Annotated in this window: 190 protein-coding genes, 2 tRNA genes and 1 riboswitch (2 of these 193 cut by a window edge); of the genes, 119 read left to right on the top strand and 73 right to left on the bottom strand. The window is 52.8% G+C overall.

Annotated features, from left to right (window positions below; genetic code table 11):
- The 15 genes from AC6I8K_RS13055 to hisP form a co-directional block, all read left to right on the top strand.
- Positions 1-431 carry the 3' portion of an AraC family transcriptional regulator gene (locus tag AC6I8K_RS13055; RefSeq protein ID WP_497826858.1) on the top strand. It extends 349 nt beyond the left edge of the window, so the window shows 431 of its 780 coding nt (coding positions 350-780); its start codon lies off the left edge, out of view; it ends in the stop codon at positions 429-431.
- Between the two features lie 58 nt (positions 432-489).
- Positions 490-1,614, top strand: a complete 1,125-nt coding sequence (pdxB, locus tag AC6I8K_RS13050) for a 4-phosphoerythronate dehydrogenase PdxB (protein WP_497826857.1) — start codon at positions 490-492, stop codon at positions 1,612-1,614.
- 101 nt (positions 1,615-1,715) lie between these two features.
- Positions 1,716-2,726: an aspartate-semialdehyde dehydrogenase gene (locus tag AC6I8K_RS13045; protein ID WP_483817804.1), complete on the top strand. Its 1,011-nt coding sequence runs from the start codon at positions 1,716-1,718 to the stop codon at positions 2,724-2,726.
- Positions 2,726-3,532, top strand: a complete 807-nt coding sequence (gene truA, locus AC6I8K_RS13040; RefSeq protein WP_483817803.1) for a tRNA pseudouridine(38-40) synthase TruA — start codon at positions 2,726-2,728, stop codon at positions 3,530-3,532. The genes AC6I8K_RS13045 and truA overlap by 1 nt, the downstream gene beginning before the upstream one ends.
- 26 nt (positions 3,533-3,558) lie before the next feature.
- On the top strand, positions 3,559-4,212 hold the full coding sequence (locus AC6I8K_RS13035) for a DedA family protein (RefSeq protein WP_064739350.1): 654 nt from the start codon (positions 3,559-3,561) through the stop codon (positions 4,210-4,212).
- A 132-nt stretch (positions 4,213-4,344) separates the two neighbouring features.
- Positions 4,345-5,253 carry an acetyl-CoA carboxylase, carboxyltransferase subunit beta gene (gene accD / locus AC6I8K_RS13030; protein WP_007889268.1) on the top strand — a complete coding sequence of 303 codons (909 nt, stop codon included), beginning with the start codon at positions 4,345-4,347 and terminating at the stop codon, positions 5,251-5,253.
- A 184-nt stretch (positions 5,254-5,437) separates the two neighbouring features.
- Positions 5,438-6,703, top strand: coding sequence for a bifunctional tetrahydrofolate synthase/dihydrofolate synthase (gene folC / locus AC6I8K_RS13025; protein ID WP_483817802.1), 1,266 nt, complete (start codon positions 5,438-5,440; stop codon positions 6,701-6,703).
- Positions 6,693-7,442 (top strand): cell division protein DedD, encoded by a 750-nt coding sequence (gene dedD, locus AC6I8K_RS13020; protein WP_064739348.1) that lies wholly within the window; start codon positions 6,693-6,695, stop codon positions 7,440-7,442. The genes folC and dedD overlap by 11 nt, the downstream gene beginning before the upstream one ends.
- 250 nt (positions 7,443-7,692) lie before the next feature.
- Complete coding sequence (cvpA, locus tag AC6I8K_RS13015; RefSeq protein ID WP_064739347.1) at positions 7,693-8,178, top strand: colicin V production protein; 486 nt, start codon at positions 7,693-7,695, stop codon at positions 8,176-8,178.
- A gap of 36 nt (positions 8,179-8,214) precedes the next feature.
- Positions 8,215-9,732, top strand: a complete 1,518-nt coding sequence (gene purF, locus AC6I8K_RS13010) for an amidophosphoribosyltransferase (protein ID WP_064739346.1) — start codon at positions 8,215-8,217, stop codon at positions 9,730-9,732.
- Between the two features lie 116 nt (positions 9,733-9,848).
- On the top strand, positions 9,849-10,418 hold the full coding sequence (locus AC6I8K_RS13005) for a UbiX family flavin prenyltransferase (RefSeq protein WP_064739670.1): 570 nt from the start codon (positions 9,849-9,851) through the stop codon (positions 10,416-10,418).
- 278 nt (positions 10,419-10,696) lie between these two features.
- On the top strand, positions 10,697-11,479 hold the full coding sequence (argT, locus tag AC6I8K_RS13000; RefSeq protein ID WP_064739345.1) for a lysine/arginine/ornithine ABC transporter substrate-binding protein ArgT: 783 nt from the start codon (positions 10,697-10,699) through the stop codon (positions 11,477-11,479).
- Between the two features lie 192 nt (positions 11,480-11,671).
- Positions 11,672-12,358: a histidine ABC transporter permease HisQ gene (locus AC6I8K_RS12995; RefSeq protein ID WP_064739344.1), complete on the top strand. Its 687-nt coding sequence runs from the start codon at positions 11,672-11,674 to the stop codon at positions 12,356-12,358.
- Positions 12,355-13,071, top strand: a complete 717-nt coding sequence (locus AC6I8K_RS12990; protein WP_008105190.1) for an ABC transporter permease — start codon at positions 12,355-12,357, stop codon at positions 13,069-13,071. Before AC6I8K_RS12995 ends, AC6I8K_RS12990 begins: the two co-directional genes overlap by 4 nt.
- A gap of 8 nt (positions 13,072-13,079) precedes the next feature.
- A complete protein-coding gene (gene hisP, locus AC6I8K_RS12985; RefSeq protein ID WP_064739343.1) occupies positions 13,080-13,853 on the top strand; it encodes a histidine ABC transporter ATP-binding protein HisP in 774 nt (257 codons plus the stop codon).
- Between the two features lie 147 nt (positions 13,854-14,000).
- Here hisP and AC6I8K_RS12980 read toward each other — a convergent pair whose 3' ends face one another.
- Positions 14,001-14,948, bottom strand: a complete 948-nt coding sequence (locus AC6I8K_RS12980) for a sugar-binding transcriptional regulator (RefSeq protein WP_497826856.1) — start codon at positions 14,946-14,948, stop codon at positions 14,001-14,003.
- A gap of 195 nt (positions 14,949-15,143) precedes the next feature.
- Between AC6I8K_RS12980 and dalD the strand changes: the two genes are divergently transcribed.
- The 3 genes from dalD to AC6I8K_RS12965 are packed head-to-tail and all read left to right on the top strand — an operon-like array spanning position 15,144 to position 19,321.
- Positions 15,144-16,538: a D-arabinitol 4-dehydrogenase gene (gene dalD / locus AC6I8K_RS12975; RefSeq protein WP_497826855.1), complete on the top strand. Its 1,395-nt coding sequence runs from the start codon at positions 15,144-15,146 to the stop codon at positions 16,536-16,538.
- Between the two features lie 10 nt (positions 16,539-16,548).
- On the top strand, positions 16,549-18,018 hold the full coding sequence (gene xylB, locus AC6I8K_RS12970) for a xylulokinase (RefSeq protein ID WP_497826854.1): 1,470 nt from the start codon (positions 16,549-16,551) through the stop codon (positions 18,016-18,018).
- A 22-nt stretch (positions 18,019-18,040) separates the two neighbouring features.
- Positions 18,041-19,321, top strand: a complete 1,281-nt coding sequence (locus AC6I8K_RS12965; RefSeq protein ID WP_064739668.1) for an MFS transporter — start codon at positions 18,041-18,043, stop codon at positions 19,319-19,321.
- 42 nt (positions 19,322-19,363) lie between these two features.
- Here the strand turns inward: AC6I8K_RS12965 and AC6I8K_RS12960 are convergent, their stop codons facing one another.
- A complete protein-coding gene (locus AC6I8K_RS12960) occupies positions 19,364-20,260 on the bottom strand; it encodes a TIGR01777 family oxidoreductase (protein WP_483817796.1) in 897 nt (298 codons plus the stop codon).
- Between the two features lie 204 nt (positions 20,261-20,464).
- On the opposite strand from AC6I8K_RS12960, the gene yfcF reads away from it, so the two are divergent.
- Together yfcF and yfcD are read left to right on the top strand one after the other, a co-directional pair.
- Positions 20,465-21,106, top strand: a complete 642-nt coding sequence (gene yfcF, locus AC6I8K_RS12955) for a glutathione transferase (RefSeq protein WP_483817795.1) — start codon at positions 20,465-20,467, stop codon at positions 21,104-21,106.
- A gap of 110 nt (positions 21,107-21,216) precedes the next feature.
- Positions 21,217-21,762: an NUDIX hydrolase YfcD gene (gene yfcD, locus AC6I8K_RS12950; RefSeq protein ID WP_007889295.1), complete on the top strand. Its 546-nt coding sequence runs from the start codon at positions 21,217-21,219 to the stop codon at positions 21,760-21,762.
- A gap of 60 nt (positions 21,763-21,822) precedes the next feature.
- Here yfcD and pta read toward each other — a convergent pair whose 3' ends face one another.
- Positions 21,823-23,967 carry a phosphate acetyltransferase gene (gene pta, locus AC6I8K_RS12945; RefSeq protein WP_483817794.1) on the bottom strand — a complete coding sequence of 715 codons (2,145 nt, stop codon included), beginning with the start codon at positions 23,965-23,967 and terminating at the stop codon, positions 21,823-21,825.
- 73 nt (positions 23,968-24,040) lie between these two features.
- On the bottom strand, positions 24,041-25,243 hold the full coding sequence (ackA, locus tag AC6I8K_RS12940) for an acetate kinase (protein WP_064739337.1): 1,203 nt from the start codon (positions 25,241-25,243) through the stop codon (positions 24,041-24,043).
- 338 nt (positions 25,244-25,581) lie between these two features.
- Between ackA and yfbV the strand changes: the two genes are divergently transcribed.
- The 3 genes from yfbV (at position 25,582) to AC6I8K_RS12925 (ending at position 27,354) form a co-directional block, all read left to right on the top strand.
- Positions 25,582-26,034: a terminus macrodomain insulation protein YfbV gene (gene yfbV / locus AC6I8K_RS12935; RefSeq protein ID WP_064739336.1), complete on the top strand. Its 453-nt coding sequence runs from the start codon at positions 25,582-25,584 to the stop codon at positions 26,032-26,034.
- A gap of 151 nt (positions 26,035-26,185) precedes the next feature.
- A complete protein-coding gene (locus AC6I8K_RS12930) occupies positions 26,186-26,680 on the top strand; it encodes a YfbU family protein (protein ID WP_064739335.1) in 495 nt (164 codons plus the stop codon).
- 14 nt (positions 26,681-26,694) lie between these two features.
- Positions 26,695-27,354: a sugar phosphatase gene (locus AC6I8K_RS12925; protein ID WP_497826853.1), complete on the top strand. Its 660-nt coding sequence runs from the start codon at positions 26,695-26,697 to the stop codon at positions 27,352-27,354.
- Positions 27,355-27,381: 27 nt separating this feature from the next.
- Here AC6I8K_RS12925 and yfbR read toward each other — a convergent pair whose 3' ends face one another.
- Together yfbR and AC6I8K_RS12915 are read right to left on the bottom strand one after the other, a co-directional pair.
- Entirely contained in the window at positions 27,382-27,981 is a 600-nt protein-coding gene (gene yfbR / locus AC6I8K_RS12920; protein WP_064739333.1) for a 5'-deoxynucleotidase, read from the bottom strand.
- A gap of 122 nt (positions 27,982-28,103) precedes the next feature.
- Positions 28,104-29,321: a pyridoxal phosphate-dependent aminotransferase gene (locus AC6I8K_RS12915; RefSeq protein ID WP_064739332.1), complete on the bottom strand. Its 1,218-nt coding sequence runs from the start codon at positions 29,319-29,321 to the stop codon at positions 28,104-28,106.
- A 967-nt stretch (positions 29,322-30,288) separates the two neighbouring features.
- Here AC6I8K_RS12915 and lrhA point away from each other — a divergent pair.
- The 16 genes from lrhA to AC6I8K_RS12835 all read left to right on the top strand — a co-directional run bounded on the left by lrhA (position 30,289) and on the right by AC6I8K_RS12835 (position 48,937).
- A complete protein-coding gene (gene lrhA, locus AC6I8K_RS12910; RefSeq protein WP_007889314.1) occupies positions 30,289-31,212 on the top strand; it encodes a transcriptional regulator LrhA in 924 nt (307 codons plus the stop codon).
- Positions 31,213-31,872: 660 nt separating this feature from the next.
- Positions 31,873-32,316 (top strand): NADH-quinone oxidoreductase subunit A, encoded by a 444-nt coding sequence (locus AC6I8K_RS12905; RefSeq protein ID WP_064739331.1) that lies wholly within the window; start codon positions 31,873-31,875, stop codon positions 32,314-32,316.
- A 15-nt stretch (positions 32,317-32,331) separates the two neighbouring features.
- Complete coding sequence (locus AC6I8K_RS12900; RefSeq protein WP_007889318.1) at positions 32,332-33,012, top strand: NuoB/complex I 20 kDa subunit family protein; 681 nt, start codon at positions 32,332-32,334, stop codon at positions 33,010-33,012.
- A 116-nt stretch (positions 33,013-33,128) separates the two neighbouring features.
- Positions 33,129-34,928: an NADH-quinone oxidoreductase subunit C/D gene (nuoC, locus tag AC6I8K_RS12895; protein WP_007889320.1), complete on the top strand. Its 1,800-nt coding sequence runs from the start codon at positions 33,129-33,131 to the stop codon at positions 34,926-34,928.
- 2 nt (positions 34,929-34,930) lie between these two features.
- Positions 34,931-35,446, top strand: a complete 516-nt coding sequence (nuoE, locus tag AC6I8K_RS12890) for an NADH-quinone oxidoreductase subunit NuoE (protein ID WP_064739330.1) — start codon at positions 34,931-34,933, stop codon at positions 35,444-35,446.
- Between the two features lie 2 nt (positions 35,447-35,448).
- Positions 35,449-36,789, top strand: coding sequence for an NADH-quinone oxidoreductase subunit NuoF (gene nuoF / locus AC6I8K_RS12885; RefSeq protein ID WP_196762349.1), 1,341 nt, complete (start codon positions 35,449-35,451; stop codon positions 36,787-36,789).
- A 102-nt stretch (positions 36,790-36,891) separates the two neighbouring features.
- Positions 36,892-39,615 carry an NADH-quinone oxidoreductase subunit NuoG gene (nuoG, locus tag AC6I8K_RS12880; protein ID WP_483817792.1) on the top strand — a complete coding sequence of 908 codons (2,724 nt, stop codon included), beginning with the start codon at positions 36,892-36,894 and terminating at the stop codon, positions 39,613-39,615.
- A complete protein-coding gene (gene nuoH, locus AC6I8K_RS12875) occupies positions 39,612-40,589 on the top strand; it encodes an NADH-quinone oxidoreductase subunit NuoH (RefSeq protein WP_008105140.1) in 978 nt (325 codons plus the stop codon). Before nuoG ends, nuoH begins: the two co-directional genes overlap by 4 nt.
- Before the next feature lie 11 nt (positions 40,590-40,600).
- Positions 40,601-41,143: an NADH-quinone oxidoreductase subunit NuoI gene (gene nuoI / locus AC6I8K_RS12870; protein ID WP_007889332.1), complete on the top strand. Its 543-nt coding sequence runs from the start codon at positions 40,601-40,603 to the stop codon at positions 41,141-41,143.
- A gap of 10 nt (positions 41,144-41,153) precedes the next feature.
- Positions 41,154-41,705, top strand: a complete 552-nt coding sequence (gene nuoJ, locus AC6I8K_RS12865; protein WP_064739327.1) for an NADH-quinone oxidoreductase subunit J — start codon at positions 41,154-41,156, stop codon at positions 41,703-41,705.
- Positions 41,702-42,004, top strand: a complete 303-nt coding sequence (nuoK, locus tag AC6I8K_RS12860; RefSeq protein ID WP_007889334.1) for an NADH-quinone oxidoreductase subunit NuoK — start codon at positions 41,702-41,704, stop codon at positions 42,002-42,004. The genes nuoJ and nuoK overlap by 4 nt, the downstream gene beginning before the upstream one ends.
- Entirely contained in the window at positions 42,001-43,836 is a 1,836-nt protein-coding gene (gene nuoL / locus AC6I8K_RS12855; RefSeq protein ID WP_064739326.1) for an NADH-quinone oxidoreductase subunit L, read from the top strand. Before nuoK ends, nuoL begins: the two co-directional genes overlap by 4 nt.
- A gap of 84 nt (positions 43,837-43,920) precedes the next feature.
- The gene (nuoM, locus tag AC6I8K_RS12850) at positions 43,921-45,441 is read left to right on the top strand and encodes an NADH-quinone oxidoreductase subunit M (protein ID WP_176971191.1); all 1,521 of its coding nucleotides are present in this window, start codon (positions 43,921-43,923) and stop codon (positions 45,439-45,441) included.
- Positions 45,442-45,447: 6 nt separating this feature from the next.
- Positions 45,448-46,905 carry an NADH-quinone oxidoreductase subunit NuoN gene (gene nuoN, locus AC6I8K_RS12845; RefSeq protein WP_064739324.1) on the top strand — a complete coding sequence of 486 codons (1,458 nt, stop codon included), beginning with the start codon at positions 45,448-45,450 and terminating at the stop codon, positions 46,903-46,905.
- A gap of 119 nt (positions 46,906-47,024) precedes the next feature.
- A complete protein-coding gene (locus AC6I8K_RS12840; protein ID WP_483817791.1) occupies positions 47,025-48,371 on the top strand; it encodes an HdeD family acid-resistance protein in 1,347 nt (448 codons plus the stop codon).
- Positions 48,372-48,484: 113 nt separating this feature from the next.
- Positions 48,485-48,937, top strand: a complete 453-nt coding sequence (locus AC6I8K_RS12835) for a GNAT family N-acetyltransferase (protein ID WP_483817790.1) — start codon at positions 48,485-48,487, stop codon at positions 48,935-48,937.
- A 28-nt stretch (positions 48,938-48,965) separates the two neighbouring features.
- Here AC6I8K_RS12835 and AC6I8K_RS12830 read toward each other — a convergent pair whose 3' ends face one another.
- Positions 48,966-50,624 carry a glucan biosynthesis protein D gene (locus tag AC6I8K_RS12830; protein WP_064739321.1) on the bottom strand — a complete coding sequence of 553 codons (1,659 nt, stop codon included), beginning with the start codon at positions 50,622-50,624 and terminating at the stop codon, positions 48,966-48,968.
- A 306-nt stretch (positions 50,625-50,930) separates the two neighbouring features.
- Between AC6I8K_RS12830 and elaB the strand changes: the two genes are divergently transcribed.
- Positions 50,931-51,239, top strand: a complete 309-nt coding sequence (elaB, locus tag AC6I8K_RS12825) for a stress response protein ElaB (protein WP_007889349.1) — start codon at positions 50,931-50,933, stop codon at positions 51,237-51,239.
- A gap of 144 nt (positions 51,240-51,383) precedes the next feature.
- Positions 51,384-52,580, top strand: a complete 1,197-nt coding sequence (locus AC6I8K_RS12820) for a nicotinamide mononucleotide deamidase-related protein YfaY (protein WP_064739320.1) — start codon at positions 51,384-51,386, stop codon at positions 52,578-52,580.
- 37 nt (positions 52,581-52,617) lie between these two features.
- Here AC6I8K_RS12820 and yfaE read toward each other — a convergent pair whose 3' ends face one another.
- From yfaE to ubiG, 4 genes are all read right to left on the bottom strand, one after another.
- Entirely contained in the window at positions 52,618-52,878 is a 261-nt protein-coding gene (yfaE, locus tag AC6I8K_RS12815) for a class I ribonucleotide reductase maintenance protein YfaE (RefSeq protein ID WP_064739319.1), read from the bottom strand.
- A 2-nt stretch (positions 52,879-52,880) separates the two neighbouring features.
- On the bottom strand, positions 52,881-54,011 hold the full coding sequence (gene nrdB / locus AC6I8K_RS12810; protein WP_483817788.1) for a class Ia ribonucleoside-diphosphate reductase subunit beta: 1,131 nt from the start codon (positions 54,009-54,011) through the stop codon (positions 52,881-52,883).
- Between the two features lie 53 nt (positions 54,012-54,064).
- Complete coding sequence (nrdA, locus tag AC6I8K_RS12805; RefSeq protein ID WP_064739317.1) at positions 54,065-56,350, bottom strand: class 1a ribonucleoside-diphosphate reductase subunit alpha; 2,286 nt, start codon at positions 56,348-56,350, stop codon at positions 54,065-54,067.
- A 531-nt stretch (positions 56,351-56,881) separates the two neighbouring features.
- Positions 56,882-57,607, bottom strand: a complete 726-nt coding sequence (ubiG, locus tag AC6I8K_RS12800) for a bifunctional 2-polyprenyl-6-hydroxyphenol methylase/3-demethylubiquinol 3-O-methyltransferase UbiG (protein WP_497826852.1) — start codon at positions 57,605-57,607, stop codon at positions 56,882-56,884.
- A gap of 176 nt (positions 57,608-57,783) precedes the next feature.
- Between ubiG and gyrA the strand changes: the two genes are divergently transcribed.
- Both gyrA and rcsC read left to right on the top strand, forming a co-directional pair.
- On the top strand, positions 57,784-60,423 hold the full coding sequence (gene gyrA / locus AC6I8K_RS12795; protein ID WP_483817786.1) for a DNA topoisomerase (ATP-hydrolyzing) subunit A: 2,640 nt from the start codon (positions 57,784-57,786) through the stop codon (positions 60,421-60,423).
- Positions 60,424-60,588: 165 nt separating this feature from the next.
- Positions 60,589-63,447, top strand: a complete 2,859-nt coding sequence (gene rcsC, locus AC6I8K_RS12790; RefSeq protein WP_497826851.1) for a two-component system sensor histidine kinase RcsC — start codon at positions 60,589-60,591, stop codon at positions 63,445-63,447.
- A gap of 43 nt (positions 63,448-63,490) precedes the next feature.
- On the opposite strand, the gene rcsB is transcribed toward rcsC, so the two are convergent.
- The 3 genes from rcsB to AC6I8K_RS12775 are packed head-to-tail and all read right to left on the bottom strand — an operon-like array spanning position 63,491 to position 67,981.
- A complete protein-coding gene (gene rcsB, locus AC6I8K_RS12785; protein ID WP_007889370.1) occupies positions 63,491-64,141 on the bottom strand; it encodes a response regulator transcription factor RcsB in 651 nt (216 codons plus the stop codon).
- Position 64,142: 1 nt separating this feature from the next.
- Positions 64,143-66,803 carry a phosphotransferase RcsD gene (gene rcsD / locus AC6I8K_RS12780; protein ID WP_497827248.1) on the bottom strand — a complete coding sequence of 887 codons (2,661 nt, stop codon included), beginning with the start codon at positions 66,801-66,803 and terminating at the stop codon, positions 64,143-64,145.
- Positions 66,804-66,826: 23 nt separating this feature from the next.
- A complete protein-coding gene (locus AC6I8K_RS12775; protein WP_064739313.1) occupies positions 66,827-67,981 on the bottom strand; it encodes an MFS transporter in 1,155 nt (384 codons plus the stop codon).
- Between the two features lie 561 nt (positions 67,982-68,542).
- Here AC6I8K_RS12775 and AC6I8K_RS12770 point away from each other — a divergent pair.
- From AC6I8K_RS12770 to ompC, 4 genes are all read left to right on the top strand, one after another.
- Positions 68,543-70,336, top strand: coding sequence for an Ig-like domain-containing protein (locus tag AC6I8K_RS12770; RefSeq protein ID WP_497826850.1), 1,794 nt, complete (start codon positions 68,543-68,545; stop codon positions 70,334-70,336).
- 72 nt (positions 70,337-70,408) lie between these two features.
- A complete protein-coding gene (locus AC6I8K_RS12765; RefSeq protein ID WP_497826849.1) occupies positions 70,409-72,541 on the top strand; it encodes a type I secretion system permease/ATPase in 2,133 nt (710 codons plus the stop codon).
- Positions 72,538-73,707 carry a beta-barrel domain-containing protein gene (locus AC6I8K_RS12760; protein WP_497826848.1) on the top strand — a complete coding sequence of 390 codons (1,170 nt, stop codon included), beginning with the start codon at positions 72,538-72,540 and terminating at the stop codon, positions 73,705-73,707. The genes AC6I8K_RS12765 and AC6I8K_RS12760 overlap by 4 nt, the downstream gene beginning before the upstream one ends.
- Before the next feature lie 599 nt (positions 73,708-74,306).
- A complete protein-coding gene (gene ompC / locus AC6I8K_RS12755) occupies positions 74,307-75,416 on the top strand; it encodes a porin OmpC (protein WP_064739309.1) in 1,110 nt (369 codons plus the stop codon).
- A gap of 24 nt (positions 75,417-75,440) precedes the next feature.
- On the opposite strand, the gene AC6I8K_RS12750 is transcribed toward ompC, so the two are convergent.
- The gene (locus AC6I8K_RS12750; protein WP_483817781.1) at positions 75,441-76,004 is read right to left on the bottom strand and encodes a TetR/AcrR family transcriptional regulator; all 564 of its coding nucleotides are present in this window, start codon (positions 76,002-76,004) and stop codon (positions 75,441-75,443) included.
- A 93-nt stretch (positions 76,005-76,097) separates the two neighbouring features.
- Between AC6I8K_RS12750 and AC6I8K_RS12745 the strand changes: the two genes are divergently transcribed.
- On the top strand, positions 76,098-76,553 hold the full coding sequence (locus AC6I8K_RS12745; protein ID WP_483817780.1) for a nuclear transport factor 2 family protein: 456 nt from the start codon (positions 76,098-76,100) through the stop codon (positions 76,551-76,553).
- A 3-nt stretch (positions 76,554-76,556) separates the two neighbouring features.
- Here the strand turns inward: AC6I8K_RS12745 and AC6I8K_RS12740 are convergent, their stop codons facing one another.
- Complete coding sequence (locus tag AC6I8K_RS12740; RefSeq protein WP_196762337.1) at positions 76,557-76,715, bottom strand: hypothetical protein; 159 nt, start codon at positions 76,713-76,715, stop codon at positions 76,557-76,559.
- Positions 76,716-77,117: 402 nt separating this feature from the next.
- On the opposite strand from AC6I8K_RS12740, the gene apbE reads away from it, so the two are divergent.
- From apbE to AC6I8K_RS12725, 3 genes are all read left to right on the top strand, one after another.
- The gene (apbE, locus tag AC6I8K_RS12735; protein ID WP_497826847.1) at positions 77,118-78,155 is read left to right on the top strand and encodes an FAD:protein FMN transferase ApbE; all 1,038 of its coding nucleotides are present in this window, start codon (positions 77,118-77,120) and stop codon (positions 78,153-78,155) included.
- 10 nt (positions 78,156-78,165) lie between these two features.
- Positions 78,166-78,807: a DNA oxidative demethylase AlkB gene (alkB, locus tag AC6I8K_RS12730; RefSeq protein ID WP_483817778.1), complete on the top strand. Its 642-nt coding sequence runs from the start codon at positions 78,166-78,168 to the stop codon at positions 78,805-78,807.
- A 185-nt stretch (positions 78,808-78,992) separates the two neighbouring features.
- Positions 78,993-80,645, top strand: a complete 1,653-nt coding sequence (locus AC6I8K_RS12725) for a multidrug ABC transporter permease/ATP-binding protein (protein ID WP_497826846.1) — start codon at positions 78,993-78,995, stop codon at positions 80,643-80,645.
- 156 nt (positions 80,646-80,801) lie between these two features.
- On the opposite strand, the gene AC6I8K_RS12720 is transcribed toward AC6I8K_RS12725, so the two are convergent.
- Positions 80,802-81,527: a 4'-phosphopantetheinyl transferase family protein gene (locus AC6I8K_RS12720; RefSeq protein ID WP_497826845.1), complete on the bottom strand. Its 726-nt coding sequence runs from the start codon at positions 81,525-81,527 to the stop codon at positions 80,802-80,804.
- A gap of 77 nt (positions 81,528-81,604) precedes the next feature.
- Positions 81,605-81,808: a hypothetical protein gene (locus AC6I8K_RS12715; protein ID WP_008105079.1), complete on the bottom strand. Its 204-nt coding sequence runs from the start codon at positions 81,806-81,808 to the stop codon at positions 81,605-81,607.
- 289 nt (positions 81,809-82,097) lie between these two features.
- Between AC6I8K_RS12715 and AC6I8K_RS12710 the strand changes: the two genes are divergently transcribed.
- From AC6I8K_RS12710 to arsC, 3 genes are read left to right on the top strand one after another with little or no spacing between them, the layout of a single operon-like run.
- Positions 82,098-82,421: a metalloregulator ArsR/SmtB family transcription factor gene (locus tag AC6I8K_RS12710; RefSeq protein ID WP_064739666.1), complete on the top strand. Its 324-nt coding sequence runs from the start codon at positions 82,098-82,100 to the stop codon at positions 82,419-82,421.
- A gap of 50 nt (positions 82,422-82,471) precedes the next feature.
- A complete protein-coding gene (locus AC6I8K_RS12705; protein WP_497826844.1) occupies positions 82,472-83,761 on the top strand; it encodes an arsenic transporter in 1,290 nt (429 codons plus the stop codon).
- 13 nt (positions 83,762-83,774) lie between these two features.
- The gene (gene arsC / locus AC6I8K_RS12700) at positions 83,775-84,209 is read left to right on the top strand and encodes a glutaredoxin-dependent arsenate reductase (RefSeq protein WP_497826843.1); all 435 of its coding nucleotides are present in this window, start codon (positions 83,775-83,777) and stop codon (positions 84,207-84,209) included.
- 45 nt (positions 84,210-84,254) lie between these two features.
- Here arsC and AC6I8K_RS12695 read toward each other — a convergent pair.
- The 3 genes from AC6I8K_RS12695 to AC6I8K_RS12685 form a co-directional block, all read right to left on the bottom strand.
- A tRNA-Pro gene (locus tag AC6I8K_RS12695) sits at positions 84,255-84,331 on the bottom strand.
- Between the two features lie 70 nt (positions 84,332-84,401).
- Positions 84,402-86,156 carry an LPS biosynthesis-modulating metalloenzyme YejM gene (gene yejM / locus AC6I8K_RS12690; protein ID WP_483817773.1) on the bottom strand — a complete coding sequence of 585 codons (1,755 nt, stop codon included), beginning with the start codon at positions 86,154-86,156 and terminating at the stop codon, positions 84,402-84,404.
- 22 nt (positions 86,157-86,178) lie between these two features.
- A complete protein-coding gene (locus tag AC6I8K_RS12685) occupies positions 86,179-86,406 on the bottom strand; it encodes a YejL family protein (RefSeq protein WP_036648480.1) in 228 nt (75 codons plus the stop codon).
- A 158-nt stretch (positions 86,407-86,564) separates the two neighbouring features.
- Here AC6I8K_RS12685 and yejK point away from each other — a divergent pair, with 158 nt between their 5' ends.
- A complete protein-coding gene (gene yejK / locus AC6I8K_RS12680) occupies positions 86,565-87,569 on the top strand; it encodes a nucleoid-associated protein YejK (RefSeq protein ID WP_064739299.1) in 1,005 nt (334 codons plus the stop codon).
- 49 nt (positions 87,570-87,618) lie between these two features.
- Here yejK and AC6I8K_RS12675 read toward each other — a convergent pair whose 3' ends face one another.
- From AC6I8K_RS12675 to radD, 3 genes are all read right to left on the bottom strand, one after another.
- A complete protein-coding gene (locus tag AC6I8K_RS12675; protein WP_497826842.1) occupies positions 87,619-91,467 on the bottom strand; it encodes a S6 family peptidase in 3,849 nt (1,282 codons plus the stop codon).
- Positions 91,468-91,690: 223 nt separating this feature from the next.
- Positions 91,691-91,975: a 50S ribosomal protein L25 gene (gene rplY / locus AC6I8K_RS12670; RefSeq protein ID WP_455844757.1), complete on the bottom strand. Its 285-nt coding sequence runs from the start codon at positions 91,973-91,975 to the stop codon at positions 91,691-91,693.
- Positions 91,976-92,106: 131 nt separating this feature from the next.
- On the bottom strand, positions 92,107-93,861 hold the full coding sequence (radD, locus tag AC6I8K_RS12665) for a DNA repair helicase RadD (RefSeq protein WP_497826841.1): 1,755 nt from the start codon (positions 93,859-93,861) through the stop codon (positions 92,107-92,109).
- 166 nt (positions 93,862-94,027) lie between these two features.
- On the opposite strand from radD, the gene rsuA reads away from it, so the two are divergent.
- The 3 genes from rsuA (at position 94,028) to AC6I8K_RS12650 (ending at position 96,672) form a co-directional block, all read left to right on the top strand.
- The gene (rsuA, locus tag AC6I8K_RS12660) at positions 94,028-94,750 is read left to right on the top strand and encodes a 16S rRNA pseudouridine(516) synthase RsuA (RefSeq protein WP_497826840.1); all 723 of its coding nucleotides are present in this window, start codon (positions 94,028-94,030) and stop codon (positions 94,748-94,750) included.
- Between the two features lie 12 nt (positions 94,751-94,762).
- Positions 94,763-95,956 (top strand): Bcr/CflA family multidrug efflux MFS transporter, encoded by a 1,194-nt coding sequence (locus AC6I8K_RS12655; protein WP_497826839.1) that lies wholly within the window; start codon positions 94,763-94,765, stop codon positions 95,954-95,956.
- A gap of 389 nt (positions 95,957-96,345) precedes the next feature.
- Entirely contained in the window at positions 96,346-96,672 is a 327-nt protein-coding gene (locus AC6I8K_RS12650; protein ID WP_064739293.1) for a YejG family protein, read from the top strand.
- Here the strand turns inward: AC6I8K_RS12650 and yejF are convergent.
- The 9 genes from yejF to yeiP all read right to left on the bottom strand — a co-directional run bounded on the left by yejF (position 96,666) and on the right by yeiP (position 107,595).
- A complete protein-coding gene (gene yejF / locus AC6I8K_RS12645; RefSeq protein WP_497826838.1) occupies positions 96,666-98,255 on the bottom strand; it encodes a microcin C ABC transporter ATP-binding protein YejF in 1,590 nt (529 codons plus the stop codon). The two genes, AC6I8K_RS12650 and yejF, sit on opposite strands and share 7 nt — an antisense overlap.
- A complete protein-coding gene (locus AC6I8K_RS12640) occupies positions 98,256-99,278 on the bottom strand; it encodes an ABC transporter permease (RefSeq protein ID WP_064739291.1) in 1,023 nt (340 codons plus the stop codon).
- Positions 99,278-100,369, bottom strand: coding sequence for a microcin C ABC transporter permease YejB (locus tag AC6I8K_RS12635; RefSeq protein WP_497826837.1), 1,092 nt, complete (start codon positions 100,367-100,369; stop codon positions 99,278-99,280). The genes AC6I8K_RS12640 and AC6I8K_RS12635 overlap by 1 nt, the downstream gene beginning before the upstream one ends.
- Positions 100,370-100,379: 10 nt before the next feature.
- Positions 100,380-102,188: an extracellular solute-binding protein gene (locus AC6I8K_RS12630; RefSeq protein ID WP_497826836.1), complete on the bottom strand. Its 1,809-nt coding sequence runs from the start codon at positions 102,186-102,188 to the stop codon at positions 100,380-100,382.
- 65 nt (positions 102,189-102,253) lie between these two features.
- Positions 102,254-103,819 (bottom strand): cyclic di-3',5'-guanosine monophosphate phosphodiesterase PdeN, encoded by a 1,566-nt coding sequence (gene pdeN, locus AC6I8K_RS12625; protein WP_497826835.1) that lies wholly within the window; start codon positions 103,817-103,819, stop codon positions 102,254-102,256.
- Between the two features lie 275 nt (positions 103,820-104,094).
- Positions 104,095-104,670: a bifunctional murein DD-endopeptidase/murein LD-carboxypeptidase gene (gene mepS / locus AC6I8K_RS12620; protein ID WP_064739287.1), complete on the bottom strand. Its 576-nt coding sequence runs from the start codon at positions 104,668-104,670 to the stop codon at positions 104,095-104,097.
- Between the two features lie 515 nt (positions 104,671-105,185).
- A complete protein-coding gene (locus tag AC6I8K_RS12615; protein ID WP_497826834.1) occupies positions 105,186-105,893 on the bottom strand; it encodes a phosphatase PAP2 family protein in 708 nt (235 codons plus the stop codon).
- Positions 105,894-105,938: 45 nt separating this feature from the next.
- A complete protein-coding gene (locus AC6I8K_RS12610) occupies positions 105,939-106,913 on the bottom strand; it encodes a CobW family GTP-binding protein (RefSeq protein ID WP_497826833.1) in 975 nt (324 codons plus the stop codon).
- A gap of 109 nt (positions 106,914-107,022) precedes the next feature.
- Positions 107,023-107,595 carry an elongation factor P-like protein YeiP gene (yeiP, locus tag AC6I8K_RS12605; protein WP_007889466.1) on the bottom strand — a complete coding sequence of 191 codons (573 nt, stop codon included), beginning with the start codon at positions 107,593-107,595 and terminating at the stop codon, positions 107,023-107,025.
- Positions 107,596-107,747: 152 nt separating this feature from the next.
- On the opposite strand from yeiP, the gene AC6I8K_RS12600 reads away from it, so the two are divergent.
- The 4 genes from AC6I8K_RS12600 to fruA all read left to right on the top strand — a co-directional run bounded on the left by AC6I8K_RS12600 (position 107,748) and on the right by fruA (position 112,063).
- Positions 107,748-108,002: a YkgJ family cysteine cluster protein gene (locus AC6I8K_RS12600; protein WP_064739284.1), complete on the top strand. Its 255-nt coding sequence runs from the start codon at positions 107,748-107,750 to the stop codon at positions 108,000-108,002.
- A gap of 278 nt (positions 108,003-108,280) precedes the next feature.
- Positions 108,281-109,411 carry a fused PTS fructose transporter subunit IIA/HPr protein gene (fruB, locus tag AC6I8K_RS12595; RefSeq protein ID WP_064739283.1) on the top strand — a complete coding sequence of 377 codons (1,131 nt, stop codon included), beginning with the start codon at positions 108,281-108,283 and terminating at the stop codon, positions 109,409-109,411.
- Positions 109,408-110,346: a 1-phosphofructokinase gene (gene fruK / locus AC6I8K_RS12590; RefSeq protein ID WP_061717799.1), complete on the top strand. Its 939-nt coding sequence runs from the start codon at positions 109,408-109,410 to the stop codon at positions 110,344-110,346. Before fruB ends, fruK begins: the two co-directional genes overlap by 4 nt.
- A 16-nt stretch (positions 110,347-110,362) precedes the next feature.
- Positions 110,363-112,063 (top strand): PTS fructose transporter subunit IIBC, encoded by a 1,701-nt coding sequence (gene fruA / locus AC6I8K_RS12585; RefSeq protein ID WP_497826832.1) that lies wholly within the window; start codon positions 110,363-110,365, stop codon positions 112,061-112,063.
- Positions 112,064-112,116: 53 nt separating this feature from the next.
- On the opposite strand, the gene nfo is transcribed toward fruA, so the two are convergent.
- On the bottom strand, positions 112,117-112,962 hold the full coding sequence (gene nfo / locus AC6I8K_RS12580) for a deoxyribonuclease IV (RefSeq protein ID WP_064739281.1): 846 nt from the start codon (positions 112,960-112,962) through the stop codon (positions 112,117-112,119).
- Between the two features lie 57 nt (positions 112,963-113,019).
- Complete coding sequence (locus tag AC6I8K_RS12575; protein WP_497826831.1) at positions 113,020-114,066, bottom strand: YeiH family putative sulfate export transporter; 1,047 nt, start codon at positions 114,064-114,066, stop codon at positions 113,020-113,022.
- A 288-nt stretch (positions 114,067-114,354) separates the two neighbouring features.
- Here AC6I8K_RS12575 and yieE point away from each other — a divergent pair, with 288 nt between their 5' ends.
- The 4 genes from yieE to AC6I8K_RS12555 all read left to right on the top strand — a co-directional run bounded on the left by yieE (position 114,355) and on the right by AC6I8K_RS12555 (position 118,845).
- Positions 114,355-115,221: a DNA-binding transcriptional regulator YeiE gene (gene yieE / locus AC6I8K_RS12570; protein ID WP_064739279.1), complete on the top strand. Its 867-nt coding sequence runs from the start codon at positions 114,355-114,357 to the stop codon at positions 115,219-115,221.
- A 136-nt stretch (positions 115,222-115,357) separates the two neighbouring features.
- On the top strand, positions 115,358-116,824 hold the full coding sequence (locus tag AC6I8K_RS12565) for an amino acid permease (protein ID WP_064739278.1): 1,467 nt from the start codon (positions 115,358-115,360) through the stop codon (positions 116,822-116,824).
- A gap of 156 nt (positions 116,825-116,980) precedes the next feature.
- Positions 116,981-118,060, top strand: coding sequence for a FecCD family ABC transporter permease (locus AC6I8K_RS12560; RefSeq protein WP_064739277.1), 1,080 nt, complete (start codon positions 116,981-116,983; stop codon positions 118,058-118,060).
- Positions 118,060-118,845, top strand: coding sequence for an ABC transporter ATP-binding protein (locus tag AC6I8K_RS12555; protein WP_497826830.1), 786 nt, complete (start codon positions 118,060-118,062; stop codon positions 118,843-118,845). Before AC6I8K_RS12560 ends, AC6I8K_RS12555 begins: the two co-directional genes overlap by 1 nt.
- A gap of 110 nt (positions 118,846-118,955) precedes the next feature.
- Here the strand turns inward: AC6I8K_RS12555 and fghA are convergent, their stop codons facing one another.
- From fghA to ptrR, 3 genes are all read right to left on the bottom strand, one after another.
- On the bottom strand, positions 118,956-119,798 hold the full coding sequence (fghA, locus tag AC6I8K_RS12550) for an S-formylglutathione hydrolase (RefSeq protein WP_483817760.1): 843 nt from the start codon (positions 119,796-119,798) through the stop codon (positions 118,956-118,958).
- A 12-nt stretch (positions 119,799-119,810) separates the two neighbouring features.
- On the bottom strand, positions 119,811-120,935 hold the full coding sequence (locus AC6I8K_RS12545) for an S-(hydroxymethyl)glutathione dehydrogenase/class III alcohol dehydrogenase (RefSeq protein WP_064739274.1): 1,125 nt from the start codon (positions 120,933-120,935) through the stop codon (positions 119,811-119,813).
- Between the two features lie 65 nt (positions 120,936-121,000).
- Positions 121,001-121,912 carry a putrescine utilization regulator PtrR gene (gene ptrR, locus AC6I8K_RS12540; RefSeq protein ID WP_497826829.1) on the bottom strand — a complete coding sequence of 304 codons (912 nt, stop codon included), beginning with the start codon at positions 121,910-121,912 and terminating at the stop codon, positions 121,001-121,003.
- A gap of 99 nt (positions 121,913-122,011) precedes the next feature.
- Between ptrR and AC6I8K_RS12535 the strand changes: the two genes are divergently transcribed.
- The 7 genes from AC6I8K_RS12535 to mglC all read left to right on the top strand — a co-directional run bounded on the left by AC6I8K_RS12535 (position 122,012) and on the right by mglC (position 130,244).
- Entirely contained in the window at positions 122,012-123,142 is a 1,131-nt protein-coding gene (locus AC6I8K_RS12535) for a YbfB/YjiJ family MFS transporter (protein ID WP_064739272.1), read from the top strand.
- Positions 123,143-123,266: 124 nt separating this feature from the next.
- Positions 123,267-123,932, top strand: a complete 666-nt coding sequence (folE, locus tag AC6I8K_RS12530; RefSeq protein ID WP_064739271.1) for a GTP cyclohydrolase I FolE — start codon at positions 123,267-123,269, stop codon at positions 123,930-123,932.
- 51 nt (positions 123,933-123,983) lie between these two features.
- Complete coding sequence (yeiB, locus tag AC6I8K_RS12525; protein ID WP_497826828.1) at positions 123,984-125,135, top strand: DUF418 domain-containing protein YeiB; 1,152 nt, start codon at positions 123,984-123,986, stop codon at positions 125,133-125,135.
- A gap of 151 nt (positions 125,136-125,286) precedes the next feature.
- Positions 125,287-126,327: an HTH-type transcriptional regulator GalS gene (gene galS, locus AC6I8K_RS12520; protein WP_497826827.1), complete on the top strand. Its 1,041-nt coding sequence runs from the start codon at positions 125,287-125,289 to the stop codon at positions 126,325-126,327.
- Positions 126,328-126,628: 301 nt separating this feature from the next.
- Positions 126,629-127,624 (top strand): galactose/glucose ABC transporter substrate-binding protein MglB, encoded by a 996-nt coding sequence (gene mglB, locus AC6I8K_RS12515; protein WP_483817757.1) that lies wholly within the window; start codon positions 126,629-126,631, stop codon positions 127,622-127,624.
- Between the two features lie 70 nt (positions 127,625-127,694).
- Positions 127,695-129,215: a galactose/methyl galactoside ABC transporter ATP-binding protein MglA gene (gene mglA / locus AC6I8K_RS12510; RefSeq protein WP_483817756.1), complete on the top strand. Its 1,521-nt coding sequence runs from the start codon at positions 127,695-127,697 to the stop codon at positions 129,213-129,215.
- 18 nt (positions 129,216-129,233) lie between these two features.
- Entirely contained in the window at positions 129,234-130,244 is a 1,011-nt protein-coding gene (gene mglC, locus AC6I8K_RS12505; RefSeq protein ID WP_064739266.1) for a galactose/methyl galactoside ABC transporter permease MglC, read from the top strand.
- 41 nt (positions 130,245-130,285) lie between these two features.
- Here mglC and sanA read toward each other — a convergent pair whose 3' ends face one another.
- From sanA to metG, 6 genes are all read right to left on the bottom strand, one after another.
- Positions 130,286-131,005 carry an outer membrane permeability protein SanA gene (sanA, locus tag AC6I8K_RS12500; RefSeq protein ID WP_008104952.1) on the bottom strand — a complete coding sequence of 240 codons (720 nt, stop codon included), beginning with the start codon at positions 131,003-131,005 and terminating at the stop codon, positions 130,286-130,288.
- Positions 131,006-131,244: 239 nt separating this feature from the next.
- Positions 131,245-132,942, bottom strand: coding sequence for an NAD-dependent malic enzyme (locus AC6I8K_RS12495; RefSeq protein ID WP_497826826.1), 1,698 nt, complete (start codon positions 132,940-132,942; stop codon positions 131,245-131,247).
- 160 nt (positions 132,943-133,102) lie between these two features.
- Complete coding sequence (gene cdd, locus AC6I8K_RS12490) at positions 133,103-133,999, bottom strand: cytidine deaminase (protein WP_497826825.1); 897 nt, start codon at positions 133,997-133,999, stop codon at positions 133,103-133,105.
- Between the two features lie 124 nt (positions 134,000-134,123).
- The gene (locus AC6I8K_RS12485) at positions 134,124-134,816 is read right to left on the bottom strand and encodes a CidB/LrgB family autolysis modulator (protein WP_064739263.1); all 693 of its coding nucleotides are present in this window, start codon (positions 134,814-134,816) and stop codon (positions 134,124-134,126) included.
- Positions 134,809-135,195, bottom strand: a complete 387-nt coding sequence (locus AC6I8K_RS12480; protein WP_497826824.1) for a CidA/LrgA family protein — start codon at positions 135,193-135,195, stop codon at positions 134,809-134,811. Before AC6I8K_RS12480 ends, AC6I8K_RS12485 begins: the two co-directional genes overlap by 8 nt.
- A gap of 241 nt (positions 135,196-135,436) precedes the next feature.
- Entirely contained in the window at positions 135,437-137,470 is a 2,034-nt protein-coding gene (gene metG, locus AC6I8K_RS12475) for a methionine--tRNA ligase (protein WP_497826823.1), read from the bottom strand.
- Between the two features lie 161 nt (positions 137,471-137,631).
- On the opposite strand from metG, the gene apbC reads away from it, so the two are divergent.
- Positions 137,632-138,744, top strand: coding sequence for an iron-sulfur cluster carrier protein ApbC (apbC, locus tag AC6I8K_RS12470; RefSeq protein ID WP_064739260.1), 1,113 nt, complete (start codon positions 137,632-137,634; stop codon positions 138,742-138,744).
- On the opposite strand, the gene AC6I8K_RS12465 is transcribed toward apbC, so the two are convergent.
- A complete protein-coding gene (locus AC6I8K_RS12465; RefSeq protein WP_064739259.1) occupies positions 138,741-139,193 on the bottom strand; it encodes a GNAT family N-acetyltransferase in 453 nt (150 codons plus the stop codon). The genes apbC and AC6I8K_RS12465 overlap by 4 nt on opposite strands.
- Positions 139,194-139,519: 326 nt before the next feature.
- Here AC6I8K_RS12465 and ahpC point away from each other — a divergent pair, with 326 nt between their 5' ends.
- Together ahpC and ahpF are read left to right on the top strand one after the other, a co-directional pair.
- Entirely contained in the window at positions 139,520-140,083 is a 564-nt protein-coding gene (gene ahpC / locus AC6I8K_RS12460; protein ID WP_007889514.1) for an alkyl hydroperoxide reductase subunit C, read from the top strand.
- 71 nt (positions 140,084-140,154) lie between these two features.
- The gene (gene ahpF / locus AC6I8K_RS12455; protein ID WP_064739258.1) at positions 140,155-141,723 is read left to right on the top strand and encodes an alkyl hydroperoxide reductase subunit F; all 1,569 of its coding nucleotides are present in this window, start codon (positions 140,155-140,157) and stop codon (positions 141,721-141,723) included.
- 68 nt (positions 141,724-141,791) lie between these two features.
- Here ahpF and AC6I8K_RS12450 read toward each other — a convergent pair whose 3' ends face one another.
- Complete coding sequence (locus tag AC6I8K_RS12450) at positions 141,792-141,995, bottom strand: hypothetical protein (RefSeq protein ID WP_483817750.1); 204 nt, start codon at positions 141,993-141,995, stop codon at positions 141,792-141,794.
- Between the two features lie 223 nt (positions 141,996-142,218).
- Positions 142,219-142,313: riboswitch (TPP riboswitch) on the top strand.
- 33 nt (positions 142,314-142,346) lie between these two features.
- On the opposite strand from AC6I8K_RS12450, the gene thiM reads away from it, so the two are divergent.
- From thiM to fbaB, 3 genes are all read left to right on the top strand, one after another.
- Positions 142,347-143,132, top strand: a complete 786-nt coding sequence (gene thiM / locus AC6I8K_RS12445; RefSeq protein WP_497826822.1) for a hydroxyethylthiazole kinase — start codon at positions 142,347-142,349, stop codon at positions 143,130-143,132.
- Entirely contained in the window at positions 143,129-143,929 is an 801-nt protein-coding gene (thiD, locus tag AC6I8K_RS12440; protein WP_483817748.1) for a bifunctional hydroxymethylpyrimidine kinase/phosphomethylpyrimidine kinase, read from the top strand. Before thiM ends, thiD begins: the two co-directional genes overlap by 4 nt.
- 147 nt (positions 143,930-144,076) lie before the next feature.
- Entirely contained in the window at positions 144,077-145,129 is a 1,053-nt protein-coding gene (gene fbaB, locus AC6I8K_RS12435; protein ID WP_497826821.1) for a class I fructose-bisphosphate aldolase, read from the top strand.
- 142 nt (positions 145,130-145,271) lie between these two features.
- Here fbaB and AC6I8K_RS12430 read toward each other — a convergent pair whose 3' ends face one another.
- From AC6I8K_RS12430 to AC6I8K_RS12410, 5 genes are all read right to left on the bottom strand, one after another.
- Positions 145,272-145,958, bottom strand: coding sequence for a GntR family transcriptional regulator (locus AC6I8K_RS12430; RefSeq protein ID WP_064739253.1), 687 nt, complete (start codon positions 145,956-145,958; stop codon positions 145,272-145,274).
- Positions 145,959-146,056: 98 nt separating this feature from the next.
- Positions 146,057-147,517, bottom strand: coding sequence for a mannitol dehydrogenase family protein (locus AC6I8K_RS12425; protein ID WP_497826820.1), 1,461 nt, complete (start codon positions 147,515-147,517; stop codon positions 146,057-146,059).
- 44 nt (positions 147,518-147,561) lie between these two features.
- Entirely contained in the window at positions 147,562-148,845 is a 1,284-nt protein-coding gene (locus AC6I8K_RS12420) for an MFS transporter (RefSeq protein WP_483817745.1), read from the bottom strand.
- A gap of 84 nt (positions 148,846-148,929) precedes the next feature.
- The gene (locus AC6I8K_RS12415) at positions 148,930-149,940 is read right to left on the bottom strand and encodes a Zn-dependent oxidoreductase (protein WP_483817905.1); all 1,011 of its coding nucleotides are present in this window, start codon (positions 149,938-149,940) and stop codon (positions 148,930-148,932) included.
- A gap of 288 nt (positions 149,941-150,228) precedes the next feature.
- Positions 150,229-150,304 (bottom strand) — tRNA-Asn (locus AC6I8K_RS12410).
- A gap of 307 nt (positions 150,305-150,611) precedes the next feature.
- Here AC6I8K_RS12410 and AC6I8K_RS12405 point away from each other — a divergent pair.
- Entirely contained in the window at positions 150,612-151,733 is a 1,122-nt protein-coding gene (locus AC6I8K_RS12405; protein ID WP_064739249.1) for a Gfo/Idh/MocA family protein, read from the top strand.
- Between the two features lie 57 nt (positions 151,734-151,790).
- On the opposite strand, the gene yegS is transcribed toward AC6I8K_RS12405, so the two are convergent.
- From yegS to AC6I8K_RS12365, 8 genes are all read right to left on the bottom strand, one after another.
- Positions 151,791-152,690: a lipid kinase YegS gene (gene yegS / locus AC6I8K_RS12400; RefSeq protein ID WP_497826819.1), complete on the bottom strand. Its 900-nt coding sequence runs from the start codon at positions 152,688-152,690 to the stop codon at positions 151,791-151,793.
- Positions 152,691-152,922: 232 nt separating this feature from the next.
- Positions 152,923-154,290, bottom strand: a complete 1,368-nt coding sequence (gene trhP, locus AC6I8K_RS12395) for a prephenate-dependent tRNA uridine(34) hydroxylase TrhP (RefSeq protein WP_483817742.1) — start codon at positions 154,288-154,290, stop codon at positions 152,923-152,925.
- Between the two features lie 145 nt (positions 154,291-154,435).
- Positions 154,436-155,143 carry an envelope stress response regulator BaeR gene (baeR, locus tag AC6I8K_RS12390; RefSeq protein ID WP_483817741.1) on the bottom strand — a complete coding sequence of 236 codons (708 nt, stop codon included), beginning with the start codon at positions 155,141-155,143 and terminating at the stop codon, positions 154,436-154,438.
- Between the two features lie 9 nt (positions 155,144-155,152).
- The gene (gene baeS, locus AC6I8K_RS12385) at positions 155,153-156,538 is read right to left on the bottom strand and encodes an envelope stress sensor histidine kinase BaeS (RefSeq protein ID WP_483817740.1); all 1,386 of its coding nucleotides are present in this window, start codon (positions 156,536-156,538) and stop codon (positions 155,153-155,155) included.
- Positions 156,535-157,941, bottom strand: a complete 1,407-nt coding sequence (gene mdtD, locus AC6I8K_RS12380) for a multidrug transporter subunit MdtD (protein ID WP_497826818.1) — start codon at positions 157,939-157,941, stop codon at positions 156,535-156,537. The genes baeS and mdtD overlap by 4 nt, the downstream gene beginning before the upstream one ends.
- Before the next feature lie 207 nt (positions 157,942-158,148).
- Positions 158,149-161,217: a multidrug efflux RND transporter permease subunit MdtC gene (gene mdtC, locus AC6I8K_RS12375; RefSeq protein ID WP_483817739.1), complete on the bottom strand. Its 3,069-nt coding sequence runs from the start codon at positions 161,215-161,217 to the stop codon at positions 158,149-158,151.
- Positions 161,214-164,336 carry an MdtB/MuxB family multidrug efflux RND transporter permease subunit gene (locus tag AC6I8K_RS12370; protein WP_497826817.1) on the bottom strand — a complete coding sequence of 1,041 codons (3,123 nt, stop codon included), beginning with the start codon at positions 164,334-164,336 and terminating at the stop codon, positions 161,214-161,216. Before AC6I8K_RS12370 ends, mdtC begins: the two co-directional genes overlap by 4 nt.
- Positions 164,336-165,562 (bottom strand): MdtA/MuxA family multidrug efflux RND transporter periplasmic adaptor subunit, encoded by a 1,227-nt coding sequence (locus AC6I8K_RS12365; protein WP_497827247.1) that lies wholly within the window; start codon positions 165,560-165,562, stop codon positions 164,336-164,338. Before AC6I8K_RS12365 ends, AC6I8K_RS12370 begins: the two co-directional genes overlap by 1 nt.
- Positions 165,563-165,814: 252 nt before the next feature.
- On the opposite strand from AC6I8K_RS12365, the gene AC6I8K_RS12360 reads away from it, so the two are divergent.
- The gene (locus AC6I8K_RS12360; RefSeq protein ID WP_497826816.1) at positions 165,815-166,777 is read left to right on the top strand and encodes an aldo/keto reductase; all 963 of its coding nucleotides are present in this window, start codon (positions 165,815-165,817) and stop codon (positions 166,775-166,777) included.
- Positions 166,778-166,995: 218 nt separating this feature from the next.
- A complete protein-coding gene (locus tag AC6I8K_RS12355; RefSeq protein ID WP_064739239.1) occupies positions 166,996-168,330 on the top strand; it encodes a carbohydrate porin in 1,335 nt (444 codons plus the stop codon).
- Between the two features lie 624 nt (positions 168,331-168,954).
- Here the strand turns inward: AC6I8K_RS12355 and yegD are convergent.
- The 3 genes from yegD to AC6I8K_RS12340 all read right to left on the bottom strand — a co-directional run bounded on the left by yegD (position 168,955) and on the right by AC6I8K_RS12340 (position 173,711).
- On the bottom strand, positions 168,955-170,307 hold the full coding sequence (gene yegD / locus AC6I8K_RS12350) for a molecular chaperone (protein ID WP_497826815.1): 1,353 nt from the start codon (positions 170,305-170,307) through the stop codon (positions 168,955-168,957).
- A gap of 77 nt (positions 170,308-170,384) precedes the next feature.
- Complete coding sequence (locus AC6I8K_RS12345; RefSeq protein WP_497826814.1) at positions 170,385-172,949, bottom strand: diguanylate cyclase; 2,565 nt, start codon at positions 172,947-172,949, stop codon at positions 170,385-170,387.
- 150 nt (positions 172,950-173,099) lie between these two features.
- The gene (locus AC6I8K_RS12340) at positions 173,100-173,711 is read right to left on the bottom strand and encodes a phosphatase PAP2 family protein (RefSeq protein ID WP_064739236.1); all 612 of its coding nucleotides are present in this window, start codon (positions 173,709-173,711) and stop codon (positions 173,100-173,102) included.
- A 230-nt stretch (positions 173,712-173,941) separates the two neighbouring features.
- On the opposite strand from AC6I8K_RS12340, the gene udk reads away from it, so the two are divergent.
- The 3 genes from udk (at position 173,942) to asmA (ending at position 177,179) form a co-directional block, all read left to right on the top strand.
- Positions 173,942-174,580 (top strand): uridine kinase, encoded by a 639-nt coding sequence (gene udk, locus AC6I8K_RS12335; protein ID WP_007888949.1) that lies wholly within the window; start codon positions 173,942-173,944, stop codon positions 174,578-174,580.
- Positions 174,581-174,652: 72 nt separating this feature from the next.
- A complete protein-coding gene (gene dcd / locus AC6I8K_RS12330) occupies positions 174,653-175,234 on the top strand; it encodes a dCTP deaminase (RefSeq protein WP_007888946.1) in 582 nt (193 codons plus the stop codon).
- 145 nt (positions 175,235-175,379) lie between these two features.
- Positions 175,380-177,179, top strand: a complete 1,800-nt coding sequence (gene asmA, locus AC6I8K_RS12325) for an outer membrane assembly protein AsmA (protein WP_497826813.1) — start codon at positions 175,380-175,382, stop codon at positions 177,177-177,179.
- A 99-nt stretch (positions 177,180-177,278) separates the two neighbouring features.
- Here asmA and AC6I8K_RS12320 read toward each other — a convergent pair whose 3' ends face one another.
- Positions 177,279-178,841, bottom strand: a complete 1,563-nt coding sequence (locus AC6I8K_RS12320; protein WP_064739234.1) for a TerC family protein — start codon at positions 178,839-178,841, stop codon at positions 177,279-177,281.
- 788 nt (positions 178,842-179,629) lie between these two features.
- Here AC6I8K_RS12320 and wbaP point away from each other — a divergent pair.
- The 34 genes from wbaP (at position 179,630) to AC6I8K_RS12150 (ending at position 221,767) form a co-directional block, all read left to right on the top strand.
- Complete coding sequence (gene wbaP, locus AC6I8K_RS12315; RefSeq protein ID WP_064739233.1) at positions 179,630-181,063, top strand: undecaprenyl-phosphate galactose phosphotransferase WbaP; 1,434 nt, start codon at positions 179,630-179,632, stop codon at positions 181,061-181,063.
- A 274-nt stretch (positions 181,064-181,337) separates the two neighbouring features.
- Complete coding sequence (locus tag AC6I8K_RS12310) at positions 181,338-182,468, top strand: polysaccharide export protein (protein WP_155726391.1); 1,131 nt, start codon at positions 181,338-181,340, stop codon at positions 182,466-182,468.
- Between the two features lie 9 nt (positions 182,469-182,477).
- A complete protein-coding gene (locus AC6I8K_RS12305; RefSeq protein WP_483817734.1) occupies positions 182,478-182,912 on the top strand; it encodes an arsenate reductase/protein-tyrosine-phosphatase family protein in 435 nt (144 codons plus the stop codon).
- Between the two features lie 12 nt (positions 182,913-182,924).
- Positions 182,925-185,102: a tyrosine-protein kinase Wzc gene (gene wzc / locus AC6I8K_RS12300; protein WP_064739231.1), complete on the top strand. Its 2,178-nt coding sequence runs from the start codon at positions 182,925-182,927 to the stop codon at positions 185,100-185,102.
- A 180-nt stretch (positions 185,103-185,282) separates the two neighbouring features.
- A complete protein-coding gene (locus AC6I8K_RS12295; protein ID WP_483817733.1) occupies positions 185,283-186,419 on the top strand; it encodes an EpsG family protein in 1,137 nt (378 codons plus the stop codon).
- Positions 186,420-186,434: 15 nt separating this feature from the next.
- Positions 186,435-187,157, top strand: coding sequence for an SGNH/GDSL hydrolase family protein (locus tag AC6I8K_RS12290; RefSeq protein ID WP_064739229.1), 723 nt, complete (start codon positions 186,435-186,437; stop codon positions 187,155-187,157).
- 24 nt (positions 187,158-187,181) lie between these two features.
- Entirely contained in the window at positions 187,182-188,360 is a 1,179-nt protein-coding gene (locus tag AC6I8K_RS12285; RefSeq protein ID WP_497826812.1) for an acyltransferase family protein, read from the top strand.
- 74 nt (positions 188,361-188,434) lie between these two features.
- A complete protein-coding gene (locus tag AC6I8K_RS12280) occupies positions 188,435-189,352 on the top strand; it encodes a glycosyltransferase family 2 protein (protein ID WP_064739227.1) in 918 nt (305 codons plus the stop codon).
- A 73-nt stretch (positions 189,353-189,425) separates the two neighbouring features.
- A complete protein-coding gene (locus tag AC6I8K_RS12275) occupies positions 189,426-190,178 on the top strand; it encodes a glycosyltransferase family 2 protein (protein ID WP_483817731.1) in 753 nt (250 codons plus the stop codon).
- 50 nt (positions 190,179-190,228) lie between these two features.
- The gene (locus AC6I8K_RS12270; RefSeq protein WP_064739225.1) at positions 190,229-191,263 is read left to right on the top strand and encodes a glycosyltransferase family 4 protein; all 1,035 of its coding nucleotides are present in this window, start codon (positions 190,229-190,231) and stop codon (positions 191,261-191,263) included.
- A gap of 57 nt (positions 191,264-191,320) precedes the next feature.
- On the top strand, positions 191,321-193,531 hold the full coding sequence (locus tag AC6I8K_RS12265; RefSeq protein ID WP_064739224.1) for a phage tailspike protein: 2,211 nt from the start codon (positions 191,321-191,323) through the stop codon (positions 193,529-193,531).
- A gap of 214 nt (positions 193,532-193,745) precedes the next feature.
- Positions 193,746-195,008 (top strand): colanic acid biosynthesis pyruvyl transferase WcaK, encoded by a 1,263-nt coding sequence (gene wcaK, locus AC6I8K_RS12260; RefSeq protein ID WP_064739223.1) that lies wholly within the window; start codon positions 193,746-193,748, stop codon positions 195,006-195,008.
- Positions 195,009-195,012: 4 nt separating this feature from the next.
- Positions 195,013-196,236, top strand: a complete 1,224-nt coding sequence (locus AC6I8K_RS12255) for a glycosyltransferase (RefSeq protein ID WP_483817903.1) — start codon at positions 195,013-195,015, stop codon at positions 196,234-196,236.
- Positions 196,233-197,573 carry an MOP flippase family protein gene (locus AC6I8K_RS12250; protein ID WP_483817729.1) on the top strand — a complete coding sequence of 447 codons (1,341 nt, stop codon included), beginning with the start codon at positions 196,233-196,235 and terminating at the stop codon, positions 197,571-197,573. The genes AC6I8K_RS12255 and AC6I8K_RS12250 overlap by 4 nt, the downstream gene beginning before the upstream one ends.
- Positions 197,574-197,899: 326 nt before the next feature.
- Entirely contained in the window at positions 197,900-198,793 is an 894-nt protein-coding gene (gene galF, locus AC6I8K_RS12245) for a UTP--glucose-1-phosphate uridylyltransferase GalF (protein WP_064739221.1), read from the top strand.
- Between the two features lie 48 nt (positions 198,794-198,841).
- A complete protein-coding gene (gene galE, locus AC6I8K_RS12240; protein ID WP_336778145.1) occupies positions 198,842-199,855 on the top strand; it encodes a UDP-glucose 4-epimerase GalE in 1,014 nt (337 codons plus the stop codon).
- 525 nt (positions 199,856-200,380) lie between these two features.
- Positions 200,381-201,805 (top strand): mannose-1-phosphate guanylyltransferase/mannose-6-phosphate isomerase, encoded by a 1,425-nt coding sequence (locus AC6I8K_RS12235; RefSeq protein WP_497826811.1) that lies wholly within the window; start codon positions 200,381-200,383, stop codon positions 201,803-201,805.
- 5 nt (positions 201,806-201,810) lie between these two features.
- Entirely contained in the window at positions 201,811-203,187 is a 1,377-nt protein-coding gene (gene cpsG, locus AC6I8K_RS12230; RefSeq protein WP_497826810.1) for a phosphomannomutase CpsG, read from the top strand.
- A 26-nt stretch (positions 203,188-203,213) separates the two neighbouring features.
- On the top strand, positions 203,214-204,254 hold the full coding sequence (gene gmd, locus AC6I8K_RS12225) for a GDP-mannose 4,6-dehydratase (RefSeq protein WP_497826809.1): 1,041 nt from the start codon (positions 203,214-203,216) through the stop codon (positions 204,252-204,254).
- A 1-nt stretch (position 204,255) separates the two neighbouring features.
- Positions 204,256-205,158, top strand: a complete 903-nt coding sequence (locus AC6I8K_RS12220) for a GDP-mannose 4,6-dehydratase (protein WP_497826808.1) — start codon at positions 204,256-204,258, stop codon at positions 205,156-205,158.
- A complete protein-coding gene (locus AC6I8K_RS12215) occupies positions 205,134-206,300 on the top strand; it encodes a glycosyltransferase family 4 protein (protein ID WP_497826807.1) in 1,167 nt (388 codons plus the stop codon). Before AC6I8K_RS12220 ends, AC6I8K_RS12215 begins: the two co-directional genes overlap by 25 nt.
- Positions 206,297-207,412, top strand: a complete 1,116-nt coding sequence (locus AC6I8K_RS12210) for a glycosyltransferase family 4 protein (RefSeq protein ID WP_497826806.1) — start codon at positions 206,297-206,299, stop codon at positions 207,410-207,412. Before AC6I8K_RS12215 ends, AC6I8K_RS12210 begins: the two co-directional genes overlap by 4 nt.
- Positions 207,413-207,546: 134 nt before the next feature.
- Positions 207,547-208,956: an NADP-dependent phosphogluconate dehydrogenase gene (gnd, locus tag AC6I8K_RS12205; RefSeq protein ID WP_497826805.1), complete on the top strand. Its 1,410-nt coding sequence runs from the start codon at positions 207,547-207,549 to the stop codon at positions 208,954-208,956.
- A 184-nt stretch (positions 208,957-209,140) separates the two neighbouring features.
- On the top strand, positions 209,141-210,508 hold the full coding sequence (locus tag AC6I8K_RS12200) for a glycosyltransferase (protein ID WP_497826804.1): 1,368 nt from the start codon (positions 209,141-209,143) through the stop codon (positions 210,506-210,508).
- A complete protein-coding gene (locus tag AC6I8K_RS12195; protein ID WP_497826803.1) occupies positions 210,505-211,704 on the top strand; it encodes a hypothetical protein in 1,200 nt (399 codons plus the stop codon). Before AC6I8K_RS12200 ends, AC6I8K_RS12195 begins: the two co-directional genes overlap by 4 nt.
- 91 nt (positions 211,705-211,795) lie before the next feature.
- Positions 211,796-212,548: a glycosyltransferase family 2 protein gene (locus tag AC6I8K_RS12190; protein ID WP_497826802.1), complete on the top strand. Its 753-nt coding sequence runs from the start codon at positions 211,796-211,798 to the stop codon at positions 212,546-212,548.
- A 1-nt stretch (position 212,549) separates the two neighbouring features.
- Positions 212,550-213,185 carry a PI-PLC domain-containing protein gene (locus AC6I8K_RS12185; protein WP_497826801.1) on the top strand — a complete coding sequence of 212 codons (636 nt, stop codon included), beginning with the start codon at positions 212,550-212,552 and terminating at the stop codon, positions 213,183-213,185.
- Complete coding sequence (locus tag AC6I8K_RS12180; protein ID WP_497826800.1) at positions 213,182-213,811, top strand: HAD family hydrolase; 630 nt, start codon at positions 213,182-213,184, stop codon at positions 213,809-213,811. The genes AC6I8K_RS12185 and AC6I8K_RS12180 overlap by 4 nt, the downstream gene beginning before the upstream one ends.
- Positions 213,808-214,533, top strand: coding sequence for a glycosyltransferase family 2 protein (locus AC6I8K_RS12175; RefSeq protein ID WP_497826799.1), 726 nt, complete (start codon positions 213,808-213,810; stop codon positions 214,531-214,533). The genes AC6I8K_RS12180 and AC6I8K_RS12175 overlap by 4 nt, the downstream gene beginning before the upstream one ends.
- A complete protein-coding gene (locus tag AC6I8K_RS12170) occupies positions 214,520-214,840 on the top strand; it encodes a hypothetical protein (RefSeq protein ID WP_497826798.1) in 321 nt (106 codons plus the stop codon). Before AC6I8K_RS12175 ends, AC6I8K_RS12170 begins: the two co-directional genes overlap by 14 nt.
- A 136-nt stretch (positions 214,841-214,976) precedes the next feature.
- A complete protein-coding gene (locus AC6I8K_RS12165) occupies positions 214,977-215,777 on the top strand; it encodes an ABC transporter permease (RefSeq protein ID WP_497826797.1) in 801 nt (266 codons plus the stop codon).
- 11 nt (positions 215,778-215,788) lie between these two features.
- Complete coding sequence (locus AC6I8K_RS12160) at positions 215,789-216,532, top strand: ABC transporter ATP-binding protein (RefSeq protein WP_497826796.1); 744 nt, start codon at positions 215,789-215,791, stop codon at positions 216,530-216,532.
- Between the two features lie 134 nt (positions 216,533-216,666).
- Positions 216,667-217,827 (top strand): class I SAM-dependent methyltransferase, encoded by a 1,161-nt coding sequence (locus tag AC6I8K_RS12155; RefSeq protein WP_497826795.1) that lies wholly within the window; start codon positions 216,667-216,669, stop codon positions 217,825-217,827.
- Between the two features lie 124 nt (positions 217,828-217,951).
- Entirely contained in the window at positions 217,952-221,767 is a 3,816-nt protein-coding gene (locus AC6I8K_RS12150; RefSeq protein WP_497826794.1) for a glycosyltransferase, read from the top strand.
- Between the two features lie 139 nt (positions 221,768-221,906).
- Here the strand turns inward: AC6I8K_RS12150 and AC6I8K_RS12145 are convergent, their stop codons facing one another.
- From AC6I8K_RS12145 to hisD, 10 genes are all read right to left on the bottom strand, one after another.
- Entirely contained in the window at positions 221,907-223,022 is a 1,116-nt protein-coding gene (locus AC6I8K_RS12145; RefSeq protein WP_483817715.1) for a succinylglutamate desuccinylase/aspartoacylase family protein, read from the bottom strand.
- Between the two features lie 110 nt (positions 223,023-223,132).
- Entirely contained in the window at positions 223,133-223,930 is a 798-nt protein-coding gene (locus AC6I8K_RS12140) for an ABC transporter substrate-binding protein (RefSeq protein WP_064739663.1), read from the bottom strand.
- A 66-nt stretch (positions 223,931-223,996) separates the two neighbouring features.
- Positions 223,997-224,473 carry a YbaK/prolyl-tRNA synthetase associated domain-containing protein gene (locus tag AC6I8K_RS12135; RefSeq protein WP_073991681.1) on the bottom strand — a complete coding sequence of 159 codons (477 nt, stop codon included), beginning with the start codon at positions 224,471-224,473 and terminating at the stop codon, positions 223,997-223,999.
- A gap of 88 nt (positions 224,474-224,561) precedes the next feature.
- Positions 224,562-225,173 (bottom strand): bifunctional phosphoribosyl-AMP cyclohydrolase/phosphoribosyl-ATP diphosphatase HisIE, encoded by a 612-nt coding sequence (gene hisIE, locus AC6I8K_RS12130; RefSeq protein WP_497826793.1) that lies wholly within the window; start codon positions 225,171-225,173, stop codon positions 224,562-224,564.
- The gene (hisF, locus tag AC6I8K_RS12125) at positions 225,167-225,943 is read right to left on the bottom strand and encodes an imidazole glycerol phosphate synthase subunit HisF (protein ID WP_007888882.1); all 777 of its coding nucleotides are present in this window, start codon (positions 225,941-225,943) and stop codon (positions 225,167-225,169) included. Before hisF ends, hisIE begins: the two co-directional genes overlap by 7 nt.
- Positions 225,925-226,662 carry a 1-(5-phosphoribosyl)-5-[(5-phosphoribosylamino)methylideneamino]imidazole-4-carboxamide isomerase gene (hisA, locus tag AC6I8K_RS12120; RefSeq protein ID WP_483817713.1) on the bottom strand — a complete coding sequence of 246 codons (738 nt, stop codon included), beginning with the start codon at positions 226,660-226,662 and terminating at the stop codon, positions 225,925-225,927. The genes hisF and hisA overlap by 19 nt, the downstream gene beginning before the upstream one ends.
- Positions 226,662-227,252 carry an imidazole glycerol phosphate synthase subunit HisH gene (gene hisH, locus AC6I8K_RS12115; RefSeq protein ID WP_008104825.1) on the bottom strand — a complete coding sequence of 197 codons (591 nt, stop codon included), beginning with the start codon at positions 227,250-227,252 and terminating at the stop codon, positions 226,662-226,664. The genes hisA and hisH overlap by 1 nt, the downstream gene beginning before the upstream one ends.
- On the bottom strand, positions 227,252-228,319 hold the full coding sequence (gene hisB / locus AC6I8K_RS12110) for a bifunctional histidinol-phosphatase/imidazoleglycerol-phosphate dehydratase HisB (RefSeq protein ID WP_064739207.1): 1,068 nt from the start codon (positions 228,317-228,319) through the stop codon (positions 227,252-227,254). The genes hisH and hisB overlap by 1 nt, the downstream gene beginning before the upstream one ends.
- Positions 228,316-229,392 carry a histidinol-phosphate transaminase gene (gene hisC, locus AC6I8K_RS12105; protein WP_483817712.1) on the bottom strand — a complete coding sequence of 359 codons (1,077 nt, stop codon included), beginning with the start codon at positions 229,390-229,392 and terminating at the stop codon, positions 228,316-228,318. Before hisC ends, hisB begins: the two co-directional genes overlap by 4 nt.
- On the bottom strand, positions 229,389-230,686 hold the 3' portion of the coding sequence (gene hisD / locus AC6I8K_RS12100) for a histidinol dehydrogenase (RefSeq protein ID WP_497826792.1). Its footprint extends 10 nt past the window's final position; the window shows 1,298 of its 1,308 coding nt (coding positions 11-1,308); the start codon falls outside the window, past its right edge; the stop codon is at positions 229,389-229,391. Before hisD ends, hisC begins: the two co-directional genes overlap by 4 nt.

Here is a 230,686-nt window from a genome sequence, read left to right as displayed (position 1 = left end):
TTGCCCGCCGCGAGCTGGCGCAGCCGCAGACGCAAGCCGACTGGCGGCTTTGCGAAGTCTTAATTGATCGCCTGCGTATGGCCCCAGTGCACAACAGCTATTTGCCGATGTCGGACGACAAATTTCTCGCGCCGATTCTGCGCGCCCTCGAAGCGCATCCCGGCGATAACACCACGCTGGCACAATGGGCGAAGCGCGTGTTCACCACTGAGCGTACGCTGGCGCGACGCTGTCAGCAGCAGTTGAATATGTCGTTCAGCGAGTGGCGGCAACGTTTACGCTTTCTGCGCGCTATCGCATTATTGGAGCAGGGTTGCAGCGTGCAGGGCATCGCCCATGAGTTGGGTTACAGTTCGGCATCAGCGCTGATTGTGATGTTCCAGCAGCAGGCCGGTACCACGCCCGATCGCTATCGCAGTCGGTTAGGTTAATCCCCGGCTTTATGCCAAAATATGCCCCCGTTGATTTCAACCAGACAGGACCGCCGCAGTGAAAATTCTCGTCGATGAAAATATGCCCTATGCCCATGAACTGTTCAGCCGCACCGGTGATGTGTTGGCGGTACCAGGACGCCCGTTGCCGGAAGCAGAGCTGCAGGATGCCAGCGGCTTGATGGTGCGTTCCGTTACCAAGGTGAATGCGGCGCTGCTGGCCGGTACGCCGGTGAAGTTTGTCGGCACTGCGACAGCGGGTACTGATCATATCGATGATGCGTCGCTGGCGGAGGCGGGCATCAGCTTCTCGGCAGCGCCGGGCTGTAACGCTATTGCGGTAGTGGAATATGTGTTCTCCTCGCTGCTGCTGCTGGCAGAGCGCGATGGTTTTGAACTGCGCGATCGCACGGTGGGCATTGTTGGCGTAGGCAATGTGGGCGGCCGCCTGCAGAAGCGTTTAGAAGCGTGGGGCGTGAAAACGCTGCTGTGCGATCCGCCGCGCGCCGATCGTGGCGATCAGGAAACCTTCCATTCACTGGATGATCTGGTGGCGCAGGCCGACATCCTGACCTTCCACACGCCGCTGTTTAAAGAGGGCCAGTATAAAAGCTGGCATCTGGCCGATGCGGCGCTGCTGATGGCGCTTAAACCCAACACCATTTTGATCAACGCCTGCCGCGGTGCGGTGGTGGATAACGCTGCGCTGCTGGAAGTGTTGAAGATGCGCCACGATCTCAGCGTGGTGCTGGATGTGTGGGAGCCGGAACCGGACCTGTCGCTCGATCTGCTGGATAAGGTGGATATCGCCACTGCGCACATCGCGGGTTACACGCTGGAAGGCAAAGCGCGCGGTACCACCCAAGTGTTTGAAGCCTGGTGCGATTTTATCGGTCAGCCACAGCAGGTCGCACTAGAAAGCCTGTTACCTGCGCCCGAATTTGGTTCTATCACCCTGCGCGGCAAACTCGATCAGCCAACGCTAAAACGCTTAGTGCATCTGGTGTATGATGTGCGCCGCGACGATGCGCCACTGCGCAAGGTGGCGGCAAAACCGGGCGAGTTTGATCGTCTGCGCAAACAATATGAAGAGCGTCGCGAATGGTCATCGCTGCAAGTGAACTGCGATGATGCTGAGACGGTGGCGATGCTCAATCAACTCGGCTTCCGTGCCAGTTTGTAAAGTTAATTCAATCACCTGCAATAGTGCGGGGATAAATCCTAAATCTCGGGCGGTGAAAACACCGCCTTCTGTTTTTGTGTCATTGTCTGGAGTAAACCAACATGTCTGACGGCTGGAATATCGCGCTACTGGGCGCAACAGGCGCAGTAGGGAACGCTGTACTGGAACTGCTGGCTGAACGCCAGTTCCCGGTTGGTGAGTTGTATCTGCTGGCGAGTGAAAACGGTGCCGGTGAGAACAAACGTTTTGAGGGACGTACCGTGCTGGTGCAGGATGCGGCCGAGTTTGACTGGACGCAGGTGCAGTTAGCGTTTTTCACCGCCGGACGTGAAGCCTCGGCGCGCTATGCCGAAGAAGCCGCGAGCCAGGGTTGTCTGGTGATTGATAGCAGCGATCTGTTCGCGCTTGAACCGGACGTGCCGCTGGTGGTGCCAGATGTGAATCCGCAAGTGCTGGCGGATTACCGTAATCGCAACATTATCACCGTGGCCGACAGCCTGGTGAGTCAACTGTTGTGCGCGATCAAACCGCTGGTGGATCTGGCTGGCCTGAGCCGTTTGCAGGTGACCAACCTGATTGCGGCCTCCAGCCACGGTAAAGCCGCGGTGGACGGTTTAGCCGGTGAAAGCGCGCGTTTGTTGAACGGCGTGCCTGCTGAACAGCACTATTTTGGCCGCCAGCTGGCGTTCAACATTCTGCCGCTGCTGGCTGACAGCAATGGCAGCGTTGAGAGTGAGCGCCGCGTGGTTGAGCAGGTGCGTAAGGTGCTACAGGATGAAGGTTTGCCGATTGCGGTGAGCAGCGTTCAAGCGCCGGTGTTCTATGGTAATGCGCAGATCGTGCATGTGGAAAATCTGCGTCCGTTGTCAGCTGAAGAAGCGCGCGATGAACTGGGTCGCTCTGGTGATATCAATCTGAGCGAGGAGAGTGATTATCCTACTCAAGTAGGCGATGCCTCCGGCAGTGAAGTACTGAGCATTGGCTGCGTGCGCAATGATTACGGCATTCCTGAGCTGCTGCAGTTCTGGTCAGTGGCAGACAACATCCGTTTCGGCGGCGCACTGATGGCAGTCAAAACCGCCGAGAAGCTGGTGCAGGAGTATTTCTATTAATGTTGCCTGAAGGTAAAACGCTTAAGCTGGCGTTGGGTATTGAATACGATGGCAGCCGTTATTACGGCTGGCAGCGGCAAAATGAAGTGCGCAGCGTGCAGGAAAAGCTGGAGAAGGCGCTGTCGAAGGTCGCCGATCACCCGGTGGTGGTGTTCTGCGCTGGCCGCACCGATGCTGGCGTGCACGGCACCGGGCAAGTGGTGCATTTTGAAACCACCTCGCCGCGTGCCGACGCGGCCTGGACGTTAGGCGTTAACGCCAATCTGCCCGATGACATCGCGGTGCGTTGGGTGAAAGCAGTGCCGGACGAGTTCCATGCACGTTTTAGCGCCACGGCGCGCCGTTATCGCTACGTGATCTACAACCACCGGCTGCGTCCGGCAATTCTGGGGAATGGCATTACCCATTATTATCATCCGCTGGATGTGGAGAAGATGCAGCGCGCCGGGCAGGCGCTGATTGGCGAGAATGACTTTACCTCGTTCCGCGCGGTGCAGTGTCAGTCACGTACGCCGTGGCGCAACGTGATGCATCTCAACGTCACGCGTCATGGACCGTATGTGGTGGTGGATATCAAAGCCAACGCGTTTGTGCATCATATGGTACGTAATATTGTCGGTAGCCTGATGGAAATCGGCACGGGCAATCAGCCGGAAGAGTGGATGGCGACGCTGCTCGCGGCCAAAGATCGTAAGCTGGCGGCGGCGACCGCCAAAGCCGAGGGGCTTTATCTGGTGGCGGTGGATTATCCATCCCACTTTGCTTTACCTCAGCCTGCGTTGGGACCGTTGTTCCTCGCGGATTAACCGTTAATTAGGATGTCGGGAGTCGTATGGAGTTCATCCATTTTTTGATCGATTTTATTCTGCATATTGATGTGCATTTAGCCGAGCTGGTGGCGCAGTACGGCATCTGGATTTACGCCATTCTGTTCCTGATTCTGTTCTGTGAAACGGGTTTAGTGGTGACGCCGTTCCTGCCAGGTGATTCGCTGCTGTTTGTCGCCGGTGCATTGGCGGCATTGCCGGGTAACGATCTCAACGTGCATCTGATGGTGACGCTGTTAGTGATTGCCGCCATCCTTGGGGATGCGGTGAACTACACCATTGGGCGTTTGTTCGGGGAGAAGCTGTTCAGTAACCCGAACTCGAAAATTTTCCGTCGCAGTTACCTCGATAAAACCCACGCGTTCTACGACCGCCATGGCGGCAAAACCATTATACTTGCGCGCTTTGTACCAATCGTGCGAACCTTTGCCCCCTTCGTGGCAGGGATGGGACATATGTCTTATCGCCACTTCGCGCTCTTTAACGTGACGGGCGCACTGCTGTGGGTGCTGCTGTTCTCTTACGCCGGTTATCTGTTTGGCGACTTGCCGATTGTGCAGGAGAACCTGAAGCTGCTGATCGTCGGCATCATCATTGTTTCTATACTGCCAGGCGTAATTGAAGTGTGGCGTCATCGCCGCCAGCAGAAGTCACAGTAAGCTCGTAACCAGATTTTTATCCACAGCGTGAACGGGTTGTGGTTTAATGAGCGACATTTACGGCCTGCTGAAGGTGATTTCAGCAGCAATGAAAAGACTGGACCAGGTCAGCATTAAATAGAAAGGTCATCAATGAGCTGGATTGAACGCATACTGAATAAAAGCACTGCCACGCCAACGCGCAAAGCCAGCATCCCGGAAGGGGTGTGGACCAAGTGCGATAGCTGTGGACAGGTGCTGTACCGCGCCGAGCTGGAGCGTAACCTCGAAGTCTGCCCGAAGTGCGACCATCACATGCGCATGCACGCCCGTGAGCGTTTGCATAGCATGCTGGATGAAGGTTCGCTGGTTGAGCTGGGTAGCGAGCTGGAACCAAAGGATCTGCTGAAGTTCCGCGACTCGAAGAAGTATAAAGACCGTTTGGTCGCCGCACAGAAAGACACCGGCGAGAAAGACGCGCTGGTGGCGATGAAAGGCACGCTGCACGGTATGCCGATTGTCGCTGTGGCTTTTGAGTTCTCCTTTATGGGCGGCTCAATGGGTTCAGTGGTTGGCGCGCGCTTTGTGCGTGGCGTTGAGCAGGCGTTGGAAGACAACTGCCCACTGATCTGCTTCTCCGCGTCAGGCGGTGCACGTATGCAGGAAGCGCTGCAGTCGCTGATGCAAATGGCGAAAACCAGTGCGGCCCTGGCGAAAATGCAGGAGCGCGGCTTGCCGTACATCTCCGTGCTGACCGACCCAACCATGGGCGGCGTGTCAGCCAGCTTCGCGATGTTGGGCGATCTCAACGTGGCGGAACCGAAAGCGCTGATCGGCTTTGCCGGTCCACGCGTTATCGAGCAGACCGTGCGCGAAAAACTGCCGCCGGGCTTCCAGCGTAGTGAGTTCCTGATTGAGAAAGGCGCGATCGACATGATTATCCGTCGCCCGGAAATGCGCTTTAAGCTGGCAAGTCTGCTGGCGAAAATGATGAACCTGCCAGCACCGCTGCAGGATGGTAATCAGCCTGATGTGGCTGAGCCGGAGAGCAACGAAGCCTGACAGGCAACGGAAAGGAACCTTCCTTTCCTCCAATGCACCGTCTACACGACATCATTCGAGCTGCAGCAAGGCGGCAAGTGAATGCATCCCCGGGAGCTGACTTTGGTAAGTGACCGGGGTGAATGAACGCAGCCAACGCCGCTGCAGCTTGAAGGATGATGTGTATTTATTAAGAACGGGACACATGGATAATTCTCTTCCTCAAGCCACGTCGCCTTTGGCCACGTGGCTTCATTATCTTGAGCACCTGCATTCTCAGGCCATTGAATTAGGCCTGGATCGTATTCAACGCGTCGCTGCTCGCCTCGACCTGCTCAAACCTGCTCCCTTTGTCTTCACCGTCGCCGGCACTAACGGCAAAGGCACGACCTGCCGCACGCTGGAAACGTTATTGATTGCTGCGGGCTATCGCGTGGGCGTCTACAGCTCGCCGCATCTGGTACGTTACACCGAGCGCGTACGCGTGCAGGGCGCTGAACTGGATGAGGCGCAGCACAGCGCCAGTTTTGCCGCGATTGAAGCCGGACGCGATGACATTTCACTGACCTACTTTGAGTTCGGCACCTTGTCGGCTTTCAATCTGTTCCGCGCGGCCAATCTTGATGTGGTGATACTGGAAGTCGGCCTAGGCGGACGTCTTGATGCCACCAATATTGTCGATGCCGATGTGGCGGTGATCACCAGCATTGCGCTGGATCACACCGATTGGCTCGGTCCGGATCGTGAAAGCATCGGCCGGGAAAAAGCCGGCGTGTTCCGCGCAGGTAAACCGGCGGTAGTCGGTGAAGCCGACATGCCGGGTACCATCGCGCAGGTCGCGGCTGAGAAGGGCGCCGTGCTGCTGCAACGTAATCGCGACTGGCAATGGCAGCAAACCGGCGCCAGCTGGACGTTGCAGGATGCGCACGGTGAACTGCGTGATTTACCGCTGCCGCAGGTGCCGTTACCCAATGCTGCGACCGCACTTACCGCGCTGCGTGCGTCAGGTTTGACGGTAAGCGAAGCGATTATTCGTCAGCATCTTCCGCTGGCTATTCTGCCGGGACGTTTCCAGACCGTCAGCGAAGCGCCGCGCGTGATTCTCGATGTGGCGCACAATCCGCATGCCGCTTACTATCTGGCTTCGCGTCTGGCTGAAGAGGCGCACAGCGGGGAAGTGCATGCGGTGGTTGGCATGCTGCACGACAAAGATATCGCGGGCACGTTGGCGGCGCTGGCGCCGCAGGTTGATCGCTGGTATTGCGCGCCGCTTGATGGCCCACGCGGTGCCTCAGCCGATGAGCTGCTGGCGCATGTGGATGGCGGCGTGCCTTACAGCAACGTTGATGCAGCCTGGCAAGCGGCGCGTCAGCAGGCGCGTCCCGAAGATGTGATTCTGGTGTGTGGCTCTTTTCACACCGTAGCGCAGGTTATGGAATCGATGGCAGCGGAGAACGGCAGTGGCAAGTAAGTTCCAAAATCGCTTAGTCGGTACGGTCATTCTGGTGGCGATCGGTGTCATCGTGTTGCCCGGCCTGCTGGACGGAAAGAAAAAGCATTATAAAGAAGAGTTCGCGGCGATTCCGCTGGTGCCAAAACCGGACGATCAGCAGGATAGCGAAATGGTGCCGCCGGTAACCCAACCTCTACCCGCACAGCCGCCAGAAGGGGCAGGTGCGGCGCAGAGTCAAAACGGGGGTAAAACTGCCACTAATGGCAGCGCCCAGCCGACGCAGAATAGCGAGCCAAGCGTGGTAACGCCGCCGCCGGTGCATCAGCAAATCCAACCGAAACCGGTTGAACAGCCGAAGCCAAAACCGGTCGAGCAGCCGAAACCGAAGCCGGTTGAGCAGCCGAAGCCAAAACCGGTTGAGCAACCGAAGCCGAAACCGGTTGAGCAGCCGAAGCCGGTGGAACAGCCTAAACCGGTGGAAACGCCGAAGCAGAGCGAACCCGCAGCGCCAGCCGGTCAGGCATTTGTTGTGCAGCTGGGTGCGTTGAAGAACGCGGCAAAAGTGAGCGAGATTGTGGCGCAGCTGCGTCTCTCTGGTTATCGCGCCTTCACCGTGCCGTCCACGCCGGTGCAGGGACAAATCACCCGTATTTATGTCGGTCCGGATGCCAATAAAGCGAAGCTGCAAGGTTCGCTGAGCGAACTGCAAAGTATCTCCGGCCTCGGTGGCGTGGTGAAACCGTATAGCGCGCGATAAAGCGCTGATAAGCCGCGCCGATGGCAGAAAAAGGCGCGGCTTTACAAAAATTTTGTAGCGAAGCGCGGCAATAAAATTATTAAATATCAGTGGATTAAATCGCTGATAACACACAGGGCGAGGAAAGTTTTTTTCATCGCCCTTTTTGCGGAAACAGAACCGGAAAACCCTACGCAAACGTTTTCTTTTTCTGTTAGAATGCGCCCCGAACTGGATGCAGGGGTGCGATAGCACTGGGCTGGAAGAGTTCATGATCTGGATTGATTACGTCATTATTGCGGTAGTTGGTTTTTCGGCTCTGGTCAGCCTGATTCGTGGGTTTGTCCGGGAAGCCTTATCTCTCGTTACCTGGGGATGTGCGTTTTTTGTCGCCAGTCATTATTACGCCTACCTTGCAGTCTGGTTTACGGGTTTTGACGACGAACTGGTTCGCAACGGCATCGCTATCGCGGTGTTATTCGTTGCCACCCTGATTGTGGGTGCCATCGTGAACTATGTGATCGGCTCGCTGGTTGAAAAAACTGGCTTGTCGGGAACCGACAGGGTGTTGGGGGTCTGTTTCGGGGCGTTGCGTGGCGTGCTGATCGTGTCTGCTATGCTGTTCTTTCTCGATACATTCACCGGCTTTTCCAAAAGTCCTGACTGGCAACAGTCGCAACTCATTCCCCAGTTCAGTTACATCATCAGGTGGTTTTTCGATTACCTGAAAAGCACGTCGAGTTTTTTACCCCGGTGACACCATCGGGAGTGCGGCTAATGAGGAAATGACAATATGTGCGGTATTGTTGGTATCACCGGTTTCATGCCAGTAAACCAGTCAATCTATGACGCGTTAACGGTGCTTCAGCACCGCGGGCAGGATGCCGCCGGCATTTGTACCATCGATGCTATTAACTGCTTCCGTTTGCGTAAAGCTAACGGTCTGGTCAGCGATGTGTTCGAAGCGCGCCATATGCAGCGCCTGCAGGGCAACATCGGGATTGGTCACGTGCGCTATCCAACGGCAGGCAGCTCCAGCGCCTCTGAAGCGCAGCCTTTCTACGTGAACTCCCCTTATGGCATCACGTTGGCGCATAACGGCAACCTGACCAACGCCCATGAGCTGCGTAAACAGCTGTTCGAAACGGGTCGCCGTCACGTTAATACCACCTCTGATTCCGAAATCCTGCTGAACATCTTCGCGCAGGAGCTGGACCGTTTTCAGCACTATCCGCTGGAAGCTGACAACATTTTTGCTGCGGTGGCGGCGGTGCATCAGCAGGTGCGCGGCGCTTACGCAGTGGTATCAATGATTATCGGACACGGTATGGTCGCCTTCCGCGATCCAAACGGTATTCGTCCGCTGGTGCTGGGCAAGCGCGTGATCGCCGATGGCCGCACTGAATACATGGTGGCGTCGGAAAGCGTCGCACTGGATACGCTGGGCTTCGAATTCATCCGTGACGTAGCACCTGGTGAAGCGGTGTACATCACCGAGCAAGGCCAGCTCTCTACGCGTCAATGCGCGGAGAACCCGAAAACCAACCCGTGCCTGTTCGAGTACGTTTATTTTGCCCGTCCGGATTCGTTCCTCGACAAAATTTCGGTGTACAGCGCGCGCGTGCGCATGGGCACCAAGCTGGGCGATAAAATCGCCCGCGAGTGGGAAGATCTGGATATCGATGTGGTGATTCCGATTCCGGAAACTTCAACCGATATCGCGCTGGAAATCGCGCGTATCCTCGATAAGCCGTATCGTCAGGGATTTGTGAAAAACCGCTACGTTGGCCGTACCTTCATTATGCCGGGCCAGCAGCTGCGTCGCAGCGCGGTACGCCGTAAGCTGAACGCTAACCGCGCCGAGTTCCGTGACAAAAACGTGTTGCTGGTGGATGACTCCATCGTGCGCGGCACCACTTCGGAACAGATTATCGAAATGGCGCGTGAAGCCGGTGCGAAACGGGTTTACCTGGCTTCAGCAGCACCGGAAATTCGTTTCCCGAACGTTTACGGCATCGACATGCCAAGCGCGACTGAACTGATTGCACACGGGCGTGAAGTGGAAGAGATTCGCCAGCTGATTAAAGCCGATGCGTTGATTTTCCAGGATCTGGACGATCTGATCGAAGCCGTGCGCGAAGAGAATCCGGATATTGCCCAGTTCGAGTGCTCGGTATTCAACGGCATTTACGTCACTAAAGATGTCGATCAACAGTACCTTGAGTATCTGCAGTCGCTGCGTAATGACGATTCCAAAGCCATCGCGCGTCAGACAGAAGTAGAAGGCCTGGAGCTGCACAACGAAGGCTAAGCCGAACGTGGTGGCAGAGTAAAAGCAGGGCGGGCGCAATCCCGCCCTGTTTGTTTTTGTATTTTTGCTCAGCGAGCCGCTATCATTGCCGCAATCTGAACGAGCAAGGCTAAATGATGAAACGACTGATCATTGGAATTTCCGGCGCCAGCGGCGCGATCTATGGTGTGCGCATGTTGCAAGTGCTGCAACCGCTGGCGGAAGTGGAAACCCATTTGGTGGTCAGTCCCGCGGCGCGGCAAACGCTGGCGCTGGAGACCGATTTCAGCCTGCGTGAGGTGCAAGCGATGGCCGATGTGGTGCATGACGTACGCGATATCGCCGCCAGCATCTCATCCGGTTCTTACAAAACCCTCGGTATGGCGATTGCTCCTTGCTCCATGAAAACGCTCTCAGGCATTGTCCACAGTTACAGCGACAGTTTGCTGACCCGTGCCGCTGATGTGGTGTTAAAAGAGCAGCGTAAGCTGGTGCTGTGCGTGCGCGAAACGCCGCTGCATTTAGGACATCTGCGCATGATGACCACGGCAGCTGAGCTAGGTGCACTGATTATGCCGCCGGTGCCGGCGTTCTATCACCGTCCCCAATCGATTGGCGATTTAGTCGATCAAACGGTTAATCGCGTGCTTGATCAGTTCGATATTGAACTGCCAGAAGATCTTTTCACGCGCTGGAGTGGCGCATAATGGTGCATTAATGCACTGCTGGTGTGCAAATTCGCGTGCGCGATCACTCTTCGTGCATCTTGTGCACCAAAAGTTAACAATGTCGCTTTTTCTTCCTCACACCGCTGTTATATTTCCCTCACAAACTAAGTGCTTGCGCCGCTCACGGGCGCAGTATTTAGTGCGCTTGCGCAGCGTTTAGCCGATTCACATAACTGGCATGAAATGTGCACATCTTACAGCGCAAACCAACACATCACGCACCACATAACAATAAGCACTTCACTTGAGGGTTACCTATGAAAAAGCGAGTTTTGGCTCTTTCTCTGATGCTGGCAATGGCAAGCAGCGCGAGTGTCTTCGCCGCTGTGCCGCAGTCGTTGCGCATCGGAACTGACCCGACTTATCCGCCATTCGAATCTAAGAACGCGCAAGGCCAGCTGGTGGGCTTTGATATCGATCTGGCGAACGAAATTTGTAAGCGTATCAAGACTAAATGTACTTATGTGGAAAGTGATTTCGATGCGCTGATCCCGTCGCTGAAAGCGAAGAAAATCGACGCCATCATCTCTTCTCTCTCTATCACCGAAAAGCGTCAGGAAGAGATCAACTTCTCTGAAAAACTCTACGCGGCAAATGCTCGCTTAGTGGCGCCAAAAGGCTCCACGCTGAAGCCAACCATTGAATCGCTCAAAGGCAAAAATATTGGTCTGCTGCAAGGCACTACGCAGGAAACCTATGCAAAAGAGTACTGGCAGCCAAAAGGGGTCACCGTTACGCCTTACGCTAACCAGGATCTGGTGTATCAGGATTTGAACGCCGGCCGTATTGATGCCGCGTTCCAGGATGAAGTGCAGGCGAGCGAAGGCTTCCTGAAGCAGCCAGTTGGCGCAAAATATGCGTTTGCGGGCCCAGCAGTGAAGGACGACAAAATCTTTGGCGTCGGTACCGGTATGGGCTTGCGTAAAGATGACGCAGACTTGAAGGCGGCGATTGATAAAGCCTTTGGCGAAATGCGTAAAGACGGCACTTACGACAAGATTGCTAAGAAGTATTTTGATTTCAACGTGTACGGCGACTAACAGTTCTGTCTCCTGACTTTAGCCCTTCAAGCCGCAGGATCGTTGGCTTCGTGTATTCATCCCGGTCACTTACTTGTGTAAGCTCCCGGGAATTCATACACTTGCCGCCTTCCTGCGACTCGAATGTCTTGGTCAGTGCCGTTTTTTGCACTAGACGGTAATTTTACATTTTCCTCACGACAGGATTGAATCATGTTGTATGGCTATTCCGAAGTAATCCTCAAGGGTACCCTTGTGACGCTGGAGCTGGCGCTCAGTTCGGTGTTGCTGGCAGTGGTGCTCGGCTTAATTGGCGCTGGCGCCAAACTCTCCCGCAGTCGCCCGCTGGCGATGCTGTTTGAAGGCTACACCACCTTAATTCGCGGTGTACCCGACTTAGTATTGATGCTGCTGATCTTCTACGGTCTGCAGATCGTCCTGAATATGATCACCGACGCGCTGGGACTGGCACAGTTTGATATCGACCCGATGGTCGCCGGTATCATTACGCTCGGCTTTATCTACGGCGCTTACTTTACTGAAACCTTCCGTGGCGCATTTCTCGCCGTGCCAAAAGGGCAAATCGAAGCGGCAACGGCTTTCGGTTTTACCGGCTCACAAACCTTCCGTCGCATTCTGTTCCCGGCCATGATGCGCTTTGCGCTGCCGGGTATCGGCAACAACTGGCAGGTTATTCTTAAAGCCACGGCGCTGGTCTCGCTGCTGGGTCTGGAAGATGTGGTGAAAGCCACGCAGCTGGCCGGAAAAAGCACCTGGCAGCCGTTCTACTTCGCCATTGTGGCGGGTGTGATTTATCTGGTGTTTACCACGCTGTCGAACGGCGTGCTGTGGTGGCTTGAACGTCGCTACACGGTGGGTGTGAAAAGGGCAGAGCTATGATTGAGATTATTCAGGAATATTGGAAACAGCTGCTCTGGACCGATGGTTACCGTTTTACTGGCATCGCGATTACGCTGTGGTTGTTGATCATCTCGGTAGTGATCGGCGGTTCGCTTGCCGTGCTGCTGGCGATTGCCCGCGTCTCCTCCAACCGCTTTATCTCTACGCCGGTATGGCTGTTTACCTACGTGTTCCGCGGCACGCCGCTGTATGTGCAGCTGCTGGTGTTCTACTCTGGCATGTACACGCTGGAAGTGGTGAAAGGTACTGAACTGCTCAACGCCTTCTTCCGCAGCGGGCTTAACTGTACGCTGCTGGCGTTCACGCTGAATACCTGCGCCTATACCACCGAAATCTTTGCCGGTGCAATTCGCTCGGTGCCGCACGGTGAAATCGAAGCGGCTCGTGCCTATGGCTTCTCGCCGTTTAAATTGTATCGCTGCATCATTCTGCCTTCGGCACTGCGCACCGCACTGCCGGCGTACAGCAATGAAGTGATTTTGATGCTGCACTCCACCGCGCTGGCGTTTACCGCCACCGTGCCGGACCTGTTAAAAATCGCGCGCGATATCAACTCGGCCACCTATCAGCCGTTTACCGCGTTTGGCATCGCTGCGGTGCTGTATCTGATTATCTCTTACGGGCTGATAAGCTTGTTCCGCAAGGCTGAACAACGCTTCCTGGCGCACGTAAAACCTTCTTCATCGCATTGAGTATCACTATGGCTGACAATAAATTAAGCGTTACCGAACTGCACAAACGTTACGGTGAACATGAAGTATTAAAAGGCGTATCGCTGCAGGCTAATGCTGGCGATGTGATCAGCATTATTGGCTCGTCTGGTTCCGGGAAAAGTACTTTCTTGCGCTGCATTAACTTCCTCGAGAAACCGAGTGAAGGCACGATTGTGGTCAGCAATCAGCAAATCAATTTGGTGCGCGACACTGATGGTCAACTCAAAGTCGCTAACAAAGAGCAACTGCGTATGCTGCGCACGCGCCTCACCATGGTATTTCAGCACTTCAATCTGTGGAGCCACATGACGGTGCTGGATAACGTCACCGAAGCACCGATTCAGGTGCTGGGGCTGAGCAAGGCAGAAGCGCGTGAGCGTGCGATTAAGTATCTGGATAAAGTCGGCATTGATGCGCGGGCGCGCGCCAAGTATCCGGTGCATCTCTCTGGTGGCCAGCAGCAGCGCGTGTCGATTGCGCGTGCGTTGGCGATGGAGCCAGAAGTATTGCTGTTTGACGAACCTACTTCTGCGCTCGATCCAGAATTGGTCGGCGAAGTGCTGCGCATCATGCAGAAGCTGGCGGAAGAGGGCAAAACCATGGTGGTGGTAACGCACGAGATGGAGTTTGCTCGTCACGTCTCTAATCACGTGATCTTCCTGCATCAGGGCAAAATTGAAGAACAGGGCACGCCGGATGAGCTGTTCGGAAACCCGAAAAGCCCGCGCTTGCAGCAGTTTTTAAAGGGATCGTTGAAGTAGTTTCTGTGCACGCTGTCCCCCACCTCGGTCCTCCCCCATAAATGGGGGAGGAAGATGCTGCAATATGTGCGTACTGATGCTGCATGTGGCAGCGTCTCCTTCCCCCGCTGGCGGGGGAAGGCCGGGATGGGGGACAGCCAGCACATTTTACTCCCGCAGCAACTTCAGCGCCGTATCCTCATCCGTCACCAAACCTGACACCCAGCCGCCCTGCAGCGCCGCGCGGATCGCCGGATATTTACGTTCGCTGCCGGCGAAGCCAATAATCTGGCGTTGCGTCTGGCTCTCGAGCAACACGCTCGTCAGCAGTTCATCGGTTTCCCCCAACACGCGTTCGCCTTGCTGATTGAAAAAGTGTCCGAGCATTTCGCCGACCACGCCGCGTGCGTTGAGCGCAGCAACTTGCGCATCGGTGATAAAACCTTCAGCATGCAGCGGGCAGCCCGGCTGCACTTCACCGATGCCAACGAAAGCGACATGGGCCTGCAACGCGCGTAACGTCACGCGCTGATAAACCTGATGCTGAATCCACATCGCTTTATCTTGCGGCGTGTCGGCATACAGTGGCGCAGGAATAAAGAAATACTTGCCCTGCATCTTCTCCGCCATCTTCAGTGGCACATCGTAGCGCGTGCCCGAATCATCCCGCGCAATCGCGCCAATCATCGAAACGCACTGATGCTGCGGTCGTTCAACCCAGGGAAGCGCATCAATCATCGAACGCAGCGTCTTACCGGAACCAATGCCAAATACCTGCGGTTGCTCCTCGCTGATGTATTGCGCCATTACCGCCGCGCCTTCTACCGCCAGCATCTGCTGGATGGCGTCATCATCAAGGTTGGCGGAAGGCACCACGCGGCATAGTTGCAGGCCAAACTTCTCCTGAACGTCGCTCGCCAGATGCAAACAATGGGTAACCGGATGATCAATCTTTACGCTCACCATGCCCATTTCACGCGCGCTGGAGACTAAACGCTGTGCCACCTGACGTGACAATCCTAATGCGCGTGCAATCTCCTGCTGCGTCACGCCCGCCACGTAATACATCCAGGCCGCACGTGCTGCCAGTTCTTGTTTTTTCTCTTCTCTGCTCATCGCGCTGTTCCGTCAAAACCGGTGCGCCATGTTAACGCGATATGCGGAACATGTGCTAATTGAGCAAAAGCCCTAAAATTGAGCAAAAGTATTAATTGTGATTTGGCTCGCAGAACGATCGACGTCGCACGCACTATGCTAAATGAAATCGGGCAAATGCCCTTAACTTTGGCAAATGTTTATTTTGAGGCGAAGATGACCAATCAATCAGTGTGGATGCATATCGGCGCAGGTTCTTTCCACCGAGCGCATCAGGCGTGGTATCTGCATAAATTGCGCGAGCAGGGCGATGAGAGCTGGAGCATTGCGCTGGGTAATATCCGTAACGATGCGGCACCGCTGCTGAAACAACTTGCTGCGCAAAATGGCGAATATGTGCTGGAGACGGTGACACCAGAAGGCGAACGTGATTACGAAACCATCACTTCACTGCGCAAAATTCTGCCGTGGGACAGCGACATCAGCGCGCTGGTTGAGCAGGGGGCGAAAAGTGAAACCCGCGTGATAGGTTTTACCGTCACCGAAGCCGGTTACTATTTAACGCCTAATTTCGAACTCGACCTCACGCAGCCTGATGTGCAGGCCGATATAAACGGCGACATCCGCACGATTTATGGCGCACTGGCGCGCATTCTCATGCACCGCCTGGCCAACGGTGGTGCGCCTGTCACGCTGCTCAACTGTGACAACCTGCGCCATAACGGCGAACGCTTCCGTCAAGGCTTCCTCACGTTTCTTACGGCCAAAGGCGACAACGCATTAGCGAGTTGGGTGCGAGAAAATACTACGTCGCCAAACACCATGGTGGATCGCATTACGCCGCGGCCAACCGCCGATGTGGCTGAGCGCGTCAAAGCCGCCACGGGTAAAGATGATGGTGCGGCGGTAATGGCCGAATCCTTTATTCAATGGGTGATTGAAGATGACTTCATTGCCGGTCGCCCGCAGTTGGAGAAGGTTGGCGTTGAGCTGGTGGAATCGGTATTGCCGTGGGAAGAGGCGAAAATTCGCATTCTCAACGCCACGCATGCGGCAATTGCCTGGGCAGGCACGCTGATTGGTCTCAATCACATTGATGACAGCATGCGTCAGCCGGCGATTTATCAATTAGCTTATGACTACGTGACACAGGATGTGATGCCATCGCTGTCGCCAAGCCCGCTGGATTTGGCCGACTATCGCGATGTGGTTCTGGCGCGTTTCAGCAATCCCTTTATCAAAGACACCAATCAGCGTGTTGGCGCGGACGGTTTGTCGAAAATCCCCGGCATGGTGACGCCAACGCTGTGCGAATGCTATCAGCGCGGGGCAGAACCGGCGGCGACTGCCGTGCTGCCTGCGCTGTTCTTCCTGTTCCTGCAACGTTGGGCTAATGATGACCTGCCTTACACCTATCAGGATGGCGTGTTGCAGACGGATGCGTTGCGTCAGCAGTTTAGCCGTCCCGATGCACTTACCGCTTTCCTGAGCGATAGTGCGCTGTTTGGCGAACTGGCACAGGACAAGGCGTTTCATGCGCTGATGACGCGCACCGTAGCAGACCTGCAGCAGTGGCTGAAACAGCCGGAACGCACGCTGGCCGCGGTGTAAGGAGCGCATCATGTATCTTGGAATTGATATTGGCACCTCGGAACTCAAAGCGCTGATCATCAACGCACAGGGCGATATTGTTGCCTCCCATCACGCCACGCTTAATGTACAGCGTCCGCATGCGCACTGGGCTGAACAGGATCCCGAGCGCTGGTGGCAAGCGTGCGGTGACGTCCTCGCCGAATTGCGCCAGCAGGACGCACAGGCCTGGCGTGAGATCCGTGCCATCGCTTTGTCAGGGCAAATGCACGGTGCGGTATTGCTGGATGCGCAAGGCGAAGTGCTGCGTCCATGCATCCTGTGGAATGACACGCGCAGCGCACCACAATGTGCAGCGCTCAGTGCGCAACATCCGGAAATGATGCAGCTAAGTGGCAACATGATCATGCCAGGCTTTACCGCGCCAAAACTGCGTTGGGTGGCGGAACATGAGCCGGAGATTTTCCAGCGCATCGACAAAGTGCTGTTGCCAAAAGATTACCTGCGCTGGCGCCTGACCGGACAGTTTGTCAGTGAACCTTCTGATGCGGCAGGCACGCTGTGGCTTGACGTGGCACAGCGCGACTGGTCCGACGAACTGTTAGCCATCACCGGACTGACGCGCGCCCACATGCCGGATTTGGTCGAGGGCAGCGCAGTGAGCGCCACGCTCAAGAGCGAGCTGGCAACTCTCTGGGGTTTATCGGCGTCGGTTAGCGTGGCGGGCGGCGGCGGCGATAATGCGGCCTCGGCGGTGGGCGTCGGCGCGGTCAATCCGGGCGATGCCTTTATCTCACTCGGTACTTCTGGCGTGATATTCGTGGTTAACGATCGTTTACGGGCCGATCCGCAATCGGGCGTTCACGCCTTCTGCCACGCTTTGCCCGGACGCTGGCATCAGATGAGTGTGATGCTCAGTGCCGCCAGCTGCCTGCGCTGGCTGTGCAATTTACTGTCTGTTACGGAAAGCCAGCTAATGGATGAGATGGCGCAACTCAGCGAGGAACAGCGACGCTATGCGCCAGTTTTCCTGCCGTATCTCTCCGGCGAACGCACGCCACACAACGATCCTGATGCTTCGGGCTCTTTCTTTAATCTGCGCCACGAAACGCCGCGTGCGCTACTTGGCTATGCGGTAATTGAGGGCGTGGCTTTTGGTCTGGCTGATGGTTTCGCGGTGCTCGGTGATGCACAGCGGCAGATTCGGCAGTGCAGTCTGACCGGCGGCGGGGCGCGCAGCACGCTGTGGGCGCAGCTGATTGCTGATGTGCTTCAGCTGCCGATCGTCACGCATCCTGCCAGCGCCTCGGGCGCCTTGGGTGCCGCGCGTCTGGCGTGGCTGGCCGTTGGCGGCGCAGAAAATGAAGTGTGTCTTAAACCGCCGCTACAGGCGCGTTATCAGCCGGATGCCGCACGCGGCGCCGTGCTGCAACAGCGATTGCAGCTGTTCCGCGCGCTCTATGCGCAACAGCAACAGGCACGCGCGCTGCTGCCCCAATAATTCCAAACAGAGGATGATTGAGATGCAATCAAATGATTACTGGTTTGGCTTGCCGAAAAAGATGTTTTGGGGCTTCCTCGCTATCGCTATTTTTATGGCAGGCGACGGCTTCGAAATGGCATTCCTGTCGCGCCATATTACCGATATGGGCTTCACCCCGGCGCAGTCTGCGGTGGTGTTTACTTTCTACGGATTGGCGGCGGCGCTGGCAGCGTGGGCATCGGGCGTGGTGGCGGAACTGATAACACCGCAGCGCGCGATGATGATTGGCTTCGTACTGTGGATCGTCATGCACACGCTGTTTATGTCGCTTGGCCTGGGAATGCGTAACTATCCGCTGATGGTGCTGTTTTACGGTATTCGCGGCCTGGCGTATCCGCTATTTATCTATTCATTCATGATGATGCTGGTGCAGGTACTACCGCGCGAAAAACTGGCGGCCGCTACCGGTTGGTTTTGGGCGATGTATTCGGTTGGAATCGGCGTGGTCGGCAGTTATTTGCCGAGTCTCACTATCCCGATGCTCGGTGAAACCGGTACGCTGTGGCTGGCGATCATTTGGGTGGCGTGCGGTGGTGTGCTGGCCTATTTCAGTTTGCGCCATGTGCCGGTTGACCGGTCGCGCGTCAATTTGCCGCTGCGTGACAAAATGACGGAGATGTCGCGGGCAGTGACCATTCTGTTTACCAATCAGCACGTGTTTTATGCCTGTTTGATTCGCATCATTAATACGCTGTCGTTGTTTGGTTTTGCCATCATCATGCCACTGCTGTTCGTTGATCGTCTTGGTTTCACCCTTTCCGAGTGGCTGCAAATCTGGGCGGTGTTTTTCTTCGTCACCATTTTTACCAACATCTTCTGGGGCATAACGGGCGAGAAGCTGGGTTGGATTCGTCAGGTGCGCTGGTTTGGCTGCCTCGGCATGGCGATCTCCAGCCTGGCATTTTATTACCTGCCGCTGTATGCCGGACATAACTTCTGGGTGGCGCTGATTCCTGCAGTGATGTTGGGGATTTTTGTCGCGGCCTTTGTGCCAATGACCGCCGTATTCCCGACGCTGGAGCCACATCACAAAGGGGCGGCCGTGTCGATTTACAACCTGTCGGCCGGGTTGAGTAACTTTGTTGCGCCCGCTATCGCTTCGGTGATGCTGCCGTTTTTCGATATTGTAGGCGTGGTGTGGGCGTATACCGGATTGTATCTCTTTGCGGGGGTGCTGACCTTTATCATTCGCGTGCCGCAGCCGGGAAAGACTCGCGAACCGGTTGAGTTGAAATCACGTGTCGCGCAACAGCGGAGTTAATGGAGCCAGGTCGCCATAAATGGCGACCCTACAACGACCTGGCTAACCGGCGACATCCCGCAACGCTTCTTCTAAATCGTACCAGCGAAAACCAAACCCTGACTCTTCTAACCGCTTTGGCAACACATGTTGGCCGCCGAGCACCAACACCGCTGATTCGCCCATCATCAGCTTGATGGCGCTGGCGGGCGTGCGCATAAAGGCGGGACGATGCATCACATGCCCGAGCGTGGCGGCAAACTGTTCATTGCGGACCGCGTAGGGCGCAACCATGTTGAACGGGCCGCGCAGTTCAGAATGATCGATTAACCACAGTATCGCGTTAACCAAATCGTCGAGGTGAATCCACGGTAAATACTGTTTACCGCTGCCAATCGGGCCGCCTACGCCAAGCTTAAACGGCAGCTTCATCTTCGATAACGCGCCGCCTTCCTTTGCCAGCACCACGCCGGTGCGCAGCAGGCAAACGCGTGTACGATCGCTTTGCGCTGTTAATGCCAGTTGCTCCCAGCGTGCACACAACGCATGGGTAAATTCATCGTGCCCAGGATCGTCTTCGGTCAGCACCAGATCGCCGGTATCGCCGTAAAAACCGGTAGCCGAGCCGGAAATCAAAAACTGTGGTGGTTGGCTGCTGGCGTGAATCAGCGATACCAGCTGCTCGGTAATTTGCCAGCGACTTTCGCAGAGTCGCTGTTTCTGTTGTTCGGTCCAGCGTTTATCCGCGATCGGTTCGCCCGCGAGATTGATCACCCCATCAATGCCATTTAAATCGGTTTGCTGATTGATGCCGGACCACAGCGCCACATTGGCGTCGAGCTTCTCGCGTGCCGCAGCGACATCGCGCGTGACGACGCTCACCTGATGCCCGAGTTGCAATAAGCGCGGGATCAGATGGCGGCCAATCAGGCCGGTACCGCCGGTGATAAGTAAATGCATGTTGAGCCTCCTTGTCATTTTTTATCTGCTCAGATTGAGCATAGAAGAGAAGCGTGCTTGCAGCGTGACAGGGCTTACGCTTATGAATAAAAAGGCGTAGTCAGCGCTGGCCTTAGCGGGTAAAGATCCGACCAGCGCACCATTGCCTTAGCAAATAAAAATCGGTAAACATGATGCACACCTGACGCTTTCCTGAGGCAGCCAATGAATTATCCATCCATTACGTTGTGGTCAGATTCTTGCTTTTTCAGCCCTTACGCCATGTCGGTTTATGTTGCGCTAACCGAGAAGGGCATTCCCTTCACGCTTAAACGCGTCGATTTATCACAAAACGCGCAGTGGCATGATGATTACCGCGCGCTGTCTCTAACCTGCCGCGTGCCTACACTGCAAATTGATGATGTGGTGCTGACGGAATCTTCAGCGATTGCCGAGTATCTGGAAGAGCGTTTCCCGGCGCCAGAGTTCGAGCGACTGTATCCCCGCGACCGCGAGAAACGTGCGCATGCGCGCGAAGTACAGGCGTGGCTGCGCAGCGATTTAATGGCGCTGCGTTCTGAGCGTCCTACCGAAGTGCTGTTTGCCGGAGAACGCTTTGCAGCGCTCACGCCAGCGGGTGAGCAGGCCGCCAGCAAACTGGTTTCGGCGGTGCAGCGACTGTTACCCGATGGACAGCAAAACCTGTTTGGCGAATGGTCGATTGCGGATACCGATTTAGCCGTGATGATCAATCGTCTCGCGCTGCACGGTGATGCGCTTCCGGTGAAACTGCAACATTATGCTGAGTTCCAGTGGCAGCGTGCTTCGGTGCAACTCTGGTTAGCGGAATCCGGTAAAACACGCTGAGCACGATGCGCCTTGCGATGGCGAAAAGAACGCTTTACCTTACGGCAGATTCTAATAAAGCATGACAACAGGCGCGTGCTGGGCACGCCGAAAACAGAAAAGGGTTACGGATGGTGGATCAAACGGCAGGTGACGGTATCGAGTGGGTTGATATCGTTAACGAAGAGAACGAAGTCATTGCGCAGGCCAGCCGTGCGCAGATGCGTGCGCAGTGTCTGCGTCATCGCGCCACCTATATTGTGGTGCATGATGGCATGGGCAAAATTCTGGTGCAGCGTCGTACTGAAATTAAAGACTTCATGCCGGGTATGCTTGATGCCACTGCCGGTGGCGTAGTGCAGAGCGGGGAAGACCTGCTGGAATCTGCTCGTCGTGAAGCGGAAGAGGAATTAGGTATCGCTGCCGTTCCGTTCGCCGAACACGGACAGTTCTACTTCGAAGATCAGCATTGCCGCGTATGGGGCGGGTTGTTCAGCTGCGTCTCACATGGCCCGTTCGCGATGCAGGAAGAGGAAGTAGATGAGATCTTTTGGATGACGCCGGAAGAGATTACTGCGCGCTGCGATGAGTTTACCGATGATTCGCTTAAAGCGCTGTCGTTGTGGCTGAGCCGTAACAGCGATGCCGCACGTCGTAAGCAGAGCAGCGAAGCGTAAATCCCGCTGCAGCTGTAATAAAGGCGCCAATTGGCGCCTTTTTGCTTTTAGCGAGAGGGATTAACCTTCTGCTTGCTGCGACTGAATCGCCGTCAGGGCAATGGTGTAGACAATGTCATCAACCAGTGCGCCGCGCGACAAGTCATTCACCGGCTTACGCATGCCTTGCAGCATCGGTCCGATGGAGATCAGGTCGGCAGAACGCTGTACCGCTTTGTAGGTGGTGTTGCCGGTGTTCAGATCCGGGAAGATGAACACGGTAGCGCGACCGGCAACCGCCGAGTTTGGCGCTTTGGATTTCGCAACGTCTTCCATGATCGCGGCGTCGTACTGCAACGGACCATCGATTACCAGATCAGGACGTTTTTCCTGAGCGATGCGCGTTGCTTCACGCACTTTCTCAACGTCGCTACCGGCACCCGAATTACCGGTTGAGTAGGAGATCATCGCCACACGTGGATCGATACCGAAGGCTTTGGCTGAATCGGCCGACTGAATCGCGATTTCTGCCAGCTGTTCCGGGTTCGGATCCGGGTTGATGGCGCAGTCGCCATACACCAGAACCTGCTCAGGCAGCAGCATGAAGAACACGGAAGAGACCAGTGAGCTGTTTGGCGCGGTTTTGATCAACTGCAGCGGCGGGCGAATGGTGTTCGCAGTAGTGTGAACCGCGCCGGATACCAGGCCGTCAACTTCGCCACTCTCCAGCATCATGGTGCCGAGCACCACGTTATCTTCCAGCTGCTCCTGCGCGACCACTTCGGTCATGCCTTTGCTCTTACGCAGCTCAACCAGACGTGGCACATAATTTTCACGTACCACTTCTGGGTCAACGATCACGATGCCTTTACCCAGTTCAACACCCTGGGCCGCAGCAACACGCTGAATCTCGTCCGGGTTGCCCAGCAGTACGCAGGTGGCGATGCCGCGTTCGGCGCAAATCGCCGCCGCTTTGACGGTACGCGGTTCGTCGCCTTCTGGCAGCACGATACGTTTGCCGGCTTTGCGCGCCAGCTCGGTAAGCTGGTAGCGGAATGCAGGTGGAGAGAGACGACGGCTGCGCTCAGACGTTGCGGTCAGTGATTCAACCCAATCTTCATTGATGAAGCTGGCAACGTACTCCTGCACTTTCTCAATGCGCTGCGTATCGTCAGTAGGGACTTCAAGGTTGAAACTCTGCAGGCTCAGCGACGTCTGCCAGGTGTTAGTTTTCACCATGAATACCGGTAAACCGGTCTGGAACGCACGTTCGCACAGGCGCGCAATCGGCGCTTCAATTTGATAACCACCGGTCAATAACACCGCACCGATTTCCACGCCGTTCATTGCGGCCAGACAAGCGGCGACCAGTACATCAGGACGATCGGCGGAAGTGACCAGCAGTGAACCCGGACGGAAGTGCTCCAGCATATGTGGAATGCTACGTGCACAGAAGGTCACCGATTTCACACGACGCGTCTGGATCTCACCTTCGTTAATGATGTCGGCATTCAGGTGGCGACACATGTCGATGGCGCGGGTGGCGATCAGGTCAAAGCTCCATGGCACACAACCCAGCACCGGCAGCGGGCTGTTGGCAAACAGCTGCTTAGGATCAATGTTGGCGATGCTGGCTTTAGAGGAGTCATCAAAAATCTCTGACAGATCCGGGCGCGTACGGCCTTGCTCATCCACCGGCGCATTCAGTTTGTTGATGATCACGCCAGTGATGTTTTTGTTCTTGCTGCCGCCGAAGCTGCTCTGCGACAGTTCGATACGCTCTTTCAGCTGCGCCGGAGAATCGTTGCCTAGCGCCATCACGAAGACGATTTCGGCGTTCAGGGTTTTAGCGATTTCATAGTTCAGCGCGGAAGCAAACTGATGTTTGCGCGTGGGTACCAGTCCTTCAACCAGTACCACTTCGGCGTCTTTTGCGTTCGCGTGGTAGTTGGCAATGATCTCTTCCATCAGCACGTCTTGCTGGTTAGAGCCCAGCAGCGACTCAACGCGTGACATCTGCAGTGGTTCTGCAGCAGGAATCGCGGAGCTTTTACGGATAATGCTGGTGGTTTGGTCTGGCGCATCGCCGCCCGCACGTGGCTGGGCAATAGGCTTGAATACGCTCAGGCGCACGCCTTTGCGCTCCATGGCACGGATCACGCCAAGGCTGACGCTGGTCAAGCCGACGCTAGTGCCGGTAGGAATGAGCATAATTGTACGTGACACGATAGAAACCTCTCAGGTGTTGCAGACTGTCTAAAACAACTCCGTCAGCCTAAGCTGACGGAGAGAAGTGTTTTTAAGCGGTGAGACGCGCGGCGTCTTGAGCAATCACCAACTCTTCGTTGGTTGGGATCACCACGGCCGGGCGAGTGCCTTCCTTATTGATGAAGCCGGATTTGCCGAAGCGTGCTGCCAGGTTGCGCTCGTGATCAACGTCAAAGCCAAGCAGGCCCAGTTTCTGCAGTGCCAGTTCGCGCACCATCGCGGCGTTCTCACCGATACCACCGGTGAATACCACGGCATCCAGACGACCTTCCATCAGCGCAGTGTAGCTGCCGATATACTTCGCCAGGCGGTGGCAGAAGACGTCCATTGCACGCTTGGCATCGTCTTTGGTGGCGTAGTTGTCTTCAACATAACGGCAGTCGCTGGTGACTTCAGTCAGACCCAACAGACCAGACTCTTTGGTCAGCAGTTTGTTAATGGCGTCAACGCTCATGCCCAACGCGTCATGCAGGAAGAAGATGATGGCAGGATCAATGTCACCGCTGCGGGTGCCCATGACCAGACCTTCTAATGGCGTTAAGCCCATTGACGTATCAACACATTGACCGTTGCGGATAGCGGAGACTGAACCGCCATTGCCGAGGTGACAAGTGATGATGTTCAATTCGCTAACGGGCTTGTTCAGCATTTTGGCGGCTTCCTGCGTCACATAGAAGTGGCTGGTGCCGTGTGCGCCGTAGCGACGAACGCCGTGTTCTTTATACAGTTTGTACGGCAGAGCATAGAGATATGACTCTTCCGGCATTGTCTGATGGAACGCCGTGTCAAAAACCGCCACATTTTTATCAGAAAGATGCGGGAAGTTTTTCAGCGCTTCATCTATACCGATCAGATGTGCAGGATTGTGCAGTGGCGCAAAGGAAGACGCATCTTTGATGCCCTGAATAACCGACTCGTCGATAATGACCGATTTAGTCAGCTGTTCGCCGCCGTGAACGATACGATGACCAATTGCAGCGATTTGTGCCGAAAGCTCTGGTTTTTGTGCCAGAATAGTTTTAACCATGAAGTTCAGTGCTTCGCTGTGTGCCGCACCCGCACCAAGCTGTGCTTCTTGTTTACTGCCATCCAGTTTCCACTTAATGCGTGCTTCCGGTAAATGGAAACACTCAGCCAAACCGGACAGGTATTCGTCACCGGTAACAGGGTTGATGATGGCAAACTTAAGTGAAGAACTGCCGCAGTTCAGAACCAGAACTAACTTCGTCGACATGGAAGTACCTATTTGGTTAAATAGTGGCTAAAAAAAACGCAATCAGACTAACAGCGTAGCCCATGAAAGCTGGTAGGTTAATGATAAACATCATGTGCTAGTCAAAAACTCACTGACTTGCAAAAAATTTTGGTGATTTTACGCTTATTTTTGATAAGCACTTAGTAAAACATGGCTCTGGCCGCTCTTTTATTGAACTAAAGCTTCCGGTAGTGTCATTGAAACGGCGTCAGAATACTCACTGTCACCCGCAAAGACAAAAACTTTTGAAGGATGTCACGTAAAGTTGTGTAGTTATCGGTTTATTTTAAATATTGCAGATTTAGTTGAGGTCTATCATGGCGAATGAGACAGACAATCCCGGTTGGTTCAGATTGTTCCAGCGCGGACAGCGATACATGAAGACCTGGCCTGCAGACAAGCGCCTGGCGCCGGTGTTTCCCGAAAATCGTGTGGTAAATGCAACCCGCTTTGCCATTCGTTTTATGCCGCCGCTGGCGATTTTCACCCTTACATGGCAAATCGCATTGGGTGGACAACTTGGCCCAGCAATAGCCACCGCGTTGTTTGCTTGCAGCCTGCCAATGCAAGGTTTGTGGTGGTTGGGTAAACGTTCCGTGACGCCGTTGCCGCCGACGCTGCTGCAGTGGTTCCATGAAGTGCGTACCAAACTGGAAGAGGCGGGGCAGGCGATTGCTCCTGTCGATGGTAAGCCGACGTATCAGTCGCTCGCCGATGTATTAAAGCGCGCTTTTAAACAGCTTGATCGTACTTTCCTCGACGATCTTTGATCCGCTAACGCTTTTACCTGCCAGAGAATTTGAGCCAAATCCCGGTTCAAATCAAAGAAAAGTGATGCGGGCAGATACGCATCACTTAACTTGTGTAATCATTTCTACATTGTTTAAATCTTAAGCGGCCGCTCAGGTCCGGGAGCAAACCATGGAAATGACCCACGCACAACGACTCATCCTCTCCAATCAATACAAAATGATGGCAATGCTCGAACCCGATAACGCTGAGCGCTATCGTCGTTATCAAACCATCATTGAACGCGGCTATGGCTTACAGTTACGTGAACTGGATAAGGAATTTGGCGAGCTTACCGAAGCGACTTGTCGCCTGCTCATCGATATTATGGAAATGCATCACGCACTACATGTTTCCTGGTCGAACCTCAAAGATGCCAGCTCCCTTGACGAACGTCGCCTGGCTTTTCTTGGCTTTGATGCCGCGACTGAAGCACGTTATCTCGGTTATGTGCGCTTTATGGTGAATGTTGAAGGGCGCTATACCCACTTTGATTCCGGCACGCACGGCTTTAATGCCCAAACGCCGATGTGGGAAAAATACCAACGCATGCTAACGGTGTGGCACACTTGTCCGCGTCAATATCATCTTAGCGCGAATGAAATCGCGCAGATTATCAATGCCTGAATAAGGAGCGACGCGTGAAGTACAAGGGTTTTCTGTTTGATTTAGACGGCACATTGGTAGATTCACTGCCGGCAGTGGTTCGCGCATGGTCACTGTGGGGCGAGCGTCACGGCTTTTCGGCTGAAGAGGTGCTGAGCTATATACATGGGAAGCCTGCTATAAATTCGCTGCGCCATTTTATGGCAGGACAATCGGAAGAAGCGATCCAGGCGGAATTTCTCTGGCTTGAACGCTTAGAAGCGGAAGACACGCAAGGCGTCCAGGCTATTCCCGGTGCGTTAGCGTTATTGAACACGTTGAACGAGTTGCAGATCCCGTGGGCTATTGTGACTTCAGGTTCGATTCCGGTCGCTCACGCACGCCACAAAGCAGCCAATCTACCGATGCCAGACGTATTTATTACTGCTGAGAACATTAAGCACGGTAAGCCGAATCCAGAGCCTTATCTGTTGGGTGCCGAACGGTTAGGGCTTTCAGCAACGCAGTGCGTCGTGGTGGAGGATGCACCTGCGGGCATACTTTCAGGTCTGGACGCTGGCAGTGCAGTGATTGCGATGAACGCGCCTGCCGATGCGCCGCGCCTCAATGAAGTGACCTTCCGCGTGGCTACGCTCGAACCTGTAATGGTGAGGAAAGAGAGTGATGGCGAATTTACGCTCTCTATTACTGAATGAAGTAACGGGCCAATACGGCCCGTTTTTTTATAGCGGTGTATCTTGTGAAATCTCATCGAGCGACAGGCTAAAGCTGGGAATAAATACCTCGACAAAATAATCCATCTCCGGCGATCGCCGCTGCGACAGGGTTTTTTCCAGACGCGCTTTGGCCAGCAAAAACTCGTTATTGCCCGCCGATAGCTCTTCCAGACACTTCACATAGGCGCAGAGTGCATCTGCTTGTTTCACCACGGATTGCTCACTCTCAGTGTGCAAATGTTCATCAATCAATGGGCGATAAGCATCCTGCAATTCGGGGGGCAGCATATCGATGAGTTTCTGCTGCGCAATCTTCTCAATTTTTTTGTATTCATGCGCGATCTGCGCATTATAGTACTTCACTGGCGTGGGCAAATCTCCAGTCAGCACTTCGCTGGCATCGTGATACAGCGCCAGCATGGCGATGCGCTCGGCGTTCAGGTTGCCATTAAATTTTTTGTTTTTAATGATGGCTAAGGCGTGGGCAACCATCGCAACCTGCAAGCTGTGTTCGGAGACATTTTCGGTGCGCACATTGCGCATCAATGGCCAGCGATTGATCAGTTTGAGACGGGAAAGGTGGGCAAAAAAATGGCTACGAGTCATGGACGGTTCCTGTGCGCATGGCAGAGAGAGTGAACTCTCCCCGAAATACGGTAACTATACCCTAAATAATTCAAGTCCCCATGAGGGGACTTGAATGACGACGGATATACAGGTGTCACATATTACTGGCGATACCCTTGCAAGAAACGACCAAACTTGCTGACGGCCATTTCCAAATCGTCCACGCGTGGCAGCGTCACGATGCGCACGTGATCCGGCCACGGCCAGTTGAAAGCGGTACCTTGAACCAGCAGTACTTTCTCTTGCAACAGGAAATCCAGCACCATCTTCTGATCGTCAAAGATGTTGAATTTCTTGGCATCAATGCGCGGGAACATGTACAACGCACCTTGTGGCTTCACACAGCTGACGCCAGGAATATCGTTAATCAATTCCCACGCACGCTGACGTTGTTCATACAACCGCCCGCCGGGCGCAATGAATTCGCTGATGCTTTGATAGCCCCCGAGCGCTGTCTGAATAGCATGTTGCGCCGGAACGTTGGCGCAGAGGCGCATTGACGCCAGCATCTCAAGCCCTTCAATATAACCTTTCGCGTGTTTCTTTGGACCGTTCAGCACCATCCAGCCCTGACGGAAGCCCGCCACACGGTAGGTCTTAGACAAGCCGTTAAAGGTTACGGTTAACAGATCGGGTGCCAGTGCTGCAATTGAATGGTGCTGCGCTTCGTCGTAGAGAATCTTGTCGTAGATTTCATCGGCGAAAATGATCAGATTGTGCTGGCGCGCAATTTCAACAATCTCTAGCAACAACGCTTTGCTGTAAACCGCGCCTGTCGGGTTATTTGGGTTAATGATGACAATGCCACGCGTTCGCGGCGTGATCTTGCTACGAATATCATCCAGATCAGGGAACCAACCTGCTGACTCATCACAAAGATAGTGCACCGCTTTGCCGCTCGACAATGAAACTGCGGCCGTCCATAACGGATAATCAGGTGCGGGCACCAGCATTTCATCGCCGCTGTTGAGCAGGGCCTGCATCGCTTGCACAATCAGTTCCGATACACCGTTGCCAATATAGATATCTTCAACGGTCACATCGCGCATGTCACGCGCCTGATAATGCTGCATGATCGCTTTACGCGCTGAATACAGCCCTTTTGAGTCGCAATAACCCTGCGAGCTCGGCAGGTTACGAATGACATCTACCAGAATTTCATCAGGCGCTTCAAAACCAAACGGGGCAGGGTTGCCGATATTCAGCTTGAGAACTTTATTACCTTCTTCTTCGAGACGTTTAGCTTCTTTCAGTACCGGCCCGCGGATGTCATAACACACATTTTCCAGCTTGCCGGATTTATCAATTTGAAAATTCATCGTTACCGCCTTTATGGGCAGAGTCCTTTAACCTGCCACCGAAAATCAAACTTGCCCAATTTACTCTTCTCATCTTAACAAAAGAAGGGCGGCGCTTGGTTTTGGCGCGTTTGCCATTTTTTCCAGCGTCACATGGCGTAAAAACCATTGAAATCCCACTAATCTGGTTCATTCACCCACTAATGTGAAAAATAATGAGATTAAACACTGGTAAGATGGATTTGGGGTGTAAAAGCCCTCTTCCATGGAGAGCGATGACTATTCAGAAATTTTTCAGGGACTATTGGCCTAAAAATAGATTAGCGACCTAATGAAATAGTTAAATGAAACTTGTTATATGGCGAATAAATGTTCATTGGTGTTTAAGCTCTGGCTGGCGTTACTAAATACAGTTCATTCTCATTCACTTTTTGACGGCAGGATTAAGCACCATCATCAGAGCTAACCCGGTGTTAAACACGCGTAAAATAGCATTTGTGCTGTAACTTTAACGCAGAGGTTTAAGATTCAGAACCTGGGGGGCTTAAAAAAAGAGCAGTGTTATGGCAGGATGTGTACGAAAAGGCTTTTGGTCAAAAATTGCGATGTTTTGAACAAAAACATTTCCATTTATAGCGTAAAAATGATTAAGTATAATTTATTATTTGATGCACTTTATCGCTTCGCATCTACATAACATGATGTTATTTCTTTTTAACCCGCAGGGACTTTACGCGGGATATATAGACAACTACGCAGCTTCCAGCACCTGTACGACTTACGTTTTCTGCCCAGAAGTTCTGCTGTCTATAATGACGACGCTGCTCTGATATCAGAGTGGTGCGATCGTCGGCATCCGCCTGACAAAATTTTTTATGGCAGCTCCACACAGGGCTGTCATTAAGCACCATTGCCTCTTATCTCTTTGATAAGTCGGGTAATACACCAGGGTAGTAGTTTTAAAAAATCTTATAAGTGAAGAAAAAACATGACTAATGCAAATCGTCCGATACTGAATCTCGACCTCGATCTGCTGCGTACATTTGTTGCCGTTGCCGATCTGAATACTTTTGCAGCAGCCGCTGCCGCCGTATGCAGAACGCAGTCAGCAGTGAGCCAGCAGATGCAACGTCTGGAACAATTGGTAGGTAAAGAGCTGTTTGCCAGACATGGACGTAATAAATTGCTGACGGAGCATGGCATTCAACTGCTGGGTTACGCCAGGAAAATCCTTCGTTTTAATGACGAAGCTTGCACCTCTTTAATGTACAGCAACATCCAGGGCGTTCTGACCATTGGCGCCTCAGATGATACCTCAGATACTATTCTGCCGTTCCTGCTTAATCGCGTAACGTCGGTTTATCCGAAGCTGGCCATTGATGTTCGTGTCAAGCGCAACCCGTTCATGATGGAAATGCTGAATCAAGGTGAAGTTGATCTGGTAGTGACTACGTCCAGTCCTGGAAACTTTACCCATCAGGTACTGCGTACTTCTCCAACATTGTGGTACTGCGCGGCGGATTATATTTTCCAGCGCGGAGAAGCCATTCCGTTGGTTCTGCTGGATGAGCCAAGTCCGTATCGCGATATGGCAATCGATCACCTCAACGAGGCTGGGATTCCATGGCGCATCTCGTATGTTGCCTCCACGCTGGCAGCAGTCCGTGCGGCGGTTAAGGCTGGTTTGGGTGTGACCGCGCGTCCAGTGGAAATGATGAGTCCAGAACTGCGTGTTATGGGAGCGGCAGAAGGTTTGCCTGTCCTGCCTGACACTCAGTATCTGCTGTGCCGCAATCCGGATAGCGATAACGAACTGGCGTTGGCCATTTTCAACGCCATGCAGTCCACCAATGATCCTTACAACCTGAGTGCAAATCCAGACGGTACACTGTTGCTGGATGATGAAGAGTAGGGATTACAGTTGCTGGTAATTCCTCGCGAATGGAATATCAGTTAATTGTTAAAATAGACAAAAATGAGCCTTAGTGTGGTGATAGCCTGCTAAGGCTTTTTTTTTGGTACTTAACTGGCCTTTTCTGACGTAATTTTCTAAAAAAGATTTCACTCGCATTCTTAAAAATGAAATTTGTTCCATTTTTATCCGGCATGGAATGTTTTTATCAATTCGTGCCAACTTTCCCAGGGCATTTGCCTGTCCATTCCGCTGTTTTTTGCAGCATAAAACCCAGTTCTGTGCTTTAGATCAAAAAAATACCCCTGATAAGGGGGGGGAATCTCGGACGAGACCTGTCAAAATATGATTGTTAAATGCACGATCCATGCATGTGAATACCCGCTACACTAAAATTAACCTCACAAACTGAAGCGATTTAGCTGGCGCTTATGGGGTTGAATGTTAATAATATGATGCAGCTGTAAAATAATGTTTGGATACTTTTGTCAAAGTTGACAAAAGGTTATAGAAAGGAGTAAAAACCCCTATAAAATTGCTGCTTTATTGCTAATGACAGCAAAATTTATAAGGTTTTTTATCCTTCCCTTGAATCGATGTGGTGTGTTTGCTGCAACAGTGCAGGATGCCATCACCACTTTTGATGAGTAAGCAAAGAGTATGTCGACAACTACAGAAGTGATCGCTCATCACTGGGCATTTATTGTTTTTATCGTGATCGCATTCGGCCTATGTGCCTTTATGTTGACCGGTGGCTGGCTTTTAGGTGGTCGTGCACGTGCGCGGCACAAAGACACACCGTTCGAATCAGGTATTGAGTCGGTCGGTGACACGCATATTCGCCTCTCTGCAAAATTCTATCTGGTTGCGATGTTCTTCGTCATATTTGACGTTGAAGCCCTCTATTTATACGCATGGTCGACTTCCATTCGCGAAAGCGGTTGGGTCGGTTTTGTCGAAGCCGCAATTTTCATTTTGGTGCTCTTGGCAGGCCTGGTTTATCTGGTGCGCATTGGTGCGCTGGATTGGGCTCCTGCGCGTCGTCGCGTAGTGGTCAAATCTATCCCGGTCAGTCACAGCCACACCAACCCTCATAAGCAGTAAAAGCGAGGCAATAAGATGGACTACACGCTGACACGCGTAGACCCGAACGGGGGCGGCGATAATGATCGTTATCCTCTGCAGAAACAGGAAATTGTTACTGATCCGCTGGAGCAACATGTTCACCGTAGCGTTTACATGGGCAAGCTCGAACACGCCCTGCATGACATGGTGAACTGGGGTCGTAAAAACTCTCTTTGGCCGTATAACTTCGGCCTTTCCTGTTGCTACGTGGAAATGACCACATCCTTCACCGCTGTGCATGACGTGGCACGTTTTGGTGCTGAAGTTATGCGCGCCTCGCCACGTCAGGCTGACTTCATGGTGATTGCCGGAACGCCGTTTACCAAAATGGCGCCGGTTATTCAGCGTTTATATGATCAGATGCTGGAGCCGAAATGGGTGATTTCCATGGGCGCTTGCGCTAACTCGGGTGGCATGTACGACATCTACTCTGTGGTGCAGGGCGTGGATAAATTCCTGCCGGTTGACGTTTACATTCCGGGCTGTCCGCCGCGTCCAGAAGCGTATATGCAGGCACTGCTGCTGTTACGTGAATCGATTGGCAAAGAGCGTCGTCCGCTGTCGTGGGTTGTTGGTGACCAGGGTGTTTATCGCGCCAATATGCAGCCAGAGCGCGAAAGAAAACGTGGCGAGCGTATTGCCGTCACCAATCTGAGAACGCCAGACGAAGTATAAGCTTCCCGTACACGGATGGAGCCACGGCCGCAGCAGAACACCACAATTTAATGTGCGCCGCCATCCTGACGCCTTCTTTTGAGCGCCTGATTACAGGCCGGAATGGTGAGTAACGTATGACTGATTTAACCACGCAAGATCTCGCACAGCCTTCATGGCAAACCCGCGATCATCTGGATGACCCAGTGGTCGGCGAGCTGCGTAACCGTTTTGGGCCAGATGCCTTTACCGTTCAGGCCACCCGCACCGGCATTCCGGTCGTCTGGGTGAAGCGTGAACAACTTTTAGAAATCGTTGAATTCCTGCGCAAGCTGCCAAAACCGTATGTCATGCTCTATGACTTACATGGTTTTGATGAGCGCTTACGTACTAACCGCGCCGGTTTGCCCGCTGCGGATTTTTCCGTTTTCTATCACCTGCTTTCGATTGAACGCAACCGCGACATCATGCTCAAGGTCGCATTGTCTGAAAACGATCTGAATGTGCCAACCATCACCAAAATTTTCGCCAACGCCAACTGGTATGAGCGCGAGACTTGGGAGATGTTTGGTATCACGTTTAATGGTCACCCACATCTGACGCGCATCATGATGCCACAGACGTGGGAAGGTCATCCGCTGCGTAAAGATTACCCAGCACGCGCCACCGAGTTCGATCCCTTTGAGTTGACCAAGCAGAAAGAAGATCTGGAGATGGAGGCGCTGACCTTCAAACCTGAAGACTGGGGCATGAAGCGCAGCACCACCAACGAAGACTTCATGTTCCTTAACCTGGGTCCAAATCACCCGTCTGCGCACGGTGCCTTCCGCATCATTCTGCAGCTAGATGGCGAAGAGATCGTCGATTGCGTGCCGGATGTCGGCTATCACCATCGTGGTGCTGAGAAGATGGGCGAGCGCCAATCCTGGCACAGTTACATTCCGTATACCGACCGCATCGAATATCTCGGCGGCTGCGTGAACGAAATGCCGTACGTGCTGGCGGTAGAAAAGCTGGCTGGCATTACCGTACCGGATCGCGTGAATGTCATCCGCGTGATGCTGTCCGAGCTGTTCCGCATCAATAGTCACCTGCTTTACATCTCCACCTTTATTCAGGACGTCGGTGCGATGACGCCGGTGTTCTTCGCCTTTACCGATCGTCAGAAAATCTATGACGTGGTTGAAGCGATTACCGGTTTTCGTATGCATCCGGCATGGTTCCGCATCGGCGGCGTAGCGCATGATCTGCCGAAAGGCTGGGAACGTCTGTTGCGCGATTTCCTCGACTGGATGCCGAAGCGTCTTAAAGAGTATGACAAAGCCGCACTGCGCAATACCGTGTTGATGGGCCGTTCGCAAGGCGTTGCTGCGTACAATATGGATGAAGCGCTGGCGTGGGGCACCACCGGCGCAGGTCTGCGTGCCACCGGTTTAGATTTTGACGTGCGTAAATGGCGCCCGTATTCAGGTTACGAGAACTTTGATTTCGAAATCCCGGTTGGCGCTGGCATCAGCGATGCGTACACCCGCGTTCAGTTGAAAATGGAAGAGATGTGGCAGTCACTGCGCATTCTGGAACAGTGTCTGAACAACATGCCTGAAGGCCCGTTCAAAGCCGATCACCCGCTGACCACGCCGCCGCCGAAAGAGCGCACGCTGCAGCACATCGAAACGCTGATCACTCACTTCCTGCAGGTTTCGTGGGGTCCGGTCATGCCGGCTAACGAATCCTTCCAGATGATTGAGGCGACCAAAGGGATTAACAGTTACTACCTGACCAGCGATGGCAGCACCATGAGCTACCGCACCCGCGTGCGTACGCCGAGCTTCCCGCACCTGCAGCAGATCCCATCGGTGATCCGCGGCAGCCTGGTATCCGACTTGATCGTTTACCTCGGTAGTATCGATTTTGTTATGTCAGACGTGGACCGCTAATTATGCACGATCAAAAGATTGCTATTCACACTATCGACCCAACTGAGGTCTTCGTGCTGAGCGAGGTTGAACATCACGCTATCGAGCACGAAAAACACCATTATGAAGATGCACGCGCCGCTTCGATCGAAGCGTTGAAGATCGTGCAAAAACAGCGTGGCTGGGTGCCCGATGGTGCAATTCACGCTATCGCTGACGTTCTGGGTATTCCAGCCAGTGATGTTGAGGGCGTGGCTACTTTCTATAGCCAAATCTATCGCACGCCGGTGGGCCGTCACGTCATTCGCTACTGTGACAGCGTGGTGTGTCACATCACCGGTTATCAGGGCATTCAGGCTGCGCTGGAGCAGAAGCTGAACATCAAGCCAGGCCAAACCACGGCGGATGGACGCTTTACGTTGCTGCCAACCTGCTGCCTCGGTAACTGCGATAAAGGGCCAACCATGATGGTGGATGAAGATACTCACGTTCATCTGACGCCAGAAGGCATCGGCAACTTGCTGGAGCAGTATCAATGACCATTAAACAGATCATTCGCTCTGCCGAAACGCATCCCTTGACCTGGCGTCTCCGTGACGACAAGCAGCCAATCTGGATCGATGAATATCGCAGTAAAAACGGTTATGTCGGTGCAGAAAAAGCGCTGAAAGACTTCAGTCAGGACGAAATCGTCGCGGCGGTAAAAGATTCTGGTCTGAAAGGTCGCGGTGGTGCGGGCTTTAACACCGGCCTGAAGTGGAGTCTGATGCCGAAAGACGAATCCATGAACATCCGTTACCTGCTGTGTAACGCCGATGAGATGGAACCGGGCACCTACAAAGACCGCTTGCTGATGGAACAACTGCCGCACCAACTGGTGGAAGGCATGTTGATCAGTGCGTTCGCATTGAAAGCTTATCGTGGCTACATCTTCTTACGTGGTGAGTACATCGAAGCGGCAGTGAATCTGCGACGCGCGATTGCTGAAGCCACCGAAGCGGGCTACCTCGGCAAAAATATTCTCGGCACCGGTTTTGATTTTGAACTGATCGTTCACACCGGTGCAGGTCGTTATATCTGCGGCGAAGAGACAGCACTGATCAACTCGCTGGAAGGTCGCCGCGCTAACCCGCGCTCTAAGCCGCCATTCCCGGCCAGTGCCGGCGTGTGGGGCAAGCCAACTTGCGTCAACAACGTGGAAACGCTGTCGAACGTGCCAGCTATTTTCCTTAACGGCGTTGATTGGTACAAAAACATCTCTACCAGCGAAGACACCGGCACCAAGATGATGGGTTTTTCCGGCCGCGTGAAAAATCCCGGCGTCTGGGAACTGCCTTTCGGTACCACGGCTCGTGAAATCCTCGAGGATTATGCCGGTGGCATGCGCGATGGTTTGAAGTTCAAAGCCTGGCAGCCAGGCGGCGCAGGAACCGACTTCCTCACCGATCAGCATCTCGATCTGCCAATGGAATTTGCCAGCATCGGCAAAGCCGGCAGCCGTTTAGGTACCGCGCTGGCGATGGCGGTCGATCACGAAATCAATATGGTTTCGCTGGTGCGTAACCTGGAAGAGTTCTTTGCGCGCGAATCCTGCGGCTGGTGTACGCCGTGCCGTGATGGATTGCCATGGAGCGTGAAGATCCTGCGTGCGCTGGAGCAGAAGAAAGGTCAGCCGGGTGATATCGAAACCCTGCAGCAACTCTGCCGCCAGCTTGGACCAGGCAAAACCTTCTGTGCCCACGCACCGGGTGCCGTCGAGCCATTGCAGAGCGCGATTAAATATTTCCGTGAAGAGTTTGAAGCCGGCATTGCGCCGCAGGTGTTTGGTAATACCCGAGCCATCGGTGGTATTCAGCCGAACCTGCTGAAAGCGCGCTGGTAATCAGCCGCCGTACACGGAACTCGCCTCGCGCGTATTAGCGTGAAGAAAGAATTAGATGTTTAACGCTCGTCTTAGGGCGAGCCTTACGGAAGCATGTTCACTATGGCTACAATCCATGTAGACGGTAAAGAATATGATGTGAACGGAGCGGACAACCTGTTACAGGCGTGTCTCTCTCTGGGCCTTGATATTCCTTATTTTTGCTGGCATCCGGCGCTGGGAAGCGTAGGGGCCTGCCGCCAGTGCGCGGTGAAGCAATTCCAGAATGCCGAAGATACCCGCGGTCGCCTTGTCATGTCCTGCATGACACCAGCGTCAGACGGCACCTTTATTTCCATCGACGATGGCGAAGCGAAAGAGTTTCGTGAAAGCGTGGTGGAATGGCTGATGACCAACCACCCGCACGATTGCCCAGTGTGTGAAGAGGGCGGCAACTGCCACCTGCAAGACATGACGGTAATGACCGGACACAGTTTCCGTCGTTATCGCTTCACTAAGCGTACCCACCAGAACCAGGATCTCGGCCCGTTCATTTCTCATGAAATGAACCGTTGTATCGCCTGTTATCGCTGCGTGCGTTACTACAAAGATTATGCCGATGGCAAAGATCTCGGCGTCTATGGCGCTCACGACAACGTCTACTTTGGTCGTCCGGAAGATGGCACGCTGGAAAGCGAATTCTCCGGTAACCTGGTGGAAATCTGTCCGACCGGCGTATTTACCGATAAAACGCACTCCGAACGTTATAACCGTAAATGGGATATGCAGTTTGCGCCAAGCATCTGTCAGCAGTGCAGCGTGGGTTGCAACACCAGCCCAGGCGAGCGCTACGGCGAATTGCGTCGTATCGAAAACCGTTATAACGGCAGCGTGAACCACTATTTCCTGTGCGATCGCGGTCGTTTTGGTTACGGCTACGTTAACCGCAAAGATCGTCCACGCCATCCAGTCCAGCAACGCGGCAATGATTGGGTCAGCCTGAATGCTGAACAAGCGGTGAATGCGGCGGCGGATGTGCTGCGTCGGGCGAAAAAAGTGATCGGTATCGGTTCTCCGCGTGCCAGTATTGAAAGCAACTTCGCGTTGCGTGAACTGGTCGGCGCTGCAAACTTCTCCACCGGTATGCCAGCAAGTGAACAGGCCCGCGTGGAGTTGATGCTGAAAGTCTTGCAGGACGGCGGCATTTACACGCCATCACTGCGCGAAATTGAAAGCTATGATGCGGTGCTGGTACTGGGTGAAGATTTGACTCAGGTTGGCGCGCGCGTGGCGCTGTCTGTGCGTCAGGCAGTCAAAGGCAAAGCACGCGAGATGGCCGCAGCGCAGAAAGTGGCTGACTGGCAGATCGCGGCCATCCTCAACATCGGTCAGCATGCCAAGCACCCGCTGTTCGTGACGAACGTGGATGAAACCCGACTCGATGATATTGCTGCGTGGAGCTATCGCGCACCGGTGGAAGATCAGGCGCGTCTCGGCTTCGCCATTGCTAATGCACTGGATGAAAGCGCGCCGGCAGTAAGCGGCTTCGACAGCAAACTGAACGGCAAGGTTGATGTGGTCGTTCAGGCGTTGGCGGGGGCGAAAAAACCGCTGATTATCTCCGGTACCCATTCCGGTAGCATCGCGATGATTGAAGCGGCAGCCAACGTGGCGAAAGCCCTGAAAGCGCGCGGTGCCGATGTGGGTATTACCTTCCTCGCGGGTGCGGCGAACAGCTTTGGCCTCGGCCTGATGGGCGGTCAATCGCTGGATAGCGCGTTGGAACAGCTGAGCAAAGGCGAAGCCGATGCGCTGGTGGTGCTGGAAAACGATCTCTATCGTCATGCGCCAAAAGCCAACGTGGATGCGGCATTGGATACTACCGCCAACGTGATTGTGGTCGATCATCAACGTACCGCAACGCTGGAAAAAGCCGGTTTGGTTCTCTCCACCGCCAGTTTCGCGGAGAGTGATGGCACCTCGATTAACCACGAAGGCCGCGCGCAGCGCTTCTTCCAGGTTTACGATCCGTCTTACTACGACGACAGCGTGGTGATGCTGGAGAGCTGGCGCTGGCTGCGTTCGCTGCACAGCGCGGTTGAAAGCCGTCACATCGACTGGACGCAGCTCGATCATGTGATTGATGCCACCGTTGCGGCGCTGCCACAGTTGAAAGGCATTAAAGATGCCGCGCCAGACGCGAGCTTCCGTATTCGTGGACAAAAACTGGCGCGTTCACCGCACCGAAACAGTGGCCGTACCGCGATGCGTGCCAACATCAGCGTGCATGAACCGCGTCAGCCGCAAGATAAAGACACCATGTTTGCCTTCTCCATGGAAGGTAACAACCAACCAAGCGCACCGCGTTCACAGATCCCATTTGCCTGGGCGCCAGGCTGGAACTCACCGCAGGCATGGAACAAGTTCCAGGCTGAAGTGGGCGGCAAACTGCGTCATGGTGATCCAGGCGTGCGTCTGTTTGAAGCCAGCGATCGCTCACTGCCATGGTTTACCGCCATCCCGGAAAGCTTTGTTGAGGGCAGCCAGTGGCGCGTCGCACCTTACTATCAACTGTTTGGTAGCGAGGAGATGACTCAGCGTTCAACCACCTTCCAGAAACGCATGTCACCGGCCACGCTGGTGATTAACCCGGCAGATGCTGAGAAACTGGGCGTCAATAACGGTTCTTCTGTTGAGCTGGTCTGTGCGGGCGAAACACTGCGCCTGCCGGTACGTTTCTCTGCGTCGCTGCAAGCAGGGCAGGTGGGTTTACCGCTCGGCATGCCGGGCGTGCCGCCGTTCCTCTCAGGTGCGCAAATTGACAAACTGCAGGAGGCCGCGCAATGAGTTGGCTGACACCGGACGTTATTGAAATCCTGATCAACATCGGCAAAGCACTGGTCATCTTATTGGTGGTTGTGGGTTGCGGTGCTTTCATGAGCTTCGCCGAGCGTCGTCTGCTCGGCTTATGGCAGAACCGTTATGGACCGAACCGTGTTGGTTGGGGCGGCTCGCTGCAGCTGGCTGCCGACATGATCAAAATGTTCTTTAAAGAGGACTGGGTTCCGCCGTTTACCGACCGCTTCATCTTTACGCTGGCACCGGTTATTGCCTTTGTATCGCTGTTGCTGGCCTTCGCCATTGTACCGGTTTCGCCAACGTGGATGGTTACTGACCTGAACATTGGTCTGCTGTTCTTCCTGATGATGGCGGGTCTTGCGGTGTATGCGGTGCTGTTCGCTGGCTGGTCGAGTAACAACAAATACTCACTGTTGGGTGCGATGCGTGCGTCGGCTCAGACGCTGAGCTACGAAGTGTTCCTTGGTTTGTCACTGATGGGCGTGGTGGCGCAGGCCGGCTCGTTCAACATGAATGCCATCGTCGAAAGCCAGGCGCATCTGTGGAACATCATTCCTCAGTTCTTCGGCTTCCTCACCTTCTGCATCGCAGGTGTTGCGGTATGTCACCGTCACCCGTTTGACCAACCAGAAGCAGAACAGGAACTGGCGGACGGTTATCACATCGAATATGCCGGTATGAAATTCGGCCTGTTCTTCGTCGGTGAATACGTGGCGATCACCACCGTGTCAGCGCTGATCGTTACGCTGTTCTTCGGTGGCTGGCACGGTCCATTCCTGCCGCCATTCATCTGGTTCGCTCTGAAAACAGCGTTCTTTATGGTGATGTTTATCCTGATTCGTGCTGCGCTGCCGCGTCCACGCTATGACCAGGTGCTGTCGTTCGGCTGGAAAGTGTGTCTGCCGTTGACGCTGTTGAACCTGCTGGCGACCGCCGCAGTGATTCTGTACACCGCGCAGTAAGGGACATTGAGATGACTTTAAAAGATATTGTCGTTGGCTTCGGCACGACAGTGCGCAGTATCTGGATGATAGGCATGCATGCCTTCGCCAAGCGCGAAACCCAAATGTATCCGGAAGAGCCGGTTTATCTGCCGCCGCGTTACCGTGGCCGTATCGTGCTGACGCGCGATCCGGACGGCGCGGAACGTTGTGTGGCCTGTAACTTGTGTGCAGTCGCATGTCCGGTTGGCTGTATCTCACTGCAGAAAGCCGAGACGCAAGATGGACGCTGGTATCCGGAGTTTTTCCGCATCAACTTCTCACGCTGCATCTTCTGCGGCCTGTGTGAAGAGGCTTGCCCAACGACCGCGATTCAGCTTACTCCCGATTTCGAACTGGGTGAGTTTAAGCGTCAGGATCTGGTGTATGAGAAAGAAGACCTGCTGATTTCCGGTCCGGGTAAATATCCGGAGTACAACTTCTATCGTATGGCTGGTATGGCGATCGACGGAAAAGAGAAGGGCGAAGCGGAAAACGAAGCCAAGCCGATCGACGTCAAAGGGTTGTTACCTTAAGGAGCCAGGTATGGAATTTGCGTTTTATCTTTGCGGACTGGTGGCAGTGTTGACGACTCTGCGCGTCATCACGCACACCAATCCGGTACATGCGCTGCTGTACCTGATTGTTTCGCTACTGTCGATTGCAGGCGTGTTCTTCTCAATGGGCGCCTATTTTGCTGGCGCACTGGAAATCATCGTCTACGCTGGCGCCATCATGGTGCTGTTCGTTTTCGTGGTGATGATGCTGAACCTGGGTAAAACCCAGCAGGATCAAGAACGCGAGTGGCTGAAGCCATCGCTGTGGATTGGTCCGGGCATCGTTTCTTTACTGCTGCTGGCAATCATGATTTACGCCATCAGCACCGCGCAAGATCAGGGCATTGATGGCACCGTCATTGATGCCAAGGCGGTCGGTATCAGCTTATTTGGTCCTTATGTTCTGGCGGTTGAGCTGGCATCGATGCTGCTGCTCGCTGGTCTGGTAGTGGCCTTCCATATTGGACGTGAAGATCGTCACGGCGAAGTGCTGAGCAATCGTCAAGCTGATGCGCAAGCGAATAAGGAGGATCACGCATGATCCCGTTACAACACGGCCTGATGCTGGCCGCTGTGCTGTTTGTTCTCGGCCTGACCTCCGTGGTGCTGCGTCGTAACATTCTGTTTATGCTGATTGGTCTGGAAATCATGATCAATGCCTCTGCTTTAGCGCTGGTGGTAGCGGGCAGCTATTGGGGACAAGCTGACGGCCAGGTGATGTACATTCTGGCGATCAGCCTTGCGGCGGCGGAAGCGAGTATCGGTCTGGCGCTGTTGCTCCAGCTCTATCGTCGTCGTCAGACGCTGAACATTGACACAGTGAGCGAGATGCGCGGATGAATCTTCTCTATTTAACCGTATTATTTCCGCTGATTGGCTTCCTGCTATTAGCGTTTTCACGCGGCCGCTGGTCGGAGAACCTGTCGGCAGCGGTCGGCATGGGCTCGGTAGGTCTGGCTGCATTAACAACGATCTACGCCGGTTTCGACTTCTTCAACCAAGGCCAGCAGCCGTTCACGCAAGCGCTGTGGACCTGGATTCACGTCGGCAATTTTGATATCAAAGTGAATCTGGTGCTGGACGGTCTTTCACTGACCATGCTGTCAGTGGTGACCGGTGTCGGTTTCTTCATCCACATGTTCGCTTCATGGTACATGCGTGGTGAAGAAGGGTATTCACGCTTCTTCGCTTATACCAACCTGTTCATCGCGAGCATGGTGGTGTTGGTGCTGGCCGATAACCTGATGCTGATGTATCTCGGCTGGGAAGGCGTGGGCCTGTGCTCTTATCTGCTGATCGGCTTCTACTACAGCAATCCAGATAACGGCAAAGCGGCGATGAAAGCTTTCATCATCACCCGCGTTGGTGACGTGTTCCTCGCGTTCGCCTTGTTCATCCTTTACAACGAACTGGGCACGCTGAACTTCCGCGAACTGGTTGAACTGGCGCCTGCGCACTTTGCCGCTGACAACCATATGCTGCAGTGGGCAACCCTGATGCTGTTGGGTGGTGCGGTCGGTAAATCTGCTCAGCTGCCGTTACAAACCTGGCTGGCGGATGCGATGGCGGGTCCAACACCGGTTTCGGCACTGATTCACGCCGCGACCATGGTGACCGCCGGTGTTTACCTGATTGCACGCACGCACGGTCTGTTCCTGTTAACGCCGGAAGTGCTGCATCTGGTCGGTATCATTGGTGCGGTTACCTTGGTGCTGGCAGGCTTTGCTGCGCTGGTGCAAACCGACATCAAGCGCGTGCTGGCTTACTCAACCATGAGCCAGATCGGCTACATGTTCCTCGCACTCGGCGTGCAGGCATGGGACGCGGCGATTTTCCACCTGATGACGCATGCATTCTTCAAAGCCTTGCTGTTCCTCTCTTCAGGCTCGGTAATTCTGGCCTGCCATCATGAGCAGAACATCTTCAAAATGGGCGGACTACGTAAGAGTATCCCGCTGGTTTATGTCTGTTTCCTGGTGGGTGGCGCCGCGCTGGCAGCATTACCGCTGATCACCGCAGGTTTCTACAGTAAAGATGAAATCCTGTTTGGTGCGCTGGCGAATGGTCACATCAATCTGATGGTGGCGGGTCTGGTAGGTGCATTCCTTACCTCGATCTACACCTTCCGCATGATCTTTATCGTGTTCCACGGTGAAGAGAAAATTCATGCTCATGCCGGTAAAGGCATTACGCATCACCTGCCGCTGATTGTTCTGATGGTGCTTTCCACCTTTATTGGTGCGCTGATTACGCCTCCTCTGGCGGGCGTATTGCCACAGAACGAGTTTGGTGAAGGCGGCAAAGTGATGCTGGAAATCACCTCAGGCGTGGTTGCTATTGTCGGTATCCTGATTGCTGCAGCGCTGTGGCTGGGTAAGCGTCAGCTGGTGACCAGCATTGCCAACAGCGCGCCGGGTCGTTTCTTCGGTACATGGTGGTTCGCGGCTTGGGGCTTCGACTGGCTGTATGACAAGGTGTTTGTAAAACCTTATCTCGGCATTGCCTGGTTACTGAAGCGCGATCCGCTTAACTCACTGATGAACTTGCCTGCGCTGCTGTCGCGCATTGGTAACAAAGGTTTGGTGGTGAGCGAAAACGGCTATCTGCGCTGGTACGTGGCTTCGATGAGTGTTGGCGCGGTTGTGGTGCTGGCGCTGCTGCTGGTGATTTAAAGATTGATGAGCGGGGCGGGTTCGCTCGCCCAATTAGAATGTCAAAAATTGCCTGAAGTAAGGCAATAAAAAGGGAAGTTTGCCGTGTTATTACCTTGGCTAATAATTATCCCCTTCGTTGGGGGCTTACTCTGCTGGCTGGCAGAGCGCCTCGGCGCAAAGGTACCGCGCTGGATTGCCATGATCACCATGGGCCTGACGCTGGCGCTTGGCCTGCAACTGTGGTTGCAGGGAGGCTATTCACTGACGCAGGCTGCGGGCATTCCGCAATGGCAATCGACGTTCTCAGTACCGTGGATTCCGCGTTTTGGTATCAACTTCCATCTGGCAATTGATGGTCTGTCGCTGCTGATGGTGGTGTTGACCGGTCTGCTCGGCCTGATGGCGGTTCTGTGTTCCTGGAACGAAATTGAGAAGTATCAGGGCTTCTTCCACCTCAACCTGATGTGGATTCTCGGTGGTGTGATTGGCGTGTTCCTCTCCATCGATATGTTCCTGTTCTTCTTCTTCTGGGAAATGATGTTGGTGCCGATGTACTTCCTCATCGCACTGTGGGGCCACAAAGCCTCCGACGGTAAAACACGTATCAGTGCGGCGACCAAGTTCTTTATCTACACCCAGGCATCTGGTCTGATCATGTTGGTGTCGATTCTGGCGCTGGTGTTTGTCCATTACAACGCCACCGGCGTTTGGACGTTCAGCTACGAAGAACTGCTGAAAACGCCGATGTCGCACACCGTTGAATATTTGCTGATGCTCGGCTTCTTTATCGCCTTTGCGGTTAAAATGCCGGTGGTGCCATTACATGGTTGGTTGCCCGACGCACACAGTCAGGCACCTACTGCGGGTTCGGTTGACCTCGCCGGTATCTTGTTGAAAACGGCGGCCTATGGTCTGCTGCGCTTTAGCCTGCCGCTGTTCCCGAATGCATCGGCAGAGTTCGCACCGATTGCCATGTGGTTGGGTATCCTCGGCATCTTCTACGGTGCGTGGATGGCATTCTCGCAAACCGATATCAAGCGTCTGATTGCTTACACCTCAGTGTCGCACATGGGCTTTGTGCTGATCGCCATCTACACCGGTAGCCAACTTGCATTCCAGGGCGCGGTGATTCAGATGATTGCACACGGCCTTTCTGCGGCGGCTCTGTTCATCTTATGTGGCCAGTTGTATGAGCGTCTGCATACGCGTGACCTTCGCCAGATGGGCGGTTTGTGGTCACGGATCAAATGGATTCCGGGTCTGTCGCTGTTCTTTGCGGTTGCGAACCTCGGTATGCCAGGCACCGGTAACTTTGTTGGCGAATTCATGATTCTGACCGGCAGCTTCCAGGTGGTGCCGGTGATTATCGTTATTGCGACCTTTGGTCTGGTGTTTGCTTCGGTTTACTCCCTGATCATGATGCAGCGCGCTTACTTCGGCGAAGCAAAGTCGAAAGATCCGCTGCCAGGCATGTCACCGCGTGAGTTCCTGACTATCGGCGTATTGGTGGTGTTGCTGGTGCTGTTGGGGATTTATCCTCAACCGATCCTCGACACATCCCATGCTGCGATGAGCAATATTCAGCAGTGGTTTACCGCTTCAATTTCAACTACAAGGCCGTAATTCGCCATGACAATAACTCCTCAACATCTGATCGCGTTACTGCCGCTGTTGATCGTCGGATTGACGGTGGTGGTGGTGATGCTGTCCATTGCGTGGCGACGCAATCACTTTGTTAATGCCACGCTGACCGTGATCGGACTTAACATTGCGCTGTTCTCTCTGTGGTTTGTCGGCCAGGCGGGGGCGATGGATGTCACGCCGCTGCTGCGCGTTGATGGCTATTCGATGTTCTACACCGCGCTGGTGGTGTTGGCGAGTTTAGCCACCTGCACCTTCGCTTATCCGTGGCTGGCCGGTTTCCCGGACAACAAAGATGAGTTTTATCTGCTGGTGCTGATTGCGGCACTCGGTGGGATCGTGCTGGCGAGCGCCAACCATCTGGCGGCGCTGTTCATCGGTATCGAACTGCTGTCACTGCCGCTGTTTGGTTTGATTGGTTATGCCTTCCGCCAGAAACGTTCGCTGGAAGCATCACTGAAATACACCATTCTGTCGGCTGCAGCGTCATCATTCCTGCTGTTCGGTATCGCGCTGATTTATGCAGACTCGGGTAGCCTGAGCTTTGTGCAGTTAGGCAAAAGCCTGAGTGACAGCATGATTCAGGAGCCGCTGTTGCTGCTGGGTCTGGGCATGATGATTATCGGTCTGGGCTTTAAACTGTCGCTGGTACCTTTTCACCTGTGGACGCCAGACGTTTACCAGGGTGCACCTGCGCCGGTTTCAACCTTCCTGGCCACCGCCAGCAAGATCGCCATCTTTGGCGTGATTATGCGCCTCTTCATGTACGCGCCTGTCACTGACAGCGAAGCCGTTCGTACCGTGCTGGGTGTCATTGCCTTCGCGTCGATTCTGTTCGGTAACCTGATGGCGATTTCCCAGAGCAACATCAAGCGTCTGCTCGGTTACTCGTCTATCGCGCACCTTGGTTATTTGCTCGTGGCGTTGATTGCGGTGAAAACCCATCAGCTGTCATTGGAAACCGCAGGCGTTTATCTGGCCGGTTACCTGTTCAGCAGCCTTGGCGCGTTCGGCGTGGTGAGTCTGATGTCGAGCCCATATCGCGGTCCGGATGCCGATACCCTGTATTCCTATCGCGGTTTGTTCTGGCATCGTCCGATTCTGTCTGCGGTAATGACGGTGATGATGTTGTCACTGGCGGGTATCCCCATGACGCTCGGTTTCATCGGTAAGTTCTACGTTATTGCCTCGAGTGTGAACGCACATCTGTGGTGGTTGAGTGGCGCGGTGGTAGCGGGTAGTGCGATTGGTCTTTACTACTATCTGCGCGTGACGGTGAGTCTGTATCTTAGCCCGCCGGAACTGCACAACCGCGATACGCAAGCCAATTGGGCGTTTACGGCGGGCGGTGTTGTGGTGCTGATCTCTGCAATTCTGGTGCTGCTGCTCGGTGTTTATCCGCAGCCGCTGATTACACTGGTGCAGATGGCTCAGCCGCTGATGTAAGTTAAAATCATGTCCTCACTGAATCAGGCCTTCGGGCCTGATTTTTTTTGCCTGAAATCTGACAATCTCTGCGGACGTTGCTAATTTTTAAGCAGTGTTTATTCCCCCGCAGAGGCGACATGATCAAACTGATCTTCCTGCTTACCGGCGCTCAGGTGCTGCGCCGCCGCTGGTATTGGCTCGCGCTCGGCGGTTTGGCGCTGATCCTTCTCTCGGCATCAATACTTTATGATATTGGCAGCGACGGCGTGTTGTCGGTACCGCTGGATATGCTCGCCATCCTGTTTGTGGTGGAAGGCGTGGTGCAACTGTTCTTCGCCATCAGTAAAGAGCTGCGTATTGACTGGTTAACTCTGATGAAAGCGCTGGGTTTTCTCTTCATCGCCTTCCTGATATTTAACATCCCCGCTGACAATAACGATGTCTCGGCGGTGTTATTTGGTTTGATGTTCCTGTTTGATGGCCTGTTTCGCATCTCGGCGGCTTGGGTGTTACGCGGCGTACGCTGGCGCAAGCACTGCTTCACCGGCATTGTGGAGCTCGCTCTGAGTATGTTGATCATCAGCAACTGGCCATTTCATCATCATATTGCGGTACCGCTCTGTTTCGCCTTATTGCTGCTGAGCATCGGCAGTAATCTGCTTCTCATGGCACGTCAGGCACGTCTGTTAACTGATGACAGTTCGGTAACTGCGCTGCCACTGTTCAAGGCGGCAGGATTACGTCGCTGGCACAGCAGTCACTATGCGCATCCACCGTTTCCGCAGGATTTGGCCGCAATTCCGATGACGGTATATATCTGGACGCCGGTCGGCGCCTGCGTGGTGCGCGAACGCTATCCCTTGATCAATCGCTACATCGCTGCGGTTGATAACAATGGTGTGGTATCGACCGGACACGCGGCGCTGGAGGTCGGGAGTGATATTTACATCAGCCATTATCCGCTGGATAACATTGACCGTGATTCCGGTAATTTCCGCGCCATTCTGCGTTCGGGTGAGAATAACGATGTTGCCGGGCGTTTTTTGCCGTCGCTGGCCGAGGAAGTGGCAGATTGGTGCGCGCCTGATAAGCAGATCACATTTGCTCGCTACAATCGGGTAGCGCTGGAAAATTACTGGCACAGCTATCGCACTGACAGCACCTACAACCTCACGGCACGCAACTGCTCATCTACCATGATCCAGGCGCTGGATGTGGCGATAGAGGGGATTTTGGCACAGCAGCCTTTTGCCGGCCTGCGCTTGTTCATCGATCCCAACTTTTGGTTGCTTGGCGTGATTCGCGGCAGGGCGGAAGAGATGACGTGGACGCCAGGGTTAGCGCTGGATTATGTCTGGCTGTTAAAGCGGGTGATTGAACCCCAATCGAGTCAGCTTTGGCCGCTGCGCTTGTGGCAAAGTCTGCGATTGCGCCATGAGCTGTGGCAGCAAAAGCGCGCCCCATCGCGCAGTATTGTGAAATAAGAGTGTAAAGCGCGTCACGTTCAGGGGGTGCAGACTTGCATGGCACTGCGTTTAGTAAAGTCGCTGTGATACGCTGGCGGAATTCACTTTTTTCGCTCAGACAAGGAAGCACCATGGAAATGCTTTGGCTTGATTGCCACCACAGCGAACTGACGGCACAGCAGCTGTATACTCTGCTGGCGTTGCGTAATCATGTTTTCATCGTGGAACAAAACTGTCCGTATCAGGACATCGATGGTCAGGATTTAGCCGCCGATAACCGCCACATTCTCGGATTTCTCGATGGTAAGCTGCTGGCCTATGCGCGCGTGCTAACCCCTGCGTTAGATTCCGCGCCGGTATTGATTGGTCGTGTCATCGTCTCTGAAGAAGCGCGGGGTTTGAAACTGGGATACCGTTTGATGGAGAAGGCGCTGGAGAGCTGTGAGAATTATTGGCCGCAGCGCGCGATCTATCTCTCTGCGCAGGCGCATCTGGAAGGTTTCTATGGACGACTAGGCTTTAAAGCGGTGACCGACGTGTATATGGAAGATGATATTCCCCACATCGGCATGCAGAAAGCATAACGGCGAGGATCGCTCCTCGCCGTTATCATTAGCCCGGCGTCATCTGCCGGTCATCAACGTATTTACGCTGATCCGGCGGCGGCGGGAAGTACTGATAGAGCCAGGTTTCACTCAGCGTCTCATCTTTGGTCCGCAAGAACAGGCGCATATCAACCGGCTTGGTCGAGTCACTGTTCGGGTACCAGTCAAACAGGATACGGTAACCGTTCAGCGGCTCGACGTAGAGAATCTCAACCTGCTTGAAGGTACCTTCAGAAACGGTAATGACCGGTTCAATACCTTTCGGTGCTGCCGCTTTCAGATCGCCACCAACAAAATCAATGGCAAAGCGACGGCACCATGTATCCGGGAAATGCTCGCCTGGCGCCCAACCTTCAGGGAAGCCACCAATACCGGTGCGCGTGGCATCAACACGCGCCAAACCACTGCGCACTGGCGGTAACTGGCTCCAGTAGAGTTTGTATTGGAAGTTGAACTCGCTGCCGGCTTTCACCGGTTCAGACGGCTGCCAGAAGCACACCACGTTATCCAGCGTTTCACCGGTGGTTGGAATCTCCATGACGTTAATGGCGCCTTTGCCCCATTTCCCAATCGGTTCCACCCACAGGCTAGGACGTTTGTCGTACCAGCCAATCACATCCTGGTAATTCTTAAAATCATGGTCCAACTGCAACAGGCCAAAACCACGCGGGTTTTCGTCCTGATAGGCGTTGAACTGCAAGCGCTGCGGGTTGTTCAGCGGACGCGCAATCCATTCACCTTCACCGGTCCACATCGCCAGACGATCGGAGTCGTGAATTTGCGGATGATAGGTGTTGCACATGCGACGCTCATTGGTGCCACAGCTGAACATACTGGTCATAGGCGCGATGCCAAGCTGGCGGATTTCGTTTCGTGCAAACAGGTGGTTTTCTACTTCCATCACTACGCGTTTTTCTTCGCAGTGGATGGTGAACTTGTAAGCTCCGGTGATGCTCGCACCATCTAACAGGGCATACACCACAAAAGTGGTGTCATCGGCTTTTGGCGTTTCGAACCAGAACGCGGTGAAGTCCGGAAACTCTTCTTTGCCGTTACTGAAAGTATTTACCGCCACGCCACGTGCGGAGAGGCCGTACTGGAAGGTCTCATCGACCGCACGGAAATAGCTGGCACCGAGGAAGGAGACGATATCGCGACGCGCCAGTTCCGGCTTCTTGAACGCACGGAACCCGGCAAAGCCGAGATCGGTTTTACCGACCAGCTGCTTGGTATCAACGTTGGCGTTGTGGTAGTTGAACAGTTCAGGACGGAAGTGGATTTCGCGCGCTTCACGGCTAGCGGCATCGACCGAGAACATGCGGATGCGGCGCTTAAAGCCCATACCGACGTGGAAGAACTGCACATCCAGCTCGCGATCGGCGATGTTGTTCCACAGCGAGTGATTGGCGTCGTACTGAATTTCGTTATAGGCCTGAGGCGTGAGATTGGCCAGGGTGTCGGGCAAGGGGCCGGGTGCGCCGCCCCAGGGCTGTTTTGCCAGGGCGGACGCTTTCTTTTTCAATGAATCGAAATCGAAGCGTACCGCGGTACCGTCGGCGATGCCATCATCGGCCCAGGCGGATTGTGCAAACAGCGTGGAGAGACCCGTCATGCCGCTAACCGCGGAGAGGGCCATGGACGCTTTCATAAATTTTCTACGATTCATGCCGGAAATCTAATCCTTAGCTGCTCGGGTGTATTGTGACTGTCGTGCGTACTTCACACATGTGACGCTGAGCGTCAGGCTACAGGGGGTTACGACAGTCGCGAAATTGAAAAATTCAGTCTGTGGAAAATTTATCAGATTAATCAAATAAGCGAAGCAGATTTCGCGCCGCCACGCCGCTGATGACATAACTTTGCAATGAGATGATCCAAACTCGGTTAAATCCTGGCGCTCGCCGCCCAGCAAAATTGGAATTTATGACTATAGTTAAATCACAACGAGTTAGGAACATGGAGGAACTACATAGTGTCATCTTCAGACCAATTTGAAACACGCCTTGATGACGACCTGGCGCTGCTGACCGAAACGCTGGAAGAAGTATTACGCGCGTCAGGCGATCCGGCCGATCAGAAATACATCGAACTGAAACTCAAAGCTGAACAAGCGCTGGAAGACGTGAAATCTCGCGTTAGCCAGGCGTCAGACAGTTATTACTATCGTGCCAAAAATGCGGCCTATCGCGCCGATGATTATGTGCATGAAAAACCGTGGCAGGGGATTGGCATCGGTGCCGCCGCTGGCCTGTTTGTAGGTTTACTGCTGGCACGACGTTAAGTTCCAACGGGCGCGACTTGCTTCGCGCCCGATTCTTGTTTTCCTACCGTTAATTCCCCGCTAATTCCTGTTTCGCATCATCCGCGATTGTGTTTCGCCTGCGCGCTTCCTACAGTAAAGCGACAGGGAAAAGGAGAACGCAACGTGATACGTGTAGAAATGCTCTCAACGGGCGATGAAGTGTTACATGGGCAGATTGTTGATACTAATGCCGCCTGGCTTGCCGATGTGCTGTTCCAGCACGGTTTACCGATGACCAGCCGTAGCACCGTGGGCGACGCAATGACCTCGCTGGTGGAGGCGCTGCAGAGCCGCAGCCAGATTGCTGACGTGCTAATTGTAAATGGTGGTTTAGGACCAACCAGCGACGATCTCAGCGCGCAGGCCGCTGCGAATGCCAGCGGCTGCGAACTGGTTATCCAGCACGCCTGGCTGGAAAAAATGGAAGCCTGGTTCGCCAGTCGTGGACGCGTCATGGCACCGAGCAATCGCAAGCAGGCAGAAATCCCCGCCATTGCTGAGATGCTGGATAATCCTGTCGGCACCGCGTGCGGCTTCGCTATGCAGCTCAATCGCTGTTGGATTTTCTTCACGCCGGGCGTACCGTCGGAATTCAAAGTAATGGTGGAGCAGGAGATCATTCCGCGCCTCAAAGCTCGCTTTGAACTGCCGGAACCGCCATTGTGTTTGCGTCTCACCACTTTTGGTCGCGGAGAAAGTGATATTGCCGCCGAGCTGGAGCCGTTACCGCTGCCCGAAGGGGTGGTGATGGGCTATCGCTCATCGATGCCGATCATTGAAATCAAGCTCACTGGACCCGCGCGCCAGCGCGTGGCGATGGAGCAAGTGTGGCAGCAGGTAAAACTGTTACTGGCTGAATGCACCATCTTTGAAGGCACTGAAGGTTTACCTGCGCTGCTGGCGCGCGAGTTGCAGGATCGTGGTTTACGTTTGGCACTGAGCGAGCAGTTTACCGCCGGATTGCTTAACTGGCAGCTGGCAGCAGCGGATGTGGCGCTCAGCAAGGCGGAGATTCTGCCGCCGCAGTCTGAAGAACTGGAAGCACAGGTTGCCCGCACGCGTGACTGGGCGAAACAGCAGGGCGCAGCGCTGGCATTGTCGGTGGGAAATTTAGTGGAAGGAGAAGTGTCGATTGCGCTACATACGCCGGAAGCCAGTTGGGGCCAGCGCGTGAAGTTCACGCATGGTCGACATAATGTGGAAACGCGGCAGAAAGTCGTGGCGATGATGGCAATGAACATGCTGCGTCGCTGGCTGCACGGCAGCGAAGTCAGCACCGGACACGGCTGGATAGATATTATCGAAACAGTCAAAAACTAACGCGCTGTAAGGTCGCCAGTCATGGCGACCTGCTCAATCACAGCTCGATCTCAATCTCCCCTTTGGCGCGACAGCAGCACGGCAAAATTTCACCTTGCTGCACAAACGCCAACGGTGTTTCCGCATAAGCCACTTCGCCTTTCAGCAAACGCATGCGGCAAGAGCCGCAGTAGCCTTCGCGACACTGAAACTCCACGCACAGATTATTGGCTTCCAGCGTCGCCAGCAGATTGGGGTGATCTTCTGCGCATTCCAGTCGGGAGCCGGAGCTGCGCAGAATAATAACAGAGCGACTCATGCTTACAGCTGGAAGCCGTCGAAATCGTCTTCGCCCACTTCAGAATCAATCTGACCGACCAGATACGAGCTCACTTCAACTTCCTGTGGTGCAACCTGCACGTTGTCCGACACCAGCCACGAGTTGATCCATGGAATTGGGTTCGAACGCGTCTGGAACGGCAGGTCAAGACCCACCGCCTGCATACGGATATTGGTGATGTACTCGATGTACTGGCACAGAATGTCTTTGTTCAGACCAATCATTGAGCCGCCGCTGAACAGATATTCTGCCCACTCTTTTTCCTGCTCGGCAGCTTTCTTGAACAGATCGTAGCATTCATCGCGGCACTCTGCGGCAATGGCTTTCATCTCCGGATCGTCTTCACCGGTGCGCAGCAGGTTCAGCATGTGCTGAGTGCCGGTAAGATGCAGCGCTTCATCACGGGCAATCAGCTTGATGATTTTGGCGTTACCTTCCATCAGTTCGCGTTCGGCGAAGGCAAATGAACAGGCGAAGCTGACGTAGAAACGAATCGCTTCCAGCGCATTGACGCTCATCAGGCAGATATAGAGCTGCTTTTTCAGATCGCGCAGGCTAACGGTGACCGTTTTACCGTTCACCTGATGCGTGCCTTCGCCCAGCAGATGCCAGTAGCTGGTCATCTCGATCAGGTCATCGTAGTACTTCGAGATATCTTCCGCACGCGCCAGAATCTGCTCGTTGGTGACGATATCGTCAAACACCACCGCCGGATCGTTCACGATGTTACGGATGATGTGCGTGTAAGAGCGCGAGTGAATGGTCTCAGAGAACGCCCAGGTTTCAATCCAGGTTTCCAGCTCAGGGATGGAAATCAGCGGCAGCAGCGCCACGTTCGGGCTACGGCCCTGAATCGAGTCCAGCAACGTTTGATACTTCAGGTTGCTGATGAAGATGTGCTTTTCATGCTCCGGCAGCGCCTGGTAATCAATACGATCGCGCGAGACGTCGACTTCTTCCGGACGCCAGAAGAAGGAGAGCTGCTTCTCAATCAGCTTTTCAAAGATGTCATATTTCTGCTGATCGAAACGGGCAACGTTGACGGACTGGCCAAAGAACATCGGCTCTTTCAGCTGGTCATTTTTGTTCTGCGAGAATGTGGTGTAAGCCATTTTGAGTCCAAATGTGAAGAGGGCCGACCACTGCCGGCCCTGACAAGATGAGATTAGATCTTACATGCGCCGCTTTCGCAGCCATCATCCTGAATGGAAGGCGCCAGATCGTCCTGTACATCTTCCGCACCGTCGCGGGTGTTTTGATAGTACAGGGTTTTTACGCCGAACTTGTAAGCGGTCAGCAGGTCTTTCAGCAACTGTTTCATCGGCACTTTGCCATTGGCAAAGCGGCTCGGATCGTAGTTGGTGTTCGACGAAATCGCCTGATCGATGAACTTTTGCATCACGCCAACCAGCTGCAGATAACCGTCGTTAGATGGCATTTCCCACAGCAGTTCGTACTGATCTTTCAGACGCTCATACTCTGGCACCACTTGACGCAGAATGCCGTCTTTTGATGCTTTGATGCTGATATGTCCGCGCGGCGGCTCAATACCGTTGGTGGCGTTCGAAATCTGCGAAGAGGTTTCAGACGGCATCAGCGCAGAGAGCGTGGAGTTGCGCAGACCGTGCGTAGTGATGGACTCACGCAGACCTTCCCAATCCAGATGCAGCGGCTCGTTGCACACCGCGTCGAGATCTTTTTTGTAGGTATCGATCGGCAGAATGCCCTGCGAGTAAGTGGTCTCTTTGAACCACGGGCACGCACCTTGCTCTTTCGCCAATTCATTCGAGGCTTTCAGCAGATAGAACTGAATGGCTTCGAAGGTTTTGTGCGTCAGGTTGTTTGCGCTGCCATCGGAGTAGCGCACACCATTTTTCGCCAGGTAGTAGGCGTAGTTGATTACGCCAATACCCAGCGTACGGCGGCCCATGGCGCCACGTTGTGCTGCCGGGATTGGATAATCCTGGTAATCCAGCAGCGCATCAAGTGCACGCACTGCGAGGGTCGCCAGTTCGTCCAAATCGTCGAGGCTGTTAATCGCGCCCAGGTTGAAGGCCGACAGCGTACACAGGGCGATTTCGCCGCTTTCGTCATTGACGTCATTCAGCGGTTTGGTCGGCAGTGCAATCTCAAGGCACAGGTTCGACTGGCGAACCGGTGCGATGCTTGGATCGAACGGGCTATGGGTGTTGCAGTGATCGACGTTCTGGATGTAAATACGGCCAGTTGATGCACGTTCCTGCATCATCAGTGAGAACAGCTCAACCGCTTTCACGCGCTGCTTGCGAATGCTGTCGTCTTTCTCGTATTTGGTGTACAGACGCTCGAACTCGTCCTGATCGGCGAAGAACGCATCGTACAGGCCAGGCACGTCAGACGGGCTGAACAGGGTGATGTCTTCACCTTTTAACAAGCGCGTGTACATCAGCTTGTTGATCTGTACGCCGTAATCCATGTGACGCACGCGGTTGCCTTCAACACCACGGTTATTTTTCAGCACCAGCAGGCTTTCTACTTCCAGATGCCACATTGGGTAAAACAGCGTCGCTGCACCGCCACGCACGCCGCCCTGCGAGCAGGACTTCACCGCGGTCTGGAAATGTTTGTAGAACGGAATACAGCCGGTGTGGAACGCTTCGCCACCGCGGATTGGGCTACCCAGCGCACGAATGCGGCCAGCGTTGATGCCGATACCGGCGCGCTGAGAAACGTATTTCACAATGGCGCTGGAGGTAGCATTGATGGAGTCGAGGCTGTCGCCACACTCGATCAATACGCAAGAGCTGAACTGACGCGTTGGGGTACGCACGCCGGACATGATTGGCGTTGGCAGTGAGATCTTGAAGGTTGAGATCGCATCGTAGAAGCGCTTCACGTAGTCCATACGGGTTTCGCGCGGGTAGCCAGAGAACAGGCAAGCCGCCACCAGAATATAGAGGAACTGGGCGCTTTCGTAGATCTCACCGCTCACGCGGTTCTGCACCAGATATTTCCCTTCCAGCTGCTTCACGGCGGCGTAAGAGAAATTCATGTCGCGCCAATGGTCGATGAACTCGTCCATCTGCTCGAACTCTTCAGTGCTGTAATCTTCCAGCAGGTGACGGTCGTATTTGCCCATCTCAACCATTTTCACAACCTGATCGTACAGCTTCGGCGGCTCAAACTGGCCATACGCTTTTTTACGCAGGTGGAAAATAGCCAGACGCGCGGCCAGGTATTGATAATCCGGCGCATCACGAGAGATCAGGTCTGCGGCAGCCTTGATGATGGTCTCATGAATATCAGAGGTTCTGATGCCATCGTAAAACTGAATGTGTGAGCGCAGTTCAACCTGTGAAACTGAAACGTTGTTCAGCCCTTCGGCTGCCCAATCCAGTACACGGTGAATTTTGTCGAGATCAATGCGCTCCTGGCGGCCATCGCGTTTAGTAACGAGCAGACTTTGGTTCATGTCGCGTTTTTACCTGTCCATGCATGAATGACGTATTTATCCCCCATCTATGCACAAGGTCTATGCACAAGCCGCTCGTTGTGAGTAAGCCTGTGGATAAACACTATATATAGGGGGTGCGGGAAGTTTGAACAACAATATGGTGAGTATTCTAGTCAGCAATCTCTTCTTAACAAGAGTTGATTTTCACTGAAAAATCGTCCTTACCGGCTGGCTAAAATCCTGGATCCGCATGCCGCAAGGCCTGCACTTGGTGTCAACCGCTAAGCACTTTTTTTTCACTTTATGATCGGGCGCGTGTTTCTTGCTCAACCAACGCGCTTCAGGAATTTTCTTAGGTGAAAAAAGCCCCGACAAGGCCGCCAGCAGCGAACTTATCTAAAATTGCTTATGAATTTTTTGTGACTTGTCCAGCCTATAAAAAAGGCTGGCACGCGTCTAAAAGGAAATTGATCTGGATAGGTGGTCGCCATGAATGGCGACCCTACGGGCAGGATATTGTAGGGTGCGCATTTATGCGCACCGGGTTGGTTAATCCTGACGGTGCGTATGAATCATATAGTTCACATCGACACCGCGACCCAGGCGGAACTGGTTGGTCAGCGGATTGTAGTGCAGGCCAATCATGTTTCTTTCACGCAGCGGAGTTTCATCGACCCAGTTGAGCAACTCAGCGGGGCGGATAAACTTTTTCACATCGTGGGTACCGCGCGGCACCATACGCAGCACATATTCCGCACCAAACACCGCCAGCAGCCAGGCTTTTGGATTGCGGTTGATGGTGGAGAAGAACACCTCGCCGCCGGGTTTCACCAGCTGCGCGCAGGCTAACACCACGGAGCGCGGGTCCGGCACATGCTCCAGCATCTCCATGCAGGTCACCACGTCATATTGCCCGGCGTGACTGGCCGCGTGATCTTCCACGGTTTGCTGCACGTAGTTGAGGCTCACGCCGCTCTCCAGCGCGTGCAGACGCGCCACTTCCAGCGGCTCAGCGCCCATATCCAGGCCAGTAACCTCTGCGCCTTCGCGCGCCATGCTCTCCGCCAGAATGCCGCCGCCGCAGCCGACATCAAGCACTTTCTTGCCGAACAGGCCATGGCAGTGCTGCGCTATCCAACCAAGCCGCAGGGGATTGATACGGTGCAACGGCTTAAATTCACCCTCTAAATCCCACCAGCGGGATGCCACGGCCTCAAATTTGGCAATCTCGGCGTGGTCAACGTTCTGGCGGCTTTCCTGCGGTTGTTCACTCATTGAATCATCACTCCAGACAAAATATTCCCTCAGTATAAACGCTTAAGCCAGGTGAGCGCATCTCTCACGCTAAAGGAAAAGCGGGATTAAGGCCTGGTTAGCGTTCACCGAAGGGAAGCGATGTGATATACTTTCGCACCTTTAAATCCGGGATTATGTAGAGGGATAGCGGCTCCATGAGCGACCTTGCGAGAGAAATTACACCGGTCAATATCGAAGAAGAGTTAAAAAACTCCTACCTCGATTACGCCATGTCGGTCATTGTTGGCCGAGCCTTACCCGATGTGCGTGATGGTCTGAAGCCGGTACACCGCCGCGTGCTTTTTGCCATGAGCGAACTGGGCAACGACTGGAATAAAGCCTATAAAAAATCCGCCCGTGTGGTCGGTGACGTCATCGGTAAATATCACCCGCACGGCGATTCCGCGGTATACGAAAGTATTGTACGTATGGCCCAGCCGTTCTCCCTGCGCTACATGCTGGTTGACGGTCAGGGTAACTTTGGTTCGGTCGACGGCGACTCCGCTGCAGCGATGCGTTATACCGAAGTGCGTATGGCAAAGATCTCCTCGGAGCTGCTGGCTGACCTGGAAAAGGAAACCGTCGATTTCGTGCCGAACTATGACGGCACCGAGCAGATTCCTGAAGTCCTGCCAACCAAAATTCCTAACCTGCTGGTAAACGGTTCGTCCGGTATCGCAGTCGGTATGGCGACCAACATTCCACCGCACAACCTCACGGAAGTGATTAACGGCTGTCTGGCTTTCATCGAAGATGAAGACATCACCGTTGAAGGCTTGATGGAGCACATCACCGGGCCCGATTTCCCGACGGCTGCGTTTATTAATGGTCGTCGTGGTATCGAGGAAGCGTATCGCACCGGGCGCGGCAAAATTTACATCCGCGCACGTGGCGAAGTGGAAACTGACGCCAAGACCGGCCGTGAAACCATCATCGTTCACGAACTGCCGTATCAGGTGAACAAAGCGCGCCTGATCGAGAAGATTGCTGAGTTGGTGAAAGAGAAGCGCGTTGAAGGCATCAGCGCGCTGCGTGATGAGTCCGACAAAGACGGCATGCGCGTTGTGATTGAGATCAAACGCGATGCGGTGGGTGAAGTGGTTCTCAACAACCTCTACTCGCTGACACAGCTGCAGGTCTCTTTCGGCATCAATATGGTGGCGCTGCATCAGGGCCAGCCGAAGATCATGACGCTGAAAGGCATCATCGAAGCCTTTGTGCGTCACCGTCGTGAAGTTGTTACGCGTCGTACCATTTTCGAACTGCGTAAAGCACGCGATCGCGCCCACATCCTTGAAGGGCTGGCGATTGCACTGGCGAACATCGATCCGATCATTGAGCTGATTCGTCGTGCGCCAACGCCAGCGGAAGCGAAACTGGGCCTTTTGGCGCAGTCGTGGGATCTGGGTAACGTTGCTGCCATGCTGGAACGTGCCGGTAACGATGCTGCACGTCCGGAGTGGCTGGAAGCTGAGTTCGGTATTCGCGAGGGTCAATATTATCTGACCGAACAGCAAGCACAGGCGATTCTGGATCTGCGTCTGCAGAAACTGACCGGCCTTGAGCACGAAAAACTGCTCGACGAGTATAAAGAGCTGCTGGATCAGATCGCTGAGCTGCTGCACATCCTGCAGAGCGCTGAGCGCCTGATGGAAGTGATTCGTGAAGAGCTAGAGCTGATGCGCGACCAGTTTGGCGACGCACGTCGTACTGAAATCACGGCCAATAGCGCTGACATCAACATCGAAGACCTGATCAATCAGGAAGACGTTGTGGTGACGCTGTCGCATCAGGGTTATGTCAAATACCAACCGCTGAGAGACTATGAAGCCCAGCGCCGCGGTGGTAAAGGCAAATCCGCAGCACGTATTAAAGAAGAAGACTTTATCGATCGTCTGCTGGTGGCCAACACCCACGACACCATTCTGTGCTTCTCCAGCCGTGGCCGTCTCTACTGGATGAAGGTCTATCAACTGCCGGAAGCCAGCCGTGGTGCGCGCGGTCGTCCAATCGTCAACCTGTTGCCGCTGGAAGCCAACGAACGTATCACCGCCATTCTGCCGGTGCGCGAATACACTGAAGGCTTCAACATCTTCATGGCAACCGCCAGCGGTACCGTGAAGAAAACGGCGCTGCAGGAGTTCAGCCGCCCGCGTAGCGCGGGCATCATCGCCATCAATCTGCGTGAGGATGATGAGCTGATTGGTGTGGCGCTGACCAACGGTAGTGACGAAGCAATGCTGTTCTCTGCCGCCGGTAAAGTGGTGCGCTTTGCGGAAACTGCAGTCCGTGCGATGGGTCGTTCGGCCTCAGGCGTACGCGGTATCAAGCTGACCGCTAACGACAAAGTGGTGTCGCTGATTGTGCCACGTGAAGAGGGCGCGATCCTCACCGTGACGCAGAACGGTTACGGTAAACGTACCGCCAACAGCGAGTATCCAACCAAGTCGCGTGCGACGCAGGGTGTGATCTCAATTAAAGTCACCGAACGTAACGGGCCGGTAATTGGTGCGGTACAAGTGGTTGATGGCGATCAGATCATGATGATCACCGATGCGGGTACGCTGGTTCGTACTCGCGTATCGGAAGTCAGCGTGGTTGGCCGTAATACTCAAGGCGTGATTCTGATCCGTACCGCGGAAGATGAAAACGTTGTGGGTCTGCAACGTGTTGCTGAGCCGGTGGAAGAGGAAGAACTCGACGCCATCGACGGTAGCGTAGCGGAAGGCGAGGAGGATATCGCGCCGGAAGTGGAGAGCGACGACGAAGCGCCAGAAGCGGACGACGAAGAGTAATCCATAACGCTGTTTATGGATGGCAGGTCAGGCAACTGACCTGCCATTTTTTTTATCTGAGTTTTCCCCTAAAGGCGCAGGCTAGCTGGCTTTTTAGGGCCGATAAAGCTAGTGTATGAAAGCTTTTCAACATCCTGATAACCCCTTACCGCCAGTGAGCCTCTTTTGAAATATCTCGTCTCCTTTCGCACTACGCTCCGAATTTCGCGCTATCTGTTTCGTGCGCTGGCGTTGCTGCTCTGGGCGCTAGGTGCGCTGCTGACCACTTTCTACATCATCAACGTGCTGCATGAGAAAGAGAACGCGGTGCGTCAGGAGTTTGCCACCAATTACGGTCAGGCGGAATGGTACGTACGCCATTCGGCGGATGTGATGCGCGAGCTGAAATACATCACCGAAAATCGCTTGAGCAGCAGCGCTAACGGCCTGGATGTGCTAAATGGTTTACCGCCGGGTAAAGGCGCGCTGCCACAATTCACCCCGCTGTTTTCCGATGGCGACTGCACCTCAATGAGCAACACCTGGCGCAACTCGCTGGATTCGCTTAGCTATTACATCAATTACTGGAAAAGTAATTTTGCCTCGGCATATGAATTGAACCGCGTGTTCTTCATCGGTGGCGAAAATCAGTGTCTGGCCGATTTCACTATCGGCAATAACAATTCGGTCGATCGTGAACGTAGCCTGAAAGCGCTGCGCGAGCGCGTGCTGCATTATCGTAACGGTAATGAAGAAGAGCGCCGTCAGCCGATGTACTGGATTACCAGCAGCGCGCAACCGGGCGTCGGCAACTTCTATATGGTGATGCCAGTCTATGTGGCGAACAAGCTGCAGGCGCTGCTGGGCGTGGAACAGAATATCCGCCTTGATGAGTTCATTCAGCCGGGCGGTTTGCCGCTGGTGGCCACCATCACCGATGAAAACTACCGTCCGCTGATCAGCTCGCGTCGCGGCGGGCCGGGTTACTCGCTTGACGATCTGCCGGACAACAGTACCTGGTTCGGCTATCTCGACAGCTATCGCCAGCTGGTGCTGAAAAAGCCGCTGCCGCCGTCGAATCTTAATGTGGTGTGGTCGCTTTCCACCGACGTGTTAATGGATCAGCTCAAGCTGATGCTGATTAACGCGCTGCTGCTCAACATCTTCACTGCGGTGATTTTGTTCACGCTGGCGTGGATTTTTGAGCGCCGCATGTTTCTGCCGGCTGAAGAGAACGCGCATCGGCTTGAGGAACACGAACAGTTCAACCGTAAAATTGTTGCTTCTGCGCCGGTTGGCATCTGTATTCTGCGCACCAGCGATGGCACCAACATTCTGAGCAATGAGCTGGCGCATAACTATCTGACGCTGCTGACGCAGGAAGATCGCCAGCGGCTGAATGAAATTATCGGCGGTCAGCAGGTCAATTTTGTTGATGTGCTCACCGGCAGCAACACTAACCTGCAAATCAGTTTTGTGCATTCGCGCTATCGCAATGAAAACGTGGCGATCTGCGTGCTGGTTGATGTTTCGGCGCGCGTGCGCATGGAGCAGTCGCTGCAGGAGATGGCCCATTCGGCCGAGCAGGCCAGCCAATCGAAATCGATGTTCCTCGCCACCGTCAGCCATGAATTGCGCACGCCGCTGTATGGCATTATCGGCAACCTCGATCTGCTGCAAACCAAAGTGCTGCCGAAAGGCGTGGACTCACTGGTGACGGCGATGAACAACTCGTCGAGCCTGCTGCTGAAGATCATCAGCGATATCCTCGACTTCTCGAAGATTGAATCTGAACAGCTGAAGATTGAACCGCATCCGTTCTCGCCACGTGAAGTGGTCAATCACATAGCCAGTAACTATCTCTCGTTGGTGGTGCGCAAGCGTCTGACGCTGTATGTGTTTATCGAAAACGATGTGCCACTCAGCATGGATGGTGATGCTATGCGGCTGCAGCAGGTGATCTCCAACCTGCTGAACAACGCCATCAAGTTCACCCATACCGGCTGCATTATTCTGCATGCCTACGTCAAAGAGGGCTACCTGGCGTTCCGCGTGCGTGATACCGGCGTTGGTATTCCAGCCAAAGAGGTGACGCGCCTGTTCGACCCGTTCTTCCAGGTGGGGTCGGGCGTGCAGCGTAACTTCCAGGGCACCGGCTTAGGGCTGGCGATTTGTGAAAAGCTCATCAACATGATGGACGGCGATATCGAAGTCGATTCTGAGCCGGGTATGGGCAGCCAGTTTATCGTGCGTATTCCGATCTATTCCGGTCAGCTGGCTGCGCCACCACTGCTGGACGGATTGCAGGAAAAAGCCATTTGGCTGGATATGCGCAATGAGTACCTCGCCAGCTTCCTGCTGCGTCTGCTGCAACAACAGGGTATTCAGGCGGCGTATTACCACGGACAGGCGGCGGCTGATGATGTGATCATTAGCGATCACGATGAGCCTGCTGCACAAAGCGGACGCGCGTACATTCGCATTTGTGGCGAGCACATTGATATGCCGCACGAAACCGCGCCAGGTCAATGGGTTCAGAGCAGCGCGATGCTGCATGATTTACCGCAACTGTTAGGCCGCATCTACCGCATCAACATCAATAGCGAAACCGCCACGCCGCTGCCATTGGCGGTACCTAAAGAAGCCGCAACCTTCGAAGATATTATCGTGCTGATCGTTGATGACCATCCGATCAACCGTATGCTGCTGTCGGAACAGCTGGGCACTGTCGGTTATCAGACCAAAACCGCGCAGGATGGTGTCGATGCGCTGAATGTGCTGAGTCGTAACCATATCGATATCGTGCTGAGCGACGTGAACATGCCAAATATGGATGGTTATCGCCTGACACAACGTCTGCGTCAGCTAGGACATACCTTCCCGGTGATCGGCGTGACGGCAAATGCGTTAGCGGAAGAGAAGCAGCGCTGTATGGATGCGGGCATGGATAACTGTTTGTCGAAGCCGGTGACACTGGATGTGCTGAAAAGTACGCTGGCGGTCTATGCGGAACGCGTCAGGAAGGGCAGGGAAGGGGCGCAATAGAGTGCAAAAAAAGGCGGTGCCAGAAGACACCGCCCGTTCAGTATTACTCTTTGTCGACCTGAGTGGCGCTAACAGAAGAGAGGTAGTTCAGCAGCGCAATATCGTTTTCCACGCCCAGTTTCATCATGGCTGATTTCTTCTGGCTACTGATGGTTTTGATACTGCGGTTCAGTTTCTTAGCGATCTCAGTCACCAGGAAACCTTCTGCGAACAGACGCAGCACTTCACTCTCTTTCGGCGACAGACGCTTGTCACCGTAACCACCGGCGCTAATACGCTCCAGCAGTTTTGCCACGCTTTCCGGCGTATATTTTTTGCCTTTCTGCAAAGCTGCCAACGCTTTTGGCAAATCGGTTGGTGCGCCTTGCTTCAGTACGATCCCTTCGATATCAAGATCCAACACCGCACTCAGGATCGCTGGGTTATTGTTCATAGTAAGAACGATAATCGAGAGATCCGGATAGTGACGTTTGATGTATTTGATCAGGGTAATACCATCACCATACTTCTCGCCTGGCATGGAGAGGTCGGTAATCAGGACATTAGCGTCCAGTTTGGGCAAGCTGTTAACCAGTGCTGTTGAGTCTTCAAACTCACCTACAACGTTAACCCATTCAATCTGTTCCAGTGACTTACGGATACCGAACAGAACGATCGGATGGTCATCGGCAATAATTACATTCAAGTTATTCATCTTATTGGTTACCTTGCTGCAGCAGTTGGCTGACGTAAGCGTCAATTTCGCTGGTGGTATTTTTAATGGTTAAATCGTCACATACTTTTATGTGTTGTTCTAACGCTTCACAAAGCTGTTTACCTGACCCCAGATTGAGCATGGCAAACACGCCTTTCAGGCGATGAGCTGTCTGAGCAAGCGAGGGATAATCCTTTTCCGCCGCTTCAGTATACAGTCTCTTCACATCTGGCGGTACTGTCTCGGTAAACAGCTGGAAATAGCCTCCGCTCATCAGCGGCGTGGCTGCTTCATCTTCGCTACTCTCCTCTAACAAATCATGAGAAAGTTGCTTTTCAATCAGGGCCAGCAGCGCATCAAGCAGTGCATTACTGAGATTGAAATTGACCCGGAATTGCTGATCGTTCAATGCGTGATGACCCATTTCGTCACCGGCCAGCAGCAGAGCCCAGCCGTTCAGGCGGGCAGGATCATCCGTCACCAGCACATCATGGTCATGACCGGTTAACCGTTCATCTGACGTCAGGCATTTCGCTCCCCAGTTTTCGAGGTGGCGGCAAACAATCTTGTGTACGTCTTCTACCGCGATATCCACCAGCGCGGTCACGCCTTCCAGCAGTTTCTCTTCCTGCTCGCCTTGTTGTTCTAATGCCAGTGGCAGTTGAATATTGTAGCGTGTGCCGATATCCGGTTTGGCAATGATCTCCAGCTGGCCGCCCATCTGTTTGCACAGTTGCTTACAGAGGAAAAATGCCATCCCAGACGCCTGGCCAAAGCGGTCTTGAGTGGTTTCGCCAAGATAGGGGAAATCGACATTTGCCAGTTCATCGACGCTCAATCCAGAGCCGGTATCCACCAGCTGTAGCAGCACCTGATTGGGCTTGTCTTCGCTGGTTTTAATCTCCAGCGAAATTTTACCCCAGCGCGTGGTCGTCAGCGCATAGTGCATCAACGTGGTCAGCACTTTACGCAGTGCGCGACGATCGCCAAAGCGCATTTCGTCATTGGCTAAATGGTTATTCACGACCAGCGTCAGACCTTTACGACGCAGCAGCGGCAGGCTTTCCAGCGCGATTTCGTCCAGCATATCCTGCAGGTTGAACACGCTAGCATCCGGCGACCAATCATGCGCTTCAAGGCGATTAAGCAATACGATGTCATCCACCAGTCGCGCCAAACCCTGGCTCTCATCAAGCAGGTCGAGCACGCTTTCATCATCGTCACGCTGGCTGAGTTGGACCAACTGCTTAACCATACTTTGCAGCGGACGGTTCAGCGCATGGCCAAGATTATGCATCAACTGCTGGCGCATCTGATGATTGCGATCCAGCACCTGTTGCGCCTTCTGTAGCTTCTTATTCACCAATAATTCGCGGTCCTGATCGCGCATCATAAACAGCTGCGTATGCGGTGACAGCACGCTGCGTGCGTGGCGGATCTCATACACTTCGTTGTTGATGGTCGCCTGCAGTACCCCCTGATGCTGATCCGACATATTGATGATTTTCTGCAGATTCAGGTGAGGCAACAGATGTTCAGCGATTTTATTGCTGAGCAGCGTACGGTTCGTAGCGAAGTCGTACACCAGCAAGCCAACCGGCAAACTGGCAACAATCTCTTCGTTCAGCATGCGCAGCGAATCCAGTTCGGCGCTCTGATTCTCGTTCGGACGCAGCGACTGTTGACGCAACAGCGTAATGCCCGCGATGGAGAGTAAAAACAGCACAAGGTTAATCAGCAGCGGCCACATCAGGTTATGCAGCGTATCCATTGCCAGGCTGATGAGCGGCACGCGATACACCAACTGCAGTGAGGTGCTGGGCAGCGATGCGGCGATTTCCAGATTCGGATTCACCAGCGCCACATGCGTGCTTTCGCTGCTGGTGTCGTCGCTGGTGGTAGTGGTCGAGGTTTGCGTAGCGTCCTGACGCAGTTGGAAGTTCTCCAGCGGCATATTGCGCGGAATCAAATCGTTAACCGGCAAATCGAACGCCACCACCGTGGCTAAATGGCCCGGCTGGTTGAACGTGGTGCGCAGCGTAAAGTAGTGATCGTTTTGCCAGGCGAAATGACGCAGCGGCGAGAAGCTTTCGCGCTCATCCAGCGCATTGGCTTGTTGCAACATTTCGGCGCGGCGACTATCGACCAGCGTGTTAATCGCACTCTCTTTATAACGCGTCGCCATGTCTTTCAGCGGCAGTGTCGAGATCATGATCAGGCTGTTATCCTGGCCATTGAGGAAGTACATCGACCAGGTTGGATTTTCCGCGCCCCACAGCGTATCGAGATAGTTGGACATGCGCATGGTCATATCCAGTGTGCTGCTATCGTGCGAACCAAAAATCAGCGCTTCGGTTTTACGGCGGGTTTTTTCCAGATAATAGACATCCGGGCGCAGGCGAGTTTCCTGAAGATTACTGTTCGGCGAGGTTCCGGCGGCGCTGGTGGCAAGGTTTTCATAGATTTGCCACGTAGCAAAGCGCGACGCATCGATGCGTTTCTGCATGGCGCGCGCCAAATCGGTCATCGCATAGCGTTTCTCTGTCATCCAGGCATTGACGCTGTTATGCACCATCGCGCCCAGCGCCAGAAAAAGCACCAGGTTAAACACCACGAAAAAGCGCGTTACATTGCCGGATGTCAGAGGAAATTTATAAGGCAGCATAGTGTCTCAGGTACATAGAATTAGCGCGCAACCCGTCGGGCACTGGCAGCGACGGCCAGCAGCAGCAGAGCGATAAGCAAAAACGCACCACTCAGGCTGATCCACTGGGAAATTAATCCGATTAAAGCCGGACCTGAAAGAATACCCGCATAGCCTAACGTTGTCATGGCAGAAATCGCCAGATTCGACGGCATATCGTGTTGATTCCCGGCAGCATTAAACAACATCGGCACCGTATTGGCGAGGCCAAAACCCACCAGCAGGAAAGCCAGCAGCGCAATCTGTGGCCACGGCAATAAAACGGCTAGCGTCATGCCGGCTGCCGCGGCTAACGCACCGGTCAACATCACCGGATAACGGCCAAAACGTTGAATCACTTTGTCACCGGTCAGACGACCAATGGTCATCGCCACTGAGAACACCGCATAGCCTAAACCGGCGTGCGCAGGGCTCATATCAGGGCTTTGCAGCAGCAGCAGCGCGCCCCAATCTAATACCGCACCTTCGGCAAGAAACAGGATAAAGCAGAGTAAGCCAAGGAAAGCTACCCAGCCACGTGGGATCACCAGCCACGGCTGATCGGGCTGATGCAGACGCTCGGTCATCAGTGTCGGCAAGCTCCATACCAGCAGCAACACAATCAACACCATTACCACGCCAACTGCTTGTAACGGCGTCAGGCCGCTGCCGAGCAACAAGCTAACGGAGCCTGCGCCGATAATGCCGCCAAGACTAAAGAAACCGTGGAAGCCGGACATCATCGGTTTGCGTGCGGCTTTTTCCACTTCGACTGCCTGCACGTTCATGGCGACATCCAGCATGCCGAGCCCGGCACCAAATACCATTAACGTCGCAGCCATCAGCCACATCACGTCGAGCGTCGCCAGCAACGGCAAGACCGCCAGCACCACTAGCGTGGAACACAACATCACCCGACGACCACCGAAGCGCGCGATTAAACCGCCGGTAATCGGCATCGCCGCCAGCGAGCCAATACCCAGACACAGCAGCAAACCACCCAGCGACGCGCCGCTCAGCGCCAGACGCTGGCTGGCAAACGGCACCAGCGGTGCCCAGGCGGACATGCCTAATCCGGCGATGAGGAAAACGATGCGTGTCCCAAGATTGACACGATGATGCAATTTATTGTGCGGCGCGGCGTCCAGTGCTGTCATAAAGATTATTTTTCAGTAGCGGGTGAAGCGACGAAGTTTAGCATTAAAGCGGGCGTCACACCGCGCATCAGACAATATCGCCTGGTAACGATTAAACGCTAGAAACAGGCATATTACCGTTTTTTTACCCAACGCTACGCTTTTCCGGAACTTTCCTGGTATGTGCCAACCATAACTGGAGTGACTTAAGTAAAATTTTTTCTCACCAATGATGCAGTATACTGATGAAAGATTCCGCGCCACACGCGGCTTACACGCGATTCTTTTGGCGCTGTCGCAAAGCATACATTTCCGGATTTTCGCCAATAGGCAATTACCACGTAAAACCGATATGTTAGTCATCCCATCGGCTCCCGGTGCGGAATAAAGCGAGATCGATATTATTTCTCCCCTTTGGGAGAACTTTGCTGTGTCTTAATTTACTTCTTGTTACCTGCAGGTAACCCGTTTTCATCAGGCGAAGCGGGCCGTTTATTAACGGCCTGTATGGCGCACCGGTCCGCTTAAATCATTAATAAGCTTAATGACCGTTGCAATACATTCCCTGTAACGAGGTTATCCATGTCTTCACGTCAATCAGAACAACAATTAGCCGCGATTTTGCAGTCGGCGGTCAGCCTTTATCCAGTGGCAGACCACTCTTACAGCCTGCAAATGCGCAGCGTGGATACCACACCGCCCGCGGCGCTCCGACCGTATGAGCCCATTGCGCAGGATGGGGTGATCACCGCGTGGGAATCGGGCAAAAACATTCACCTGCGCGGCCGCGCCGAGTCCGAGCCGGGTGCCACCGTGACGCTGACTTTCAACGGAGAAAGCTGGCACAGCACGGTGAATAAATGGGGTTACTGGAATGCCACGATGCCGCCTTCCGTGCTCAACGGATTGGCCGACGGCGCATACTCGCTGATGCTGACCATCACCGATAAAGCCGGCAATAGCACTGATACTCAGGTGGGCTTCGGGGTTTACGTGGATAAAACCATTAAGCCAACACTGACAGTGGAACCCATCAGCGGCGATAACGCGGTCAGCGTGGCAGAAGGGATTTATGGCGTGGAGGTCCATGGCAGTGCCACGCATATGCCGGCGAACAGCCATATCACAGTGATCTTAGCCGGTAAAAAATATATCGGTGGGGTTAACGACAAAGGCGGATGGACCGCTCACATTGATGCGCAGGATTTGCAGGCGTTACAGGATGGCGTCTATAGCCTGAAGGTCAGCGCTACCGATCCCAATGGCAAAACGACGTCGTTTCAGCAAGATGTCACGCTGATTACCCACGTTAGTAGCTTGCCGCACATCAGTTTCGACAGCGTTACCGCAGATAATGTTATTAACAAAGAAGAGAGCCAAAACGATCTCACGTTTAGCGGCGATCTCTCCGTCGTGGTGCCGGGACAGCAGCTGCTGTTGTGCAGCGGCGATGCGGTGTATCACGCGCAGATTGGCAGCGATGGTCATTGGCAGGTCACGATTCCAGCCAGTGAAGTGGCGAGCTTCGTTTCACTGGGTGAAGTGCGCGTTTACGCGCTGGATGGCGCAGGAAACAGCACCGACGCGATGCTGGAACTGAATGTGGTGACCAAGCTGCCAGACATCTATTACGAAATTAACATTGGTGGCGATACCACGCTGAATCAGCAGGAAGCGCAGCAGGATCTTAGTTTCTATCTGGAAGGCGTGAAAGAGCTGACGCTCAATGGCAAAAACTATACGCCGGTCAATGGCATGGTGACCATCAGCGCCGAAGATCTGCAGGCGTTGCCGGATGGCGAAGTATCGCCGCTTGCCACGCGCTGGGATGAGTATGGCAATCATGACACGCAAATCATCGAGAACTTGTTCAATGTCGCCACTCATCAAGTACCGACCATTACGCTGAATCAACCGTTTGGCGACGGCGTGCTGGATGCGGTGGAGGTGAATAACTGGCATCTGATTCAGGGCAGCAGCAGCCATCTCGATCAGGGCAGCCTGGTAACCTTGACGCTGGGCGATCAGAGTTACAGCGCGACGGTAAAAGCCGACGGCAACTGGGCGCTGACCATTTTGGCCGGCCAGCTTGCACCGCTTGATGATGGCAGTTATCAAATGAAGGTCAGCGCGCAGGATAAAGCGGGCAATGTGGCGACGGCAACGCAGCCCGTAACTATCGACAGTCATGAGCCCGCCGTGAACGTTAGCAGCGAGCCGTTGGAGACGTTGCGGGTAAACGTGAGCGACAGCGCGGCCAATCAGCACAACGCTGCCGCCGACAGTCGCGCAGTGGAAAGCCATTACAGCGTCAGTGATAGCAGTTACACCCTCGGCGATCATCTGCAGCAGCACACGGTTCAGACCCTGGCATAATCCGCACATCAACCACTAGCCACTTTGGCTAGCGGTTGCCAGCTCACTTTCATTTCTTATGGGACTCCAGGGATGACTGCACAACCCTTCAACAGCGACAACGGCATCGCGGCGATGCTGCGCGTGGCGGCACGCTTCGGTAAACCGGCTGACGGCAGCACGCTGCGCCAACAGATGCGCTGGTTTCAACATCTGGCACCTACGCAACAATTAGAACGTTTAGCCGGGCTGCTGGGCCTGCATTTCATACTGGTTCCACATAACAAATTGCGCTGGCGTCAGGAAATGGTGCCGGTATTACTGCTGCTGGAAAATGGCAGCGTGGCGTTGATTGAAGAGGTCGATAGCGACGGTGGCGTGCGTTACTGGCTGAGTGAAAGTGGTGAGGTGATCCGCGCTGGTCAACTGCATGATTTGTTAAGGCAGGCAGACATGCAGGTTGGGGTGATTGGTGTGGCGGCGCGCGCGCGTGATGCGCGAATCGACGAGTTTGTGCAGCCGTATCAACCGCACTGGTTTTGGCATAATTTTCGTGGCATGAAGCGGCGCATCGCGGAGATCAGCCTGGCTTCGCTGGTGGGCAATGTGCTGGCGCTGGCGGGCATTCTGTTTTCAATGCAAGTGTACGATCGGGTGATTCCGGCGCAGTCGCAGCCGACGTTGTGGGTGCTGTTTGCTGGCGTGGTGCTGGCGGCCGTAATAGAGTATTTGATTCGCCTGATGCGCACCCAGGTCTCCGATCTGATGGGTAAACGCATCGACCTAAAAATATCCGCCATGCTGTTTGCGCGGGCGATGAATATCCGCAACGAAGCGCGTCCACGATCCACGGGGTCTTTTATTGCCCAACTGCGTGAAATTGATCAGGTACGCGAACTGCTGACCTCAACCACGGTGAATGCCGCAGCCGACTTACCTTTTGTGCTGCTGTTCCTGCTGATCATGGCATCGATTGGCGGCTGGCTGGTGCTGATTCCGTTATTGGCGATTCCATTAATCGTCATTCCAGGCTTACTGGTGCAGATCCCCATGGCGCGGCTGGCACAGGAAGGTCTGCGCGAAAGCGCGCTGCGCCAGGCGGTGCTGGTAGAAACGCTTGAAGGCGTAGAAGACATCAAAGCGATGCAAGCGGAACCCTATTTTCAGCGCCAATGGGAGCAAACTCATGAAGTCAGCGCCGCCATCAGCAATCAGCAACGATTGTGGGGCGCGCGCCTTACCGGCTGGTGCGCCAGCGTGCAGCAACTCACCTATGCCGGCATGTTGGTGTTCGGCGTCTATCTGGTGCTCGACAATCAGATCACCACCGGCACACTGGTGGCGTGCAGCTTGCTTTCGTCACGCACTCTCGCACCGCTCATGCAGCTCACCATGGTGTTCTCGCGCTGGCAGCATGCTAAATCAGCGATGAAAGGGCTGGATGAGCTACTAAAAAAGCCGCTCGATCAACCCGATCATGCCACGCTGGCGCACTGTCCGGTGCTCACCGGCAGTTATCAACTGCAAAATGTGCATTACCGCTATGAAGAGGAGAGCGGGAATAGCGTGCTCAACATTCCACAGTTGCAAATCACGCCCGGCGAGCGCGTGGCGATCCTCGGTAAAGTCGGTGCGGGCAAATCGACGCTGCTGAAGATGCTGGCCGGTCAGGCGCGTGCCAGCCAGGGCAAGGTGCTGGTGGATGGCGTGGATCTCACCTGCATCGATCCGATCGATCTGCGACGTCAGCTTGGCTGGCTGTCACAGGATGCGCGGCTGTTCTTCGGCACGCTGCGCCAAAACCTGCTGCTCGGTAACCCGCACGCCAGCGAGCAGGAGATGCTGCAGGCGCTGCGCATCAGCGGCGCGTTAGCGCTGGTGCAGCAGGATGCCGCCAGCCTGGATCGCATTATCCATGAAGGTGGACGCGGCTTGTCGGGCGGCCAGCGGCAAATGGTGCTGCTGAGCCGTTTGATTCTGCGCCAGCCGCAGGTGGTGCTGCTGGATGAACCGACGGCGGCGATGGACGAACAGCTGGAAGCGCAGGTGATTCGTCAATTGGCGCAGTGGGTAACGGGCCGCACGCTGGTGCTGGTCACGCATCGACCAGCGTTACTGCGTATGGTCGATCGCATCGTGGTGATGGATAACGGTCGTATTGTGGCGGACGGGGCGCGCGACGAGATTCTGCGGCATGCCGCATCGCACAAAGGAGATGCGGCATGAGCGTGGTGCTACTGGATAAAGATCTGGCACGGCGCGAACGTCGCACCTCGGCCATCATCTGGTTGTGCGTGCTGGCGCTGCTGGTTTTTCTGCTGTGGGCGCACTTTGCCGTGCTGGATGAAGTGACGGTCGGCATCGGCAAAGTCACACCATCCAGCCGCGCACAAATGATTGATAGCCTCGATGGGGGCATCGTCAAACAGCTCAATGTGCACGAAGGCAACATCGTGCAGCGCGGTGAGGTGCTGGCGACGCTCGATCCCACGCGCTTTCAAACCAATTTTGGCGAGGCGATAGCGCGGGTACGCACGTTGCGTGCCTCCTCTGAGCGTTTGCAGGCCGAGCTCAGCGACACGCCCCTGACGTTCAGTGCTGATATCCTGCAGCATCCCGAGCTGGTGGCGCGTGAAACTCAGCTCTATCAGGCGCGGCGGCAGAACTTTGTTGAGACCATCGGTAATTTGCAGCAATCACTGACGCTGGTGCAGGCCGAACTCAACGTAACAGAACCGCTGATGCTACGCGGTGCAGCGGGAAAGGTTGATGTCATTCGCCTGCGCCGTCAGGTTAGCGATCTGCGTGGCAAAATCGACGAAGCGCGCAACGATTACTACGTGCGCGCCCATGAAGAGCAGGTGAAAAACAACGGTGAACTGGACGCGCAGCTGCAGGTCGCGGCCGGAAAACAAGACCTCCTTACCCGCACCACGCTGAGTTCGCCGGTGCGCGGCATTGTGAAGGATGTGCGTGTGACGACCGTAGGCGGTGTGCTGGAGCCGGGCGGCAAGCTGATGGAGATCGTTCCGCTGGAGGATCAGTTGCTAATTGAAACCCGCATCAATCCGCGTGATATCGGCTATATCCGCCCGGGTTTGCCTGCCGTGGTGAAAATCACCGCTTACGACGCGTCGATTTATGGCGATCTGCACGGGGAAGTCGAAACCGTCTCGCCTGATACGCTGCAGGACGAGGTGCGGCACGACGAGTTTTACTATCGCGTCTATGTGCGCACGCAAAAAGCTGAACTGACCAATAAAAGCGGCCGCAAGTTCGCCATCATGCCAGGCATGGTGGCAAATGTTGAGATTAAAACCGGTCAGAAAACCGTGATGGATTATTTGCTTAAGCCACTGAATAAAGCCAAAGAATCACTGCGCGAGCGTTGAAAATAAGCACCGACTACTTTTCCAATAATCTTAGTTGTGCGCGGAAATTAACATTACTAATTTAAGGCTAACGATTGTACAAAATGTGCTGAAAACGGCAAATAATGCGCGTCAGAAATTGAGGTTAATTTAACCCATTCAATTAACTTTACGCGATATAGATGTTGAAGAGGAATTACGGACAAAAAAATGCCGGACCATCTAGTCCGGCGGGAAATTAGGGTAAATCAAATCATTCGGGGTGAATGAAGGTAATAATGAAATAAATGATGATAGCAGGGATAATTGTATGCTCTGGATGCCAAACAGTTTTGTCATTCAGTGCGGAAATGTAAATCATGTAATTTTATGTTTTTAAACGATTAAAATATATATTGGCAAAAAGTGCGATATTTTTTACCTATCCGTGCTGGTTATTAGTTCCCCGATATTTACACTTAGAAATAACTTTTAAATAAACTGAAACAGTTTTGGAAATTTAGTAGCATTTTCGTGATAGATTATTGCCCAACATAAAATAACAATGGCGTGCCGGCTGAATTTTTAATCGTTCAGTTAGCAGTGGCAAAAAATAAAGGCACATTAAAGAGGGTAATAAAATGAAACGTCGCGTTCTCTCCCTGATGATTCCTGCATTGCTGGTTGCAGGATCAGCAAGCGCAGCTGAAATTTACAACAAAGATGGCAACAAATTAGACCTTTACGGCAAAGTTGACGGACTGCACTATTTCTCCGATGACGCTGGCTCGGACGGTGACCAGTCTTACCTTCGTTTTGGCTTTAAAGGTGAAACTCAGGTGACCGATCAGCTGACCGGTTATGGCCAGTGGGAATATCAGGCGGCACTGAACACCGCTGAAAGCGAAGGCACCGCTAACAGCTACACGCGTGTTGGCTTTGCCGGTCTGAAATTTGGTGATGCAGGTTCATTCGATTACGGCCGTAACTACGGCGTGATGTACGATCTCGGCGCATGGACAGACGTGCTGCCAGAATTCGGTGGCGACACCTACGGCGCGGACAACTTCCTGTTCCAGCGTAGCAACGGCCTCGCAACCTATCGTAATACCAACTTCTTCGGCTTAGTCGATGGCTGGAACTTTGCGGTTCAGTATCAAGGCAAAAACGATAACCCAACCGAATCCTCTTCTGGCCGTGATGTACTGGGCGAGAACGGCGACGGCTACGGTCTGAGCACCACCTACGATCTGGGTTCAGGTTTTGGTATTGGTGCGGCAATGTTCCAGTCTGACCGTACCAACAACCAGAACAGCAACACATCCGGCATTCTCGGCCGTGGCGATAAAGCCGAAGCTTACAGCGGCGCGCTGAAGTATGACGCTAACAACGTCTATCTGGCGGCAATGTACAGCCGTTCGTACAACGCCACACGCTTCGGTTCAAGCGACGCAAGCGCTTACGGTTACGCTAATAAAGCGGATAACTGGGAATTGGTGGCACAGTACCAGTTCGACTTCGGCCTGCGCCCATCTCTGGCGTTTGTCTCTTCACGCGGCTCTGACATCGAAGGTTACGGTAGCCAGAACTTGAAGAAATACATTGATGTAGGCGCAACATACTACTTCAACAAAAACATGTCGACCTACGTTGATTACCAGATCAACCTGCTGGACGACAACAACTTCACCGACGCAGCCGGTATCAATACCGATGACGTCGTAGCACTGGGCTTGGTTTACCAGTTCTAAGGGTGATGGAGCGTGACTCGACGGTCACGCTCCCGTTTTCAGCAGCGCATCCAACGCAGCACGCAGCACCTCGACCACGTGTTCCGCATCCTCACCAATCTGTACCTGCACAATTGCGCCCTCAACCAGCAATACAACCTGCGCCGTTTTCAACTGTTGTTCGGGTATCAGCTTGTCGCCGATCGCCTGTGCCATTTCACGCTTATGCTGACGAATCAGTTCGCTGGCTTCCGGTAACGTATTGCCCAACTCCGCTGCAGTATTAATAAACGCGCAGCCACGATAATCGTCATCGCTGAACCAGCTGAGTAACGCAGCGGGTAGGGCATCGATCACTGCTGCGTGCTGATGCAGCGCAGCGCGAAAGGCGAGCATCCAACGCTGATGACGCTGCTGTAAAAATGCCAGCACCAACGCATTCTTCGCTGGAAAGTGGCGATAGAAAGTCACTTTGGTGACGCCCGCTTCTGCAATTACCTTATCCACGCCGGTAGCGCGAATCCCTTGCTGGTAAAACAGCTGCTGGGCGCAAAGCAAGATACGATCGCGCGCGGATGCGGAGGCATCAAAGATGAGTGGCTCAAGCATAAAAATTCCTGTGTTTGCATGTAGACAGAATTGTCTACATACGGCAGGATGAATCAAGTAGACAGACCTGTCTACATAATCAGGAGGAATAACATGCTGGTGCCACCGTTCAATCAACAAACCGCGTTACAGAAAGTCCGCATGGCGGAAGATGCCTGGAACAGTTGCGATGCGCAGCGTGTTTCGCTGGTGTACAGCGAAGATACGCGCTGGCGCAACCGCAGTGAATTCGTTAATGGACGCGCAGAAGTTGTGACCTTCCTGCAGCGCAAGTGGGTAAAAGAGCTGGATTATCGACTGATCAAAGAGTTATGGGCGTGGCACGAGGATAAGCTAGCGGTGCGCTTTGCTTATGAATGGCATGATGACAGCGGTAACTGGTTCCGCAGCTATGGCAATGAGAACTGGCATTTTGCTGCCGATGGTTTGATGATTCAGCGTTTCGCCTGCATCAATGATCTGCCGATCAAGGCAGAGGATCGCCTGTTCCATTGGCCCGCCGGAACACGCCCGGACGATCATCCGGGCCTGAGTGAGTTGGGGCTGTAGCGGCTATCGCTCGCCGCGCCACTTTTTGGCTTTTGGCGCCAGTTGCGGCGGCGGGTTGGTAATGGCGTTCAGGCTGCCTTCCATCGCCACGCCCGCGAGCGTAAAGGCGGAGAAGCTCAGCCAATGCTGCCATTTACTGATTTGTGTTTTAGTCTTTTCCATTCTGCACCTCGCTGAAGTTCAACTCACCTTCAACAATGCAGAATTCATGCCAGCGCACCGCTCTCAGCGCCACGCGCCTTGCAGCGACTTTGCTACACTGCGCCAGCGCTGAAGCGGTGCAGGGTGGTGATTTTCTGGTGCAATAATTTAACGTCGGCGTGCAGGATAGTGCTGAATCAGGCGATGGCGGTAAGTCTGCCAGCATTTGAAACTGCCATAAATAAACAGCCCGGCGGTTACGGCAATAATCATATAAATCATCTGATGCTCCTGTAGGCATAACGTTGCAGGAACCGGTTATCTTGTGTCAGCGTTAAACCGACTTCAAGCAGCTTTAGACTGCTTTACAAGTGATTTATGCTTTGTAATTGACTGTAGTAATGCGTTACAGATGAGGAATTGATGCGTTTTCAGAATATTCTGCTAACTTGCCTGCTGGCATTTGGCCTCAGCGCTTGCGAAAAAAATGACACGCAGCCCGCGTTGGTGCTGGAAGGTAAAACCATGGGCACCGTGTGGCGCGTCAGCGTCGCCGGGATTGATCCGCAGCGCAAAGCGGCGTTGCAGCAGCTGATTCAGCAACAGCTGGATCGTGATGACGGCGAATTATCGACGTGGAAAAGCGATTCTATACTGTCCCACTTTAATCGATATCAAGGCAGCGCCCCCCAGCCGGTAAGCGCTGACATGGCCGATATCGTGACTGAGGCGCTGCGTATCGGTCATAAAACCTCAGGTGCGATGGATATCACCGTCGGCCCGCTGGTGAATCTGTGGGGCTTTGGCCCGACAAAGCAACCGACGCATACGCCCAGCGAAGCGGAAATCGTCGCCGCTAAAGCTGTGACGGGTTTGCAACATCTGCGCGTGATTCAGGGCGTTAATGGTCAGTGGCTGCAGAAAGATCTGCCCGGCTTGTATGTCGATCTCTCAACCATGGGCGAAGGTTATGCCACCGATCATCTGGCGCGCCTGATGGAGCAGCAAGGCATCACCGATTATCTGGTTTCAGTTGGCGGTGCGGTATTGAGCCGTGGCGTCAATGCCAATCAGCAGCCGTGGCGCGTGGCGATCCAGAAACCCACCGATCGCGAAAACGCGGTAGAAGCACGCGTCGATCTGCAAGGGCACGGTATCAGCACCTCGGGCAGCTATCGCAACTATTATGAACTGGATGGCAAACGCATTTCGCACGTCATCGACCCCACCACTGGAAGACCGATTGAGCACCAGCTGGTGTCGGCGACAGTGATTGCCACTACCGCGCTGGAAGCGGATGGCTGGGATACCGGTTTAATGGTGCTCGGCAGCGAACGCGCCAAAGCCTTGGCGTTAAGAGAGCATCTGGCGGTCTATTTGATCAGCAAACAGGGCGACGGCTTCACTCACTGGATGTCGCCGCAGTTTACATCCTTCCTCATCGATCAGGCATCTCAATAAAGGAGGCGTCATGCTGGATTTATTTAGTGACGAAGCGCCGTGGCAGGAACCGCTGGCGGAGGGTGCGGTGATTTTGCGGCGTCGCGCCCGCGATCAGGCCGATGCGCTACTGGTGGCGATTCACGACATCGCCGCTAAAAATCCTTTTGCCCATCGCATCACACCCGGCGGCCATCGCATGTCGGTGGCGATGACCAACTGCGGCGATTTTGGCTGGTCTACCGATTCGCGCGGTTACCAATATACCGAACAGGATGTCAGTAACGGACACCATTGGCCGCCGATGCCTACGCTGTTCCGCGAACTGGCGCAGCAGACGTCGCGTGAAGCGGGATTTACCGGTTTCAATCCTGATGCGTGCCTGATTAACCGCTATGAACCTGGTGCGAAACTAACATTGCATCAGGATAAGGATGAGAAGGATCTGCGCCAGCCCATTGTGTCCGTTTCGCTAGGGTTGCCCGCCGTGTTCCAGTTCGGCGGATTTGAACGCGGTGATGCCACGCAGCGCGTGTTGCTGGAACATGGCGATATTGTGGTGTGGGGCGGCCCCTCACGCCTGCGCTATCACGGCATTCTGCCGCTTAAGCCGGGCATTCATCCGCAGGCGGGCGCTTTCCGCTATAACCTGACTTTCCGCCGTGCGTTTTAAACTTTTATTTTTGTCAAAGCGTACATTTTTGTAGTGGCGCAATTTATTGCGCGATAAATCGCGCCGCTACAAAAGGTGCGATGAAAAGCGTTTTGCTGAGGTAAATATTGGATGAGAATTATTCTTGCTATCAGCCAAGGCGACATTAAACTGCAGGCTGCTTTATTGACCGCTGGAACCCTTTGATGGCATTGCTGCAAGTCGTTTTTCGCCAGTACCGCTGGCCTTTTATTGGCGTCATTCTTCTCACGCTGTTGAGCGCCGTGCTCGGTATTGGCCTGATTGCTTATATCAATAATGAGCTGATCGTCGCGGTGAATACCTCGATTTCAGTGCTGCCGAGTTTCCTGGGGCAACTGTTCCTGCTGATGGCCGTGACGCTCGGCTCCCAGCTGGCGCTGACCATGCTCGGCCACCATTTTGTCTGGCGTCTGCGCGGCGAATTCATCAAACGCATTCTCGATACGCGTGTGGAGCGCATCGAACAGATCGGCAATGCGCAACTGTTAGCGGGTCTCACCAGCGATGTGCGCGCCATCACTATCGCTTTTGTACGCTTACCTGAGCTGATTCAGGGCATCATTATCACCCTCGGTTCGGCACTTTATCTCGCCTGGCTTTCTCCGAAGATGCTGTTGATCACTTGTCTTTGGCTGGTGGTGACGCTGGTGGGAGGCTGGCTGCTGGTTTCGCGGGTTTATCAGCATATGGCTAAGCTGCGTGAGATCGAAGATGACCTGTATCGCGATTTCCAGACCATTATTGAAGGGCGTAAAGAGCTGCAGCTTAACCGCGAACGCGCCCAGCTGATTTACGACAGCGTGTATCAGGAGAATGCTAAAAGCTATCGCCACCACATCGTGCGCGCCGACACCTTCCATCTCAGCGCGGTGAACTGGTCGAATATTATGATGCTGGGTGCGATTGGCATCGTGTTCTTTATGGCTAACGGGCTGGGCTGGGCCAACACGGCGGTGGCGGCGACCTATTCGCTGACGCTGTTGTTCCTGCGTACGCCGCTGCTGGCGGCCGTAGGCGCGTTGCCGACGCTGCTCAGCGCCCAGGTGGCGTTCCGCAAACTCAACACCTTTGCGCTGGCGCCGTATGAAGAAACGTTTAAATCTCTGCCGAACGTCAGCAACTGGCAAACGCTGGAACTGCGCGACGTCAGCTTCCATTACGGCGAGCACGGTTTCCAGGTTGGGCCGATCAATTTGACGCTGCGTCGTGGCGAACTGGTGTTCCTGATTGGCGGCAACGGCAGTGGAAAGTCGACGCTAGCGATGCTGCTCACCGGCCTGTATCAACCGCAATCGGGCAGCATACTGCTGGATGGCAAGGTAATTGACTGGCAAAACCTTGATGCCTATCGCCAACATTTCTCGGCAGTGTTTACCGACGTGCATCTGTTTGACCGCTTAATTGGACATCAAGGCCAACCGGCCAATCCAGCGCTGGTACAGCAGTGGCTCGAGCGTTTGAAAATGCAGGATAAGCTCAAGCTGGCAGGCAACAAAGTGCTCAATTTGCAACTTTCAAAAGGGCAGAGCAAACGCCTGGCGCTGCTGTTGGCGGCGGCTGAAGAGCGCGACATCCTGCTGCTCGACGAATGGGCGGCGGATCAAGACCCTCATTTTCGTCGCATTTTCTATCGTGAGCTGCTGCCGTGGTTACAGCAATCGGGCAAAACGGTATTCGCGATCAGTCACGACGATCACTACTTTATCCATGCCGACCGATTACTGGAGATGCGCGAAGGTCAACTGAGTGAGTTGACCGGCAACGAACGCGAGATGGCAACACTGGATGCGGTGCAACGTACTGATACTGGCCATTAGCGCCAATCGGGAAAGCTTAGCGAAAACCCTTATTGGGCAAGACGTTGCGGAGTGAGTAAAGTCACCTCCAGCAGAAATCCTCGTTTCTGCGTCCCTGGAACACTTTTCTGTCGTCTTGTGTTGTCACCGGCTCAGCGTTATTTCTGAGCCGGTTTTTTATTTTGTCGGCAGCGGATGGGTCAGCAGCGTGATGACGCGCGTGCCAGTCAGCCAGAAACGCGCCTGTAGCAACACTTTCGTGGTGTAACGCCCATCAAAATCCTGACACAACCGCAGCGCTGCGCGGCCTTGCTTTATATCCAGTTCCACCACTTCCGCCTGATGAAAATCCATTGGCTGATGCAACTGCGGCCACAGGGCTTTATACAGGCTCTCTTTCAGCGAAAACAACAGCGTAGCAGCCTGCGCAAAAGGCAAGGGTTGCGCCAGCAGGCGCTGCTTTTCCGCCGCGCTCATCAACATCTCGGCGGTTTCATCGGCAGTTCCCTCCGCCATTATCTGCTCAATATCCACACCAACACATAATGGCTCCCGCGTGGCGGCCACTACCGCAACATTGTGCGTGTGCGACAGTGAGGCTTGAATCCCAGCCGGCCACAACGGTGAACGATCCGGTGCATTGCGCAAGATAAAGTGCGGTATACCGAGTTGTGCGATTCTTTGCTGCACCAACCAACGGCTCGCCAGATGCTCGGCTTTGCGTTTGTTAACCGCGCTCTGAAGCGGTGCGGACAGCGGCAGTTGCCATGCCTGATGCAAATCAGCGTGCCAATGTTGTAGATCGAATTCACACCAGGCGATCGGCAATGCATCTGGCGAGATGCCAGCAGCACGGATAAAAGCGGAAGAGGGCAGGGCAAGCGGTGTTTGAGAGGTGAACATAAAAAATCACGGCTGACGGAAAACGTAGTTTTACCAGTCAGCCGGAGTGAGAGCAAGCCAAAGGGGCTCGCCCACTTTTAGTTGTTTGGCGGAATAGCCATACCTTTAATCTGCACCACGAAGTGCTGATGGCCTTTGGTGATGCGCGCACCGCGATCGCACCAGCGGCTGGCCAAACGGAAGAAATCGTCGCTGCCGATATCATAAGCCAGTTCAACCTTATTGATACCCGAGTGCAGGAGCTCTTCCGCATCCTGCAGGTTTTTTGCTTTGATGACCATAGTGGTTTCCATCGAAAAAACAGGAGTGCTAAGAGTAAGAGAGTTCTGTGACAGTTTTGTTTCATTTTGATGAAGCGCGGTCATCTTTATCCCAAAATGTGATCTGGCTCGGATAAGGTTGCTTTCGGTAACTTACTGATTAAGCGCTAATAATCATTCATTCCCTGGCGATAATCTGATAGTGCCTTCGCGGAAATGAATTCAGGTGAACATCGCCAGACTTAACGTAGTCCTTTACTTTGAACATATATGAAATAACATATGTGTTGTATTTTCATTGGAACCTAAGCTGATGCTTCCTGTTCAACTTTTCAAATTGCTTGCCGACGAAACGCGCACGACGATTATTTTGTTATTACGAGAAGCAGGAGAGCTTTGCGTCTGCGACCTCTGCTCAGTCACCCTGCAATCGCAGCCGAAGATTTCACGCCATATCGCCTTGCTGCGTGATGCTGAGCTGATTGTGGATCGACGTGAAGGTAAGTGGATTCACTATCGTCTCTCTCCGCATATGCCGGCCTGGGCTGCATCGATTATCGATACCGCCTGGAATAGCCAACGTGATGAAGTGCGCAAGTCGCTGAAAAACGCCGCCACCACGGGTTGTGAATAATCACCTGATAAATACGAATTTGCGAATATTAAAGGCGTGAGGGGAGCGAAATGTTTCTGGCAACTGCAATTTTTGTTTTAACCATCGTATTTGTCATCTGGCAACCGCGTGGCCTGAGTATTGGCTGGACGGCAACGATCGGGGCTTTACTGGCGTGGGTGGCCGGTGTCATCCAGATAAACGATATTCCCGCTGTCTGGCACATTGTCTGGAATGCCACGGCGGCCTTTATTGCCATCATTATCATCAGCCTGTTGCTGGATGAATCCGGTTTTTTTGAATGGTGTGCTTTACATGTAGCGCGCTGGGGCAATGGGCGAGGTCGGCTGCTGTTCACGTACATCGTGTTACTCGGCGCATGTGTGGCTGCGCTTTTTGCCAATGATGGTGCTGCTCTGATACTGACACCAATAGTTATCGCGATGCTGCTGGCGTTAGGCTTCGGTAAAGGCGCAACATTGGCTTTTGTCATGGCAGCAGGTTTTATCGCCGATACGGCGAGCTTGCCATTGATCGTGTCTAATCTGGTCAATATCGTTTCTGCTGATTTCTTCAAATTGGGATTCAACGATTACGCAGCGGTAATGGTGCCGGTTGATATTGCCGCTATCATCGCGACGCTGGCGGTGCTGCACCTTTTCTTCCGAAAAGATATTCCTGCCCGCTATGAACTTTCACGACTTAAACGACCCACTGAAGCCATAAAAGATCCCGCCACCTTTAAAGCCGGTTGGCTGGTGTTGTTGCTGCTCTTGTTGGGTTTTTTCCTGCTAGAGCCGATGGGTATTCCGGTCAGCGCAATCGCGTCGCTTGGTGCGTTGATTCTCTTTATCGTTGCCAAAAGAGGTCATGCTATTAACACCGGGAAGGTGTTACGCGGCGCTCCCTGGCAGATTGTTATTTTCTCGCTTGGCATGTATCTAGTGGTGTATGGCCTCAAAAATGCCGGGCTGACATCCTATCTCACCGATTTATTGAATGACTTTGCTCATCGCGGCTTATGGTTTGCCACCTTTGGTACCGGTCTGGTTACCGCGCTGCTTTCATCCGTGATGAATAATATGCCGACGGTGCTGGTGGGCGCGCTGTCGATTGACGCTAGCGCGGCGCAAGGCGTAGTAAAAGAAGCGATGATTTATGCCAATGTTATCGGTTGCGATCTTGGGCCGAAAATTACACCCATTGGCAGTCTTGCCACATTGCTTTGGCTACATGTTCTTGATCAAAAGAACATCAAAATTAGCTGGGGTTACTATTTTCGCGTTGGCGTGGCGATGACACTACCCGTACTGCTTGTTACGCTCGCTGCACTGGCACTTCGCCTCACGTTGTCTCACTAAGCCGAGAAACACCATGACGGACATCACTATTTACCACAACCCAGCGTGTGGAACCTCACGCAATACGCTTGCGTTAATCCGTAACAGCGGAGTTGAACCCTCCGTGATTTTGTATCTTGAGACGCCGCCCGACAGCAAAACGCTCAAGGCCTTGATTAGCGCAATGGGTATCAGTACCCGTGCGTTATTGCGTAAGAATGTTGAACCCTACGAACAGTTGGGTTTGGCGGAGGAGCGTTTCAGCGATGAGCAATTAATTGAGGCGATGGTGAATACGCCCATTTTAATAAATCGTCCCATTGTCGTATCGCCGCTAGGCACTCGCTTGTGCCGACCTTCAGAGCTCGTCCTCGATATTCTGCCAGATGCGCAGCAGGGCGCGTTCACAAAAGAAGACGGCGAAAGGGTGATAGATGATAAAGGAAAGAGAGTGCATCCAACCAGCTAGCTGACAATAAAAAAGCAGCCCTAAAGGCTGCTTTTTTGGGGATTTTGGTCGGCACGAGAGGATTTGAACCTCCGACCCCGGACACCCCATGACCGTGCGCTACCAGGCTGCGCTACGTGCCGAACGAGGAAGAATATTACTGTTTCCGCGCAAGATTGCAATATCAGCAGAATTTAACTGCCTCATAATTAATCAGTTTGCGACAAAGCGTTTCTCTTCCGTCAGTACCTGCAGCAACAGCGCCAGCTGCGGTTTATGATCTTTTAGCTTGTTACCCTGCGCATCATAGGCGCTGTAGCTGCCATTGTTATTCAGCACCAGCGTCACGGTTGGCGTAGTGACCACCAACTTGCCATCCTCGCTACTCGCCACCCAATCATGGCTGCGTTGCGCGGCAAACAGATCCTCACCCTGCGAGTAATTTGCGGGGTTAGTGCGTACATGCAGCAGACGCTGCATCAGCGTGGTCATCACGTCCTGCTGATCGGTGAGGCGATCGATAGTTTGTGCCGGCGTATTCGGCCAGTGCACCACCAGCGGTACCTGCAACGTCGCACGATTACCGGGATTATCATCGTTGCTATCCAGATTGACCGCACGCTGAGCGGTAATCACCACCACAGTATTTTTTAATAAGTCGCGTTGTTGCAGCGTTTGCAGCACAGAACTGATTTGCTCATCAACACCGCTTGCCTGACGTGCGTAACTACGTTGGCGCGCCTTCAGATTGTCGCCATTCACCGCAACACCATTCAGGGCAATCCAGGAGAACCACGGTGCGCTATTCGCTTTCTGACCATTAATCCAGTTTTGCCACTGAGTCACGGTGGTGCTATTCGGCTGGGTATCGGCCTGCGGTAACGAGTAATCGGCTAACAATGCCTGACGATACAACGGTTGGCTAAAGCCATCTGATGAGAACAAGCCAAATTGATAGCCTTGCGCGTTTAACGCATTGAGCAGGGCGGAAGGTGTGCGTGAGGCTAAGACGCCATCTATATAGCTGGAAGAGATGCCGTAGAATAAGCCAAATAAGCCTTTTTCTGGCTGCAGACCAGCACTGTAATGCTGGGTGAAGCGTACATTTTCGCTGGCGAACTGATTGAGTGACGGCAGCGCCTTTTCCACCGTGGCGTTGTTCAGGCCATCAACCGTCAGCACCAGCAGATTGTGGCGTGTACCGCCATCACGGAACGTTATATCACTCAGCGGATACTGCAATGACAACGCTTCCGGATCGCCCTGTTGCACCAAACGGCGCTGATACTCTTGCGCATCCAGCAAGCCATGACGCTCAAGGAAGCGACGTGCGGTCATTGGATAGGAGAGCGGAAGATTGGCGCGCTGCATGGTAATTGGGCGATAGAAATTGGCATCGGCCCAGATATAGAGCAGATGACTGGCGAAGAAGGCACTGATAAACAGGGCGGCCAGCGGTTTACCGAACGAGCGCCGATTAAGACTGCGCAGCTTTTGCCAGCTCCAGGTCGCGAACAGCATCTCGACGAGGAAAATCAGCGGCACGCTGATAAACATCAGTTGCCAGTCGCGCGCCATCTCGCTTTGATCGGGGTTGATGACCAACTCCCACACCACCGGATTGAGGTGCAAATGGAAACGGCTGAATACTGCGCTATCAACCATGATCAGCGTCAGCCCGGCGGTGGCAATGATCGCCGACAACACCCTAAGCAATCGCTGCGACATTACCACAAAGGTGAGCGGGAAAATGATCAGCAGATAACCGGCAAAGACGATGAAACTGAAATGACCGATCCAGCTGGTATATGCATAGATACGTCCCGCGAGTGACGCGGGCCAGTCGGCGACCAACAGGTAGCGGCTGCCTAAAATTAACGCGAAGATAATATTAAACAGGGCAAACCAATGCCCCCAGCCGATCATCTGGGAGACTTTTTCGCGGTAGCGCTGCCGGTTGGTTACCATATTATGAGGTCAAATCTGCATATTAATGAGCGTTATCGTCGCGTACGGATGACTGCAGCGCATCCGCGAAAGATCGTGCCAAAGTACGGCGTTGAGCCGGTGAAACGCTGGTATTGATCAAGTTAGTTACCATGTTACCCAATACCATCAGGGAAAGGTCGGTTGGCGCTTTGTCTTTTTCAAGAATCTGCGCCATCTCTGCGAGGAGCTTTTCCACGCGTTCGTCACTGTAACGGGATGATTGTGGCATATCGTCGTCTAATCAAGGGTGAAAAGGCGGTATATTACCGTAACAACGTACTTTTTTCCGCAATTTTATCGCAAGCAGAGCGATCAGTTTGTGCTGGCAGTTGAAAGCGGCTGCGGGCGGTGTTTGAATACGCGCCTGAGCTAAAAGGAGAGTCTACCATGAGTCTGGATATCAACCAGATTGCCCTGCATCAGTTAGTTAAACGTGATGAAAACCAGCTGGAACTGGTACTGCGCGACACCTTGCTGCCGGCAACCCGCGCGGTTGAAGAGATGGCAGAAGAGTTGCATCGGGTTTACAGCGCCAAAAGCAAAGCTTACGGCCTGTTTAACGAAGAGAGCGAACTGGCCGATGCGTTGCGTAATTGCCGCAAAGGGGAAGATGACTTTCTGGCGTTTAGCCGTGCTGCTACCGGTCGTCTGCGCGATGAGTTGAGCAAGTATCCATTTGCGGAAGGGGGCGTGGTGCTGTTCCTGCACTATCGCTATCTGGCCGTCGAGTATTTGCTCATTGCGGTATTGAACAGCCAGTCGAGCATGCGTGTCAACGAGCAGCTTGATATCAGCAGCACGCATTATCTCGATATCAATCATGCGGATATCGTGGCGCGTATCGATCTTACCGAGTGGGAAACCAATCCGGAATCCACCCGTTACTTAACCTTCTTGCGCGGTCGCGTGGGGCGCAAAGTGGCGGATTTCTTCATGGATTTCCTGGGTGCCAGCGTTGGTCTGGATACCAAAGCGCAAAACCGCGGGCTGCTGCAAGCGGTAGACGATTACTGCGCCGAATCTGACCTCGATAAAAACGAGCGTCAGAACTACCGCCAGCAGGTTTACAGTTACTGCAACGATCAGCTGCAGGCGGGTGAAGAGATTGCGCTGCACGATCTTTCCAGCGAATTACCGCCGCTGGGGGAGAAAACCTTCCAGGCTTTTACTCAGGAACAAGGTTACGAGCTGGAAGAGACGTTCCCAGCCGATCGCAGCACGCTGCGTCAGTTAACCAAATTTGCCGGCAGCGGCGGCGGACTGACCCTGAATTTTGACGCCATGTTGCTCGGCGAACGTATTTTCTGGGATCCAACTACCGATACGCTGACCATCAAAGGCACGCCACCGAATCTGCGCGATCAGCTACAACGTCGCACCAGCAGCAAATAAAAAATGCCGGGTGAATCACCACCCGGCATCTCTCCTCTTGCGTACGATTTTAGAATGTATAACTCAGTGTGCTGTCCAGCGCGCTATTGGTGCTGAAGTTGCCGCCGCTGCTGTGTTTAGCGTTCACGCTCAGCGACCAGTTTTCACTGAGTTCACCCTCAATCCCGACACGGAACCGGTAGCGGTTATCCCCCCAGCTTTGATAATCACGGCTGGCGTGGCTGTCTGCTAGCGTCAGCGTTGAAGCGCTGCTGCCCGGCGAGAACTGCTTGCTGACACTGGCGTACAGTGAAATACCCGGTAACGCCGCACCTAACCCGCGCTGCTTAATTTCAATGCCGGGCGTCACGCTCCACGGCGTAGCCGCCGCGAGCTTGACGTCAACGTCGTAACCTTGCAGCTGATAACCTGGCATGTATCCCACGCTGGTTTCCAGATTCGGTGCTAGCGTTAAAGCATCGCTAAGCGCAAAGCGATGTCCCAGCTTCGCACCGGTGAGCAGCATGTGGCTGCTACGCTGTGAACCTTGAATTGCCAGCGCCGGATCGAGATGCAAATCCTGACGCAGATGGAGATAGCGTGCGGCGATATCGGCAAACCAGCCGTTGTCTGCCAGCCAGGTTGCGTAGCTGCCCAGCGTGCTCAGCTGATGGCTGACCGATCCTTCACCTTTGGCGCTGCCTTGTCCGCGGCTGGCCATCACGCCTAAGCGCCAGAGGCCTTGTTGTGTATCGGCACCCAGTTCAGCGTTCTGCTGGTTAATTTTCACGCCGCCGATACCGCCACGATTGTGACTGACGTTACCCCAGACGCCGGACATCTGCGGATCGTTACGCAGCATCCCGGCGCGGTCGTGCAATGTGTTAGCCGTCTCGTTAATTATGTAGTGACGTGAGGCGAGCAGGGCACGGGTATGGTTAATTAATGCCTGATTCGCGCTGACGTTGAACCAATCTTCGGGATTACCCGGTTCCGGCACCGGATCGATCACCGGCTCAGGTTTCGGTTCAGGAACGGGATCGATCACCGGCTCAGGTTTCGGTTCAGGAACGGGATCGATCACCGGCTCAGGTTTCGGCTCAGGAACGGGATCGATCACCGGTTCAGGTTTCGGCTCAGGAACCGGATCGATAGTCGCTTCCGGGGTTTTCACAATCACCCATTTCACCCGGCCCTGCTCCTCAATAACCTGATGATGGGGTGAATAGATGGAAAAGCCACGCATCACCGGAGACAAAGTGAAGTAATCATGAGCAGTGCCTGCGGGGGCATTCAGCAGGACGATATCGTTACGCACGACCTTCGGGAACGTCTCGCCCAGCATAAAGCCGAGGTCGATGGTGTTACCTGAACCCTGTGCGGATTTAACAATGTACAGACTGTCACTGATCCCGGTTTGCGGAGCAATGCCGAGGCCGATTTGCAGATTGCTGGCATCCAGATGTTCGACCATCAGCTGCTTTGCCGTCCATGTCAGCGCCTGCGTCGCCAGGGTAGAGATAATGCCACCGTGAGCAGCGCTTAACCGCGGGAAAGCGCTGCTGGCGGTCATGTGCCAGAACGCGGTGCTATCCATATTGACGCTGGCGAAAGGCTTGCCGTTGATGCTGCCGGTATAATTGACTTTACCCAGATGGAGCTGCGCATTATCTCCAAGTTGAATATCGCCTTCAACGATACTGGCGGGCAGTCTACTTAACTGCGTAGCATCACGCTGAGCGACAGCACAATCACCGATATTGCTGCCATAGGGGGTGAAGCAACGTAAAATTTTTTGCCTATCATCATGGCTCTGGTTATAGCCCAAAGATATCAGGCTGTTCGCGCCTGCCTGGATGTCCGCTTTGACCTCGGCATATTCGCCAACCTGCACACGGGTATTATCCGCCGCAATGATCGTTTTGGCGTTAAATGAAGAGGTGTACCAGTCATCCTCAATTATCGCTCCACCAGCGTGGGGAACAGGCTGGCCGGACAGCGACAGCGTGCCGCCATTCACATTAATATTGCCGTTCAGATTAGCCCCGCCGACCAGGGCGAGCGTTGAACTAGCGATCGAGGGCGCAAACGTCACATCCATCTTGCCGTTAATGCTATCGGCATCGCTTGCCCCGAGATAGCCGCGATAAATAAGCTGGTTGTAAAATGAGGCGCGGTAGGCTTTAGCTTCTTCCGCATCAAAACCGATGTATTTCCAGTAATTATTATCTTGTTGATTGGTGGGGAACCAGCTGTAATTATTGCGCAGCAACTGAAAATATTCGTAGCGCTTAGAAACGCTATTCCAATCAATATAAATATCGCCAACCTTTCCGAGACGGTCACCCGACCACTCCCGTATTGGAATGTCATCCGGGACATATCCGGTGACAGTCAGGTTAACGGATTTGTCGGCATCTTCATTAACTATGTGAGCACCACCATCGGTATGGTTGATGAGCTTCATTTGTATATCATTGCCGTGCAGGTCGAGCTTCCCACCACGATATCCAAAGAAAACTTGATCGCCATCGATCTGATTTTTGCCCTGAAGCACCACGGTTGGACGTCCGCTAGTAATGTACAGTTTTGAAAAAGCACGCTGATTACCGCTATCGTCAGGTTGCTGATCAAGAATTACCGTACCGTCACCCACATTGAGGCCACCGGCATTGTTGCCCTTAGCATTAACGTGCAGCGTTCCAGCACCAATTTTATGCAGGTCATCATCTGCTAAGCCATTAACTTGCCAAAGCACTCGCTTGCCGTTATCTACCTCGATGCCGCCGCCAACCCAGGTGGCGTCGATACCTTCAGCCGACTTCAGCGTGTAGTTATTGGAGAACTGCAGTTTGCCTGCACCAAGATTAACCGCATCGTTCAGGACAATATCGCCGCCGGCACCGTTAAAGCGGAGATCTTTGCTGGCATCCAGTTCATCAAACGTGGCAGCAGAAGGAGCCAGATGACGATATTTTTCCTCAAGTCCCTGCCAGCCCCAGGATTTGCTACCTTGTTTAATGCTTCCAGTGAACCAGTCAATTTGCCCTTGATTTATCTCATCAATCACATCTGGGGAGGTATTAGCCGCTACAATACTGTCGTAGAAACCATCGGGAATTAATGCTCCTCTTGCTTGTTTGTCGTAAGGAATTTGAGAAGGGGAGCCAGCCGAATGCACGCCTGCTAATTTCCATTTTTTATCTACTTGGTCATAGACGTAATAAGGGCTACCACTATCACCTGACATAGTCGACATTGATAACGGGGAAGAGAGACGATGACCGGGTGCATATTGAATAAAATAGAAATAGTTTTTGGTAAACTCGATGGCATCGATATTTATAGTTCCACCAGTCAAGAAATCATAAGCACTTCCGACCGGTATCAATGAGGTAAGATCATCACTAATTTGCCGTTGATAACCTGCTCCAGCACGAACGTAGGCAACATAACGTTCTTTATGGCCTGTCTTAAGTTCACTCGTTTCAACGCGATCGACTGGGGCTGCCTCCGTCACGACTTTTATCAGACGAGACGCTTTAAAATCCTGGTCGATAGATTTATCAACCGGATTATGGTTGATAATTGCATACTTCTTTGAAAACTCAGACGGTCCACCATAAGCAGGATTCAAGCTTTGCTCATGCCGAGCGCCTAAAATATAAGATGATCCAGTAAGGGCAGAAAAACCGCGGCGAGCAATACTGCTCATATCCGGCATTGGGAAATTAAGAAATGCCTCAAAATCACCATTTTTTTTATAAATTGGGATATTCGCTTCACCAATGCGGTATTTACCCAGATTCTCGGCAAAATCACGATAATCCTGCACATCAATATCGTGCCGCATAATTCCGGCGTGGGAGGCGAGACAATAAAAAAATGTCCCGTAGAAGAGGGTAGGGGCTATTTTCACACACGTTCCTTTTAGCTGAGATCCTGGGCAAAGCAGGAAATAAGCCGCGATGATTTCAGGAACGACGGCAGAAGCCGGTGCAGAACGGTCTTAAATTATTTAATCAGTCTGGACTGGCGATAAAGAGCGGAAAAGAGAGCAGAAGTGTGAGGGGAGTAAACAACAGGCAAAATAAAAGGGCCGGTTTCGCAACCGGCCCTTCTACTTTCAACTCATTCAGCGATTAGGCGCGAACGAAGTCAATGTGGTGCAGTTTTGGCTTGAACGGATGACGCTGTACCGCCTGAGCTTTAACTTTGATCTCTTTACCATCAACAGCGATGGTCAGCACTTCAGTGTAGAACTCAGGTTTCACCTGCACGTTCATTACTGCGTCGTGATCGAGTTCGATAGCAACGGGTGCTTCATTTCCGCCATAGATGATGGCTGGGAATTTGTTTGCTACACGCAGGCGGCGGCTCGCACCCTTACCCTGGTCTTTACGTACTTCAGCGTTAATAGTGAACATTTGGTATCTCTTCAATAGTTCCTGCTACAGGCGACCCAGCAACAGGACGGTTATTCAAACTGCTTTTACGGATGCAAAAGCGGGCGGCATTATAGCCCCAATGGGGTCGCAGGGGCAAATGATTCCGCCACTCAACGCAGCTCATTGGCGCGACGATAACGACCTTGATAATCAAACATTTTTTCGCGGATCTGCCAAAAATGGCCTTTAGCGCGCGCCACCACGAAGTCCGGATGGCGCAATAACGGCTGCAGGGCGATCACATCCGCAGCGGTTTGCCAACCCAGTTCCACGCCCGGCGCGCGCTGGTGCGGACGCATAAACACCTGTTCGAAAGCTTTACGTTGCGCCGGCGTTTGCAGGCGAAAACGCTCGCTAACGCTGGTGCCATCTTCATCAAAATAAGTGGCTTTCAGCCATTCGCCTTTATCATCGCGTCCTTGTTCCAGCGTCATGCCTGCACAACGTAACACGCGCGCATCTTTCAGTTTCAGCGCGGCTTTCAGCATGTCATCCGCATCGACCAGAATTTTGTCGCATTCATTGCAGCGCCGCGCGGCAATATCATTCTCGGCACCGCAATCCGGGCAGCTTTTAAAGCGGAAGCGGTAATCACACTGTTCACGCTCGCCTTCATCATCTTCCTGCACGCCCTGACAGCGGCGACCAAAATGCTCGATGATGTGACCATCTTCGGTTGCTTTGCCCCAGAACGTGTTGGCAAATCCGCAGGCAGGACAGAAAACCTGCACCGGCTGATTATCGCTGGCTCCTTTTGGCGCACCCACTTCGGGCGTGAAAAGATCGTGCGGGTTCCCTGCGTAATCAAGCACCAGACAATCGGTTTTGCCCGGCGCAAGACGTAAGCCGCGACCCACAATCTGCTGATACAGGCTGACGGATTCGGTAGGGCGCAGAATGGCGATTAAATCAACATGGGGCGCGTCAAAGCCTGTGGTAAGCACCGCGACGTTGACTAAAAACTTCAGCTGCTGGGCTTTAAATTCACCAATCAAGCGGTCACGATCTTTCACCGCCGTTTCCGCCGAGACCAGCGCGCTATTTTCAGGCAGCAGCGTGAGGATCTCACGCGCATGTTCCACGGTGGAGGCGAACACCATTACGCCACGTCGATCTTCAGCAAACTCAACGATCTGTCGGATGATATGCGGCGTCACGCGATGCTGTTGTTTCAGTTCGCGGTTGAGGTCGGCTTCGCTAAACAAACCATTATTTTGCGGGATCAGGCGGCTAAAATCGTACTGCACCACCGGCATATCTAGCCGCTCCGGCGGTACCAGAAAGCCGTGTTTGATCATATAGCGCAGCGGCAGCTCATAAATACAGTCGCGGAACAGCGCTTTCTCATCCCCGCGCACCATACCGTGATAGTGGAACTGATAAATCCAGCCTTTGCCGAGACGGAACGGCGTGGCGGTCAAACCCAATAAGCGCAACTGTGGATTGTGTTGCCGCAGGTGGGCGAACAGGAGCTGATACTGGCTCTCCTCGTTATCGCTGATGCGATGACACTCATCGACAATCACCAGTGAAAACGCGCTGTCGAAGCGATCGAGATTGCGCGCGACCGACTGCACGCTGCCAAACACCACTTTGCTTTCGCTCTGTTTGCGCTGCAGACCCGCGGCGAAGATATCTGCCTCAAGGCCGTAGGCCTGATATTTGCTGTGATTCTGCTCCACCAACTCTTTAACGTGGGCCAGCACTAATACCCGTCCGCGTGCTAACCGTGCCAGTTCAGCAATCACCAAACTCTTACCTGCACCGGTCGGCAGCACAATGACCGCAGGCGTAGCATGGCGGCGAAAGTGGTTGAGGGTGGCGTCAACCGCCTCTTGTTGATATGGGCGCAGGGTGAATGACATCGGGGCAAACTTTTTTCTGGAACGGAGGCGCATTATGGCATGAAAGCGCCTGAAACGCAGGATCGGCTCTGTTAGCGTTCATTGGTTCCCGCTATACTGCCCACACTTTCTTAACGGACAAAAACACCGTTTCAGTTTCCCCCGCAGTAACAGGCAAAGCGAATTCATGCGACTCGAAAAATTCATATCTCAGCAACTGGAAGTTAGCCGTGCTATCGCCGGACGCGAAATCCGCGCCAAAAAAGTCACCATCAACGGCGAAGTCGTGCGCGATGCGGCTTACAAAGTATTGCCAGACGATGAAGTCGAATACGACGGTAATCCGCTGGTGGTGCAGCAAGGCCCGCGCTATTTCATGCTGAACAAGCCGCAGGGCTACGTCTGCTCCACCGACGATCCCGATCATCCTACCGTGCTGTTCTTTATTGAAGAACCTGCGGCGTTCAAGCTGCATGCGGCAGGTCGTCTGGATATCGACACTACCGGCTTAGTGCTACTCACTGACGATGGTCAATGGTCGCACCGCATTACTTCACCCAAACACCATCTGGAAAAAACCTATCTGGTGGAAGTGGAGGAGCCGATTGATCCTGCGCTGGTTGAGAAGTTCGCTGCGGGTGTACAGCTGCACAACGAAAAAGAGCTCACCAAACCGGCGGTGCTGGAAATTCTTGATGAGAAGGCGGCACGTCTGACGATCAGCGAAGGGCGCTATCATCAGGTTAAGCGCATGTTTGCCGCCATGGGAAACCATGTTTCAGCGCTGCATCGTGAACGTATTGGTGACATCGAGCTGGATGACGATCTCGGTGAAGGTGAATATCGTGAATTGACTCAGCAAGAGGTCGACAGCATCGGCCTGCCAGAAGAACTTAAACAACGCAAATAGCGGGAGAACGCGGTGCGCAAGGAAAAGAATTCACCGGTCGGTTTAGTGGTCATCCTCGGATTGCTGGCGATGCTGATGCCGCTTTCTATTGATATGTATCTGCCGGCAATGCCGCAAATCGCTCACGAGTTTGCGGTTTCGGCGGGCAGCGTGCAGATGACGCTAAACCTTTACATCCTCGGTTTTGCCATTGGCCAGTTAGTCTATGGTCCTTTGGCAGACAGTTACGGACGTAAACCGGTGATTGTGCTGGGAACGCTGATCTTTGCCTGCGCCGCTGCGGCTTGTGCACTGTCACAAACCATCGATCAACTGATCTTTATGCGCTTCCTGCACGGCTTATCTGCCGCCGCTGCCAGCGTAGTGATCAACGCCTTAATGCGCGATACCTACTCCAAAGAGGACTTCTCGCGCATGATGTCCTTCGTGATGCTGGTGACGACCATTGCGCCGCTGCTGGCACCGATTATCGGTGGCTGGTTGCTGCTACTGTGGAACTGGCACGCCATCTTTTGGACGCTGGCGGGTGCCGCGCTGATCACCACGGTGCTGGTGATGACACAAATCCGTGAAACGCTCAAGCCCGAGCAGCGTCAGCGCTTTCATCTGCGTACCACACTGGGCAACTTCGTGGCCTTGGTACGCCACAAGCGCGCGTTTAGTTACATGCTGGCGAGCGGCTTCTCCTTCGCTGGCTTGTTTACATTCCTCAACGCCGGTCCGTTCGTTTACATTGAAGTGAACCACGTTTCACCGCAAAACTTCGGTTACTATTTTGGCCTGAATGTGGTGTTCCTGTTTGTGATGACGCTGATCAACAGCCGCGCAGTGCGTCGCTTTGGCCCGGTGAAGATGTTCCGCATGGGATTGGTGATTCAGTTTGCGATGGGTGTTTGGATGCTGATCTCCAGCGCGCTGGATTTTGGTTTCCTGTCGCTGGTGTTTGGCGTGGCGATGTTTATTAGCTGCGTTTCAACGGTGTCGTCGAATGCGATGGCGGTGATTCTTGATGAGTTCCCGCATATGGCTGGCACGGCTTCCTCGCTGGCCGGAACGCTGCGCTTTGGGGTGGGCGCGTTGGTGGGCGCGCTGCTCTCATTAGTCAGCATTAACAGCGCCTGGCCCATGGTTGCCACGATTGCGCTGTGCGCCACGATATCTATCGTACTCTTCACCTACGCGTCAAGACCCCATCATTCGGTTTAAGCGGGCCAGGTCGCCATGAATGGCGACCCTACATGCATGAAATCCCACGTTTTTCCGCAGGGTCGCCATTCCTGGCGACCTCACCCATGACAAATTCCACCCCGCCGCTCGCGAATCTCCATTCATTCGTTATGCTTAATGTTTCCATTATGTGAAAATTTAGAGATAAAAAAGTAACAATAATGCGTCTAAAATGATTGTTAACAGCCGCCGAACACGGTAAACATAGGCATAAATGTGAGAAGCCTCGCAATTTATAAAGAGGCTACCTATTTTTTGCTTAAAACGAGAAGGCAAACCACGTCCATATTCTGAGCTAACCAGGTTGGGATTCACCGCGTTATGCCGTCGTTGTGAATAAAGTTAACGTCTCTGGGGGCCGTATAACTATGCTGCAACTTTCTGTTGTGCATCGCTTGCCACAACATTACCGCTGGTCGCTTGAACATGCGGGTGAAATTGAGCGTCAGGAAACTGCGAATGGCGTTCATGCCGAAGATTTAGTCGTGCTGCGCCTGTTGAGTCACGATGGTCATCCGGCGCTGGAAATTTTGCATCAGCTAAAAGAAATGCTGGCGCACATTCAGGTCGAATGCAAAATCGCCCAGTGTGAAGGGCAACCCTGTCTGCTGATTCAACGCGATGACGAAAGCGCAGCTAACTGCTGTCTGAAAAATCAGGGTGTTGCCATCGCCGAAACCTTTGATGGTCACTGACTAAGATCTTTCCCCTGCGCGGACGCCAATAGCTGACGCGTGTAGTCGGCTGTCGGTGCGTTGAACAACACCTCACAATCACCTTGCTCAACAACCTCGCCCTGGCGCAGCACAATCAGCTGATGACAGAGCGCGCGCACCACCTGCAAATCATGACTGATAAATAGATAGGCAAGCTGATGCTGATGCTGTAAACGACGCAGTAAGGTCAGAATTTGCTTCTGCACTGAGCGGTCCAGCGATGAGGTGGGTTCATCCAGTACAATCAGCTGCGGCTCAAGTATCAACGCACGGGCGATAGCGATGCGCTGGCGCTGGCCACCTGAAAACTCCGCCGGATAGCGCGAACGGCTGTCGGCATCGAGCCCTACTTCCTGCATCACCGCAATCACCTTCGCTTCCTGCTCGGCATCGCTTAATTCTGGACGATGCACGGCTAAACCTTCCGCGATCACCTGTTGCACCGTCATCCGTGGATTGAGTGAAGAATTAGGATCCTGAAACACCACCTGAATGCGTTGGCGCAGCGGCAGTAATTGTTTTGGCGAAAGCTGATGCAACGGCTGGTCCTCAAACCAGATCTCACCGCGCGCAGCGATTAAGCGCAGCAGCGCCAGGCCAGTGGTGCTTTTGCCCGATCCTGATTCACCGACTAACCCGAGACTTTCACCGCGACGCAGGGTAAAGCTGAGATCCTTAAGCGCTATCTTCTCTGCCACGGTACGTCGCAGTAATCCACGCCTGATTGGGAAACCAACCTGCAGGTTTTTCACTTGCAACAGCGGCTTCGCATCCAGCAGCGGCACCGGTTGGCCATCCGGCTCGGCGGCAATCAGTTCGCGCGTATAAGGTTGTTGCGGCTGGCTAAACAGCAAATCGCAACGATTGTGTTCCACACCGCGACCATTACGCATCACCGTAACGCTATGCGCCAGCTGACGCACAATATTCAGGTTATGGGTGATGAACAGCATGCCCATGTTTAGCTCACGCTGCAGCTCGCGCAGCAGTTGTAGAATCTGCGCCTGCACCGTCACATCCAGCGCGGTGGTCGGTTCATCGGCGATAAGCAGCGTCGGCTGTGTCAGTAGCGCCATGGCGATCATCACGCGTTGCCGCTCGCCGCCAGAAAGCTGGTGCGGGAAATCCTGCAGACGCGACGCTGCATTGCGAATGCCGACGCGATCAAGGCAGCTCAACATTTCGCCACGCGCGGCTTCACGCCGCATACCGCGATGCACCGACAGCACTTCATACAGCTGCTTTTCCACGTTATGCAGCGGATTAAGCGACACCATCGGCTCCTGAAAAATCATCGCCATTTGATTGCCACGCAGCCCGCGCATCGTGCGTTCGCTGGCCTGCAAAATATTCTCGCCGTTGAACAGGATTTCGCCGTGCGGATAATTAACCGGCGGCTGCGGCAATAAGCGCATGATCGACAGCGCAGTCACGCTCTTACCGGAGCCAGATTCGCCCACCAGCGCCAGCGTTTCGCCGGCATCGATCTGCAGCGAAATGTCTTCCACCACGCGGCGATCCTGAAAGGCCACCGCCAGATGATTCACCGTTAGCAGGCTCATTTAACGTCCTCGGCTCGGGTCAAAGGCATCGCGTACCGCTTCGCCGATAAAGATCAGCAGCGACAGTAGCAAGGCGAGGGCAAAGAAGCCCGCCAGTCCCAGCCACGGCGCCTGTAAATTGTTTTTGCCTTGTAACAGCAGCTCACCCAGTGAAGGTGATCCGACCGGCAAACCAAAACCGAGGAAGTCCAGCGAGGTCAGCGTAGTGATGGAACCGCAAAGAATAAAGGGCAGAAACGTCAAGGTGGCGACCATGGCGTTTGGCAGCATATGGCGCAACATAATGCGGCTGTCGCTAACGCCAAGCGCACGGGCCGCGCGGATATAATCATAATTGCGTGCGCGCAGGAATTCAGCGCGCACCACGCTCACCAGACTCATCCAGCCAAACACCACCGTAACCAGCAGCAACCACCAGAAACCGGGCTGAATCACGCTGGAGAGCAGAATCAGCAGGAACAGTGAAGGCATGCCGGACCACACCTCAATCAGACGTTGACCGATGAGATCAATGAGTCCACCAAAATAGCCTTGTAGCGCACCCACCACGATGCCAATCACGCTGGAGAACAGTGTCAACATGATGCCGAACAGCAATGAGATACGCGTGCCATACAATAAACGCGCCAGTACATCGCCACCGTTAGCATCGGTGCCGAGCCAGTTTTGTGCCGAAGGCGGAGAAGGGAAGGGCACATCAGTAGCGAAGTTGATGGTGCTGTCGCTAAAACGAATGGGTGCCCAGATCGCCCAACCTTGCTGATCGATGCGCTGTTTTAGCCACGGATCCTGATAATCAGCGGGCGTAGAGAAATCGCCGCCATAATCACTTTCGCTGTAATTGAACAGCAGCGGCATGTACCAGCGCTGCTGATAATGCACCAGCAGCGGTTTGTCATTGGCCAGCAACTCGGCACCCAGTGACAGGACAAAAATGATCAGGAAAATCCACAGCGACCAGTAACCGCGACGGTTATGGCGAAAACGCTGCCAGCGCTGCTGATTAACAGGAGATAAGCGCATCAGCGTCCCTCAAAATCGATACGCGGATCGACCAGCGTGTAGGTCAGATCGCTGAGAATGTTCATCAGCAGGCCAATCAGGGTGAAGATGTAGAGCGAGCCGAACATCACCGGATAGTCGCGTTGAATGGTGGCATCGTAGCCGAGCAGGCCCATACCATTGAGTGAGAACATCACCTCTATCAACACCGAACTGGTGAAAAACATGCTGATAAAGGTGGCGGGGAAACCGGCGATCACCAGCAGCATGGCATTACGGAACACGTGGCCGTACAGTACGCGCTTCTCATCCAGCCCTTTGGCACGCGCGGTGACCACATATTGTTTACGGATCTCATCAAGAAACGAGTTTTTAGTCAGCATGGTTAGGGTAGCGAAACCGCCAATCACCGTGGCCAGTACCGGCAGCGTAATGTGCCACAGGTAATCGGTAATTTTGCTGAACCACGGCAGCGAATCAAACTGCGGTGATGTCAGGCCGCGCAGCGGGAACCAGTCGAAGTAGCTGCCGCCTGCGAACAGTACGATCAGCATGATGCCGAATAAAAAAGCCGGGATTGAATAGCCAATGATGATAAAGGTGCTGCTCCAGATATCAAAAGCGCTGCCGTTACGCACCGCTTTTTTGATGCCAAGCGGAATCGACACCAGATAAATGATCAAGGTACTCCACAATCCAAGGCTGATAGAGACCGGTAAGCTCTCTTTGATTAACTGCAACACCGATGCGCTACGGAACAGGCTGTCGCCGAAATCAAACCGAATGTAATTCCACAGCATTTCGCCGTAACGCTGCAGTAGCGGTTTATCGAAGCCGTAACGATGCTTAATCTCGGCGATCACTTCTGGATCAAGGCCGCGTGCGCCACGATATTGGCTGTCGCCGGGATTATCACGCATCAGCGTACCTCGCGCGCCGCTGTCGCTGCCGCCCGAGCCGGGGATGCCGGTGCTGTGGCCAAACTGCACGTTCGCTAACGCCTGATCCACCGGGCCGCCCGGCGCGATTTGCACAATAAAGAAGTTCAGAGTGATGATCGCCCACAGCGTGGGAATGATCAGCAGTAACCTGCGTAGAAAATAGGCTGCCAAACCGTGCTCCTCAGCGTCGATCGGCCGGTAATTGTCCGGCTTTATTTACATCGTACCACCAGTTTTCCAACCCGGTAGCAAACGCAGGTTTAATCTCGGGATGGGAAAACTTGTCCCAGTAAGCCATGCGATCTTCAGCGCTGTACCACATGGGAATCATGTAGGCATTCCACAGCAGGATGCGATCCAGCGCCTGGCCGAGCGGCAGCAGCGCTTTCTCATCGCCCTGATGCTCAACGATTTGCTGTACAAAGTGGTCGACGATCGGATCTTTCACGCGCGGCGTATTCCACGATGAATCAATAAATTCAGACTGCCAGATCGTCCGCAAGCTGGTAGAAGGCCAAGGCATCGCGTAGTAGAGCGACGGGATCATATCGTAGTCACCTTCGCGTAAACGGCGTAAATATTGCGAGCTGTCAATCTGGCGCAGCGAGACCTGAATACCCAGCCGTTCGAGGCTGTGCTGAAACGGCAGCGCCCAGTCATTTTGCGTGCCGCTGCGCATCAGCAATTCGAAACGAAACGGCTGGCCGGTTTTGACGTTCACCAGTTGCTGATTTTTAATCTCCCAGCCTGCTTCTTTCAGCAGATTTCGGGCTTTTAACAAGTTGCCACGATCGAAACCGCTGCCGTCAGAACGTGGCGGCGCATACTCGTTGTTAAATACTTCAGGCGGCAACTGCGCTTTGTAAGGCGCCAGTAGAATCAACTGCTCGGCTTTGGGATAACCTTGCGCTGCATATTCGGTGTTCTGGAAATAGCTGTTGGTGCGTTTGTAAGCGCCATAAAAAAGCGCTTTATTCATCCACTCGAAATCGAACGCCAGCGTAATGGCTTCGCGCACGCGACGATCGGCGAATAACGGTTTTTCATTATTGAACGCCAGCCAACGCGCGTCGGTGGAAACCGTATTGGGAATGGTCGATTTGACGATGGCGTGGCTATCAAAGTTGCGGCCGCGATATTGCGTGGCCCATTTCTTCGCCGAGCTCTCTTCACGTAAATCGTAAGCGCCTGCTTTGAAGGCTTCGAACGCCACGTTGTCATCGAGGTAATAATCATAACGAATCGTGTCGAAGTTAAAGCGTCCGCGATTCACCGGCAGATTGGCAGCCCAATAATCTTTCACCCGACTGTATTGGATAAACTGACCCGATTTATACGCGGTCACGCGATAAGGCCCGCTGGCGAGCGGCGGATAACCAATCGGCTCATTAAATTTTTTGTTTTGCCAGAATTTTTCAGGGATGACCGGCAGCGTTAGCCAGCTAAGGACGCGGTCTTTATCCGGCTTCGGCATGTCGATGCGCACGGTTAGGCGGTTAAGCGCTTTGACTTGCACATCGCGAAATGCCACGCGGAACTGCGGCACACCTTCGGTCATAAATTTCTGGAAGGTGAAAGCCACATCCTGCGCGGTGATGGCTGTACCGTCCTGAAACTGCGCATGGGGATTGATCGAGACCTCCATCCAGCGATAGTCATCTGGATAGCGCGCGGATTCAGCGATCAGTGGATAGTAACTGCCGGGCTCATCATCGGAGGTGGTAAACAAGCCGTCGTACAGTGTGTCGGAGCCAATGCCAGGATTGCCACGCGAGGCGAAGCGATTAAAGTTGTCGTAGGTACCGACCACCGCCAGAGTTATTTTGCCGCCTTTGGGCGCGGCGGGATTGGCATAATCGTAATGCGTAAAATTCACCGCATACTTCGGCTCGCCCAACTTAGCGAAGGCATAGCTTTCGTTGATGGTTGCGGCATGTAGCGGCGCAAGGGCGCTACATACGAACAACGCTGTGACAAGGCGCAGCAGCATAAGTGGGGCGATCTCCTGTGGTATTCCGCACGTTATGGTAGCAGTTTCATGGGGTTCGCGTGATGTTAACTCAACGCGCGCTGGCGTTGGTAATAGCTAACGAGATTTTCTGGTCGCAGCGGCCGACTGAACAGATAGCCCTGTAAATGCGTCACGCCGCGATTGACCAGCCACGCCGCCTGATCGCCGGTCTCTACGCCTTCGGCCACGGTTTTTAGGTTGAGCTTCTTTGCCAGCAGCAGTACCGCATCCAAAACCGGCGAAGTCACGGTTTCCGTGCCAATACTTTGCACAAAACCACGATCAATCTTCAGGTAGTCGAACGGATATTTTTCCAGGTAGATCAGCGCACTGTGGCCGGTGCCAAAATCATCAATCGCAATCTTAAAATTGTGCGCGTGTAGCCAGGCAAACACTTCTCCCGCATTTTTTTCACCCACCATAGTGCGTTCAGTAATTTCAAACACATAGTTAAAATGGTTGGCGGGCATGGCGTTAATCCATTCTTGCACGTCATGGCGGAAACTGTCCGAGGCAAGGTGCAATGGCGAAAGATTGAGGCTCAGGCGTGTGCCGTGCGGCAGTTGTTTACAGAGAAATTGTGCATCGCGCGCCACCAGCGTAAACAGATGGCGGGTAAGCGGAATAATCAGATTCTGCGCCTCGGCATAGCCGATAAACACATCGGGCGGGATCATGCCTTCTGTGGGATGTGTCCAGCGCAGCAGCGCTTCTACGCCGTACGGTTGACCATCATGCGCGGTAACCAAGGGTTGATACTCAACATGGAAATGGCCGCGCTTGATGGCTTGCATAATCTCTTTGCCAGGGCGCTGCTGTCGGGTGAGCAATAGCCAGCTTACAGCGGAAACCAGCAGGGAGAAGAGTAAGCCGGTCAGCAGCGTCAGCGAATAATCCCGCGACGCTAAGGTGCGACCAAACAACATAAAGTGCAGGGCGCCATCTTCGAACGCCATTTCGTGCAGCGGCGCAGGTAAATCACTGACGTTAACGACCTGATTGCTGCCGCTCAGTAGCGCCTTATTGCCAATTACCAGCGCCATCCCGGTGATTTCTGGATGATAAGAGGCCAGCAATTGATAGGGAGTCAGGCTGATGTTCATGGTGGCGAGAATACCCGTTTCTGCGGATCCTGGATTTTTTACCCACAACGCCAGTGCCGGTTTAGTTGGCAGCAAGGGTGTGCCTTCCAGCAAGCGTATATCACGATCGCGTTCCAGTTCAGATTCGGGAGAGATATCGTTAGCCGCCATCAGGAAAGCGCCGGTGGCAGAAGAGCAGTATGCATCACCGTTACGTACCAGGAGAATGGCACGAAGGTTGCCGGCGAAGGCGGCGCGAGATGTGAGTTCACGGCTGACGCTACTGCACGCTAATTGGGTGTATTGCTGTAATGGATAAAGTGTATCGACCAGGTTGGTGAGCACCTGTTGTAAATCGTCGCGGCTATGCGTCAATAGCTGTTCATGTTGGTGTAAGCGTTTTTGCCAGGTCAGTGTTAACAGAACGGTGACAAAAAGCAGAAAGAATACCGCGCCGATGATCGCGCTACTCCAGGCAATGCGGCGCGCATAGCTCGCATGACCTTTTAATGTTCCCGACAGTGGCATGGAGTGCATTCCCCTTGTCTTGCCATTTTTTATTATGTTTATCGTTTGGTCTCTACCCACTTTCAGGCCGCAGCCACGCTGGCTGCATTGCGATATAGGGGTATCAGGAAGTCAACGAGAATATAACGAGAGCGCGAAGATTGTCTCCTTATATTTTTGATTCTCAATTAGTTTTTATTGGCTGGATTTGAGTTAAAAAAACAGGGGCGAAAAAAAACGCTGCCGGGGCAGCGTTTTCTGATTCTCTGGCTGAGAGGATCTTCAAAGCAAATACGTTAGCTGGGGTTTTTAGCTAGAACCCGACGTCCTTCGCGGTAACGTGTTTTCCAATAACTGTCGTTTAAATTGGAAATCATTACGCCGCTACTGGTAGACGCATGAACAAAATTATCGTTGCCAAGATAAATACCCACGTGGCGGCCAGTCGAACCGGCGCGGAACAACACTAAGTCACCTGCGCGCAATTTATTGCGTGAAATCTCTTTGCCGGTGTCTTGCTGTTCAGACGTTGAGCGTGGCAAATCTAAACCGAACTGCTCGCGAAAGGTGCGCTGAACAAAAGCAGAACAATCAATGCCGCGTTTGGTGTCGCCGCCTAAGCGGTAACGCACACCTTTCCAGTCACTGTACTGTTCCATGATGCGGGACTTAACGTCCACATTCTGCACCATTTGTTCAAATTCGTCCTGAGACGCTTGAAGTAAAAAACCATTCTGGTTGTTAACTTCATGATTCTCGTTATTCGCGTTCTGACCGTTATGGCTACTGCTACATGCTGATAAAAGTGTTGCTAATGCTACTGCGGGAATGATCCGCCTGAGGTATCTCAGAATTGGTTGAGACTTGACCATTGTACGAGTTTTCCTTCGAGTTCCTTTACGACAGAATGTCGTCAGCCAGATGACAAAGCGGGTTGAGATTAATAAGTACGACCGTCTAAGACAATTCCTTAATTACAAAATTGTGTTAATGAACACATTTTTGTCGCTTTAGGCACCGCATTTTATGCTGTTGCTTACTAATCGGATTTGAGGTTAACCGATTACAGACCGCGTGGCGAGTGCTTTTATATAAATATTCAAAGGTTTTTTCGATGTGAAATCAATCTGTAACACAATGGCTAGTTTATCAACAATTGGCAGCGATTTAGTAGCCAAATAGCGGTGCAATAAGGGGGGTGTTCTGACGATAAGGCCGATTTTGAGAGGGTTCTGGGTGGACAACTTAGGAATAAGGCTATTGTTGCGGGTTCTGCACCATAATGTTTTCTTTTATCAAAACATTGTTAGTTTGCTAATAATTTATTGGCGTTTTCAATAAGCGCGAGCGATCGACTTTTTGTTCTAAGATCACTCGCGCTTAACTATTACGTTCGCGGCTTATATTTGCCGGGCAATGAACGGTTTAGCCAATTCACCAGTATGTCGCTTAATGGGGTTAATAAACACCAGCTCAGGCCAACCAGCACGACCGATAATGAACCAACAGCAATATCCGTGAACCAGTGCGCACCGGCCATCACGCGCGGCATAGCGAACACAATGGTAATCACCAGGCCCACCAGAAACGCACGGAAGCCGAAATAACGCCACATAAAGCAGGTAAAGATAATCAGCATCATGCCGTGGTCGCCGGGGAAGCTATCTTTAGAAGCATCTTTGGCTGGAATGCCAGTCAGTTCACTTACGCGATGCACATTCTCAAAGAACAGCGTTGGGCTAGAGTGCTTTACGGGTAATAAATGGGCCAGTTGATTCAGTACTACCGCAGTCAGCAGCATCGTAATACCAATGGCAAGCATGCGACGGCGATGTTGTGGTGTTTCGCGACGCCAGAACCACAGATAGAGCAAACCCATTGCCAGCAGCGAAACCAGATCGAAACCGCGAAAGTTAGTGATTGCCACTAACACCGCGAAACCATGATGGTCAACCATCTGGTCATTGAAGCCATAAAAGATGGCTTTATCGATACCAAACCAAAACCCGTGATCGGGCGGCAGGTACCATGAAAGAAATAGCATCACGCCCAGCGCATTCAGCAGCAGGATGGTGACTAATCGAGAAGCGCGCATAGAAAATAGACTCAAAGTGAAAATAACGGTGGCAACCTAACGCATCTAATTTAAACGAATCTTCAACAACTCCGTCTGCAAAAGGTTCCATTCAGCAGGCTGATGATGAATCAATTCGATGCGGCTATCCGGTGGTGTGGTGGGGCGGGTTTCAATAAAGAGATCGTCGCCCTGACGATTGATATTCACTAAACCATCGGCAGTGCGCAACACACCTTTAACGCGATCCACGGGCGCATGCCTTGCCCACTCTAGCGCTTTGATCGTATCAAACACGGTTTCCTCATCGAAAATCCAGCCGCATGAAGCATAGCCCTGACCTTCATTTAGCGCCCGACGCCAGCGCGCCTGGCCATCCAGTTTCAGTGCAGCTAAGCCTTGTGGACGTGAAGTAGGGTGGTGATGTGCAGCATCGGGAACCGCACGATCCGCCAAGGCGGCTTGGGTCAGCAGAGCGGGATCGATCTCTCCCCATGCCGCTTCCACCAGTTGGCGATCGCCCAAAAATTGCTGCTGCCAATCCTGTAAACGCTGACGATCGTCTTCATTCCAGCGATCGCTTTTGTTCGCCACAATGATATCGGCCGCCACCAGTTGATCGCGGAAGTTCTCATTCTCTACTACGCGCGCATCGGCGAGCTGACGTGGATCGAGCAGTGTTAAGGTTGCATCCACCTGAATCCAGGGCTGATAGACGGCAGCGCGCAGCATGTTCAGCAGTTGTTTAGGATGGCCAAGGCCGGTGGGTTCGATAATCAGGCGATCGGGTTTGGCTTGCTTCAGCAGCATATTCAGCCCAACCTGCAGCGGCAAACCGTTAACGCAGCACATGCAGCCGCCGGGAATCTCTTTCAGCGTTGCACCACGATCGGCAAGCAATGCGCCGTCGATGCCAATCTCGCCAAACTCGTTGACCAGAATCGCCCAGTTTTCGTCGGCGGGTTTATTGGCTAACAGATGCAGCAAAGTGGTGGTTTTACCGCTGCCAAGAAATCCGGTGATGAGGTTTACGCGCGTCACAAAAGGGCTCCCAGGAAAAGAGAATAAATTGCGCGCGGATGGGGCATATCCGGCGCGCACGGCCTTGTTATACTATAACAATCACCGGCCGCCGGACGGAAGCATGTAATTAGTCAGCGCGGCCCATATAGCGACGTTCCGCAATATGAATGCGGATGCGATCGCCATTGCTGAGATATTCTGGCACCTGAATGGATAATCCGGTACTCATGCCGGCAGGTTTAGAACGGGCGCTGGCGGATGCGCCTTTAATGCCTGGCGAGGTATCAACGATTTCCATATCGACAGTTTGGGGCAGTTCCAGCGCCAATACCTGGCCATCCATCGTCAGGACCTGAATACCGGGAATGCCACCTTCAGGAATAAACAGCAGCTCTTCTTCAATTTGGTCTTTCTTGAAGTTGTAAGGCGTGTAGTCTTCATCATCCATAAACACATACTCATCACCATCAATATAAGAGAAGGTGACGGCACGGCGGCTGAGTGAAATGGCATCAATGATATCGTCGCCTTTGAAGCGCTCTTCCACTTTTAAGCCGGTGCGGACATCGGTAAAACGCATCTTATAGAGCGTCGCGGCACCGCGCGCACTTGGACTCTGCACATCAATGTCTTTCACCAGCAACAGTTTGCCGTTCCAGGTGACTGCCATCCCTTTTTTGATCTCGTTTGCCTTAGGCATATTGGTTTTCTCACTGACAGAAGGTTAATGCGCGTCACGTTACTCGCGCGGCGAAAAACTGGCAAGTGAGGTCGCGTAAAATTGTTGCCGATGCATGGCATTCGCGGCGTCAGGCTGCTATTGTCGCCGCGAATTCTCTACAGGAGCGCATGATGTTTTGTCGTGACCAGTGCGGTGCCTGTTGCACAGCCCCCTCAATCTCTTCTCCCATTCCTGGCATGCCGCACGGCAAGCCCGCTAATACGCGCTGCGTGCAGTTAGACGATCAACAACGCTGTAAAATCTTTGGTTCACCGCTGCGTCCTTCGGTGTGTGCTGGCTTACAGCCCAGTGCGGAAATGTGCGGTAACAGCCGTGAAAGCGCCATGACTTTTTTGCTGAAACTGGAAGCCGATACCGCGCCTTAACCGTTAGCTGACGCGAGGCTGAAGAATTTGGCGTAATGTCTTTTTTCTTTACAGCAAAAGCATCAGCCTGCCAGCCAGTAAAAATCTTAAATCCAGCATGAAGTGTGCGGAACATCAAAAATCTGCCATTCAGATCGCGCATTTTCTTGCCTGCTACACAGGTCTGTACCATATTCCCTGAAACGTTTCAGCGTTGTTATTCCGGCCCAGTCCACGCTGCATAGCGTCATTTTTTGTTTTATAGCTGAAACGATTCAACACAGCAAGCGAGGAGAGATATGTTCCAGCTCGAAGTTCAGGCCATTCATACTGGTGCTAACGCACAGAATAAAGAAGAGGCCATTCGCCAGGTTGCCGCTGCATTAACCGCTGCGGGCAATGTGGCTGAAGGTTACGTTAACGGCATGCTCGCGCGCGAACAGCAAACCACCACCTTCCTGGGTAACGGTATTGCCATTCCGCACGGGACCACTGACACCCGCGACCTGGTGCTGAAAACCGGCGTACAGGTTTATCAGTTCCCGCAGGGCGTAGATTGGGGCGATGGGCAAACGGCGTATGTTGCTATCGGTATTGCCGCCAAATCGGATGAACACCTCGCATTGCTGCGTCAACTTACTCACGTATTAAGCGATGACAGCATTGCTGAACAGCTGAAAACCGCCTCGGCGGAGGATCTGCGCGCGCTGCTGATGGGCGAAAATCAGGCGGCAGAATTCAAATTCGATACCTCGCTGATTGCGGTAGATGTGGCAGCCAGCGACTTAATCACCTTACAAGCATTGAACGCCGGTCGCCTGCAAGCCGCAGGTGCAGTGGATGCCTCTTTTATTGCTGACGTAATTTCCCGCGCACCGCTGAGCCTGGGTCAGGGAATCTGGCTGAGCGATAGCGTCAACGGCAATCTCGGCAGCGCTGTGGCAGTAAGCCGCGCGGCTGCGCCATTCCAGCATCAGGGCGAAAACGTCGCGCTGCTGTTGACTGTCGCGGCTAACGATCAGCGTCCGCTGGAAGTGCTGGGCTATCTCAGCAACCTGCTGCTGACCAATAAAGCTGAACGCCTGCTGAAGGCCGATGCGGCCGGTATTCTGGCGCTGCTGACCAGCGAAGTCGATGAGGCCGCCGAACTGCTGACCGCAGAATTCACCATCCGCAACGAACACGGTTTGCATGCACGTCCGGGCACGGCGCTGGTTACCGTGATCAAACAGTTCAATAGCGATATCACCGTGACCAATCTCGACGGCAGCGGTAAACCCGCTAACGGCCGCAGCCTGATGAAAGTCGTCGCGCTGGGCGTGAAAAAAGGCCATCGCCTGCGCTTTACCGCCAGCGGCGAAGATGCACAGCAAGCGCTGAACGCGATTGAAGAAGCGATCAACTCTGGTTTAGGCGAGGGGGTTGCATGAGCCGTCGTGTCGCAACAATTACATTAAATCCGGCTTACGATCTGGTGGGATATACGCCAGAGATCGAGCGTGGCGAAGTGAACCTGGTGAAAACCACTGGCCTGCATGCGGCGGGTAAAGGCATTAACGTTGCCAAAGTGCTGAAGGATTTGGGTATCGATGTCACCGTTGGTGGTTTCCTCGGTAAAGAGAATCAGGACGGCTTTCAACAGTTGTTCAGCGAACTCGGCATTGCTAACCGCTTTCAGGTGGTGCAGGGCCGCACGCGCATCAACGTTAAGCTGACCGAAAAAGACGGCGATGTGACCGATCTCAACTTCTCAGGCTTTGACGTCACCGCGCAGGATTGGGATCGCTTCACTGCAGACTCGCTCACCTGGCTTGGCCAGTTCGACATGGTATGCGTCAGCGGCAGCCTGCCAGCCGGAGTTGCACCGGAAGCGTTCACCAAATGGATGAGCGATCTGCGCACGTTATGCCCGTGCATCATCTTCGACAGCAGCCGTGAAGCGCTGGTCGCCGGTTTGAAAGCCGCGCCGTGGTTGGTTAAACCGAATCGCCGCGAGCTGGAAATTTGGGCCGGTCGCAAACTGCCTGCGCTGCAGGACGTGATTGGTGCCGCGCATGAACTGCGCGAGCAAGGTATTGCGCATGTGGTGATTTCTCTCGGCGCGGAAGGTGCGCTGTGGGTGAATGCTTCCGGCGAATGGATCGCCAAACCGCCCGCCTGTGAAGTCGTTAGCACCGTGGGTGCTGGAGATTCCATGGTCGGCGGCCTGATTTACGGTTTGCTGATGCGTGAATCCAGCGAGCACACGCTGCGTCTGGCGACGGCAGTGGCGGCGATGGCCGTCAGCCAAAGCAACGTTGGCGTTAAAGATCGTACCCAGTTGGCCGCGATGATGGCGCGCGTCGACTTACAACCCGTTAACTAACAGCAGGAGAGCGATAATGAAAACGCTGCTGATAAAAGATTCTTCACTGGGACTGGCATCAGGACATCTGGCGCTGGAACGTCTACGCGCAACGGCGGCGCAAGCCGGCCTGACGTTGACCGACAATGCCGCCGAGGCTGAACTGGTGCTGGTTGCCGGCCATAACGTGCCTAACGACGCGCAGCTGGCCGGTAAATCTGTCGCGCTGGTCGATGTGCAGCAGGCGCTGCGTGATCCGCTGGCGGCCATTAATCAAGCCAAGGCGAATGCTAAAACCTGGCAGCCGGCTGCAGCAACCGTCGCTGCACCTGCGGCAGCGCAGAGCGGCGGGCAGAAACGCATTGTGGCGGTTACGGCCTGTCCAACGGGCGTTGCCCACACCTTTATGGCGGCAGAAGCTATTCAGGCCGAAGCCACCAAACGTGGCTGGTGGGTGAAAGTGGAAACCCGCGGTTCTGTAGGCGCAGGCAACGCGATTACGCCTGAAGAAGTGGCGGCAGCCGATCTGGTGATCGTTGCGGCGGACATTGATGTGGATCTGGCGAAATTTGCCGGCAAGCCGATGTATCGCACCTCAACCAGTCTGGCACTAAAGAAAACCGCCCAGGAACTGGATAAAGCACAAGCAGAAGCGAAAACCTATCAGCCAGGCGGCAATCAGGCCGCCAGCGCGCAGGGCGACAGCAAAGAGAAAGCCGGTGCGTATCGTCACCTGCTGACCGGCGTGTCATACATGCTGCCGATGGTGGTCGCTGGCGGTCTGAGCATTGCGCTGTCATTCGCCTTTGGTATCACCGCCTTTAAAGAGCCAGGCACCTTAGCCGCTGCGTTAATGCAGATTGGGGGTGGCAGCGCCTTCGCCCTGATGGTTCCGGTGCTGGCGGGCTTCATTGCCTTCTCGATTGCTGACCGTCCGGGCCTGACGCCTGGCCTGATTGGCGGCATGATCGCAACCAGTATCAACGCCGGTTTTCTGGGAGGCATCATCGCCGGTTTCATCGCCGGTTACGCCGCGAAGATGCTCAGCAGCAAAGTGAAGCTGCCGCAGAGTATGGAAGCGTTGAAGCCGATACTGATCATTCCGTTGGTGGCGAGCTTGATTACCGGTTTGCTGATGATTTACGTGGTGGGTAAGCCCGTTGCCGGCATCATGACTGGCCTGACAACCTGGCTGGCCAACATGGGTACAGCTAACGCCGTTCTGCTGGGAGCGATCCTCGGTGGCATGATGTGTACCGATATGGGGGGGCCGGTGAATAAAGTGGCCTATGCGTTTGGTGTTGGCCTGCTGAGTTCACAAACCTACGCGCCGATGGCGGCGATTATGGCGGCCGGTATGGTGCCACCGCTGGCGATGGGCCTGGCGACGCTGGTTGCGCGTCGTAAGTTCAACAAAGGTCAGCAGGAAGGGGGTAAAGCCGCGTTGGTGCTTGGTTTGTGCTTTATTTCGGAAGGTGCGATTCCGTTTGCAGCGCGAGACCCAATGCGTGTACTGCCGTGCTGTATCGTTGGCGGCGCGGTAACGGGCGCAATTTCCATGGCGATTGGCGCCAAACTGATGGCACCACACGGTGGTCTGTTCGTACTGCTGATTCCAGGCGCAATAACGCCGGTACTGGGTTACCTGATGGCGATTGTGATTGGTACGGCGATTGCGGGTCTCGGCTACGCGATTCTGAAACGTCCGGAAGAAGAGTTGGCGAAAGCAGCGGCTTAAGACCGGTAAACGTAAAAAAAGGGAGCCTCGGCTCCCTTTTCGTTATGTGATGTTTAGCCCTGCTGCTCCGACTTCAGCCACGCAATTTCATCCTTCCAGATATCCGGATTAATGGTTTCCAGAATCATTGGAATGCCGTCGAAACGCTTATCCTTCATCAGCCAGCTAAACGCCGTTTTACCGATATTGCCTTCACCCAAACTGTGATGGCGATCGACGCGGCTGCCCAACGTACTCTTGGCATCATTGAGGTGCATGCCGCGCAGATACTGGAAGCCAACAATGCGCTCGAACTCGCTGAACGTCTCCACGCAGGCTTCTTCGCTACGCAGATCGTAACCGCCAGCAAACGCGTGGCAGGTATCAATGCACACGCCAACGCGTGACTTATCTTCCACGTGTTCAATAATGGTGGCGAGATGCTCGAAGCGGAAACCGAGGTTGCTACCCTGGCCAGCGGTGTTTTCAATCACCGCCACCACGCTGCTGGTTTTATCCAGCGCAATGTTGATCGATTCGGCGATGCGCTTGAGACAGGCTTCTTCTTCAATCTGCTTAAGATGACTCCCCGGATGGAAATTCAGCAACGTCAAACCCAGCTGTTCGGCACGCTGCATTTCATCGAGAAACGCATCACGCGATTTTTCCAGCGCTTCCATCACCGGATGGCCGAGATTTATCAGATAACTATCGTGCGGCAGAATCTGTGCGGAAGAGAAGTTGTACTGGTCGCAGGCGGTCTTGAAAGCATCAATGACTTCTGCTGAAAGCGGCGCCGCGCGCCATTGGCGCTGGTTTTTGGTGAACAGCGCAAAGGCTGTGGCTTCGAGTTCGTGGGCACGGATGACTGCCTGGTCTACGCCGCCTGATGCACTGACGTGTGCGCCGATATATTTCATGCCGCTCTCCTGGTTGGGCGATTGCTGCTGCAAAGCTGTCCATCATAGCGGATGCCGTTACGCCATGAAATGTTGCACCAGCACATTGAGTGCTCCGCCGCCCAGAATCAACCAGCCAAACATCATTAATCCGAGCAGCAACGGTTTTAAGCCGGCTTGTCTCAGGGCGCTGAAGCGGGTGGTCAAACCCAGCGCGGCCATCGCCATCGCCAGCAGCAAATTCGCCAGCTGATTCAGTGTGGCGACCACATTGTCAGGCAGTAGATGCAGCGAGTTAAACAGTGCCACCCCAATAAACAGCAGGGCGAACCATGGGAAACTGACAGATTGTTGTGGTGCCGCGCGGTGACTACGCTGACGTTTCAGCCAGCTGCCGAGAATCAGTAAAAACGGTGCCAGCATCATCACACGCAGCATCTTGGCAATCACTGCGGTGTTTTCAGCCTCAGCGCCCATCGCATGCCCGGCAGCAACAACCTGCGCCACTTCATGCAGCGTAGAACCGGTGAAGATACCGAAATGTTCCGCGCTGACCGTTGGCAGCTGAGACCACAGCAGCGGATAAAGTACGATGCCCACGGTACCAAACAGCACCACCGTCGCCACGGCCACCGCCACTTTTGACGGCGCAGCTTTAACGATAGGTTCACTCGCCAGCACCGCCGCCGCGCCACAGATGCTGCTGCCTGCACCAATCAGCCACACGGTTTCGCGATCCATCTTCAGCAGACGAATGCCAATGAAACAGGTCAGCAGAAACGTCGAGCTGAGTACCAGCACATCAATCAACACGCCGCTGAGACCGACATCGGCAATCTGCTGCACGGTAATGCGAAAGCCATACAAAATGATGCCAAGGCGCAGCAAACGCTGCTTCGCCAGCAGCACGCCGCTGTCACAGGTGTCCGCAAGCGGCGGATACAGCGTGTTGCCCAGCACGATCCCTAAAATGATCGCTAAGGTCAGCGCCCCGAATCCGGCACCGGCCAGCCATGGTTGATTGGCTAACCAGCCAGCGCCACCGGCAATCGCGGCGGTCAGCAGTAAACCAGGCAGCCAATGATGCAGATGAAACGGGGTTTTATTGACGCTTAACTCAGCCATATTTCTCTCCTGTAGGGGCGGTATTCATGCCGTAATGCTCGTCAGTTAAGCGTTAATCGGTCACCATGAATGGCGACCCTACGTTTACAGAGCTGGGTTTTCGTAGGGTGCGCATTCATGCGCACCTGCATAACCAGGCAATGATTTACTTAATTGAGTGGCATTACGGCATTCATGCCGACCTTCTTACGTTATCTCTCTGTCGTAAGCCTGCGCCGCACTGGTTTAAAAGTAAAATTGATAATATATTTATAATTAACCGGAATAAGTGATAGATGAGGGTGGCATATGCACATCACGCTGCGTCAGATTGAAGTGTTCACCGAAGTGTTGAAAAGCGGCTCAACCACGCAGGCGTCGCAGGTGTTGGCGCTGTCGCAGTCGGCGGTAAGCGCTGCGCTAGCGGATTTGGAAAACCAGCTCGGCGTGCAGCTGTTTGATCGTGTCGGCAAACGGCTGGTGGTGAATGAGCATGGTCGTTTACTCTATCCGCGCGCCGTGGGCTTGATGGAGCAGGCGGGCGAAATCGAGCAACTGTTTAAAGAAGATAACGGGGCGATTCGCCTGTTTGCCAGCAGCACCATCGGCAATTATATGCTGCCAGGCATGATCGCCGCCTATCGCCGTGATTTCCCCGCGTTGCCGCTGGAACTGAGCGTGGGCAACAGTCAGGATGCCATCACTGCGGTGGCCGATTTCCGTGTCGATATCGGCCTGATTGAAGGGCCGTGCCACGAGCTGGACATTATCAGCGAGCCATGGCTGGAAGATGAGCTGGTGGTGTTTGCTGCGCCTGATGCGGCGATCCTGCAGCAGCCGATCACCCTTGAAGCACTCGCCGCCGCACCGTGGATTCTGCGTGAGCGCGGTTCAGGTACGCGTGAAATCGTCGATTATTTGCTGCTATCGCATCTGCCAAAGTTTCAACTCGGCATGGAGTTGGGCAATTCTGAAGCCATCAAGCACGCCGTGCGTCACGGCATGGGCATTAGCTGTTTATCGCGTCGGGTGATTGAAGACTTATTGGACGCTGGCACGCTGGTGGAAGTGGCGATCCCCTTGCCGCGCCTGACGCGCACGCTGTATCGCATCCATCATCGACAGAAGCATGTCTCGAAAGCATTAAGCCGTTTCTTATCGTATTGCCGCGAATAATCGCGGCTTTCAGTATGCTGCGGCTAATAATTTCTCGCCGATCATGAAGGTAACTAATAACCCGACGTGAATGCTATACAGCTTGGGGCTAACTGCTACAATCTCGCCTCATTTTTATCCAGCATAGCGTTTACACATGCATAATGACTCAAAAACAACACAACAACCTGGATTGCGCCGTGAATTAAAAGCGCGTCATCTCACCATGATCGCCATTGGTGGATCCATCGGTACCGGCCTGTTTGTCGCCTCGGGTGCCACCATTTCTCAGGCCGGACCTGGCGGCGCGCTGCTCTCCTATGCGCTGATTGGCCTGATGGTTTACTTCCTGATGACCAGCCTTGGCGAACTCGCGGCATTTATGCCGGTTTCCGGCTCCTTCTCTACTTACGGCTCTAAATATGTAGAAGAAGGCTTCGGCTTCGCGCTGGGCTGGAACTATTGGTACAACTGGGCGGTGACCATCGCTGTTGACCTCGTCGCCTCGCAGCTCGTCATGAATTACTGGTTCCCGGACACGCCCGGCTGGATCTGGAGCGCGCTGTTCCTCGGCCTGATGTTCCTGCTCAACTACATCTCAGTCAAAGGCTTCGGCGAAGCGGAATACTGGTTCTCGCTGATCAAAGTGACCACCGTAATCATCTTTATCGTGGTTGGCGTATTGATGATCACCGGCATTATGCGCGGTGCTGAAAACGCCGGCTGGCACAACTGGACCGTGGGTGAAGCGCCGTTTGCTGGTGGTTTTGCCGCGATGATTGGCGTGGCGATGATCGTCGGCTTCTCCTTCCAGGGCACCGAACTGATTGGTATTGCAGCAGGTGAATCACAAGATCCGGCCAAAAACATTCCGCGCGCGGTACGTCAGGTGTTCTGGCGCATTCTGCTGTTCTATATCTTCGCCATTCTGATCATTAGCCTGATTTTGCCGTACACCGATCCGAAGCTGCTGCATAACGATGTCACCGATATCGCCATCAGCCCGTTCACGCTGGTGTTCCAGAACGCCGGTCTGCTGTCTGCGGCGGCGGTGATGAACGCGGTTATTTTAACGGCGGTGTTGTCGGCGGGTAATTCAGGCATGTACGCCTCAACGCGTATGCTGTTCAACCTGGCTCGTGAAGGTAAAGCACCACGCATTTTCGGCAAATTGTCGAAAGGTGGCGTGCCGCGTAACGCACTGATTGCGACCACCGTGGTGGCGGGATTGTGCTTCCTGAGCTCAAAATTTGGTAACCAGGAAGTCTACTTGTGGTTGCTGAACACCTCAGGCATGACCGGCTTTATCGCCTGGTTAGGCATCGCGATCAGCCATTACCGCTTCCGTCGCGGTTATATCGCGCAGGGCAACAGCCTGGCCGATTTGCCTTACCGTTCCGGCTTCTTCCCGCTGGGACCGATTTTCGCCTTCGTTCTGTGTCTGATCATTACACTGGGCCAGAACTATCAGGCGTTCCTGGCCGACCGCATTGATTGGTATGGCGTAGCAGCGACTTATATTGGTCTGCCGCTGTTCCTGATTATTTGGTTGGGCTACAAGTTGACGCGCGGCTCACGCTTCGTGAAATACAGTGAAATGGAATTTCCAACGTTTAAAGAGTGAGTCGCCAGTGGTCGCCATGAATGGCGACCCTACGACACAGAGCGCGCATTATGCGCGCTTTTTTTTTAACATTTGTTACCTGGATATAATTGATAATTATTATCACCTGCACTATTGTGGCTGCCGTTATTATTTCGACACGTAATGGGTAGAACAATGCGTACCACGGATGCCACGTTGCTGGCGGAAAACGGCCCCGAAACCGATACCATGACACGTTATCGTCAGGTACTGCGCCAGCGACTGTTGTTGATTGGCGTGCTGGTGCTGGCGATACTGGCCTCAGTGATTCTTGATTTCACGCTCGGCCCGGCTGGGCTCTCCCTCGATACCTTATGGCAAACGCTCACGCATCCCGATGCGGTCGATGCGGGCACGCGCGTCATCGTCTGGGATATCCGTTTACCTTACGCATTAATGGCAGTGGTGGTGGGCTTCTCCCTCGGTCTTGCCGGGGCAGAGATGCAAACCATTCTGAATAATCCGCTCGCCAGCCCGTTTACGCTCGGCGTCTCGTCGGCGGCGGCCTTCGGCGCGGCGCTGGCAATCGTACTCGGTATCGGCATTCCTGGCGTGCCGGATCAGTGGTTTATCTCCGCCAACGCGTTTGTATTCGCGTTGTTCGCCGCCTTGATGCTGGATGGCGTGACGCGCTGGACCAAAGTTTCAACCTCTGGCGTGGTGCTGTTTGGTATCGCGCTGGTGTTCACCTTCAACGCGCTGGTATCGATGATGCAGTTCATCGCCAGCGAAGATACCCTGCAAGGTTTAGTATTCTGGACCATGGGCAGCCTCGCGCGCGCTTCGTGGGAAAAGCTCGGCGTATTAACCGCCGCCTTTGCCATCCTGATTCCCATCTCAATGCTCAGCAGTTGGAAACTGACCGCACTGCGCCTCGGCGAAGATCGCGCCGTGAGCTTTGGTATCGATGTGCGCCGTCTGCGCCTGGCGACGCTGCTGCGCATCAGCATTCTCTCTGCACTGGCGGTGGCGTTTGTCGGACCGATTGGCTTTATTGGTCTGGTCGCGCCGCACATTGCGCGCATGATGTTTGGTGAAGATCACCGCTATTACCTGCCAGCCAGTGCACTGGTCGGTGCGCTGGTGCTGTCGCTGGCGTCAGTGGCATCGAAAAACCTGATTCCCGGCGTGATCATTCCGGTGGGGATTGTAACTTCGCTGGTGGGCGTGCCGTTCTTCCTCAGCATTATTCTGCGTCATCGGGGGACGGTGTAATGGAGCAGGGATTACGTCTGAGTCATTTCAGCGCCGGTTATCCGAAACGTAAGGTCATCGACGATCTGAACGTGCCGCAACTGCCGCAGGGCAAAATCACCGTGTTGCTTGGACCTAACGGTTGCGGCAAATCGACGCTATTGCGCGCGCTGGCCGGACTGGGCAAAGGGCAGGGCGAGCTGTGGTTAAACGGTGAAGAACTGATGAGCCAGCCGTTTGGCCGCCGGGCGCAGCGCGTGGTTTATCTGCCACAAAGTTTGCCAGCGGGCGTGCATCTGCACGTGCTGGAATCGATTATCGTGGCGCAGCGCGCGTCAGGTGGCTTGCACAGCGCCGCAAGTGAAGCAGAAATCATGCATCTGCTCGAGCAGCTCGGCATCGCGCATTTAGCCATGCGCTATCTCGATCAGCTGTCGGGCGGGCAGAAGCAGTTAGTTGGCCTGGCGCAATCGCTGATTCGTCGTCCGGAACTGCTGCTGCTGGATGAACCGCTCAGCGCGTTAGACCTCAATTACCAGTTCCACGTGATGGATCTTGTGCGTCGCGAAACCCGGCTGCGCAATATCGTCACGGTGGTGGTGGTGCACGATATCAACATCGCGCTGCGGCATGCTGATCATGCGCTGATGCTGAAGGATGGCAATCTGCTGGCTGACGGCGAGCCGTCGCAGGTGATTACGCCAGAGACGCTGGCGCAAGTGTATGGCGTGCGGGGTCGTATTGAACACTGCTCACGCGGCATGCCGCAGGTGATGATCGATGGATTGGCGGAGACGCTGGTTTAGGTAAGGTGCACGTTGTCCTGCCTTATAAGGTGCACGCTGTCCCCCATCCCGGCCTCCCCCATTTATGGGGGAGGACCGAGGAGGGGGACAGCCAGCACAATCCAGCCCAGTTACACCAACAAATGCTTCGCGTGGAAGCGCAGATGGTCTTCCACGAAGCTGGCGATAAAGAAGTAGCTGTGGTCATAACCCGGCTGAATACGTAACTCCAGCGGGAAACCTTGTTCACGCGCCACCACTTCCAGACGTTCTGGACGCAGCTGATCGGCGAGGAACTGATCGCTATCTCCTTGATCAATCAGAATCGGCAGGCGCTGTTCTGCGTCACGCATTAACAGGCAGCTATCCCATTCCCGCCATGTCTGACGATCGTCTCCCAAATAGGCTGCAAACGCTTTCTGGCCCCATGGCACTTCGGTGGGATTGACGATGGGCGCGAAGGCGGAAGCAGATGCAAAACGCCCGCCGAGACGCAGTGCCAGCACCAGCGCGCCGTGTCCGCCCATCGAATGCCCCATTACCGACTGACGATCGCTCAGCTTAAAGTTATCCGCCACCAGCGCTGGCAGCTCTGCGCTGAGGTAGTCGAACATGCGGAAGTTCGCCGCCCACGGCTGCTGGGTGGCGTTGAGGTAGAAACCGGCGCCCTGACCGAGATCGTAACCGCTATCGTTGGCGACATCATCCCCGCGTGGACTGGTGTCGGGCATGATTAACACCAAGCCTAACTCAGCGGCGACGCGCTGCGCACCGGCTTTGGTGGTGAAGTTCTCATCGCTGCAGGTCAGCCCGGCGAGGAACCACACCACCGGCGGCGCTGCGTCATTCTGCGGCGGCGGCAGAAAAATGCTGAAAGTCATTGGGCAGTTCAACACCTCTGACTGATGACGCCAGCGCTGTTGCCAGCCACCAAAGATGCGATGCTCTTCTAACAGCTCCAAAGTGGAAGCCATAACGTCTCCTGATTACTTAGTAAAATGCACTACCGTACGGATTGATTTCCCTTCATGCATCAAATCAAAGGCGTCGTTAATCTCTTCCAGCGGCAGGTTGTGGGTGATGAAATCGTTCAGCGCAAACTTACCGTCGAGGTAATCCTGCACGATGCCCGGCAACTGTGAACGGCCTTTAACACCCCCAAAAGCAGAACCACGCCAGACGCGACCGGTGACCAGCTGGAATGGACGCGTAGAAATCTCCTGGCCCGCGCCAGCAACGCCAATAATTACCGATTCGCCCCAACCTTTGTGGCAGCACTCCAGCGCCGAACGCATCACGTTGACGTTACCGATGCACTCAAAGGAGAAATCGACGCCGCCGTCGGTCAGTTCAACAATCACATCCTGAATCGGCTTATCGTGATCTTTCGGGTTAATCAGATCGGTCGCTCCCAATTTGCGCGCCAGATCGAATTTGCTGGTGTTGAGATCGATACCGATGATGCGACCCGCTTTCGCCATTTTCGCGCCGATAATCGCGGACAAGCCAATGCCGCCCAGACCGAAGATCGCCACGGTATCGCCTTCTTTCACTTTCGCGGTGTTCATCACGGCGCCCATGCCGGTAGTGACGCCACAGCCCAGCAGGCACACTTCTTCCAGTGGCGCTTCCTTGCTGATTACCGCCAGTGAGATTTCCGGCACCACGGTGTATTCAGAGAAGGTTGAGGTGCCCATGTAGTGGAAAATCGGCTTGCCGTCTTTAAAGAAGCGAGTCGTGCCGTCAGGCATCAAACCTTTGCCCTGGGTGGCGCGAATCGCCTGACACAGGTTGGTTTTGCCGGAGAGACAGAACTTACACTTGCCACATTCTGGCGTGTAAAGCGGAATCACGTGGTCGCCCACGGCCACACTGGTCACGCCTTCACCGACCGCTTCCACCACGCCACCGCCTTCATGGCCGAGGATCGCCGGGAATACGCCTTCAGGATCCTGTCCAGACAAGGTGTAAGCATCGGTATGGCACACGCCGGTGGCCACGATGCGCACCAGTACTTCACCTTTTTGCGGTGGCATCAGATCCACTTCTTCGATTTTCAGCGGTTCGCCAGCTGCCCAGGCAACGGCGGCGCGGGTTTTAATCATGTTCATGCAATCCCTCTTCCTGTAGATGCGGGCCAGTGGCCCCGATGGTCGTGATATCGATAAAAAGAAACTCACTCGGTCACGTGCAGCGGATGCCGTAATTCATCGTTAACCGGGCGATCGTCAAACAATTCAATAATCAAATACTTCAGCGCTTCCACGTTGGGGGTGAACGCATCGCGGCGCCATATCAGCCAGGTGGCGGTATCGCGGTAAGCGGGCGGTAACGCATGTTCCTGCACGCGCGCGCGCGCGGGCATCTGCGCCAGCACCGAGGCAGGAATCATCGCCACCCCCGCGCCACCCGCTACGCACGCCACCATTGCGTGATAGGACTGAATCTCCATCACGCTGCTCGGCGCGGTTTGGCTTTCACGATACCAGGCTTCCAGTTTGGTGCGGTAAGAACAACTGTTGCGGAAGGCAAACAGTGTGTCGCCTTGCACATCGCGTGCGCTGGCAATTGGCGCGTGTTCCGGACTGGTGATCAGCACCATCTGCTCGTTAAAAGCGATGCAACCATTAAGATCGTCGTGCGCCACCGGGCCATCCACCAGCGCGGCCGCCAGCGTGCCTTCGCGTACCTTGTCGATGATCTCGCCAGAAGTGTTAGTGATCAGCGACAGCTCAACTGCCGGGAAACGCTGATGATACGCCGCCAAAAGCGCTGGCAGACGCGTCGCCGCGGTGCTCTCCATCGAGCCGAGCGCGAAATTGCCGCCGGGTTCACCAGCGCGCGCCATATTTAACGCTTCATCGCTCAGTGCCAGAATCCGTTGCGCATAGTTAAGAAAATTATGGCCCATCGGCGACAAGCGAATGCGTTGCTTCTCACGAATAAACAGATCAACGCCAATTTCATCTTCCAGCTGACGCAGACGCGTGGTGAGATTGGACGGTACACGATGGAGTAGCTCGGCGGCACGGGCCAGCGAACCGGATTCGGCCACGGAGCAAAACATGCGGAGCTGTACTAAATCCATATTCTCTTCTCGTAAACAACTTGGTTAGTATTATTCACTTTCCGTGAGTCTAAACGTCATGCATGCTAGTGACAAGTGATAAAACATCCTGAGGTCGGTATGGCGTTTCGTGTCGCGCTTAGCGCGTTCTTAAGTTTAGTGGTTGCGATGGGGATTGGGCGATTTGCTTTCACGCCGCAGGTTCCGCTGATGATTCACGACCATCAATTGACGCTCACCAGCGCCAGTCTGGTGGCCGCATTCAATTATCTTGGTTATCTGTTTGGCTCTTTTGATGCGATGCGGGCGCGCAAACGCGTGGAATGGCGCTTACAGGCGGGCGTGTGGGGCGCGGTGGTATTAACGCTACTCTCGGCGTGCGTCAGCGGTCCGTGGCTACACGGCCTGATTCGTTTCCTGATCGGTTGGGCCAGCGGCTGGGCAATGGTATTGCTGGCGGCCTGGGCGAGCGAACAACTGCACCATCATGGGCGTCCGGGCCTGCTGGCCGCCGTGTTTGCCGGTCCGGGCACCGGAATTTTTATCAGCGGCATGCTGGCCGTGGCGCTGCATGCCAGCGGCGTCAGCGCAGCGTTTGCCTGGGCGGCTTATGGTTTGCTGGCGCTGTTATTGATTGCAGCCATTGCGCGTTTCCTGCCGCGTACCGGCCAACTGCACCGGCCCAATCAAGCCGCTGCGCCGCTGGTGCTGAATGGCGATCTTAAACGGTTGGTGCTGAGCTATAGCCTTGCCGGATTTGGTTACATTCTGCCCGCCACCTTTATGTCGCAAATGGCGGCGGCGCGTTTTCCAGACAGCGCATTTGCTCAGTTTGTCTGGCCAGTATTTGGTGGTGCGGCGGTGATTGGGATTGTGTTAGGCATCCTGACGCGCCATTGGGGCAGCAGCCATGCGCGTCTGGCAATGGTACTGTGGGCGCAAGCGCTGGGCGTTATCGCCGCGATTGTCCTGCCGGGTTTGAATGGTCTCATGCTTGGCGCAGTACTGATTGGCGGCGGCTTCCTGTGTGTGGTGCAGCTGGCGCTGCAATATGGTCGCGAGCTGGCACCACAGCACGCGCGTTATTTAGCCGGCTTGCTCACCACGGGTTATGCGGTCGGACAGCTCGGCGGGCCGCTGCTGTCGTGGATTTCCAGTATGCTGTGGCATCGACTGGAACCTGCGCTGTGGGTGGCGGGTGCCAGCTTAATCCTTGCGGGGATGCTGGTTCTACGCCGTCACCCGCGATGAACAGCTTTCACTTTCTATCGGAATGATTGCTGGATTAAGGGCGCGGAGTATTTCACAATACGCGCTCAGAATTTCCCCCGTGGGTTTAGACCTGCGGGCGCATCACCTGCCGGAGAAGAGTAAGATGAGCACCTTAAGTCAGGAAGCCGCCCTGGTTCACGAAGCGCTGTTGGCGCGTGGTCTGGAAACGCCATTACGCGCCCCGGTGCGTGAGATGGATGACGCAGCACGTAAGCGTGAAATCGCCGGTCATATGACCCAAATCATGCAGTTGCTGAACCTGGATCTGGAAGATGACAGCCTGATGGAAACGCCGCACCGCATCGCCAAGATGTATGTGGATGAAATTTTCTCAGGTCTCGATTACGCCAACTTTCCAAAGATCACCGTCATCGAAAACAAGATGAAAGTGGATGAGATGGTAACCGTGCGTGATATCACGCTGACCAGCACCTGCGAACACCACTTTGTCATTATCGATGGCAAAGCCACCGTCGCTTATATCCCGAAAGAGAAAGTGATTGGTCTGTCGAAAATCAACCGTATTGTGCAGTTCTTTGCCCAGCGTCCGCAGGTGCAAGAACGCCTGACGCAGCAAGTGCTGGTAGCATTGCAAACGCTGCTGGGTACCACTAACGTTGCCGTCTCAATTGATGCGGTGCACTACTGTGTGAAAGCGCGTGGCGTAAAAGATGCCACCAGCGCCACCACCACCACCTCGCTGGGTGGCTTGTTCAAATCCAGCCAGAACACGCGTCAGGAGTTCCTGCGCGCGGTTCGCCACAGCTAATATTTGGGCGACAGTTCGTCGCCCGATTTCCTCTCTCCTGCAGGGCACTCGATGCAACGCTATCTCGCGCTGGATTTTATTCGTGGTTGCGCCATTCTCGGCATCTTGCTGCTGAATATCGTTGGTTTTGCGTTGCCGTCGGCGGCCTATCTCAATCCGGCGTGGCGAGGGGAAGCTTCAACCTCCGATGCCTGGACATGGGCGATCATGGATGGTTTGGCACAGCTTAAATTCCTCACGCTGTTTGCCTTGCTGTTTGGTGCTGGCCTTTACATGCAGGCGCCACGCGGCAGCCGCTGGATGTCGGCACGGTTGACGCTGCTGGTGCTGCTCGGTTTCATTCACGGCATCTTTTTCTGGGAAGGCGACATCCTGCTGGATTACGGTCTGATAGGGCTGATTATCTGGCGCATGCTGCGTGATGTACCGTCTGACCGCGCGCTGTTACAAACCGGCGCATTACTCTATTTAGTCGGCTGCGCGGTGCTGCTGATATTCGGCGCGGTCTCCAGCCCGAACCCAACGCGTTCCTGGTTGCCGGGCGCGGCCGACCTGCAATATGAAAGCTACTGGAAATTGCTCGGCGGCTGGGAAGCGGTGCAGAATCGGCTCGATCACTTGTCATCGGGCTTGATGGCGCTGGCGTCACAATATGGCTGGCAGCTGGCGGGTTTGATGTTGATTGGTGCGGCATTAATGCGCAGCGGCTGGCTTAGCGGTAAATTCAGCGTGCAACACTATCGCCGTTCGGCGGCGCTGTTGCTGACCATTGGCTGGCTGATCGCCATTCCTGGCATCGCCGCACAGTGGATGATTGGCTGGGAATTCCGCTGGACCGGCTTCTTCCTGCAGGTGCCGCGCGATCTTGCCAGCCCGTTTATCAGCCTTGGCTATGCCGCACTTTGCCTGGGATTCTGGCCGCACATTGCGGCAACGCGTTTCAGTTATGCCATTCAATGCGTTGGCCGCATGGCATTGAGCAATTACCTGTTACAAACGCTGATTTGCACCACGCTGTTCTACCGCTTTGACCTTTTCCTCAAGTTTGATCGCCTACAGCTGCTGGCCTTTGTACCGGCTATCTGGCTGATCAATATCCTGTTTTCCGTGCTGTGGCTACGCGTCTTCCCGCAGGGGCCAATGGAGTGGCTATGGCGTAAACTGACGCGTCTTGCCGCCGGAAAATCGGTCCCATCCTCTTAACTCAGATAATGATGTTCATCACAAAGGTTGCAGAATTGTATGTAACCGTTTTCATTGCTGTGACGTGATTCACGTAGTCGTTCCCGATGCCCTGACAGAATAGCGCCGTTACGCGCTTGTCGCGCATTTTCAGCCTCTGTGGAACAGCTGCATGATAACGATTCGTGATGTCGCCCGTCAGGCCGGTGTGTCAGTAGCCACCGTGTCGCGTGTGCTCAATAACAGCAGTGCAGTCACCGCCGATACCCGTGATGCCGTGCTGGCAGCGGTTGACGCGCTAGGCTATCGCCCGAACGCCAACGCGCAGGCGCTGGCGACACAAATCAGCGACACCATCGGCGTGGTGGTGATGGATGTCTCCGATCCCTTCTTTGGCGCGTTGGTGAAAGCGGTCGATACCGTGGCGCAGCGCGTGCATAAACATGTGTTAATCAGCAACTCCTGGCATCAGGAAGAGAAAGAACGTCACGCAATTGAGGTGCTGATACGTCAACGGTGTAACGCATTGGTGGTACACGCGAAAACGCTTTCAGACGCAGAATTGACCCAGTTTATGGATCATGTTCCCGGTATGGTACTGATTAATCGTACAATTCCGGGTTACGAGCATCGCTGTGTCTGCCTTGATAACGTCACCGGTGCGCAAGTTGCTACGCGCATGTTGTTACAACAAGGTCATCAACGCATCGGCTTTCTTAGCTCCAGTCATCCGATTGAGGATGTGTCACAACGGCGCGAAGGCTGGCTGCAGGCCTTGTCAGAGCAGGGCATTCGCCCGCAGGAGTCATGGATTGCCCAGGCTGAACCTGATATGCAAGGCGGCGAAGCAGCGATGGTGGAACTGCTTGGCCGTAACTTACATTTAACAGCCGTATTTTCTTACAATGACGGCATGGCAGCGGGTGCGTTGACGGCGTTAAAAGATAACGGCATCCAGGTTCCGCAGCATTTCTCTGTCATTGGCTTTGATGATATTCCCATCTCACGTTACACCGATCCTCAGCTAACCACGGTGCGCTATCCTATTGTTTCTATGGCGAAACTCGCCACTGAGCTGGCGCTAAAAGGTGCGGCAGGCGAGCTGGATCAGCTGGCTACACACTGCTTTATGCCGACGCTGGTACGGCGCCATTCTGTTGCCCAACGGCAAATTGTGGAGTCGGTCACTAATTCAGGCGATAGCTCAGTGTAACCGTTTCCAATCTGTGATTGCATTCACAGTTAATTAACATGCCGCTCACTATGATGGCAGCGTCTTACCGGACTGAAACATCATGTAACGCCGTGAACCCCTTCTCCCGGCAGGTTTCAGTAGCCGATTGAAATAGTTCACAACACTCTTCAGGAAGCGTTTACCTACAGGGAAGTCAGGATTGCGATGGTGGCCCGGCTTTGCGTTACGCGTCCGCCCATTATCAGGTTACAACCGACGGCGCTGGTTGCCTCAGGCAACACGGCGCAATGAAATGCCCTACATAAAAACCGGAGATACCATGAATAAGAAGGTTTTCACGCTCACAGCACTGGTTGCCAGCATGATGTTTGGTGCAACTGCGCACGCCGCCGATACCCGCATTGGCGTGACCATTTATAAATACGATGACAACTTTATGTCGATGGTGCGTAAGGACATTGAGAAAGAAGCGAAATCATTGGGCGGCATTCAGTTGCTGATGAATGACTCGCAGAACGACCAGTCCAAGCAGAACGACCAGATCGACGTGCTGATGGCGAAAGGCGTAAAAGCGTTGGCCATCAACCTGGTGGATCCGGCTGCTGCGGCAGTGGTGATTGATAAAGCGCGTGGCAACGACGTGCCAGTGGTGTTCTTCAACAAAGAGCCAAATGCCAAAGTGCTGGCGAGCTATCCGAAAGCCTACTACGTCGGTACCGACTCTAAAGAGTCAGGCATTATCCAGGGTCAGCTGATTGAGAAACACTGGAAAGCGACGCCCGCATGGGATCTGAACAAAGATGGTCAGATTCAGTTCGTGCTGCTGAAAGGTGAGCCAGGCCATCCAGATGCCGAAGCGCGTACCAAATACGTGATTGATACCCTGAACAAAGACGGTCTGAAAACGCAGCAGCTGGCGATGGATACCGCGATGTGGGACACCGCTCAGGCAAAAGACAAAGTTGACGCCTGGCTCTCTGGCCCGAACGCCAACAAAATCGAAGTGATCATCGCCAACAACGATGCAATGGCGATGGGCGCGGTTGAAGCGCTGAAAGCGCATAACAAAACCAGCATTCCGGTGTTTGGTGTCGATGCACTGCCAGAAGCACTGGCGCTGGTGAAATCGGGCGCACTGGCCGGTACCGTGTTGAACGATGCGGAAAACCAGGCGAAAGCGACGCTGGATATCGCGAAAAACCTGGCGGATGGCAAAGAGCCAACTGCAGGAACCAACTTCAAGATGGAAAACAAAATCGTACGTGTTCCTTACGTACCAGTAGATAAAGAAAATCTGTCACAGTTCGTGAAGTAATTCATCCTGGGCGCGGCACTTCGCCGCGCCTTATTGCATCTGACCAACGCTTTATTTAGCCAGGTAAATTATGGCCAGTGAGAATCCGACCACACAGCGTGAATATCTGCTGGAGATGACGAATGTCTCGAAATCATTTCCAGGGGTTAAAGCCTTAGATAATGTGAATTTAAAAGTGCGGCCGCACTCCGTTCATGCATTAATGGGAGAAAACGGCGCCGGGAAATCTACATTATTAAAATGTCTGTTTGGGATTTATAAAAAGGATACGGGGAGCATCCTGTTTCAGGGTGAAGAGATTGATTATAAGAGCTCCAAAGAGGCGCTGGAAAATGGCGTTTCAATGGTGCATCAGGAATTAAACCTGGTTCTGCAGCGTAACGTCATGGATAACATGTGGCTGGGCCGTTATCCGCGTAAAGGCGTGTTTGTCGATCAGGATAAAATGTATCGCGATACTAAAGCGATCTTTGATGAATTAGATATTGATATCGATCCACGCGATAAAGTGGCGACCTTATCTGTTTCTCAAATGCAGATGATTGAAATAGCCAAAGCGTTCTCCTATGACGCCAAAATCGTCATCATGGATGAGCCGACCTCATCGCTGACTGAAAAAGAAGTGAATCATCTGTTCACGATTATTCGTAAGCTGAAAGATCGTGGCTGCGGGATTGTGTATATCTCGCATAAGATGGAAGAGATTTTCCAGCTGTGTGATGAGATTACCATCTTGCGCGACGGACAGTGGATCGCGACCCAGCCGCTGGAAGGGCTGGACATGGATAAAATCATCTCCATGATGGTTGGCCGTTCATTGAACCAGCGCTTCCCAGACAAAACCAACGTGCCGGGCGAAGTGATTCTTGAGGTGCGTCACTTAACCTCGCTGCGTCAGCCGTCGATTCGCGATATCTCATTTGATCTGCACAAAGGTGAGATTCTGGGTATTGCGGGATTGGTGGGCGCGAAGCGTACTGACATCGTCGAAACGCTGTTTGGCATTCGCGAAAAGTCGGGCGGCACCATTAAGCTGCACGGGAAAAATATTAATAACCACAGCGCCAATGAAGCCATTAACCACGGTTTCGCGCTGGTGACGGAAGAGCGTCGTTCCACCGGTATTTATGCTTATCTGGATATAGGTTTTAACTCGCTTATCTCCAATATTAAAAAGTATAAGTCCAGTATGGGCCTGCTCGATAATAAACGTATGAAGAGCGATACCCAGTGGGTCATTGATTCGATGCGCGTGAAAACGCCGGGTCATCATACTCAAATTGGTTCGCTTTCCGGTGGTAACCAACAGAAAGTGATTATTGGTCGCTGGTTATTAACGCAGCCGGAAATATTGATGCTTGATGAACCGACGCGTGGGATAGATGTAGGCGCGAAATTCGAAATCTACCAACTTATTGCTGAGTTGGCGAAGAAAGAGAAGGGCATCATTATTATCTCTTCTGAAATGCCAGAACTGTTGGGTATTACCGATCGTATTTTAGTGATGAGTAATGGCCAGGTAGCAGGCATTGTTGATACCAAAACGACCTCGCAGAATGAAATCCTGCGTTTAGCGTCATTACACCTTTAATGAAGCAAGGGCTTTAACATGAAAGCGACTACTAAAAAGAATGCGCTAACCTGGTTAAAAGAGGGCGGCATTTACGTTGTCCTGTTTGTACTGCTGGCAATTATTATTTTCCAGGATCCAACGTTCTTAAGTTTAATGAACCTCAGTAACATTCTGACCCAATCTTCGGTGCGTATTATTATCGCGCTGGGCGTGGCGGGTCTGATTGTCACCCAGGGTACAGACCTTTCGGCAGGTCGTCAGGTGGGCTTAGCGGCGGTGGTTGCAGCGACGCTGCTGCAGGCAATGGATAACGCTAACAAGGTGTTCCCGCATCTGGATACCGTGCCAATTCCGCTTGTTATCCTGACCGTGTGCATCATCGGCGGCGTGATTGGTCTGGTGAACGGCGTGATCATTGCTTACCTCAAGGTAACGCCATTTATCACCACACTGGGCACCATGATTATCGTTTACGGTATCAACTCACTCTATTACGATTTTGTGGGCGCATCGCCGATTGCCGGTTTCGATCCTGGTTTCTCCAAATTTGCCCAAGGCTTCCTGCGTTTCGGTGATTTCAAACTGTCGTTTATTACCTTCTACGCCGTCATTGCCATCGTATTTGTTTGGGTACTGTGGAATAAAACCCGTTTCGGTCGAAACATCTTTGCTATCGGTGGTAACCCGGAAGCGGCGAAAGTGTCCGGTGTAAACGTACCGTTCAACCTGATTCTGGTGTATGCACTGTCTGGTGTGTTCTATGCGTTCGGCGGCATGCTGGAAGCGGGCCGTATCGGCAGCGCCACCAACAACCTTGGCTTTATGTATGAGCTGGATGCGATTGCAGCGTGCGTGGTCGGCGGCGTGTCGTTTGCCGGTGGCGTGGGTTCTGTGGCGGGCGTGGTGACCGGTGTGATCATCTTTACGGTGATCAACTACGGTTTGACCTACATCGGCGTCAACCCTTACTGGCAGTACATCATCAAAGGCGGCATCATCATCTTCGCTGTGGCGCTGGATTCATTGAAATACGCGCGTAAGAAGTAATAAACAGCCGCAAAAAAAGGGTCGCATGCTTGCGACCCTTTTTATTTCTGCAGTTTCTCTTCCAGTTCCAAAAGCTGCTCTGGTGTCACCGCCGGATAACTCTGGGCATCTTCCGGCACTTCATGCACCGCAGGAATCGGCACTAACGGGCCGAGGAAACGCGGCTCGCGCTTCATCAAATACAAATCCGCCAGCGCGCCTAAACGCGCACCCACTTCGCGAAAACGCACCGACAACATGTTTTTCGGCGATGGCACCGCATAACACTGTGCCTGTATACCCAAATGCTGGGCGATATACAGCGCGCGTTCACAGTGGAAGCGCTGGGTAATGATGATGAAATCATTGGTATCGAATACTTTGCGCGTGCGTACAATCGAGTCCAGCGTGCGGAAACCGGCATAATCCAGCACGATGTCCGACGGCGCAACGCCCGCTTTAATCAAATCGCGGCGCATGGTCATCGGTTCGTTATAGCTTTGCTGCGCATTATCCCCGCTCAGCAGCAGGTAATTCACCTTGCCACTGTTGTACGCGTTCAACGCGCCTTGAATGCGATAGAGGTAATACTGATTGATTACACCTGTGCGGTAATACTTCGCCGTGCCCAAGACCACGCCGACCTGACGATGCGGCAGCGAGGTGACATCTTCGTAAATAAAGGGCGCGGTTTTCCAACTGATCCAGCGATCGAGGCCGAGCGCGGTCGCTACCATCAGTAAGATGATGAAAAACAGACCAAAGAAAACGCGTTTAATCATGCGCGCGGGCACTCGGTTGGCAGAATTCAGAATGGATAAAGGCTACTTGAGGCGAGCGAGGGAAGCAAGCTAAGGGCAATTATGCGCTGGATTTTTAAGCATGGCCGGATCTACCGGCATACTTCAAGCTACAGGTGCGTTGGCTGCGTGCATTCACCCCAGTCACTTACTTAAGTAAGCTCCCGGGGATGAACCCACTTGCCGCCTTCCTGCAGCTCGAATTATTTAGGGTAGGTGAATCAGATCGAAGTACGACGATAGTGACGATACTGCGGCAGCCAGAAGTTGTTGCTGACGGCTTTCGACAACACATCTTCAGAAGTGACCACCGCCACGCCAGCCAGTTGGGCCGCTTTGCCCACTTCGATGGCAATCAGTTTTGAAACACCCTGAATGTCTTTGATTTCCGGCAGAACCGGGCCTTCGCCATCGTTCACCAGCGGCGAGCAGTCGGCCAGGGCACGGCTGGCCGTCATCAGCATCGAATCTGTTACGCGACTCGCGCCTGCAGCGATGACACCCAAACCAATGCCAGGGAAGATATACGAGTTGTTGCACTGGGCGATCGGATAGGTTTTCCCCTTCCAGGTCACCGGCGAGAACGGGCTGCCGGTGGCAACCAGCGCGGCACCATCGGTCCAGGCGATGATATCAGCTGGCGTCGCTTCAACGCGTGAAGTCGGGTTCGACAGCGGCATAACGATTGGACGCTTGGTGTGCTTGTGCATCTCGCGAATAATCTCTTCGGTGAACAGGCCAGGTTGACCTGATACGCCAATCAGAATATCCGGCTTGGCGTTGCGCACCACGTCGAGCAGAGAAATTGAGTCGCTACTGGTGTCCCAATCTTTTAAGTTTTCGCTCTTCTGCACCAGCTTGCTCTGGAAATTGAGCAGGTTCGGCAGTTTGTCGGTCAGCAGACCAAATCGGTCCACCATCATCACGCGGCCACGCGCTTCATCATCGCTCAACCCTTCCGACTTCATCTGCGCGATGATCTGCTCGGCGATACCGCAACCGGCAGAACCGGCACCGAGGAACACCACTTTCTGTTCGCACAGGCGGCTGCCGGCGGCGCGGCTAGCGGCGATCAGGGTGCCGACGGTCACCGCGGCGGTGCCTTGAATATCATCATTGAAGCAGCAAATCTCATCGCGATAACGTTCCAGCAGCGGCATGGCGTTTTTCTGCGCGAAGTCCTCGAACTGCAACAGCACGTTCGGCCAGCGACGGTTCACTGCCTGGATGAACTCGTTAACGAACGCTTCGTACTCATCGCCGGTAATACGCGGATGACGCCAGCCCATGTAGAGCGGGTCGTTCAGCAGCTGCTGGTTGTTGGTGCCGACATCCAGCACCACTGGCAGGGTGTAAGCCGGGCTGATGCCACCACACGCGGTATACAACGACAGTTTACCGATTGGGATGCCCATGCCACCGATGCCTAAGTCGCCGAGGCCAAGAATACGCTCGCCATCGGTAACTACGATCACTTTCACATTCTGCTTGGTGGCATTCTGCAGCATGTCTTCAATACGGTCGCGGTTGTTGTAAGAGATGAACACGCCGCGCGCGCGACGGTAGATTTCTGAGAAGTGTTCACACGCCGCGCCAACTGTTGGGGTATAGATGATCGGCATCATCTCTTCCAGATGATTGTCGAGCAGGCGGTAGAACAGGGTTTCGTTGGTATCCTGGATGTTGCGCAGATAGACATGCTTGTCGTTATTGTTTTTGAAATCCAGGAACTGGCGCCAGGCACGTTCGGCCTGCTCTTCAATGGTCTCTACCGCTTCCGGTAACAGGCCGTTGAGGTTGAATTCGTTACGTTCTTCGAGGGTGAAGGCGCTGCCTTTATTCAACAGCGGAAATTCCAGCAGGATCGGACCCGCATAAGGAATATACAGCGGGCGTTTACTTTCGTAGTCGAGTTCCATGCAGTGCTTGCTCCGGTTGCAGTGTTTTCTGACGTATCGCCGGGAAAAGGTAACGCCAGTCCATCTTGAAGTGAAGAGGTTCTGGCGCCCGATCCTATGAAAATTCCTGCAGATGTACAGCTTTTGTTAACAGAAGGTCACAAAAGCGGTAAAAGGATCACTAAACTGATGTTTTCGAAACTAAAGTAAGTGAGAAATCCTCACATCCCAACGCGGCAAGCGTAGCGCGCGTGGCATCCAGCTGACTCAGCGTACTGCCATGACATTCCGCCAAAACCGCTTGCTGAATAGTGTCCAGCGCTTCGTTGCTCATGTTCATCAAAATCAGTGCGGCTTGTAACGGTGGCAAGCTTGGGTTGAAGGCGGCGTTCTCTGCATAGCGACCGGTAAAGATGCTGCCGCTTTGGCTGCGCAGCGCCACGCCGCTGTAACTTTGACTATAAGGTGCATGACTGTGATTGGCGGCGGCAATGGCGGCCTGTTGCAACGCATCGCCTTCAACAGCAAAACCATGATCGACCGGCGTCAGCAAGCGCTCGGTTATATTCAAATCGGCTGGACCAAACGCATCCGGCAGATAGTCGCCCAGCGTGCTAACGGCGCGTCCCGGCAGGCTGATGCGAATCGCCGTGCCGCTGTTCAGCTCGTTCATAAACTGACGGCAATGTCCGCACGGCGTGTAGTTGACGGTAATCGCCGCCAGTTTCTCTTCTCCGCGCAACCATGCATGGGTAATGGCACTTTGCTCAGCATGGACCGTCTGCTGCAGCGGCGTGTGCAGGAACTCCATGTTGGCGCCGAAGTACCAATGGCCGCTGACGCCGCGCGAAATCGCGCCGACATTAAAATGCGATACGGTTGCCACCGCGCAGCTTGCCGCCAGCGGCAGCAGTTCCAACGCCAGCGCATCATCATCCAGACCGGTAAGCTGTTTCAGTTGTGCGACATCCTGCGGACGCAACACGCCGTGGAAATCCGGCGCATCCATCAGCGGCTGAATCGCCGCTTGCAGCGCGGCGGGCAGGGCGGAAAAAGCAGTAAGGAATCGTGAATGCATGATGTGATGGCCTCAGTTACGCGTTAGCGGCGATGCGCCGCCTGACGTTTTATATGTGATCCAAGTCGCTCTGACAATGTAAGCTGATTGGGTTGTTTCAACTTTGCGAGATCTCTCGCAAGTTTCAGCCCCACCAATGCATTAACAGTGGAAAAAGGAACGGTGCCAGCAACGAGGTGATGATGCCGCAAATGACCAGAGCCAGTGAGCTGAATGCGCCTTCCTGATAATCGATCTCGGCTGCGCGCGCGGTGCCTAATGCGTGTGAGGCATTGCCAATCGCCAATCCGCGCGAAGATTTGTTATTCACCTTAAACAGATTGAGCAGCATATGGCCGAACACTGCGCCCAGCACGCCAGCGATTAACACGCAGATGGCGCTGATGGCGGGAATACCGTGCAGCGATGCGGAGACTGCCATCGCAATCGGCGTAGTGACGGATTTTGGCATAATGGTGGCGGCGATTTCCGGCGTTGCCCCCATCCACAGCGCTATCGCGGTGCCCGACACCATCGCCGTGATGCTGCCGATGAAACAGACGCTGATGATGGTTTTCCAGCGCGCGCGAATCTGATGCATCTGCTCGTACAGCGGCAATGCCAGCGCGACAACCGCCGGTTGCAGCAACTGATTGAGCAGGCTGCTGCCAGCAAAATAGCGCGTATAAGGCAGGTTGGTTAGCAGCAAAATGGGGATGACAATTGCCATCGCCACCAGCAATGGATTGACGATGGAGATATTGATTTTTGCCGCCAGTTTACGCGCCAGGAAATAGGCGAACACGGTCAACGGCAGCGACCACCAGGCATCAATCATGCGGTTTTTCCTCCCGCGGGCGCTGTAATCTTTCCGCACTGAGACCGACAATCAGCAGCACCATAAAGGTACTGACAATGCAGGACACCACAATCGGCCCGAACTGGGCGGTGAGAATATCGGTATAGCTCATCACGCCGACGCTGATCGGAACAAACAGCAGCGCCATATAGCGAATCAGCAAATGGCATCCAGGTTTCACCCATTCAACCGGCAGAATGTGCAGCGCCAGCAGCAGGAACAGCAGCAGCATGCCGATGATGCTGCCGGGAATCGTAATCGGAAGCAGGGAAGATATCCCTATACCGGCGTACAGTGCCGCATAAATAATGGCGAAGGCGCGTACATAGCGCCAACAAGCAGAGAGAACGGCAGGCATGTCAGGCTCCTGTTTTCGTAGCGCTTTATCATACGCATTAAGCCAATAGCGTGCTAGCGATCACAAGAATGTCTAACCTGGTCGCCATGAATGGCGACCCTACATGTATTTCGCTGGATTTTCGTAGGGTGCGCATTCATGCGCACCTTGCTTAAGTGAGCGGCATTACGCCCTAAATGGCGACCCTACAATGCGCCGGATCCATGGGCATAAAAAAGCCGCCCTCAGGCGGCTTGTTAGCTCACTTAACCGGCATACCCGGCACTGCGCCGCTATCAACGGACAGCACAAACAGGTCTTTACCGCCCGGCCCCGCTGACAGCACCATGCCTTCTGAAATACCGAAGCGCATTTTACGCGGCGCGAGGTTAGCAACGATGATGGTCATCTTGCCGACCAGCACGGATGGATCCGGATAGGCTGCGCGAATGCCTGAGAAAATCTGACGTTTCTCGCCGCCCACATCCAGCTCCAGACGCAGCAGCTTGTCGGAGCCTTCCACCAGCTCGGCTTTCTCAATCAGCGCCACACGCATATCGACTTTGGCAAAATCATCGATGGTGATGGTGTCGCCAATCGGTGCATCGGCCAGCGGACCGGTTGCAGCAGGCTTGTTGGCCGCCGCTGCGTCCTCTTTCGAGGCCTCAACCAGTGCCTCAACTTTGGCCATTTCGATACGGCCATACAGCGCTTTGAACGGTGCTACTTCATGGTCCAGCAGCGGTTGCGCAATCGCATCCCAGCTCAGCTCGCTTTGCAGGAAGGCTTCGGTACGTTCGGTCAGCGATGGCAATACCGGCTTCAGCCAGGTCATCAATACGCGGAACAGGTTGATGCCCATTGAGCAAATTGCTTGCAGATCGGCATCACGGCCTTCTTGCTTCGCCACCACCCAAGGTGCCTGCTCATCGACATAGCGGTTAGCCAGATCGGCCAGCGCCATAATTTCACGGATCGCACGGTTATATTCGCGGCTGGCCCAGGCTTCACCGATCTTCTCGGACGCATCAACAAAGGTTTGATACAGCGCTGGATCGGCCAGTTCGCTGGCCAATTTGCCACCAAAGCGTTTAGTCAGGAAGCCCGCGTTACGGGATGCCAGATTCACCACTTTGTTCACCACGTCCGCATTCACGCGCTGTACGAAATCTTCCAGATTCAGGTCGATGTCGTCGATGCGCGAAGAGAGTTTGGCCGCGTAGTAGTAACGCAGGCTGTCGGCATCCAAATGCTGCAACCAGGTGCTGGCTTTAATAAAGGTGCCGCGCGATTTGGACATCTTCGCGCCGTTCACCGTCACATAACCGTGCACGAACAGGTTAGTGGGTTTGCGGAAGTTGCTGCCTTCCAGCATCGCTGGCCAGAACAGGCTGTGGAAATAGACGATGTCTTTACCGATGAAGTGATACAGCTCGGTCGTGGAATCTTTTTTCCAGAACTCGTCAAAATCGATGTTGCCGCGCTTGTCGCACAGGTTTTTGAATGAACCCATGTAACCGATTGGCGCATCCAGCCAGACGTAGAAGTATTTGCCCGGTGCACCAGGAATTTCGAAGCCGAAGTAAGGCGCATCGCGTGAGATATCCCACTGCTGCAAGCCAGACTCGAACCACTCTTGCATCTTATTCGCCACCTGCTCTTGCAGCGCACCTGAGCGCGTCCACGCCTGCAGCATCGCGCTGAAGGACGGCAGATCAAAGAAGAAGTGCTCGGAATCGCGCAGCACCGGCGTCGCGCCAGAAACTACGGATTTCGGGTCAATCAGCTCGGTTGGGCTATAGGTCGCGCTGCACACTTCGCAGTTGTCGCCATACTGATCCGGTGACTTGCATTTCGGGCAGGTGCCTTTGACAAAACGGTCCGGCAGGAACATGCCTTTCTCAGGATCGTACAGCTGCGAAATGGTGCGGTTCTTAATGAAACCGTTCTCTTTCAGACGACCATAAATCAGCTCGGACAGCTGACGGTTTTCATCGCTGTGGGTCGAGTGATAGTTGTCATAGCCGATGTTGAAGCCAGCGAAATCGGTTTCGTGCTCCTGCTTCATCTCGGCGATCATCTGCTCCGGCGCAATCCCCAACTGCTGCGCTTTCAGCATGATTGGCGTACCGTGGGCGTCGTCCGCACAGATGAAGTGAACCTGGTTGCCACGCATTCGCTGGTAACGGACCCAAATGTCAGCCTGAATATGTTCAAGCATGTGACCGAGATGGATTGAACCGTTTGCGTACGGCAGTGCGCACGTTACCAGAATTTTTTTAGCGACTTGAGTCATGATTGCGTAGCGTTCCGTGAGTAAAAAATCGGGGATTGATGTTAACCGAAGCACCCTCTGACGTAAACACAGCAGGACATCCGCGTCACTTTTAGCGCCTATCTGATATTATTGAACAGACACCGCCGCATTCTGGCGTGATGAAAAAACAAGGAGTAGGGATGACTTCACAATCCCAGCAACATCATTCACCTGAAGCGCTGCGTGCATTGGTTATCGGCGTGCTGAGTGACTTTGAACATCCGACGCTGCAACACAACCTCACTACGCTGAAAGCCTTGCGCCACGTGGCGCTGCTGGATGACAAGCTACATATCGAGCTGATCATGCCGTTCGCGTGGGCCAGTGCCTTTGAAGAGTTGAAAGCGCAAACCAGCGCCGAATTGCTGCGTCTAACCGAAGCCAGCGCCATTGACTGGCGCTTGCGCCATGACATTGCCACGCTGAAGCGGGTGAAAAATCATCCGGGTGCCACCGGCGTGAAAAACATCATCGCGGTGAGTTCCGGCAAAGGCGGCGTGGGTAAATCCAGTACCGCCGTGAATATGGCGCTGGCGCTGATTGCCGAAGGGGCGCGCGTGGGGATTCTTGATGCGGATATTTACGGCCCGTCGATTCCCAACATGCTCGGCACCGAAAATCAGCGTCCGACCTCGCCCGATGGCACGCATATGGCACCGATCATGGCGCACGGGCTGGCAACCAATTCGATTGGTTATCTGGTCACCGATGACAACGCCATGGTGTGGCGCGGCCCGATGGCCAGCAAAGCCCTGATGCAACTGCTCAACGAAACCCTATGGCCGGATCTCGATTATCTGATCCTCGATATGCCGCCAGGCACCGGCGATATTCAGCTGACGCTGGCGCAGAATGTGCCGGTGACCGGCGCATTGGTGGTGACGACGCCGCAGGACATTGCGCTGATCGATGCACGTAAAGGGATGGTGATGTTCGAGAAAGTCAGCGTGCCGGTATTGGGCGTGGTGGAGAACATGAGCATGCACATCTGTAGCCAGTGCGGCCACCACGAGCCGATTTTCGGCACCGGCGGCGCGCAGAAGCTGGTGGAAGATTATAACACCCGCTTGTTGGCGCAGCTGCCGCTGCACATGACGCTGCGTGAAGATCTGGATGATGGCGAACCGACCGTGGTGCGCCGTCCTGACAGTGATTTTACCGCGCTCTATCGTCAGTTGGCTGGACGCGTCGCGGCGCAGCTCTATTGGCAGGGTGAAATCATTCCGGGCGACATCGCGTTCCGCGCGGTTTAACGCCGCCCATTTCCGCTGGTGCCAGACGCCAGCGGAAAATGCATCAGCACATATTTTCCCTGCTCGCCTTCTCCGACCGCTTCACGGCGCCAGCCGTGTTTGAGATAAAAATCCAAAGCTGCCTGATTCTGTTGCAGGCATTTCAGCGCGCCCGTTGAGCTAAATCGCGACTGCACTTTTTCTAACAGCGCGCTGCCCACGCCTTGCCCTTGCGCAGCCGGATCAACATACAAGCTATGCAGGAAGTTGTCGTTATCCAGTACCGCCGCAAAACCCACGCGATGCCCATCCTGTTCGGCCACCAGCACGGTTTCGCCCAAAATCACCGCATCGAAATCTTCTAACTGCCAATCATCGCCATCCAGCCACGTCCAGTTATGGCGACGGGCGGCAAGATACAGCGTGCGCAGAAAAGGGCGATCGGTTTCGTCAAAAGAACGTATTTGCAACTGAGAGCTCCATTTAGTGAGGTAGGCAGATGCTGTAGCGGCGCAATTTATTGCGCGCAGTTGATGTTTGGTTCGGACTAAAAGATGCGCGATAAATCGCGCCGCTACAAATCCGTGCAACAACGCTACTTAAAGTAGCAGTTTCATCCTGAAAAGATAAAGCCTGTCAGAACCGGGGCCTTTTTGTGTAGAATGCCCCCGCGAGCCGCATGAAATCTGGTGTCGGCGCTTTGATAGCTTTTAGTTATCTGATTGATAACGTCTGCATATTAGAAGTTGGCCCGAAAATTCTGTAACTTGCATCACATCTTTTAACGGAGGTCACCATGTCCATCATTAATACCAAGATCAAACCATTTAAAAACGCAGCGTTCAAAAACGGCGAATTCATCGAAGTCACCGAGAAAGACGTTGAAGGTAAATGGAGTGTTTTCTTCTTCTACCCGGCTGACTTCACCTTCGTATGCCCAACCGAACTGGGTGACGTTGCAGACCATCACGAAGAATTCCAGAAACTGGGTGTAGATATCTACTCTGTTTCTACCGACACGCACTTTACCCACAAAGCCTGGCACGGTTCTTCTGACACCATCGCAAAAATCAAATACGCGATGATCGGTGACCCAACTGGCGCGCTGACCCGTAACTTCGAAATCATGCGCGAAGACGAAGGTCTGGCAGACCGCGGTACCTTCATCGTTGACCCGGAAGGCATCATCCAGGCGATTGAAATCACCGCAGAAGGCATTGGCCGTGACGCATCTGACCTGATCCGTAAAGTGAAAGCAGCTCAGTACGTTGCTTCTCACCCAGGTGAAGTTTGCCCGGCAAAATGGAAAGAAGGCGAAGCAACACTGGCTCCATCACTGGACCTGGTTGGCAAAATCTAAGCCAACATCACGCCATTCGATCTTTCTCTATCGGGTGCTACGGCACCCGATTTTCATGACAGGAACTCACTATGCTCGACACCAATTTAAAAACCCAACTCAAGGCTTACCTTGAGAAACTAACGAAACCGGTTGAGTTGATTGCCACATTGGATGATGGCGCTAAATCCACAGAGATCCGTACTCTGCTGGCTGATATCGCGAGCTTGTCAGAAAAAGTCAGCTTCCGTGAAGAGAACGATCGTCCGGTTCGTAAACCCTCTTTCCTGATCACCAACCCAGGCCGTAACAGTGGGCCGCGCTTTGCCGGTTCGCCAATGGGTCACGAATTTACTTCACTGGTTTTAGCCTTGCTGCAAACCGGTGGACATCCTTCGAAAGAAGCGCAAAGCCTGCTGGATCAGGTTGTGGCGCTGGAAGGCGACTTCCACTTCGAAACGTATTATTCACTGTCGTGCCACAACTGTCCTGACGTGGTACAGGCGCTGAACCTGATGGCGGTGCTGAACCCGCGTATCAGCCATACTGCGATTGACGGCGGTATGTTCCAGAACGAAATCACCGAGCGCAACGTGATGGGCGTGCCGGCCGTGTTCCTGAACGGTAAAGAGTTCGGGCAGGGTCGTCTGAGCCTGGCGGAAATCGTCGGTAAAGTGGACACCAATGCCGATAAGCGCGCGGCGGAAGAGCTGAATAAGCGTGATGCCTACGAAGTGCTGATCGTCGGCAGCGGCCCAGCGGGCGCAGCAGCGGCCATCTACTCGGCACGTAAAGGTATTCGTACTGGCCTGATGGGCGAGCGTTTCGGTGGCCAGGTGTTGGATACCGTAGATATCGAAAACTATATCTCTGTGCCGAAAACTGAAGGCGCTAAGCTCGCCGGTTCTCTGCGTGCCCACGTTGATGATTACGACGTGGATGTGATTGATACCCAGAGCGCCATCAAGCTGATTCCAGCGGTGAAAGAGGGCGGTCTGCACGCGATTGAAACGGCATCTGGCGCGGTATTGAAATCTCGCAGCATCATCATTGCCACCGGCGCACGCTGGCGCAATATGGGCGTGCCGGGTGAAGAGCAGTATCGCACCAAGGGCGTGACTTACTGCCCACACTGCGACGGTCCGCTGTTTAAAGGCAAACGCACCGCGGTCATTGGCGGCGGTAACTCTGGCGTGGAAGCGGCTATCGATTTGGCAGGCATTGTTGAGCACGTTACGCTGCTGGAATTTGCCAGCGAAATGCGCGCCGACAAAGTGCTACAAGACAAACTGCGCAGCCTGAAAAACGTCGATGTGATTCTGAATGCACAGACCACCGAAGTGAAAGGCGACGGCAGCAAAGTCACCAGCCTGACGTACATCGACCGTAATAACCAGACCAGCCACGAAATCGCGCTGAGCGGTATCTTCGTGCAGATTGGTTTGTTGCCAAATACCACCTGGCTGGAAGGTGCGGTTGAGCGCACCAAAATGGGCGAAATCATCATTGATGCCAAGTGTGAAACCAGCCTGAAAGGCGTGTTCGCGGCCGGCGACTGCACCACGGTGCCGTACAAGCAGATCATCATCGCCAGCGGTGAAGGCGCGAAAGCCTCACTCAGCGCCTTTGATTATTTGATTCGTACCAAACCGGCTGAATAAGTTTTTGCGATAGCCACGCAACAGCCCTGCAATCTGTGTTGCAGGGCTTTTTTTATATATGGATGTTGCTAACCCAACCAGCGTTTTGCTTCGGCATCACTGATATCGCGGTAATACACCTTGTTCAGATATTCGCCGCATCGTTTACAACGCGCTTCAATGTGAGTGGAAAAATAAGTTCTGCCGGTGGGAGAAATCGCGCCCTTGCGGGATATTTGGATGTTGTGCCATTTATGCGCATGTGGAATAAAGCTGAAGAATTTTAATTTCATTATCGCTACCGGAATCGAGTGGGCGGGGTTTCTCTTCAAATCCGGAGGGCTATTAGGCCGTTTTTTGCGCAAAATGAGCTTGATATTTATCAAGTTGAAATGAGTCTTGTCTCAAATGATTGGTTTTTAATTGGCACTCAACAGCGCCACTTTCATCACATCGGCTGATTTACAAGCTTCAACGCTGCCATTATCCTGTCTGCGGCATGAAGCAACACCTGCATGCTATGACTCGGGGTGCCCCTGTAAACAGGGCTGAGATACACCCGCTGACCTGATCTGGATAATGCCAGCGTAGGGAAGTCAGATGCCTGACCGCATTCGCCTTCTTGATCGCCGGTTGGGAGCCTTATGAAAAAGCCTGACCTTCTTTCCCCTGCGCAACTCGCGCACTCACTGCAACTGCTGCGTCAGCAAGCGCCACTGGTGCACTGCATGACGAATGACGTGGTGCAAACCTTTACTGCCAATGTGCTGCTGGCGCTGCAAGCCTCGCCTGCGATGGTGATCGATCCTGAAGAGGCGGCACAATTTGCGGGTTTTGCCGATGCGTTATTGATTAACGTCGGCACGCTAACGCGCAATCGTCGTGATGCCATGTTAGCGGCGGTGCAAGCCGCGCAAAGCGCAGGCACGCCGTGGACGCTGGATCCGGTGGCGGTCGGCGCATTAACGCTGCGCACCGCCTTCTGCCAACAGTTGCTGAGCCTGCAACCGGCGGCGATTCGCGGTAATGCTTCAGAAATTCTCGCCCTGGCGAACCAGGCAAGCGGCGGACGCGGTGTGGACAGCCTGCATCATGCGGATGCTGCGCTAAGTGCGGCCCAGCAACTGGCAGGTGATTACCAAACCGTTGTAGCGGTTACCGGTGAAGTCGATTACGTCACTGACGGTGTGCAAACGCTGGCCATTCCCGGTGGCAGTCCGCTGATGACGCGCGTGGTGGGCACAGGTTGCGCGCTGTCGGCGGTGGTTGCCGCCTTTAGCAGCTTACCGGGCGATCGCCTGCAACATGTCGCTGCGGCCTGCCGCGTGATGTCGCTGGCCGGTGAGCTGGCCGCGCGTAAAGTCGAAGGGCCGGGCAGTTTTGTCGCCGCGTTCCTTGATACGTTGTGGACGCTGGAGGTGAATGCATGAAACGCATCAACGCGTTAACCATTGCTGGCACCGATCCGAGCGGCGGCGCGGGTATTCAGGCCGACCTCAAAGCCTTTTCCGCGCTGGGCGCTTATGGCACCAGCGTTATCACTGCGCTGGTGGCACAAAACACCTGCGGCGTGCGGTCGGTCTATCGCATCGAACCTGATTTCGTTGGCGCACAACTCGATTCGGTGCTGGATGATGTGCGCATCGATGCCGCTAAGATTGGCATGCTGTCAGAAACCGCGATTGTCGAAGTAGTGGCAGAGCGGCTAAAACGGGCCCGTTTGCCGTTTGTGGTGCTGGATACGGTGATGATCGCCAAAAGCGGCGATGCGCTGCTGTCGCCGGATGCGGTAGCCAGCGTGCGCGAATTGCTGCTGCCGCAGGTGTCGCTGATCACGCCAAATCTGCCGGAAGCCGCCGCGCTGTTGGGACGCGTGATGGCGCAGGATGAGAAAACCATGTTGCAGCAGGGCGATGCGCTGCTCGATCTTGGCTGTGAAGCGGTGCTGATGAAGGGCGGACATCTTAGCGATGCCGAAAGCCCGGATTGGCTGATTACCCGCGACGGACGTCAGCGCTTTACCGCGCCACGTGTTAACACGCGTCACACGCATGGTACGGGGTGTTCGCTGTCGGCGGCGCTGGCCGCATTGCGTCCGCGTCATGATGATTGGGTGACGACGGTGGCAGAAGCCAAAGCCTGGCTGCAGCAAGCGCTGCTGCACGCCGATTCGCTGGAAGTAGGAAAAGGCATTGGGCCGGTGCACCATTTCCATCAGTGGTGGTAGGGCGTAACGCCAGATTGCCGCTTTTTCATTGCGCATCCGTCTGAAAAATGGAGTCAGCAATTTGCCTGCCTGGTGCATTCCGGTCCAGGCTGTTGGGGGCGAATCGGCAACGGCCGGTTCCAATCCAGCCATTTATCAGGAGCGAACATGACGGACATCGAACAGTTATTGGGCAAAGAAGCGGACAGCCTTCTTCAACATCGCTGCATGACTCTTCCAGCGGATAGCCTCTATTTACCCGGCGCGGATTATGTCGATCGCGTCATGATCGACAACAATCGCTCTCCCACCGTATTACGCAATATGCAAACGCTGTACAACACCGGACGTCTGGCGGGCACCGGCTATTTATCGATTCTGCCGGTCGATCAGGGCGTTGAGCACTCAGCGGGCGCCTCCTTTGCCGCCAATCCGGCCTATTTCGATCCGAAGAATATTGTTGAGCTGGCGATTGAAGCCGGCTGTAACTGCGTGGCATCCACCTATGGCGTGCTGGCCTCGGTGGCACGCCGCTATGCGCATCGCATTCCGTTTATGGTGAAGCTGAACCATAACGAAACCCTGAGTTATCCCACCCAATACGATCAGACGTTGTATGCCAGCGTTGAGCAGGCGTTCAATCTGGGCGCGGTGGCGGTTGGCGCAACGATCTACTTCGGTTCTGAACAATCGCGTCGGCAGATCGAAGAGATCTCGGCAGCCTTTGAACGTGCGCATGAGCTGGGCATGGTGACGGTATTGTGGGCTTATCTGCGTAATGATGCTTTCAAGAAAGAGGGCGTTGATTATCACGCCAGCGCCGATTTAACCGGCCAGGCCAACCATCTGGCGGCCACCATCGGAGCGGATATCGTTAAGCAGAAGATGGCGGAAAATAACGGTGGCTATAACGCGGTGAAATTTGGTCATACCGATGAACGCGTGTATAGCAAACTGACCACAGAAAACCCGATTGATTTGGTGCGTTACCAGTTGGCGAACTGCTATATGGGACGTGCGGGATTGATTAACTCTGGCGGTGCATCGGCCGGAGAAACCGATATCGCGGAGTCGGTGCGTACCGCCGTGATTAACAAACGTGCTGGCGGCATGGGGCTAATTCTCGGGCGTAAAGCGTTTAAAAAGTCGTTGAAAGAGGGCGTGCAGCTGATTAATGCGGTGCAGGATGTGTATTTGTCAAAAGACGTTACCATCGCTTAAATGTGAGAAAGGTCGCCATGAATGGCGACCCTACGTTCACAGAGCTGGGTTATCGTAGGGTGCGCATTCATGCGCACCTGCATAACCAGGCAATTAATTGCTTAAGTGAGCTGCATTACGCCATGAATGGCGAGCTCTCAAATTAAGGCGCTTCAAACCACTCGCTGTTACGCTCGGCAATCGGCGTGATGGTCATAATCATCTCCTGCAAATGGCGGCGCATCGCGGTTTCAGCCGCCTCGACATCATGTGCTTTCAACGCGCTATAGATATCTTCATGCTGCTGAATTAAACGCTCCGGCGGTGACACTTCGCTCAACGTCAGAAAACGCACGCGGTCCATGGTGGCTTTGATGTTCTCCACCGTTTCCCATGCCAGCAGGCAGTTAATCCCTTCAGCAATCAACCGGTGAAACTCATCATCCAGCGTTAAAAATGCCTGGCTGTCATGACGCTCAGCGGCGAGACGCTGCAGCTGTAAGTTATGCTCCAGCGCCATCAATCCCGTCGCACCGATTTCCTGCGCAGCGCGGCGTACCACGGCGATTTCTACCGCTTCACGGATAAAGCGACCATCGGCCACACGCTGGGCGGAGATCTTGCGAACGAAGGTTCCGCGCTGCGGTAAAACTTGCACCAACCCGGCCTCTGCCAGCTTGATAAAGGCTTCACGCACCGGCTGACGTGACACGTTAAAACGCGCCGACACTTCCTTCTCCGACAGCAGCGAGCCCGGATGAATAACGCAGGTCACAATATCTTTGCGCAGATAACGATAGATCTGCTGATTTACCGGTTCGCTGGTGGTTATGGTATAGGCAGTCGACATGCAGCAATATCCGTATTACGGCTGGCATCTGCCAGCCCGTTAAGAAAGGTTCAGTCTAATCAGCACGCTGCGTCTGCGCTACACATTTGTGCAGGCGCTTAGCCTTGTGTGACGAGGCTTTGAACCGTGGCGCGCGCGCCCTGTTGTACCAATTGCAGATACAGTTCGGTTACGCGAGAGACCAGTACGGTTTCCTTCAGCAGATCGTCGCCGAACACGGCGTTTAGGCCGAGCAACGCCTTAACGCGCGCCGCACCTTCCTCACTGTTAGCCACGATGTCTGCCAGCTGATCTTTCAGTGGATCGCGGATCTCAATGCTTTGACCTTGCTCATCCACGCCGCTGACGTAGCGCATCCAACCGGCAACGCCCAGCAACACGAAATCGCACGAGGTACCCTTGCGCAGATGCCAGCGTGCGCTATCCAGCAGACGCTGCGGCAGCTTTTGTGTACCATCGGTGGCGATTTGATAGGTGCGATGTTTGATGGCGCGGTTCTCATAACGCGCAATCAGTGAATCGGCGTACGCCTCGAGATCGACGCCCTGGGTGCGCAGCGTCGGCGCCTGATCCTGCAACATCAATGCGCGTGCCGCCTGACGATAGCTGGCATCGGCCATACAATCGCTGATGTGCTCATAACCGGCGAGAAAACCGAGATAGGCCAGGAATGAGTGGCTGCCATTGAGCATACGCAGCTTCATCTCTTCGAACGGCAGCACATCGCTGACCAGCTCAGCGCCCGCGTTTTCCCATGCCGGACGACCGTTGACAAAGTTGTCTTCAATCACCCACTGGAAGAAAGGCTCGGCTTCCACCGCCACCGGATCGCGGCTGCCTAAGCGCGCTGCCAACGTGTCGAACGCGGCATCGGTCATTGCAGGCACGATGCGATCCACCATAGTTGAAGGGAAGGTGATATGCGTCTGGATATAGTCCGCCAGCTCAGTGCTATGGCGCTCGGCTAACTGCGTGATCACGTTGCGCGTAACATGACCGTTTTCCGGCATGTTATCGCATGACATCACGCTAAACGGCGGCAAATTGCGTTGGCGGCGGCGGATAATCGCCGCCAGAATCAAGCCGGGCAGCGAGCGTGGCTCAGTAGGATTAGCGAGATCGTGCACAATGTCAGGATGATCAGGGTTGAGCTTGCCGCTTGAAGGCATGTAGCAGTAGCCTTTCTCGGTCACCGTCATCGAGACTATCGCCACCTCCGGCTGACTCATCGCTTCAATGACCGCTTCAATGCCGTCGCCTTTGCCGTGCAGGGCTTGCGTCACTACGCCAATCACGCGCGTGTGTAAGCTCTCATAGGCCATTTCGGTCAGCGTGTAAAGCAGATCCTGCTGACGCAGCGCCTGAATCAGCGTGCCGCTATTGAGATTCACTTCGCAATAACCCCAATCGCTGCCCTGTGCGGCCAGTTTATCGGTCGCCAGCGCCTGGTGCGCCCGATGAAACGCCCCGAAACCGATGTGTACCATGCGGGTTTTGAGTTGCGTGCGGTCATAAGCGGGGCGTTGGACATCAGCGGGGAGGCGTTCAAGCTCTAACATAGTCATTCCTTTTCGCAAATGGGGCGCTCAGCGCCCCATGAGATTTACACAGAAACCGGTTTATTGTTGGCTTTAGGTTCACGAATCACCAGCAGCACCAGCAGCGCGCCAACGCCAGCCACCGCACCCGCGAGGATAAAGGCACTGTCAAACTTACCCGAGTGCTGCACGATGAAACCGGTGACAACCGGACCGATAACACCTGACAGGCTGCCAATCAGATGGATAAAGCCACTGATGCTGCCGACACGGCTTTTGTGCACCACATCCTGCACAATCGCCCAGTAAATCGCACCGGTGATGTAGAGGAAGAAGATGGAGATCGACATCATGATCACCGCCGAGTTGACCTCTTTTATCGTACCCGCCAGCGCCACGCAAATCGCCGCAGCGGTAAGTGACACCACCAGCACAATTTTACGCGAAAGCAGCAATTTACCGGTGATGTTGAAAATTTTATCAGAGATCCAGCCACCCAACGCCAGGCCAACGAAGCCAACAATCCACGGGATCATGGTGGTGATGCTCATCGCTTTGATGTCGAGGCCGTGCGCCTGCACCAAATACGCCGGGAACCAGCTCAGGAAGAAGAACAGAATGTAGTTGTAGCAGAAGAAGGCAAACGCGGTGACCAGAATGATCGGCTGGCGCAGATAGAAGCCCAAACCGTGTGCGTTACCGCTCGGATCAATCACGTCGGCCGGCTCTTCGGCTTTCAGTTTTTCCACTAACGCACGCTCTTCGGCGGAGATACGTTTGCTTTTCGCTGGGTTATCTGACGCGAAGAAGAACCACAGCGCCAGCCAGACGAAACCAATCGCGGCGATCACCACGAACGCTGGACGCCAGCCGAACGACAGCGCCAGATAGCCGACAATCGGACCGGCAACCGCGCCACCCAGCGGCGAACCTGAGCTCAGTAAACCCATCGCTGTCGCAGCTTGTTTTTTCGGGAACCAGCCGTTGATGGCTTTGTTTGCTGAAGCAGAAATCGGGCCTTCCGCCATGCCAAACAGCACGCGCAGAATCATCATTGACCAGAAGCCGGTTGCCATCGCCGTCAAACCGCAGAACAGCGACCACATGCCAACGGCGGTGCCGAGCACGATGGTGGGACCGAATTTATCGGTCGCCAGGCCACCGATAAAGTTGAAGAGGGCATAACCGAAGAAGAAGCTGCCGAAAATCATGCCGAACTGTTCGGCGTTGATCATCAGGTCTTTTTCCACCATCGGTACAGTCAAAGAGAGGGCGATACGATCAAGGTAATTGATCATAAACACCAGGAACAACAGCAGTACGAGGGTCCAGCGCAGGTTCTTAAACATAGAAACTCCGTCATCGTCATTTTTTATAGTAATAATGCCGGCGGGTAAGTGACCGGCATGGGGACACCTGGTGTGCGGGTTAACTTAACCCATTTGTAGGATCACTTTGCAGCAGGTGCGGGGATCTTTTTCGAACAGCGTCATGGCTTGTTCAACTTCCGCCAGCGGGAAGTAGTGTGTGACCAGTTTCTCTGGCTGGATCTGGCCTTGCTCAATCCACTCAATCACCTGCGGGAAGCGATGGCTATTGAGGCGTGAGGTGAACAACGACAGCTCTTTACTGGTGAGACTTTGCTGTGTGATGCTGCACGGTTCACCTGAAAAGCCCAGCAGGCCGATACGCGCCGCCGGTGAGGCGAGGGCGGCGGCTTCAGACAGAATGGAAGGATGGCAGGCAGCATCGATAATCAGCGTTGGCTGCACGCCTTCCAGCTGCGCGGCTAACGGAATCTCGCTGTTGTTGAACACTTGATCGGCACCGTTTTCCTGCGCCAGCGCCAGACGCTCAGGCAGGCGATCGACCACCAATACGTGCTCAACGCCGTACACGCCTTTCAGCACCTGAATGGCGGTGAGGCCCATCGGGCCGGCACCGTAAATCAGCGCCACATCGTTTGGCTGTGGTTTGAGGAAAGCGGTGATATTAGCCGCGATGGTGAAAGGTTCGACCATGCTGGCGAGTTTGTCGGGAACGCTATCCGGCAAGCGGAAGGCATTTTTCGCGGGTGCCACGGCATATTCGCTAAAGCCGCCGTCGCGATGTACCCCGATCACCTGCAACGCTTTGCAGACATTCGGGCGACCAATGGAGCAGGGATAGCAGTGACCGCAGCTGACAACCGGATCGACTGCGACGCGCTCGCCAATACGGCTGCTGGCAACGCCATCACCGACGGCATCAATCCGGCCAAAAAATTCGTGACCAATCACGCGCGGATATTTCGCAAAAGGATTATGACCGTGCCAGATATGCACATCGGACCCGCAGATGCTGGCGAATTGCACCTTTACGCGGACTTCACCTGCAGCGGGTTGCGGCAGTGGACGCTCTGCCAGTACCAGTTCACCCGGTTGTTCAATCACCACACTTTTCATCATCTACTCCTTGCTGGCTGCCATCCTGAAAGGGCGAACCGGCTTTAACGGGAATGCAATGATGAAAAAATACGCGCACTAATACTACCATACAAGTCGGCGTTACAGAGTTGTGAACAGAATCACAGAGCGTGGATCAGAGGGAGGGTGCAGCAGGTGAATTATTATGATGTGCAAAACCGGTTTCGTAGGGTCGCCATTTATGGTGACCACTTATCACGGTCACCATAAATGGCGACCCTACAACGACAAAACCCGCTCAGGTTTCCCTGAGCGGGTTTTTAAATTTGGCTCCTCTGACTGGACTCGAACCAGTGACATACGGATTAACAGTCCGCCGTTCTACCGACTGAACTACAGAGGAATCGTTTGAACGGGGCGCATATTATCGAGCGGACCCCGCCTTGTCAAAGCTCTTTTTTCACAATTCGCTCTGACTGCTGAATAAAGCGTCAATTAGGCGATCAACACTGGTTTCGCACCGAGAAATCACGCTGTGTAAGGATACTTTTGTGATTTTGATCACTATCACTATGCAAAATTACATTCTGATTTGTCGATTTTGTCAGATACCTCGCATGCATGATCACAGATATTTCATTTTGCCGTTGTAGAGGTAAAAAGCGAAACATATATTCCAACTCACTTCTTAAGCGAATGCGGGATAAGTCATGAACAAAGTCAGAATCGGTATGATTGGCAGTGGTTACATCGGGCGTTGTCACGCGATTGCTTATGCGCAGGCGCCCACGGTTTTTGCCCTCAAAGGCGAGATCGTGCGTGAGATGCTGGCGGAAGTGAATCCAGAGCTGGCAGCAAAACAGGCGTCAACCTTTGGCTTTACACGTTCCACCGGTGACTGGCGTGAACTGGTGCGCGATCCGAACATCGATGTGGTTGATATCTGCGCCCCGAACTTCCTGCACAAAGAGATGGCGCTGGAAGCGATTCGCAACGGTAAACACGTCTACTCTGAAAAACCGCTGTCGTTGTCTGTGGCCGATGCGGAAGAGATGGTGCAAGCGGCGCAGCAGGCAGGCGTGAAAACGTTGGTCGGTTTTAACTACATGAAAAACCCGACCAGCCAGCTGGCGCGTGAGATCATCGCTCGTGGCGAAATTGGTGACGTGGTGCATTTCTACGGCACGCACAATGAAGATTATCTGGCGCGTCCGGAAACACCGCTTGACTGGCACTGCCAGAAAGCGCTGGCAGGATTGGGCGCGCTTGGCGACCTGGCCGCGCACATTGTGAATATGGCGCACTATCTGGTCGGCGATATTGAAGAAGTCAGTGGCGATATGATGACGGTGATCAAGGAGCGCCCGGACCCGAAAGAGACTTCGCGCCTGCTGCCGGTAGAAAACGAAGATCAGGCCAGCGCCTTACTGCGCTTTAAAAATGGGGCACACGGCGTGTTTGAAACCTCGCGTATCGCCTGCGGCAGCAAAATGGGCCTGACCTATGTGGTCACCGGCACCAAAGGCACGCTGCGCTATTCCCAGGAACGCATGGCCGAGTTGGAGCTGTATATCCATGATGAACCGGCAGGGCGCCAGGGATTCAAAACCATTTTGACCGGTCCCGCGCATCCGGATTACGCCAATTTCTGCGTTTCAGCCGGTCACGGTATCGGTTTCAACGATCAGAAAACCGTCGAAATTCGCGATTTGATTAATGGCATTGCTGCTGGCGATCGCATGTGGCCGGATTTTGCCGAAGGGTTGCAGGTGCAGAAGGTGCTGGAAGCGGTAGCGATTTCCGCGCTGGAACGCCGCTGGATGAAAGTGTAATTACAAGGACTTATGCAGAATCGTAGGGTCGCCATTCATGGCGACCTGGATACGGGATTAAGCCAGCAACGGGCACTGCGGCGGCAAACGACAGCTTAACGCGCCCGGCAATACCTCAATGTCAAACGCGCTGCCGCTTAGCGGTTCACCATCCAGATTAAACGTCATCTCATGGGGAGAACGGATGGTCAGCGACTGCAGCTGCGCCGTGACAATATTCGGATTTTCGTCATCACGCGTCAGTGAATGCAACAGCGTTGGCAGCAGCTCTTGCGCCGTGACGATACTGAGATTGAGCTGACCGTCATTGATCAGTGCATCCGGGCAGAGCTTTTGTCCGCCACCGGCCTGACGTCCATTGCCAATGCCAATAACCAGCGCATCGCCTTGCCAGTTAAAGCCAGGTCCGCTGATCTCACAACTGTCGGGCTTCAGCGCATCGACACGCATCAAGCCATGAATAAAGTACGACACGCCGCCTAGCGCAGATTTCAGTTTTTCAGGCGTTTCGGTGGTGATGCGCGTACCAAAACCGCCGGTCGCCATATTGATAAAATAGCGATCGCCGTTCACGCGCGCCAAATCAATCGCGCTGGCTTTCCCCACCAGTGCGAGGCGCAATGCCGGTTCCATGCCTTCGGGAATCCCCACACTGGTTGCAAAATCATTGGCGGTGCCGAGCGGCAAAATACCCAGTGCCGGACGCTGCTGTTCAGGCAATCCCGCCAGCGCGGTCGCGATCTCGTTGATGGTGCCATCGCCGCCGCCGGCTACAACGGTTTCTGCCTGCAAAGCGACCGCCTCTTGCACATAGCGATCGCAGTCACCTTTTTCCCAGGTGACGCGCACCGCCAGATTAAAGCCTTCATCACGCAGCGTGTTCACCGCAGCGCGCAAATCTTCATTACCTGCGCCTTTCCCATTCAGGATCAGCAGCGTCAGCGGTTTGTTTTGCATTATCAGTTCCTTGATGCGAGATACAGAGCACAGGTTATAGCATAGCTGCAGAGAGAACTTTATCGGTGGGGGATTAAAAAAAGAAAACCCGCACGGGGGAGCCGGGCGGGTGAATGAGGTGGTTCCTGGTACTACCTGCTTTTTATTGTTACTCGTTAGCAGCAGGCGGGATTCTAAAGCGAGGCGAAGAGAGGGTCTGTGATCCTAATCTAACTTCGCCATTTTCTTTTCTTTAAGTGCGATTTTTTCCATGTGGATCGTAAGTGCTATTGCCATCGGTAAAGTTACGCAGTAGCAGCGCAAAGGCAAGGTTGACCGATTCCGGCACCGGGATCCACACGCGATGCCCATCACCTGGCGCAACGTCCACCGCCGATCCTTTCTCATTCTGCATGGTTTCAAGCGTACAGTTGAGGTTGCCTTCCGGCGTCATGATTTCAACCGCATCACCCAGCATAAACTTGTTCTTTACCGCAATCTGCGCCCAGTCGCCGCGACGTTCGCCAGTGAATTCACCAACAAACTGCTGGCGCTCGGAGATCGAGAAACCTTGCTCATAGTTTTGATAGCTGTCGTGCGTATGACGGCGCAAAAAACCTTCGGTGTAACCGCGATGCGCCAAACCTTCCAGCGTCTCGAGCAGCACCGGATCAAACGGTTTACCCGCCGCGGCATCATCAATGGCGCGGCGATAAACCTGAGCCGTGCGCGCGCAGTAGTAAAAGGATTTGGTGCGGCCTTCAATTTTCAACGAATGCACGCCCATCTGGCTCAGGCGTTCGACGTGCGCCACCGCACGCAAATCTTTTGAGTTCATGATGTAGGTGCCGTGTTCATCCTCGAAGGCACTCATCACTTCACCCGGCTTCATCTTCTCTTCCAGCAGGAACACGCGATCGGTGGTATCGCCCACGCCCAGCGTAGGTTGCTGCACCTTAACCGGCTGATGGAAACCGACAATGTTGCCAATCTCATCCTGTTTGCCTTCTTCCACTTTGTATTCCCAGCGGCAAGCGTTGGTGCAGGTACCTTGGTTAGGATCGCGTTTATTGAGGTAGCCCGAGAGCAGGCAGCGACCGGAATAGGCCATGCACAGTGCGCCGTGCACGAAGATCTCAATCTCCATTGCTGGCACCTGCTGGCGAATTTCGGCGATCTCATCCAGCGACAGCTCGCGTGACAGAATTACGCGCGTCAGCCCCATTTGCTGCCAGAATTTCACCGTGGCCCAGTTGACCGCGTTAGCCTGCACCGACAAGTGAATCGGCATCTGCGGGAAGGCTTCGCGCACCAGCATGATCAAACCAGGATCGGACATAATCAGCGCGTCCGGCTGCATCGCCACTACCGGCGTCAGATCGCGAATGAAGGTTTTCAGTTTGGCGTTGTGTGGGGCGATATTGACCACCACGTAGAATTTTTTACCGAGCTCATGGGCTTCATTGATGCCCTTCGCCAGAATCTCGTGGGTGAATTCGTTGTTGCGCACGCGCAGGCTGTAGCGCGGCTGCCCGGCATACACCGCGTCAGCGCCGTAGGCAAAGGCATAGCGCATATTCTTCAGCGATCCCGCTGGAGAAAGCAGTTCAGGTTTTAACATGGATTTTCTCACTGATGTCAGGTCAGCATGCCATCACGGATGGCAGGTGCAGCGGCCGCATCAAGCGGCCCTGCAAAAGGTGGGGAATTGTAGGCAGGGCCGCACCCGATGTAAATTGACCTGGATCAATGTAAACCGTTGCTGGCTACAGCAAGCGGCAGACGTCAGCTTCCCAGCGATAACCCATGCCGTATACCGCGCGGATAAACGGCTGTTCTGCATCGAGGCTTTCCAGCTTACGACGCAGATTTTTGATGTGGCTATCAATGGTACGATCGGTTACCACGCGGTAATCATCGTAAAGATGATTCAGCAACTGCTCGCGTGAGAATACCTTGCCCGGCTCCAGCGCCAGGGTTTTCAGCAGACGAAACTCCGCAGGGGTTAATTCCAACTGCTGTTCACGCCAGCTGGCCTGGAAACGACTCTCATCGATATGCAGATGCGATTCCTGTTGTGCCTCTTCCGGCGATCGTTTGACGCGGCGTAAAATTGTTTTCACGCGCGCCACCACTTCACGCGGGCTGAATGGCTTGCAGACATAGTCATCCGCGCCGATTTCCAGTCCCAGCAGGCGATCGATCTCTTCAGTGCGTGCAGTGACCATAATAATCGGCAGCTCAGAGAAGCGGCGAATTTCGCGGCACAACGTTAAGCCGTCACGGCCGGGCAGCATCAAATCCAGCAGCACCAGATCCGGCGGTGTATGTTGCACGTAACTCAACACCTCGTTACCGTCGGCAATGTGGTGAGTGCGATAGTTGGACGCCTGCAGATAATCAATCATCAGCTGCGCCAGTTTGGGTTCATCTTCTACAACAAGGATCAGAGGATCGCTATTTTCCGGGCTCATAAGTGGCGTCTAGTGAGGAACATACGGCAAGTTTAGCGTGATTTGCAGTCCACCTAAATCAGAGTGATCCGCACTAATATTGCCTGCATGGGCCTCGGCGATGTTTTTACAGATCGCCAGGCCAAGCCCAGAGCCGCCGCTGGCGCGATTACGTGAACTTTCCGCGCGGAAAAAACGCTCAAATAATTGGGCCTGATGGAGCGGATCAACACCCGGCGCGCTATCGGCAAAGCTCAGCTGCCAGTATTCGCCAACACGCAGCATGGAAAGCTGCACCGCGCCGCCGGCATCGGTGTAGCGCAGGCTGTTTTCCAGCAAATTGGTAAATAGCTGCATCAGGCGGTCAGGATCGCCAAAGCTCTCCGCCTGCGCGGGTAACGCCAGATTGAGCGTTAAACCGCGGCTGCGGTAACGTTCGCCGAAGCTGCCCGCCACCACTTCCAGCAGATTAACCAGATCCACCGGCTGTTTGCGATAGGCGAGGGCGCCCGCGTCGGAAAGCGACAGCTGATGCAGATCGTCGACCAGTTTGGTCAGCAGCGAGACTTCGCTTTGTAACGAGCTGATGGCTTCTGGCGTCAGCTTGCGCACGCCATCCTGCATCGCTTCCAGCTCACCGCGCAGGATCGCCAGCGGCGTGCGCAGTTCATGGGAAATATCGGCCATAAAGGCGCGGCGGTTGCTTTCATTCTTTTCCAGCGAGCTGGCGAGCTGGTTGAAGTCGCGGCCCAGCTGACCCAGTTCATCGCTGCTGCCCACTTCCACGCGGGTCGCGAAATTGCCCGCCGCCAAATGGTGCGTACCATCCACCAGCCGTTTAACGGGGGCGAGCAGGCCGCGCGCCAGTAGCCAGGTGACCAGCGCCGCCAGTAAACCGGTCAACGCTACAATCAGCCAACTGGTGCGCCGCTGTTGCTGATCAAAGTTGATATCGGTGCTGCGCGTTAGCCGTTCGACCGGGGAAGCAATCACCCAGCCGACAATCTTGCCGCTGCTGGTAGTGATGTTGCGCCGGGTGCCTTCCGGTGGCACCGGCTGACGTGGGCCAGACAGCACTTTGTATTGCTGGTCGATAATCCAGAACTGCGTGCGCCAGCCATGCGGTGGTAGCTGGTTGACGCTGCCAGGATTCTGCTCCAGCGAACGCAGAATCGAGAAAATCAGCCGGTCATTATTGCGCAGAAAATCCCAGTTGCCATGCTGCTCATACTGATCGGCCAGCGCATCGCTCAGCAGGGTTAAACGCTGCTCGTTGCCTTTTTTAATGTAATCGACAAAACCATGCTCAAAGCTAAGCCGTACGCCCCAATGCATGGTGATGATCACCAACATGCAGGTGGAGAAAATCGCCGCAAACAGTTTGGCGCCAATGCCCCATTTTACCGGCCGCTTCATGCTTTACTCCTGCCTCTAAGATCAACGTTTTTACTGACATTCTTCGGTACGCGCCAGAACACCAGCGCGGGCAGCACAATGACCAGCGCCATGCACAGATAGGTATAAATGAAGGTTTGATGGGCGGCTGCGCTGTCGGTGACTACGCCTTGGCCAAAAGCGCCGAGCAGCAAACCGGCAACGGTTACGCCGATACTCATCGACAGCTGCATAATCATCGACAGCAAACTGTTACCGCTCGAGGCCAGATCGTCGGGCAGCTCTTTGAGCGTCAGCGTATTCATCGATGAGAAGCGGATGGCGTTCACCATGCCTTGCAGCAATAGCACCAACGGCAGCAGCCAGATCCAGCCGAGCAGCGCCACCAGCGGGAATAGCAGCACCACCAACGCCAGCGCGAGGGTGGCGCCGACCAGCGCATTGCGATAACCGAACAGGTTGACGATGCGCACCACCACGCGTTTGGTGCCCATGTTGCCGAGCACCATCGGAATCATCATTAAACCGGCGTGGAACGGGCTGTAGCCGAGGCCGACCTGCAGGAAGATCGGCGTTATAAACGGCAACATGCCGCTCCCGATGCGACCGGTAAAACTGCCGAGCAGGCCAATCGAATAGATGCGGTTATCAAATAGTTTCAGGCTGAACAGCGCGTTATCATTGTTGCGGCCATGCATCAGGTAGAACAGCAGCGAAAATACCCCAACCAGAATCAGCAAGCCGAGCAGCAACGGTGAACCGCCCGAACTGCGCTGGCCGTCGAGCGCCAGCGTCAGCGTGGCCATGCCCACCGCCAGCAGCACAAAGCCGAGGAAATCGAAACGCCGCGTCTGCATGGTGTAATTGGGCATCAGCGTCAGCGTAGCGATGGCGCCAATAATGCCGACCGGAATGTTGATCAGGAAGATCCAGTGCCAGCTGGCGTACTGCACCAAAATCCCGCCGAGCGCCGGGCCGAGCAGCGGGCCAATTTGTCCCGGCGTGGTGACGAAGGTCATCGCTGACATATATTGCTCGCGTGGCACGATTTTCATCACCGTCAATCGGCCAACCGGCACCATCATCGCACCACCAATGCCTTGCACCACGCGCGCCATGATCAGCTCATCCAGCGTGGTGGAGAAGGCGCACAGCAGCGAACCGATGCTGAACAGCACAATGGCGCAGAAGAAGATATTGCGCACGCCAAATCGATCCGCCAGCCAGCCGCTGATCGGCAGCGTCACCGCCACGGTCAGCACATAGGAGACGATCACCGAGTGCATATTCAGCGGGCTGACGTTGAGATCGCGCGCCATTGACGGAATCGCGGTATTCACGATGGTGGTGTCCAGCGCCTGCATAAAGAAGCCAAACGCGACGATCCACAACTGCCAGCGCACGGTAGCGTTTTTCGTGTCCACTGAATCTCCTCTGTTATACGGTCACCATAAATGGCGCCCCTACAAATGTGGGATGCGTTAGGTCACCATAAATGGCGACCCTACAAATGTGGGATGCGTTAGGTCACCTTAAATGGCGACCCTACAAATATGGGATGCGTTAGGTCACCATAAATGGCGACCCTACAAATATGGAGTGCGTAGGGGCGCCATTCATGGCGACCTCCCTTAACCCGTCACCAATACCTTTTTCTTGCGCCGCCGCAGCTTATCCATCATCAAATAGACCACCGGCGTGGTGTAGAGCGTCAGCAGCTGGCTCATTATCAGGCCACCGGCGATGGTGATACCCAGCGGTTGCCGCAGCTCGGCGCCGTCACCGCTGGTCAGCACCAATGGCAATGCACCAAACAGCGCGGCGAGGGTGGTCATCAGAATCGGGCGGAAACGCAGCTGGCACGCCTGGAAAATCGCATCGCGCGCTGACAAATTGCCGTTGCGTTCGGCATCAAGCGCAAAGTCGACCATCATGATGGCGTTTTTCTTCACGATGCCGATGAGCAGCAAAATGCCGATCAGCGCAATCAGGCTAAACGGCGTGTTGAACAGTTCCAGTGCCAGCAGCGCGCCAACGCCTGCGGAGGGTAGCGTGGAGAGGATGGTTAACGGATGCACGTAGCTCTCATACAGAATGCCCAACACGATATACACCGCCGCAATCGCCGCCAGCATCAGGTAAAGCTGGTTGGATTGTGACTGCTGGAACACCTGCGCGGTGCCGGCAAAACTGCCGCGCACGGTGGAAGGCACGCCCAGCGCCGTTACCGAACGATCAATCGCTTCTGATGCCTGCGACAGCGACACGCCTTCCGGCAGGTTGAACGAAATGGTCGACGCCGCCGACAGGCCTTCGTGGTTCACCGACAGCGGTGCATTGGCCGGTTGCCACTTCGCAAACCAGCTCAGCGGAATCGCTTTGCCGTCGCTGTTAATCACAAACATCTGATCGAGTGAACTGATGTCCTGGGTGTAGCGCGGATCGACTTCCATCACCACTTTGTACTGATTGAGCGGCTGATAAATGGTGGAGATTTGGCGTTGACCAAAGGCGTTATTCAGCAGGGCGTTAGCGGCAGAAACATCAATGCCGAGTCGCGCCATGCTTTCACGATCGTAGGTCAGATTCATTTCGCTGCCGTTATCCTGTTGATCGGAGTTAACGTCCGCCAGTTCGGGCAGGGCGGCGAACGCCTGACGAATCTTCGGCTCCCATTCACGTAAATCATTCAGGTTATCCGACAGCAAACTGTACTGGTAGCTGGCGTTGGATTCACGTCCGCCAATACGAATATCCTGCACCGCATTGAGGTAGAGATTGGCACCTGGCTCTTTCGCCAGTTTCACGCGCAGCCGTGCAATCACTTCCTGCGCGCTTTCGCTGCGCTCGGAAAGCGGCTTGAGCGAGACGAACATTGAGCCGCTGTTGGTGCGCGAACCGCCGGTAAAACCGGTGACGTTATCCACCGCCGGATCGGCCTTAATGATGTTCATGAAATCCTGTAGCTTGCCACGCATCGCCTGGAACGAAATGCTTTGGTCCGCCGAAATAAAGCCTTGTAAGCGGCCGGTATCTTGCTCTGGCATAAAGGTTTTCGGAATCGAGATGAACAACCACACGGTGAGCGCCACGGTACCGAGCAGCAGCATCAACACCCAAATGGCGTGATTCAGCACCCAGCCGAGCGAGCGCGCGTAGCCGTTTTGCACTTTCATCAGCAGTTTGCCGAAACCACGCGTGCGCGGCTGACTGCGTTTGATCTGCGGCTTCAGCAGGTAGGCACACATCATCGGTGTCAGCGTGACCGAGATAAACAGCGAGATGAGAATCGCCACCGACAGCGTGATGGCAAATTCAGAGAAGAAGCGACCAATGATGCCGCCAATCATCAGCAGCGGCAGGAACACGGCAATCAGCGACAGACTCATCGATAGCACGGTAAAACCGACTTCGCGCACGCCGGTCAGCGCCGCCTGTAGCGGCTTCATGCCCGCTTCGACGTGGCGCGCAATGTTCTCCAGCACCACAATCGCGTCGTCGACGACAAAACCGGTGGCGATGGTTAACGCCATCAGCGACAAATTGTTGAGGCTAAACCCGCACAGATACATGGCGGCGAAGGTGCCAATCAGTGAAACCGGCACCGCGGCGGCGGGGATCAGCGTGGCACGCCAGTCGCGCAGGAAGGCAAACACCACCAGAATCACCAGCGCCACGGCGATGATCAGCGACTGCTCAACTTCATGCAGCGAGGCGCGAATGGTGGGCGATCGATCCTGAGCAATTTGCAGGTCGATAGCGGCGGGGATCACCTCATGCAGTTCTGGCAATTCGCTACGGATACGATCGACGGTATCGATAATGTTGGCTTCCGGCGATTTGCGCACCACCAACAGCACCGCTGCTTTGCCGTTGGTCATACCGGCGTTACGTACGTCCTGCACCGAATCCTGCACGTTGGCGACATCGCTAAGGCGCACCGCCGCACCGTTGTTGTAATGCACCACCAGCGGTTGATATTCGCTAGCCGTTTGTAATTCACCGTTGGTACGCAGCTGCCAGCGCTGCTGCAGATCATCAATGGCGCCCTGCGGACGGCGCTGATTGGCGTTGCTGATAGCGGTGCGAACGGCATCAAGCGACACGCCCTGATTGAACAGCGCTTGCGGGTTGAGCTCGACGCGCACCGCAGGCAGCGAGCTGCCGCCGACCGTCACATCGCCCACGCCCTCAATTTGCGAGAGTTTCTGCGCCAGCTGCGTTGAGGCGTAATCATACAGCTGACCGGGATTATAAATGTCGGACGTCATGGTCAGAATCATGATCGGCGCATCGGACGGGTTGGCTTTACGATAGCTCGGACGGCTGGGCATGCCGGTCGGCAACAGGCTTTGTGCGGCATTGATTGCCGCCTGCACATCACGTGCCGCGCCGTTAATGTCGCGGTCAAAATCGAACACCAGAATGATGCGCGTGCTACCCAGCGAGCTGGTGGACGTCATCTCGCTGACGCCAGCAATGCGCCCAAGTGAGCGCTCCAGCGGCGTCGCCACCGATGCCGCCATGGTTTCCGGCGACGCGCCGGGCAATGAGGCGGAAATCAGAATCACCGGGAAATCGAGCTGTGGCAGCGGTGCCACTGGCAGCAGGCGGAAACCGAGAATACCGGCCAGTGCAATCGCCAGCGTCAGCAAGGTGGTGGCGACCGGGCGATGAATAAACAGCGCGAAAAACTTCACGACGGCGCCTCCGATCGCTTAAAGCGACGGCGCGTAGCGTGCGACAGGCGATCAAACAGCAGGTAGATCACCGGCGTGGTGAACAGGGTCAGCACTTGACTCACCACCAAACCGCCGACCATCGCAATACCCAATGGACGACGCAACTCTGCGCCGACGCCGGTACTCAGCATCAACGGCAGCGCACCAAGCAGCGCCGCCAATGTGGTCATCAGGATCGGACGGAAACGCAGTAAACACGCCTGATAAATCGCCTCGCGCGGCGGCATGCCTTGCTCACGCTCCGCCGCCAGCGCGAAGTCGATCATCATGATGGCGTTTTTCTTCACGATACCGATCAGCAAGATGATGCCAATGATGGCGATGATATCCAGCTCGTTGCCGCTCAGCATCAGCGCCAGTAACGCGCCGACGCCAGCGGTGGGCAGCGTGGAGAGAATGGTGATTGGATGAATAAAGCTTTCGTACAGCACGCCGAGCACGATATACATCGCCACCACGGCGGCCACGATCAGCCATACGGTGCTGGACAACGCGGCTTCGAAAGCCAGCGTGCTGCCCTGGAACTGCGTCATCATTTCCGCGGGCATGCCCACCTGATCTTCCGCAGCGCTTACCGCTTTCACCGCGTCGCCCAGCGAATAACCTTCTGCGACATCAAACGAGAAGGTCGCCGACGGGAACTGATCGAGGTGGTTGATGCTGAGCGCCGCGTGGCGCTCCTCAATTTGTGCGATGGCGCTCAGCGGCACGCTGCCGCCCTCGCTACTGGTCAGGCGAATGCCGTCGAGACTTGCCAATCCGGGCGTAGCCTCATTGTTCTGTTCCAGCACCACGCGATATTGGTTGGCCTGGGTGTAAATGGTGGAAATCAGTCGCTGGCCAAAGGCGTTATACAGCGCGTTATCGACGTCGGCCATGCTGATGCCTAACCGGCTGGCGCTGTCGCGATCGACGCGCACAAAGGCTTCCAGCCCTTGATCTTGCCAGTCACTGCTGACGTCGCGCAGCTGTGGCAGCGTGTTCAACTGCGCAAGCAATTTCGGCACCCATAGACTCAGCGACTCCAGCGAGCCCGATTGCAGCGTGAACTGGTACGGCGTGCGGCTCGCCTGAGTATCAATGGTTAAATCCTGTACCGGTTGCAGCCACAGTGAGATGCCCGGCACTTTGGCCAACGCCTGTTGCAAACGCTGTTGCACGGCCGGGATACGATCGTCGCGCTCATTTAACGGCTTGAGATTGATCTGCAGGCGGGCGCTGTTGAGCGCGGCGTTGGTGCCATCGACGCCCACAAACGAGGTCATGCTCTGCACCGCTGGATCTTTCATGATGATCGAAGCGACATCGCGCGTGCGCTCAGACATGTTGGCGTAAGAAACTGACTGCGGTGCCTGCAGGGTGCCCTGAATGATGCTGTTGTCCTGCTGCGGGAAGAAGCCTTTTGGAATCATGATCCACAGCAACACGGTGATCAGTAAGGTGCCCAGCGCCACCGATAGCGTAATCCACGGATGCAGCAGCACGCGGGTTAAACCGCGACCATAATGGGCAATGATGCGCTCAAACATCGCTTCACTGGCGCGCGAGAAACGGTTCTGCTTGCGCAGTGATTCGGCGCTCAACATGCGCGCGCACATCATAGGCGTCAGCGTCAGCGACACCACGGCAGAAATCAAAATCGCCACCGCCAGGGTCACCGCAAACTCGCGGAACAGGCGTCCAATGACATCGCCCATAAACAGCAGCGGGATCAGCACCGCAATCAGCGAGAAGGTGAGGGAGATAATGGTGAAGCCAATCTCGCCTGCGCCTTTTAGCGCCGCCGTTAGCGGCTTTTCGCCTTTTTCGATATAGCGCGAGATGTTCTCGATCACCACGATGGCGTCATCGACGACAAACCCGGTCGCGATGGTCAATGCCATCAACGTCAGATTGTTGATTGAGAAGCCGAGGAAATACATCGCGGCAAAGGTACCGACCAGCGATAGCGGCACGGCGACGGCGGGAATGATGGTTGCCGGGACGTTGCGCAGGAACAAGTAGATGATCATGACCACCAGGCCCATCGCCAGCATCAGTTCGTGCTGCGTATCACTGACCGAATTGCGGATGTTAGTGGTGCGGTCGGTCAGCAGTTTTACATCCACCGACTTCGGCAGCGTGGCGGTCAGCGCGGGCAACATGGCGCGGATATTATCCGCGGTAGCAATGATGTTGGCCCCAGGCTGGCGCTGCACGTTAAGCACAATCGCCTGCTGACGGTTTGCCCAGGCACCCAGCCAGCTGTTCTCGGCGCCTTGCTCGATGGTGGCGACATCGCCCAGGCGCACTGGCGCACCGTTGGTATAGCTGATGATCAGCTTGCGATAGTCTTCCGCCGAGGTCATCTGGTCGTTTGCCGACAAGGTAATCGAGCGCGTTGGGCCGTCGAGGCTGCCTTTCGCCGAGTTGACGTTGGCATTGGTGATGGCGCTGCGCACTGACTCACTGGTCAAGCCGAGCGCGGCCAGCGCCTGGGTGTTCATCTTCACGCGTACCGCCGGACGTTGTCCGCCGGACAGCGTCACTAAACCCACGCCCGAGACCTGAGAAATCTTCTGCGCCACGCGGGTTTCCACCATGTCCTGCACCTGCGTAAGCGGCATGCTGGTGGTGGTGACGGCGAGGGTCATAATGGGCGGATCGGCCGGATTCACTTTGCTGTAAACCGGCGGATTGGGAAGATCGCTCGGCAGCAGATTGGTGGCGGAGTTGATCGCCGCCTGCACTTCCTGCTCGGCAACATCCAGGGGCAGCGTGAGCTGAAACTGCAATGTCACTACCGAAGCACCGCCCGAACTCTGCGAAGACATCTGCTTCAAGCCCGACATCTGGCCAAACTGACGTTCCAGCGGCGCGGTGATCGACGAAGTGACCACATCAGGGCTGGCACCAGGATAGAGCGTCACCACCTGAATGGTGGGGTAATCGACTTCCGGCAAAGCGGAGACCGGCAGAAAACGGTAGCCGAGCACGCCCGCCAACAGAATCGCTATCATCAGCAGCGTGGTGGCGACCGGGCGCAGAATAAACAGGCGCGAAGGTCCGCCGCTGCGGTCAGGAGGCATTACCTGCATTATTGACGCTCTCCGCGTGCGGGCTGCGCGGCGCGCGTGCTGTGTGTTGCAGCGCTCTGCGGCGCCACCACTTCAACGGTGGCGCCTTCCGTCAGGCGGTCAAGCCCGTCGGTCACCACGCGATCGCCGGCTTCAAGACCGGCGCTAATCACCACTTTCTGGCTATCCTGCAAACCTGCGGTGACGCGTTTTTTGCTGACTTTATTTTCGCTGTTCACCACCCAGACAAAGTGGCCATCGTTGCTCATCTGCAGTGCGGCGGTCGGAATCACCACCGCATCCTGTAAGGTATCGACTTTCAGACGCGCATTCACAAACTGATTCGGGAACAGTGTGTCATCTTCGTTGCTGAAGCGCGCTTTGAGCTTGATGGTGCCGGTGGTGGCATCAATCTGATTATCAAGACTCAATAGCGTACCGCTGGTCAGGCGCGTTTTATTGCTGCGATCCCAGGCTTCAACGATCAGCGGCTGCCCGCTTTTCTGTGCCTTGAGGATTTGGCTAATGTTGTTCTCGGCGACGCTGAATACCACGTCAATTGGATGTGTTTCGGTGATCACCACCAAACCACTGGTATCGCCGGACGTAATGTAGTTACCCACATCGACCTGCTTCAATCCCACACGTCCCCCAATCGGCGCGGTAATGCGGCTGTAAGTGAGATTAAGCTGGGCGCTGGCGACACTGCCTTCATCGGCTTTGAGGGTGCCGAGCGTTTCGCTCACCAGCGAACGTTGCGTATCGAGTTCCTGCTGGGACACCAGCGAGGTTTTTGCCAGTTTTTCATAGCGACTGAGATCGCGACGCGCATTGGCGAGTGTTGCCTGGTCTTTTGCCAGTTGGCCCTGCGCTTGGGCTAATGCCACCTGGTAAGGACGCGGATCGATTTCGGCTAATAGTGCGCCAGCGGCCACTTGCTGTCCTTCCTGGAAGTGCAGCGCCATCAACTGCCCATCAACCCGGCTGCGCACCGTGACGGTATTGGCAGCGGTCACGGTGCCGAGGCCACTGAGATAATAGGGCACGCTTTGCGTGGTGGCACTTGCCGCCTGTACCGGCGCTAACGGACGACGCGCACCGCTGCCCGCGCCGCGCCCACGTTGCTGCTGGCCTTCGGCATGCGACTGTTTATTCGGTTCCGCTGGATGCTGCCACCAATAATATCCACCCGCCAGCACGGCAATCACGGCTACGGCCAGTAAGGTTGTTTTAAGTCGACGGTTGATCAAGGTGTGTGCTCTCCAGCGTGTCGTTTTCCCAAAATGCGAAATCAAATACCCTTGTGGCTCACGCCTATTTCGCAAACGAATGATTGTAGTCGCCCGGGCCGGGCAAAAATTGAAGGAAATAAGAATATCGCCCCAACCATGCTAAGTATTCATATTCTGTAAATATTCTGGCAGGAATACGCATAAGCGCGCCGTTTTTCCTTTGCTAAGCTCAATGCAGACCTGTCTCGTTTGAATAAGGAGAACAAAATGAGTCAACAGAAACTCCGCCAGCTTGGCGACAGCGGTATCGAAGTTCCCCGTCTCACCTTTGGCGGCAACGTATTTGGCTGGACGGTGGATGAGAAAACCTCGTTTTCACTGCTGGATGCGCTGGTTGAGAAGGGCTTGTTCTTCATCGATACTGCCGACGTCTATTCGCGCTGGGCGCCGGGTAACGAAGGTGGCGAATCGGAAACTATCATTGGTAAATGGCTGAAGAAAAGCGGCAAGCGCGACCGCATCGTGCTGGCCACTAAAGTCGGCATGGAGCTTTCGCCGGAAAAAACGGGCCTTAAACCGGCATACATTCGTCAGGCGGTGGAAGACTCACTGCGCCGTCTGCAAACTGACGTCATCGATCTTTATCAAGCGCACCGTGATGATGAAACCACGCCGCTGCTTGATACGTTGAAAGCCTTCGACTCGCTGATTAAAGAGGGTAAAGTTCGTGCCATTGGCGCCTCCAACTACAACGCTACACGCTTGCAGGAAGCGCTGGATGTCAGTAAGCAACATGGACTGGCACGCTACGAAACCTTGCAGCCGGAATATAATCTCTACGATCGTCAGGAATATGAAAGCGGTCTGGAGCAGGTTGCGGTGAAAAATGGCCTCGGCGTGATCAACTACTATTCGCTGGCCAGCGGTTTCCTCAGCGGTAAATACAAAAAGCCGGAAGATGCCAGCAAAAGTAAGCGCGGGCAGGGCATTGTGGATAAATACCTCAACGAACGCGGCAAGCGGATTGTTGAAGCGTTAGAAGATGTCGCCGCCTCGCACGATGTATCGGCGACGCAGGTGGCGCTGGCGTGGCAGATTGCGCGTCCCAGCATTACCGCGCCGATTGTCAGTGCGACATCGCTGGAACAGCTGGATGAGCTGGTGAAAGCCACCGAACTGGAGCTCAGCAAGCAGGAAATTGAAGAGCTGGTAAGCGCCAGTAAACTGTAATGTTTTCAGGGACGCTGCGGCGTCCCGCTATTTTTCTGCTCTGCCTCACAAAAAATGCCATTTGCAGCAAAATATTTTCAATCATCGACCACCGTCACAATTGCGTTGACGCACTATCAACCTGCGGTAAACTGCGCACATATTTGCAAAAATTGACAAATCCTCAGCACTATCCTCTGTTCGATCCATTCCAGTCACTTCATATAAGAATAACCATCATGAACAGAAAAGAAGCAGTGCAGCATTTACCCCGCCTGGCAGCGGGAACCCTGATGTTTGCGATGCTGAGTGCATCGGCGGTAGCCGCTGATGCGTTCAGTTATGACTCTCCCTATATGTTTGGCGATTGGGGCGGCAACCGCACGCAGTTGGAAAATGACGGCATTAAATTCGACGTTAACTACACCATGGAAAGCGCCTCCAATCTGGCGGGCGGCGCCGATACCAATACTTCAATGCGTTACAGCGATCAGTGGGCGTTTGGCGCCAACTTTGACCTGGAAAAACTGCTCAACTGGCAGGATGCGCAATTCCAGATGACGATTACCGATCGTAATGGTCAAAACATCTCCGACCAGGTCGCCGATCGTCGTACCGGTATGTTGTCCTCGACCCAGGAAGTTTACGGTCGTGGCCAAACCTGGCGTTTAACCCAATTCTGGTTGAGCAAAGGTCTGTTCGATAACACGGTTAACCTGAAAGCCGGTCGCGTTACCGTCGGTGAAGATTTCGATAACTTTGACAGTAAATTCCAGAACCTGGCATTCGGTAGCGGTCAGGCAGGTAACTGGCGTGGCGATCGCTGGTTCAACTGGCCGGTTTCCCAGTGGGGCGGCCGCGTAAAAGTGAACTTTACACCTGACGTGTTCTTCCAGGTGGGCTTCTATAACCAGAACCGCGCCAACTACGATCGCGGCGACGGCTTCCGTCTCGATACCAGCAACTCCGAAGGGAATCTGGTGCCGGTCGAGTTGGGCTGGAAACCGACTTTAGGTGCAGACAAGCTGCCGGGTAACTACCGCATTGGCTATTACTACTCCTCAGCTAACGGTGACAACTACGGCAGCTGGCGCGATGGCGCTTATCAAAGCCAGGATCATGCGTATGGCGGCTACGTGCTGTTACAACAACAGTTGACCGCGCAGGGCGGCGATGCCAGCCGTGGTTTAGGCGTCACCGTGCAGGCGGTGATGAACGATCATAAAACCTCAAAAACCGATAACTATCAGTCGGTGAGCTTTACCTGGAAAGGGCCGTTCGATGCGCGTCCACAGGATGAGATTGGTGTCGGTGCGGCACGTATTCACGTCAACAGTGCTTATACGCGCTCGCAGCGTGAGCAGAACAACGCCAACGGCGAAACGGACTTCAATAGCCCAACCTATCTGCCGATTCAGGATGGTTCTGAGTACAACTATGAGATTTACTACAACGCTCAGCTGACCAAATGGCTGCAGCTGCGTCCGAACCTGCAATATGTGGTAGCGCCGGGTGCGGTGAGCGAAGTGAAAGATGCGTTTGTCGGCGGGATCAGTGCGAACGTGAATTTCTGATGTTTAATGCGGGTCGCCATCAATGACGACCCAACATCCGATCGTAGGGGCGGCATTTATGCCGTAATGCCGATCAGTTAAGCAATAAGCCACTTTCGTTCGCCACTGGCTGTGGCAGTTGCAGTTCAGCCGTGCGGCGACCGAGAAGAGGGCGTCTGGCCACGCCCTCTTCACTCCCGGGCCCTGCGCCAGCCCAACCCGCCGCGACGCGGTGCCTTCACTCGATCACGATTCCTGACGGACCGGCGGCGATTCGCTCCTGCTCAGCGCCGCCTCTCACCGCATCCCTGCGGTTCGCCCTGGAATCCCTCTCTCGCTCAGCGGGTTAGGATGTCGCCTCAACACCCACGCTGCTACGGCAGTGCATATTTAACCGCGTAATCGCTGCCTGAATTGTAGGGTCGTCATTGATGACGACCGTTACGAGTGCCGCACAATGGTGATGTCCTTGTCGCCATAAATAGCTCATCCTCGCCATTTAAGAGATGAAAACCTTAATTGCCGAGTGCACACATTGTAGCGGCGCAATTCATTGCGCGATAAATCGCGTCGCTGCGGAAGGTGCGGCGATTTGATACGGCGCTTAACTGACGAGCATTGCGGCATTTATTCCGCCCTATTCGCTTAACCGAACATCACCTCTGCCCAGCGGGCAAGACCGGCGGTAACCGATGCGAAATCATCACCGCTGGCAATAGGTGTATCGGGCAGCGCCTGCTGCAATGCGGCACGCAGCACCGGAGAACGTGCGCTACCGCCGGTGAGATAAATCACTTCCGGCTTGGTTTCGCAGGTGGCAAGCGCCAGATGCACTTGCTCCAAAATACGCTCCAGCGGTTGATTAATCGCTTCTTCCAGCTGCGTCGCGCTGATCTGCGCCTGCAATTGCGCAGCGATAAACGCCAGTGACGCATCCGTTTCTTTCACATCAGACAGCGCAATTTTGCTCTCTTCCGCCGCACGCACCAGACGATAGCCCAGCTTCTGCTGCCACACTTTCAGCAGGTGCGCCACTTTGTCACTGTGCTCGGCATCCCGAATCAAATCGCGCAGCAGTTTGCCGCTGGCCGCAGAATAGAAATCGCTTTGCGCTGGAACATCATTGATCGCGACCGCATTCCACCATGGCAGCGCGGGCAGCGCGGTGCCTTTCTGCGTATTGCCACCAAGGCCCAGCAGCGGCATTAGGGTTTTAAACGCCAGCATAATGTCGAGATCGTTACCGCCCACGCGGCAACCGCTGTGGCCAAGCAAACTTTCACGGCGATCGGTTTTATGGCGCCATTCCGGGCCCATCAGCAGCATCGAGCAGTCGGTGGTGCCGCCGCCGATATCCACCACCAGCACGCGCGTCTCTTTCTGCAGCGTGGCTTCAAAATCCAGCCCTGCTGCCACGGGTTCAAACTGAAACTCGACATCACGGAAACCGGCGCGCTGTGCGGCACGCAGCAAAATACCTTGCGCCTGTTGGTTGGCGTCTTCGCCACCTAAGCCCTGGAAGTTAATCGGGCGACCAATCACCGCTTGCTCAATCGGGCGATCAAGCTGCGTTTCACCCTGCTGACGGATGTGCAGCATCATGGCACACACCAGATCTTCAAAGAAGGCGATCTGCTGCGGCTTCAGGCCGTTAGCACCAAGGAAGGATTTGGGTGATTTCACGAACCACACTTCTTCGGGATCGACCATATATTGCTGTAACGCCGTCAAACCGAACTGCACGCTGCCCGGCAGAACCTCAATGTCTTCTTCACGGTTATAGCGCAGCGCACGCTGCAATAAGGCGGTGCCTTCGCTGTCTGGCGTTGGGACCTGATGATGACGGTATAACCATTCGCTGATCGCTTCGCGCGTCGGGGCACAAATCATGGAGGGAAGCAGGCGCTGACCATTCTCCAGTGTCAGCAGGCGCGGCGTACCATTATCACTGACTGCAATTGAACAGTTTGCTGTGCCGTAATCGAATCCGATAAACATATTTATCCCCCATGCCGGAAAAAAGGGGGCGACTTTAGCGCAGCCAGCGCGGGCTGGCAATGGGCAGAAGCGGCAGATTACCGCTGCACTTCCTGATAAACGTGATACTGACCACGGCCCGCGTGTTTTGCGCTGTAACAGGCAACATCAGCCTGTGACATCACCACATTGCTGATGCAGTTATGTTGATCAATTTGCGTGATGCCGGCACTCGCGCCGACGTGATAAGGCTGCTCCTTCCACACAAAACAATATTCGTTCACCGCCGTGACAATGCGCTGCACCACATCGCGCACCTGATCCACCTCGCAATTCGGCAGCAACACGCCAAATTCATCACCGCCCAAACGCGCCAGCATATCGCTGCTGCGCAGATGATGTGGCATCAGCTCAGCCAGTTCGCGCAGCAGTGCATCACCTGCTGCGTGCCCAGCGGTATCGTTCACCGCTTTAAATTTGTCGAGATCGATAAACACCAGCACGTGCTGCGTCTTGTTGGTCGCCGCATCGTTAACCAAATGTTTTAAACGCTGCTCGAAGCTCTGGCGATTCGGCAGGCGCGTCAGCATATCGTGTGAGGCGCTGTAGCTGAGGCGTTTCATTACCTTGCGCGATTCACTAACGTCTTGAATAACCATCACCGCACCAATGCTGGCGCCGGTTAACGTTTTCAGCGGTGTGATGCTGTAGTGAATCTCAACGCGCGCACCCTCTGGCGTGTGCAGCACCAACTCTTCGTCGAGATCGGGTGAGATTTTTTCGCCCGGCAGCTGACACAGCAATACGTTATCGACGCGCGGGCCATTCGTGCCGCGCGTGATGTTAAGCAGCTCTGTAATCGGCACGCCCGCGGCTTTTTCCTGGGGCCAACCGCTCAGCGTTTCAGCCACGGGATTCATAAAGGTGACACGCATTTCATCATCGGTGCTGATCACCGCTTCCCCGATCGAATCGAGGGTGATCGCCATGCGCTCTTTTTCCTGGAACAGCGCTTCATTCAAGGCGCGCAGCGGCGTGATGTCCTGACAAATGCCGAGCATACGTTCGATGTGCCCATCCTGGCTCAGGATGCGGTTGGCCTCGGAGCGCACGTAGCGCGGCCCCTCCGGCAAATTGATCCGGTATTCCAGTTGGAAAGCGCTGCGGCGTTCGATGGCTTGCTGCACCGCCAGCGCGGCGCTTTCCCGTTCGTCCGGATCGAGCAGATGCACCCACAGATCGTAGGTGGGGGTTTGCTGTGGGCTGAGGCCAAACAGCTCATACATGCGCTTGTCCCACAGCATTTCGCCGGTCAGTAAATTCCATTCCCACACGCCGATGCCGCCGGCTTCGTTCGCCAGCGTGATGCGTTCCATTAAGCGGCGATTGACCTGCTCGCTCTGCTTCAATTCGGAGATATCGATAATCTGGGCGATGAAGTAGTGCGGTTGTTGCGCCGCGTCACGCACCATTGATACCGTCAGCCGCGCCCAGACGATCTCGCCATCCTTGCGGAAATAGCGCTTCTCCATGGTGTAGGTCATGATCTCACCCGCCACTAAGCGCTCAAGTTGCTGCAAATCGCTATTGAGATCGTCGGGATGCGTAATCTGCTGGAAGGTGAGTTTTTTCAGTTCTTCGGCCGGGAAGCCTAACGTCTGGCATAGCGACTGGTTCACCTGCTGCCAGCCGCCATTGGGCGAAACCAGCGCCATGCCGATGGCCGAATACTCCATGGCATTGCGGAAACGGGTTTCACTTTCGCTGATGTGATGCTTTTCACGCTGGAAGGCATCCATCACCAGCGCCATAACGTGACTCGGCAGCAGCACTAACAGGAACGGCAGCCAGGTGCTCACCTGGCCGAGCAGCATGCCGTTTTGCGCCAGATTAACCCAGTTGAAGGCCAGCAGGATTGAAATAAAGCTGGCGTTGAGGAAGAACAAAAGAAACGCTTCAAATTTCGGCAGTCGTACCGAGCACCAAAAAAGAATCACCACAATAAAGGTGAAGGGCCACGGCAGAAAACGCAGCGATAAATAGCTGGCGAGCAGCGTGCCGAGCAGCGTCAGGCACGTTTCCAGCTGACGGCCTGGCGTAAAGATGTGGCGCAGGGGTTTATTCGGCCATAGCAATAACACCGGACCAAACGCCAACACGCCAATCACTTCGGAAATTACCCACGTCGAGAAGAAGGGCAGCGCCGCATTGTTACCGACATGCAGCATCCATAACGCGACGACGCCACCCAATAATGGCGCAATCAGGCCGGCGCACAGCGCAAAACGTACCCAATCGAGCAATGAATTAAGCGGCGCGCGTCGATCAAGCAGGGCGCGCAGCATTACGCCGCCTAAAATGGCCTGCACCATATTTAAGACGGCGAATTTAATATTGCTGAGCGCGGGACCAATAATCAGGAGGTTGGCCAGCGCGGTACCCAGTACGCAGGCGAGCAGCAGCAGCGGCACGTGTTTTGACGGGGCACGAAACACGATCACCGTCATCAGCGCGGTGGAGTACCAAAGCGGAGAAATGCGTCCGCTGACGACAATCAGTTCCAGACAAAACAACGTCAGCAGAAAGGTCAGTCCGCCCATCAGCAAAGCATTGAGCCAGATTCGTTGTGGTTTTTGCTGTGAGGTCAATATTTCGAGGGTCATGCAAGAATCCAGCCGCGCCGCAGGGAAAATGCGCCAGTCAATCACTATTTTGCATGCTAGCACATCTGTTTGAGATGTCTGCGGGGAAATCAGTTTTGGTCGTTATTCACTGAATTGATTGGCCCTTTGCGCGCAAAGGGCCAATCGGTATTAGCGAAAAAGATCGGCGCGGGTGAACGGTTTTTCTAAGCCGGCCAGATTGGCCGAGAAGCGCTCAAGGAACTGTTGTGTGGTGGCGACGCGACCGTGGCCCAGCAGCAACAGCGGCACCAGCAGCGCAATACCGACCTGCGGCAGACTAAAGCCCTTCAGCGACGTGCGGCGCTGGGTTAACAGAAATGCGGTGCTAAGCGTGAAGCCGAGCATCAGGCCGGCCAGCACTTCACTCTTTGAGTGTGCGTGAATAACCAGCCGCGACAGGCCGACCATCAACGGGATCAGATAACCGATGCCAATAGTAAACAGGCGCCAGCGCGGCGACCAGCGGCCGGAGATCAGCCACATCATTACCGGCCAGAGCGTGGCTGACATCGCGCTGTGTCCGCTGAAACCGGTAAAGTTGAATCTGGCGCTACCAATACCAAAGCCGAGAAACAGTATTTTCGAGACGCTCACCACCAGGCCAGCAAGACCAAACGCCAGCACCCAATACCAGACGGTTTGGCGGTTGTCGCTTTTCCATGGCAATACCAGCGCGATAATCACCGCGGTAGGGATCAGCAACATGCTGTCACCAAAATAGGTCAGGGTTTTCCAGCTCATACTTTTCCTTGCGGCTCCATTCAGCGTACCAACGCCAGCAACAGTGTTGGCAGATGAACAGTGTAACGATTAAGCGTCTGGCTGCAAAAGGGGATATTCTGAAAAGCCGTCGGCCCATTTCTCTGGCATCAAACCGGTGAAATACCTATAATTGCCGCCAACTAACCCTCTCATTCGGCCCGTTGCAGCTTCGGCTTAGGCAGGCTCCAGTTATCAGGTCTTAAAAAAGTATGACTGACAAGTCTCATCAGTGCGTGATCGTTGGCATCGCAGGTGCATCCGCATCCGGAAAAAGTCTTATCGCCAGCACGCTCTATCGTGAAATCCGTGACCAGGTCGGTGACGAGCATATCGGCGTGATCCCCGAAGATGCCTACTATAAAGATCAGAGTCACCTCACCATGGAAGAGAGGGTGAAAACCAACTATGACCATCCGAGTGCGATGGATCATGATTTGCTGCTGCAGCATCTGCGCGCTATCAAAGCGGGTCAGGATATTGAGTTGCCGGTCTACAGCTACGTTGAGCACACGCGTACCAGCGATTGCATTCATCTCAAGCCTAAGAAAGTCATCATTCTGGAAGGCATTCTGCTGCTGACCGATGCGCGACTGCGCCAGGAGATGAATTTCTCCATCTTCGTCGATACGCCGCTGGATATCTGCCTGATGCGCCGCATGAAGCGCGACGTCAATGAGCGCGGTCGTTCAATGGATTCCGTAATGAGCCAATATCAGAAGACCGTGCGTCCGATGTTCCTGCAATTTATTGAACCTTCCAAGCAGTACGCTGACATCATTGTGCCGCGCGGCGGAAAAAACCGTATCGCGATTGATATCCTCAAGGCCAAGATTAATCAGTATCTTTGACGACACAGCGTCCGCGCAGGCGTGACGCACTGTCGTAGCCATTCGCTACACTTAATTCATGGAGTACCTGCGATGAGATTATGCGATCGCGATATTGAAGCCTGGCTGGACAACGGAAAGTTGGCGATTGAGCCGCGTCCGCCAGTGGAACGCATTAACGGCGCGACGGTTGATGTGCGCCTCGGCAATCAGTTCCGCACATTTAGTGGCCACACTGCCGCTTTTATTGATTTGAGTGGTCCAAAGCACGAGGTCAGTGCCGCACTGGATCGCGTGATGAGCGATGAGATTGTGTTGCCGGAAGGCGAGGCCTTTTTCCTGCATCCGGGCGAGTTGGCGCTGGCGGTGACGCTGGAATCCGTCACCATACCCGACGATTTGGTCGGCTGGCTGGATGGTCGTTCTTCGCTGGCACGCCTTGGCTTGATGGTGCACGTTACCGCGCACCGTATCGATCCCGGCTGGCAAGGCCGCATCGTGCTGGAGTTCTATAATTCGGGCAAACTGCCGCTGGCGCTGCGTCCGGGCATGTTAATTGGTGCCTTGAGCTTTGAGCCGTTATCAGGCCCGGCTGCGCGTCCGTATAACCGCCGCGAAGATGCCAAATATCGTGGTCAGCAGGGCGCGGATGCCAGCCGCATCGACAAAGACTGACTAAAAAAATGCTTGCCACAATACTTCGAGGTGCAGCAAGGCGGCAAGCGAGTAGATCTCCAGGCGCTTACAGCAGTAAGTGACGGGGGTGAGCGAGCGCAGCCAACGCTGCTGCAACTTGAAGTATGCAGGCAATGAGGAATTGATGAGAAGAGTGATAACAACACTGGCCATCCTGTTAGTGGTGGTCGTAGCGGGTATGACAGCATTGGTGTTGCTGGTCAATCCCAACGACTTTCGTACCTATATGGTAAAGCAGGTAGAACAGCGCAGTGGTTATCAGCTTCAGGTGAGCGGCGATCTGCGCTGGCATGTCTGGCCGCAACTCAGCATTTTGGCTGGGCGCATGAGTTTGACCGCGCCTGGCGCCACGCAGCCGATGGTCACCGCCGATAACATGCGGCTGGATGTCAATCTTTGGCCGCTGTTATCGCATCAGCTTAGCGTCAACCAGGTGATGCTGAAAAATGCCATTATTCGCGTCACGCCGCAGAGTGCAGCGCAAAAGCCGACGGGCGCGCCCGTGGGGCCGGGTGATGCCGAACCGGTGAGCAGCAGCAACACCGGCTGGTCATTTAACATAGGCAAACTGCGTCTCGCCGATAGCCTGCTGATTTGGCAGCAGTCCGGCGGCGACGAATATAACTTCCGCGACCTCAATCTCAATCTCGATCAGGATGCCAGCAAACAGGCCAGCATTAATCTGGCTACCCGGATTTCGCGTAATCAGCGCAATCTCAGCGTCAATCTCAAAGGGCAAATGAATGTGGCGCAGTATCCACATCGTTTAGTCGGACAACTGGATGAGATGAATTACGCCATCGACGGCGCCAATCTGCCGACGCAGGGGATTAAAGGCACGTTGCGCGGTCAGGGTGAATGGAACGGCGACAATCAGCATTTCTCGTTACAGAAGATGCAGCTCACCGCCAATGACAGCGCGCTGGATGGCAGCGCCGATGGACGTTTGGCGCTTCCGCAGCAGCTGAATCTGGCGCTGCATGCCACCCACTTAAATATCGACGCGCTGATGGCGAATGCACCGGTGACGGATAGCAGCGCAGCGCAGCGTGCCAACGTGGTTAGCACGCCAGTGATTGCTGAGCCGCGCATGCGTGACAACAGCGACTCGCCGCTGAATCAAGTGGATCTGATGCTCAACCTCACGGCGGATAGCAGCGTGTGGCGTGGCCTGACGCTGACCAATTTGCAGCTCGACGCCAGCAATCAGCAGGGCTTGATGACCCTGAGTAAGTTGCAAGGCAAATTCGGTGACGGGCATTTCTCCGTTCCCGGTTCGGTGGACATCCGTAAACCGGTAACGCAAGTCGCGTTCCAGCCTGAGCTGGATAACATCGCCATTGCGCCGTTGCTCAAAGCGTTGGAACTGCCAGAAACATTGCAGGGCACCGTCTCGCTGAAAGGCGATCTCAGCGGAGCCGGATTAAGTATTGAAGAAGCAAAACGTAACTGGCAGGGCAGTGCGGATCTGGAAGCCACTAATCTGCAGCTTTCGCAGCTGAATCTGCAGCAAATGGTACGTCGGGCGGTGGCGCGCGTGAGCAATCGTGTCACTAACGATCAGCCAGACGATCAGGGCATCCAGCAGTTAAGCGGGCGCGTCAGCCTCAAGCAAGGCATCTTCAGTTTGCCGGATTTGCAGGGCGGCAACAGTCGTCTGGCGGTGCAAACTCAAGGCCGTGTCGATATGAATAAGCAGCAGCTCGACGTTACCATTAATATGGTGCTGCGCGGATGGCAGGGCGATGACAAATTAGCCAACCTGTTAAATCAGCAAACTATTCCGCTGCGCATGTATGGCGGCTGGAATAATCTGCAGTATTCGTTACCGGTGGATGACGTGGTGCGTCAGCAGCTGCAAAGTGAAGCGAAGTCGCGGCTGAATCAGTGGCTGGATCGCCAGCAACCTGCGAAGCAGCCATAAACGCCCGTTTCGCACCTTAACGTAGCGGCCCAATGTATTGCGCACCGCGATGGCGGATAAAACGAGCGCGATAAATCGCGCCGTTACGTTAGGTGCGATTTATGCCTCGATATTTATCGGCACTATTTCCACTTTCTGCACGCGATGATTTTCCACCTGCAATGTACGCAGCAGATAATCGCCGATCTGCAACGCTTCCCCTTCCTGCGGCACATGTTGCAGGCTATCCATCAGCAATCCCGCCAGCGTATGGTAATTGCGCTTTTCGTCGAGCGGCAGCTGCACATAGACGGCTAAATCCTCTAATGGCATATGCCCGTTCGCCACCCAACCGCCGTCGGGCAATGCTTCAATATCATAACGCGGGTCGATTTTTTCCCCTTCGTTCGGCAGATTGCCGGCGATGGTTTCCATCAGGTCGCTAAGCGTTACCACCCCCTCCACCGAACCAAACTCATCCACCACAAAAGCGAAATGGGTGCGCGCGTTGCGGAATTGTTCCAGCGCCTGCAGCAACGTTACGCGCTCAGGAAAGATCAACGGCTGACGGATCAGCGAGCGTAAATCCAAGGATTTGCTGTGCAAGGATTGGTGCAGCAGATCAATAACGTGCACTACGCCGAGCGGATCGCGTCCTTGTTCGGTAACCAGAATACGCGTGTGCTGGTTGCGGTCGAGCTTCGCCATAATGTCAGCCGGATCTTCGGCAAGGTCGATGTGCTCAATATCGTGGCGCGAAGTCATGATGCTATTGATCTGGCGCTGCCCCAGCCCCAGCACGCGTGCAATCATGCGTCTTTCCTGACGGTTAAACAGCGCACCTTCTTCATTGTCGCTCACTAAAGAGGCGGTATCGGCGTCCAATTCGGCATGCTGCGCCTCACCGCGCAAAATACGCAAGACGGCTTCCGAAGTGCGCTGACGTAATGGGCGTCCGGCAGTGAGGAAACGGCGACGGTTAAACGTTGCCAGCTGATTCAGTATCTCAATGACGATAGAAAAACCGATCGCCGCGTAGAGATAGCCTTTCGGAATAACAAAGCCTAATCCTTCGGCGACCAGGCTAAAGCCGATCATCAGCAGGAAGCTCAGGCAGAGAATCACGATAGTCGGATGGCCGTTAACAAAACGCGTAAGCGGTTTACTTGCCAGCAGCATGAGCAGAATCGCCACCGTCACCGCTGCCATCATCACCGGCAGTTCATTGACCATACCGACGGCGGTAATCACCGAATCCAGCGAGAAGATAGCGTCCAGCACCACTATTTGCGCCACCACTGGCCAGAATTTAGCACCGTTCTTATTTTGACCAGTTTCCTCATCACCGCCTTCAAGGCGGCTGTTTAACTCGGTAGTGGCCTTATAAAGAAGAAAGAAGCCACCACATAACAGCAGCAGATCGCGGGCGCTAAAATCGTGATGCAGCAGGGTAAACAGCGGTTGTGTCAGGGTTACCAGCCACGAAAGTGAGCCCAGCAGCGCTAAACGCGACAGCAGCGCAAGCAGCAGCCCGATAATGCGCGCGCGGTCGCGCTCCTTTGGCGGCAACTTTTCGACGAGAATGGCAATGAAAACCAGGTTATCAATGCCCAACACCAGCTCCAGAACGATTAGCGTTACTAATCCTGCCCAGAGCGATGGATCAATGATCCACTCCAACATGCGTTAATCACCTTAATGTCTGTGTCATATGTTTAATCTGATGATAGTGAAACGGCCTAAAGCCTACAAATAGCCGCTAACACGGTCAATCCGCGGTGCGACTAAGAAAGAAGAATAACCGCGATTGCCGGTTTGCACCGAAAAGATGAAATTATGGATAAAGATTGCACGTGAATGAAGCACGCTATTATTTTTTTTTAGTCACTAAGCTCGCGCATTTTTAATGCAGCATATTGAGTCGTTGAGTATCGAATTAATCTGAATTTTGCTGAGGAATGGCCTGAAAGGGCTGGCATCAATACTTATGGCTGGTAGTCTTTTTCCTAAAATAGTGCAGGGAAGACGGGGCCTACTTGTAAACAAGCCAGTAATAACTAGTATAGCAACGTGTTAGTAAATGTCTGCGCCAATGTTGTTAATAGCGTGCTCCTTAGCCTCCTAATGTTGCGAATTGTGATCGCACGCGGACCACGGCCGGTAATTAGCGCGAAATGCCGCATAAAACAGGCTGTAAATAGGATGACGGAAGCGGTATTGGCAGCGACAGCCAAGGGCGGTAGCGTGCCTGAAACGCCTTATCTTGGTTAAATGGTCTGTCACTGTGGTAAGGGAAGTCGGACTAATCTGTTGGTATTAATCAAGATTCTCTTGCTTACTAATGCGAGAGTTGGTTTTGACCTCAGAGAATTTACCGCAGATTGCCTCAACAAATGCAGTGAATATATCGCTCGTTTATTAAACAGCGTTGAGGCGTTAGGGATTAAAGAAATAATATAAAAGAGTTAAATATGCGCGATAACGAAATTACATATAAAAGTCTCCTGACCAAATTTTTACTGGCATGCTCGGATTTAATTTGTTTCAACGCCGCATTATTTATTGCGATGGCGTTGGTTAATTCGTTCACCCATTCTCCTTTGGCAGATATATCTGAAAAATACCTGCATTTAAAAATTGCTACGCACATTGCTCTCTCCATTATTTGCGTAGGCTGGTTCTGGGTTCGCCTGCGTCATTATACTTATCGCAAGCCATTCTGGTTCGAGCTCAAAGAGATCTTTCGTACCATTCTCATTTTCTCTGTCATTGATTTGTCAATTTCAGCACTTTCACAATGGCAAATGTCGCGCTTTGTCTGGGTTGCTACCTGGATTCTGGCGCTGATTCTGATTCCACTGGCGCGCTCCATCTCTAAACGCGTACTGAATCATTACGGCATGTGGAAGAAGCAAACTATCATCATCGGCAGCAGCCGTAATGCGCAGGAAGCCTGGCAGGCGCTGCAGAGCGAAGAGGTTATGGGCTTTGATGTGATTGCCTTCTTCGATGTTGATAAGAGCAGCCCGCAGGCCAGCATCTCAGGCGTGCCCGTTCTGCACAACGAACAAGAGCTGTGGCAGCTGACTAACAGCGAAACCCAGTTCATCGTGGCGGTGGAGTTCGAACAGAGTCAGCACCGCGATCACTGGCTGAAAACCCTCGCGATGCATAATTGCCGCTCGGTTTCCGTGATCCCAACGCTGCGCGGTGTACCGCTTTACGGTACCGACATGGCTTACATCTTCAGCCATGAAGTGATGATTCTGCGCGTCAATAACAATCTGGCGAAGCGCACTTCACGTTTCCTTAAGCGTGCATTCGATATCGTCGGCGCGCTCAGCATTATCCTCGCGCTTTCCCCGGCGCTGCTGGTACTCGGCTTTATGGTTGGCCGCGATGGTGGACCACCGATTTACGGTCATGAACGTGTTGGTTTGGGCGGCCGTAAGTTCAAATGCCTGAAATTCCGCTCAATGGTGATCAACTCGAAAGAGGTGCTGGAAGAGGTACTGCGTACCGACCCCGTGGCCCGTGCCGAGTGGGATAAAGATTTCAAACTGAAGAACGATCCGCGCATTACCAAAGTCGGTCATTTCATCCGTAAAACCAGTCTGGATGAGCTGCCGCAGCTGTGGAACGTGGTACGTGGCGATATGAGCCTGGTGGGTCCGCGCCCGGTTATTGAAGATGAACTCTGCCGTTATGCCGGTGACGTCGATTATTACCTGATGGCAAAGCCAGGCATGACGGGATTGTGGCAGGTTAGCGGTCGTAACGACGTTGACTATGAAACACGCGTCTATTTCGACTCGTGGTATGTCAAGAACTGGTCGCTGTGGAATGACATTGCGATTCTGTTTAAGACGGTTGGCGTAGTGCTGAAACGCGATGGCGCCTATTGATAGACAGCGAGGCCGGGGAGGGCACTATTATCCCTGGTTGAAAACTGCCGGTGCTGGGTGTGTCGTTATTTGACAGCTGCACTTATTGAGTCTGTATAAACCATTTGAATTGATGTCGTCTTTAGACTCGGTGACAACATAAAACCAAGGGAGCGCATAATAATGACCCACAGTTTCAGTGTTTAACCCGTCACATTAACTTTTTGTAAGACGCTACACAGCGGGCGATTTCGCCTCTATCAATCAATAACTGATAGCGAAGAATCAGATGATAATGAAAATTAAATTGATACCTTTACTGGTATCCGCGACTTTTCTCTCCGGATGTACTATTGAGCCGGGTTCTCACCTTTCCACCAGTGGAAAAGATGTCATAGAGCAACAGGATAGCAACTATGACATCGACAAATATGTCAACGTCTTCCCGCTGACGCCGCGTCTGGTTGAACAGATGCGTCCTAAGCCGTTAGTCGCGCAGGCTAACCCGATGCTGCAAAACGAAATCCAGAGCTACGAATACCGCATCGGTGTTGGCGACGTACTCAACGTCACCGTCTGGGATCACCCAGAGCTGACCACACCAGCCGGTCAATACCGTAGCGCCAGCGACACCGGCAACTGGGTGCAGGCGGATGGCACCATCTTCTACCCGTACATCGGTAAAGTCCGCGTAGCGGGCCGAACCGTCACCGAGATCCGCAGCGAAGTGGCGCGTCGTCTGGCACAGTTCATTGAAAGTCCGCAGGTTGACGTAAACGTCGCCTCGTTCCGTTCGCAGAAAGCCTACGTTACCGGTTCGGTGACCACCTCCGGACAACAGGCGATCACTAACGTGCCGCTGACCGTGCTGGATGCCGTCAACGCCGCTGGCGGCTTAGCCGCTGACGCTGACTGGCGCAACGTGGTGCTGACGCACAACGGCAAAGAACAACGTCTTTCGTTGCAGGCGCTGATGCAAAACGGCGACCTGAGCCAAAACCATCTGCTTTATCCGGGCGATATCCTCTACGTTCCGCGTAACGATGACTTGAAAGTCTTCGTGATGGGCGAAGTGAAGCAGCAGTCAACGCTGAAGATGGACCGCAGCGGCATGACGCTGGCCGAAGCACTGGGCAACTCGCAGGGTATGGATCAGACCACGTCTGATGCCACTGGCGTGTTCGTGATTCGTCCGATCCGCGGCACCAACCGCACCAAAATTGCCAACATCTATCAGTTGAATACCAAAGATGCGGCATCGATGGTGATGGGCACCGAATTCCAACTGGAGCCGTACGACATCGTTTATGTCACCGCGACACCAATTACCCGTTGGAACCGTGTGATTTCAAGCCTGTTGCCGACCATCGTAGGTGTTGACGATGCCAGCTCCGCGGCGCTTCGTTTCCGCAACTGGTCGAACTAAGGGTTCGCCATGATTAAGTCCGTGTTAGTCGTCTGCGTCGGCAACATTTGCCGCTCTCCCACCGGAGAGCGTCTGTTCAAACGCGCGCTACCCAACATCCGGATCGCCTCCGCAGGGCTCAGTGCGCTGCAAGGCTATCCGGCGGACCAGAAAGCTCTCGATGTGGCCGCCGATCACGGCGTGTCGCTCGAGGGTCATCAGGCACAGCAGTTAACGGCCAGCATGTGTCGTGACTATGACCTGATTCTGGTAATGGAAAAGCGCCATATTGAGCAGGTGAATCGCATCGATCCAGCCGCACGCGGAAAAACCATGCTGCTTGGCCACTGGCTCAACCAGCATGAAATTGCGGATCCGTACAAAAAAAGTCGCGAGGCCTTTGAAGAGGTCTACGGGTTACTGGAAAACGCTACCCAGAAATGGGTCAACGTATTAAGCCGATAGTTGGGATTATCCATGAATATCAAAAACAAGGTTATGACCGCGCCAAAGGAAGATTCGAATGGATGGGATCTGGCGCATCTTGTGGGACAGCTGATTGATCATCGCTGGATCATTGTTGCCGTTACCGCTTTCTTTATGCTGGTGGCAACCCTCTACACACTGTTTGCAACACCGATTTACAGCGCTGATGCCATGGTGCAGGTTGAGCAAAAGAACGCCAGCTCGGTGCTGAATGAGCTCGACAGCATTCTGCCGCCAACGCCAGCATCCGATACTGAGATTCAGATTCTCGAATCGCGCATGGTTATCGGTAAAACCGTTGCCGATCTGGGACTGGATACCGTTGTCACCCAGAACTATTTCCCGGTTATTGGTAAAGGTCTGTCGCGCCTGATGGGCAACAAGCCATCAACCGTGGCGATCTCTCGCCTGGAAATTCCACGCACCATTGATAAGCGCACCGTCGAACTGGAAGTGACCGGTCCTGACTCGTACACCGTGTCAGCGGATGGCGATGAGCTGTTCAAAGGTAAAGTCGGTCAGCTGGAAACGCACGGTGATGTCACCATGCTGGTCAGCGGTATCAATGCCGATGAGGGCACCAGCTTCAGCGTAACCAAGTTGAACGAGCTGCAAGCCATTAACTCGGTACTGGCCAACCTGACCGTTGCCGACAAAGGCAAAGACACCGGTGTGCTGGGTCTGGAGTATCTGGGTGAAGATCCAGAGCAGATCAGCAAGGTACTGAACCAAATCGTTAATAACTACCTGCTGCAGAACGTTGAACGCAAATCTGAGCAAGCGGAAAAGAGCCTGGAATTCCTGCGCAATCAGCTGCCGCAAGTGCGTGGCAAACTGGATGATGCGGAAGATAAGCTGAACACCTTCCGTCGCCAGAACGAGTCGGTTGACCTGTCGCTGGAAGCGAAATCTGCGCTGGATTCTTCTGTCAGCGTGCAGAGCCAGTTGAACGAACTGACCTTCCGTGAAGCCGAAGTTTCTCAGCTGTTTACTAAAGATCACCCAACCTATCGCGCCTTGCTGGAAAAACGCAAAACGCTGGAAGGTGAGCAGGCAACGCTGAACAAAAAGATTTCTCAGATGCCACAAACGCAGCAAGAGATCTTGCGTCTGACGCGTGATGTGCAGTCGGGTCAGGAAATCTACATGCAGTTGCTGAACCGTCAGCAAGAGCTGGGTATCAGTAAAGCCAGCACCGTGGGTGATGTGCGCATCATCGATGGCGCGGCAACCGGTAACAGTCCTGTGGCACCGAAGAAGCTGCTGATTATCGCTGCTAGCGTGATTCTGGGTCTGATGGTTTCTGTGGGTCTGGTATTGCTGAAAGCGCTGTTGCATCACGGTATCGAGAATCCAGAGCAGCTGGAAGAGCTGGGCATGAACGTCTACGCCAGCGTACCGCTGTCAGAATGGCAACGTAAGAAAGATACCGAAGCACTGGCGCGTCGTGGCAACAAGGTGAAAACCGATCCGCACGAAACGCTGCTGGCCTTGGGTAATCCAACCGACCTGTCAATTGAAGCGATCCGTAGCCTGCGTACCAGCCTGCACTTCGCGATGATGGAAGCGAAAAACAACATCCTGATGATCACCGGCGCCAGCCCAGGTATTGGTAAAACCTTTATCTGTGCCAATCTGGCAACGCTGGTAGCAAAAGCGGGCCAACGCGTGCTGTTCATCGATGGTGATATGCGTCGCGGTTATACCCACGAATTGCTGTCAGCTGATAACAAATCAGGCTTGTCCAACGTATTGTCTGGCAAAACCGAATTCAGCCCAGCGCTGATTCAGAAAGGCCCGTACGGTTTTGACTTCCTGCCTCGCGGACAGGTGCCGCCGAACCCATCTGAACTGCTGATGCATCGTCGCATGGGTGAGCTGCTGGATTGGGCGAGCAAGAACTACGATCTGGTGTTGATTGATACGCCACCAATTCTGGCGGTAACCGATGCATCTATCATCGGCAAACTGGCCGGTACTTCGCTGATGGTGGCGCGTTTTGAAACCAACACGCCGAAAGAACTGGATGTCAGCTTCAAACGCTTTGCACAGAACGGTATTGAGATTAAAGGTGTGATCCTCAACGCCGTGGTGCGTAAAGCCGCCAACTCGTATGGTTACGGTTACGACTATTACGACTACGAGTATGGCAAACCGACCAAAAGTTAATTTGCCCGTCATTGACCGTTAATGATGAGGGTAATCCGGTGAAGAGAGGGGCGGGTTGACCGCCCCTTTTGATCGCACCGTTTGAATGACGACACGCAACGATTTACACAGGTGATTCTCTCTATAACGCCATAAAAGCCACTGTTGGCATGAGAACTTGTGGAATTAAGGAATCACACCATGGCTCCATATTGGTATTTATCAGGGTTTGTACTGTTGCTTGCGCTGGTCGAAATCCTGTTGAAGAAAGACGAACGCACCACCCATATTCTGACTTACCTGCTGTGTATCGCCACCGTAACGCTGATTGTCTTTGCGGGTATTCGCGGTCTCGGCACCGGGATGGATGACTATCAATATCGCAGTTTCTTTGCCGACTTCATCCGCCGTATTGAGGTTAACGGTTTTGCTAATACCGTTGCCTTCTTCCGTTACGAACCGCTGATTTTTGCGATTGCATGGATCACCAGCCTGTTTTCACACAATGCCAGCGTGTTCCTGTTTGTGTTCAGTATTCTGGCAGTATCGACTAACGCGATCTTCTTTAAAAAGATGTCGCCGTATCCGGTGCTGGCATTGGCGCTTTACTCGGCGCACATCTTCATCAACAAAGACGTTAACCAGATTCGTTTTGGCCTGAGTTCGGCGCTGTTTCTCGGCGTAATTTGGACCATTTATATCAAGCAATACTGGTGGGCGTTTGCCTTCTTTATTCTGTCCTTCCTCAGTCACAACACCGCCGTGATGGTCGTCACCATCATACCGTTCCTGTTTATTCGGGAATCACGCTGGTGGCCAGTGATCATCATCATGTTCAGTGTGCCACTCTCGGTGGTGGGCGGTACCGGCTTTATTGCCTTGATCGCCGGACATCTGGGATCGATGGGGGAGAGGGCCGCAGGCTACAGCAACGAAGCGTCGAATGCCGGTGATGGCAGCGTGGTGTCAGTGTCGAACCTGAAAAACATCATGCTGGTGTTCATCTTTGTCTACTTCATGCTGAGCAACAAACTCAAGCGCGATCAGTACGACGTGTGGAAACTGAATTACCTGCTGATTCTCACTTTCGCTATCGGCGGCGGTATCAGGATCTTCTTCTATAACTACTCATCGGGTGCGCGCCTGTCGAACTACCTGCTGCAGGTCGAACCGATTATTTTGACGTCGCTGATCTTCCAGTCAAAACGCGCGCTTAAACCCGCGATGTTCGCGATGTTTGCTTTCTTCCTTGTTTATTACCTCTATTACAACACGATCTCACTGAAGCAAGCCGTTGTTGGCTATGAAGTTGCTCGTGAATTCAAATTGTTTCATTAATCGATGAGAGGAAATATGCGGAAGACATTACTGGCAGTTCTGATCACCTCTGCGCCGTTACTGGCGCAGGCAGACGATCATCCCGGCACCTTTATCATCGCGGCATACGGTGACTCCACAACAGCGGGCGTCACCGCATCCGGCAATCGCAATATCATCAGTAAAAATAACGAAGTGAGTTTTTTACAGCAGATGTTGCGCGAGAAATACGGCAACAACATTGAGGTGAAGAATCACGGTATGCCCGGCGCACAGGTCTCGGTGCTGGTTTATAACAAAGACAACACACCGCAGGACTGGTCAGAACGCATGGCGAAATCCGACGCCAATATGATTTTGATTAACTATGCGATTAACGATGCGCGCATCAATTTCTTCAAAGACAAAGGCGAGCGCATTGAAACGCCGGAAGAGTACAAGCGCATCATCACCGATCTGGTGAAAGGCGCGAAGGCGAATAACAAGCTGGTGGTTTTACAGGAACCGAATCCAATCTGTGGCAAAGCCGAGCGCTGGAATGTCTGGCCTTATGTGTATCAGTTAAATGAAGTGGCTAAAGAGCAGCAGGTCCCGATTGTGAAACAATTCAGCGTCATCAAACAGAACCGTGACTGGCAATCTGAGATGTCGCCTGATTGCATTCACCCGAACGAGATGCTTTATAAACAGAAAGCAGAAAGAACCTTCAACGTTTTGAGCAGCAACTTCGATAGCGTTTTCTCGCGGCACAGCAGCTAACCCAACTCAGATTCAGGAGCTGACATGTATGTATTAATCATGGTGCTGTCATTTTGTCTGGCGCTAATCATTCTGCGAGTATTCTCCTTCCACAAAGGCGTTTACAACGAAAGCGGTATTAAAAGTATCTCTGGTATGCGCGCGCTGCTGGCCAGCATCGTGGCGTTCTCGCACTTCGCACACTACATCTATTCATTGGATGGTCAGTGGGTGTTCGATAAAGACTATTTTGCCTGGTTCTCCGAAGGCAACTTCTTCGTCAACTCGGGCAAATTCGGTGTATTGCTGTTCTTCATGATCTCCGCCTTCCTGTTCTATCGCTGGCTGGATAATGAAACCATGACGCCGGGACAGCTTACGCACAAGCTGCTCAAGTCGCGTATCCGCCGTATCGTACCGATGTTCTGGTTCTCGGGATTTGTCATTATCGCGGTGGGCGTGGTGCAGGGCGATCTCACCTATAGCCTCACGGCGGTGAAAGATGCGGTGCTGTGGTTGCTGTTCATTGGTAGCTATCACATTGGCGATTTTATGACGGCAGATGTTAACGCCGGTGTTGAGTGGACATTGCGCCTTGAATGGCTGCTGTATCTGTCGATCCCACTGATTTACGTGCTCAACCGTGCCACCAAAGGCAAATATAAAACGCTGCTGATTCTTGGCTCCATCGGGGTGATTTTCTGCGTGGCTGTCGGCCTGCGTCTGTGGGGTAAAACCTATACCGATCCGCGTCCGGTGCTGGGCTTTGCCATGGGCTATCTGGCGTATAAGTACCGCGACATGTTTGCGCACTATAAAACCTCCAGCCTTGCGGGCTGCGCGGTGATTGCGCTGTCGCTGTTCTCACTGTCGTTCACCAGCAACACCTTCTGGTATCTGATTTTCCTCTGCTGCCTGACGGTGATCTTCTTTATTGTCAGCAGTGGCAACACCGTGTTTGGCATTCTGGAAAACAAAACCCTGATGTCGATTGGTGAGGTGAGTTACAGCCTGTATCTGATTCACGGTGTGGTGCTCTACTTCATCAAGCAGATTCCGGACACGCTCTATCCGCATTCGTTCCTGTTTTACACCTTGCTCTCAACGCTGTTCTTTGTCGCCTCCTTCTATGTGGCGAAATTGACCTACCTGTTTGTCGAGAAACCGTTTATCGGCAGCAGCAGCAAGAAGAAAGTGGCGATGAAGACCTCGCCAACAAATTAGGACATCACCCATTATTCTTTTGAGCCCACAAGTTATATCATTGATTTTGTAACTTTTTTAATGAGGTGCTGGCAATGCAGGACATTCGCTTCTCAATTGTTATTCCCGCGTATAACGCGTCGAAATCGATTGTTACGACGCTAGATTGCGTCAAAGCGCAAACCTATCGCAATTTTGAAGTCATTATTGTTGATGATAAATCGGCCGATGCGGCCGAACTGGCGCAGGTCGTGCGCGGCGAGCGTTATCAGGATTTGGATATCAAACTGGAGCTGTCTGAGGTCAAACTCAACGGCGCTGGCGCCCGCAACAAAGGTATCGCGTTGGCAACGGGTGACTTCATTAGTTTCCTTGACGCCGACGATGAGTGGCATCCGGACAAGTTGCGGGTGGCCAGTGAAACCATCGCCAAGCTGGAAGCGCAGGGCAAATCGCGCTACGTCATCTTTAGTCAGGTGAACATCCATCAGGATGGCACCTTCCTCAAGGTGATGCCGATGCAACCGCCCGGCAAAAACGAAACCGTGGCTGAGTATCTGTTTGGCTGCTACGGCTTTATTCAAACCAGCACCATTGTGTTGAAGCGTGAAGATGCTGCGCAGATCCAGTTTGATGCGCGCTATATTCGCCATCAGGATTATGATTTCTGCATCCGCGCCGACCGCATGGGTTACGCCTTCGTAATGATCGACCAGCCTTTGGCAACCTACCATCTGGTGACCAAATTTGGTTCCAAGCACAAAGGTGAGTCGGTCAAATACTCCTACTTCTGGCTCGATACCATGAAGCCGCATCTGACGACGCGCGACATCCACACCTATAAAGCGTTCAAGCTGCCGCTGCGCTACAAGATGGATGGTAAATCGCTGCAAGCCAGTTTGAGTTTTGCGCGCTATTTCTTCCTCACTAACCGTGACAACCGTGCCTACTTCATGAATCGCCTGCTCGATAAGGTGAAGTCGCGCTTCTCGGGCGGAAGAGCCGTCTCCTGATTCGCTTTTCAACACTTTCACTTGCTCCCTACACGGGGGCAATTTTTTGGTTCCTGAAACTCCGGGTAGACAAATGACAAATCATGTTGGCACCGTCGGTATTGTGATGCCGATGTATAACGCGCGAAATACCGTTCTGCGCGCGGTTGAGTCGATCATCAACCAGACCTACAGCGACTGGCATCTGTACCTGATCAACGATAAATCCACCGATGATTCACTGGCCTTGGTGCGTGAGCATTGTCAGGACGCGCGTATCACTATTCTCGACAATGACGTGAATAAAGGCGCAGCTGAAACCCGCAATGTTGGGCTACGCGCGGCGAAAGAAGAGATTATCGCGTTCCTCGATAGCGACGACGAATGGCACAGTGAAAAACTGGCTGAACAAACCGCCGCAATCAAAGCCGGCGACGATTTTGTGATCACGCATTATCACTACAAAACCAAAACCGCTGAGCACGACATCAACTACAGCAAACCTTATCTGCAGCAGGAAAACTTCGTGAAGAAGCAATATCGTGTTTGCTTCTCTTCGGTGTGCTTCCGCCGTCCTCCACAGGGCATCTTCTTCCAGCGTAAAGGCCACGAAGACTTCCTGTTCCTCTACGAGTTGTTCCTCCGCTACAAACAAGCCCGCGTGATCCAGAAAACCCTGGTCAACTATTACGAGTTGGGCGATTCACTGTCGCGTAACAAAAATAAAGCGGCGAAGTGGCACCTCGAATTATTAAGAATTATCTATAAAAACAATCCGTTAAAAGTATATTACTATTACGTCTGGTATATGGTTAATGGCGTCCTTTTCGCCTTGAAACACCGTTAAGCGCAACGGTGCTTAGCTGCTTTTATATTGTTTGAGGTGGAAAGGATTTTATGAAAAAGATCGTTTTGGTGATTAAAGATGCCTACTCCTATGCGGGCACTGAAAACATCTGCAACTTTATGTCTGAGTGCCTCGGCGAGCAGCACGAAGTCACCATTTACTCGCTGGAAGGCCATGGCAAAACCTTTTATCCGTTCGAACGGGTAAAGAAAATTGTCAGTTTTGAAGGCCACAGCAACCCAATTAAAAGCGCTGTAAGCCACATTCATCAGGAAGGCTTCGACAGCGTATTCCTGATCAGCATGGGCCGCCTGAGCGTGATGTTCGCCTTCTGGAACTTGATGGCACTGAAGAAGAAGCGCTTCAAAGCGTATGCCTGCGAACACATCGCGATTAACTCGTTCAGCAAACCGATTAAGCTGCTGAAATGGCTGATGCTGCGCTATTACGATCAGGTGATCGTACTGACCGACAAAGATCATCAGGTATTTAACCGCTGGAACATCGCCAGTCAGCAAATCCCCAATCCAGTGGTGTACAAGGCGTTTCAGCGTCAAACGCGCAGCCGTCAGGCGCTGGCGGTGGGGCGTCTGGATAATCAGAAAGGTTTCGACCTGCTGCTGGATATCTGGGCCGATTTCAGCAAAAAGCACCCTGAGTGGAAGCTGGTGATTGCCGGTGACGGCGAACTGCGCCAGCAGTTGCACGATCAGGCTGCCGCATTGGGTATCACCCACAGCGTTAACTTCGTCGGCAAAGTCAGCAACATCAACGATTACTACCGCGAAAGCGACATGGCGCTGATGACCTCACGCTATGAAGGCTTGCCGCTGGTGTTGCTGGAAGCCAAATCCTGGTCGCTGCCGGTGGTCGCCTACGATTGCCCAACCGGCCCGCAGGAGATTATCAACCACGGTGAAGATGGCTTCCTGGTGCCGATGAATGACAAAGCGACCTTCATCAAGCGCATGGAACAGCTCGCCAGTGATGATGACCTGTTCTACGCCATGAGTGAAAAAACCAAAGAAACCGCGCTCAAGTTTGACGGTAACCAGATCAAACAGAGCTGGCTCGCGCTTGTTTAGCGACAATTATCGTGCCTCGGGAATCCTTTTTGGCCGCATAACCACGGGAATTGAAGCATGAAAAGAAGAGAAGTCTTGCAGACCGCAGCCTCCTCCATTGTTGCCGCGCTCTCAGTGAGTGCGTTTTCCAGCTACGCCGCAAAAAGTGGTCAGCCAGCGTTAAAAGCCGTCGATCCGTCCAGCGTACCGCCGGGCGATGTACCGATTTTAACGCCAGAAAACGTCTACACCATGCCGCCGCAGTTCTGGCAGAACTTCGAAGGCAAACTCTGGATTGGCAAGGCGGGCAGCGATGCCAGCCAAACCGGCAATCAAATTCCGGTTTTCCTGCGCGATGCCAATGGCAAAGTGTCACAAATCAGCCAGCCGATTGCGTTGAACAAGGGTAACTTCGCCCAGTTCATTCACGATAATGCAGCGTTGATCGCCAATCCTGCGCATTCCATGGTGGTGGAAGACGATCAGGGTCACACGCTATTCTCCATTAGCGATGTCTCGCGTCCTAACCAGAGCAACTTCAGCCAGCGACTGGCGCAGCCGAATGGCTATCAATTGATTGGCGAGATCCCGTCGGTGGAAGAGTTGCGTAAAACCCGTCCACTTTTTGCCGGTGCCAAAATTAAGCTGAAAAGCTGGCATGAAGGGCTGGAAGTGGGCGGCGGCGAGTTCGTCGGCACCTTCGGCGATGCCAAAGACGATGGCGGCGTGAACTTCAGCGGCAACGGTTTCACCTGGCGTCGCGTGGTGGAAGATTTCAACCGCCTGACGCTGTTTGATTTCGGCGCGATTGCCGATGGCAAAACCGACACCGCGCCAGCGATCAAAGCCATGTATCAATGGTCGATTGATGCCAGCCAGCAGATCTGCGTGCAGTTCCCGGCCGGTACCTTCTTCGTGTCCGAATGTGATTTCGGCGATGAGGGACGTCGCTTCTTCCGCATCTCCGGCGCGATGGTCAACTTCGGTTACTTCCCTGCGACCACGTTGGTCTCGGATGGCCGCTCAGAGTTCCTGTTCCAGGTGAACGCGCGCTGGACCGAAATTTCTAACCTGAATTTCAACGGCAACACCGACAAGCGTCCGAATAAACAGGGCTTGTTCCGCAATACCTGTCCCGGCGGCCAGTTTTTCCGTGGTGCCTGCTTGCGCTTCAATCAGGTAGGCGGCGTCTCGCTGAGCCTGCTGGATACGCTGGATTGTAAAATCGATCAGTGGTACGCCAACGCCTGTACCGGGGATGTGATTAAAGCCAGCTGGTCGGGTCAAAAGGCCGGCGCGTGGGATCATAGCACCGCGATTGAGCTCTCCAACTTTAACGCCCAGCATTGTAAGGGCGGCATGGTATTGAATCTTCCGCGTTGCAGCCAATCCATCATTCACAACGGCTGGATTGAGCACAGTGACTTCCCGGGCGATATCTCGAATGGTCAGTGGATCGTGGATGCGCTGAGCATTGAGGATTGTAAGAACCCGCTCAATGCGCGTAACTCACGCCTTAATATGCGTCAGACCAATCTGCAGTCGGGCAGCTGGATCGATAACTCGCTGGAAGGCGAGCGCTGGCTGAACATCTGGGAAATGGGCTCGACGCGCGTTGAATCTTACGGCGTGGCCATTGATGGCAGTCTGAAATACAACTACATCACCTCGCGTTTCCGCCTGACCAACAACAGCGATCAGCAAACCTGGTTTGAACTCGGCAACTTCTACTCGCCAACGGTGGGTGATAGCTGGGAGATCGAGGTGTTTGGTCAGTCGCAGTTCAATAACGGCACCGCTAACCAACCGCTGATGGATGTCATTGACGGTAAAGGCACCGGCGGTCGCGCCGTGATTCATCTGCAGCGCAAGAAAAACAAAGCAGAAGCCAGCTGGTCAGCGGAAGGTAGCTCGCCGGTGGTTGACGTTCGTTTCGAGCCGCGCACCGATACCGACACCAAAGTGTTCGTTAAGTTAGCGGGCTGGACGCCGACGACTGCCGTGCTGATCAAAAGCACCGCCAAAGATCGTTTCCTGACCGGACGCTGCGCACGCGTGGATGCCGTCATGGAAAAAGGTGCGCCAGGCAGCGGAGCCCAACAGGCACCGCAACGTTTTAGCTTGCACAACGGTAAGGCCGGCATCGGCGGAAACGAGCAGGGCGATTTGCTCATGGCATCGCGCGCGCTTAAACCCGAACAGGTGGATACCCGCGAACCGAAAGGTTTCATCTCGGTAGTGATTAATGGCGAGCAGGTTGCAATGCCGTATTTCGCCGTGAAGTCGTAACGCGCAGGTAGTTAACGTAGCGGCGCAATTTATTGCGCGATAAATCGCGCCGCTACGGAATATGCATAATTTATAAGCAGTATTGAATAGAAATTCATTTAGCAGCACCTTTTTGGGGATTACTCCCATTGCAGTCATTTAACACAGAGTTCACTTTGCCAGTGCAGCTATTGGCGGCTTGTAAAAATTACAAAAATTTTTCCGGAGTTTTTTTATGAAGATTTTATTGGTAGGAAACCATACCTGTGGAAATCGCGGGGATGGCGCGATTTTACGAGGGCTGATTGATTCGCTGAAATCTGCGCGCGCAGATTTGGATATTGATGTGATCAGCCGTTATCCAACAAGTTCGGGCTATTTATTGCAGCAACACATCCAACAGGATTCCCTGTTCCTGCACAACAGCAAATCCGGCAAGGGTTTGGTGGGCAGCCTTAAACGCAAAGTGGCGAACCGATTGATGCCTGACATCATGATGGCGCACCTCGGTAAAGGCGGCCTGTACAAATCATTCTCGGTGCCACCGCATCTCGCGGCGTTCACCAAAAGTCTTGCACAGTATGACGCGATTATTCAGGTTGGCGGCTCGTTCTTCGTCGATCTGTACGGTGTAACCCAATTTGACCACGCGCTCTGTGCGTTGATGGCGAAAAAGCCGCTGCATATGGTCGGTCACTCAGTCGGTCCGTTCGAAAACCCGCGCGTTAATGCGCTGGCTAACTTTGTCTTTGATCGCGTTGACAGCCTGGTGCTGCGCGAAGAAGTGAGCCACGATCGTCTGAAGCAAGATGGCGTGACCACCAGTAAAGTGAAGAAGGGCGTCGACACCGCGTTCCTGGTACAGGCGCGCGAAGTGGCGAATCCAAGCCATAACCTGCTGCACTGGCAGGCAATTATCAGCGCACGCAAAACCATTGCGATTACCGTACGTGAACTGGCGCCATTCGATAAACGTCTCGGCGTCACGCAGAAAGAGTATGAAGCGGCCTTTGGTCGTGTGATCAACGCGATGATTGCCGAAGGTTATCAGGTCGTTGCATTTTCTACCTGCACCGGTATCGATAGCTACGCTAAAGACGACCGCATGGTGGCGCTGACGCTGCGCGATCATGTCGAGCATCCAGAGCATTACCATGTCATCATGGACGAGTTCAACGACCTCGAACTCGGCATCCTCCTCAGCCATTGTCATCTGACAATTGGTACCCGCCTGCACTCCGCCATCATCTCCATGAACTTTGGTACGCCAGCCGTCGCCATCAACTACGAGCACAAGTCGCTCGGCGTGATGAAGCAGCTTGGCCTGCCGCAGATGGCGACCGATGTACAAAGCCTGATGGATGGCTCGCTCATCGATAAAGTGCAGACGGTGCTGGCCGACTACGACAACGTGAAACACAAAGTTGATACCGCGGTGGCGCAGGAGCGTGAGATTGGTAACCGCATTACAGCAGAAATTCTCAACGTCCTGGGGTGAAGTGATGAAGCTGACCTTTTTCACCATGCGTTTCCCTGTTGCCTCTGAGACGTTTGTGCTCAATCAGGTGACGCATTTCATCGACGCAGGCTACGACGTGGAGATTATCTCCGTGTTTCCGGGCGATATGATTAATCGCCACGCCGCGTTCGATGACTACAATTTGGCAGCGAAAACTCACTATTTACTGCCGGAAGAGAAGGTATCTAACCTCGATAAGCTGACACAGCGTATCGGTTTGATATTGCCCAAAATCACCAAAGGCGCGTTGCTTAAGTCGCTGAATGTGCGTCGCTACGGCGCACAGGCCAGCAAATTGCTGCTGCCGGCGATTGTCGCTAACACTAAGCAGCCTTATACCGCCGATGTGTTTCTGGTCCACTTTGGCTATGCCGGTGCGCTGGCTAACAAGCTACGCGAGCTCGGCGTGCTGAAAGGCAAGCAGGCGACAGTGTTCCACGGCGCGGATATTTCGCGTAGGCACATTCTGGAAGAGCACAAACTCGACTACATCAACCTGTTTAAGCAGAGTGAACTGATGCTGCCTATCAGCCACTTGTGGGAGAACAAGCTGATTGAGATGGGCTGTCCGCGCGAGAAAGTGCGCGTGACGCGCATGGGCATCGAGCCGGAGAAGTTTAACTTCCGTCCGCGTGAAGCGTTCCATCAACCGCTGCGCATCGTTTCCGTGGCGCGTCTGACCGAGAAAAAAGGTCTGGATGTGGCGGTAAAAGCCAGCGAAATCCTGCGCAATAACGGCGGCCAGTTCCAGTTCACCATCATCGGTAACGGCGAGCAGGACGGCATGATGCGCGAACACATTGCGCGCGCTGGATTGCAGGATTGCGTCACCATGCCGGGCTTCAAGCCGCAGGATGAGATTCGCCAGGCGTTGAACGAGGCGGATATCTTCCTGCTGCCGTCCAAAACCGCCGCGGATGGCGATATGGAAGGTATTCCGGTGGCGCTAATGGAAGCGATGGCGGTCGGCTTGCCGGTGGTTTCCACTTATCACAGCGGCATTCCCGAACTGATTGAGAATGATGTGAGCGGATGGCTGGTGGCCGAAAACGATCCTGACGAGCTGGCGGCGACGCTGCTGCGTCTGTCGCGCGGTGATGTGGATGTGGCGCCGGTTGTCGCGGCTGCGCGCCAGAAAGTCGAAACTGAGTTCAATCAGCACATCGCTTATGGTGAGCTGGCGAAAATTCTGGAGCGCATGGTGTGAGCGGATTAAAAAAACAGGCCGTTTGGCTGTTTGGTAGTACCTGTTTTGCCGCATTACTTCAGGTGTTACAGCTCGCCGTTCTGGCGCGCAAACTGGAAACGCACGAGCTGGGTTTACTGGCGATCATCAACGCAATATTGGCGGTAGCAACCGTGCTGCAGGATATGGGCATGAGCAGCTACATCGTGCATCGGCAGGACATTAATCGTCGCGAGCAGAGCACCATTTACTGGGTGAACGTCTCGCTCAGTTTCTGCACCGGCTTGATTATGCTGGCGATTGCCTATCCGGTGGCATGGTTCTATCACCTGCCGGAACTGGTAGGCTTAATCATGCTCACCAGCCTCAACTTCCTGGTGCTGGGACATTTGTCGCAGTATCAGGCGCACTATGTGAAAACCAAACGCATGGTGACGCTGGCCAAGATTGAGATGGCAACCAAGCTGTTCGCGTTCCTGTGTACCGTAGCGATGTTGTATTACACCTCGCTAACCGTGGCGGCGGCGATTCTTGGCCTGTTCATCAACGCCTTCACGCGTATTCTCTGCATGATCTACTTCGGTGAGAAATCGTGGCGTCCGACCTGGGAATTCGACGGCAAAACCTTCGTTAGCGCAGTACGTTACGGCGTGTATCAACTCGGCTCGCAGACCATCAACCAGCTGCGTACCCAGGCGGATGCATTGATCGTCGGTAAGGTAATGGGCGCCGAGATGCTGGGGATTTACTCGCTGGCAAAAGAGCTGATTCTGCAACCGCTGAAACTGGTGTCGCCAGTGATTAACCGCCTGGCGTTGCCACGCTTTGCCGAGAAGCAGCACGATCCTGAGCAGCTGAAAAAACTGTTCCTGAAAGGCACCTTCGTCATCATGCTGTTCAGCAGCGCGATGTATCTGGCGATTGGCATCCTGTCACCGGTGATTGTGCGCGTGCTGTACGGCGCTTCACATGAGCAGGTTTACCATCTGATCCCGCTGATGCTGCTGTTTGGCATGCTGCGTCCGATGGGCGGCTTAACCGGCGCGATTTCGCAGGCCAACGGCCGCACTAATGTTGAGTTCTACTGGAACATTGTGGCGAGTCTGGTGGTGGTGGCGGTGCTGGCGACAACGTACATCTGGCCGAACGTGCTGTATGTGGCGCTGACGCTGTCGATTTCGCAGGTGCTGATCTCTGCCTTCGCGCATCCGTTCTTCATTAAACCGGTGATTGGCATTCGCTTTATGCCGTATGCACGCCAATGGGTTTCAGTCTCGGTGGTGTTTGTCGGCCTGATGCTGCTGGTAAACCATTTCAATCTGTTCGTCATGCCGGAATGGTTTGAAGGCATGCTGTAGTCATTAAAATCAAACCCGCGCGATGAATTGCGCCGCTACAGATTACTCAACGTTTACACGGTCCGTAGCGGCGCCATTTATGGCGCAATAGAGGCACACCTTTCAATCAATGTCTGGTCTCATCATCACAAATCCTTTCACGATTTTTCAGCGGTTTAGCGCAGGGGTTTCTTATTGGAACTTCGGCATTTTTACTGGCAAAAATGGCGATTTTTGATGGTGTGACAGAGAGTTAGTGTCGGTTTTTCAGATTAAGATTATACTTGCTCGACCGGCCGATCCTGCATAATCGACCTCACGCATTCACTTCATGAAATGGAATAAATATGACCAAGCTTAAAGCAGTAATCCCCGTTGCAGGTCTCGGTATGCATATGCTTCCTGCGACCAAAGCCATTCCGAAAGAGATGCTGCCAATCGTCGACAAACCAATGATTCAATACATTGTTGACGAATGCGTCGCGGCGGGCATCAAGGAGATTGTGCTGGTCACCCATGCTTCCAAAAATGCAGTGGAAAACCACTTCGATACCACTTACGAGCTGGAAGCGCTGCTTGAAGCACGCGTTAAACGTCAGTTGTTGAGCGAAGTGCAGTCAATCTGCCCGCCGGGCGTAACCATCATGAACGTGCGTCAGGCTAACCCGCTGGGTCTGGGCCACTCCGTTTTGTGCGCACGTCCAATGATTGGCGACAACCCGTTTGTGGTGGTATTACCAGACGTGCTGCTGGATGACTCTACCGCTGACCACCTGCGTTATAACCTCGCATCAATGGTTGCGCGCTTCGAAGACACCGGCCACAGCCAGGTGCTGGCAAAACACATGCCGGGTGAAGATCTGACCGAATACGGCGTGCTGACCACCGAAGAGCCCATTGATAACCCAGGCGATATCAGCACCATCACCAGCTTTGTCGAGAAGCCAGAAGCGGGTTCAACCGATTCTGACCTGACTGCGGTTGGCCGTTATGTGCTTTCTGCTGATATCTGGGAAGAGCTGGAGCGTACTGAGCCAGGCGCATGGGGCCGTATTCAGCTGACCGATGCCATCGCATCCCTGAGCAAGAAGCAGCCTGTTGATGTGCAACTGCTGACCGGTACCAGCTACGACTGCGGTCGTAAACTCGGCTACATGCAGGCATTCGTTTCTTACGGTCTGCGTAACAACGCACAGGGTCGCGATTTCCGCGAATCTATCCAGAAAATCCTGGCGAAATAAGCTTTCTCATTCTCTACCGCGCCCATCGCGCGGTTTAAAGGAGTACACATGGCTATTTTGGTAACGGGCGGAGCGGGGTACATTGGCTCCCATACGGTGCTGGCGCTGTTAGAGCGCGGCGACGACGTTGTGGTCCTGGATAACCTTTGCAATGCGTCCCGCGAAGCGATCAATCGCGTAGAAAAGCTCTCGGGCAAAAAAGCGGTCTTCGTCGAAGGCGATATCCGCGATCGCGCTTGCCTGCGTGACCTGTTTGCCTCCAACGATATCAGCGCCGTGATTCACTTCGCCGCACTGAAAGCCGTTGGTGAATCCACGCGCATGCCGCTGGAATACTACGAAAACAACGTCGCTGGCACCGTGGTGCTATTGGAAGAGATGCGCGCCGCTGGCGTGTGGAACTTCATCTTCAGCTCGTCCGCGACTGTTTATGGCGCAGATGCACCGGTTCCTTATGTAGAAACCACGCCAATCGGCGGCACAACCAGCCCGTACGGCACCTCTAAGCTGATGATCGAATTCGTGATGCGCGACTTCGCTAAAGCGGATCCGAACTTCAAAGCCATTGCGCTGCGCTACTTCAACCCGGTTGGCGCGCATGAATCTGGCGAAATCGGTGAAGACCCAACCGGTATCCCAAACAACCTGCTGCCGTATATTGCGCAGGTGGCCATTGGCCGTTTGGAAAAGCTGGGCGTGTTTGGTGACGATTACGACACGCCAGATGGCACCGCTCAGCGCGACTACATTCACGTTGTCGACCTGGCAGAAGGGCACCTGAAGGCGCTGGACCACTTAGCGAAAGTTGAAGGCTATAAAGCTTACAACCTTGGCGGCGGTGTTGGTTTCTCCGTGCTGGAGATGATCAAGGCGTTCGAGAAAGCTTCTGGCAAGCCGATTCCGTTTGAGTTTAAGCCGCGCCGTGACGGCGATTTGCCTGCGTTCTGGGCCGATGCCACACTGGCGAACAACGAACTGGACTGGCGCGTGACGCGCGGGATCGATGCCATGATGCGTGATACGTGGAACTGGCAGAGTAAGAATCCTAATGGATTTGAGTAATACATAATTAAAAATTTAAAACCCGGTTAAAACCGGGTTTTTTTTCGCCTGAATATTTTAAGCTGTGATTATTAGGGATGTTACTTATTTAAGTTAACTTAAAGATTGCAGGAATACTCCTAAACGCAAACGCCGCTATCAGCAATCCATCTTACTGTTTTAACGCAAAAAAAATGGCGACTTTAATTGTTTGAAAAATCAACTATATTCTTGTGAGTCAATAAGTTGTACATAAGCCGACTGATAAGTTGACGTGAAGATTTGCAACCCTATTATCAAACAATAACCATGTTAATTCTGCAGCACAAAATGTATTATTTGCGATGGTCTCGGAATAGGTCGATTCTTGCTGCAATTTTGACCATTTAACTTTCTGAGCTCGAAAAACAGAGGAATGACTTGTTACACAGCATAGTGGTTGCTGCAAGCCAAGGGCGGTAGCGTGGCTATTTTATATTTTTGATGAAAAAATAACCCGCTGATAAATGATATAGCAGTCTAAAAAGACACATTAGAGGTTGTGGAATGTTACTTCCCGTAATCATGGCCGGAGGAACCGGCAGTCGTTTGTGGCCCCTTTCACGCGAACTCTATCCTAAGCAGTTCATTAGCCTGCATGGACAGCATTCAATGCTGCAGGAAACAGTAAATCGCCTGACCGGCGTAGAAGCCCGTGCTCCGCTGGTCATCTGCAACGAAGAGCACCGTTTTTTAGTTGCGGAGCAGCTTCGTCAAATAAACAAACTTTCCCATAATATTATTCTCGAACCGGTTGGTCGTAATACCGCACCGGCGATTGCTCTCGCGGCCATAAACGCGATTGAGCAGGGCGACGATCCCGTCCTACTGGTTCTGGCTGCCGATCATGTGATTGAAAACCGTGCTGCGTTTCATCAGGCAATTGCAACAGCCACTCAATATGCCAAGCAGGGGCATTTAGTCACTTTTGGTATTGTGCCGACAGGCCCTGAAACAGGTTATGGCTATATCCATCGTGGCGCGCAGATTGCAGATGCTGAAGACGCCCCATTTAGCGTACAGCGCTTTGTAGAGAAGCCGAATCTCAAAACAGCGGAAGATTATTTAGCGTCTGGTGAATATTACTGGAACAGCGGTATGTTCATGTTCCGCGCTAAACGTTACCTGCAAGAGCTGGAAAAATTCCGTCCTGACATTCTTGACGCTTGTCGTCGTGCTATGGCTGGCGTGCAGGAAGGGCAAGATTTTATCAATATTGATAAAGAAGATTTTATTGCCTGCCCGGATGAATCTGTGGATTACGCCGTGATGGAACAAACCGATGCTGCAGTGGTTGTGCCACTTGATGCCGGTTGGAGCGATGTTGGCTCCTGGTCAGCGCTTTGGGAAGTGAATGAAAAAGACGCCGCGGGTAACTCACTCAAAGGCGATACCTTCCTGCATAACACCAAAAACTGCTACATCAACAGTGAAGACCAGCTGGTAGCAGCCATTGGCGTGGAAAATCTTGTCATCGTTAATACTAAAGATGCGGTGTTAGTCGCGCGTAAAGATCAGGTGCAAGACGTGAAGCGCGTGGTTGAATTCCTGAAAAGTGAATGCCGTAGCGAATACCGTCGCCACCGTGAAACCTATTGGCCTTGGGGTCGCTGCGATCTGGTGGTGAATACGGGGCGCTTTAACGTGAACCGAATTACCGTTAAACCGGGTGAAGCGTTCGAGTTGCAGATGCATTACCACCGCACTGAGCACTGGGTCATTCTCTCCGGCACTGCGAAAGTGACCATTCAGGATAAGACCTTGTTGTTGACTGAGAACCAATCGACCTTTATTCCAATTGGTCACCAGCACACACTGGAAAATCCTGGGAAAATTCCTCTGGAACTTCTTGAGATTCAGTCCGGTTCATATTTGGGTGATGACGACCTGATTTTGATTAAAGAACAATTTGCCCGCAAAGAAGGACAATAATAAAAATGGATGCACTGACTTGTTTCAAAGCTTATGACATTCGTGGTGAGCTGGGCAAAGAACTGAATGAAGACATTGCTTATCGCATAGGTCGCGCTTACGGCGAATTCCTCAAGCCAAAAACCATTGTTGTTGGTGGCGATGTCCGCCTGACGAGCGAAGCACTGAAAATGGCGCTGGCAAATGGTTTAATGGATGCTGGAACTGATGTCCTTGATATTGGCATGAGTGGCACCGAAGAGATTTATTTCGCCACATTCCATTTGGGCATTGATGGCGGTATAGAAGTCACGGCCAGCCATAATCCCATGAACTATAACGGAATGAAATTGGTGCGCGAAGGTGCGCGTCCAATCAGTGGCGACACAGGTTTGCGTGATGTTCAACGTCTGGCAGAAGCGAATGAGTTTGCTCAGATCGATAGCACCAAGCGTGGCAGCTATAAGCAAATCTCAATTCTAGATGCCTATGTCGACCATTTGATGGGCTATATCAATCTGGCTAATTTTAAACAGCCAATGAAGTTGGTGATTAACTCAGGGAACGGTGCCGCAGGCCACGTGATTAATGAGATCGAAAAGCGCTTTAAGCAGGCAAACGTACCAGTCAGCTTTATTAAAGTTCATCATCAGGCCGATGGTAACTTCCCGAATGGAATCCCTAATCCTCTGTTGCCAGAGTGCCGCAAAGATACATCTGATGCCGTGCGCGAACATAATGCAGATATGGGTATCGCATTTGACGGTGATTTTGACCGCTGCTTCCTGTTTGATGAAAATGCTGAATTTATCGAAGGTTATTACATCGTAGGATTGTTGGCTGAGGCTTTCCTTAAGAAAGAGCAGGGAGCAAAGATTATTCATGATCCTCGTTTGACCTGGAATACGATTGACGTCGTGACCAAAGCCGGTGGGATTCCAGTGATGTCTAAAACGGGTCATGCATTCATCAAAGAGCGTATGCGCGAAGAAGATGCGGTCTATGGTGGAGAAATGAGCGCACATCACTATTTCCGTGACTTTGCTTATTGTGATAGCGGAATGATTCCGTGGTTGTTGGTGGCTGAACTGCTGGCAGTGAAAGGGCAGACGCTATCTCAGCAAGTAGAAGAAAGGATGAAGGCATTTCCTTGTAGTGGTGAAATTAATTTCAAGGTCATCAACTCTTCCAAAATCATTGCAACAATTTCACAAAAATATGATTCATTTTACGAGGCTAAAGATATTGTCGATGGAATTAGCCTTAATTTCGCAGATTGGCGATTTAATTTAAGAACATCTAATACAGAGCCTTTACTTCGTTTGAACATTGAGACGAAAGGTAATGTTAATAAGTTAAATTCGTTACTTGAAGAATTCGCATCAATTATCAACTCACATTAATTTTAAGTACATATGGTAGGTTAGAAATGTCTAATAAAATTGCAATTGTTACAGGTATAACGGGCCAAGATGGTGCATATCTCGCAGAATTATTGCTGGATAAAGGATATATTGTTTATGGAACATATCGTCGTACCAGTTCAGTTAATTTCTGGCGTATTGAAGAGCTAGGTGTTAAAAATAATTCAAATCTTCATCTCGTAGAATATGATCTGACAGACTTGTCCGCCAGTATTCGTCTCCTGCAGCAAAGCGGAGCGACTGAAGTTTATAACTTAGCGGCTCAAAGCTTTGTTGGTGTCTCATTCGAGCAGCCTCTAACTACTGCTGAAATTACCGGTATTGGTCCAGTAAATCTGCTTGAAGCAATTCGCATTGTTAACCCTAAAATTCGTTTCTACCAAGCTTCAACATCTGAGATGTTTGGTAAAGTTCAGGCGATTCCGCAGAAAGAAGATACACCTTTTTATCCGCGCAGCCCATATGGTGTGGCCAAGCTGTATGCGCACTGGATGACAATCAACTATCGTGAGAGCTACAACATTTTTGCCTCTAGTGGCATTTTGTTTAACCATGAATCTCCGCTGCGTGGCCAAGAGTTTGTCACTCGTAAAATTACTGATTCTGTTGCCAAAATTAAGCTCGGTAAGCTTGATGTTCTTGAGCTGGGTAACATGGATGCTAAACGTGATTGGGGCTTTGCCAAAGAGTACGTAGAAGGTATGTGGTTAATGTTACAGGCTGATGAGCCAGACACATTTGTTTTAGCGACTAACCGCACTGAGACCGTGCGTGATTTCGTCTCCATGGCGTTTAAAGCGGCAGGTATCGAGTTACGCTTCGAAGGTAAAGAAGATCAAGAAGTAGCAATTGATGTTGCTACCAACAAAGTTGTGGTTAAGGTTAATCCTAAATTCTACCGTCCAGCTGAAGTGGAATTACTGATTGGTAATCCACAACGCGCTAAAGATATTCTCGGCTGGGAACCTAAAACCACATTGGAAGAGTTGTGCGCAATGATGGTTGAAGAAGATCTACGTCGTAATAAACAAGGATTCTCTTTCTAATATGACTAATGGCAAAAAAGCATTGATCACTGGTATCAAGGGCTTTACTGGCCATTATATGGCAGCGGAATTATCCGCTGCTGGATATGAAGTTTATGGCCTTGGCTCGACACCTAATCAGAACATGGAAAGGTATATTCAGGTTGACCTTACAGATGCGAAGCAAGTGAAACTCGCCATTGATACGGTTTCACCTCATGTCGTGGTTCACCTTGCTGCTATTACTTTTGTTGGTCACACTGAACCCACCGCTTTTTATGACGTGAATCTTTCAGGAACAAGAAATTTACTCCAGGCGTTGGCTGATACCGCTGTAAAGGCTGAGGCAGTATTAATTGCTAGCAGTGCCAATGTATATGGCAATAATACACCCGGTAAGTTAAACGAAACAATATTAGCGAACCCCGCCAATGACTACGCCGTAAGTAAGCTGGCTATGGAGTATATGGCCAAACTGTTTATGGACAAGTTGCCCATCATCATTACTCGGCCCTTTAATTATACCGGGGCGGGCCAAGCTGAAAATTTCCTTATTCCAAAAATCGTCAAGCATTTTAGGGAACGCAAAGCGGTCATTGAACTTGGAAATATAGATGTATGGCGTGATTTTTCTGATGTACGCTTTACGGTCAAAAATTATGCTATGCTTCTAAATCCGTCCGCTTTCGGTAAAACTGTTAATGTCGCATCTGGTGAAATGTACTCTTTACGTGAAGTGATAAAAATTTGTGAAGAATTAACTGATCATAAAATCCGCATCGAAGTTCATCCTCAGTTCGTTAGAGCCAATGAAATCAAAGAGCTATGTGGTGATGTAAGCTTGTTGAATATTTTGACGGAAGGACAGGCACAAAAAATACCACTAAGAGATACTCTGAAATGGATGCTGGAAATACAAAGCTAAACGTCATTTTCTCTACGGATTGTATTAAATATCCACTAACTGGAATTGGCCGTTATGCATTCGAGCTTGCGAAGCAACTCCAGCAGCGTGAAGATAAGCTAACGCTAACTTATCTTCATGGAACTAAAGTGCGGGACTCACTGGCAGTTGCCAGTGAGTCGGCTCAATCAGTTCAATCTTTTAAACGTAAACTACAAAAAAGTAAAACTGCTAGCGAAATATACCGGCTCACTTTTCCTGTAATGAAGTCTTTAACATTACGCAAATTCAAAGAACACATTTTCCATAGTCCTAATTATTACTTACCGCCAAGAGTACCGCACTGCGTTGCAACGTTTCATGATCTTTCCGTATTTCATTGGCCACAGTTCCATCCCGCTGGCCGTGTACATCTGATGCAAAAAGAGTTACGGAACACAGTTGCTCGCGCAAAAATGCTCATTACCGACTCGCATTATACCAAACGCGAGTTAGTCGAGTTTTTTGGACTTAAAGAACACAATGTTACGGTTGCTCCACTCGCTTACAACGAACAATTTCATCCGCGTAACGCTTCAGACGCGGAGCATGTGTTAAATCAATATCAGCTTGAGTGGCGTAGTTTCTTTCTCTACACCGGAACAATCGAGCCGAGAAAGAATATTATCACCTTACTTCGCGCTTATGATCGCTTACCAATGATTGCTAAAAATAATTTCCCTCTGGTTATTAGTGGTTATAAGGGCTGGGAGAATGCAGAACTTTTTAAACTTTTCTCTAAGGGTGAAAGAGAAGGGTGGCTGAAATACCTGGGATTTGTCCCTGGCAAACATTTGCCGATTCTTTATAGTGCTGCGACAAGCTTTGTTTTTCCTTCAATCTATGAAGGTTTCGGTTTGCCAGTCCTTGAAGCAATGGCATCAGGCACACCCGTGATTTGTTCTAACGCAACCTCGCTTCCCGAAGTTGTTGGGGAGACAGCGTTAATGCATGATCCCGAGGATGTTGATCGCTTAACTACCTACCTTCAGATGATGATAGATGATGGTTTTAAAAAGCAGTCAATGATAGATGCAGGACTCGTTCAAGCGAAATATTTCTCTTGGTCTGCGTGCGCAGACAAAACGATAGAAGCCTATGAGCAGGTTGCTAAATTTATATGATTAAAGTTCTACACTGCTATAAAACTTATTATCCAGACACTTTCGGTGGTATTGAACAGGTAATTTATCAACTCGCTGAAGGTGGAATTAAAGAAAATATTCAATCAACCGTTTTTACCCATAGTCCGGATTTTGTTCAAAAAAAAGCTAAGCACTGCAACCACTCAATTTATCGCGTTAAAACGTTATGTGAACTTGCATCAACTCCATTTTCGTTTTCTGCAGTTACAGAATTTAGAAAACTTGCTAAGCAAGCTGACATTATTCATTACCATTACCCTTATCCATTCATGGATTTTATGCATTTTGCAGCAGGGATTAATAAACCTTCTGTGGTGAGTTATCATTCGGACATTGTTAAACAAAAGACTTTGCTGAAACTCTATACACCATTAATGAATCGTTTTTTGAGCGATGTTGATCGCATTATTGCCGCGTCTCCAAATTACGTAGAAAGCAGCCCAATTCTACAGCAGTATAAAAGTAAGGTTGACGTGATTCCTTACGGCTTAGATAAACAATTCTATCGTAATAATGATCCTGAGGTTTTAGATAAATGGAAAGCTCATTTTCCTGATGGATTTTTTCTTTTCATTGGTACGTTTCGCTATTACAAAGGATTGCATATCCTGATTGAAGCGGCACAAAATAGTCATTATCCGATTGTCGTAGTAGGCGCTGGTCCAATTGAAGCTGAACTCAAGGCGCAAGCAAATCATTTGAAAGTGGATAATATCCATTTCCTCGGTGCATTAGAAGATAGTGACAAATCTGCACTGTTGCAGCTTTGCTCTTGCTTAGTATTCCCTTCCCACTTGCGTTCTGAAGCCTTTGGGATTTCCTTATTAGAAGGTGCCTTATACTCCAAGCCTCTCATCTCTAGTGAAATAGGCACTGGAACCACATATATCAATATTGATCGCCTTACTGGATTAGTCGTTCCTCCATCAAATCCACAAGCATTAAGAGAGGCTATGGATCAGATTTGGAACAATCCAGAACAAGCGAAAAGATATGGCGAAGCTGCGAATGCACGATTTGAAGCGTTATTTACAGCTGACAAAATGATTGAAAGTTACACAAAACTCTATAAATCCTTGTTAAATGTGTGATTTGTTTTCGGATTTTTTCATATCGCTATCGCACCAATCATTACCTTTTATCGGCTATCCTGAGTTAACATATCGGTCACTTACTGAATGGTGTTACTGGTAACACCGTGCGAGACCACAGACAGGAGTATGTAATGTCCAAGCAACAGATCGGCGTTGTAGGTATGGCAGTTATGGGGCGCAACCTGGCTCTGAACATTGAGAGCCGCGGTTACACTGTTTCTATCTTCAACCGTTCACGTGAAAAGACTGATGAAGTCATCGCTGAGAACCAGGGTAAGAAACTCGCACCTTTCTATACAGTTGAAGAATTTGTTGAATCACTGGAAAAACCTCGCCGTATCCTGCTGATGGTACAAGCTGGCGAAGCGACTGATAAAACTATCGCTTCTCTGACTCCGCATCTGGATAAAGGCGATATCCTTATCGATGGCGGTAACACCTTCTATAAAGATACCATTCGCCGTAACAAAGAATTGTCTGATCAAGGATTTAACTTCATCGGAACTGGTGTTTCTGGCGGTGAAGAGGGCGCACTGAAAGGTCCATCTATCATGCCCGGTGGTCAGAAAGAAGCGTATGAATTGGTTGCACCAATTCTGGATAAAATCGCTGCACGTGCGGAAGACGGCGAAGCTTGCGTTGCGTATATCGGCCCGAACGGTGCTGGTCATTATGTGAAGATGGTTCATAACGGTATCGAATACGGTGACATGCAGCTGATTGCAGAGGCTTACTCACTGCTAAAAGGAGCGCTGGGTCTGAACAATGAAGAACTAGCTGAAACCTTCACCGAATGGAACAATGGCGAGCTGAGTAGCTATTTAATCGACATCACTAAAGATATTTTCACTAAGAAAGATGAAGACGGAAAATATTTGGTTGATGTGATTCTGGATGAAGCGGCTAACAAAGGTACAGGTAAATGGACCAGCCAGAGTTCATTAGATCTTGGCGAACCACTGTCATTGATCACCGAATCAGTATTCGCCCGCTATTTGTCTTCTCTGAAAACTCAGCGCGTTGCAGCTTCTAAAGTACTCAGCGGCCCGCAAGCTAAAGCCTTCAACGGAGATAAAGCTGAGTTCGTAGAAAAAGTGCGTCGTGCATTGTACCTAGGTAAAATCGTATCTTACGCTCAAGGTTTCTCACAATTGCGCGCTGCCTCGGAAGAAAACAACTGGGATCTGAATTATGGTGAGATCGCTAAGATCTTCCGTGCAGGTTGCATCATCCGTGCTCAGTTCCTGCAAAAAATCACTGACGCGTATGCCACTGATGCAGACATCGCTAACCTTCTGCTAGATCCGTACTTCAAGAATATCGCTGATGAATATCAGCAAGCGCTCCGTGATGTTGTATCTTACGCTATTCAGAATGGTATCCCAACACCAACCTTCTCTGCGGCAATTGCTTACTACGATAGCTATCGTTCAGAGGTTCTGCCCGCTAATCTGATTCAGGCTCAGCGTGACTACTTCGGTGCGCATACCTATAAGCGTATTGATAAAGATGGAATATTCCACACTGAGTGGCTGGATTAATTTCTAGTAAGTTTCTTCATTTATTGTTTGATAATTAAGCACATCTTCGGGTGTGCTTTTACATTTATAGATAAAATCTAAACATTAAAAGCTTGCTGAAAAGTTAGCCTGTAACATGATCAGTTTTAGTTAATATAAAAAACAGCATTGATTAACAAATGTCATTGTATGTAAAGGAACATAAATGATTTATTACGATATTACTGATATTATCAACCATTCAAAGTTTTCGACTAAAGTGAGTGGTATTCAGCGAGTTGTGCTTGAAGGGCTTAAAGGACTTGATGGTGATTATACTATTTTTTTCATGAGTCCCATTACAGGAAGGACATATAAAATCGCAGGGCTTGAGAAAATAGATATTAATGACCTTAGCCCATTTATTAATCTATGGATTTATGCAGATATTTATATTTCAAAATCATCAGAGAATATAGATAAGTATTTTGAAAAAGTAAAATCATTTGGGAGGAAGAAAAAAATATTAAGTGATATGTATTTTTTAATTTCTAAAATTCCTGTAACAAAAATAATAAGTCATAAAATTGTATGTCGCTATCTAGACAATAGGGTGGCACTTCACCCAGGTCTGACAATTAGCGAGTTTGATAAATTTCAAGAACATGCTTCAGTTGCTTTATTTGGAGGAGTATGGAACTTTCAGGATAAATACAAGGAATTAATAGAAAGAAAATGGTATGGTTTACGGAAGATATTTATGGTATATGACATGATTCCGATTGTGTCACCATTTGTTCCTGATGAACTTAAAGCTATGTTCAAAAAATATATTCCGTTTGTTCTAGAGTATGCAGATAAAATAGTTGTCAACTCGCATAGCTGCAAAAACGATCTTACAGATTATTGCAATAAAAGGGGAACTACAGTTCCTGAAATTGAAGTGGTCCATCTTTCACACAAGTTGCCGGAAAATCTAAAAAGAGTCACCTATGATAATGATTTCGAATTCCCACTTCGCGTAAGAAAGCTCAAACATGAACAATACGTTTTTTGTGTAGGCTCAATTGAATCAAGAAAAAACCATGTCAATTTACTCCTCACTTGGATTAATTTTTTTAATAGTCCAGAATACGCTAATCAGAAACTAGTAATAGCTGGGAAATGGCTCTGGGATACGGAAGACTTTGCTCAGTTACTCCATCATTCCGGTAATGTTTATGGTAGCGTCATTATAATGCAAGATACTTCAGATGCGGAAATCGGTGAGCTTTATCGTAATTGCCGTTTTACTGTTTATCCGTCGCATTACGAAGGTTGGGGATTGCCCTTAGGAGAATCATTAGCATGCGGTAAACCTTGCTTGCATTTTGATACATCTTCCTTAAAAGAAGCAGGATATGGACTAACAATTGCAATAAAATATCCTGATTATAAAAAATTCAATCAAGCGTTTAACCAAATGATGTCTGATGACAATTACTATAATGAACAAGTCAACCTTATTGAAAGAAACAAAGATAAGCTTAGAAGTTGGAAGGATTTCTCTAAAGACATTAAAAAGATGTTTATTCATGAAGAGGAAATTCAATGAGTGAAAAAGGAAAATTTATTTGGTTTGGGAAGAATCCCCCAGAGGGATTTAAGTGTTTAAGTACGGATTTTGTGAGAACCACTGATACGAGACTTTCCCCGGAACATTATCAATCATATACTGATATATATTTTACAGAAACGCCCATTTCAAACTATAATAATTGGCCATTCATCCTTGATGAATTATTCAAAATATCCAAGGGGAAGTCAACTTTTTCTATTAAATTTATTTCTTCCTCACATGTTTTTTCCATTCCAAAGTTTTATAAACAAATTCATCAACTTTCCGCTGGAAGTGCAGAGTTCATTAGCGTTAATAATAGCGATGATCAAGATGGCTATACTATCAGCTTTACTGCAACGCGTCGGCCTTTTGATAATAGTAGAAATTGGTCATTTGGAATATTATGGGATGGAAAAAACGAAAGTTATCTTAAATCGTATGCCGAGAGTGTTTCAAGTCAAATCAAATCAGGTGCACAAATTGAACTGATAATATGTGGCCCTAAACCTACATTTGACATTAATATAGACCATACCTTTATTCATACTGACGAAAATACAGAAAAATACGCAAACATTTCAAGGAAGAAAAACTTAATTATAAAAGCTGCAAGTTATGAAAATATTTGCGTGGCGCACAATCGTTATCAACTTGATGTGAATTTTATCAAGTCTTTTGATCGAATTGATCATGATTTTGATGTTTGTGTTATCAAGCAAGTTTTGAATGATACTGGCGAAAGGGTTCCTGATTGGGTTTCTCAGGCATCTGACCAGCGTTTAACAGCCAATTATTTACTTAATTATGGCGAATATTCACCATATTTGTATATACCCGGCGGCTTAGTTATTGGAAAACGACATATTTTAATGGCAAATCTCTTTAATGATTTAGGCACATGGAATATGGCAGAAGATGTCGAATTGTCACAAAGATTAATGGCATTAGACTATGTGCCTCGCTTGAATAGCAAAACGGTTGCAAAAGTACTGCAGTTGCGAAAAGAGATTATTGCTGACTTTAAAAAACCGGATTTGAATAACTTTTACCACCACATTGACCTTTTTCAAGGAGCGCATTCGCGATCAAAAGATTTGATAGAAGTTATTAAAAGGAATATCATTTTGTTAATAACTAATCCTAGACTAGTCCTAAATAAAGTAAAAAAAAAGATTAAAAAAATAACATAAGCAGACATCAATTTTCTCCATATATGTTGTGATTGTACTGATATGTTAATTATAGATTCATCGTGGATTTTTTAAAGTGAGGCTTTAAACTATGAATATAGTAATTCCTATGGCTGGTGCAGGAAGTAGATTCGCGAAAGCCGGCTACATTGAACCTAAGCCATTAATCAACGTACATGGTGTACCCATGGTAAAGTTAGTGGTAAATAATCTCAAACCAACACAGCCACATAAGTTTATTTTTATCATTCAGCGTGCACATGATGAAATTTATAATCTAACTCAATTACTCAAAAGTTGGGAGCCAACCTGCAACGTTGTTTACGCTGATGGTTTGACTGAAGGAGCAGCATGTACGGTGCTATTGGCAAAGGATTTTATCAATAATGATTCGCATTTGATGATTGCAAATAGCGACCAGTTCGTTGACTGTATTATTGATGATTATCTGGAGTCCATGGAGAAAAATAATTATGACGGGATTATCATGACTATGGCCGCTGATGATCCAAAATGGTCCTATGTTGGTTTTGATGACCAGGGATTTGTTAATACGGTTGTTGAAAAAGAAGTAATATCCAATGAAGCCACTGTTGGTATTTATAATTTCCGTAAAGGTTCTGATTTTGTTCGTGTTGCCGAGAAAATGATTAAAAATAACGATCGAGTAAACAACGAGTTCTATGTCGCACCTGCCTACAATTATCTCATTGCAGAAGGTGAAAAGATTGGCATATACAATATTGGGTCTGAGGCAAATGGTATGTATGGATTAGGGATTCCAGCGGATTTGGACCTATTTATAAAACTTGAGTTGTCACATAAAGCGACAGAAGGGATATAATATGGAAATAATCAGTCATCGTGGTTACTGGAAAAAAGTTGAGGAAAAAAATACGCGCGAAGCTTTTGTTCGTTCGTTCGATTTAGGATTCGGCACAGAGACAGATGTACGTGATTTAAATGGCGAGCTAGTTATTTCGCATGATATTCCGACAGGTTTGGAGATGCCGTTAGATGAATTTCTACAGTTGGCTAATGGTAAAGATTTTACGTTGGCCCTTAATGTCAAATCTGACGGTTTAGTGCAAAAGTTATTTGAACACATATCAAAATTTAAATTTAAAAATGTATTCGTTTTTGACATGTCGATACCAGACCAGCTTGCATATTATAAAGATGGCCGAATTGATTTTTTTTCACGTGCTAGCGAATATGAGCTGACCATTTCGCTCTTTGAAAAGTGCCATGGTGTCTGGTTAGATGCTTTTGATTCTATTTGGTATGATATTGAATATATTAGTGACTTACTTAAAGCCGGAAAAAAAGTATGCATTGTTTCTTCTGAGTTACATAAACGTCATGACTATAAAATACTTTGGAAAATGTTGGCTAATTCGCATGTTATAAGTTCAGATAATCTTATTCTTTGTACAGATTTTCCCGAAGAAGCACAATGTTATTTTGAGGTGTCAAAATGATTAAGGCTGTTATTTTTGATATGGATGGTGTACTCATTGAAGCCAAAGATTGGCATTATGAAGCACTAAACAAATCTTTAAATCTTTTTGGATATAATATTAGCCGCTTTGACCATCTCACAAAATTTGATGGTCTTCCTACGAAAGATAAACTTAATATTTTGTCTGCTGAATATAACTTGCCTTATGAACTACACACCTTCATCAATGAAATGAAGCAAAGCTACACAATGGAAATCGTGCACACTAAGTGTAAACCACTATTTATTCATGAGTACGCCTTATCTAAACTCAGAATGGAAGGATATAAACTTGCCGTTGCATCGAATTCTATTAAAAATACCGTTATCACCATGATGGAAAAAGCAGCACTAACAAAATATCTTGACTACATGATATCGAATGAAGATGTAATAAAAGGTAAGCCTGATCCTGAAATGTATACTAAGACCATAGGATTACTTGGCTTAATGCCAAACGAATGTGTAGTAGTTGAAGATAATGAAAACGGTATTAGAGCAGCTAAAGCAGCAGGTGCACATGTTTTGGCAGTCAGTGATGTTTCAGATGTAACTTATCGTAATATTAAGGAGTTTATGTTTTCTATTGAGGGAGATAAACCATGAATATTATAGTGCTTGCTGCAGGTGAACATTACGTTGATAGCGACGACAAAAACTATCCATTCTGCTTGTCGGAATTTTTGGGCAAACCACTAATTCAATTGATCGCAGAACAGATCGAGTTCAATAATGGAAGTTCTGTTTTTCTTTTTCAAGATAAACATATTAAGAAGTATCGTTTAGATAATGTGGTGCGTCTTTTGTCAAACGGTAATTTTAGTTCAATTTCAGTTCCTGAGGATACTGCAGGGGCAGCGTGCACGGCTCTACTCGGTGTGGTTAGTCTAAATCAAGACGCACCTTTATTAATTGTAAGCGCAAATCAATACGTAGATGTAAATTATGAAATATTCACCAAATCCATGGCTGATTTAAATAACGATGCGGGTACTATCATTTTTGATTCGGTTCATCCGCGCTATTCCTATGTTGTGCTTGAAAATGATTTAGTCGCTCAAGCATCAGAGAAAAATCCAATCAGCCGTAATGCAACTGCAGGAGTTTACTGGTTCAGGAGAACATCTCTTTTTACAGAAGCCGTAAAACAAATGATAAGAAAAGATGCCAGAGTTGATAATATGTTCTATATCTGTCCTTCATTCAATGAGTTAATCCTTAGTGGAATGAAAATTAGCACGCAAAAGATTGATTCTACGCAATACCATCCTCTAAAATCCATCTCTCAATATGAAACAGGAAAGGCTACTAATAATGAAAGATTATAAACTCTCCGACATGAAAGGTGGCTGGATTGTTGGGGGTTTCGAGCCAACAACCTTCTCTACAACTGATTGTGAGGTTGCAGTTAAATATTACAAGGCTGATGAGCAGGAAGGTGAACACTTTCATAAAATAGCAACTGAAATAACCTGTATTGTGTCAGGTGAAGTCTTAATGTGCGGAAAACGTTGGGTTGCAGGAGATGTCCTAGTAATATCACCAGGAGAAATTACTTCCTTTAAAGCATTAACGGATGCTATCACGACAGTCGTTAAATTGCCCGGAGCATTAAATGATAAATATATTGTTTAAATGTTCCACAAGTAAACAATTTGCTCATCTCACAATATTCTGAATTTTATCCATAGAGACTTCTTTATACAGCATTAAAGTTGACTGTAAGCTCGCGAGCGATAGAATATACAACTTTCATTGATGGAATAAAATAATGCAAGGTAGTACTGTACAAATTGCTATTAAAGATATTTTTTCAGCAATCAAACGCTATTCCTTAGTGGGGATGCTGGGATGGCAAGATGTTAAACAACGTTATCGTCGTTCAGCATTAGGACCTTTCTGGTTGACAATCAGTATGGGTGTAATGATTGGTACCATTGGCATAGTTTTTGGTTCCATTTTCAAAACTTCTTTAGAAGAATTTTTACCTTTTCTTGCGAGCGGTATGATTCTGTGGTCTTTTTTTACTACAGTGGTGAATGAGGGATGCGCAGGCTTTATCAATGCGGAGCGAATTATAAAACAATTGCCTATCCCGCTTTTTGTTCACATTCTTAGAATTATCTGGAGGAATACAATAATATTATGCCACAACATAATAATTCTTCCGTTAGTTTTTATTGCTGTTGGCAAGCCGATAACAATTTATATTCTTTTTGTTATCCCCGGTTTTCTATTAGCAACCTTAAATCTAACATGGATAGCCTTAATGCTTGGCATCTTATGCGCCAGATATAGAGATCTGCCACAAATAATCACAAGTTTATTAAATGTTATTTTCTATTTTACGCCGATCATGTGGATGCCTCATTTAGTACCGCAACGAGCAGGTGAGCTAATTTTGGGTTTGAACCCGGTTTATCATTTGATGGAAATTGTCCGAGCTCCTCTGCTGGGACAAATCCCCGGAATGTCCAGTTGGCTAACATGCCTTGCGATAGCAGTTTGTGGATGGATAGCTACTATTTTTGTTTATGGACGCTATAAGCGTCGTATCGCTTACTGGTTATAAGAAGAGTTATCATGGCTTCAGTAGAATTTAAAAACGTATGTGTCGATTTCCCCATCTATAACGCAAATGGACGCTCACTAAAAAAGCGACTTATGCAAGTGGCTACTGGTGGCCAGTTAGGATCCGATCCTCAGGGGCGAGTCATTGTTAGAGCTATTGATCATTTGTCATTTACTCTTAAAGACGGCGATCGCGTTGGCCTGCTTGGACACAATGGAGCGGGAAAAAGTACGCTTTTACGTCTTCTTAGTGGTGCCTATGAGCCTTCTTCCGGAACTGCTGTGAGCCATGGAGAAGTTGGATCACTTATTGATATCTCTCTAGGTATTGATGTTGAAGCTACAGGAAGAGATAACATCTTTCTGCGCGGTGGATTATTAGGCCGTACACGAGCTGAAATCAGTGAAAAACTTGATGAAATTATCGAGTTCTCAGAGTTAGGTGATTTCGTTGATATGCCTGTTCGTACGTATTCTTCTGGCATGCATCTACGTCTTGCCTTTGCCGTATCAACTATTGTTCGTCCAGAAATTCTTTTAATGGATGAATGGTTATCGGTAGGGGATGAAGCTTTCAAACATAAAGCTGAATCGAGACTTTCGGAGATGGTTCAAGCAACAAATATCCTTGTGATTGCTTCACACTCCAAAAGTATGATAATGAAATCTTGTAATCGTGCAATGTGGCTAGAGCATGGCAAAATACTAATGGATGGTGATGTAAAGGAAGTGTGTTCAAGCTATTTTGGTAAATAGAAATATCATGGGAGTTTATCATTATGGTCATTACATCCGAATTGTGTGAGTCAGCAGGTTTACAGTCCTCAGAGACAATGCTTAAGAAGAAACCCGCGTGGGTCGCGGGTAATATTTCAATCTTGGACCAGCCATTGTTGATTGGATTAACCAAACTATTAAAGCCCAAAAAAGTAGTTGAAATTGGAGTGGCGAGTGGGTGGAGTGGGTGTCTTTTTATTGATGCACTATCTCAAAATGGAACACCTGGTGAGTACATAGGAATCGATTTATCAGAAAATTATTATTTAGACAGTAATAAAGCTACTGGAGCAGCTATTTCAGAAGTTGTCTCAGATAATGATGTCAAAATGAGGTTGATCTTAGGTTTTCATGCTGTTGATTGTGTAAATGACATTGGAAAAAATGTCGATTTGGCGTTTATTGATGGGGACCATCGCCACCCGTGGGCTATTCTGGATTTTTTATCTCTCATTCCTACGTTAAGCCCCAATGCATATATATTAATTCATGATCTGAATCTTTCTACTTATCCTAGACATGATCAAACCAATAGAGGCCCTAAATATCTATTCGAATGTTGGCCTTACGAAAAAATTCATTCCTCACAGAATCTTCCAATGATCGGTGCGGTCAAAATGCCTACATCAGTTGATGAACAATTTCTCAGTCTTATATTGAATACTATCTATACCCCCTGGGAAACAACAATCGAAAAAACTCTTTTAGAGAAAGTATCAAATAATATTGGCCTGATTTTCGGGAATGAATGGAAAGATAAGTTCAGTGAAGCATTCAAGAAAATGAATACAGGTTTTGGCTCGCAGCAGGGAGACAGTGAAAAAAAAGAATTTATAGAGCAAGTTATTCACTTGGTCTCAAAAAATCCTCGTTCATCGGTACACCTGTCAATGCTATTATCAGTAATAGCAGTATACCCCGACTCAGCAAGGCTGCATCATCACCTTTCAGTGATGAAAATGCGGAATAATGATAGTGAGGGTGCTATTAATAGCTCATTACGTGCTGTGGAGTTAGCCAAATCTAATGCACACTTTATTTCTTTCCTTGGTGAGCTTTATTGCTCTGCGAGCGAGTTTACCAAGGCTGAGCCTTACCTGACTAATGCTATAGAGCTACAAGAAAATGTAGGTATTTTTCACTATCGCTTGGCTCATCTTTTTGAAAAGACTGATCGATTAAGTGAAGCAATTTCTGCTGCCCATCGTGCGAGAGAATTAGCATCTAATAATATTGATTTTAATAATTACTTCCGAAAACTAATCGGACAATAGATCATAGTATTACCCTCTGGGATAGCAGAATAAGCTAATTAATATATTGCACTTTGATAACATTTCTTAAAGTATTAATTCGAGTGCTAAAATTTTAAACTTATATTGTATTGTTTGGATTGATATGAAAAAGATAGTGCATATTAAAATTTCGGATAAAGGCTGGATTCTTGAAAAATTAGCTCTAGAGATAACTACCCGTCTACCATATGTAAGTTATGGACTTGAGCAAGATCCCTCTGCAGAAATTCAGTATTATATGACTTATGGTTGCCGTCAGGAGAGAGTTTCTCCGATTGAGATCGCACTTTTTACTCATAAAGAAGATGTTCCATCAGCAGCAAAGAAATTTGAAACGGTTGCTTCAAGTGTTGATTTCTGTATTGCACAATCACTAAAAACTGAATTAATCGTACGTGAAAGCGGTTTAACAAATGTTCAAACAATATCCCCTGGAGTAGACCTTGAGAGGTTTTCGCCCATTGTACGCATAGGAATAATAGGGAGAACCTATCACACTGGGCGTAAAGGTGAAAAATTGGTTGAACAAGTGATGGATATTCCAGGCATTGAATGGTATTTCACCGGAGAAGGTTGGCCAGGACCATCAACCTTTATTGAGGATTCGGCATTACCAGAATTTTACAGATCGCTTGATTATATTTTAGTGCCAGCCACTATTGAGGGTGGTCCTATGTGCGTTCTTGAGGCACTTGCTAGTGGGTGTAAGGTCATAGCTTCGCCCGTAGGTTGGGTGCCACAATTCCCACATATCGAATTCAAGCTTGGAGATGTGGCCGATTTACGTCGTGTACTTTTAAAACTTGTTGAAGAAAAACAGCTCCTAAGAAAAAGCGTTGAAAGCTATACATGGCAATCATGGGCTGATCAACATCATAGTCTTTTCTCTCGTCTATTAAATCGAGACATTCTTGTTGAAAGTAATCTCAATGAAGTAAAAAAGACTGATTCTAAATTTTCCCCGGTTAACGATGAAATTAAGCTCAGTGTATTGGTGGCTGTACATGGTGCTGAAATGACAAGCTCGTTGGGTGGACCTTCTGTCAGAGCGCCAAGAACGGTTGAGGCACTGAGAAAATTAGGTATCAACGCGGACTTTGTTGCTAATCGTAACTTTTCGACGCAAGGAATCGATATCATACATGCTCTGAATGTTTGGCATCCAGACGAGTGTGAGGTTCTACTTAGTCAAATTGAAAAAAACGGGATCGCATCTGTTCTTTCTCCGATATTCTTAGATTTATCAGAGCTAGATTTTTATAATGTTAGAGTTCGGCATATTCTTTCTGAGAATGATAATCTTAATGATGTTCTAAATGAACTTTCAATATTATGTAACGAAAATATTGAACATCGTCATTTGCCATTAATGAAGAGAGAACCTTTCCCTAATTATTTTTTAGCCATTCGTCGCTTAGTTTCCTATGCTAATCACCTAATTCTTCTTAGTGAACATGAAAAGTCTATATTAGAAGAAATAGGAGTCTCTCATCCTTCTACAAGTATTGTCAAAAATCCCGTTAATGCTACTGTGTTTGAAAGTGGTGATCCTGACTTATTTAGAAAGCATTTTGACGTTCAAGATTATGTTTTGTGCGTTGGTCGTATTGAGTCGAGAAAAAATCAGGCCCTCCTTGCATTGGCTCTTAAAGATACTAATATCCCTCTTGTTTTGGTTGGGCATGAAGCTGATGAAAAATATGCCGATCTTGTTAGAAAATGGGGGGGTGAAAATATTATATTTGCTGGCCGTATTGAAGCCAATAGCCCTATGCTCGCATCGGCATATTCCGGAGCTAAAGTATTTTGTTTGCCTTCCTGGAGTGAGGGAGCTCCACTAGTAGCACTTGAAGCAGCTGCTGCAGGTTGTAATATGGTCCTAAGTGATCGTTCAGCAGAATCGGAGTATTTTGGTAAATTTGCAAGATATATCAATCCAGCTGATGTTAGCGATATTCGACAAAAAATCCTTCATGCCTGGAATGATGCTGATGATATCACTTCATCTCGCTCTGATATACTTAAACAGATGATGAAAAATGAACATAGTTGGGATGGATATGCTCGTGATACTTTCAATGCTTATAAAGCAGCTTTAGATTTCGGTGACAAAAAAGCTTCCCTACGCGAACAGAAAAAAAATAGACGAGTGTTTGTTGATCTGACTACATTAGCTCATCATAATTCTACACCTACAGGCATTGCACGTGTTGAAAGTCGCTTAGCTCAAGAACTTCATGAATTTTATGGTTCGGAAGTTACATTCATCCTTTGGAATTCTCGTTATGGCAAATTCATCAAAGTCGGTTATGCTGATTTGGTTAATGACACAGTTAAACTTTTTGCTGGCGAAAATATACCTGGCTTCCCTCCAGGTTTTCCAAAGTCAAATGTTGATTTTCAAGCTGACGATTTGTTATTGATATTCGGCGGAGCTTGGATTAGAAATTCAAACTATCTGCAGGATCTTCAGTCTCTAAAGAAAATGCATGGTGTTGCAATTGTAAGCACTGTTTATGATGTTATTCAGCATAAAATGAAGTTCTTGTTTCCTGAGGGCGTTGGTGAGCAATTTGCTGTTAACTGTCAAAAAATTATTTCAATTTCTGATATGGTTATTACCTGTTCAGAACAGAGCAAGGCTGATATCGTAGATTTCTGTTTGGAAACTCAAACTCCACTTTGTCCTATTTCCGTGTTTAGATTAGGTGATGAAGCCGTTCATTCGGATGTCAATGTAGATATTCAACTCCAACGAGAGGGATTATCCGATTTAGCCCGAGATGATAAGTTTGTCATGTTTGTTAGTACGATCGATGTCAGGAAGAATCATTCGTTATTACTTATGCTGTGGAAGGGTTTAATTAATGAATATGGCAATGCTGTCCCTAAATTAGTTTTGGTTGGTAATATTGGGTGGCGGGGTGAAGAGGCCGTAAATATTATTAAGTACAATTCTGAATTAAAAGGGAAGGTTTTAATGCTACATGGCATACAAGACTCAACATTGGACTGGCTCTATAAAAACTGTTTATTCACTGTTTTTCCATCACGCTATGAAGGTTGGGGATTACCAGTTGCCGAAAGTTGCCGATATGGTAAATTCTGTCTCGCCTCTAATGCCGGTTCCTTGCCCGAAGTCGCGCCTGGATGTGCAGAATATATCGATCCGTTAGATTGTATTGCTTGGTATAAAGCATTGCAGACCTATTGCTTTGAACCTGATTTGTTGGCAGAAAAGACAAAACTCGCTAAAAATTATAACCCAACTAACTGGCATCAAACTGCGCAGCAGGTAATTAAATCCATCGCAAATATCCATGCTTCATCTCGTTTGGAATCTCTTAATATAGGAGGGGTGTTAAGTTTCTCTGCTATAAATCCGCCTGGAACGCATTCGAGCAATAAATTTGCACTTAATGGATGGTACCTTCCTGAATCAGCAGGAAGCTGGACTTCTGGTAATGAAGCCTATCTTGGTTTCCAATTGGATGAGCGATTAAGTAGTGAACTAGCATTCTCAGTGTTAGCTTTTGGCTATGTTCCTAATACCGAAGTTGTCACTGTAAACGTATCCGTTAACGATGTGATGGTTGCCACATGGCAAGTTGATGGAAATGCTTCAGAACTAATTGCGCCATTGAGTCATGTAGCATTGCAAGACTCATCAAACATAATCATAAAACTTCAGATCGTTAACCCACGCTCACCTTCAGAATTTGGTTCACAGGATGCTCGTATACTCGGATTGCATGTAATTTCCGCTAAGTTGGTAACTCATATTCCATCAGCTAAAGATATTCAAGAGATAATACCAATTGGAGGTGATACAGCGGCTAATATCATCGGACAAAAACCCAGTATTAATAAACGAATTGAGAATAAATTCAGACAAATCAAGCGTAGATTAACTAGCTAAATTAGCCTTTCAAATTAAGAAATTTTAGAGGTTAACAAAATAGTATTGCCTGTTTCTACAATATGTTTTCAAACAGAAACAGGCATTTAGGATGTTCGTTGTAGATTGTATGAGCGTTGCCCAAAGGTTTTTTTTCGAATTACCCCACCAGCAACTCCCCCCGTCTCCCCGCATTCTCCCCAGCCAGCCGCACCACCAACATCCCTGCCGTCACAAACTTAGTCAAATTCCTCGCATACAGCACGCCACCAAACTCTGCCACCAGCGGCATCACCTGGTCCGTAATCGGATCAACAATCTCCGCTACCACTTCCCCAGCCTTAATCCACTCTCCCAGGTTACGTCGATAAAACACCAACCCAGATTGCGCCGCATGGATATACTCACATCCCGCCAGTTTAGTCGCTGGATTGATCAGGGCAGGGGATTCTCCCACTTCGCCCGCAATATAGCCGCTCTCAATCAACGCATGGATAATTGCGTCAGCATCCTTCTCAGCCATCTCAGGCGATACATCTGCCACACCGCGCAGTTCCAACGTTACCGGCAGCAATCCGCGCGGCATAGGATATTCATCACCAAAACGTTCCGCCAGGGTCAACCAAGGCTCACAGCAGGCTTCATCAAAGGGTTCGCCGCCAGAAATTTGTGCCAGCAGCTGTACTTCGCTGCCCAGCCAGCGCGCCAGTGGTTCAATGTCTGGCCACGCGTGTGGCGTGGTATAGAGGTGCGGTAGCGCGTCCCAGTCGCAGTGCAGGTCAATCATCAAGTCAGCTTGACTTGCCATGCGCATCAGGGTAAAGCGCTGAGAATCTAGTTCAGTGCGCGCAATACGGTCACGGTAATGACGATCAATGGCTTCCCGAATCAGCCGTTTATTTTCGTATTCACTTTGCGTCAGCGAACCGTCCAGTTCTTCAACCAGCGCATTGCCTAATGCAGGGAAGCGCCGATTAAAATCCTGACCAGACAGGGTATGAAAGCGCCCCAAATGACTACCGTGCCAGTGTTGTCCCATCGCCAGTGGATTAGCGACCGGCACCAGTGTGATTTTGGCTTTAAGCTGACCAGCGGATTCCAGCTCCAGCAGCTTCTGTTTCAAGTACCACGCCACCGCCATGCCCGGCAACTCATCGCCGTGCAGTGCAGCCTGAATATAAACGCGTTGCTGCGAATCTGTGCCGAAGTGAAAGCTGACAATTTCACGTTGTGTACCCAGCGAGGCGCTGAGTAGAGGATGATGTTGTTGTTGCATAACGCTTCTAGTGTCCTTGACCACGGCACGTTTCAATTGCGCCTGTTTAATTGTATGACTGGAATTATAGTGCCGAGTGGAAAAGGGCGGCACAAAAGCCGCCCAAAAGATTACTGTTGAATGGAGATATCGGTGGCGAAGTACTGCTTCTGAATTTTATCGAAAGTGCCGTTGTTCTTAAGCTCGGCAAATGCATTATCCAGCGCGGTTTTCAGTTCGGTATCGCCTTTACGTAAACCAATTGCGGTACCCGGACCGATAATCGGATCCTGCACAATAGGTCCCGCCAGTTCGAAATCTTTGCCCTGCGGATGTTTCAGGAAGCCATTCGCAGCCTGAGCGGCATCGGTAAACACCACGTCAAGTCGACCAGAGATCAGGTCGCTCTCCACCTGCGCTTGATCGCCATAAGGCACAACCTGCACGCCATGCGGCTGCCATTTGGCGAGCGCATAGCGCTCCTGCACGGTGCCTTGTTCCACGCCGACGGTTTTGCCTTTCAGCGATTCAGCGGTAGGCAGCAGGCCAGAACCTTTACGCGCAATCAGCTGCGTATGGGTGTCGTACAGCGGCACGGTAAAATCAATCTGTTTCAAGCGTTCTTCGGTGATGCCCATATCAGACAAGATGGCATCGAACTTACGCGCTTTTAGCGCCGGGATCATGCCGTCGAACTGGCTTTCCACCCATACGCATTTTGCTTGCATCTGTGCGCACAGCGCGTTACCGAGATCGATATCAAAACCAACCAATTTGCCTTGTGGCGTTTTGGATTCGAATGGAGGATAGGTGGGATCAACCGCGAAACGGACCTGATCAATTTTTGCCTGCGCGCCAAATGCGCACCCTGCCAGCACAGCCAGCGCCAATGTTTGACGCAGGCGGGCAGATAAACGAGAACTTGCCATAATATCGGTCTTCTTTTGTTGTGATGTTGAGTCACGAAGAGTACCGCTCACCATCAGGCAAGGCAATTAGAGGATTATTTTCATCACGTTACCATTATGCAGCGCCTGGTAATCGGCAATATTCAGCACCACCGATTGCTCCAGCAAACCGGCGTTAAAGGCGATTTCGTCATAGCGCTCGAACAACAGCGGATCGACCACCAGCTGTAAATCCGGATGAAAACTGAAAGGCGGAATGGCACCGAATACGCAGCCGGTTAACGCATCGACTTCCGCTGGTGAAGCCAGCGAAGCACGTCGGCCACCCACAGCCGCTGCAACCTTGCTCAGATCGGCCTGCTGATCGGCGGGCAACACCGCCAGCACATGCTGTTTAATGCCGTTGCCTTTCACATGACACACCAGTGCCTTCGCGCCTTGCCCCACTTCCGTGCCCCGAATCGCCGCCACCGCTTCACACTTGCCAGTCGCTTCATGTTCCATCACGCGATAGCGCGCCTGATGCTGGTTTAGCAGCGCGAGCAGTTTTTCATGCGTGGTCATGGTTTTTTCCATGCTGATAAATAGCGTAGGGTGTGCATTTATGCGCACCTGGAACATGGGTCACCACGAATGGCGACCCTACGGAAAATTATTTATGACGCGCCCGCAGATTGTTGATGATGGTACTCAAATCCAGCTCCTGATCCTGCAGCAGCACCAGCAGGTGATAGAGCAAATCCGAGGCTTCATTGGTCAACTCATGACGATCGTTAACCGTTGCCGCTAATGCAGTTTCCACGCCTTCTTCGCCCACTTTCTGCGCGATGCGCTTGGTGCCGCTGGCGTACAGCTTGGCGGTGTACGAGCTCTCGGGATCGGCAGTTTTACGCGAAGCCAGCAGTTGCTCCAACTGATAGAGGAACGTCCAGTCAGGCGCGGCCGGGGAGAAGCAGCTTGAAGTACCGAGATGGCAGGTTGGGCCAATGGGGTTCGCCAGCACCAGCAGCGTGTCGTTGTCGCAGTCCGGCGTAATGCTCGCTACCTGCAGGAAGTGCCCTGAGGTTTCGCCTTTGGTCCATAAGCGGTTTTTAGTGCGCGAGAAGAAGGTAACATTGCCCTCGCTGAGGGTTTTTTGCAGCGCGTCCTCGTTCATATAACCGTGCATCAGCACTTCGCCGGAAACGTTATGCTGGACGATAACGGGCATCATGCCCGCGGTTTTGACCCAATCCAGCTTGCTCAGTTGTTCTGCAGTTAACACGCGCGAATCTCCACACCGTTGTCGATCAGGAAGTTTTTCAACTCACCGATATTGATAATTTGTTTGTGAAACACTGAAGCCGCCAGCGCGCCATCGACGTTCGCCTGCTCAAAGGCTTCAAGGAAGTGCGGCATGGTGCCCGCGCCGCCGGAAGCAATCAGCGGCACTTTGCAGACATCGCGCACCTTCTTCAGCTGCACCAGATCGTAGCCGTTACGCACGCCATCCTGGTTCATCATGTTGAGGACGATTTCGCCCGCGCCCAGCTTCTGCACTTCCTGCACCCAATCGAGGGTTTCCCACGTGGTCACTTTGGTGCGCGCTTCGTCGCCGGTGTACTGATTAACGTGATATTTACCGCTCGCTTCGTCAAACCAGGTATCGATACCTACCACGATGCACTGCACGCCAAAGCGGTCGGCCAGGCGCGTAATCAGCGTCGGATCGGCCAATGCTGGCGAGTTAATGGAAATCTTGTCGGCACCGAACTGCAGAATGCGCGCGGCGTCTTCTTCGCTCTTAATGCCGCCCGCCACGCAGAAAGGAATATCAATCACTTCCGCTACGCGCGATACCCAGCTTTTGTCGACCACGCGGCCATCCGATGAGGCGGTGATATCGTAGAACACCAACTCGTCCGCGCCTTCCTGCGCATAACGCTGCGCCAGCGGCACGATGTCACCGATGATTTCGTGGTTACGGAACTGAACACCTTTTACCACTTGCCCATCACGTACATCGAGACAAGGAATTATCCGTTTTGCCAGCATGCAATCGCCTCCGCAACCGTGAATTTATCTTCCAGTAAAGCGCGACCAACGATCACGCCCTGCGCGCCGCTGCCGCGTAATGCCGCTATATCATCCAGCGAACCGATGCCGCCGGAAGACTGGAAAGCGATGTCCGGGAAAGCCGCAGACACTTCTTTATACAGTGCAACGTTAGAGCCGCTCAGCGTGCCGTCGCGAGAAATATCGGTACACAGCACATGCTTGAGGCCAACCGGCTGATACCAGCCAATCACCTCTTCCAGCGTGACGCCCGCCGCTTCCTGCCAGCCGCTGATCGCCACGTCTTTGCGATTGTTGGCATCAATGCGCACATCCAGCGCCAGCACGATAGCGTCCGCACCAAACTCGCTGAACCAGCTTTTCACCTCTTCCGGTTGCTTCACCGCGGTGGAACCGACCACTACGCGCGTGGCCCCGGCAGCCAGCAGCGCCGCTACGTCATCGCGATTGCGGATGCCGCCGCCAACCTGCACCGGCACATTCACGCCGCGCAGTAAGCTGGTGAGCAGGGGAATTTGACGTTTGGCCGGATCTTTCGCGCCGGTCAAATCCACCAGATGCAGCACTTCGGCGCCCTGGCGCTCGTAATCCTGCAAGCGCGGCAGCGGATCGCTACCGTAATCGCGCTGCTGGCCGTAATCGCCCTGATGCAGGCGCACCACTTTGCCGTCGATTAAATCTAATGCGGGGATAATCATCACATCTCCAGGAAATTTTTCAGCAGCTGCGCGCCCGCTTTGCCCGAACGCTCCGGGTGGAACTGCACGCCGAAGAAGTTATCTTTCTGCAGGGCCGCGGTGAACGGATGGCCGTAATCGCACTGGGCGATGGTGGCGGCATTCACTGGCATGGCGTAGCTGTGCACGAAGTAGAAGTAGCTGCCATCCGGGATATCACGAAACAGATGATGGCCCGCTTTGGCGGTGATCTGGTTCCAGCCCATGTGCGGCAGCGGTAAATCCTGCGTGTCCATCAGCGTAACTGGCTCATCGACCAGGCCCAGCGTGGTGACGCCACCGTTCTCATCGCTGCCGCGACCCAGCAGCTGCATACCAAGGCAGATGCCGAGCACCGGTTGGGTACAGGCTTTGATCAGATCGATGAGATCGCGCTCCTGCAGCTGATTCATTGCCGCCTGCGCGGTGCCAACACCCGGCAACAGCAGCTTATCCGCATGCAGCACCACATCCGGGTCGCGGCTCACCTGCGGCGTGTAGCCGAGGCGCTCAATCGCCCACTTCACCGAGGACAGATTCGCGCAGCCGGTATCAAGGATCACCACGTTCATCACAGCACTCCTTTCGAGCTCGGCAAGGTGTTGCCTTCCACGCGAATCGCCTGGCGCAGTGTGCGGCCAAAGGCTTTGAACAGGCTTTCCACGCGATGATGATCATTACGGCCTTTGGTTTTCAGGTGCAGCGTGCTCATCATGGCGTAGGAGAGGGAGCTGAAGAAGTGCTCGACCATCTCGGTGCTGAGATCGCCGACGCGCTGATAGCTGAACTCGGCTTTGAATTCGATGTGCGGGCGGCCGGAGATATCCAGCGCGCAGCGTGCCAGGCACTCATCCATTGGCAGCACGAAGCCGAAACGACCAATGCCCCGTTTGTCGCCCAGCGCTTTCAACAGCGCTTCGCCAAGCGCCAGACCGGTATCTTCCACGGTGTGGTGATCGTCAATGTAGAGATCGCCTTTCACATCAATGTTCATGCGGAAACCGCCGTGTACCGCAATCTGATCCAGCATGTGGTCAAAGAAGCCGACGCCGGTGTTAATTTTGCTGCCGCCTTCGCGATCCAGCCACACTTCGACTTTAATCTGCGTCTCTTTGGTATTGCGTTGCACCAGCGCATAGCGATCGCGCTTGGTCAGGCGCGCCTGAATCGCATCCCAGTCTTCGCCTTCCGCGCCGTAACGCAGGCCCTGAATGCCCATGTTCTGCGCCAGTTGGATATCGGTAAGACGATCGCCGATCACATAGCTGTTGGCGGTATCAAGTGCACCGGCGGCCAGCCAGGCTTCCACCATTTTGGTCTTCGGCTTGCGGCAATCGCAGTTATCTTCCGGCAGGTGCGGGCAGATCAGGATGTCGCTGAAATTTACGCCTTGTGAGCTGAGGATCTGCATCATCAGGTTGTGCGGACCATCAAAATCAGCCTGCGGGAAGCTATCGGTACCCAGGCCATCCTGGTTGGTGATCATCACCAGCTGATAGCCTGCTGCCTGCAACGCCAGTAGCGCAGGGATGGCGTTCTTTTCAAACGCCAGCTTCTCCATGCGATCTACCTGATAATCCGTTGGTGGCTCAGAGATGATGGTGCCGTCGCGGTCGATAAAAAGGATCTTCTGACTCATGCTTGCTCCACTGATAAGGCTTGCAGCGCGGCGATCAGGCGCTCGCACTCTTTACGGGTGCCGATGGAGATGCGCAGGCATCCCGCAAGGCCGGGGTTTTTGTTTTGGTCGCGCAGAATAATGCCTTGATCCCACAGCGTTTTAAACACTTTTGGCGAATCAGTGAAACGCGCCAGAATGTAGTTGGTTTCGCTCGGGAACACCTGTTGCACCACGCTAATCTGCGGCAACTGCGCAAACAGCCAGGCGCGGTTGGCGTTCAGCTCGGCAACATGTTGGCGCATCAGCGCGATGCCTTGCTCGCTCAACGCTTGTCCAGCAACATCCGCGACCGGCGTGGCCAGTGGATAGGGCGCAATCACCTTCATCAGCAGGTCGATCACCGGTTTGTTCGCCAAAGTGAAACCGCAGCGTAAGCCGGCCAGCGCAAAGGCTTTGGACAACGTGCGCAGAATCACCAAATGCGGATAATCCTTCAGCCAGCTCGCCAACGTCGCTTGTGGGCAAAACTCAATATAGGCTTCATCGGCCACCACCAGTGCTTTACCAGCGGTCATCGCCAGCAGTTCGCGAATATCATCCTGATTGATCAGGTTGCCGGTGGGATTGTTCGGGCTGCACATGTAGACAACTTTTACGCCGTCGAGCTGCTCAGCAATCGCTGGCAGATTCAGCTGCCAGTCATCGAGTGCGGCCACGGTGCGGTATTCGATGCCGATGGTTTCCGCGCTGACGCTGTACATGCCGTAGGTTGGCGGGCAGAACAGAATCGCATCTTTGCCCGGTTCGCAGAAGGCGCGCATCAGCAGTTCGATGCCTTCATCCGCACCGCGGCTCACCAAAACCTGCTCTGGCGTCAAACCGGCGTAAGCAGCGTAGCGCTCAATGACAATCTTCGGCTGGCATTCCGGATAGCGGTTCAGCGTCTGCTGCGACAGCTCAAACGGCACCGGCAGCGGGAATTCGTTGGCATTCAGCCATACATCACCGTTACCGCCCAGACGACGCGCCGATTGATACGGCGTCAGCGCGCGCACGTTGGCGCGCGCTAACTCTTCAATATTCAGGCTCATGCTTGCTCCTTCAGTGCGGCAACACGCAGGGTAACGGCATTTTTGTGGGCTTCCAGCTGCTCGGCAGCGGCCAGGGTTTCAATGGTCGCGGCAAGATTAAGGAAGCCTTGCTGCGTCAACTCTTGCACCGTCATACGTTTCTGGAAATCGGCCAGGCCGAGGCTGGAACAGGTGGCGGTGTAACCGTAGGTCGGCAGCACGTGGTTGGTGCCAGACGCGTAATCTCCCGCCGATTCCGGTGACCAGTCGCCGAGAAACACCGAACCGGCGCTGGTGATGCTATCGACCAGGTCGCGCGGCTGGCGCGTCTGAATGATCAGGTGCTCTGGGCCATACAGGTTGGAGATCTCAATGCACTGTTCCAGGTCGCGCAGCACAATCAGACGGCTGCTCTCTAACGCCTGACGTGCGGTAGCTGCACGCGGCAGCTGCGCCAGTTGCGCTTCAACCGCTTGCGCCACGCCTTCAGCCAGTTGCAGCGAGGGCGTCAGCAGGATCACCTGCGAATCCGGGCCGTGCTCCGCCTGCGACAGCAAATCGGATGCCACGAACGCGGGTGTAGCGCCTTCATCGGCAATCACCAGTACTTCGGATGGACCCGCTGGCATATCAATCGCCGCGCCATCTAAACGCTGGCTGACTTGACGTTTAGCTTCGGTGACATAAGCGTTGCCCGGACCAAAAATCTTGTCCACTTTCGGCACGGTTTCGGTGCCGAAGGCGAGGGCGGCGATGGCTTGTGAACCGCCAACCTGAAACACCTCTTTCACGCCGCACAGCTGTGCAGCGTAAAGAATTTCATCGGCAATCGGTGGCGGCGAGCACAGCACCACGCGACCACAACCCGCGATGCGCGCGGGTGTCGCCAGCATCAACACGGTTGAGAACAGCGGGGCGGAACCGCCAGGAATATATAAACCCACCGATTTCACCGGCCGCGTAATCTGCTGACAGCGCACGCCGGGCTGGGTTTCCACATCCACTTCAGCAAGAATCTGCGCATTGTGGAAGGTTTCGATATTTCTTACTGCCACTGCCATCGCCTGCTTCAGCGTGTCGCTCAGACGATCGCTGGCCGCCTGCATCTCTTCTGCCGTGACGCGCAGGTTTTCCACCTGTGCCTTGTCGAAGCGTGCGCTGAATTCACGCAGCGCCGCATCGCCATCACTTTTCACTTTTACCAACACATCGCGCACGATCTGGCTGATGCTTTCTGAAGCCGAAATCGCCGGACGCATTAGCAGCGCTTGCTGCTGCTCTGTGCTGCACTGTTGCCAATCAATGGGTGTCATCA

It is taken from the genome of Pantoea sp. X-Soil-ISGK-421 (assembly GCF_059730785.1).
This window is presented reverse-complemented; position numbering and strand designations above follow the sequence as displayed.

Coding starts and splice junctions, on each gene's coding strand:
- AC6I8K_RS12720 (WP_497826845.1), bottom strand. CDS start 81,527: ATGTTCACCTCTCAAACACCGCTTGCCCTGCCCTCTTCCGCTTTTATC.
- fruB (WP_064739283.1), top strand. CDS start 108,281: ATGTTCCAGCTCGAAGTTCAGGCCATTCATACTGGTGCTAACGCACAG.
- AC6I8K_RS12980 (WP_497826856.1), bottom strand. CDS start 14,948: ATGAGCAGAGAAGAGAAAAAACAAGAACTGGCAGCACGTGCGGCCTGG.
- AC6I8K_RS12270 (WP_064739225.1), top strand. CDS start 190,229: ATGAAAAAGATCGTTTTGGTGATTAAAGATGCCTACTCCTATGCGGGC.
- AC6I8K_RS12145 (WP_483817715.1), bottom strand. CDS start 223,022: ATGCAACAACAACATCATCCTCTACTCAGCGCCTCGCTGGGTACACAA.
- yegS (WP_497826819.1), bottom strand. CDS start 152,690: ATGCAAAACAAACCGCTGACGCTGCTGATCCTGAATGGGAAAGGCGCA.
- hisB (WP_064739207.1), bottom strand. CDS start 228,319: ATGAGTCAGAAGATCCTTTTTATCGACCGCGACGGCACCATCATCTCT.
- AC6I8K_RS13005 (WP_064739670.1), top strand. CDS start 9,849: ATGAAACGACTGATCATTGGAATTTCCGGCGCCAGCGGCGCGATCTAT.
- wbaP (WP_064739233.1), top strand. CDS start 179,630: ATGCGCGATAACGAAATTACATATAAAAGTCTCCTGACCAAATTTTTA.
- AC6I8K_RS12235 (WP_497826811.1), top strand. CDS start 200,381: ATGTTACTTCCCGTAATCATGGCCGGAGGAACCGGCAGTCGTTTGTGG.
- AC6I8K_RS12190 (WP_497826802.1), top strand. CDS start 211,796: ATGAATATAGTAATTCCTATGGCTGGTGCAGGAAGTAGATTCGCGAAA.
- rsuA (WP_497826840.1), top strand. CDS start 94,028: ATGCGACTCGAAAAATTCATATCTCAGCAACTGGAAGTTAGCCGTGCT.
- folE (WP_064739271.1), top strand. CDS start 123,267: ATGAGCACCTTAAGTCAGGAAGCCGCCCTGGTTCACGAAGCGCTGTTG.
- AC6I8K_RS12180 (WP_497826800.1), top strand. CDS start 213,182: ATGATTAAGGCTGTTATTTTTGATATGGATGGTGTACTCATTGAAGCC.
- AC6I8K_RS12715 (WP_008105079.1), bottom strand. CDS start 81,808: ATGGTCATCAAAGCAAAAAACCTGCAGGATGCGGAAGAGCTCCTGCAC.
- AC6I8K_RS12220 (WP_497826808.1), top strand. CDS start 204,256: ATGACTAATGGCAAAAAAGCATTGATCACTGGTATCAAGGGCTTTACT.
- AC6I8K_RS12640 (WP_064739291.1), bottom strand. CDS start 99,278: ATGCGCTTATCTCCTGTTAATCAGCAGCGCTGGCAGCGTTTTCGCCAT.
- AC6I8K_RS12745 (WP_483817780.1), top strand. CDS start 76,098: ATGCTGGTGCCACCGTTCAATCAACAAACCGCGTTACAGAAAGTCCGC.
- AC6I8K_RS12630 (WP_497826836.1), bottom strand. CDS start 102,188: ATGCTGCTGCGCCTTGTCACAGCGTTGTTCGTATGTAGCGCCCTTGCG.
- AC6I8K_RS12830 (WP_064739321.1), bottom strand. CDS start 50,624: ATGAATCGTAGAAAATTTATGAAAGCGTCCATGGCCCTCTCCGCGGTT.
- baeS (WP_483817740.1), bottom strand. CDS start 156,538: ATGAAGCGGCCGGTAAAATGGGGCATTGGCGCCAAACTGTTTGCGGCG.
- mglC (WP_064739266.1), top strand. CDS start 129,234: ATGAAAGCGACTACTAAAAAGAATGCGCTAACCTGGTTAAAAGAGGGC.
- radD (WP_497826841.1), bottom strand. CDS start 93,861: ATGTCATTCACCCTGCGCCCATATCAACAAGAGGCGGTTGACGCCACC.
- AC6I8K_RS12480 (WP_497826824.1), bottom strand. CDS start 135,195: ATGCCTGCCGTTCTCTCTGCTTGTTGGCGCTATGTACGCGCCTTCGCC.
- yfbR (WP_064739333.1), bottom strand. CDS start 27,981: ATGACTCGTAGCCATTTTTTTGCCCACCTTTCCCGTCTCAAACTGATC.
- AC6I8K_RS12835 (WP_483817790.1), top strand. CDS start 48,485: ATGGAAATGCTTTGGCTTGATTGCCACCACAGCGAACTGACGGCACAG.
- yieE (WP_064739279.1), top strand. CDS start 114,355: ATGCACATCACGCTGCGTCAGATTGAAGTGTTCACCGAAGTGTTGAAA.
- cpsG (WP_497826810.1), top strand. CDS start 201,811: ATGGATGCACTGACTTGTTTCAAAGCTTATGACATTCGTGGTGAGCTG.
- AC6I8K_RS12915 (WP_064739332.1), bottom strand. CDS start 29,321: ATGAATTTTCAAATTGATAAATCCGGCAAGCTGGAAAATGTGTGTTAT.
- thiM (WP_497826822.1), top strand. CDS start 142,347: ATGAAAAAGCCTGACCTTCTTTCCCCTGCGCAACTCGCGCACTCACTG.
- rplY (WP_455844757.1), bottom strand. CDS start 91,975: ATGTTCACTATTAACGCTGAAGTACGTAAAGACCAGGGTAAGGGTGCG.
- AC6I8K_RS12405 (WP_064739249.1), top strand. CDS start 150,612: ATGAACAAAGTCAGAATCGGTATGATTGGCAGTGGTTACATCGGGCGT.
- arsC (WP_497826843.1), top strand. CDS start 83,775: ATGACGGACATCACTATTTACCACAACCCAGCGTGTGGAACCTCACGC.
- AC6I8K_RS12185 (WP_497826801.1), top strand. CDS start 212,550: ATGGAAATAATCAGTCATCGTGGTTACTGGAAAAAAGTTGAGGAAAAA.
- galF (WP_064739221.1), top strand. CDS start 197,900: ATGACCAAGCTTAAAGCAGTAATCCCCGTTGCAGGTCTCGGTATGCAT.
- yejK (WP_064739299.1), top strand. CDS start 86,565: ATGAGTCTGGATATCAACCAGATTGCCCTGCATCAGTTAGTTAAACGT.
- mglA (WP_483817756.1), top strand. CDS start 127,695: ATGGCCAGTGAGAATCCGACCACACAGCGTGAATATCTGCTGGAGATG.
- AC6I8K_RS13035 (WP_064739350.1), top strand. CDS start 3,559: ATGGAGTTCATCCATTTTTTGATCGATTTTATTCTGCATATTGATGTG.
- AC6I8K_RS12280 (WP_064739227.1), top strand. CDS start 188,435: ATGCAGGACATTCGCTTCTCAATTGTTATTCCCGCGTATAACGCGTCG.
- AC6I8K_RS12990 (WP_008105190.1), top strand. CDS start 12,355: ATGATTGAGATTATTCAGGAATATTGGAAACAGCTGCTCTGGACCGAT.
- AC6I8K_RS12340 (WP_064739236.1), bottom strand. CDS start 173,711: ATGAGCTGGAAAACCCTGACCTATTTTGGTGACAGCATGTTGCTGATC.
- AC6I8K_RS12150 (WP_497826794.1), top strand. CDS start 217,952: ATGAAAAAGATAGTGCATATTAAAATTTCGGATAAAGGCTGGATTCTT.
- apbE (WP_497826847.1), top strand. CDS start 77,118: ATGCGTTTTCAGAATATTCTGCTAACTTGCCTGCTGGCATTTGGCCTC.
- AC6I8K_RS12705 (WP_497826844.1), top strand. CDS start 82,472: ATGTTTCTGGCAACTGCAATTTTTGTTTTAACCATCGTATTTGTCATC.
- AC6I8K_RS12295 (WP_483817733.1), top strand. CDS start 185,283: ATGGCTCCATATTGGTATTTATCAGGGTTTGTACTGTTGCTTGCGCTG.
- cdd (WP_497826825.1), bottom strand. CDS start 133,999: ATGCATTCACGATTCCTTACTGCTTTTTCCGCCCTGCCCGCCGCGCTG.
- asmA (WP_497826813.1), top strand. CDS start 175,380: ATGAGAAGAGTGATAACAACACTGGCCATCCTGTTAGTGGTGGTCGTA.
- AC6I8K_RS12370 (WP_497826817.1), bottom strand. CDS start 164,336: ATGCAGGTAATGCCTCCTGACCGCAGCGGCGGACCTTCGCGCCTGTTT.
- fghA (WP_483817760.1), bottom strand. CDS start 119,798: ATGGCTTCCACTTTGGAGCTGTTAGAAGAGCATCGCATCTTTGGTGGC.
- lrhA (WP_007889314.1), top strand. CDS start 30,289: ATGACTAATGCAAATCGTCCGATACTGAATCTCGACCTCGATCTGCTG.
- AC6I8K_RS12960 (WP_483817796.1), bottom strand. CDS start 20,260: ATGCATTTACTTATCACCGGCGGTACCGGCCTGATTGGCCGCCATCTG.
- pdeN (WP_497826835.1), bottom strand. CDS start 103,819: ATGCCACTGTCGGGAACATTAAAAGGTCATGCGAGCTATGCGCGCCGC.
- yfcD (WP_007889295.1), top strand. CDS start 21,217: ATGGTGGATCAAACGGCAGGTGACGGTATCGAGTGGGTTGATATCGTT.
- AC6I8K_RS12995 (WP_064739344.1), top strand. CDS start 11,672: ATGTTGTATGGCTATTCCGAAGTAATCCTCAAGGGTACCCTTGTGACG.
- nrdB (WP_483817788.1), bottom strand. CDS start 54,011: ATGGCTTACACCACATTCTCGCAGAACAAAAATGACCAGCTGAAAGAG.
- mepS (WP_064739287.1), bottom strand. CDS start 104,670: ATGGTCAAGTCTCAACCAATTCTGAGATACCTCAGGCGGATCATTCCC.
- xylB (WP_497826854.1), top strand. CDS start 16,549: ATGTATCTTGGAATTGATATTGGCACCTCGGAACTCAAAGCGCTGATC.
- AC6I8K_RS12650 (WP_064739293.1), top strand. CDS start 96,346: ATGCTGCAACTTTCTGTTGTGCATCGCTTGCCACAACATTACCGCTGG.
- galS (WP_497826827.1), top strand. CDS start 125,287: ATGATAACGATTCGTGATGTCGCCCGTCAGGCCGGTGTGTCAGTAGCC.
- galE (WP_336778145.1), top strand. CDS start 198,842: ATGGCTATTTTGGTAACGGGCGGAGCGGGGTACATTGGCTCCCATACG.
- rcsB (WP_007889370.1), bottom strand. CDS start 64,141: ATGAATAACTTGAATGTAATTATTGCCGATGACCATCCGATCGTTCTG.
- AC6I8K_RS12360 (WP_497826816.1), top strand. CDS start 165,815: ATGAGTCAACAGAAACTCCGCCAGCTTGGCGACAGCGGTATCGAAGTT.
- fruA (WP_497826832.1), top strand. CDS start 110,363: ATGAAAACGCTGCTGATAAAAGATTCTTCACTGGGACTGGCATCAGGA.
- AC6I8K_RS12760 (WP_497826848.1), top strand. CDS start 72,538: ATGAGCGTGGTGCTACTGGATAAAGATCTGGCACGGCGCGAACGTCGC.
- folC (WP_483817802.1), top strand. CDS start 5,438: ATGGATAATTCTCTTCCTCAAGCCACGTCGCCTTTGGCCACGTGGCTT.
- trhP (WP_483817742.1), bottom strand. CDS start 154,290: ATGTTAAAACCTGAACTGCTTTCTCCAGCGGGATCGCTGAAGAATATG.
- ahpF (WP_064739258.1), top strand. CDS start 140,155: ATGCTCGACACCAATTTAAAAACCCAACTCAAGGCTTACCTTGAGAAA.
- nuoL (WP_064739326.1), top strand. CDS start 42,001: ATGAATCTTCTCTATTTAACCGTATTATTTCCGCTGATTGGCTTCCTG.
- AC6I8K_RS12565 (WP_064739278.1), top strand. CDS start 115,358: ATGCATAATGACTCAAAAACAACACAACAACCTGGATTGCGCCGTGAA.
- hisA (WP_483817713.1), bottom strand. CDS start 226,662: ATGATTATCCCCGCATTAGATTTAATCGACGGCAAAGTGGTGCGCCTG.
- AC6I8K_RS12555 (WP_497826830.1), top strand. CDS start 118,060: ATGGAGCAGGGATTACGTCTGAGTCATTTCAGCGCCGGTTATCCGAAA.
- cvpA (WP_064739347.1), top strand. CDS start 7,693: ATGATCTGGATTGATTACGTCATTATTGCGGTAGTTGGTTTTTCGGCT.
- AC6I8K_RS12750 (WP_483817781.1), bottom strand. CDS start 76,004: ATGCTTGAGCCACTCATCTTTGATGCCTCCGCATCCGCGCGCGATCGT.
- AC6I8K_RS12310 (WP_155726391.1), top strand. CDS start 181,338: ATGAAAATTAAATTGATACCTTTACTGGTATCCGCGACTTTTCTCTCC.
- baeR (WP_483817741.1), bottom strand. CDS start 155,143: ATGAGCCCGGAAAATAGCGATCCTCTGATCCTTGTTGTAGAAGATGAA.
- hisH (WP_008104825.1), bottom strand. CDS start 227,252: ATGAACGTGGTGATCCTTGATACCGGCTGCGCGAATCTGTCCTCGGTG.
- mglB (WP_483817757.1), top strand. CDS start 126,629: ATGAATAAGAAGGTTTTCACGCTCACAGCACTGGTTGCCAGCATGATG.
- AC6I8K_RS12965 (WP_064739668.1), top strand. CDS start 18,041: ATGCAATCAAATGATTACTGGTTTGGCTTGCCGAAAAAGATGTTTTGG.
- ahpC (WP_007889514.1), top strand. CDS start 139,520: ATGTCCATCATTAATACCAAGATCAAACCATTTAAAAACGCAGCGTTC.
- AC6I8K_RS12840 (WP_483817791.1), top strand. CDS start 47,025: ATGATCAAACTGATCTTCCTGCTTACCGGCGCTCAGGTGCTGCGCCGC.
- sanA (WP_008104952.1), bottom strand. CDS start 131,005: ATGATTAAACGCGTTTTCTTTGGTCTGTTTTTCATCATCTTACTGATG.
- AC6I8K_RS12305 (WP_483817734.1), top strand. CDS start 182,478: ATGATTAAGTCCGTGTTAGTCGTCTGCGTCGGCAACATTTGCCGCTCT.
- metG (WP_497826823.1), bottom strand. CDS start 137,470: ATGACTCAAGTCGCTAAAAAAATTCTGGTAACGTGCGCACTGCCGTAC.
- nuoN (WP_064739324.1), top strand. CDS start 45,448: ATGACAATAACTCCTCAACATCTGATCGCGTTACTGCCGCTGTTGATC.
- hisP (WP_064739343.1), top strand. CDS start 13,080: ATGGCTGACAATAAATTAAGCGTTACCGAACTGCACAAACGTTACGGT.
- AC6I8K_RS12320 (WP_064739234.1), bottom strand. CDS start 178,841: ATGTTGGAGTGGATCATTGATCCATCGCTCTGGGCAGGATTAGTAACG.
- yfcF (WP_483817795.1), top strand. CDS start 20,465: ATGAATTATCCATCCATTACGTTGTGGTCAGATTCTTGCTTTTTCAGC.
- yfbV (WP_064739336.1), top strand. CDS start 25,582: ATGGCGAATGAGACAGACAATCCCGGTTGGTTCAGATTGTTCCAGCGC.
- AC6I8K_RS12775 (WP_064739313.1), bottom strand. CDS start 67,981: ATGACAGCACTGGACGCCGCGCCGCACAATAAATTGCATCATCGTGTC.
- AC6I8K_RS12430 (WP_064739253.1), bottom strand. CDS start 145,958: ATGTCGACTGCCTATACCATAACCACCAGCGAACCGGTAAATCAGCAG.
- AC6I8K_RS12535 (WP_064739272.1), top strand. CDS start 122,012: ATGGCGTTTCGTGTCGCGCTTAGCGCGTTCTTAAGTTTAGTGGTTGCG.
- AC6I8K_RS12290 (WP_064739229.1), top strand. CDS start 186,435: ATGCGGAAGACATTACTGGCAGTTCTGATCACCTCTGCGCCGTTACTG.
- AC6I8K_RS12450 (WP_483817750.1), bottom strand. CDS start 141,995: ATGAAATTAAAATTCTTCAGCTTTATTCCACATGCGCATAAATGGCAC.
- AC6I8K_RS12600 (WP_064739284.1), top strand. CDS start 107,748: ATGTTTTGTCGTGACCAGTGCGGTGCCTGTTGCACAGCCCCCTCAATC.
- wzc (WP_064739231.1), top strand. CDS start 182,925: ATGAATATCAAAAACAAGGTTATGACCGCGCCAAAGGAAGATTCGAAT.
- thiD (WP_483817748.1), top strand. CDS start 143,129: ATGAAACGCATCAACGCGTTAACCATTGCTGGCACCGATCCGAGCGGC.
- nfo (WP_064739281.1), bottom strand. CDS start 112,962: ATGAAATATATCGGCGCACACGTCAGTGCATCAGGCGGCGTAGACCAG.
- gyrA (WP_483817786.1), top strand. CDS start 57,784: ATGAGCGACCTTGCGAGAGAAATTACACCGGTCAATATCGAAGAAGAG.
- ubiG (WP_497826852.1), bottom strand. CDS start 57,607: ATGAGTGAACAACCGCAGGAAAGCCGCCAGAACGTTGACCACGCCGAG.
- dcd (WP_007888946.1), top strand. CDS start 174,653: ATGAGATTATGCGATCGCGATATTGAAGCCTGGCTGGACAACGGAAAG.
- gnd (WP_497826805.1), top strand. CDS start 207,547: ATGTCCAAGCAACAGATCGGCGTTGTAGGTATGGCAGTTATGGGGCGC.
- ptrR (WP_497826829.1), bottom strand. CDS start 121,912: ATGGATTTAGTACAGCTCCGCATGTTTTGCTCCGTGGCCGAATCCGGT.
- AC6I8K_RS12265 (WP_064739224.1), top strand. CDS start 191,321: ATGAAAAGAAGAGAAGTCTTGCAGACCGCAGCCTCCTCCATTGTTGCC.
- fbaB (WP_497826821.1), top strand. CDS start 144,077: ATGACGGACATCGAACAGTTATTGGGCAAAGAAGCGGACAGCCTTCTT.
- AC6I8K_RS12140 (WP_064739663.1), bottom strand. CDS start 223,930: ATGGCAAGTTCTCGTTTATCTGCCCGCCTGCGTCAAACATTGGCGCTG.
- yeiP (WP_007889466.1), bottom strand. CDS start 107,595: ATGCCTAAGGCAAACGAGATCAAAAAAGGGATGGCAGTCACCTGGAAC.
- AC6I8K_RS12175 (WP_497826799.1), top strand. CDS start 213,808: ATGAATATTATAGTGCTTGCTGCAGGTGAACATTACGTTGATAGCGAC.
- AC6I8K_RS12425 (WP_497826820.1), bottom strand. CDS start 147,517: ATGTTAGAGCTTGAACGCCTCCCCGCTGATGTCCAACGCCCCGCTTAT.
- nuoG (WP_483817792.1), top strand. CDS start 36,892: ATGGCTACAATCCATGTAGACGGTAAAGAATATGATGTGAACGGAGCG.
- nuoC (WP_007889320.1), top strand. CDS start 33,129: ATGACTGATTTAACCACGCAAGATCTCGCACAGCCTTCATGGCAAACC.
- AC6I8K_RS12725 (WP_497826846.1), top strand. CDS start 78,993: ATGGCATTGCTGCAAGTCGTTTTTCGCCAGTACCGCTGGCCTTTTATT.
- AC6I8K_RS12575 (WP_497826831.1), bottom strand. CDS start 114,066: ATGGCTGAGTTAAGCGTCAATAAAACCCCGTTTCATCTGCATCATTGG.
- AC6I8K_RS12210 (WP_497826806.1), top strand. CDS start 206,297: ATGATTAAAGTTCTACACTGCTATAAAACTTATTATCCAGACACTTTC.
- nuoK (WP_007889334.1), top strand. CDS start 41,702: ATGATCCCGTTACAACACGGCCTGATGCTGGCCGCTGTGCTGTTTGTT.
- accD (WP_007889268.1), top strand. CDS start 4,345: ATGAGCTGGATTGAACGCATACTGAATAAAAGCACTGCCACGCCAACG.
- AC6I8K_RS12905 (WP_064739331.1), top strand. CDS start 31,873: ATGTCGACAACTACAGAAGTGATCGCTCATCACTGGGCATTTATTGTT.
- yejM (WP_483817773.1), bottom strand. CDS start 86,156: ATGGTAACCAACCGGCAGCGCTACCGCGAAAAAGTCTCCCAGATGATC.
- AC6I8K_RS12930 (WP_064739335.1), top strand. CDS start 26,186: ATGGAAATGACCCACGCACAACGACTCATCCTCTCCAATCAATACAAA.
- AC6I8K_RS12765 (WP_497826849.1), top strand. CDS start 70,409: ATGACTGCACAACCCTTCAACAGCGACAACGGCATCGCGGCGATGCTG.
- AC6I8K_RS12900 (WP_007889318.1), top strand. CDS start 32,332: ATGGACTACACGCTGACACGCGTAGACCCGAACGGGGGCGGCGATAAT.
- AC6I8K_RS12275 (WP_483817731.1), top strand. CDS start 189,426: ATGACAAATCATGTTGGCACCGTCGGTATTGTGATGCCGATGTATAAC.
- AC6I8K_RS12215 (WP_497826807.1), top strand. CDS start 205,134: ATGGATGCTGGAAATACAAAGCTAAACGTCATTTTCTCTACGGATTGT.
- AC6I8K_RS12495 (WP_497826826.1), bottom strand. CDS start 132,942: ATGGAACTCGACTACGAAAGTAAACGCCCGCTGTATATTCCTTATGCG.
- AC6I8K_RS12485 (WP_064739263.1), bottom strand. CDS start 134,816: ATGATTGATGCCTGGTGGTCGCTGCCGTTGACCGTGTTCGCCTATTTC.
- alkB (WP_483817778.1), top strand. CDS start 78,166: ATGCTGGATTTATTTAGTGACGAAGCGCCGTGGCAGGAACCGCTGGCG.
- AC6I8K_RS12170 (WP_497826798.1), top strand. CDS start 214,520: ATGAAAGATTATAAACTCTCCGACATGAAAGGTGGCTGGATTGTTGGG.
- nuoH (WP_008105140.1), top strand. CDS start 39,612: ATGAGTTGGCTGACACCGGACGTTATTGAAATCCTGATCAACATCGGC.
- AC6I8K_RS12685 (WP_036648480.1), bottom strand. CDS start 86,406: ATGCCACAATCATCCCGTTACAGTGACGAACGCGTGGAAAAGCTCCTC.
- yfaE (WP_064739319.1), bottom strand. CDS start 52,878: ATGAGTCGCTCTGTTATTATTCTGCGCAGCTCCGGCTCCCGACTGGAA.
- AC6I8K_RS13045 (WP_483817804.1), top strand. CDS start 1,716: ATGTCTGACGGCTGGAATATCGCGCTACTGGGCGCAACAGGCGCAGTA.
- AC6I8K_RS12345 (WP_497826814.1), bottom strand. CDS start 172,949: ATGACCCTCGAAATATTGACCTCACAGCAAAAACCACAACGAATCTGG.
- AC6I8K_RS12615 (WP_497826834.1), bottom strand. CDS start 105,893: ATGCGCGCTTCTCGATTAGTCACCATCCTGCTGCTGAATGCGCTGGGC.
- ompC (WP_064739309.1), top strand. CDS start 74,307: ATGAAACGTCGCGTTCTCTCCCTGATGATTCCTGCATTGCTGGTTGCA.
- nrdA (WP_064739317.1), bottom strand. CDS start 56,350: ATGAACCAAAGTCTGCTCGTTACTAAACGCGATGGCCGCCAGGAGCGC.
- AC6I8K_RS12160 (WP_497826796.1), top strand. CDS start 215,789: ATGGCTTCAGTAGAATTTAAAAACGTATGTGTCGATTTCCCCATCTAT.
- AC6I8K_RS12135 (WP_073991681.1), bottom strand. CDS start 224,473: ATGACCACGCATGAAAAACTGCTCGCGCTGCTAAACCAGCATCAGGCG.
- hisF (WP_007888882.1), bottom strand. CDS start 225,943: ATGCTGGCAAAACGGATAATTCCTTGTCTCGATGTACGTGATGGGCAA.
- AC6I8K_RS12200 (WP_497826804.1), top strand. CDS start 209,141: ATGATTTATTACGATATTACTGATATTATCAACCATTCAAAGTTTTCG.
- AC6I8K_RS12285 (WP_497826812.1), top strand. CDS start 187,182: ATGTATGTATTAATCATGGTGCTGTCATTTTGTCTGGCGCTAATCATT.
- wcaK (WP_064739223.1), top strand. CDS start 193,746: ATGAAGATTTTATTGGTAGGAAACCATACCTGTGGAAATCGCGGGGAT.
- argT (WP_064739345.1), top strand. CDS start 10,697: ATGAAAAAGCGAGTTTTGGCTCTTTCTCTGATGCTGGCAATGGCAAGC.
- AC6I8K_RS12740 (WP_196762337.1), bottom strand. CDS start 76,715: ATGGAAAAGACTAAAACACAAATCAGTAAATGGCAGCATTGGCTGAGC.
- AC6I8K_RS12545 (WP_064739274.1), bottom strand. CDS start 120,935: ATGAACATGATTAAAACCCGCGCCGCCGTTGCCTGGGCAGCTGGCGAA.
- fruK (WP_061717799.1), top strand. CDS start 109,408: ATGAGCCGTCGTGTCGCAACAATTACATTAAATCCGGCTTACGATCTG.
- ackA (WP_064739337.1), bottom strand. CDS start 25,243: ATGTCGACGAAGTTAGTTCTGGTTCTGAACTGCGGCAGTTCTTCACTT.
- apbC (WP_064739260.1), top strand. CDS start 137,632: ATGACTTCACAATCCCAGCAACATCATTCACCTGAAGCGCTGCGTGCA.
- AC6I8K_RS12560 (WP_064739277.1), top strand. CDS start 116,981: ATGCGTACCACGGATGCCACGTTGCTGGCGGAAAACGGCCCCGAAACC.
- AC6I8K_RS12355 (WP_064739239.1), top strand. CDS start 166,996: ATGAACAGAAAAGAAGCAGTGCAGCATTTACCCCGCCTGGCAGCGGGA.
- AC6I8K_RS12420 (WP_483817745.1), bottom strand. CDS start 148,845: ATGTTTAAGAACCTGCGCTGGACCCTCGTACTGCTGTTGTTCCTGGTG.
- yegD (WP_497826815.1), bottom strand. CDS start 170,307: ATGTTTATCGGATTCGATTACGGCACAGCAAACTGTTCAATTGCAGTC.
- AC6I8K_RS12415 (WP_483817905.1), bottom strand. CDS start 149,940: ATGAAAAGTGTGGTGATTGAACAACCGGGTGAACTGGTACTGGCAGAG.
- dalD (WP_497826855.1), top strand. CDS start 15,144: ATGACCAATCAATCAGTGTGGATGCATATCGGCGCAGGTTCTTTCCAC.
- AC6I8K_RS12195 (WP_497826803.1), top strand. CDS start 210,505: ATGAGTGAAAAAGGAAAATTTATTTGGTTTGGGAAGAATCCCCCAGAG.
- purF (WP_064739346.1), top strand. CDS start 8,215: ATGTGCGGTATTGTTGGTATCACCGGTTTCATGCCAGTAAACCAGTCA.
- AC6I8K_RS12165 (WP_497826797.1), top strand. CDS start 214,977: ATGCAAGGTAGTACTGTACAAATTGCTATTAAAGATATTTTTTCAGCA.
- nuoE (WP_064739330.1), top strand. CDS start 34,931: ATGCACGATCAAAAGATTGCTATTCACACTATCGACCCAACTGAGGTC.
- yeiB (WP_497826828.1), top strand. CDS start 123,984: ATGCAACGCTATCTCGCGCTGGATTTTATTCGTGGTTGCGCCATTCTC.
- gmd (WP_497826809.1), top strand. CDS start 203,214: ATGTCTAATAAAATTGCAATTGTTACAGGTATAACGGGCCAAGATGGT.
- nuoJ (WP_064739327.1), top strand. CDS start 41,154: ATGGAATTTGCGTTTTATCTTTGCGGACTGGTGGCAGTGTTGACGACT.
- udk (WP_007888949.1), top strand. CDS start 173,942: ATGACTGACAAGTCTCATCAGTGCGTGATCGTTGGCATCGCAGGTGCA.
- yejF (WP_497826838.1), bottom strand. CDS start 98,255: ATGAGCCTGCTAACGGTGAATCATCTGGCGGTGGCCTTTCAGGATCGC.
- AC6I8K_RS12770 (WP_497826850.1), top strand. CDS start 68,543: ATGTCTTCACGTCAATCAGAACAACAATTAGCCGCGATTTTGCAGTCG.
- AC6I8K_RS12255 (WP_483817903.1), top strand. CDS start 195,013: ATGAAGCTGACCTTTTTCACCATGCGTTTCCCTGTTGCCTCTGAGACG.
- hisC (WP_483817712.1), bottom strand. CDS start 229,392: ATGAGCCTGAATATTGAAGAGTTAGCGCGCGCCAACGTGCGCGCGCTG.
- truA (WP_483817803.1), top strand. CDS start 2,726: ATGTTGCCTGAAGGTAAAACGCTTAAGCTGGCGTTGGGTATTGAATAC.
- nuoI (WP_007889332.1), top strand. CDS start 40,601: ATGACTTTAAAAGATATTGTCGTTGGCTTCGGCACGACAGTGCGCAGT.